At 70.0% G+C, this 175,421-nt stretch carries 183 protein-coding genes, 4 tRNA genes and 8 pseudogenes (1 of these 195 cut by a window edge); 103 read left to right on the forward strand and 92 right to left on the reverse strand.

Annotation, left to right across the window (positions count from 1 at the left end; all coding sequences use genetic code 11):
- The 3 genes in view from ACGFY5_RS28760 to ACGFY5_RS28770 are tightly spaced (at most 47 nt apart) and all read left to right on the forward strand, a layout consistent with a single transcriptional unit that may run on beyond the window.
- A protein-coding gene (locus tag ACGFY5_RS28760; protein ID WP_392724593.1) for an amidohydrolase family protein crosses the window boundary here: on the forward strand, positions 1-799 show its 3' portion. 98 nt of this gene lie to the left of the window's left edge; 799 of the gene's 897 nt are visible here — the last part of the coding sequence; the start codon falls outside the window, past its left edge; it ends in the stop codon at positions 797-799.
- Complete coding sequence (locus tag ACGFY5_RS28765; protein ID WP_392724595.1) at positions 796-1,275, forward strand: cysteine dioxygenase; 480 nt, start codon at positions 796-798, stop codon at positions 1,273-1,275. The genes ACGFY5_RS28760 and ACGFY5_RS28765 overlap by 4 nt, the downstream gene beginning before the upstream one ends.
- A gap of 47 nt (positions 1,276-1,322) precedes the next feature.
- Complete coding sequence (locus ACGFY5_RS28770; RefSeq protein WP_392724596.1) at positions 1,323-2,180, forward strand: hypothetical protein; 858 nt, start codon at positions 1,323-1,325, stop codon at positions 2,178-2,180.
- Positions 2,181-2,276: 96 nt separating this feature from the next.
- On the opposite strand, the gene ACGFY5_RS28775 is transcribed toward ACGFY5_RS28770, so the two are convergent.
- Positions 2,277-2,942 carry an FMN-dependent NADH-azoreductase gene (locus tag ACGFY5_RS28775; RefSeq protein WP_392724598.1) on the reverse strand — a complete coding sequence of 222 codons (666 nt, stop codon included), beginning with the start codon at positions 2,940-2,942 and terminating at the stop codon, positions 2,277-2,279.
- Positions 2,943-2,949: 7 nt separating this feature from the next.
- Complete coding sequence (locus ACGFY5_RS28780) at positions 2,950-3,696, reverse strand: YsnF/AvaK domain-containing protein (protein WP_392724599.1); 747 nt, start codon at positions 3,694-3,696, stop codon at positions 2,950-2,952.
- A gap of 359 nt (positions 3,697-4,055) precedes the next feature.
- Here ACGFY5_RS28780 and ACGFY5_RS28785 point away from each other — a divergent pair, with 359 nt between their 5' ends.
- Positions 4,056-4,919 carry a DUF2382 domain-containing protein gene (locus ACGFY5_RS28785; RefSeq protein WP_392724601.1) on the forward strand — a complete coding sequence of 288 codons (864 nt, stop codon included), beginning with the start codon at positions 4,056-4,058 and terminating at the stop codon, positions 4,917-4,919.
- A 9-nt stretch (positions 4,920-4,928) separates the two neighbouring features.
- Here the strand turns inward: ACGFY5_RS28785 and ACGFY5_RS28790 are convergent, their stop codons facing one another.
- The gene (locus ACGFY5_RS28790; protein WP_392724603.1) at positions 4,929-5,969 is read right to left on the reverse strand and encodes a DUF5937 family protein; all 1,041 of its coding nucleotides are present in this window, start codon (positions 5,967-5,969) and stop codon (positions 4,929-4,931) included.
- 66 nt (positions 5,970-6,035) lie between these two features.
- Here ACGFY5_RS28790 and ACGFY5_RS28795 point away from each other — a divergent pair, with 66 nt between their 5' ends.
- The gene (locus tag ACGFY5_RS28795) at positions 6,036-7,238 is read left to right on the forward strand and encodes an MFS transporter (protein ID WP_392724604.1); all 1,203 of its coding nucleotides are present in this window, start codon (positions 6,036-6,038) and stop codon (positions 7,236-7,238) included.
- Here ACGFY5_RS28795 and ACGFY5_RS28800 read toward each other — a convergent pair.
- Entirely contained in the window at positions 7,231-9,057 is a 1,827-nt protein-coding gene (locus ACGFY5_RS28800; RefSeq protein ID WP_392724606.1) for a serine hydrolase, read from the reverse strand. The two genes, ACGFY5_RS28795 and ACGFY5_RS28800, sit on opposite strands and share 8 nt — an antisense overlap.
- Before the next feature lie 318 nt (positions 9,058-9,375).
- On the opposite strand from ACGFY5_RS28800, the gene ACGFY5_RS28805 reads away from it, so the two are divergent.
- The 5 genes from ACGFY5_RS28805 (at position 9,376) to ACGFY5_RS28825 (ending at position 13,280) form a co-directional block, all read left to right on the forward strand.
- Entirely contained in the window at positions 9,376-10,497 is a 1,122-nt protein-coding gene (locus ACGFY5_RS28805) for a sensor histidine kinase (RefSeq protein WP_392724608.1), read from the forward strand.
- Entirely contained in the window at positions 10,494-11,144 is a 651-nt protein-coding gene (locus tag ACGFY5_RS28810) for a response regulator (protein WP_392724610.1), read from the forward strand. The genes ACGFY5_RS28805 and ACGFY5_RS28810 overlap by 4 nt, the downstream gene beginning before the upstream one ends.
- 36 nt (positions 11,145-11,180) lie before the next feature.
- Positions 11,181-11,585, forward strand: a complete 405-nt coding sequence (locus tag ACGFY5_RS28815; RefSeq protein ID WP_392724612.1) for a hypothetical protein — start codon at positions 11,181-11,183, stop codon at positions 11,583-11,585.
- Positions 11,586-11,736: 151 nt separating this feature from the next.
- Positions 11,737-12,066 (forward strand): hypothetical protein, encoded by a 330-nt coding sequence (locus tag ACGFY5_RS28820; protein WP_392724613.1) that lies wholly within the window; start codon positions 11,737-11,739, stop codon positions 12,064-12,066.
- Between the two features lie 77 nt (positions 12,067-12,143).
- Positions 12,144-13,280, forward strand: coding sequence for a LacI family DNA-binding transcriptional regulator (locus ACGFY5_RS28825; protein ID WP_392724615.1), 1,137 nt, complete (start codon positions 12,144-12,146; stop codon positions 13,278-13,280).
- Here ACGFY5_RS28825 and ACGFY5_RS28830 read toward each other — a convergent pair.
- Together ACGFY5_RS28830 and ACGFY5_RS28835 are read right to left on the reverse strand one after the other, a co-directional pair.
- Complete coding sequence (locus ACGFY5_RS28830; RefSeq protein ID WP_392724617.1) at positions 13,266-13,754, reverse strand: SRPBCC domain-containing protein; 489 nt, start codon at positions 13,752-13,754, stop codon at positions 13,266-13,268. The two genes, ACGFY5_RS28825 and ACGFY5_RS28830, sit on opposite strands and share 15 nt — an antisense overlap.
- Positions 13,751-14,083, reverse strand: coding sequence for an ArsR/SmtB family transcription factor (locus ACGFY5_RS28835; RefSeq protein WP_392724619.1), 333 nt, complete (start codon positions 14,081-14,083; stop codon positions 13,751-13,753). The genes ACGFY5_RS28830 and ACGFY5_RS28835 overlap by 4 nt, the downstream gene beginning before the upstream one ends.
- A 46-nt stretch (positions 14,084-14,129) precedes the next feature.
- Here ACGFY5_RS28835 and ACGFY5_RS28840 point away from each other — a divergent pair, with 46 nt between their 5' ends.
- Together ACGFY5_RS28840 and ACGFY5_RS28845 are read left to right on the forward strand one after the other, a co-directional pair.
- Complete coding sequence (locus ACGFY5_RS28840) at positions 14,130-15,473, forward strand: pyridoxal phosphate-dependent decarboxylase family protein (protein ID WP_392724621.1); 1,344 nt, start codon at positions 14,130-14,132, stop codon at positions 15,471-15,473.
- Positions 15,474-16,424, forward strand: coding sequence for a D-2-hydroxyacid dehydrogenase family protein (locus tag ACGFY5_RS28845; RefSeq protein WP_392724623.1), 951 nt, complete (start codon positions 15,474-15,476; stop codon positions 16,422-16,424).
- Here ACGFY5_RS28845 and ACGFY5_RS28850 read toward each other — a convergent pair.
- The 5 genes from ACGFY5_RS28850 to ACGFY5_RS28870 all read right to left on the reverse strand — a co-directional run bounded on the left by ACGFY5_RS28850 (position 16,421) and on the right by ACGFY5_RS28870 (position 20,747).
- Complete coding sequence (locus tag ACGFY5_RS28850; RefSeq protein WP_392724625.1) at positions 16,421-16,960, reverse strand: hypothetical protein; 540 nt, start codon at positions 16,958-16,960, stop codon at positions 16,421-16,423. The genes ACGFY5_RS28845 and ACGFY5_RS28850 overlap by 4 nt on opposite strands.
- 31 nt (positions 16,961-16,991) lie before the next feature.
- Entirely contained in the window at positions 16,992-18,188 is a 1,197-nt protein-coding gene (locus ACGFY5_RS28855) for a DUF4185 domain-containing protein (protein ID WP_392724626.1), read from the reverse strand.
- 91 nt (positions 18,189-18,279) lie between these two features.
- Positions 18,280-19,155: an aminoglycoside adenylyltransferase domain-containing protein gene (locus ACGFY5_RS28860; protein ID WP_392724627.1), complete on the reverse strand. Its 876-nt coding sequence runs from the start codon at positions 19,153-19,155 to the stop codon at positions 18,280-18,282.
- Positions 19,155-19,568: a VOC family protein gene (locus ACGFY5_RS28865; protein WP_392724629.1), complete on the reverse strand. Its 414-nt coding sequence runs from the start codon at positions 19,566-19,568 to the stop codon at positions 19,155-19,157. The genes ACGFY5_RS28860 and ACGFY5_RS28865 overlap by 1 nt, the downstream gene beginning before the upstream one ends.
- Positions 19,569-19,598: 30 nt before the next feature.
- Entirely contained in the window at positions 19,599-20,747 is a 1,149-nt protein-coding gene (locus ACGFY5_RS28870; RefSeq protein WP_392724631.1) for a sensor histidine kinase, read from the reverse strand.
- Positions 20,748-20,853: 106 nt separating this feature from the next.
- On the opposite strand from ACGFY5_RS28870, the gene ACGFY5_RS28875 reads away from it, so the two are divergent.
- The 4 genes from ACGFY5_RS28875 (at position 20,854) to ACGFY5_RS28890 (ending at position 24,702) form a co-directional block, all read left to right on the forward strand.
- Positions 20,854-21,450: a TetR/AcrR family transcriptional regulator gene (locus ACGFY5_RS28875; RefSeq protein ID WP_392724633.1), complete on the forward strand. Its 597-nt coding sequence runs from the start codon at positions 20,854-20,856 to the stop codon at positions 21,448-21,450.
- Between the two features lie 33 nt (positions 21,451-21,483).
- Positions 21,484-22,626 (forward strand): glycosyltransferase, encoded by a 1,143-nt coding sequence (locus ACGFY5_RS28880; RefSeq protein ID WP_392724634.1) that lies wholly within the window; start codon positions 21,484-21,486, stop codon positions 22,624-22,626.
- 106 nt (positions 22,627-22,732) lie between these two features.
- Entirely contained in the window at positions 22,733-23,470 is a 738-nt protein-coding gene (locus ACGFY5_RS28885) for a MerR family transcriptional regulator (RefSeq protein ID WP_392724636.1), read from the forward strand.
- A complete protein-coding gene (locus ACGFY5_RS28890) occupies positions 23,464-24,702 on the forward strand; it encodes a cytochrome P450 (protein ID WP_392724637.1) in 1,239 nt (412 codons plus the stop codon). Before ACGFY5_RS28885 ends, ACGFY5_RS28890 begins: the two co-directional genes overlap by 7 nt.
- A 1-nt stretch (position 24,703) precedes the next feature.
- Here the strand turns inward: ACGFY5_RS28890 and ACGFY5_RS28895 are convergent, their stop codons facing one another.
- The 5 genes from ACGFY5_RS28895 to ACGFY5_RS28915 all read right to left on the reverse strand — a co-directional run bounded on the left by ACGFY5_RS28895 (position 24,704) and on the right by ACGFY5_RS28915 (position 26,930).
- Positions 24,704-25,609, reverse strand: a complete 906-nt coding sequence (locus ACGFY5_RS28895; protein WP_392724639.1) for a MerR family transcriptional regulator — start codon at positions 25,607-25,609, stop codon at positions 24,704-24,706.
- Between the two features lie 217 nt (positions 25,610-25,826).
- Positions 25,827-25,901: transfer RNA gene (locus ACGFY5_RS28900), tRNA-Val, on the reverse strand.
- A gap of 1 nt (position 25,902) precedes the next feature.
- Positions 25,903-25,974, reverse strand: a tRNA-Cys gene (locus ACGFY5_RS28905).
- A 57-nt stretch (positions 25,975-26,031) separates the two neighbouring features.
- A tRNA-Gly gene (locus ACGFY5_RS28910) sits at positions 26,032-26,104 on the reverse strand.
- Positions 26,105-26,480: 376 nt separating this feature from the next.
- The gene (locus ACGFY5_RS28915) at positions 26,481-26,930 is read right to left on the reverse strand and encodes an SsgA family sporulation/cell division regulator (protein WP_392724640.1); all 450 of its coding nucleotides are present in this window, start codon (positions 26,928-26,930) and stop codon (positions 26,481-26,483) included.
- A 394-nt stretch (positions 26,931-27,324) separates the two neighbouring features.
- Here ACGFY5_RS28915 and ACGFY5_RS28920 point away from each other — a divergent pair, with 394 nt between their 5' ends.
- The 3 genes and pseudogenes from ACGFY5_RS28920 to ACGFY5_RS28930 all read left to right on the forward strand — a co-directional run bounded on the left by ACGFY5_RS28920 (position 27,325) and on the right by ACGFY5_RS28930 (position 28,618).
- Complete coding sequence (locus ACGFY5_RS28920; RefSeq protein ID WP_392724641.1) at positions 27,325-27,714, forward strand: TIGR02611 family protein; 390 nt, start codon at positions 27,325-27,327, stop codon at positions 27,712-27,714.
- A gap of 31 nt (positions 27,715-27,745) precedes the next feature.
- Positions 27,746-27,817 (forward strand) — tRNA-Val (locus ACGFY5_RS28925).
- A gap of 260 nt (positions 27,818-28,077) precedes the next feature.
- A pseudogene (locus ACGFY5_RS28930) lies at positions 28,078-28,618 on the forward strand (Uma2 family endonuclease).
- Positions 28,619-28,858: 240 nt separating this feature from the next.
- On the opposite strand, the gene ACGFY5_RS28935 reads toward ACGFY5_RS28930, so the two are convergent.
- A complete protein-coding gene (locus tag ACGFY5_RS28935; RefSeq protein WP_392724643.1) occupies positions 28,859-29,374 on the reverse strand; it encodes a hypothetical protein in 516 nt (171 codons plus the stop codon).
- A 358-nt stretch (positions 29,375-29,732) separates the two neighbouring features.
- On the opposite strand from ACGFY5_RS28935, the gene ACGFY5_RS28940 reads away from it, so the two are divergent.
- Positions 29,733-30,053, forward strand: coding sequence for a hypothetical protein (locus tag ACGFY5_RS28940; RefSeq protein WP_392724644.1), 321 nt, complete (start codon positions 29,733-29,735; stop codon positions 30,051-30,053).
- 301 nt (positions 30,054-30,354) lie between these two features.
- Positions 30,355-30,483: a hypothetical protein gene (locus ACGFY5_RS28945; protein WP_392724645.1), complete on the forward strand. Its 129-nt coding sequence runs from the start codon at positions 30,355-30,357 to the stop codon at positions 30,481-30,483.
- 113 nt (positions 30,484-30,596) lie between these two features.
- Here ACGFY5_RS28945 and ACGFY5_RS28950 read toward each other — a convergent pair whose 3' ends face one another.
- On the reverse strand, positions 30,597-31,325 hold the full coding sequence (locus ACGFY5_RS28950; protein ID WP_392724647.1) for a phosphotransferase: 729 nt from the start codon (positions 31,323-31,325) through the stop codon (positions 30,597-30,599).
- A 198-nt stretch (positions 31,326-31,523) separates the two neighbouring features.
- Here ACGFY5_RS28950 and ACGFY5_RS28955 point away from each other — a divergent pair, with 198 nt between their 5' ends.
- Complete coding sequence (locus ACGFY5_RS28955; protein ID WP_392724649.1) at positions 31,524-32,234, forward strand: helix-turn-helix domain-containing protein; 711 nt, start codon at positions 31,524-31,526, stop codon at positions 32,232-32,234.
- Here the strand turns inward: ACGFY5_RS28955 and ACGFY5_RS28960 are convergent.
- Positions 32,216-32,794 (reverse strand): dihydrofolate reductase family protein, encoded by a 579-nt coding sequence (locus ACGFY5_RS28960; RefSeq protein ID WP_392724650.1) that lies wholly within the window; start codon positions 32,792-32,794, stop codon positions 32,216-32,218. The two genes, ACGFY5_RS28955 and ACGFY5_RS28960, sit on opposite strands and share 19 nt — an antisense overlap.
- An 848-nt stretch (positions 32,795-33,642) precedes the next feature.
- Between ACGFY5_RS28960 and ACGFY5_RS28965 the strand changes: the two genes are divergently transcribed.
- Complete coding sequence (locus ACGFY5_RS28965) at positions 33,643-33,891, forward strand: hypothetical protein (protein WP_392724652.1); 249 nt, start codon at positions 33,643-33,645, stop codon at positions 33,889-33,891.
- A 22-nt stretch (positions 33,892-33,913) separates the two neighbouring features.
- Here ACGFY5_RS28965 and ACGFY5_RS28970 read toward each other — a convergent pair whose 3' ends face one another.
- The 9 genes from ACGFY5_RS28970 to ACGFY5_RS29010 form a co-directional block, all read right to left on the reverse strand.
- Positions 33,914-35,020, reverse strand: a complete 1,107-nt coding sequence (locus ACGFY5_RS28970) for a sugar transferase (RefSeq protein WP_392724654.1) — start codon at positions 35,018-35,020, stop codon at positions 33,914-33,916.
- Complete coding sequence (locus tag ACGFY5_RS28975; protein ID WP_392724656.1) at positions 35,007-36,317, reverse strand: hypothetical protein; 1,311 nt, start codon at positions 36,315-36,317, stop codon at positions 35,007-35,009. The genes ACGFY5_RS28970 and ACGFY5_RS28975 overlap by 14 nt, the downstream gene beginning before the upstream one ends.
- A complete protein-coding gene (locus ACGFY5_RS28980; RefSeq protein ID WP_392724657.1) occupies positions 36,310-37,650 on the reverse strand; it encodes a polysaccharide biosynthesis tyrosine autokinase in 1,341 nt (446 codons plus the stop codon). Before ACGFY5_RS28980 ends, ACGFY5_RS28975 begins: the two co-directional genes overlap by 8 nt.
- Positions 37,637-38,836: a hypothetical protein gene (locus ACGFY5_RS28985; RefSeq protein WP_392724659.1), complete on the reverse strand. Its 1,200-nt coding sequence runs from the start codon at positions 38,834-38,836 to the stop codon at positions 37,637-37,639. The genes ACGFY5_RS28980 and ACGFY5_RS28985 overlap by 14 nt, the downstream gene beginning before the upstream one ends.
- Positions 38,833-39,924: a glycosyltransferase family 4 protein gene (locus tag ACGFY5_RS28990; RefSeq protein ID WP_392724661.1), complete on the reverse strand. Its 1,092-nt coding sequence runs from the start codon at positions 39,922-39,924 to the stop codon at positions 38,833-38,835. Before ACGFY5_RS28990 ends, ACGFY5_RS28985 begins: the two co-directional genes overlap by 4 nt.
- Positions 39,921-41,015: a glycosyltransferase family 4 protein gene (locus ACGFY5_RS28995; protein WP_392724662.1), complete on the reverse strand. Its 1,095-nt coding sequence runs from the start codon at positions 41,013-41,015 to the stop codon at positions 39,921-39,923. The genes ACGFY5_RS28990 and ACGFY5_RS28995 overlap by 4 nt, the downstream gene beginning before the upstream one ends.
- The gene (locus ACGFY5_RS29000; protein WP_392724664.1) at positions 41,012-42,103 is read right to left on the reverse strand and encodes a DUF1972 domain-containing protein; all 1,092 of its coding nucleotides are present in this window, start codon (positions 42,101-42,103) and stop codon (positions 41,012-41,014) included. The genes ACGFY5_RS28995 and ACGFY5_RS29000 overlap by 4 nt, the downstream gene beginning before the upstream one ends.
- Entirely contained in the window at positions 42,100-42,945 is an 846-nt protein-coding gene (locus tag ACGFY5_RS29005; RefSeq protein ID WP_392724666.1) for a glycosyltransferase family 2 protein, read from the reverse strand. Before ACGFY5_RS29005 ends, ACGFY5_RS29000 begins: the two co-directional genes overlap by 4 nt.
- 429 nt (positions 42,946-43,374) lie before the next feature.
- The gene (locus ACGFY5_RS29010; RefSeq protein WP_392724668.1) at positions 43,375-44,205 is read right to left on the reverse strand and encodes a mycofactocin-coupled SDR family oxidoreductase; all 831 of its coding nucleotides are present in this window, start codon (positions 44,203-44,205) and stop codon (positions 43,375-43,377) included.
- 170 nt (positions 44,206-44,375) lie between these two features.
- Here ACGFY5_RS29010 and ACGFY5_RS29015 point away from each other — a divergent pair.
- A pseudogene (locus ACGFY5_RS29015) lies at positions 44,376-44,501 on the forward strand (helix-turn-helix domain-containing protein); the annotation flags it as partial.
- A gap of 470 nt (positions 44,502-44,971) precedes the next feature.
- Here ACGFY5_RS29015 and ACGFY5_RS29020 read toward each other — a convergent pair.
- Positions 44,972-46,003 (reverse strand): threonine aldolase family protein, encoded by a 1,032-nt coding sequence (locus tag ACGFY5_RS29020; protein ID WP_392724669.1) that lies wholly within the window; start codon positions 46,001-46,003, stop codon positions 44,972-44,974.
- 71 nt (positions 46,004-46,074) lie between these two features.
- Here ACGFY5_RS29020 and ACGFY5_RS29025 point away from each other — a divergent pair, with 71 nt between their 5' ends.
- Both ACGFY5_RS29025 and ACGFY5_RS29030 read left to right on the forward strand, forming a co-directional pair.
- Positions 46,075-47,001, forward strand: coding sequence for a LysR family transcriptional regulator (locus tag ACGFY5_RS29025; protein WP_392724670.1), 927 nt, complete (start codon positions 46,075-46,077; stop codon positions 46,999-47,001).
- On the forward strand, positions 46,998-47,906 hold the full coding sequence (locus tag ACGFY5_RS29030; RefSeq protein ID WP_392724672.1) for an alpha/beta fold hydrolase: 909 nt from the start codon (positions 46,998-47,000) through the stop codon (positions 47,904-47,906). Before ACGFY5_RS29025 ends, ACGFY5_RS29030 begins: the two co-directional genes overlap by 4 nt.
- 124 nt (positions 47,907-48,030) lie before the next feature.
- Here the strand turns inward: ACGFY5_RS29030 and ACGFY5_RS29035 are convergent, their stop codons facing one another.
- Positions 48,031-48,639, reverse strand: coding sequence for a TetR/AcrR family transcriptional regulator (locus ACGFY5_RS29035; protein WP_392724673.1), 609 nt, complete (start codon positions 48,637-48,639; stop codon positions 48,031-48,033).
- A 56-nt stretch (positions 48,640-48,695) separates the two neighbouring features.
- Between ACGFY5_RS29035 and ACGFY5_RS29040 the strand changes: the two genes are divergently transcribed.
- The gene (locus ACGFY5_RS29040) at positions 48,696-49,358 is read left to right on the forward strand and encodes an O-methyltransferase (RefSeq protein ID WP_392724675.1); all 663 of its coding nucleotides are present in this window, start codon (positions 48,696-48,698) and stop codon (positions 49,356-49,358) included.
- 115 nt (positions 49,359-49,473) lie between these two features.
- On the opposite strand, the gene ACGFY5_RS29045 is transcribed toward ACGFY5_RS29040, so the two are convergent.
- The gene (locus ACGFY5_RS29045; RefSeq protein ID WP_392724676.1) at positions 49,474-50,286 is read right to left on the reverse strand and encodes a helix-turn-helix domain-containing protein; all 813 of its coding nucleotides are present in this window, start codon (positions 50,284-50,286) and stop codon (positions 49,474-49,476) included.
- Between the two features lie 23 nt (positions 50,287-50,309).
- Here ACGFY5_RS29045 and ACGFY5_RS29050 point away from each other — a divergent pair, with 23 nt between their 5' ends.
- The 8 genes from ACGFY5_RS29050 to ACGFY5_RS29085 all read left to right on the forward strand — a co-directional run bounded on the left by ACGFY5_RS29050 (position 50,310) and on the right by ACGFY5_RS29085 (position 55,208).
- The gene (locus ACGFY5_RS29050) at positions 50,310-50,456 is read left to right on the forward strand and encodes a hypothetical protein (RefSeq protein ID WP_392724677.1); all 147 of its coding nucleotides are present in this window, start codon (positions 50,310-50,312) and stop codon (positions 50,454-50,456) included.
- Positions 50,457-50,511: 55 nt separating this feature from the next.
- Positions 50,512-51,252, forward strand: a complete 741-nt coding sequence (locus ACGFY5_RS29055) for a siderophore-interacting protein (RefSeq protein WP_392724679.1) — start codon at positions 50,512-50,514, stop codon at positions 51,250-51,252.
- A gap of 412 nt (positions 51,253-51,664) precedes the next feature.
- Positions 51,665-52,180, forward strand: coding sequence for a methylated-DNA--[protein]-cysteine S-methyltransferase (locus ACGFY5_RS29060; RefSeq protein WP_392724681.1), 516 nt, complete (start codon positions 51,665-51,667; stop codon positions 52,178-52,180).
- A 25-nt stretch (positions 52,181-52,205) separates the two neighbouring features.
- Complete coding sequence (locus tag ACGFY5_RS29065; protein WP_392724683.1) at positions 52,206-52,697, forward strand: RNA polymerase sigma factor; 492 nt, start codon at positions 52,206-52,208, stop codon at positions 52,695-52,697.
- Entirely contained in the window at positions 52,694-53,308 is a 615-nt protein-coding gene (locus ACGFY5_RS29070) for a methylated-DNA--[protein]-cysteine S-methyltransferase (RefSeq protein ID WP_392724684.1), read from the forward strand. The genes ACGFY5_RS29065 and ACGFY5_RS29070 overlap by 4 nt, the downstream gene beginning before the upstream one ends.
- Positions 53,305-54,021 (forward strand): 2OG-Fe(II) oxygenase, encoded by a 717-nt coding sequence (locus tag ACGFY5_RS29075; RefSeq protein ID WP_392724686.1) that lies wholly within the window; start codon positions 53,305-53,307, stop codon positions 54,019-54,021. The genes ACGFY5_RS29070 and ACGFY5_RS29075 overlap by 4 nt, the downstream gene beginning before the upstream one ends.
- The gene (locus ACGFY5_RS29080; RefSeq protein ID WP_392724688.1) at positions 54,018-54,350 is read left to right on the forward strand and encodes an Ada metal-binding domain-containing protein; all 333 of its coding nucleotides are present in this window, start codon (positions 54,018-54,020) and stop codon (positions 54,348-54,350) included. The genes ACGFY5_RS29075 and ACGFY5_RS29080 overlap by 4 nt, the downstream gene beginning before the upstream one ends.
- Positions 54,351-54,359: 9 nt before the next feature.
- Positions 54,360-55,208 carry an SAM-dependent methyltransferase gene (locus ACGFY5_RS29085; RefSeq protein ID WP_392724689.1) on the forward strand — a complete coding sequence of 283 codons (849 nt, stop codon included), beginning with the start codon at positions 54,360-54,362 and terminating at the stop codon, positions 55,206-55,208.
- Between the two features lie 55 nt (positions 55,209-55,263).
- Here the strand turns inward: ACGFY5_RS29085 and ACGFY5_RS29090 are convergent, their stop codons facing one another.
- On the reverse strand, positions 55,264-56,904 hold the full coding sequence (locus tag ACGFY5_RS29090) for a BTAD domain-containing putative transcriptional regulator (RefSeq protein WP_392724690.1): 1,641 nt from the start codon (positions 56,902-56,904) through the stop codon (positions 55,264-55,266).
- Between the two features lie 107 nt (positions 56,905-57,011).
- Between ACGFY5_RS29090 and ACGFY5_RS29095 the strand changes: the two genes are divergently transcribed.
- From ACGFY5_RS29095 to ACGFY5_RS29120, 6 genes are all read left to right on the forward strand, one after another.
- Positions 57,012-59,726 (forward strand): AAA family ATPase, encoded by a 2,715-nt coding sequence (locus tag ACGFY5_RS29095; protein WP_392724691.1) that lies wholly within the window; start codon positions 57,012-57,014, stop codon positions 59,724-59,726.
- 15 nt (positions 59,727-59,741) lie between these two features.
- The gene (locus tag ACGFY5_RS29100) at positions 59,742-60,425 is read left to right on the forward strand and encodes an alpha/beta fold hydrolase (protein WP_392724692.1); all 684 of its coding nucleotides are present in this window, start codon (positions 59,742-59,744) and stop codon (positions 60,423-60,425) included.
- An 86-nt stretch (positions 60,426-60,511) separates the two neighbouring features.
- Positions 60,512-60,655 carry a hypothetical protein gene (locus tag ACGFY5_RS29105; protein ID WP_392724693.1) on the forward strand — a complete coding sequence of 48 codons (144 nt, stop codon included), beginning with the start codon at positions 60,512-60,514 and terminating at the stop codon, positions 60,653-60,655.
- Between the two features lie 163 nt (positions 60,656-60,818).
- Positions 60,819-61,151 carry a hypothetical protein gene (locus tag ACGFY5_RS29110; RefSeq protein ID WP_392724694.1) on the forward strand — a complete coding sequence of 111 codons (333 nt, stop codon included), beginning with the start codon at positions 60,819-60,821 and terminating at the stop codon, positions 61,149-61,151.
- Between the two features lie 58 nt (positions 61,152-61,209).
- Positions 61,210-63,087, forward strand: a complete 1,878-nt coding sequence (locus tag ACGFY5_RS29115) for a penicillin-binding transpeptidase domain-containing protein (RefSeq protein ID WP_392724695.1) — start codon at positions 61,210-61,212, stop codon at positions 63,085-63,087.
- A complete protein-coding gene (locus tag ACGFY5_RS29120) occupies positions 63,084-63,326 on the forward strand; it encodes a hypothetical protein (protein WP_392724696.1) in 243 nt (80 codons plus the stop codon). Before ACGFY5_RS29115 ends, ACGFY5_RS29120 begins: the two co-directional genes overlap by 4 nt.
- A gap of 44 nt (positions 63,327-63,370) precedes the next feature.
- Here ACGFY5_RS29120 and ACGFY5_RS29125 read toward each other — a convergent pair.
- The 3 genes and pseudogenes from ACGFY5_RS29125 to ACGFY5_RS29135 all read right to left on the reverse strand — a co-directional run.
- A pseudogene (locus ACGFY5_RS29125) lies at positions 63,371-63,478 on the reverse strand (PIN domain nuclease); the annotation flags it as partial.
- Positions 63,475-63,648: a prevent-host-death protein gene (locus ACGFY5_RS29130; RefSeq protein ID WP_392725059.1), complete on the reverse strand. Its 174-nt coding sequence runs from the start codon at positions 63,646-63,648 to the stop codon at positions 63,475-63,477. The gene ACGFY5_RS29130 and the pseudogene ACGFY5_RS29125, both read right to left, overlap by 4 nt.
- Positions 63,625-64,227, reverse strand: a pseudogene (locus ACGFY5_RS29135) (VanZ family protein); the annotation flags it as partial. The gene ACGFY5_RS29130 and the pseudogene ACGFY5_RS29135, both read right to left, overlap by 24 nt.
- A gap of 152 nt (positions 64,228-64,379) precedes the next feature.
- On the opposite strand from ACGFY5_RS29135, the gene ACGFY5_RS29140 reads away from it, so the two are divergent.
- Entirely contained in the window at positions 64,380-65,846 is a 1,467-nt protein-coding gene (locus ACGFY5_RS29140) for a carboxylesterase/lipase family protein (RefSeq protein WP_392724697.1), read from the forward strand.
- Between the two features lie 3 nt (positions 65,847-65,849).
- Here the strand turns inward: ACGFY5_RS29140 and ACGFY5_RS29145 are convergent, their stop codons facing one another.
- Positions 65,850-66,626: an SDR family NAD(P)-dependent oxidoreductase gene (locus ACGFY5_RS29145; RefSeq protein ID WP_392724698.1), complete on the reverse strand. Its 777-nt coding sequence runs from the start codon at positions 66,624-66,626 to the stop codon at positions 65,850-65,852.
- A gap of 39 nt (positions 66,627-66,665) precedes the next feature.
- Positions 66,666-67,547, reverse strand: coding sequence for an SDR family oxidoreductase (locus ACGFY5_RS29150; RefSeq protein WP_392724700.1), 882 nt, complete (start codon positions 67,545-67,547; stop codon positions 66,666-66,668).
- An 85-nt stretch (positions 67,548-67,632) separates the two neighbouring features.
- On the opposite strand from ACGFY5_RS29150, the gene ACGFY5_RS29155 reads away from it, so the two are divergent.
- Entirely contained in the window at positions 67,633-68,202 is a 570-nt protein-coding gene (locus tag ACGFY5_RS29155; RefSeq protein WP_392724701.1) for a TetR/AcrR family transcriptional regulator, read from the forward strand.
- A 72-nt stretch (positions 68,203-68,274) separates the two neighbouring features.
- Positions 68,275-68,970 (forward strand): DUF4142 domain-containing protein, encoded by a 696-nt coding sequence (locus ACGFY5_RS29160; RefSeq protein ID WP_392724702.1) that lies wholly within the window; start codon positions 68,275-68,277, stop codon positions 68,968-68,970.
- On the opposite strand, the gene ACGFY5_RS29165 is transcribed toward ACGFY5_RS29160, so the two are convergent.
- From ACGFY5_RS29165 to ACGFY5_RS29175, 3 genes are all read right to left on the reverse strand, one after another.
- Positions 68,931-69,428, reverse strand: a complete 498-nt coding sequence (locus ACGFY5_RS29165; RefSeq protein WP_392724704.1) for a MarR family winged helix-turn-helix transcriptional regulator — start codon at positions 69,426-69,428, stop codon at positions 68,931-68,933. The genes ACGFY5_RS29160 and ACGFY5_RS29165 overlap by 40 nt on opposite strands.
- Before the next feature lie 5 nt (positions 69,429-69,433).
- Positions 69,434-70,123 carry a hypothetical protein gene (locus ACGFY5_RS29170; RefSeq protein WP_392724706.1) on the reverse strand — a complete coding sequence of 230 codons (690 nt, stop codon included), beginning with the start codon at positions 70,121-70,123 and terminating at the stop codon, positions 69,434-69,436.
- 173 nt (positions 70,124-70,296) lie between these two features.
- Positions 70,297-71,190 (reverse strand): SDR family NAD(P)-dependent oxidoreductase, encoded by an 894-nt coding sequence (locus tag ACGFY5_RS29175; RefSeq protein ID WP_392724708.1) that lies wholly within the window; start codon positions 71,188-71,190, stop codon positions 70,297-70,299.
- Between the two features lie 100 nt (positions 71,191-71,290).
- Here ACGFY5_RS29175 and ACGFY5_RS29180 point away from each other — a divergent pair, with 100 nt between their 5' ends.
- From ACGFY5_RS29180 to ACGFY5_RS29190, 3 genes are all read left to right on the forward strand, one after another.
- Complete coding sequence (locus tag ACGFY5_RS29180) at positions 71,291-71,944, forward strand: TetR/AcrR family transcriptional regulator (protein WP_392724710.1); 654 nt, start codon at positions 71,291-71,293, stop codon at positions 71,942-71,944.
- Between the two features lie 70 nt (positions 71,945-72,014).
- Entirely contained in the window at positions 72,015-72,788 is a 774-nt protein-coding gene (locus tag ACGFY5_RS29185) for an SDR family NAD(P)-dependent oxidoreductase (RefSeq protein WP_392724712.1), read from the forward strand.
- A 30-nt stretch (positions 72,789-72,818) separates the two neighbouring features.
- Positions 72,819-73,862 (forward strand): NAD(P)-dependent alcohol dehydrogenase, encoded by a 1,044-nt coding sequence (locus tag ACGFY5_RS29190; protein ID WP_392725061.1) that lies wholly within the window; start codon positions 72,819-72,821, stop codon positions 73,860-73,862.
- Here ACGFY5_RS29190 and ACGFY5_RS29195 read toward each other — a convergent pair.
- The gene (locus tag ACGFY5_RS29195; RefSeq protein WP_392724714.1) at positions 73,837-74,937 is read right to left on the reverse strand and encodes an epoxide hydrolase family protein; all 1,101 of its coding nucleotides are present in this window, start codon (positions 74,935-74,937) and stop codon (positions 73,837-73,839) included. The two genes, ACGFY5_RS29190 and ACGFY5_RS29195, sit on opposite strands and share 26 nt — an antisense overlap.
- 62 nt (positions 74,938-74,999) lie before the next feature.
- Between ACGFY5_RS29195 and ACGFY5_RS29200 the strand changes: the two genes are divergently transcribed.
- The 5 genes from ACGFY5_RS29200 (at position 75,000) to ACGFY5_RS29220 (ending at position 79,700) form a co-directional block, all read left to right on the forward strand.
- Positions 75,000-75,434, forward strand: coding sequence for a CGNR zinc finger domain-containing protein (locus tag ACGFY5_RS29200; protein WP_392724716.1), 435 nt, complete (start codon positions 75,000-75,002; stop codon positions 75,432-75,434).
- A gap of 73 nt (positions 75,435-75,507) precedes the next feature.
- Positions 75,508-77,208, forward strand: coding sequence for a hypothetical protein (locus ACGFY5_RS29205; RefSeq protein ID WP_392724718.1), 1,701 nt, complete (start codon positions 75,508-75,510; stop codon positions 77,206-77,208).
- Positions 77,209-77,336: 128 nt separating this feature from the next.
- Positions 77,337-78,077, forward strand: coding sequence for an IclR family transcriptional regulator (locus ACGFY5_RS29210; protein WP_392724719.1), 741 nt, complete (start codon positions 77,337-77,339; stop codon positions 78,075-78,077).
- A gap of 43 nt (positions 78,078-78,120) precedes the next feature.
- Positions 78,121-78,948 (forward strand): fumarylacetoacetate hydrolase family protein, encoded by an 828-nt coding sequence (locus tag ACGFY5_RS29215; RefSeq protein WP_392724721.1) that lies wholly within the window; start codon positions 78,121-78,123, stop codon positions 78,946-78,948.
- 2 nt (positions 78,949-78,950) lie between these two features.
- Positions 78,951-79,700 (forward strand): SDR family NAD(P)-dependent oxidoreductase, encoded by a 750-nt coding sequence (locus ACGFY5_RS29220; RefSeq protein WP_392724722.1) that lies wholly within the window; start codon positions 78,951-78,953, stop codon positions 79,698-79,700.
- A gap of 87 nt (positions 79,701-79,787) precedes the next feature.
- On the opposite strand, the gene ACGFY5_RS29225 is transcribed toward ACGFY5_RS29220, so the two are convergent.
- The 6 genes from ACGFY5_RS29225 to ACGFY5_RS29250 are packed head-to-tail and all read right to left on the reverse strand — an operon-like array spanning position 79,788 to position 85,769.
- Positions 79,788-80,597: an amidohydrolase family protein gene (locus ACGFY5_RS29225; RefSeq protein WP_392724724.1), complete on the reverse strand. Its 810-nt coding sequence runs from the start codon at positions 80,595-80,597 to the stop codon at positions 79,788-79,790.
- Positions 80,598-81,566, reverse strand: coding sequence for an aldo/keto reductase (locus ACGFY5_RS29230; RefSeq protein WP_392724726.1), 969 nt, complete (start codon positions 81,564-81,566; stop codon positions 80,598-80,600).
- Complete coding sequence (locus ACGFY5_RS29235) at positions 81,563-82,432, reverse strand: carbohydrate ABC transporter permease (protein ID WP_392724727.1); 870 nt, start codon at positions 82,430-82,432, stop codon at positions 81,563-81,565. The genes ACGFY5_RS29230 and ACGFY5_RS29235 overlap by 4 nt, the downstream gene beginning before the upstream one ends.
- A gap of 1 nt (position 82,433) precedes the next feature.
- Entirely contained in the window at positions 82,434-83,336 is a 903-nt protein-coding gene (locus ACGFY5_RS29240) for a carbohydrate ABC transporter permease (RefSeq protein WP_392724729.1), read from the reverse strand.
- Positions 83,336-84,661 carry an ABC transporter substrate-binding protein gene (locus tag ACGFY5_RS29245; RefSeq protein WP_392724730.1) on the reverse strand — a complete coding sequence of 442 codons (1,326 nt, stop codon included), beginning with the start codon at positions 84,659-84,661 and terminating at the stop codon, positions 83,336-83,338. The genes ACGFY5_RS29240 and ACGFY5_RS29245 overlap by 1 nt, the downstream gene beginning before the upstream one ends.
- Positions 84,662-84,689: 28 nt before the next feature.
- A complete protein-coding gene (locus ACGFY5_RS29250; RefSeq protein ID WP_392724732.1) occupies positions 84,690-85,769 on the reverse strand; it encodes an enolase C-terminal domain-like protein in 1,080 nt (359 codons plus the stop codon).
- Between the two features lie 76 nt (positions 85,770-85,845).
- Between ACGFY5_RS29250 and ACGFY5_RS29255 the strand changes: the two genes are divergently transcribed.
- A complete protein-coding gene (locus tag ACGFY5_RS29255) occupies positions 85,846-86,604 on the forward strand; it encodes a FadR/GntR family transcriptional regulator (protein ID WP_392724734.1) in 759 nt (252 codons plus the stop codon).
- A gap of 9 nt (positions 86,605-86,613) precedes the next feature.
- On the opposite strand, the gene ACGFY5_RS29260 is transcribed toward ACGFY5_RS29255, so the two are convergent.
- Positions 86,614-88,134: a long-chain fatty acid--CoA ligase gene (locus ACGFY5_RS29260; RefSeq protein ID WP_392724736.1), complete on the reverse strand. Its 1,521-nt coding sequence runs from the start codon at positions 88,132-88,134 to the stop codon at positions 86,614-86,616.
- Between the two features lie 4 nt (positions 88,135-88,138).
- Complete coding sequence (locus ACGFY5_RS29265) at positions 88,139-88,864, reverse strand: SDR family NAD(P)-dependent oxidoreductase (RefSeq protein ID WP_392724737.1); 726 nt, start codon at positions 88,862-88,864, stop codon at positions 88,139-88,141.
- Between the two features lie 39 nt (positions 88,865-88,903).
- On the opposite strand from ACGFY5_RS29265, the gene ACGFY5_RS29270 reads away from it, so the two are divergent.
- Entirely contained in the window at positions 88,904-89,497 is a 594-nt protein-coding gene (locus ACGFY5_RS29270; protein ID WP_392724738.1) for a TetR/AcrR family transcriptional regulator, read from the forward strand.
- Here ACGFY5_RS29270 and ACGFY5_RS29275 read toward each other — a convergent pair.
- Complete coding sequence (locus ACGFY5_RS29275) at positions 89,487-90,368, reverse strand: LysR family transcriptional regulator (RefSeq protein ID WP_392724740.1); 882 nt, start codon at positions 90,366-90,368, stop codon at positions 89,487-89,489. The two genes, ACGFY5_RS29270 and ACGFY5_RS29275, sit on opposite strands and share 11 nt — an antisense overlap.
- 66 nt (positions 90,369-90,434) lie before the next feature.
- On the opposite strand from ACGFY5_RS29275, the gene ACGFY5_RS29280 reads away from it, so the two are divergent.
- Both ACGFY5_RS29280 and ACGFY5_RS29285 read left to right on the forward strand, forming a co-directional pair.
- The gene (locus ACGFY5_RS29280) at positions 90,435-91,211 is read left to right on the forward strand and encodes an inositol monophosphatase family protein (RefSeq protein ID WP_392724742.1); all 777 of its coding nucleotides are present in this window, start codon (positions 90,435-90,437) and stop codon (positions 91,209-91,211) included.
- A 1-nt stretch (position 91,212) separates the two neighbouring features.
- Entirely contained in the window at positions 91,213-91,812 is a 600-nt protein-coding gene (locus tag ACGFY5_RS29285) for an NAD(P)-dependent oxidoreductase (protein ID WP_392724744.1), read from the forward strand.
- A gap of 56 nt (positions 91,813-91,868) precedes the next feature.
- Here ACGFY5_RS29285 and ACGFY5_RS29290 read toward each other — a convergent pair whose 3' ends face one another.
- Complete coding sequence (locus tag ACGFY5_RS29290) at positions 91,869-93,134, reverse strand: PP2C family protein-serine/threonine phosphatase (RefSeq protein WP_392724746.1); 1,266 nt, start codon at positions 93,132-93,134, stop codon at positions 91,869-91,871.
- Positions 93,135-93,255: 121 nt separating this feature from the next.
- Here ACGFY5_RS29290 and ACGFY5_RS29295 point away from each other — a divergent pair, with 121 nt between their 5' ends.
- Positions 93,256-93,900 (forward strand): fasciclin domain-containing protein, encoded by a 645-nt coding sequence (locus tag ACGFY5_RS29295; protein WP_392724747.1) that lies wholly within the window; start codon positions 93,256-93,258, stop codon positions 93,898-93,900.
- 15 nt (positions 93,901-93,915) lie between these two features.
- Here ACGFY5_RS29295 and ACGFY5_RS29300 read toward each other — a convergent pair whose 3' ends face one another.
- Together ACGFY5_RS29300 and ACGFY5_RS29305 are read right to left on the reverse strand one after the other, a co-directional pair.
- Positions 93,916-94,587: an anti-sigma factor gene (locus tag ACGFY5_RS29300; RefSeq protein ID WP_392724749.1), complete on the reverse strand. Its 672-nt coding sequence runs from the start codon at positions 94,585-94,587 to the stop codon at positions 93,916-93,918.
- Positions 94,568-95,185 carry an RNA polymerase sigma factor gene (locus ACGFY5_RS29305; protein ID WP_392724750.1) on the reverse strand — a complete coding sequence of 206 codons (618 nt, stop codon included), beginning with the start codon at positions 95,183-95,185 and terminating at the stop codon, positions 94,568-94,570. Before ACGFY5_RS29305 ends, ACGFY5_RS29300 begins: the two co-directional genes overlap by 20 nt.
- A gap of 172 nt (positions 95,186-95,357) precedes the next feature.
- On the opposite strand from ACGFY5_RS29305, the gene ACGFY5_RS29310 reads away from it, so the two are divergent.
- Genes ACGFY5_RS29310 through ACGFY5_RS29320 form a run of 3 tightly spaced genes read left to right on the forward strand, consistent with a single transcriptional unit; the run spans position 95,358 to position 98,592 of the window.
- Positions 95,358-96,830 carry an alpha/beta hydrolase gene (locus tag ACGFY5_RS29310; protein ID WP_392724752.1) on the forward strand — a complete coding sequence of 491 codons (1,473 nt, stop codon included), beginning with the start codon at positions 95,358-95,360 and terminating at the stop codon, positions 96,828-96,830.
- Positions 96,821-97,957: a histidine kinase gene (locus ACGFY5_RS29315; protein WP_392724754.1), complete on the forward strand. Its 1,137-nt coding sequence runs from the start codon at positions 96,821-96,823 to the stop codon at positions 97,955-97,957. Before ACGFY5_RS29310 ends, ACGFY5_RS29315 begins: the two co-directional genes overlap by 10 nt.
- On the forward strand, positions 97,948-98,592 hold the full coding sequence (locus ACGFY5_RS29320) for a LuxR C-terminal-related transcriptional regulator (RefSeq protein ID WP_392724756.1): 645 nt from the start codon (positions 97,948-97,950) through the stop codon (positions 98,590-98,592). Before ACGFY5_RS29315 ends, ACGFY5_RS29320 begins: the two co-directional genes overlap by 10 nt.
- Here the strand turns inward: ACGFY5_RS29320 and ACGFY5_RS29325 are convergent.
- The gene (locus ACGFY5_RS29325; protein WP_392724757.1) at positions 98,589-99,032 is read right to left on the reverse strand and encodes an NUDIX domain-containing protein; all 444 of its coding nucleotides are present in this window, start codon (positions 99,030-99,032) and stop codon (positions 98,589-98,591) included. The two genes, ACGFY5_RS29320 and ACGFY5_RS29325, sit on opposite strands and share 4 nt — an antisense overlap.
- A gap of 28 nt (positions 99,033-99,060) precedes the next feature.
- Between ACGFY5_RS29325 and ACGFY5_RS29330 the strand changes: the two genes are divergently transcribed.
- Entirely contained in the window at positions 99,061-100,704 is a 1,644-nt protein-coding gene (locus ACGFY5_RS29330) for a CocE/NonD family hydrolase (RefSeq protein ID WP_392724758.1), read from the forward strand.
- Between the two features lie 89 nt (positions 100,705-100,793).
- Here ACGFY5_RS29330 and ACGFY5_RS29335 read toward each other — a convergent pair whose 3' ends face one another.
- Complete coding sequence (locus ACGFY5_RS29335) at positions 100,794-101,537, reverse strand: YdcF family protein (protein WP_392724759.1); 744 nt, start codon at positions 101,535-101,537, stop codon at positions 100,794-100,796.
- 66 nt (positions 101,538-101,603) lie between these two features.
- Between ACGFY5_RS29335 and ACGFY5_RS29340 the strand changes: the two genes are divergently transcribed.
- Genes ACGFY5_RS29340 through ACGFY5_RS29350 form a run of 3 tightly spaced genes read left to right on the forward strand, consistent with a single transcriptional unit; the run spans position 101,604 to position 104,471 of the window.
- Positions 101,604-102,452 (forward strand): tryptophan 2,3-dioxygenase, encoded by an 849-nt coding sequence (locus ACGFY5_RS29340; protein ID WP_392724761.1) that lies wholly within the window; start codon positions 101,604-101,606, stop codon positions 102,450-102,452.
- Between the two features lies 1 nt (position 102,453).
- Positions 102,454-103,647, forward strand: coding sequence for a kynureninase (gene kynU, locus ACGFY5_RS29345; RefSeq protein WP_392724763.1), 1,194 nt, complete (start codon positions 102,454-102,456; stop codon positions 103,645-103,647).
- Positions 103,644-104,471, forward strand: coding sequence for a PaaX family transcriptional regulator C-terminal domain-containing protein (locus tag ACGFY5_RS29350; RefSeq protein ID WP_392724765.1), 828 nt, complete (start codon positions 103,644-103,646; stop codon positions 104,469-104,471). The genes kynU and ACGFY5_RS29350 overlap by 4 nt, the downstream gene beginning before the upstream one ends.
- Here the strand turns inward: ACGFY5_RS29350 and ACGFY5_RS29355 are convergent.
- The gene (locus tag ACGFY5_RS29355) at positions 104,417-105,778 is read right to left on the reverse strand and encodes a PQQ-dependent sugar dehydrogenase (protein WP_392724767.1); all 1,362 of its coding nucleotides are present in this window, start codon (positions 105,776-105,778) and stop codon (positions 104,417-104,419) included. The two genes, ACGFY5_RS29350 and ACGFY5_RS29355, sit on opposite strands and share 55 nt — an antisense overlap.
- A gap of 108 nt (positions 105,779-105,886) precedes the next feature.
- On the opposite strand from ACGFY5_RS29355, the gene ACGFY5_RS29360 reads away from it, so the two are divergent.
- Positions 105,887-106,246, forward strand: coding sequence for a hypothetical protein (locus ACGFY5_RS29360; RefSeq protein WP_392724769.1), 360 nt, complete (start codon positions 105,887-105,889; stop codon positions 106,244-106,246).
- Between the two features lie 39 nt (positions 106,247-106,285).
- Here the strand turns inward: ACGFY5_RS29360 and ACGFY5_RS29365 are convergent, their stop codons facing one another.
- Positions 106,286-106,828, reverse strand: a complete 543-nt coding sequence (locus tag ACGFY5_RS29365) for a TetR/AcrR family transcriptional regulator (RefSeq protein WP_392724771.1) — start codon at positions 106,826-106,828, stop codon at positions 106,286-106,288.
- Between the two features lie 85 nt (positions 106,829-106,913).
- Between ACGFY5_RS29365 and ACGFY5_RS29370 the strand changes: the two genes are divergently transcribed.
- On the forward strand, positions 106,914-107,498 hold the full coding sequence (locus ACGFY5_RS29370) for an SDR family NAD(P)-dependent oxidoreductase (protein ID WP_392724772.1): 585 nt from the start codon (positions 106,914-106,916) through the stop codon (positions 107,496-107,498).
- Positions 107,446-107,766, forward strand: a complete 321-nt coding sequence (locus ACGFY5_RS29375; protein WP_392724774.1) for a hypothetical protein — start codon at positions 107,446-107,448, stop codon at positions 107,764-107,766. The genes ACGFY5_RS29370 and ACGFY5_RS29375 overlap by 53 nt, the downstream gene beginning before the upstream one ends.
- A 47-nt stretch (positions 107,767-107,813) precedes the next feature.
- Here the strand turns inward: ACGFY5_RS29375 and ACGFY5_RS29380 are convergent, their stop codons facing one another.
- Both ACGFY5_RS29380 and ACGFY5_RS29385 read right to left on the reverse strand, forming a co-directional pair.
- A complete protein-coding gene (locus tag ACGFY5_RS29380; protein ID WP_392724776.1) occupies positions 107,814-108,416 on the reverse strand; it encodes a DNA-binding response regulator in 603 nt (200 codons plus the stop codon).
- Positions 108,413-109,543 (reverse strand): sensor histidine kinase, encoded by a 1,131-nt coding sequence (locus ACGFY5_RS29385; protein ID WP_392724778.1) that lies wholly within the window; start codon positions 109,541-109,543, stop codon positions 108,413-108,415. The genes ACGFY5_RS29380 and ACGFY5_RS29385 overlap by 4 nt, the downstream gene beginning before the upstream one ends.
- Before the next feature lie 107 nt (positions 109,544-109,650).
- Here ACGFY5_RS29385 and ACGFY5_RS29390 point away from each other — a divergent pair, with 107 nt between their 5' ends.
- Together ACGFY5_RS29390 and ACGFY5_RS29395 are read left to right on the forward strand one after the other, a co-directional pair.
- The gene (locus tag ACGFY5_RS29390) at positions 109,651-110,523 is read left to right on the forward strand and encodes an ABC transporter ATP-binding protein (protein WP_392724780.1); all 873 of its coding nucleotides are present in this window, start codon (positions 109,651-109,653) and stop codon (positions 110,521-110,523) included.
- A 3-nt stretch (positions 110,524-110,526) separates the two neighbouring features.
- Complete coding sequence (locus tag ACGFY5_RS29395; protein ID WP_392724782.1) at positions 110,527-111,246, forward strand: ABC transporter permease; 720 nt, start codon at positions 110,527-110,529, stop codon at positions 111,244-111,246.
- Here ACGFY5_RS29395 and ACGFY5_RS29400 read toward each other — a convergent pair.
- Positions 111,203-111,850 carry a DJ-1/PfpI family protein gene (locus ACGFY5_RS29400; RefSeq protein ID WP_392724783.1) on the reverse strand — a complete coding sequence of 216 codons (648 nt, stop codon included), beginning with the start codon at positions 111,848-111,850 and terminating at the stop codon, positions 111,203-111,205. The genes ACGFY5_RS29395 and ACGFY5_RS29400 overlap by 44 nt on opposite strands.
- A gap of 53 nt (positions 111,851-111,903) precedes the next feature.
- Between ACGFY5_RS29400 and ACGFY5_RS29405 the strand changes: the two genes are divergently transcribed.
- Together ACGFY5_RS29405 and ACGFY5_RS29410 are read left to right on the forward strand one after the other, a co-directional pair.
- Positions 111,904-113,217: a PLP-dependent aminotransferase family protein gene (locus ACGFY5_RS29405; protein ID WP_392724784.1), complete on the forward strand. Its 1,314-nt coding sequence runs from the start codon at positions 111,904-111,906 to the stop codon at positions 113,215-113,217.
- Positions 113,218-113,221: 4 nt separating this feature from the next.
- Positions 113,222-113,683: a DinB family protein gene (locus ACGFY5_RS29410; RefSeq protein ID WP_392724786.1), complete on the forward strand. Its 462-nt coding sequence runs from the start codon at positions 113,222-113,224 to the stop codon at positions 113,681-113,683.
- Here the strand turns inward: ACGFY5_RS29410 and ACGFY5_RS29415 are convergent.
- The gene (locus tag ACGFY5_RS29415; RefSeq protein ID WP_392724788.1) at positions 113,655-114,224 is read right to left on the reverse strand and encodes a TetR/AcrR family transcriptional regulator; all 570 of its coding nucleotides are present in this window, start codon (positions 114,222-114,224) and stop codon (positions 113,655-113,657) included. The two genes, ACGFY5_RS29410 and ACGFY5_RS29415, sit on opposite strands and share 29 nt — an antisense overlap.
- Positions 114,225-114,293: 69 nt before the next feature.
- On the opposite strand from ACGFY5_RS29415, the gene ACGFY5_RS29420 reads away from it, so the two are divergent.
- The 3 genes and pseudogenes from ACGFY5_RS29420 (at position 114,294) to ACGFY5_RS29430 (ending at position 116,744) form a co-directional block, all read left to right on the forward strand.
- Positions 114,294-115,343: an FAD-dependent oxidoreductase gene (locus ACGFY5_RS29420; protein ID WP_392724790.1), complete on the forward strand. Its 1,050-nt coding sequence runs from the start codon at positions 114,294-114,296 to the stop codon at positions 115,341-115,343.
- A gap of 524 nt (positions 115,344-115,867) precedes the next feature.
- Positions 115,868-116,029: pseudogene (locus tag ACGFY5_RS29425) on the forward strand (LysR family transcriptional regulator); the annotation flags it as partial.
- 325 nt (positions 116,030-116,354) lie between these two features.
- Positions 116,355-116,744 carry a LysR substrate-binding domain-containing protein gene (locus tag ACGFY5_RS29430; protein ID WP_392724791.1) on the forward strand — a complete coding sequence of 130 codons (390 nt, stop codon included), beginning with the start codon at positions 116,355-116,357 and terminating at the stop codon, positions 116,742-116,744.
- A gap of 90 nt (positions 116,745-116,834) precedes the next feature.
- Here ACGFY5_RS29430 and ACGFY5_RS29435 read toward each other — a convergent pair whose 3' ends face one another.
- From ACGFY5_RS29435 to ACGFY5_RS29445, 3 genes are all read right to left on the reverse strand, one after another.
- Positions 116,835-119,135 (reverse strand): hydantoinase B/oxoprolinase family protein, encoded by a 2,301-nt coding sequence (locus tag ACGFY5_RS29435; protein ID WP_392724793.1) that lies wholly within the window; start codon positions 119,133-119,135, stop codon positions 116,835-116,837.
- Positions 119,132-121,243, reverse strand: a complete 2,112-nt coding sequence (locus ACGFY5_RS29440) for a hydantoinase/oxoprolinase family protein (RefSeq protein ID WP_392724795.1) — start codon at positions 121,241-121,243, stop codon at positions 119,132-119,134. The genes ACGFY5_RS29435 and ACGFY5_RS29440 overlap by 4 nt, the downstream gene beginning before the upstream one ends.
- A gap of 155 nt (positions 121,244-121,398) precedes the next feature.
- Positions 121,399-122,127 (reverse strand): TetR/AcrR family transcriptional regulator, encoded by a 729-nt coding sequence (locus ACGFY5_RS29445; protein WP_392724796.1) that lies wholly within the window; start codon positions 122,125-122,127, stop codon positions 121,399-121,401.
- An 80-nt stretch (positions 122,128-122,207) separates the two neighbouring features.
- Between ACGFY5_RS29445 and ACGFY5_RS29450 the strand changes: the two genes are divergently transcribed.
- Genes ACGFY5_RS29450 through ACGFY5_RS29465 form a run of 4 tightly spaced genes read left to right on the forward strand, consistent with a single transcriptional unit; the run spans position 122,208 to position 125,112 of the window.
- Positions 122,208-122,960, forward strand: a complete 753-nt coding sequence (locus ACGFY5_RS29450) for a maleate cis-trans isomerase (protein ID WP_392724798.1) — start codon at positions 122,208-122,210, stop codon at positions 122,958-122,960.
- A 9-nt stretch (positions 122,961-122,969) separates the two neighbouring features.
- Entirely contained in the window at positions 122,970-123,611 is a 642-nt protein-coding gene (locus ACGFY5_RS29455; RefSeq protein ID WP_392724800.1) for a VOC family protein, read from the forward strand.
- Entirely contained in the window at positions 123,608-123,856 is a 249-nt protein-coding gene (locus tag ACGFY5_RS29460; RefSeq protein WP_392724801.1) for a hypothetical protein, read from the forward strand. Before ACGFY5_RS29455 ends, ACGFY5_RS29460 begins: the two co-directional genes overlap by 4 nt.
- Complete coding sequence (locus ACGFY5_RS29465; protein ID WP_392724803.1) at positions 123,853-125,112, forward strand: alpha/beta hydrolase; 1,260 nt, start codon at positions 123,853-123,855, stop codon at positions 125,110-125,112. Before ACGFY5_RS29460 ends, ACGFY5_RS29465 begins: the two co-directional genes overlap by 4 nt.
- 10 nt (positions 125,113-125,122) lie before the next feature.
- Here the strand turns inward: ACGFY5_RS29465 and ACGFY5_RS29470 are convergent.
- The 3 genes and pseudogenes from ACGFY5_RS29470 to ACGFY5_RS29480 all read right to left on the reverse strand — a co-directional run.
- Positions 125,123-125,281 (reverse strand): annotated as a pseudogene (locus tag ACGFY5_RS29470) (helix-turn-helix domain-containing protein); the annotation flags it as partial.
- A gap of 18 nt (positions 125,282-125,299) precedes the next feature.
- Positions 125,300-125,737 carry a MaoC/PaaZ C-terminal domain-containing protein gene (locus tag ACGFY5_RS29475; RefSeq protein WP_392724804.1) on the reverse strand — a complete coding sequence of 146 codons (438 nt, stop codon included), beginning with the start codon at positions 125,735-125,737 and terminating at the stop codon, positions 125,300-125,302.
- A 22-nt stretch (positions 125,738-125,759) separates the two neighbouring features.
- The gene (locus ACGFY5_RS29480; RefSeq protein ID WP_392724806.1) at positions 125,760-127,406 is read right to left on the reverse strand and encodes an FAD-dependent monooxygenase; all 1,647 of its coding nucleotides are present in this window, start codon (positions 127,404-127,406) and stop codon (positions 125,760-125,762) included.
- A gap of 103 nt (positions 127,407-127,509) precedes the next feature.
- Between ACGFY5_RS29480 and ACGFY5_RS29485 the strand changes: the two genes are divergently transcribed.
- The 4 genes from ACGFY5_RS29485 to ACGFY5_RS29500 all read left to right on the forward strand — a co-directional run bounded on the left by ACGFY5_RS29485 (position 127,510) and on the right by ACGFY5_RS29500 (position 131,211).
- On the forward strand, positions 127,510-129,135 hold the full coding sequence (locus ACGFY5_RS29485; RefSeq protein ID WP_392724807.1) for a (2,3-dihydroxybenzoyl)adenylate synthase: 1,626 nt from the start codon (positions 127,510-127,512) through the stop codon (positions 129,133-129,135).
- A 76-nt stretch (positions 129,136-129,211) separates the two neighbouring features.
- Complete coding sequence (locus tag ACGFY5_RS29490) at positions 129,212-129,388, forward strand: hypothetical protein (RefSeq protein ID WP_392724809.1); 177 nt, start codon at positions 129,212-129,214, stop codon at positions 129,386-129,388.
- Positions 129,389-129,452: 64 nt separating this feature from the next.
- A complete protein-coding gene (locus ACGFY5_RS29495; RefSeq protein ID WP_392724811.1) occupies positions 129,453-129,977 on the forward strand; it encodes a SigE family RNA polymerase sigma factor in 525 nt (174 codons plus the stop codon).
- Positions 129,970-131,211 carry a hypothetical protein gene (locus ACGFY5_RS29500; RefSeq protein ID WP_392724812.1) on the forward strand — a complete coding sequence of 414 codons (1,242 nt, stop codon included), beginning with the start codon at positions 129,970-129,972 and terminating at the stop codon, positions 131,209-131,211. Before ACGFY5_RS29495 ends, ACGFY5_RS29500 begins: the two co-directional genes overlap by 8 nt.
- A gap of 1 nt (position 131,212) precedes the next feature.
- On the opposite strand, the gene ACGFY5_RS29505 is transcribed toward ACGFY5_RS29500, so the two are convergent.
- Positions 131,213-132,016 carry an SDR family NAD(P)-dependent oxidoreductase gene (locus tag ACGFY5_RS29505; protein WP_392724814.1) on the reverse strand — a complete coding sequence of 268 codons (804 nt, stop codon included), beginning with the start codon at positions 132,014-132,016 and terminating at the stop codon, positions 131,213-131,215.
- Positions 132,013-133,305: a histidinol dehydrogenase gene (gene hisD / locus ACGFY5_RS29510; RefSeq protein WP_392724816.1), complete on the reverse strand. Its 1,293-nt coding sequence runs from the start codon at positions 133,303-133,305 to the stop codon at positions 132,013-132,015. The genes ACGFY5_RS29505 and hisD (ACGFY5_RS29510) overlap by 4 nt, the downstream gene beginning before the upstream one ends.
- Before the next feature lie 38 nt (positions 133,306-133,343).
- On the opposite strand from hisD (ACGFY5_RS29510), the gene ACGFY5_RS29515 reads away from it, so the two are divergent.
- Positions 133,344-134,396 (forward strand): LacI family DNA-binding transcriptional regulator, encoded by a 1,053-nt coding sequence (locus tag ACGFY5_RS29515; protein WP_392724817.1) that lies wholly within the window; start codon positions 133,344-133,346, stop codon positions 134,394-134,396.
- Positions 134,397-134,588: 192 nt separating this feature from the next.
- On the opposite strand, the gene ACGFY5_RS29520 is transcribed toward ACGFY5_RS29515, so the two are convergent.
- The 4 genes from ACGFY5_RS29520 to ACGFY5_RS29535 are packed head-to-tail and all read right to left on the reverse strand — an operon-like array spanning position 134,589 to position 138,352.
- On the reverse strand, positions 134,589-135,500 hold the full coding sequence (locus ACGFY5_RS29520; protein WP_392724819.1) for a sugar phosphate isomerase/epimerase family protein: 912 nt from the start codon (positions 135,498-135,500) through the stop codon (positions 134,589-134,591).
- A gap of 1 nt (position 135,501) precedes the next feature.
- Positions 135,502-136,572 (reverse strand): Gfo/Idh/MocA family protein, encoded by a 1,071-nt coding sequence (locus tag ACGFY5_RS29525; protein WP_392724820.1) that lies wholly within the window; start codon positions 136,570-136,572, stop codon positions 135,502-135,504.
- The gene (locus ACGFY5_RS29530; RefSeq protein ID WP_392724822.1) at positions 136,569-137,612 is read right to left on the reverse strand and encodes an aldose 1-epimerase family protein; all 1,044 of its coding nucleotides are present in this window, start codon (positions 137,610-137,612) and stop codon (positions 136,569-136,571) included. Before ACGFY5_RS29530 ends, ACGFY5_RS29525 begins: the two co-directional genes overlap by 4 nt.
- Positions 137,609-138,352: an SDR family NAD(P)-dependent oxidoreductase gene (locus tag ACGFY5_RS29535; protein ID WP_392724824.1), complete on the reverse strand. Its 744-nt coding sequence runs from the start codon at positions 138,350-138,352 to the stop codon at positions 137,609-137,611. The genes ACGFY5_RS29530 and ACGFY5_RS29535 overlap by 4 nt, the downstream gene beginning before the upstream one ends.
- Before the next feature lie 123 nt (positions 138,353-138,475).
- On the opposite strand from ACGFY5_RS29535, the gene ACGFY5_RS29540 reads away from it, so the two are divergent.
- The 7 genes from ACGFY5_RS29540 to ACGFY5_RS29570 are packed head-to-tail and all read left to right on the forward strand — an operon-like array spanning position 138,476 to position 145,723.
- Positions 138,476-139,717 carry a CaiB/BaiF CoA transferase family protein gene (locus ACGFY5_RS29540; RefSeq protein ID WP_392724826.1) on the forward strand — a complete coding sequence of 414 codons (1,242 nt, stop codon included), beginning with the start codon at positions 138,476-138,478 and terminating at the stop codon, positions 139,715-139,717.
- The gene (locus ACGFY5_RS29545; protein ID WP_392724827.1) at positions 139,714-140,718 is read left to right on the forward strand and encodes a carbohydrate ABC transporter substrate-binding protein; all 1,005 of its coding nucleotides are present in this window, start codon (positions 139,714-139,716) and stop codon (positions 140,716-140,718) included. Before ACGFY5_RS29540 ends, ACGFY5_RS29545 begins: the two co-directional genes overlap by 4 nt.
- Positions 140,715-141,485, forward strand: a complete 771-nt coding sequence (locus tag ACGFY5_RS29550) for an enoyl-CoA hydratase/isomerase family protein (RefSeq protein WP_392724829.1) — start codon at positions 140,715-140,717, stop codon at positions 141,483-141,485. The genes ACGFY5_RS29545 and ACGFY5_RS29550 overlap by 4 nt, the downstream gene beginning before the upstream one ends.
- Before the next feature lie 4 nt (positions 141,486-141,489).
- Complete coding sequence (locus ACGFY5_RS29555; protein ID WP_392724830.1) at positions 141,490-142,806, forward strand: fumarylacetoacetate hydrolase family protein; 1,317 nt, start codon at positions 141,490-141,492, stop codon at positions 142,804-142,806.
- On the forward strand, positions 142,803-143,834 hold the full coding sequence (locus tag ACGFY5_RS29560; protein WP_392724832.1) for a LacI family DNA-binding transcriptional regulator: 1,032 nt from the start codon (positions 142,803-142,805) through the stop codon (positions 143,832-143,834). Before ACGFY5_RS29555 ends, ACGFY5_RS29560 begins: the two co-directional genes overlap by 4 nt.
- 10 nt (positions 143,835-143,844) lie before the next feature.
- A complete protein-coding gene (locus ACGFY5_RS29565; RefSeq protein WP_392724833.1) occupies positions 143,845-145,269 on the forward strand; it encodes an aldehyde dehydrogenase (NADP(+)) in 1,425 nt (474 codons plus the stop codon).
- A 4-nt stretch (positions 145,270-145,273) separates the two neighbouring features.
- A complete protein-coding gene (locus ACGFY5_RS29570; RefSeq protein ID WP_392724834.1) occupies positions 145,274-145,723 on the forward strand; it encodes a DUF1348 family protein in 450 nt (149 codons plus the stop codon).
- On the opposite strand, the gene ACGFY5_RS29575 is transcribed toward ACGFY5_RS29570, so the two are convergent.
- Genes ACGFY5_RS29575 through ACGFY5_RS29585 form a run of 3 tightly spaced genes read right to left on the reverse strand, consistent with a single transcriptional unit; the run spans position 145,710 to position 148,719 of the window.
- Positions 145,710-147,209 carry a tripartite tricarboxylate transporter permease gene (locus tag ACGFY5_RS29575; RefSeq protein WP_392725062.1) on the reverse strand — a complete coding sequence of 500 codons (1,500 nt, stop codon included), beginning with the start codon at positions 147,207-147,209 and terminating at the stop codon, positions 145,710-145,712. The two genes, ACGFY5_RS29570 and ACGFY5_RS29575, sit on opposite strands and share 14 nt — an antisense overlap.
- Positions 147,209-147,721: a tripartite tricarboxylate transporter TctB family protein gene (locus ACGFY5_RS29580; RefSeq protein ID WP_392724835.1), complete on the reverse strand. Its 513-nt coding sequence runs from the start codon at positions 147,719-147,721 to the stop codon at positions 147,209-147,211. Before ACGFY5_RS29580 ends, ACGFY5_RS29575 begins: the two co-directional genes overlap by 1 nt.
- Positions 147,718-148,719, reverse strand: a complete 1,002-nt coding sequence (locus ACGFY5_RS29585) for a Bug family tripartite tricarboxylate transporter substrate binding protein (RefSeq protein WP_392724837.1) — start codon at positions 148,717-148,719, stop codon at positions 147,718-147,720. Before ACGFY5_RS29585 ends, ACGFY5_RS29580 begins: the two co-directional genes overlap by 4 nt.
- Before the next feature lie 98 nt (positions 148,720-148,817).
- Here ACGFY5_RS29585 and ACGFY5_RS29590 point away from each other — a divergent pair, with 98 nt between their 5' ends.
- Positions 148,818-150,440: an ATP-binding protein gene (locus ACGFY5_RS29590; protein WP_392724838.1), complete on the forward strand. Its 1,623-nt coding sequence runs from the start codon at positions 148,818-148,820 to the stop codon at positions 150,438-150,440.
- Complete coding sequence (locus tag ACGFY5_RS29595) at positions 150,437-151,117, forward strand: response regulator (protein ID WP_392724840.1); 681 nt, start codon at positions 150,437-150,439, stop codon at positions 151,115-151,117. Before ACGFY5_RS29590 ends, ACGFY5_RS29595 begins: the two co-directional genes overlap by 4 nt.
- Here ACGFY5_RS29595 and ACGFY5_RS29600 read toward each other — a convergent pair.
- Positions 151,107-152,204 (reverse strand): hypothetical protein, encoded by a 1,098-nt coding sequence (locus ACGFY5_RS29600; protein ID WP_392724841.1) that lies wholly within the window; start codon positions 152,202-152,204, stop codon positions 151,107-151,109. The two genes, ACGFY5_RS29595 and ACGFY5_RS29600, sit on opposite strands and share 11 nt — an antisense overlap.
- Before the next feature lie 107 nt (positions 152,205-152,311).
- On the opposite strand from ACGFY5_RS29600, the gene ACGFY5_RS29605 reads away from it, so the two are divergent.
- Together ACGFY5_RS29605 and ACGFY5_RS29610 are read left to right on the forward strand one after the other, a co-directional pair.
- The gene (locus ACGFY5_RS29605) at positions 152,312-153,145 is read left to right on the forward strand and encodes an HpcH/HpaI aldolase/citrate lyase family protein (RefSeq protein WP_392724842.1); all 834 of its coding nucleotides are present in this window, start codon (positions 152,312-152,314) and stop codon (positions 153,143-153,145) included.
- Between the two features lie 3 nt (positions 153,146-153,148).
- Positions 153,149-154,144 carry a LacI family DNA-binding transcriptional regulator gene (locus ACGFY5_RS29610; RefSeq protein ID WP_392724844.1) on the forward strand — a complete coding sequence of 332 codons (996 nt, stop codon included), beginning with the start codon at positions 153,149-153,151 and terminating at the stop codon, positions 154,142-154,144.
- On the opposite strand, the gene ACGFY5_RS29615 is transcribed toward ACGFY5_RS29610, so the two are convergent.
- A complete protein-coding gene (locus ACGFY5_RS29615; RefSeq protein ID WP_392724846.1) occupies positions 154,141-154,818 on the reverse strand; it encodes a TetR/AcrR family transcriptional regulator C-terminal domain-containing protein in 678 nt (225 codons plus the stop codon). The genes ACGFY5_RS29610 and ACGFY5_RS29615 overlap by 4 nt on opposite strands.
- Positions 154,819-154,908: 90 nt before the next feature.
- On the opposite strand from ACGFY5_RS29615, the gene ACGFY5_RS29620 reads away from it, so the two are divergent.
- On the forward strand, positions 154,909-156,333 hold the full coding sequence (locus ACGFY5_RS29620) for an MFS transporter (protein WP_392724847.1): 1,425 nt from the start codon (positions 154,909-154,911) through the stop codon (positions 156,331-156,333).
- A gap of 28 nt (positions 156,334-156,361) precedes the next feature.
- Here ACGFY5_RS29620 and ACGFY5_RS29625 read toward each other — a convergent pair whose 3' ends face one another.
- From ACGFY5_RS29625 to hisD (ACGFY5_RS29660), 8 genes are read right to left on the reverse strand one after another with little or no spacing between them, the layout of a single operon-like run.
- Positions 156,362-157,126, reverse strand: coding sequence for an alpha/beta fold hydrolase (locus ACGFY5_RS29625; RefSeq protein WP_392724848.1), 765 nt, complete (start codon positions 157,124-157,126; stop codon positions 156,362-156,364).
- Positions 157,123-157,890: an SDR family NAD(P)-dependent oxidoreductase gene (locus ACGFY5_RS29630; RefSeq protein ID WP_392725064.1), complete on the reverse strand. Its 768-nt coding sequence runs from the start codon at positions 157,888-157,890 to the stop codon at positions 157,123-157,125. The genes ACGFY5_RS29625 and ACGFY5_RS29630 overlap by 4 nt, the downstream gene beginning before the upstream one ends.
- A 3-nt stretch (positions 157,891-157,893) precedes the next feature.
- On the reverse strand, positions 157,894-158,694 hold the full coding sequence (locus ACGFY5_RS29635; RefSeq protein ID WP_392724850.1) for a nitrilase-related carbon-nitrogen hydrolase: 801 nt from the start codon (positions 158,692-158,694) through the stop codon (positions 157,894-157,896).
- The gene (locus ACGFY5_RS29640; RefSeq protein ID WP_392724852.1) at positions 158,691-159,833 is read right to left on the reverse strand and encodes an ester cyclase; all 1,143 of its coding nucleotides are present in this window, start codon (positions 159,831-159,833) and stop codon (positions 158,691-158,693) included. Before ACGFY5_RS29640 ends, ACGFY5_RS29635 begins: the two co-directional genes overlap by 4 nt.
- On the reverse strand, positions 159,830-160,795 hold the full coding sequence (locus ACGFY5_RS29645) for an ABC transporter substrate-binding protein (RefSeq protein ID WP_392724854.1): 966 nt from the start codon (positions 160,793-160,795) through the stop codon (positions 159,830-159,832). Before ACGFY5_RS29645 ends, ACGFY5_RS29640 begins: the two co-directional genes overlap by 4 nt.
- A 39-nt stretch (positions 160,796-160,834) precedes the next feature.
- Entirely contained in the window at positions 160,835-161,869 is a 1,035-nt protein-coding gene (locus ACGFY5_RS29650; protein ID WP_392724856.1) for an ABC transporter permease, read from the reverse strand.
- The gene (locus ACGFY5_RS29655; RefSeq protein ID WP_392724857.1) at positions 161,869-162,624 is read right to left on the reverse strand and encodes an ATP-binding cassette domain-containing protein; all 756 of its coding nucleotides are present in this window, start codon (positions 162,622-162,624) and stop codon (positions 161,869-161,871) included. The genes ACGFY5_RS29650 and ACGFY5_RS29655 overlap by 1 nt, the downstream gene beginning before the upstream one ends.
- Before the next feature lie 29 nt (positions 162,625-162,653).
- Complete coding sequence (hisD, locus tag ACGFY5_RS29660) at positions 162,654-163,961, reverse strand: histidinol dehydrogenase (protein WP_392724859.1); 1,308 nt, start codon at positions 163,959-163,961, stop codon at positions 162,654-162,656.
- 90 nt (positions 163,962-164,051) lie between these two features.
- Here hisD (ACGFY5_RS29660) and ACGFY5_RS29665 point away from each other — a divergent pair, with 90 nt between their 5' ends.
- Entirely contained in the window at positions 164,052-164,975 is a 924-nt protein-coding gene (locus ACGFY5_RS29665) for a LysR family transcriptional regulator (protein ID WP_392724861.1), read from the forward strand.
- Between the two features lie 80 nt (positions 164,976-165,055).
- Here ACGFY5_RS29665 and ACGFY5_RS29670 read toward each other — a convergent pair whose 3' ends face one another.
- Positions 165,056-165,487, reverse strand: a complete 432-nt coding sequence (locus tag ACGFY5_RS29670) for an MEKHLA domain-containing protein (RefSeq protein ID WP_392724862.1) — start codon at positions 165,485-165,487, stop codon at positions 165,056-165,058.
- A gap of 4 nt (positions 165,488-165,491) precedes the next feature.
- On the reverse strand, positions 165,492-166,220 hold the full coding sequence (locus ACGFY5_RS29675; RefSeq protein ID WP_392724864.1) for a TetR/AcrR family transcriptional regulator: 729 nt from the start codon (positions 166,218-166,220) through the stop codon (positions 165,492-165,494).
- 84 nt (positions 166,221-166,304) lie between these two features.
- Here ACGFY5_RS29675 and ACGFY5_RS29680 point away from each other — a divergent pair, with 84 nt between their 5' ends.
- From ACGFY5_RS29680 to ACGFY5_RS29700, 5 genes and pseudogenes are all read left to right on the forward strand, one after another.
- Positions 166,305-167,033: an SDR family oxidoreductase gene (locus ACGFY5_RS29680; RefSeq protein WP_392724865.1), complete on the forward strand. Its 729-nt coding sequence runs from the start codon at positions 166,305-166,307 to the stop codon at positions 167,031-167,033.
- Positions 167,034-167,075: 42 nt separating this feature from the next.
- On the forward strand, positions 167,076-167,729 hold the full coding sequence (locus tag ACGFY5_RS29685; RefSeq protein ID WP_392724866.1) for a TetR/AcrR family transcriptional regulator: 654 nt from the start codon (positions 167,076-167,078) through the stop codon (positions 167,727-167,729).
- Between the two features lie 85 nt (positions 167,730-167,814).
- Positions 167,815-168,900, forward strand: a complete 1,086-nt coding sequence (locus ACGFY5_RS29690) for an FAD-dependent oxidoreductase (RefSeq protein WP_392724867.1) — start codon at positions 167,815-167,817, stop codon at positions 168,898-168,900.
- 46 nt (positions 168,901-168,946) lie between these two features.
- A complete protein-coding gene (locus tag ACGFY5_RS29695) occupies positions 168,947-169,879 on the forward strand; it encodes a GntR family transcriptional regulator (RefSeq protein ID WP_392724869.1) in 933 nt (310 codons plus the stop codon).
- A 10-nt stretch (positions 169,880-169,889) separates the two neighbouring features.
- Positions 169,890-171,159 (forward strand): annotated as a pseudogene (locus tag ACGFY5_RS29700) (aspartate aminotransferase family protein).
- A gap of 64 nt (positions 171,160-171,223) precedes the next feature.
- On the opposite strand, the pseudogene ACGFY5_RS29705 reads toward ACGFY5_RS29700, so the two are convergent.
- The 4 genes and pseudogenes from ACGFY5_RS29705 to ACGFY5_RS29720 form a co-directional block, all read right to left on the reverse strand.
- A pseudogene (locus tag ACGFY5_RS29705) lies at positions 171,224-171,388 on the reverse strand (DNA-binding protein); the annotation flags it as partial.
- A 6-nt stretch (positions 171,389-171,394) separates the two neighbouring features.
- Positions 171,395-171,649, reverse strand: coding sequence for a hypothetical protein (locus ACGFY5_RS29710; protein ID WP_392724870.1), 255 nt, complete (start codon positions 171,647-171,649; stop codon positions 171,395-171,397).
- 25 nt (positions 171,650-171,674) lie between these two features.
- The gene (locus tag ACGFY5_RS29715; protein ID WP_392724872.1) at positions 171,675-172,319 is read right to left on the reverse strand and encodes a DUF1345 domain-containing protein; all 645 of its coding nucleotides are present in this window, start codon (positions 172,317-172,319) and stop codon (positions 171,675-171,677) included.
- A gap of 12 nt (positions 172,320-172,331) precedes the next feature.
- On the reverse strand, positions 172,332-172,949 hold the full coding sequence (locus ACGFY5_RS29720) for a DUF3159 domain-containing protein (protein WP_392724873.1): 618 nt from the start codon (positions 172,947-172,949) through the stop codon (positions 172,332-172,334).
- 78 nt (positions 172,950-173,027) lie between these two features.
- Between ACGFY5_RS29720 and recQ the strand changes: the two genes are divergently transcribed.
- The gene (gene recQ, locus ACGFY5_RS29725; protein ID WP_392724874.1) at positions 173,028-174,863 is read left to right on the forward strand and encodes a DNA helicase RecQ; all 1,836 of its coding nucleotides are present in this window, start codon (positions 173,028-173,030) and stop codon (positions 174,861-174,863) included.
- A gap of 203 nt (positions 174,864-175,066) precedes the next feature.
- Positions 175,067-175,300 (forward strand): hypothetical protein, encoded by a 234-nt coding sequence (locus ACGFY5_RS29730; RefSeq protein ID WP_392724876.1) that lies wholly within the window; start codon positions 175,067-175,069, stop codon positions 175,298-175,300.
- Positions 175,301-175,421 lie beyond the last annotated feature (121 nt).

The raw sequence follows: 175,421 nt of genomic DNA on the forward strand, positions 1-175,421 counted from the left end.
CACCGGAAGCGCCCCGCCGTTCGAAGTCGATCCCGCTGATCACGACGTCGACGCCCGGATCGCGCTGATCGAGGCGGACGGCCTGGACCGCGCGCTGATCTCGCTGTCCAGCCCGCTCGGCATCGAGTGGCTGCCCGACGCGGAGGCCCTGCTGGACGCGTACCACGCCGGGGTGGCGGCGCTGCCGGACCGCTTCGGCGCCTGGGCCGCCGCCGGCCTCGTCTCGATCGACCCGGCCGCGCTGGAGAAGGCGCTGGACGCCGGGTGCATCGGGCTGCAGCTGCCGGCGAACGCACTGCTGGACCCCGCCGGGTACGCGCACTGTGCCCCCCTGCTCGAGGTGCTCGAACGCCGGGGCGCGCCGCTGCTCGTCCACCCCGGCCCGCACCCCGCGCCGCCCGCCGGTGCGCCCGCGTGGTGGCCCGCGCTGAGCCCGTACATCCACCAGATGCACGACGCCTGGCACGCGCTCGTCGCGTTCGGCCGGGCCGCGCACCCGACGCTGCGGATCTGCTTCGCGCTGCTCGCCGGCCTGGGTCCGCTGCACGGCGAGCGCCTCGTGGCCCGCGGGGGCCCGACTCGGCGCCAAATCGACCGGAACGCGTTCGTGGACACCTCGTCCTACGGGCCGCGCGCCGTCGACGCGATCGTCCGCGTGCTGGGCGTCGACCTCGTCGTTCTCGGTTCCGACCGGCCGTACGCGACGGTGCCGGACTTCGGCTTCGGGGACGCGTTCGACCACGCAATGGCCGTTTCCAATCCCGCCCGACTCATCCACGGAGAGGTAGGTACACAGTGACCCTGCCGGCACGCGACCTGACGAAGCGCGAGCTGAAGGAACTGGTCGACGACTTGGCCCGCCGGCCCGAGCGATGGCGCGAGCACGTCGCGTTCTCCGACGCCGAGCGGCACTACGTCTCGCTCTACCGCGACGATCACGTCGACGTGTGGCTGCTCTGCTGGACCCCGCAGAACGACACGGGCTGGCACGACCACGACATCTCGTCCGGTGCGGTGGCCGTCGTGCAGGGGGCGGTGCACGAGAACAACCCGCGGATTGGCGGTCAGCACGTCGACGTCGTCGTCCGCGAAGGCGAGTCGTTCTGCTTCGGGCCCGACCACATCCACCGGATGACCGGCGCGGACGCCGAGAGCGTCTCGATCCACGCGTACTCGCCGCCGCTGTGGCGCCTGGGCACGTACCTGATCACCGACGACGGCGTCATGCGTCGCACGTCGGTGAGTTACGCCGACGAACTCCGCCCGACCGGTTAGTTGTCGGGGTCGGCTGGTAAGTCTTCTCCCGGAGAAGGGAGTCGAAGATGTCGGCGTTAGCGACCGTGCTGGTCGGCCTGGCCGTGGTGGTGGTGATCGCGGTCGGTATCGGCCTCGGTACCCATTTCCGGCACCGGCGCTGGGGTGCGATGACCGGTGGTCACGCGCACAACGACTACCGGCACTCCCGGCCGCTGCTGGCCGCGCTCGACCAGGGCTTCACGAGCGTTGAGGTCGACATCTGGCCGCACCAGGACGAGCACGGCGTCCCGCGGCTGCTCGTCGGGCACGACGCGGAGGACCTCGAGTACTGGCGCACGCTCCGCGGCCTGTACCTCGACCCGCTCGCGCGGCGCGTGGCCGAGCACGGCGGTGTGCTGCCCGGCTACGACCGGCCGTTCCAGCTGCTCGTCGAGATCAAGAACGACCCCGAGTGGTGCTGGGAGCTGCTCGCGGCCGAGCTCGACAACTACAAAGACATACTGACGAAATTCGAGGGCGACGAGATCCACGCCGGCGCGGTCACCGTGGTCATCACCGGTAAGCCGCCGAAGAAGGAGCTCGCCGCCGCACCCGTGCGGTACGCGGCGTGCGACGGCTCGCTCTCGTCGGTGGGGAGCGACTCGCCGGCGTCGCTGGTGCCGCTGTGCAGTGAGAAGTGGGACTGGAAGTTCACGTGGGACGGCCACGGCCAGATGCCGGACGCCGAGCGGCAGCTGCTGCACGAGTGGGTCGCCAAGGCACACGCGGAGGGCCGCACCGTCCGGTTCTGGGGCGTCCCCGCCCACTCGCGCCGCCAGCGCAACGCGTTCTGGCGAGAGATGCGAGACGCCAAGGTCGACTACCTCGGCACCGACGACCTCTCCGCCCTACGCGCATTCCTCGCTCCGGGGGCGGCCCGCTGAGAACGACGCTGCCGAGCGGGCGCGAGGTCTTGAGTATCAGTTATACGAGGCGACCTCGCGCCCGATCGGCAGCGTCGCCCTCAGCGGGCTCCAGGTTCAGACAGACGGCGGCTTTGCCGCCTCGATCGTGGCGCCCAGGGCGGTGGCCTGATCGAGGGCGGCGTTGAAGAGGGCTTCGCTGTGGGGGATCTGGGGGGCCAGGTCGGGGATGCGGGAGGCGAGCGTCAGCTCGGTCGAGATCACGGTGACGACCATGCCCAGCGCGTTACCGAGAATGATCTGCAGCACCGGCGTCAGGTGATCCCAGTCCTCGGTCGGCGACCCCTCGGCGTACGAGCCCCCGGCACTGGTCACCACCACGGCCTGGCGCCCGGCCAACGGCTGGCTCGGCGTGGCGTCGAGCGTCGTCGTGACGCCCGGCACGTGCACGTAGTCCACCCACGTCTTCAACGTCGACGCCAGCGAGTAGTTGTACATCGGCGCACCGACCAGCAGCACGTCCGCGGCGAGCAGCTCGTCGAGGATCGTCTGCTGCAGCGCTTCGTCCTCGGCGGGCGCGGTCTCCCCCTCCGCCCGCAACCGAGGTGCCCAGTGCAGCACCGGCGTCGACAACCGGGGGAGCGGATCGGTGTGCAGGTCGCGGTAGGTGACCGTGTGATCGTCTCCGCGATCGGCCCAGGCCTTCGCGAAAGCGGCGGTGATCGCGCGCGAACGCGAGCCGGTGAGGTCGGCGGACGAGTCGAGATGCAGCAGGTGAGGCATCTCCCGGTTATAGCCCGCCCGGATCGGGCCCCGACCGCCCGGGCGGCTTTCTCGGTTCCGCCACGCGAGGGGCGTCCCCGTCTAGTTCGATCTTCTCGCGGCGGACCTGGCCCTCGACGGTCTGCTGTTCGGTGACCCGGTCGGTGGCGAGGTGGACGCGTTCGGTCGGCACGGTTTCGGTGCGGACCACGACCCGCTCGGAGTGCAGCGTCATCGGCCCCGGGTCGTCGGCCGGGTCGTCGGCCGGGGTGTCGTCGGGTTCGTCGCCGGTGACGGGTTCGTACTCGACGCGGAACTCCTCGCGGGTCACCGGAACGGTGACCTGCACCTCCTCGGTCACCGTGTACTTCCGCAGCCGGGCCCGCGCCACGGGCTGCTCCTCGGTGTGCACGTTCAGCTGTTCCTCCGAACGCGTCATCGCGTCGTCCCCTCCGGGGTGGACGCCGTAGAAGGTGTAGAGGGCCTGTTCCTGGCCGAGGGAGAGGCCGCCGTTGCGACCCGCCGGCTCGACAGTGGGCGCGCCCTTCACCCGATCGCGGTCGAGCGGCAGCACGACGACGTCGTCGCGCGCGGTCGCGCCGGCCAGCGGCACCACGCTGGGTGACCGGCTCAGCGGGCCGGTGTTGATGGCGACGAACGTCGGGTCCGCCGACTGGGCGTCCAGATAGACCCAGTCGATCCGACCGATCCGACTCCCGTGGCGATCGACCACCTCACGATCGAGAAGGTCATCCGCATTCCACCTGCCTGTCATCTGCTGACCCTTTCGCCGATCACTTCAGGTCACTTCTCTACTGCGGAAGGTCGACCCTGGGTAGCCGCCGTCAACGTCCGAGAAACCGACGATCTTCGCACCGCTTCCGTGCGTCGATTCATCCGAAAGAATTTTCGAGCTTGTTGGTGCCCCCTTTCGGTACGCGAACGGGAGCCCGTTTCCCCGGCCTGATCTGGGCTATCCCGTCGCTGCGGAGCCCTCGCACCACCCTGGGTAACGTCCTCTATGGACTGCATTCATCTATATTCAACCGTTTAGCGCTCCTGCGGAAGCGGCATCTCTGCGGCACACCGCCGTTGCAAAACAACCCCAACCGGTGCTTGCGAGAGGAGCAACTCATGTTGACCCAGGAGCAGATTCCGTCCCTGATCCAGGCGACCGCCTACGACCCGTCCGGTGACAAGATCGGATCGGTCAAGCAGGTGTACCTGGACGACCGCACCGACAGCCCCCAGTTCGCCACCGTCCACACCGGCCTGTTCGGGCTCAAGGAGTCGTTCGTGCCCCTGGAGGGCGCCGAGCTCCGCGGTGACCGTGTCGTCGTCGGCGTGGACAAAGCCCAGGTGAAGGACGCGCCGAGCATCGACCCGGACGGCAGCGACGGCTCGCTGACGCCGACGCAGGTAGCCGAGCTGTACCGGCACTACCAGCTGCCCAACCAGGCCAGCGGCACCCGGGACACATACGCGGCCGACGTCGACCGCGACCGTGGCACCGCCGTCGGCGAGACCTACGAGGGTCGGAGCGGGCAGCACTACGAGTCCGACGGCGGGAACGTGCGCCACACCGGCCGCGAGACGCGCGAGACGCGCGAGACCCGCGACTCCCGTGGCTCCCGTGACGACAACGCGATGACGCGGTCCGAGGAGCGCCTCAACGTCGGTACCTCCACGGAGGAGGCCGGCCGGGCGCGGCTGCGCAAGTACGTCGTCACCGAGAACGAGAAGCACACCGTGCCGGTCAGCCACGAGCGCGTGCGGGTCGAGCGGGAGCCGATCACCGACGCCAACCGCGGCGAGGCGTTCTCCGGCCCGGCGATCTCCGAGGCCGAGCACGAGGTCACGCTGCACGCCGAGAAGCCGGTCGTCGAGAAGGAGGCCGTTCCGGTGGAGCGGGTCCGTCTCGGTACCGAGACCGTGACCGAGGAGAAGACCGTCGGTGGCCAGGTGCGCAAGGAGCGCATCGAGACCGACGAGCGCTGACCCGGTCCATCACGTCGAAGCGGTTGCGTGCGGCGAAGCCTTCGGGCTCCCGGGCGCAACCGCTTCGCGCGCTTCGGCGCCGGCCGTGAGAGCGTCGCCCAGGGCTGTGCGGCGGTAGAGGACCGAGCGGCCGGAGCGGGCGCGGTCGACCAGGCCGGCGCGGCGCAGGACGGCGAGGTGGTCACCAACGGCGCCGACGGCCAGGCTCAGCGCGTGGGCGAGCTGGGTGGTGCTCGCCGGTTCGTCGAGCGCGGTGAGCAGCCGCGCGCGGGACTGCCCGAGCAGCTCGCCGAGCGCGCCCGGCGCGGTGGGCGTCGTCTGCCAGAGCGCCGCGGTGCCCCGCGCGGGGTAGACGAGCGCCCGTGGCCAGGGATCGTCGGTGTGCACGGCCACCGCCGGCCAGACGAAAACCGACGGAATCAGCAGCAGGCCGTTGCCGTCGGCGCCGATGACCTCGTCGGGGCCGGGGCGGCGAAGTTGCAGCGCGCCCTCGTGCCACCGCACGTGCTTGTGCAGGTCCTCGAACGCCGCTGCCCAGCCTGCGCGTCCGAGCAGGCCGGCGCGGTGCACGACGTCCCGCTCGCAGATCGCGCGCAGCCGCAGCCATTCGGCCGCCAGGAGTTCGCGCCAGGCGCGGTCGAGCGTCGTCGTGAGCCGCTCGCGGACGTCGTCGGAGTGCAGGACGTCGAGCACGGCAGGGTCGTCGGTCGGGCGTTGGCGGAGGCAGTGGGCGATGTCCCTGCGGGCCTCGTCGAGGGGCACCGCGCGCAGGGCCGCCAGTTCGTCGTCCCACGACTGGGCCAGTGACGTGGGCGGCGGCACGAGGAAACCGGCGCCGCCGCGCGGCCACTGCAGGGCCTGTACGGCGGCGAGGTCGGTCTCGGCGAGCAGCCGGCGGTAGGCGGGGCGGCTCCGTGCGGCCAGCCCGGACGGGAGGCGGCGTCGCGAGAGTCCGGAGAGGACGCGGAGCAGGCCGTTCAGCTCGAACAGGGGTGACAGGGCGAACCGGCTGCGCAGGAGGTCGTCGGCGGTGAGTTCGATCCGCAGCACGGTTATGACGTTACGCCTGTCGACGTAACAATTGGCTGGGGTGCGGTGCGCTCGAAGACTGCTTTCGTGACGTCGACCGAAGATCGTGCGACCTATGCGCAGGTGTTGGCCCAGCCGGTGTTCCGGACGGTGTTCGTCACGCGGACGCTCGGCATCGTCGCCGACACCCTGCGCATCGTGGCGCTCTCGACGCTGGTGTTCGCGGCGACCGGGTCGCCGTTGCTGGCCGCTGTCGCGTTCGGGATCGGGTTCGTGCCGCAGGCCGTCGGGGCGGTAGGGCTCGGGGCGTTGGCGGATCGGGTGCGGCCCCGGACGTTGATCGTGGGCGGGTACGTGATCGAGGCGTGCGCGGGGCTCGCGATCGCGGTGGGGCGCCCGCCGGTGGTCGTGATTCTGTTGATCGTCGGCGGGGTCGCGCTGTTCACGCCGGTGTTCACCGGAGCGGGGAACCGCCTGATCGCCGATGTTCTCACCGGTGACGCGTACGTGCTCAGCCGCTCGCTGGCGGTGGTCGCGTCCTCCATCGCCCAGCTCTTCGGCTTGGCGGTGGGCGCCGCCGCAGTAGCAACCCTCAGCCCCACCGGCGCCCTCTACACCACAGCCGCCGCCCACGCTGTGGCCGCGACCTGGGCGGCGATAGGTCTTCCCCGCGCCGCGGGTGGGGGGAGTGGCGCACGGGGGACCGGGATTCGGGAGAGTTGGCTCGGAACTCGGGTGCTGTCGGGGGATCGGCGGGTGCGGGTGCTGCTGCTCGCGCACTGGGTGCCCCCGGCCGTGACCACGGGCGCGGAAGCGCTGCTGATCCCCTACGCCGAGCGGGCCCACTTCCCGGCCGGAGCAGGCGGACTGCTGCTGGCGTGCAGCCCGATCGGGATGATGGTCGGCAATCTCGCGGTGGGGCGGTTGCTCGCTCCGGCGGCCCGGGAGCGGTTCGTCGTCCCGCTCATGGTGCTGTCAGGCCTCCCACTCGTGGCGTTCGCGGCGAATCCGTCGGTACCGGTCGCCGCGGCGCTCCTCCTCGTCACCGGCGCCGGCTACGCCTACGCACTGGGCCTGCAACGCCGGTTCCTCGACGCGGTCGAAGAACCACGTCGAGGACAGGCGTTCGGACTGCTCCACGCCGGCATGATGACCTGCCAGGGCCTCGGCCCGGCCGCACTGGGTCTACTGACCGAAACCCTCCCGGTCAGCACCACGATCACCGCAGCCGGCGTGCTCTCGATCCTCATCGCGGCAGCGTTCGCGGCACCCCTGCGCCGACTCAGCTGAAGTGCCAGCCGAGAACGTTCCACTGCCAACAGAACCACACCAGCGACGCCAGCCCGGCGAGCAACACCACCTGGTGCACCCGCGCCATAATCCCCGCCCCACGCCAACCGGCCACCGCGGTGCCGAGAGCAACCGCCGCCATGCCGGTCACGACGATCGGCACCACGAGCAGCACCCGGAACGACGTCGGCGCGGAGTACAGGAACTCGCTGGTGCTCCCGAACAGCGCGGCGGCCAGCCCGACCAGGAACCCCAACCCCAGCACCGCGGCCCCGGCCGCCAACCCGCGCGACACCCGCCACGACCGGCTCGCACCGAGCTCCCGGCGACGAACCCGCCGCCACAGCCCGACGATCGGCACCGCCAGCGCACTCAACGCCACGACCGCGAACACCGCGAGCACGCCCAGGTTGAACGGCAGACCCCACCACCAACTCAGCCGCTCGAACGTCGGACCGTCGGTCGCCACGTACCGGGTTCCGTCCCCGCCCCGAATGGCGACCAGACGATCGTCACCCGCCACATAGGAACCGTCGCCCTGGGGCGTCCAAATCTGGCCTTTGAAGCGGAGGGACCCGGAGTCGGTCACCGTCAAGCGCGCCGGACCGAGCAGCGTGAGCAGTTTTTCGACGCCGGTGACGTTGCGCCGCGTGGGTGCGTAGAAGCCGGCCTCCGGTACGACAGGTTTCTGCGAGCCGGAGACGGTGGGGGCGGAGCCGGGCGCGAACCGGTCGAGGAAACCGTCGACGACGTCGCCCAACGCCTCGAACCCCTCCGTCGAGTTCACCGAGACGAACACGCCGAGCTTGCAGTCGGGAACCAGCAGCAGCCCGCTGCCGAAGCCTTCCCAGCTGCCGTCGTGCATCAGGACATGGTGTCCGTTCATCGTGCGGTTGATGAACCCGTGCGCGTAGCCGGTGAGTCGGGGGTCGGCCGCGAACGAGCGGGTGTGCATCAGCGCCGTCGTCTCCGGCCGGAGGATGCCCGCCCCCTCGTTGAGGTGTGCGATCGCGAACTTCGCCATGTCCGACGCCGTCGCGCTGATCGACCCGTCGGGCGTCAGCGGGTCGAACGTGAACGGTATCGTCTCGCCGTTGTCGCGGTAGCTCGTGGCGAGGTCGCCGGTGCCGGGCGGTACCGGCTCGGTGGCGGTCGTGTGGATCATGTGCAGCGGGTCCAGGATGTGCCGCTGGACGTACTTGTCGTACGGCTCGCCGCTGACCTGCGTGACGATGTAGCCGGCCAGCGCGGCGCCGTAGTTCGAGTACGCGGACACCACCCCCGGCGGACGGATCCGCGCCGGCATGTTCTCGGCCAGGTACTTCCCGAGCGGGACGACCTCGTCGGCGGTGCGGGCGCCGGTGCCGATGATGCGGTCCTCGAACCCGGCGGTGTGTGCCAGCAACATCTGCAGCGTGATCGGCTGCGGGTAGGTGCGGGGGATCGAAAAGTCCTTGAGGTACGTGTCGACGTCGGCGTTCAGGTCGAGCCGGCCGGCCTCCACCTGCTGCATCACCGCCGTCGCGGTGAAAAGCTTCGTGATCGACGCGATGCGCACGAGCGTGCGATCGGGGTCCATCGGTACGTTCTTCGCGACGTCGGCCCGGCCGAACCCGTGGGTGTACACGGTCTTGTCACCGGAGACGACGGACACGACCATGCCGGGGAGCGTGTCGCCCATGCGCTGGGGAACTGCGCGGTGGAAGTAGTCGGCCGCCGCGGTCGGGGGCTCACAGGTGGGCGGCGCGGCCTGCGCCGGAGATGCGGCGACCACCGCGCTACCGACGAGCACGCACACTGCGGCGGCACGGCCCCCCATACCGAGCGCGCTTCGCGTTGCGGTGGTCGGCGGGTTGCCGGCGCGGATGGTTGTCAGATTTTCTGCGCCATAGCGTGGATTGGCTGACAACCATTGGCGCAGAGAACGTGACAACCATCGCCGCCTTGCTGTGACGGGCGGGGTCGGGCTCATGGGGTGCTCCTTCGAGCGATACGGGGAAGGACGCACCGAGCGTCGCGGTGGAGGGTGCCCCGGAACATCGCCGTGCGGTCGGCGGCTGTCTCCGACCAAAGTCGGAGATCATCGTCGACTCCGGGGGCAGGAGAACCCGGGTACGGCGCGCCTACGCTGCGATCCATGAGATCGGTACAGCGGTGGCTCGGCGTCGACGCGGCGCTCGTCGTCGGCTGTCTGTTCCTCACCGTTCTGGCGGTCAAGACGCCCTGGTCGGCGCTACCGCTGGTGGTGATCGCGGTCGGCGGCACGCTGGCGAGCGTCGCCCAGTGGTGGCGGCGACGGTGGCCGCACCTGGCGGCGGTGGCCGGTGCGCTCGGGTGGGTGCTGTCGGGCAACCCCGGCCCGTGGCTGGTCGGGCTCTACGCGAGTGGCGCCTACGCGCCGCGTCGCCACGCGTGGTGGCTCGTGGCGGTGAGCTGGGCCGGCGCGATGGGCTGGAACTGGCTCGACGGTGGCTACTGGTCGTGGTGGGACGCCACGTACCTGGCCGTCGCCGCGGCGGTGACGCTCGGGCTCGGTCACTACGTGGCCACCCGCCGAGCCCTGCAGGAGGCGTGGCGCGAACGAGCCGAACGCGCCGACGCCGAGCGCGTGCTCCGCGACGAGCAGGCGCGGACTGCGGAGCGCGCCCGGATCGCCCGGGAGATGCACGACGTGCTGGCGCACAAGGTGTCGTTGATCGCATTGCACGCCGGAGCGCTGGAGCTCACCGCGGACGGTGGCGCGGACCGTGTGCGCGAGGGCGCCGGGGTGATCCGGGTGACCGCGCGGGAGGCGTTGGCCGAGCTCCGGACGGTGCTCGGGATCCTCGAGGCCGACGCGCAGCCGTACACCGACCTGGCGTCGGTGGTGGCGGACGCGCGATCGGCCGGGCAGCGCGTGACGCTGGAGGACACGGCGGGGGAGTTGCCGGCGTCGTCGGCGCGGGTCGTCCAGCGGGTCGTGCAGGAAGGCCTCACGAACGCGCGCAAACACGCCCCGGACGCGCCGGTGACAGTGACGATCGCCCGGTCCGCGGACACCGTATCCGTGCAGGTCACCAACCCCCTGACCGGAACCGCCCTCGATCTGCCGGGCTCCGGCGCGGGCCTGATCGGCCTAGCCGAACGCCTACGCCTGGTAGGTGGCACCCTCGACTCCGGCCCCACCCCGAACGGCTGGCAACTCCACGCCGCGGTCCCGTACCTCACCGCCGAGCCCGCAACGGACGCGGGGGAGTCGGTGGAGGTGGAGGCGCGGTGATTTCGGTGTTGCTGGTGGACGACGAGGCGTTGGTGCGGGCGGGGCTGCGGCTCATCCTGGAGACCGCGGACGACCTCTCCGTGGTCGGCGACGCAGAGGACGGCCGGGCCGCGATCGAGGCCGTCACACGCCACCGCCCGGACGTCGTCCTGATGGACGTGCGGATGCCGCACCTGGACGGCGTGGCCGCCACCGCGGCCCTCCGCGCCGAGCCCCACCCACCCGCGGTGATAGTCCTGACCACCTTCAACACCGACGACGACGTCTTCCGCGCACTCGCCGCCGGCGCGACCGGCTTCCTGCTCAAGGACACCCCACCCACCGAACTCCTCCGCGCGGTACGCCTCGCGGCCGCCGGCGACGCGATGCTCTCCCCGAGCGTCACCCGCCAGGTGATCACCCGCTTCACCGGCGACGACGGGTCCCGCCGCCGCGAGGCACTGGCCAAACTCGACACCCTCACCGGCCGCGAACGCGAGGTGCTCGTGCAGATCGGGCAGGGTGCCGCCAACGCCGACATCGCCGCGCGACTCCACATGAGCGAAGCCACTGTGAAGAGCCACGTCACGCACCTCTTCGAGAAGCTCGCGGCCACAAACCGCGTGCAGCTCGCGATCGCCGCGTTCCGTGCCGGTTTGGTCGATTGATGAACCCGCAATAACGGCCTTTGCGATGATTCAGGCATGGTGACCGTCGACGTGTTACGGCCGATCTTCCGGTCCGCCTGGGGACCGGACACGTGCTACCCGAACGCCAGCGAGCAGTGGAGACCGGACAATCCGGCGCGCGCCCAGTGCGGTATGACCGCGCTGGTCGTGCAGGACCTGCTCGGTGGTGACCTGATTCTCGGCGAGGTGCACGTCGATGGTGTGAAGACCGGCAACCACTACTGGAACCGGTTGCCCGACGGCACCGAAGTGGACTTCACCGGCGAGCAGTTCCATCCCGAGGAGATCGTCGTCAACGGCCAGGTGTTGCACCGGCCGTCCGATGCGCCGCGTCGGTTCCGTGAGCAGTACGAACTGCTCCGGCAACGCGTGTTCGACGCCTTGGATCGCCCGCCCGGCGTCGCCCGGCGCGTCTTCTAAGCCTCCTTCGCGAGCTCTTCGCGGTCGGTCAGCGAGGCGAACTTTACCGGTACAGCCTTTACCGGTATAGCTCCGCCCTGCTATACCGGTAAAGCGCACTCGCTATACCGGTATAGCAACGGCTTACCCGAGTTCGACCCGAGGAGCGATCATGGAGCCCATCGCAGCTTTCTACATCGGCCAGGCCGCTGACCAGCAGCGGATGTCAGCCGGCCGCCTGGACGGCCCGGTTCAGCCCCCGCGCCGCCCGTCCCTCTGGCGCCGCGCCACCCGAGCGCTCGCCGCAGCCCGAGCCGCCCGCCGCGCAGCAGCCACCCGCCCGGCCTCCGCCAACACTGCCGCAGCCGCCCGCCCGGCGTCTGCGGGCAGCCCCGCCTCCGCCGGTCGCTCGGCTGCCGGGCGTCCGGCTTCCGCCGGTCGCGCCGCGTCGGCGCGGGGGGCGGCGGCCAAGGGGGCGCAGTCCGGTTGCGCCACCGCCTGACCGGCGGGGCAGAAGTGATGGCGCGCACCCCGAACGGCCACGGATCCGCCGCCACGGCGGTCCCTGACGGTGGATCCGTGGTCCTGTCTCCCGCTCTCACCGGCTACGGTTGGTCAGCGGAAGGCGGTGGCGGCGTGGCGCGGGTGACCTTGCAGACGATCGCTGATCAGGTCGGGGTCAGCCGAATGACCGTCTCGAACGCGTTCTCCCGCCCGAACCAGCTGTCGCCGACGTTGCGCGAACGCATCCTGGCCGCGGCGCAGGAACTCGGTTACGTCGGCCCCGACCCGGCAGCGCGCGCCCTCGCCAAGGGCACCACCGGCGCGGTGGGGTTCCTGCTCACCGAGTCGCTCGGCTTCGCGTTCAACGACCAGGTCTCCGCCCAGCTCCTCGGCGCGATCGCCGAGGAACTGAAGCCCACGGGCCTGGCGTTGACCCTGCTCAGCGCCATCGGCACCGACGACATCGTCCCGGCTCGCGACGTCGCGATGGACGGTGTTCTGGTCTACTCCTGCGATCCGGAGACCCCCGCCGTCGACTGGCTGCAGCGCCGACGCCTGCCGATGGTCTTCATCGACCAGGATCCGGTCGACGAGATCCCGAGCATCAACGTCGCCGACCGCGCCGGAGCCCGGGCGTCCGCCCAGCACCTGATCGACCTGGGGCACCGCCGGATCGGGTTCGCGATGTCCGGTCTGCGCGGCCCGCACGGCTACATCGAGGACATCGCCCAGGTCGCGGACCAACGGGTGTCCGGGTACGCGTCCCGGGAGCGCCTCGAAGGCTGGCTGGAGGCCATCACCGCGGCCGGGCTGGCGCAGCCGCAGGTCGTCCGGCAGCTCGACGACTCGGTCGAGCACAGCCGGGAGGCGGCGCGGCTGCTGCTCGACCGGGAGGACCGGCCGACCGCGGTGCTGTGTTTCTCCGACGCGGTCGCGTTCGGAGTGATCCGCACCGCGAACGACCTGGGGCTGCGGGTGCCCGAGGACCTGTCGGTGATCGGGTTCGACGACCACCCGCTGGCCGGGACGTTCCGCCCGGCGCTGACGACCGTGCGGCAGGACATCCGCGCCAAGGGGCAGGCGGCCGCGGAGGCGCTCGCCGCGGTGCTGGGCCGTTCGTCCGCCCCGGCGGGCCCGGCGCCCCACGTGGTGCTCCCGACCGAACTGGTCCTCCGCGACAGCACCGCCCCACCGGCGTCAGGCGCCTGCTAGCAGCGCGTCCATCTGGCCGAACGAGCCCTGGATCCCCTCGGCCATCCCCATGGCCAGCACCCGCTCGAGCTCTTCGGCGGTGTCGTAGCGGAACACGATCGTCATCCGCGTCCCGGCCGGCACCTCGTCGAAGTCCACGCGCGTCGACGAGGTCGGCAGCGACGCCGTCGGGTTGCCGTCCTGGTCGGCGAACCCGTCCTCGAACTCCAGCGACCGCGGTTCGTCCAGCGCCGTCAACCGCCAGAACCCGTTCGAGCGCGAACCATCGGGTCCGGTCATGTGGTACCTCGCCTCACCACCGACCGTGAACTCGTACTCCCGGAACGTCGCCGGGTAGGTCGGCGGCCCCCACCAGCGCTCGAGCAGGCGCGGGTCGGCCCAGAGCCGCCACACGTCCTTCGGCGGCGCCGAAAACTCCGCCACGAGCGTCAGCGTGCCGGTCGCAGGGTCGGGCGTAGTGCTGATGACGGTCAAGATTCGTCCTTCCGGTCCAGTAGCTCGCTCATCCGATCGACGCGTCCGCGCCAGATCTCCTCGTACTGACGGAGCAGTTCGCGGGCGCGCCGGATCGTGTCGATGTCACCGCGCACCAGTTGCTCCCTTCCGCTTCGTCTCTTCGTGACCAGTCCGGCGCGCTCGAGCACCGCGACGTGCTTCTGCACGGCCGCGAAGCTCATGTCGTACCCCCGGGCTAGCGTCGAGACCGACGCCTCCTGGGTCAGGACGCGGGTGACGATGTCACGCCGGGTCGTGTCCGCGAGCGCCGCGAAGATCCAGTCGACATCCGTCTGATCTACAACCACGTGGTTGTACGTTAGTCTCGTCGAGAGCAGCTGGCAAGGAGCACGCGTGAAGGAACTGCTGGATGCGACCGCCACCCTCGCGGCGAGCTATCTCGAACAGGCCGGGACGCGGCCGGTGGCCCGCTCGGCGTCGCTGGCGGAGATGGTCGAGGCGATCGGCGCCGAACTGCCCGACGAGGGCGTCGATCCGACGACGGTGATCGAGGACCTGGCGCGCGGCGTCGACCCGGGGCTCGTCGTGACGAACGGGGGCCGCTTCTTCGGATTCGTCGAGGGCGGTGTCCTTCCGGCCGCGCTCGCCGCCGACTGGCTGACGTCCACCTGGGACCAGAACCCCGGCTTCTACGCGCTGTCCCCGGCCGCCGCGGCCGCCGAAGAGATCTGCCGCCGCTGGCTCTGCGACCTGTTCCACCTGGGAAGCGCCTGGTCCGCGGGCTTCACCACGGGCGCCCAGCTGGCGAACTTCGCCGGCCTCGCCGCTGCCCGCCACCACGTGCTCGCGAACGCCGGCTGGGATCTCGAGCAGCGCGGCCTGTTCGGTGCACCCCCGATCACCGTCGTCGTCGGCCAGGAACGCCACGCGACGGTCGACCGCGCCCTGCGTTTCCTCGGCATCGGCCGGGACCAGCTCGCGATCGTCGACGTCGACGACCAGGGCCGGATGCGCGCGGACGCACTGCCCGCCATCGACGGCCCGACGATCGTCTGCACGCAGGCGGGCAACGTGAACACCGGCGCGATCGACCCGGTCGGGGAGATCGCCGATCGCGCGCACCACGCAGGCGCCTGGGTGCACGTCGACGGCGCGTTCGGCCTCTGGGCCGCCGCGTCGCCGGAACTGCGGCATCTCACCGACGGCGTCGAGCGCGCCGACTCGATCGCCACCGACGGTCACAAGTGGCTCAACGTCCCCTACGACTGCGGTGTCATCCTCTGCGCCCACCCGGAGGCGCACCGCGCCGCGCTGCGCCTGTCCGCCGACTACCTCGTGCGCAACGGCGAGCGGCAGGGTTCCGACTGGACCCCCGAAAGCTCCCGCCGCGCTCGCGCCTTCGCGGTCTACGCCGCGCTGCGCAGCCTCGGGCGCCGTGGCGTCGCCGAGATGATCGAACGGTCCTGCGCGCAGGCGCGGCGCATCGCCGAGCGGCTCGCCGGCGACTTCGAGGTGCTGAACGACGTCACGCTCAACCAGGTGCTGATCCGCGTCGGCAACGACGACGACCGCACCCGCCGCACCGCCGCGGCGATCCAGCACGGCGGCGAGACCTGGCTCGGCACCACGGTGTGGCAGGGCCGCACCGCGCTCCGGATCAGTGTCTCCGACCACGCCATCGACGACGCCGGGATCGATACGTTGGTCCGGGCACTGACGACCGCTGCGGAGGCATGAGTGCGCATCGTCGTACTGGACGACTACCAGAACGTGGCCCGGACCTTCGGTCCGTTCGATCGGCTCGGCGCCGAGGTCACCGTCCGCTCAGAACATGTGGGCGACGTCGATCAGCTGATCACCGCACTCCGGGGCGTCGACGTCGTCGTGGCGATGCGGGAGCGCACACCGTTCGGAGCGGCCCAGTTCTCGCGGTTGCCCGACCTGAAGCTGCTCGTCACCACCGGCATGGTGAACGCGTCGATCGACCTGGAGGCCGCAGCGGCGCACGGCGTCACGGTGTGCGGCACCGAGGGTGCCCCCGGGCCCTCGAAGGCCACGGCCGAGCTGACCTGGGCGTTGATTCTGGCAGTGCTCCGGCACGTGCCGGAGGAGAACCGCGCGCTGCGAGCGGGTCAGTGGCAGACGACGGTGGGCACCGGCGTCGCCGGGTCGACGCTCGGCCTGGCCGGGCTGGGCAGGCTGGGTTCGCAGGTCGCCCGGGTCGGTCGCGCGTTCGACATGGACGTGATCGCGTGGAGCGAGAACCTCACCGCCGCGCGGGCGTCGGAGGTGGGGGTGCGGGCCGTCTCCAAGGAGGAGCTGCTCACGAACGCCGACGTGCTGAGCGTCCACCTGCGGCTCAGTGACCGCACCGCCGGATTGTTCGGGGCCGCCGAACTGGCGCTGATGAAGCCCACCGCGGTGCTGATCAACACCTCGCGCGGGCCGATCGTCGACGAGAAGGCGCTGGTCGCGGCGCTCCACGCCGGTGCGCTCGGCGGGGCGGGGCTCGACGTCTACGACACCGAGCCGCTCCCACCGCACCACCCGCTTCTCGCCGCGCCCCGTACCGTCCTGCTGCCGCACCTCGGGTACGTGACGGCGCAGACGTACGCGCACTGGTATCCGCAGCTGGTCGAGAACATCGAGGCGTGGAGCGCCGGAACCCCGATCCGGGTGATGTCCTAGACCATCAGTGGGGCGAACTGGCGCAGCGCCATCGACTGCTCATCGGTGATCGGCAGCAGCTCACTTCTCCTGCCGGGGTAGACCTCGGCCGCCGCCCACTGCCCTTGCAGGAGGCTCGCGGCCGTCCCCGTGCCGACACCGCGTGCCATTTGCTGGGCGGTCACCTGCTCGGCGTCGAACAGGAAGATGTTGGTGATACACCACGGGCGGGTCGTTCCGCGGGAACCGAACGCGGCCGAGATCGGGCCGGTGAATACGAGGTAATAGTCGAGCAGTTCCGGTGCAATGAGGTCGAGCAGGCCCTCCTGCTTGAGGTACCACTTCACGTTGACTCGCTTGCCGCGGAGCGGGCCCTCGGTGAAACGGCCGTCGTACCCCCGGTTCGCCGCGTTCTTCTCGAGCTCGATCGGGAAGAGTTGGGACGCGATCCACTCGCCCAGGTGGCCCGCCGTCATCGGGCGGTCGGTGACTTCAGCGATCTGGGCGTCGATCAGATTGCGCTCGTGCAGCAAACGGGCGATGTGGGTGAGGGACATCGGACCTCCCTGGTTTATCCAGTGTGGTCGGTCAGTCGTCGAAGACTATGCGCACCAGGCGCTGTTGGTAGGTGGCTTGCTGGTAGTAGCTCAGGTACTGCACGAGGCCGTCCTTCTCGGCGTACTCCGGGTGCGCGAACCCGGCGTAGTTCGTGCCCCCACCGGCGTTGTCTGTCGTCATCAGCGGAAACGCCCGCGACCACGGACCCGCGGGCGAGGACCCGGTCTGCGCGGTGAGCGTGTTGCTCAACGGGGGCAGATAGACGTTGAGCCACGCGTTCAGCGCCGGCACCCGGATCACCGAGTTCCCCGCCGACCCGGCGCTCAGATTCGTCGCGGCGTCGTCGTAATCCTCGGACCACTCCGCGCCGCCGCTCGCGTCGCGTCCGGAGAAGAACTCCCAACGGGAGCGGTCGGAGACCGCGTCGATCGGAACCCGGGCCAGGTGGCACCGGCTGTTGCAGTCGCCGTAGACGTAGAGCTGGTCGCCGACGAGCGTGGCCGCGGCCGTGTAGGCGGTGCGGTAGGAGAAGAACTGCGTGAGGTCCGCACCGGATTCGACGCTCGGTAACGCCGACATGCCGGTCGCGGTGAGGCGGGTGACCTTCCGGGTCTTCATGTCGAGCGCGGCGATGCCCGTGCCGAGCCCGTGGCCGAGCGGGCCGGAACAGCGGGAGTTCTCCGGGCCACCGCGGCAGAGCTTGGCGTAGAACACAAGGACGCGGTCGCGCGCCGGGTCGGCCACGATCGCGCCGGGCCAGAGGCCGATCTGGGCACCACAGTTCGGGTCCTCCTGCGGTGTGCAGCGCTCTTTGGCGTGCTTCGCGGCGAACGCCTTCTCGGCCGCGGTGTACGGGATCATGTTTGTCGGCACGGCGCCCGACGTGCCGAACACGTCGGTGCTGGTGATCGTGATGCCGTCGGCGGCCCGCAGGTCGCCGGTGGACGCACCGGTGCTGGAGATGAACGCCCACGGCTCGCGGGTGACGGTGTCGCCGAAGACCCAGATCGAGCTCTTGCCGAAGCCGGCGCTCTGACCGTTGTCACGGCCGTTCACCCGGGGGTGCTGCTTCAGCGGACCGAGCTCGGTGACGCTGGCGATGCGGGGGATCCGCGGCGTGCCGTCGTCTTCCGGCTTGAGGACCAGCCAGGTGACGACGGCGGCCACGGCCGCGGCGACGACGAACGCGGCGAGCGCCTGCGCGGTGGTTCTCCGCGCCGACGCCATAGGCGCGGAGGTTACCGCATCGACGCGGCGCTCCCGCCGGGCGTGGGAAGCTCCATGGTCGCGAGCCGACGGGGGTCGACGAGCGAGTCGATTACACGGCGGACCGCGACGACCACGGCTCGTTGTTCTTCGCGCTGCGGCCGGCTCCCCGGGGCACCGCGCGGCGTCGGCCTGCGGGCTGACGCTGTTCATGGCCGGTGCCGCGAACGCCGTAGGACTCGGCGTAGGACGCGAACGCGTAGGCGGCGTCCAGGCTGCCGGGCCGCGGACGAGCGTCGGGATCCCAGCCGAGCGCGCGGTCTTCCTTCACCTGGGCCAGGAGTGGGCGCCATCGCGGGTCGAGGTGCTCGAGAGCCCATTCGAGTGCTCCGCGCTTCGAGGTGACTTCCGCCGTGGCCAGCGTGTAGAGCAGGCGGCAGTAGGTGGAGACGAGGTAGCGCTGGGTCCAGGCGTTGTCGAACGGTGCCCAGGTGCGGGTTTCGGCCAGCAGGGTCGGGAGCGCGGCGCGCGCCTCGTCGCGGAGGGCGTCGGACGGGGGAGCGTCGACCAGACTCGCGGCAGGTGGACCGGCCAGCGTGATGCCGTGGTTGTGCAGGATCCAGCGGGTGTGCGCCGAGTTGCAGTGGGTGTCCCAGGCCAGGGTGCGGTGGCCGTGGTCGTTGAACAGCCAGCGGGTGCCGATGCCGCCCACGGTGCGCAGCGATTCGACGTCGGCATAGGAGGCTTCCAGTTCCGTGGACCAGGAGCCCGGCCGGTCGGGGATCTCGGCGTGGAGCCGGCGGAGGCCGGCCTCGGTCGGGCCGGAGGGAAGGGTGGTGGTGGCGACGATGACGTCGCAGTCGCTGTGCAGGTCGCCGGCGCCGAGGGCGAACGAGCCCTGGACGTAGGCGCCGACGAACGTCTCGCCGAGGACGGCGCGGACGTCGGCGACGAGGTCGGTGAGGAAGGCATCGAGCTCGGCGTACATCAGCGGGCGAAGACCTGGGTCTCGTCGGCGAACGCCTTGAATTCGAGGGCGTTGCCGGCCGGGTCGAGGAAGAACATCGTCCACTGTTCGCCGGGTCGGCCCGGGAAGCGCAGGTAGGGCTCGATGAGGAACGTGGTTCCGGCGGTCTTCAGCCGGGCGGCGAGCGCGTGGAACTCCTCGGTGGTGAGGAGGAGGCCGTAGTGCGGGATCGGGACGTCGTGGCCGTCGACCTCGCTGGTGCCGGCGGCTTCGATCGGCCCGGGGACCACGTGGGTCACCAGCTGGTGGCCGTGCAGGTTCCAGTCGATCCAGTGGTCGCTGGAGCGGCCTTGGGCGAGGCCGAGAACGTCGCCGTAGAACGCGCGGGCGGCCGTCAGGTCGTCGACCGGGATGGCGAGGTGAACTGGGTTCATGTCACACGGTCGCATCCCCGTGCGGCGCTGTCACGCGCGGTTGCCCGCCGGAATACGCGCTCGCACCACGAAGCCCCCCTCTCCGGAGGCGCCAGCGCTGAACTCGCCCCCCAGCACGTCGACGCGTTCCCGCAGCCCGGCCAGCCCACGCCCGCTTCCGCCCGGTGACGCCGTCGACGCGCCGGATCCGTCCGTCCTCACCTCGACGCCGATGTCCCGGGTGCCGTAGCTCATCCGGACGGCGGTCCGGCCGCCGTGGTCGTACTTCAGGGCATTCGTCAGCGCTTCCTGCACGACGCGGAACGCGACGAGCTCGGCGCTGCCGCTCGAATCGGCCGGGCGCCCCTTTTCGGTGAGCTCCACCGGCTGCCCGGCGGTGCGGACCTCGTTCACGAGCGTGTGCAGATCACCTGCGGACGGTGTCCGGGTGTCGACGCCGTGGTCGGGGTTGAGCAGGTCGAGCAGGTGCCGCAGGTCGGTGATCGCCCGTCGGCCGGTGTCGGTGACGGCGGCCAGCGTCGCGTCGAGGCGCTCGGGCGATCCGGCCAGGTACCGCGCGGCCTCGGTCTGCACGACCATCGCGGTGACGTGATGGGTCACGACGTCGTGCAACTCGCGGGCGATACGGGCGCGTTCGGCGGTGCGGGTGGCCTCGGCCACCTGGAAGCGGTGCTCCGCCTCCGCGGCCCGCGTCGAGCGCAGCCAGGACCCGATTCCCCAGACTCCGGCGCAGGCGGTGAAGAGCACGAAGAAGTCACTGATCGGTTCGGTACCGGTCCGCACCCCCAGAGCGACGATGAACAGCACACCGCCGACGCACAGCGCGCCCGCGACCACCCAGCGGCACCGCTCGAGATGGGCACCGGCGCTGGCCAGCCCGAACGCGAACGCGGTGCCGGCGACCGTGTGGAAGCCGAGGAGCTGTTCAGCGGCGAATCCGGCCGACACCAGGACGAGGCACACCAACGGCAGGCGACGACGCACCACGAGCGGGAGCGTCTGCAGGGCCACCACCAGGGCGCCCCACGCGTCGAACGGGCGGTCGGGCACGCTGCCGATCTGCGTCCCGAACCCGTGCAACCACGGCGCCATCGCCGCGCCGAACATCAGCACGGCGAGCGGAGCGTCGCGCACGGTGACGTCCAGCCGTTGCCACCGCTCCACCGGGAATCGCTTCACGCGTCAGGACGCTAGTGACTTGCCTGTTTGCCGTCGTCACCGCCGGGTGGACAGGTGTCGTAGCTCGCTCGGGGGACAGCGGCCCGGAGACTTGTAGGTTCGATGCATGCCCGCAACTCGTCGTCAAGACAGCGCTGCCCAGACCAGAACGGTCATTTTGGACGCCGCGCTCGAGCTGTTCTCCGCCCAGGGTTACGGGCCGACCACGGTCAACCAGATCGCCGAGGGTGCGGGCGTAGCGGCGGCGACCGTGTACACGAGCGTCGGTAACAAGCCGACGGTGCTGCGTGCACTGGTCGAGCGGTCGGCGAGCGCCGTCGAATTCGAACGGAACGTCGCCGACGTCGCCGCGTCCACGGACCCGCGGGCGGTGATCGACCTGATCGCGGCCGGGACGCGTGCGGGTTTCGAGGCGCACGACCGCGTGATCGCGCTGATGGTGGAGACGGCTACGACCATCCCCGAGGTCGCAGCCGACATGGAGCGCTCGGTCACCACGTACCGGGCCAATCTGCGCGCCGCGAGCGTGCGGCTGAACGAACTGGCGGCCCTCCGCCACGGCGTGAGCGTCGACCAGGGCACCGACACGCTGTGGTTCTTTTTCGGGCTGTACTCGTATCCGACGCTGGTCCGGGACAACCGCTGGAGCTACGACGAGGCGCAGGCCTGGCTGGCCGATCGCGCCGCCGAGGCGCTGCTATGAGCTCCTATTCATTAGAGATGTATTCTGATGAATATGAAGGCTCTCTTATCAACGACACCGGCTTTCGGGCACTGGCTTCCCCTGGTTCCGCTGGGCCGGGCTCTGCAAGCTCAGGGCGACGACGTCGCGGTCGTCACCGGCGAGGTCCTGCGTCCGGCCGTTGAGCCGGAAGGCTTCACGCTTCTGCCGGCCGGGCCGGGGCCCGAGGAGATTCTGCTCGAGGTGACCCGCCGGACCGGCGAGGATGCTGCGAACAACCCGACGCCCGCCAGCGTCGCGGAATTCTTCGGTGCCGCCCGTCCCGACCTCACCGCCGACGAGGCGATCGCCGCCGGCCGCGAATTCGGAGCGGAATTGCTCGTCCACGAGGCGACCGATTTCGTCGGACCACTCGTCGCCGCCGCACTGGGTATCCCCTCGGTAGCCCTGGCATTCGGGCCCGAGGTCCCGCCGGAGTTCACCGCCGCGATGGTCACCGCCGTCGCGTCGCGCTACACCGAGCGGGGGCTTCCGGCGCCGACGGCGACGCCGTCCGGACGGCTGCTCCTGGACACCTGTCCGCCGCTCCTGCAGTTCGACACGGTCTCCCACGACGTCGAACGAGTGGGTCTGCGTCCGGAGCCGCACCGCGCCTCGGCCGACGCCCCACTGCCGATCGCCGCAGAGCCGACGCTCTCGCGCCCGAAGGTGCTGTGCTCGTTCGGCACGGTGTTCACGGACGTGGCGGTACTCCAGCCCATCCTGGCTGCCCTGACCGAGCTCGACATCGACCTCGTGGTGACGCTGGGCCTCACGGCGAAGCCGGAACACTTCACCATCGACGCCTCGCGCGTCGAATTCACGCCGTTCGTGCCGCTCGCCGAGCTGCTCGACGGAGTTTCCGCCGTCGTGAGTCACGGCGGTGCGGGTACCACGCTCGGCACGCTGGCCACCGGCATCCCGATGGTCGTCATCCCGCAGGGCGCCGACCAGTTTCTGCAGGCCGACCGGGTCAGTACCGCCGGCGCCGGACTTGCGCTCCCGCCGGGGCAGTCCGGCCCGGAGGCGGTCGCGGAGGCTCTGACCCGGGTACTGAGCGAGCCGTCGTTCCGGAACCGGGCGGAAGAAATCAGGATTCAGACCTCCACGATGCCGAGCGCCGCCGAGGTCGCCACCTATCTGCGGAAACTGAGCTGAATAGCTCTCCCGGGGGACGGAAAGTGCGCTCCGATGGGTGACTAATTCCGGCCCGGCCTTTCCTAACATCGCTTCCGCTGCGTACCCGAAGCGTGAGGTGATGCCGATGAAAGCCGGCTGGAGTACACGTGAGCTGGCCGACCTCGCCGGAACAACGGTGAAGACCGTCCGGCACTATCATCTGGTCGGCCTGCTGCCGGAACCGGAGCGGGCGAGAAATGGATACAAGCAGTACCGGGTCACCCATTTCCTGCGGCTGTCGCAGATTCGGCGTTTCGTCGGCCTCGGCGTCTCGCTCGCTGACATCGGCGCGATGGAGGAGTCGGCCGAGAGCGCGGGACAGGTCCTGTCTGCTCTCGACGAGAAATTGGTTGCGAGTATCGAGCGGCAGCAGCGTGTCCGCGACGAGCTCGCGGAGATCAGGCAGCATCGATGTCTCACCGATCTGCCGCCGGGATTCGGCGAGGTCGCCAGCGAACTCTCGTCGGCCGATCGGGCATTCCTGCTCATCGCGTCGCGCATCGTCGAGCCGTCGGTGATGGACGCGTACCGCGAGCTGTACAAGGCACCTCGCAGTGAGGCCAAAAGAGAGTTCGACGCCTTGCCGGAAGACGCGAGCGAGGACGCTCGGCGAGATCTGGCCGAGCGGTACGCGCATGAGATGCAGGGCCAACACCTGCAACTGTGCGAGCCGGGCGTCGATGCGCGGATCTGGACGGTCGTCGTCCACGGAATCGCCGAGCTCCACAACTCCGCTCAGCGGGACGTCCTGCAACGCATGAGCGCCATGATCGATTCGCGATGTCGTGTTTGGAGGGACGTGGCACCGTTGCGCCCATGCTGACCGGGAATGCGCACGTGAGCCGTACCGTCGACGAAATCCTGACCGACATCCTCTCGCCGGCGGGGCGGGACCACCTCGGTGCCTTGTACGCCGAGCTGCACGCACTGGGTGAGGTGCACCGCTCCCGACTCCTCGGCCGGGTCGTGACCAGCTACCGCGCGGCCAACGCCGTGCTGCGCAGCTCCGACGCGGGGAGGAACCGACCCGATGGCCGACCGATGTTCCCCGACATCGACGAGCACCCGTCGCGTCAACTGATCGGCCGCACCATGCTGCTCGTCGATCCACCGCATCACGGTCGTCTGCGGCGCCTGGTCAGCAAGGCCTTCACCCCGCGGGCGGTCGCCGGGCTGGAGCCCGCCATCGCCGAGTTGCTCACGCTCCACCTGGACAGCTTCGCCACCCGTGCGGCGGACGGCGAGGTCGTCGACCTCATGACCGAGCTCGCGTTCCGGCTGCCGGTGGCCGTCATCGGACGCATGCTCGGGGTACCGGCGGCCGAACAGCCCGGATTCCAGGACGCGGTCCGTGCCTTGAATGCGGTGATCGAACCCAACGTCCACCAGGACGTCCTCGCGGTCGCCGACACCGCGGCCGACGATCTCGAGGCCTACTTCATCGACCTGGTGCGGGAGCGCCGCGCGCGACCGGGGGACGACCTCACCTCCGCGTTGATCGCCGCGCGGGACGACGACGACCGGCTCTCCGAGGACGAGTTGGTCTCGACGCTCGTCCAGCTGTTCACCGCGGGTTTCGAGACGACCACGAACCTCATCGGCAACGGCATGCTGGCGCTGCTGGAGAACCCCGACGAACTCGCGAAGCTGCGCGCGGACCCGTCGATGATGGACTCGGCAGTGGAGGAGATGCTGCGCTACGACTCGCCGGTACAGCTGTCCGGACGCATGAGTTCGGCGGACATCCCGCTGCCCGACGACAGCACCATCCCCGTGAATCGCTTCCTGCTCGTGCTGCTCGGTGCCGCGAACCAGGATCCCCGCGTGTTCACCGACCCACAGCGATTGATCCTGACGCGTCGCGAAGTGGCGCCCCTGAGCTTCGGTGGCGGGATCCACTACTGCCTCGGCGCGCCGCTCGCCCGGCTCGAGGCCCGCATGGTCTTCACCGAGCTCTTGGGTCGCTACGAGACGATCGAGCTGGCCGGCACGCCGGAGCGGCAGGCGTTCCTCACGATCTGGGGTCTGAACCGGCTCCCGCTGCGCATGCGGTGATTCAGCGGCGCTGAGCCTCGCGGATCGCGCGAGCCAGCCAGTCGAGCTGCGGAGTGGCATCCGGTGCGCCGTACTCGCCGCGCACGCGGGACACGAGGCTGCGATACCGCTCCGCCTGAGCGTCGATACCGGCTTCCAGGCAGGTGAGAACGGCGGACAGATCGGCGTCGCCGAACATGTCGGTGACGAGGTCCGCCGCGGCAGGCGCCTCGGGGAGCATCCCGCGCTCTTCGGCGTGCGCGACCGTGTCGACTACCTGCCTGGCCCAGAAGATGCGGGCCCCGGGCTGAGCGGTTCCGCTCGCCGATGTACTGATCTGCAGGAAGAACTGCATCTTCGTGCGGAAGTCCGGGTCCTGAACCAGCTCCGCCAGTTCGATCCAGGCGTCCACCTGGCTGGGCGCGGGGTCCTCGGGCAGATCGATGCGTAGCTCGGCGATCTTTTCGCGGACGCCCTGCTCCACGTCGAGATCGCCGAAGACCTCGCGCTTGAAGTCGTCGATGATCTGCAGGCGTTCGGTTGCGGAGAGGCGCGCCAATCGGTTCATCACTGCGATCTCCTCGATCCGGGATCGCCGTTTGGCGACGGTGGACAAGACGGCTCGGGTCACCTTCAGGGAGCGGATGCGGGCATCGAGTGCGGCCACGTGTGCGTCGGCGATTTCGGTGACGGTGGCTCGTCCGTCGAGCACACGAACGACGTCGTCGAGTCCCAGGCCGAGTTCGCGCAGCGTGCAGACCAACTCGACACGGGCGACGGAGTCGACGTCGTAGAGCCGGTAACCGCCTGCGGAGCGGGACACCGGGGACACCACCTCGGTGTCCGACCAGAACCGCAGCGTGCGCACGGCTAAGCCGGTGCGCTGGGCGAGTTGGCCGATGGTGAGTAGTTCGGCTCGATCGGTCATGTCCTCATCGTCGAGGTTCCAGCCGCTGGAGGGTCAAGCTCGAAGGGCGGATCGCCGGGCTCGATCCAGGGGCGCAACGACTCGCCGCCGCTCCCGATCAGCAGCGCGATCGGACGCCGACCTCGCTGACGCCGAGCCGCGGCTCGCCGCACCGCCGAGCGGGGGGTCTGAAAAAGCAACCAGGTCAGAGCCGATAAGGCTCTGACCTGGTTAAACGTGGTGGGCGATACTGGGATTGAACCAGTGACCTCTTCCGTGTCAAGGAAGCGCTCTCCCACTGAGCTAATCGCCCGAGGCGGCGGCGGGAATCGAACCCGCGTACAGGGCTTTGCAGGCCCTTGCCTAAGCCACTCGGCCACGCCGCCGGAGTATCCGTCGGCATCAAAATATGATACCGACGCTACGCCCGAGGGCGTCTATCGAGCGGACGACGGGATTCGAACCCGCGACCCTCACCTTGGCAAGGTGATGCTCTACCAACTGAGCCACGTCCGCGTGTTAGCTCCGACCGGGCTTTTCGGCCCGTTCGCTGCTGACAGAGAGAACTCTAGCTGAGTCACGCGCCAAGGTTCAAACCCGGGGGACGTGTCGCCGACCACGCACTGTCATCGGGATGCCACCACCTCCCCATGAGGGGTGGGCGTGGGTCTGGTAAAGAGCGGGTTACAGACAGGTTGTCGGCGATGTCCGGGTCGCACCGCGGGATGCACGTAAACGCGCTGCTCAGAGCGTCGATAGAGAATTGCAACACGCCCGGTTGCGGTGAAGGTGCGCGCAAAACGGTCACCACCGCATACGATGCGCAGCGATGGGACTACAAAAAGTGAGTGCCGCCGCGCCCAGGGCGCGGCGGCACTCACGTGGAATCAGTTCAGCGAGGTTCGCTGCCGTACGAGCCGAGGAGGGCCGCCAGAGCGCCGTCGATGTCCAGGTGGACACTCTCCGCGCCCTCCGGCACCTGACGGTAGGTGCGGCCGAGGAAGTCGCCGAGCGCGACGCGCGGCACCTCGAACAGCGCATGCCCGTCGGGGGAGGAGAGCGCCAGCGCGACGGACGGCCCGTTGGCCGCCTGCCAGGGCCAGACGCGCACGTCGCCGATGCCGGTGGGCTCGCTCATTCCGTCAGCGAGCAGCTGGCGGGCGAACGACCACGACACTTCGCCGCTGGCCTCAGTGCTGCCGGCATGGAAGACGACGTGGACCGCATACGGATCCTCGGGCTCGTACCGGAGACTCGCCTTGACTGGCAGGGAGGACCCCTCCGGAACAACTAGACGCAATGACACGTCCACCTGTACCCGAGTCGGTTGTGCGATCCCCATCGGTGGCACCTTTCTGCACGTCCGCACGCGTCGAACGCGGGCGCGAACCCATACCCGTTCTTCCCGGTCTGACCACTACGCAAACTCAGCGCTGCGTGGCTCAAGAACCACAACGAGTGAGGTTGCGGAGAGATGCGGGCGTCGGTCGAGGATCGTTCGGCCGGCGTCCATCAACTGTCTTTCCCGGTGAACCCGCTGGTCATGCCACCCGTGTTGGATTCAGGACGACGGCGGGCTTGCCGATGGTGTTGCTGGGCTACTCTCCGGTCTGGCTGAGCCCGTTTCGCGGAGAGACGATGGGCTAGTGAGCAGGACGGGGAAACCGGTGATCGACACGCAGGAGCGCCCGCCCACAGCGGAGCCGACGCTCGTTGACCGCCTTCGTGCGCATCCCATGGCGGTTCGTCTAACCGCGTGGGGAGTGTTCTTCCGCGACCGGTTGCACCACCCGCTGCGCGCGCACCCGGTGTTCGGGTTCCCGTACCGGGTCGCGATCACGGTCGTCGGAGTGGTGGTCGTGATCCTCGGCCTGATCATGGTGCCGGCGCCCGGGCCCGGATGGCTGGTCGTGATCGCCGGGCTGGGGATCCTGTCGACGGAGTACTCGTGGGCGCGGCGGTTGCTGCATTTCACGCAGCGGCAGGTGGCGGCGTGGACGCGGTGGGTGCTGCGGCAGCCGCTGGCGGTGCGGGCGGTGGTTGGATTTTCGGGGTTTGTGCTGCTGGTGGCGTGTTTGTTGGTGTCGCTCCGGCTCAGTGGGTGGACCGGATTCCCCTTCAGCTAGGGGTATCTAGTATGGTGTGAGCGTTCCTTGAGGGCGATTAGCTCAGGGGGAGAGCGCTTCGTTCACACCGAAGAGGTCACTGGTTCGATCCCAGTATCGCCCACGTAGTAGGTTCGGACTGTTATGTCTGATTAGTAGTTGCTGTGGTTGCCGGGACTTACGGTGGTGACCAGTGCGAACGCCTTCAGGTGAGACGGTTCTTGAGGTCGGTTCCGCGTGATGCGGGATCGGCCTTTTTGCTTGTTCGGCCCGGGGTCTCATGCGCTGCCGCATCGGGAAGCCGGGGGCGACGGGCTGGCGGCGGTAGGCCTTCTGGGCGGGTGTTTGGTGCTCGGGCTCGGTCGGGGTGTGGTGATTGCGGCGATGATCGCGCCTGACTGGATGCATCATCAGGTCATGGCAGAGCAGTATGACTCCTGGTCTGCGGAGCAGTGCGCGGTATCGAGATCGTGGACGGGATGGTCGTCGTGAGCCCGCGCCCGTCCAAGTGGCACAACCGGTTGGTCAAGCTCCTTGCGGTCGCGCTGGAGGCTGCGGCCGGTCGGATTGGAACGCGGATTTCAACTTCGACGTCCGGTTGCAGGACGTGCCGTTGACCAACCGGCGTCCGGACGTCGTGGTGTATCGGGCGGACACGATCGATGTCAGCCCGACCCGCCCTGAGGACGTGCTGCTGGTCGTTGAGGTCGTCTCGCCTGGTTCGGAGACGACCGATCGGTTCGTCAAAGCGGAGCAGTACGCGAAGGCCGGGATTTCGTATTACTGGCGGGTCGAGCAACCACCGGTCGTCTACACGTACGTCCTCGACCCTGCGGTGAAGAGCTACCGGGATTCGGACGTCTTCGCCGGCCTGATCGATGCGACGGCGCCGTTCCCGGTCAAGGTCGATCTGACCAGGCTGTAGTGGGGGGCTCCCTGCACGCGGCCAATCAGAGGGACCGTGGGATCACCGCGGGATTGTTAGGCCCCCGAAGGGCGCATTCGACCTATCGAAAGCAGTGGGGCCACTGCACGGCTAATTCCTCGAGCGATCCCACCGGCCCGTTCGCGAAAACGTCGGGTGCGTGAAACTCAGCAGGTAAACCGAATGTGAGCGCCGAATAGATGGGGCTGGCCTTGTCGATGGGTGCGCACGCCGAGATCGTCACCTGACCGGCCCGCTATCCGCTAACACCTCGCGGGCCACGCTCTCAGAGAACGCCCACTCCGCGGGGTGCCTCACCTCCTCATCTCCGTCGTCCTGGACGTCCGGCTCGCCCTCCTCCCAGCGGACCGCCCGCCCGGCGACGTACCAGCCGCAGGACGAGAACTCCGAGCCGTCGGACGAGACGCTGTGCACGACGAGGCCGGGGTGCTGCGCGCTGAGCGTCGCCCACACCGTCTCCGGCCCGGACCACGCCGTCCCCACCCGGTACACGAGGCGGTCGGCGTGCTCCTCCAGCAGCTCGGAGTCCACCTCCGGTCGGGAGGTGCCCCAGGCGGCGAATGCCCGCTCGTGGTCCCAGTCGTCTAGGTCGAGGCCGGTGGGGACGGCGGCCTCCAGACTCAGGACGTGCGCCGGAGACCACGGGACGGCCGGCCGGACCTGATCCCGGACCGCGACCAGGACAACCGGGTCGAGCGCGAAGAACGTGACGGTCGAGTCCGCGATGTTGGCCACGGCACCAGCGTGTCAGCACGGGCACCCCGACGGCATGTGCACTGCGCTAGTCCCGAATACTGTGCGACGACGTCTCACACTGCTGCTGTTCACCGGCTCGCCGAAATCTCGATTCGCAGTGGCCGTGAAGCTCTGCGTGCGGCCGCAGCGAGTCGCAGCCCTCTGACCTTGCGCTGGCGGCGTGCCCTCGACGCACCACCAGGTCCCTTCCATCCGGCTGGACCTTCGCAGCAGCCGCCCTGACGCGACGGAATCGGCGTTCCTCGATCTGACCGTGATCCCCTCTTTGAGGGCGCGGCCCTCGCCGCTCGCGGCCCTTGCCGTTTAAGGCTTTTCTGGTTCGGCTACGTGTTCGCGAGTGGAGAAGCTGGCAGCACGATTAGTCGTCATCCGGACCTCCAGCTGGGCCAGGGACATCTGGCGGAGATACCGGATCGAGTTGGACGGGCAGCACATCGGCAAGCTCAAGCGGGGAGAGAGCCTCACGACCGAGATAACGCCCGGACCACACCGCGTGCAGGCACTGATCGACGTCGACGGCAGCCACCCCCTCGATCTCACAGCGCGTCCGGGCGAAGAGGTACGCCTCGTCGTCGAACCGGGCGAACATCCGATGCACACCTTCGGCGTGGCCACCGCACGGGACCCGTACCTCCTGCTCTGCCGGGAGAAGAGGTAAGCATGTCCCGCCCACCACCGCGACGGTCGCGCGCCAGCAGCCGTAGCCGTGGGGCCAACGTCGACAGGGGCCGTCATTCCGGCGGTCGGAGTTCCGGAGGGGCCCGGACCACGCGAGTACCACGATGACTACGGGGAATGTGATCAGTAGGCGGCCGCGTGCGGTCAGCGGCATGAGTGAGTGTTCGCAGGCGAACGCTCGTGGCGTCAGACCGGCGAACGAGCACGGCGTCGTTTCGCGGGAACCTGGTTCCAGGACGGGGAAACACCCCGCGCACCGAATTCTCTGGAGGCTGGGCGACATGAGCGGCTGCTACGACTACTCGTACGACAACTGCAACGACTACTCCTACCAGGAGTGCAAGCCGCGCCGTCGTCGCCACCACAAGAAGCGTTACAACGACTGCTGGGACTACAACCCCTGCAGCTGACGATCAGCCGCAACCGGAGGCCGGGAAGCACACGCTTCCCGGCCTCCGGCGCGTATCCAATCGGGGTGGATCAGCCCGCCAATCCAGTGCCCGACAGCGGCATGAGCGGATGTTCAAGATGCCAGGTGCCACAATTCGCGGTAGTAGTGGATCCGGACCGGGTCGGGCGCGACGCCGTAGGCCGCGTAGAACTCGTCCTGATGGCCTTCGCCGAAGTTCCAGTCCAGGCTCATCGCAGCGATCGCGAGGTCGGCCCACCGGTCGCCCACGGCCAAGTCGCCAAAGTCGACGTTGCCCGTCCAGACGCCCGCGGCCGATATCAGCGTGTTCGGTGCGCACGCGTCACCGTGCACGAGTACCGGGTCCCGGATCTCCGGGCGGAGGCCGAGCGCGGAAGGACTCCGGCTCAGCCAGGTCTGCGCAGTCCACTCGGCCGGGAAGTCGTCCACCGGAACGGCGTGAAGCGCGCGCAGGCCGGCCGCGATCGCCTCAATGGCCTGCCGGTGCCGGACGCGCCAGCCGGCGCCGACCGCGTGCTCGCCGGTGACCATGCTGGTCACCAGCCACTGGGCTCGCTCGTCCTGGCTCCATAAGATCACCCGCGGCGCCGGATGGCGCCCTTCCAGCCACTGCAAGCGCACGCGTTCGTGCTCCAGGTCGATCCCGGTGCGACGCGGGTTCCACTTGACGAACCTGTCCTCGAGACGGAACGTCAGCCCGCCCAGCTCGTTCCGCCACACCAGGTCGCAGCGACCGCCTGCCGCCAGCTCGGCGATGACCGCCGGGATCGGATCGTCGCCGACTGCGTGTTGGGCCTCGTACAGCCGATCGGGATCGATCACGACACGCCTCACCTCAGCCACCGACACGACCGCCGGTCCTGGCGAATCGTAGGCTGCGCCACCACCGAGGTCCGGAACGAATTAGCAAGGGGCACACTGCGCGGCAGAAGCGTGCGTCTGATCAGGGCCGCACACCGTTACATCGGGAGCACCGACGGCCCGATTGGCAGTACGACGACCGGTGCCTATCCTCGTCCCGTGGGACTGCGGTTCGAGACGCGCGCGTCCGACTCGCCATGGGTCGACACCGTGTGGACCTGTACGAGTGAGCAGGTCGCGGAGATGACCTCCGTTGCGACGGTGTGCTGGGGCCTGGTGTTCTGGGAGCGCGAGGGCAGGGCGTACGCGAGCATTTCCGGTCCCGAGACCAGAACCGGCACCGCGCCGGTCCCGGAGGGCGCGACCTTCGTCGGCATCGAGTTCGCCGTGGGCACCTCGCTGCGGGCCGTGCCCACGGCGGCCCTGGTGGACGGCGGCGCCGAGCTCCCCGACGCCACCCGCAGGACCTTTCGGCTGGACGGCGTCCGCTGGGAGACGCCCGGCCCCGACGACGCCGAAGGTCTGGTCGGCCGTCTCGTCCGCTCCGGAGCCGTGGTCCGGGATCCGCTCCTCACCGAGGTCCGCCGAGGCCACCGTCCAGCGGTCTCGGCGCGCACCGTCGAACGCCGGTTCCGGGCGGCAACCGGGCTTACCCAGGGCGCCATACGGCAGATCGAACGCGCGCGCCTGGCCGCAGCACGCCTGGCCGACGGCGTTCCCGGCACCGAAGTCGTCTCCGGACTCGATTACTTCGACGAGCCGCATCTGGCCCGTGCGCTGCGCCGGTACGTGGGGCGCACGGCGCGACAACTCCGCGACGGCAGCGGCGGTGCGATCGCCCTGGACCTGAATCAATCGACGACGTCGTAGATCAGCTTGACGACACCGTTCGGGTAGGCCGTGGACTCCCGGAGGTTCAGTAGCTGCTTGTCCTTATCGGCGCTGCTGAACAGGCTCTTCCCGGCTCCGAGTAGCACTGGGAAGACGAGCAGGTGGTACCGGTCGAGCAGGCCCGCCTCCGACAGGCGTCGGGCGAGTTCCGCGCTCCCATGGATGAAGATTGCGCCACCCTCGGTCTCCTTGAGCGCGGCGACGTCGTCGGCGGAGCGCAGGATCGTCGTCGGGCCCCATCCCTCGATGAGGGCGTCGTCGCGCAGCGTGGACGAGACCACGTACTTGGGCAGCTTCTTGTAGGCGGCGTGGTCGTCTGAGTCGCGCCAGGTCGTCGCGAACGCCTCGTAGCTGCGGCGGCCGAACATCAGCGCCGTCGTATCCTCGAGTTCCTCGCCCTTGAGGGAGAAGGCCTCGGGGAGGAACTCGATGTCCTTGACCACCCAGCCACCGCTGCGGTGCTCCTCGCCCGGCCCGCCGCCTGGGGAGTCCACCACGCCGTCCAGCGAAACAAAGCCGGTAAAGACTAGATCACGCATGTGCTGTTCTCCTCATGGTCAGGCGACAAGGCCACCAGATAGATCGACAAGCGGGCGGCAGCGCCACGCCGAAGCGCGGCGGCGGAGTGCCCAGCCGATGCTATGAAGTGCCTCCGCGGGTCGTCTTGTACGGAAACGACGGCACGAGCAGGCAGTGAGGGCTTCCGCAACCGGGAGGCAGCCGACGCGGACCAGCGCGAGCATCCACTGGCTGGGCGTCCGACCGTCCAGCAGCCGATCGCGGCTCATTCACCCCAGTTCCAGGCCGCACGGCCGCACGATCACATCCGCTCCTCGGCATGACAGTGAGTCTCCGCGCTGAGGCGGACACCGTGGCGGGCTGGGTGAGGCCGCAAGCGTCGGGTGTGGACGGCTCGTGGTGGGTGAGGAATACATCGGCGGTGCCTGTGTCTACAGCGGATCTTCCGGCTGGGTTGTGCCAGCCTGGTGAGGTCCAAGTCGTAAGTGACGTTGGTCTTGCGGATGCGGTCAATAGGAGTCTCGCCGAGGCGGGGCAGGCGCTCGTCGTGTCACCGGTGCCGGAGTTGGAAAGGCTCGGCGGCTACCGCGAGGGCATTCGTCCCCGCCGACCTTGCACGGATTGGGCCGGACGACGAGCGCACTTCCAGACTTGGCGGTGACCGGTGCCGGGGACTGTCTGCGTTGACCGCACTGCGTACGACGAGTCAGTGGGCGGTGGTCCGTTACCTGTGGTCCTTCGCGCCTGAGCGGCCTGGCCTGCGGTTGTCGGAGCTCACCAAGCAGGTGCGCCGGAATCGGCGGGCGTTCTTTCCGAACATTTGGGATTGCCTTCGCAACCGACCTGGTCGAGTAATACAACGCACCGGGTGGTGGACGCGGACGCCGTGGTCTTCGATCCTGTTCTGCGCCGAGCGGCGGCGAAGCTCGGCTCTCACCGCCCTGACTACTTTTGGTATGCGATATCGGGTGATGCCGCGCGAGAGATGGTCGTTGTCGAGGTCAAGGCGAACAGCACCGGGCGCACCGAGTTGATCAAGCAGTTGGCGCGGGGCGCCGAGCAGGTGTCGATTCCGCTGCGGCTGCGTGACGGGGGCGCAGGTCGGATCCTGCGCTGACGCGTGGTACTGCTCCACAACTTCAGTAAGCCCCATACGGCCGCACCACCGCGGCCACCGTACGGAACAAAATCACCAGGTCCAAGCTGAGCGACCAATTCTCCACGTACTGCAGATCCAGCCGCACAGACTCTTCCCATGACAGATCTGATCGGCCGCTCACCTGCCACAGCCCGGTCAGCCCCGGCACCACCGCGAGTCGACGCCGCACGCCTTCTGCGTACCGAGAGACCTCGCGGGGCAGCGGCGGCCGGGGACCGACCAAGCTCATGTCCCCCTTGAGGACGTTGAGCAACTGGGGAAGTTCATCGATTGAGAACCGGCGAAGGTGCCTGCCGATCCGAGTGACCCGCGGATCTTCCTTGATTTTGAACAGCACGCCGTCGTACTCGTTCGCGTCCTGCAACTCGGCCAGCCGCTCCTCCGCGTCGACGTACATGGAGCGGAACTTGTAGAGCCGAAACTCCTTGCCTTCCTTGCCTACGCGCGTCTGAACGAACAGCGCCGGCCCGGTGCTGCTCAACCGCACGGCAGCGAAGACGATCAAGAACAACGGTGACAGGCCCCCGAGACACAGCCCGGCGACCACCACGTCGAACACACGCTTCACAGCGCTGCTCGGCGCAGCCGGCTCCGTCTGCACCTCGTGGCCGGATCCGAACACGACCGCGCAGTGCAGGCACTCGCCGCGTGTCCGGCGCCGACTGAGCACGAATCGCAATGCGGCCCGTAACGCGAGGTCCAGTCCGAGCAGCAGCGGCATCGACAGCAGGACGTACTCGCGGGCGAACGCGGTATGAGTGCTGTAGGCGGCGATCGCGATCGCCGCGGTCAAGCAGGCAGCCGCGTTGAGCACCCGGCGGTACTCCTCGCCGCCGCTGAAGAGGTACCGCGTCTCATACGCCCGGTTCATCAGCACGGCGATCACCCACCCGACCGGCAGCGCCCCCGCGGCCATCAGGTAGGGCCAATTCGGGCCGGGGACCTGCCCGAACCGCAGGAAGTACGCCGCGAGCCCGGCGTTCAGACCCGCCAGAAGATCGACTGCCACCAGCCTGACGACGTAGAGCCGCTGCCAGCGGACGGCCCGCGCGTCGGCGCCGACCGACTGCAGGTCAACCGTAGACACGTCGATGGTCGGACAGAGGCACGGTGCAGTAGAGACCGAGCACGACCAGGGTCGCCATGGCCGGGATGTACCAAGCCAGGACGTCGAAGCTGAACATCATGACGAGCAGGACCACGACGACGGGCTTGGCGGCACCGCTCGCTGTGCGGACGGTCACCCACAGAAATGCGCTGAAGAGCAGCAGAGCCAGCAAGCCGCCTTCGGCGAGCATCGTGACGAGTTGGTTGTCGATGGCGTAGAAGCCATCGTCAGGAAGTATTCCCGCCGCGTACAGACGGGTCGCGGAGTCCGCGCCGTTTCCCAGCAGGACGTTGGGCGGCGCGCGTTCGGTGAGCAGCGATCCGACTGCGAGCAGAGACGCCACCCGATGCCCGTAGTGGCTCGCGGACGACACGTCGGACACGAGCACGGACTGGAGGAACCCGGCCGAGAGCGCGAAGGCCGCCCCGAGGCCGAGTAAATACACGAGCGCCAGCCGCACCGCACCGCGATAGCGGAGCCACAGCGCATATGCGGTGGCCACTGTTGCCGCGATCAGTGTGCTGCTGCTGCCCGAGAGCACCAGGCCGGCGCACAGCCCGATCCCCGCCGCCCCCTTCCACACCGAGGGCCATTGCACGCGCAACACCAGCGCGAACCCGACCAGGAAGAAATACCCCAGCACCAACGGATGGCCGAGCGTCCCCTCGGCGCGCAGCGTCCCGTCGGGAAGGTACGGGTTGTAGCGAGCAAGGCCGCCGGTACTGACGAACAACGGCCCCTGGTTCACGAACACCTCGAACAACGCGATCGCGACCTCGACCAACCCCAACAGCACGACGACGAGCGTCACCAGTTCACGTTCGTCCCGGCCGCAGTTGCTGCTCACGAACAGCACCAGCAGCGACATGGCGATCGCCATGAAGTAGAACGGGCTGGCGATGCCTGTGATCAGGCTGCCGCACGCCACGACGACGTAAGTGCACGCGAGCAGCACGAGCATTCGCGTGATCCGCAAGGTCGCGTGCCGCCGCCCCAGCGAAGCCAGCAGCACACCGGCCACGGCCCCGGGGATCACGATCTTCAGGCTCGGGTCGTTGTCGAGCTTGTTGAGCGGCACGGCGGTCAGCACGGCGAGAGCGGCCGACAGACCCAACCCCAGGACGAGGTCGTGCGGCACCACGAACAGCACGGCCAGGGTGAGCAGCGCCCCGCAGGCGAGCAGTAGAGCCATCGGTGACTGCACGGCAACCGTGGTGAGGACGAGCGTGAGCACGCCGGCGACCCCGACCACGGGGGCGTCGATCGCGCTAGGCACGGGACTCCTCGGCCACGTAATAGTCGTTTTTCATCGTCGTCCGGACGCGGTTCGCTACCACACCGAGGAGGTTGGCGCCCGCGGTGCGCAGCGCGACGACGGCCGTTTCCAGCTCGTCCGTTCGCGTCCGTCCGACCCGGGTGACCATGACAGCACCTCCGGTCGCCCTGGCGATGATCGCGGCGTCCGTGACCGGAAGCAGTGGGGGCGAATCCAGAATCACCTTCATCCCGGCCGAGGCGAACTCCTCGATCATCCGGGACAGCCGACTCGAGCCGAGGAGCTCGCTGGGATTCGGCGGCGTGGGCCCGGCCGTCATGACGTACAACTCGAGCTCTTGACGCCAGCGGTGCAGAGCCTGGCTGGGCGGCACGTCACCGAGCAGCACGGTCGTCAGCCCGACCCCGCTCGGTAGCCCGAAGACGTCAGCCAGCGCTGGACGCCTCAGATCGGCGTCGATCAGAACCACTGGCTCTCCGGCCTGGGCCATCGCGAGCGCGAGGTTGACCGCAGTGGTCGATTTTCCCTCCGCCGGGAGGGAGCCGGTCACCACGAAGCTGGAGAGCGTCGACTCCACCGAGAGGAACCGGATGTTCGTACGCAGTTGCCGGAAGGCCTCACCACGGGGAGTGGCCCGGCCGTCCAACAGGAGCGACGGCACCTTGCTCTCGGGGATCGTGCCGAGCAGGGGCGCGCCGACGACCTCGGCCGCCACGTCGGCGGACCGCACTGTGCGGTCCAAGCGATGCCGGACCGTGGCGGCACCCACCGCCACGGCGAGCCCGATCGCGAACCCGAAGGCGAGGTTGGTCTTGGTGCGCGGCAGCACCGGCTCCGCGGGTAGGCGCGCCTTTCGCGTCACCGACACCCTGACCGCGGAGTTCGAGCGCCCGGCCGGTCGCTCCAACGCATCGACGACCTTCGGGAATTCGGCCGCTACGGCGTTCGCGATGTCCCGCGCACGCGACGGCGAGCTGTCCCGCACCTCGATGTTCAGCAGAACCGTATCGACGGGGGAGGAGGCACTGATCCGCTCGCTCAGCCCGTCCAGATCGTCGGGCAGGTCGAGTTGTCGAATGACCGGCTCGAGCACTTCCGGGCTGGTGACCAGGTCGACGTACGACTTCACTCGCTGCTGGACGAAGGTGCCGCCCTGGTTGAGCTGGACGGTGTCTGTATCGCTGTCGATCGAGACGAAGAGCTGCGTTCGGGCGCTGTAGATCGGTGTCTGCAGCACCGAGAACGTCACCGCGGCAGCGCCTCCGAGGACGGTGATCAGCAGGACGCTGATCCAGCGTGGTGCCAGCGCGAGGGCGAATTCAGGAATGTTCATGCCGAACCCGCCACAGCCCGCATCCCTGGATCGCCAGCATCACCGTGAGGCCGGCGGCCACGGCCCACCAGGCACCCGACGCGCCGCCCCGGGCCGCGCCGAGCGGCACGCCGAGCCCGACGACCAACAGCGCGACGAACGCGCTCCCGGTCACCCAGCCGACCCGGCCCACTCGGACGAGCCCCAGGTTCCCCGTCACCCGAGTCAGGCACAGCAGGGGGATCGACACGGCGGCGACGGCGGCGACACCATGGCTGAGCGCGATCTCACCGGAGAACAAGGCGCGAGCGGCCGCCGGAGCGCCGGCCCAGAAGAGCACTGCCGCGAGCAGTCCGATTCCCCCGTTGAGACCGAGTGAGATTTGCAGCTTCCGCACCCAGGGCCCGTCGCTGCCGAACCAGCGCTGAAGGCTGTTCGGTGCGGTCGTCAGCACCGTGAGCAGCATCTTCTGCAGGCGGTCGGCCGCAGCGAACAACGGGAGGGCAGGCGCCCCGGCGAATCCGAGGAGCACTGTCGGCGCCGAGAGGTGCGCGGCCACCAGAACCCGGCCGCTCAGCGCGGACACCTGATCCCGAAGGTCGGTCGCCAGCGTGCGGCGGTCCAGACGGACGTCTTCCAGTCCGACGATCAACGCTCCGATCACGGGCGCGAGCAGAGCCGCCAGCAGCGTGCCCGCCGAATAGAGCCAGAGGGGCGCACCGGCCACCAGCGCGCCCGCGAGAACGGCGGTCAACACGACCTTCGGCAGCGAGTCGGTGAGCAGAACCTGGGTCGGCGTCCCGGCACCGACGAAATACCAGGCCGGCGAGAACCCGACCGCTGCCGCTCCGAGCGCCGCGAGCACCGATGCGCCGACGAAGATCGATTGCCCGAGCACGGTGACGGCGATCAGCACCGGCGCGCAACCGACGAACACGACCCCCTGGGTGGCGACGCAGCGCAGGTAGAGGTGCCGGGATTCCGCGCGATCCGCGCGAGCGACCCGTTGTGGTCCGGTCAGTCCCCAGCCCATTTCGACGACGAGAGAGAAGGCTGTTCCGAACGCCTGCCCGAACGCGATCGCCGCCCAGCCCGAGGCACCGTATTCGGACGTGATCGCCGGGATGGCCAGCAGTGGGCTGAGGGCTCCGACCGCGGGGATGGCCGCGAATCCCGCCATTCGCCGGGCTTCGACCTGAAGGGTCACCTGGCCCCCATCAGCCAGCGATCCGCACTCAACCGGCCGTCCTCGGCGGGAAGCGCACCGGTGATGGCGGAGCTCGGCCGAGCGCCCTGAAGCCTTTTCACCACGGCCGCGGCGAGCTCCGAAGTCGAACAGTCCGGGGCCAGAACCGCGTGACCGTGCTGCTGGAGCCACGTCGCCAGGCCGGTCTCGGTGCTGGCGACGATCTCGCAACCGTGCGCCAGCCCTTCCACGATCGGAAGTCCCACCTGTTCCTTCCACATCGGGCCCGGCTGCGAGAGCAGCACCAGTACGGACAACTCGGCGAGCCCGCGGCGAATGATCGCGCGCCCGGGGTCCGGTCGGAAGCACACCTCGTCGCGCGTGGCCGCCCATTCCCCGACGGCGACGGCGTCCGGTCCCTTTCCCATGATCAGCAGTGTCGCGTCGGGCATGGATCCGGCGATGAGCGGCCAGGCGGCCACGAGCTGCCGGGAGCCCTTCCGCCCGTCCAGTGCGCCGAGGAATCCGACCGTCCCGGGAACCTTCTCGACGGAAGCCTGAGCAGGAGCCGGAAGGGCGGGGAAGACACGTGCCCGACCGCTCAGGAAACGCCAGCCCGCGCCGCCGCTCCGGGCATAGACCTGGTAGGCATCGTCGGTGCCGAACGCGAGCCGGGAGAAGCGTGCACCGACGATCGCCATGCCGAGGACGACGAGCGGTGCGGCGACCAGCCGGGGCAACCTGGTCCGGTACCGCAACTTCGTCACCGGGTCGAAGTTCTCGATGCAGTACGCGACCAGCTCGACTCTTCCGCGACCGGTCACCCGGCGCAGACACAGGGCCCACGACAGCGCAACGAGCTTCGGCCACATCGTGAGAGCCAGGGGCTCGTTGACCTCCAGCACCCCGATCGGCGCGCGCAGCGCAAAGGCGAGAACCTGCGGGAACGTGGCGTGCTTCAAACCGGGTGACCGGGCCGCCAGCTCGTCGTCCCAGTCGTACTGGACGCGCTCGTAGAGCAGCCAGCCCGGTGTGAACTCGGCCAGCCGCTCGAGATGCGCGGTTCGGACCGTCTCGTAGTACCGAGCCACCCGATAGGTATCGGTCATCGGACGGCCCGCTTGGCGTCGGCGCGCTCGAGCGCGGTCGTGACCACACGGGCGCTCTCGGACCAGCTGTATGCCTCGGCTCGCTGACGGCCGAGCGTCGTCATACTCGACCCGCTCGTCAGCGCGGTCGCGATTTTCGCGGCCCAGTCCTCGGGCTCGGTCGGGTCCGCCGTCAGCGCGGCCACGCCGGCTACCTCGGGCAGCGCGGTGGAGTCGGCGACGATCGTCGGAACGCCGGCCTGCATCGCTTCCAGCGTCGGAATGCCGAAGCCCTCGTACAGCGACGGGAAGCAGAACACCGACGCCTCGAGGTACTCCCGCGCGAGCCGGTCCTGGCTCACGTACCCGCTGAAGCTCACGGCGTCGCCCAGAAGTGCCGACATCTCCGCGGCGAGCGTCGCCTGACGGCGGTCCACTCGACCGACGACGCGAAGCGTCGCTTCGGCACCCCGGTCCCGCAACAGACGAACAGCCATGGCGACGACACGAGCGTTCTTGCGCGGGAGCAGGTTGCCGACGAGCAGGACCCGACCGGCCTGCCGCCGTACCGAAGCCGCCTGTTCGTCGAGGCGGCGTGCGAGGTCGGGATCCACAGCGTTGCCGGCCACGAGGATGCGCGCCGGGTCGACGTCGTAGGTCGCGGCGATCTCTCGTCGGGTGAACTCGCTCGGCGCCAGCACTACGTCAGCGCGGTTGACCGACAGCCGGACCGAGCGTCGCATGCGGAGCCGCGAGGCCGGTGGAAGCCACCGGGCCGCGTGCGGGTGCTCGAACGAGAGGTCGTGAACGAGCACGACTTTGCCGATGCGGTGGGAGCCGGGCGGCAACGTGTAGTGCACGAGCAAGGCGTCGGCGTCTGTGCCCAACCGAGGCAGATCGACGGCCAGGCGCCGCACGCTCGACGCCGAGATCGACCGTAGCGGGGCGCAACCCAACTCCCGCGCCCGTTCCCGGCCGGCCGCGGTGACCGCGTACGTGAACGTCCCGTCGGGAAGCCCGGAACGCGCGAGTTCGCGGGCGATGTTCGCCGTCCACGTCTCGTTGCCCGTCTGCTGCGCGCCGAGGTGGTGGAGGTCGATGAGGTAGGTCACGAGCGCCGGATTTCTTCGCACAGCAGCTCGTACTGGCGGGCGACGTCGTCCCACTGGTACCGCTCCTGCGCGCGCTGCCGCGCCTTCTCCCCGGCGTCGACCGCTTCCTCGACGTTGCGCTCCGCGGCTTCGATCAGCCCGCGGACGCCGTTCGCGTCGGCGAAAAAGAGCCCGGTGTTCCCGGCGACCTCGCGGTTGAAGTTGACGTCGAACGCGAGCACCCGGGCGCCGGCACCCATGGCACGCAACAGCGAAGGGTTGGTGCCGCCCACCGAGTGGCCGTGAACGTAGGTCAGGGCACCGGCGTAGAGACTGTCGAGCCGGTCGGAATCCCAGATGGCGCCGAGGAGACGGATCCGGTCGTCGCCTCGCGCGGCGTCGTGGACCCGGTCCTGGTACGTGCTCCGATACGGCACTGAGCCGACGACGACGAGAGGCATGGTGGCCCCGCTCCGCCGGTAGCCGTCGACGACGACGTGCACGTGGTTCTCGGGCTCCATTCGCGCCACGACGAGGTGGTAGTTCTTCGCCATGAGGTCGTACTCGTGCAGGTGCCGATCGTTCGCCTCCCACACCGTGGGTGCCCCGTACGGGACGAACCGACTGGCCACGCGATAGGTGTCCCGGTAGTAGTCCTGGATGCCCACCGCGTCGGCGATCAGTACGTCGCCGAGCCTGGCGGCGAGCCGCTCGTTCGCGAGGTAGTAGCGGCGGCCGAACCGGCCCCATTTCGCACGTCGCCAGTCGAGCCCGTCGACGTGGACGGCCACCGGTATGCGTAGGAGCTTGAAGATCGGCAGGAATGGCGCGTTCGCCGGGTTGAACAGGATCGCCACCTCGGTGCGGTGACGCGCGAGGTGCCCGACGGAGAGCGCGGTGTGGCTCAGCGTCTCGGTGATCTTCTTCCGGAGAGACGGCAGCAGGACGCGCGTCATCCCTTTGTATCGGGCCGAGCGGTCGTCGCCCCGGCAGTAGACGGTCACCTCGTGCCCCGCCTTGGCCAGCCGTTCGCCGACCTCCTCCACCGCGGTCTCGAAGCCGCCGTATCGCGCCGGCACACCCCGGGTGCCGATCAGCGCGATCTTCATGGGACGACCCGCCCGACGCCCCGGCGCAGCGCTATCCCGGTGCTGATGATCGCGGCGGCCAGCCCACCGCCCCTCGAACCCAACCGGCGACGGCACAGCCGCTTCAACGCACCGGACCAGGCCGGGCCGGCTCCTGACCCGCCGACCTCGTGCAGCACTTCCACCGCGGAATCGAGCGCGAACCGGGCGCCGCGGGCACTCGCGGCGGTTCCCCACGCCACGTCCTCGGCGTAGACGATCTCGTCCTCGGGCCACCGGCCGTAGCGCGTGATCGCGGTTGGGTCCAGGAGGAGACAGGCCGCGCAGAGCCAGGACACCGAACCCCCGCGGCGGCACTGGCGACGAGTGAGGAACAAGCCGCGCCAGCCTGGGAACAGGTGCGCGAAAAGCAAGAAATAGGCCGCTGTCGACGCCACGGAGAGGTCGGTGCCGGCCACGCCGACCTGTAAACGGCCGCTCGGTTCCACGAGGAGCGGTGAAGTCCCGTCCAGCTTCTCGTCAGTGAGTTTGTCGACCAGGCTGTCTCGCTCGGCCGTCCCGAGATGTACGTCGGGATTGAGCAGCAGGACCGGAAGCTGGTTGCCCAGTTCACGAAGACGTTCGAAGCCGAGATTGACGCCGCCGGCGAACCCACGATTGGTGGCGCTGAGGATGAGTTCGGTGTCGTATTGGGCCGCGAGAACCCGCAGGCGGTCGGGCTCGGACGCGTTGTCGATCAGGACTATCCGCTGTCCGGCCAGCGCAGGCGAGGCCAGCCGAGCCTCGATGTCCGACGCTGAGTTGTAGTTGATGAGGATGGCTGCGATGCGCGGCTCGTCACCGCCGTGCGCCGCTGTCCACATGCGAGGTATGCTAGCGCCGGTCATCGTCGCGAACTGCGCTTGTCAGAGCGTCGCCATGGTTCTTGTAGTGACGGTGGATACGCCCGTACCGGAACGGCTCATGCTTGATCGGCCGCAGGCCGGATGGTCGAGGCCGCGGGGTTCGGTTCGACCGACAACGGCGTTTCGCCGTGCGACAGCAGGAGCTGCCACTGCGCGGCTATCCTCGACCGCTCCCGGTGCCGCGCCGGGCAGGCACCGTGCACGCAGCACGCTGCTTCCCCAGATGTCGTATCCGGCCGGGTACGCCGGAATCGCTTGGGCCTGCCCTCACTCAACGCTCCGCCGAGCAGTGCGGGGAGGGCCCCGCTTCAGGGCAATGACAGGACTTCCCGGCTCTCAACAGGCACCGCTGCAGCGGCCGGCGCCGTGACACCGGCCGCCGGACGGTCACTTGATCAGGGTGCCCGCGTCGACCGGCAGCGTGACGCCGGTGATGTAGCGGCCCTCGTCGGAGGCGAGGAACAGCAGCGCGTTGCTGATGTCCACGGCGTCGACCCACGGGATCGGCAGCGCGTTCATCTCCTGCGAGATCGGCTCGAACTCCTCCCTGGTGGAGTCCGGGCGGCCGGTGAACAGGGCGTAGGTCGCGGGGTTCTGGATCATCGGGGTGTCGACCTGCGTCGGGTGGAGGCTGTTGACGCGGATGTGATGCGGCGCGAGCTCCAGAGCGAGCGTCTTCATCAGCCCGACGACGCCGTGCTTGGCCGCGACATAATGCGCGATGTTGGCGTAGGGCTGCAGCCCGGCGGCCGAGCTGGTCAGGACGAGTGCGCCCCCACCGGCGGCGATCAGGTGCGGGATCGTGGCCTTGGCGGTGTGCCAGACACCGGTCAGGTTGATGTCGATCATCGTCTTCCAGGTGTCCTCCTCCATCTCGTGAGCGAGGTGCGGGAGCGACGCGATGCCCGCGTTGGCGCTGACGATGTCGAGGCGGCCGAGCTCGGCCACACCCTCGTCGACTGCCTTCTTCACCGCGGCGTAGTCGCGGACGTCGGCCTTGGTGGCGAGAATTCGCCGGTCGAGGGCCTCGACCTGCTTGACGGTCTCCGCGAGGTCGGCGTCGGTCGCGCCCGGCGAGCCGGTACCCGGCACATCCTCGTTGAGGTCGATCGCGATGATGTCGGCGCCCTCCTGGGCTAACCGGATCGCGTGACTGCGGCCCTGCCCGCGCGCCGCGCCGGTGATGAAGGCGACTTTGCCCTGCACTCGTCCAGCCATGGTGGTGCTCTCTCTCGTGCGTCGTCGGACTGCTAGAACGACGTTCTAGCCAGCTAGTGCCTAAAGCTAGTACGAAGATGGCTCGACCGTTAGGGTCTGGGGCGATGTACTACAAGCACGAGCCGGTCGAGACGCTGCGACCGGATCAGACGGCCAAGCGCCTGCGCGCCATGGATGCCACGCTCGACGTCGTCCGCGACGAGGGGCTCGCCGCGGTCACGATGAAGACAGTGGCCGCCACCTCCGGCGTTGCACTGGGCACGCTCTACCGCTTCTTCGTGACGAAAGACCATCTGCTGGCGGCGGCTTTCCTGCACTGGGCACTACCGATCCACGCGGAGGTCTTCGACCACGAGATCGCGCCGGAGTCGGCGCGATCGGAGTTGAAGGCGATGTTCCGGCGCGGGACGTACGTCTACCGGGAGCAGCCGAACATGCTGGCACTGCTCGTGCACGTGTTCGCCTCCACGGACCCGCGCGCCGCCGAGGAGACGCAGAAACTGCGCGAGTTCCTCAATCGGGCGCTGATCCGGCTGCTCGGGCCCGGCGATTCGGCCGCGCTGACCGCCAGCGAGATTCTCCAGGCGGTGTGGGTCGACGCATTGATGGCAACCCGGCGCGGTATCCGGCCGTTGGAGGCGGGGGTCGCGCAGCTCGACGAAACCGTGGAACTGCTGTACCGACCGCCGCTGGCCCACCAGGAGGCGGGGGAGCCCAACACCGATAGCCTCCGCACGAGCGCGCTACGGCCGGTGGAGTCGAATACTCACGATCGAACGGGTGTCAGTACCGCTTCGACCACCGACGCGAACCGGTCGACGTCCTCGGGGGTCGTGTCGAACGAGGTCATCCATCGGGCTTCGTGGATCGACTCGTCCCAGTCGTAAAAGTGGAATCGCGCGTGCAGCTCGGCCAGGGCGGCCGGCGGGAGCGTGGCGAAGACGGCGTTCGATTGCACCGGGTGGCTCACCCGCAGGCCGGGTACATCGTGTACCGCGGCGTGCAGTCGTGCCGCCATCGCGTTCGCGTGTGCGGCGTTGCGGAGCCACAGATCCGTCTCCAGCAGCGCGACGAGCTGCGCGGAGAGGAAACGCATCTTCGACGCCAGCTGTGCGGACGCTTTCCGCAGGTAGTCCAGGCCCCGGTCGAGTGTCGGGTTGAGCACGACGACCGCCTCACCGAGCATCATGCCGTTCTTGGTGCCGCCGAAGGACAGCAGGTCGACGCCCACGTCGGTGGTGAAAGCGCGGAGCGGCAGGCCGAGGTGGGCGGCGGCGTTCGCGAGCCGGGCGCCGTCCAGATGCACCAGCATGTTCCGGGAATGGCTGAATTCGACGACCGTCCCGATCTCATCGGGGGTGTAGACCGTGCCGAGCTCGGTGGCCTGGGTGAGCGACACGACCTGGGGCTGGGCGCGGTGCTCGTCGTCGAAGCCGCGTGCCTCGCGCGCTATCGCCTCCACGGTGAGCTTGCCGTGCACGGCCGGCACCGGGAGCAGTTTGATACCGGCCATCTTCTCCGGCGCACCGCACTCGTCGACGTGGATGTGGGCGGTCTCGGCGCAGATCACCGACGCCCAGCGGTCGCAGGCCGCCTGCAGCGCGACGACGTTCGCCCCGGTTCCGTTGAAGACGGGGTAGGCGCGCGCCCGGTCGCCGAAGTGGGATCGGAACACATCCTGCAGGTGCTCGGTGTGGACGTCGCCGCCGTAGCTGACCTGGTGGCCGCTGTTGGCAGCGGCTATCGCCGCGAGGATCTCCGGGTGCACGCCTGAATAGTTGTCGCTGGCGAAGTCCATGACGTTCAGTCTGCGCACCACGTAGACGCGCGGAAAGTCGTCTCTCGCATCGCTGAGCATAGAATTAGGCGATGCTCGGTACCCGCCGCTTGCAACTGCTGGTTGCTCTCGCCGAGACCGGCTCGATCGCTGCCGCCGCCGCTACCGTCGGCTGCAGCGCAGCTGCCGCGTCCCGGCAACTGGCGGTGCTGGAAGAGGAGAGCAGTGCGCTGCTACTGGAGCGATCGGCGCGCAGTGTGCGGCTGACCGCCGCCGGGGAGATGTTGGCGGATCATGCTCGCCGGATCCTCGCCGACATCGACACGGCGGAGCAGGACGTCGCTGCGGCCGGTTCGGTGGGTGGCGGGCGTCTCCGGGTCGGCTCTTTCTCGACGGCCGCGCGCCGGTTCGTCGTCCCGGTGCTCGGTACGCTGCGCCGCCGCTATCCGCGTCTGCGGCTCTCGTTCGCCGAGGTGGAGCCGGAGAACGCGCTGCCCGCGGTGCGCGCCGGTGAACTCGACGCGGCGGTGATCCACCACTATTCCCTGCTCGCCGCTCCGGACACCCACGGCCTCCGCCGGACGACGCTCTACACCGAGCCGCTCGTGCTCGCGGTCCCGCATCAGCTGTCCGCCGCAGGAGTGGCCACCACCGACGTGCGTGCGTTCGCTGACGCCGACTGGATCTCCACGTACCCCGATCGTGGGTTCCAAGCAGTGACCGAGCTGACCGCACGACTCGCCGGGTTCGAGCTCCGGATCTCCGGCCGGGCGGCCGGCTACCCGGTGGTGCTCGATCTGGTCGCGGCCGGTCTCGGCGTCGCCTTGGTGCCGCAGTCCGCCGCGGTGCCGCAGGCCGGCGTCCGGCTGCTGGACATCACCGAACCTGCCGGTCTGACCCGGACCGTCGAGCTGACGACGCGGGCCGCGGACAGCTCGCCCGCCGTTGCGGAATTCCGACGCGAGATAATCAAGCACTCGTCGGCTGCTGACCAAGACGCTCAAGGTAGGTCTCGATGACCGATGTTCGCACCATCGACGCCGGTGTGCTGACCGTCGGCTATCTGCAGGACGGTTCGGACGGTGGGTGGCCCGTCGTGCTCGTCCACGGCTTTCCGTACGACGTGCATGCCTACGATGACGTCGTTCCGCTGCTGTTGACGCAGGGCGCCCGGGTGATTCGCCCGTATCTGCGGGGGTTCGGCCCGACCCGGTTCCGGTCGGGGGAGACATTCCGGAGCGGACAGCAAGCCGCTTTGGGTTCGGACCTGATCGCGTTGCTCGATGCGCTCGGTCTCGGGACCGCGCTCCTCGCCGGGTACGACTGGGGTGGTCTGTCGTCCTGTGTGGCGGCTGCTCTGTGGCCGGAGCGGGTGGCCGGGCTGGTGTCGCTGGCCGGCTACGACATCATCGACGTCCAGCGGCAGCGACACGGCTTCGCTGCGGAGATCGAGCACGCGGTCTGGTACCAGCACCTGTTCCAGACCGAGCGGGGGCGCGAGGTTCTCGCCCGTCACCGCCGGGACCTGTGCCGGATGCTCTGGCGGCAGTGGTCGCCGGGCTGGAATTTCGACGATGCGACCTTTGCCCGCACGGCCGGGTCCTTCGACAATCCCGACTTCGTCGACGTGGTCATCCACTCCTACCGTCATGCTCTGGGCCAGGCACCGGGCGACCCGGTCTACGACGAGCTCGAGAATCGTCTCGCCGAGCGACCAAGAATCATGGTGCCGGCGGTGACGCTGGACGGGGCGTCCGACACGTTGAAGCCCGGCGGCACCGCCGATCACGCGACCATGTTCACCGCCCGCCACGCCCACCGAGTGGTGAACGCTGGGCACAACCTGCCGCAGGAAGCACCGGCCGCTTTTGCGGACGCGGTGCTGACCGTTCGGAGTTGGTCGGCGGACGCCGAGTCCCGATAGCTGTTCCGCCGTCACCTCGTTGTCGGTGGCGACGGCGTTGACGGCAGGCGGAGCGCTCGCCCGTCGCGCAGCAAACTCGCCGGGAGCGGCCCGCAGAGCGCGACGGACGTGCTCGCGCCACTTTTTACCGGCTCGCTGATTGTCCCTGTTCGGCGACGAACGCCGCGACCAGACCGTCGGTGAACGCGACCGGCACCGGCTCGCCGGTGACCAGCACCCGGTAGTAGACAGCCCCGACCAGCCGGTCGAGCGCGAGGTCGACGTCGAACCCGGCCGGGAGTTCCCCGCGCGCGATCGCCTCGCGCAGCATCACCGCTTCCCGCTCCCGCTGCGGTTGCAGGTGCTCGACGCGGAGCCGGGCCGCCAGGTCCGGGTCGTGCTGCGCCTGCCCCACGAGCGCGCGCAGTACGGCGCCGGGATCCGACCCGGTCAGGAACCGGGCCAGCCGCCGCAGATACCGGCGCAGATCACCGCTCAGGTCACCGGAATCGACTGGCTCCAGGGCCGTGACCATGTCGCTGCCCAGCGCGTCGAGCAGGATCTCCACCTTCGACGGCCACCAGCGGTAGATCGTCTGTTTGGCGACACCGGCCCGCGCGGCGATGCCCTCGATCGTGACGCCCGCGAACCCTTTCTCCGCCAGCAGATCGTCGGCGGCTTCCAGCACCGCGGCCCGTGCGGCCTCGCTGCGCCCGTGCCGGTTGCCGTGGTGACGCCTGACCTCGCTGCTCACGGGCATCAGCATAGAACCGACTAGACTGCACGCAACGTTGCGTCTACTCTAGGCGTATGACCGACACCGTTCACAGGCCGCAACCACGCATCCGCACTCCGCGGGTCCGCACTCTCCTCGACCACCTTTTCGCCCGGGCCGACCATGACGGCGAGACTGACACCGACTGGCAGGCCTTCCTCGCCGCTTCGGCCGCCGAACGCGCCGACCTGTGCGCGGCGGAGTACATGCCGGTCTCCCGGACCGGCGGCGAACTGCTGTATTCGCTGGTACGCGCGACCTCGCCGCTGACCGTCCTGGAGTTCGGCACCTCGTACGGGATCTCGACGATCTACCTGGCCGCCGCCGTCGCCGACAATCAGAAAGGGCACGTCCACAGCAGCGAACTGAGCACCGCCAAGCTCGCCGCCGCGGGCGCCAACCTGGCCGAGGCCGGCCTGGACGACGTCGTCACCCTGCTACCGGGCGACGCCCGCGAGACCCTGCCCCGCGTCGAGGGCCCGATCGACCTGCTACTGCTCGACGGCTGGAAAGACCTGTACCTGCCGGTGCTGCGTGCGCTCGAACCGGCGTTACGCCCGGGCGCGATGGTGATCGCCGACGACAGCACCTTCGACTCCGTCGGCGAGTACCTGCACTACGTCCGCGACCCGCAGAACGGCTACGTGAGCACCGCCTTCCCCGTCGAAGACGGCATGGAGATCTCCACCCGCGCCTAGGTGTGCTGTCCCGACAGGTTGGCGGCCACGTTTTCGCCGTCGCGCTCGGCGAGCACGCTAGCGCCGGTCATCCGCCGCGAACTGCGGCCGCAGGCCGAATGGCCGACATGCGGGCTCACGGGATGGCGCGCGGTGGAATCGCGTCGGTGTGGGTGTAGGTGCCGGGGGTCTGGCCGGTGACACGGCGGAAGGCGGTGATGAAAGCACTGGGTCGGCCGTAGCCGACGGCTCGGGCGGTGGCGTTGACCGTCGCCCCGCCGGCCAGCAGTTGGATGGCGGCGCGGATGCGGACCTGAGTCCGCCAGGCCGCGAAGCTCAGGCCGGTCTCGGCGGGGAACAACCGGGACAGGGTGCGGACGCTCGCGTGGACTTCGTCGGCCCAGTCGGTGAGTTCGCGATTGTCGGCGGGGTCGATCAGGAGCCGTTCGGCGATAGCGCGCACCCGCGGATCGGCGGGCATGGAGACGTGGACGTCGTGGGTGGTCAGCGGAGTGAGCAGTGCGAACAGCAGTGCCTCGCTGAGGACTCGGCTCGGGTCCTCCGGCACGGTCCGGTGCAGGTGCCTGATGATCTCGCCCAGCAGCGGCCCGATCGCGACGCCGGTGGGTTCGCTCCAGTTGATCGGGCAGCGGTCGGCGTCGAAATGGATGATCGACATCTCGCCGACGTGCAGCACGGTCCCACCGTGCTCGATGCCGCCGGGAACCCAGAGCCCGTACCCCGGCGGGATCAGCCAGTCCCGGGCGCCCACGGTGCCCATGAGCGTGGCGGTCGTGCTCCACAGCAACACCGGTTCCGGGTGAGCGTGGATGTGCCGCCGCCGTTCGATTCCCTCGGGGTCACCGGCTTCGACGCTCAGGATGGGGGATCCCGACAACCCGGCAGGCGGCTTGGCGTGTGCGCGGTATTGGTTGGCCACAATTCGCACACCAGCCACCTTAGCGTCGAGTCGTGCCTAACGTGATGATGCTGTCCACGCTGACCCGCCCGGACGCCGGCTGGGCGCGGGTGGCCGGCTACGACGTGGTGCGTCAGGCCAAGGCGGTTCAGGCCGGCATGGGAGTGACGGCTCAGGCCGGCTCGCCGCGGCATTGCTAGAGCGCTTGGAGCTGAGCGACGCCACCGCCGAGTGACTACTTCAAGGAATCGATTGATGAAGCATCGTTTGCTGGACCGCTTACTGCTGCCCGCCCGCGTGGACACCGTCGAACGGTGGGCACCACGGTTACGTTTGATCACGCTGACCGGGCCCGCGTTGGCCGGCCTCGACTGGCTACCCGGTCAGCACGTCCGCCTGCGGGTCGCGGCTGCGCCTGCCGCGATCGACTGGCTGCTGGGCACGCTGCGCACCTACACCGTGTGGGACTACCACGAGCAACGCCTCCAGTTGCTCGTGTTCGACCATGGCGACGGACCAGGAGCCGGCTGGTCACGCACTGCCCGGCCCGGTGACGAACTGATGCTGCTCAAACCCCAGGGCAACTTCACCACGTCCCCGGCCGCTTACCACCTGTTCGCCGGGGACGAGACCGCGCAGGCCGCCTACGGCCCCATGCTGCGAGCCTTGCCGGCTGATGCCACCGTCCTGGCCCGTCTCGAGGTCGACAGTCCCTCCGAACGCCTCCCGCTCAGCCGAGAGGAAGGCGCAGCGAAGGGTCCGAATTGGGATCTGGAGTGGAGCTATCGCCGAGGCAGGTCCGCGGCCGCCGCGCAGACCCTCGTCGAAGCCGTCCGCGGGTTGGACCTACCGGCCGAGCCTGGCATGGCCTACCTGGCCGGCGAAGCCCGGACGATCCAGCTGATTCGAAATCACCTTGTCCAGGAACGGGGCTGGCCTCGCCGCAATGTGCTCACCAAACCGTTCTGGACGCCCGGCCGGAAAGGTCTCGACTGACAGCGCGATGGTCACGCCGCGGCCGCGATACCGAATAGGTGGAGGGCCACGGACGTCGTCCGACCTACGGGAGCACCTGTCGTGCTGCCCTGTACCGGAGCCAGAGCGCAAGCATCGTCACGCTCACCGCCAGGTTGAAGCCATATAACGCCCAGGCCGGCCCGACGGGAAGGCTGAAGACGTAGATGGCGTAGAGGACGTTGCCGGCGTTGCTGGTGATCCTGTTCGTTGCTTCGAGTTACAGGCAGGAGATGCGGTGGACCGGACGTGTTCCGGTCGAAGCCCACGTTCTGTAGACGGCCCATGCGCGCCGGACGTGAGATGCCGATCTTGGCCGCATCAGCGATCGCACGAGACCTCACGCATTGCCCTCGCCGCACGTCTTCCATCTGAGAAACGAAAGGACACTCAGATGAAGAACATCCGCCACATCACGGTGGACACGGGCTTGGGTGCGATCACCGTCGTCGCGAAGGACCAGGCGATCACCGGCCTGTATTTCTGCAGCCACGTCCGCCGGCCTGCGCAGGACACATTCGGTCCGGAGGTGGTCGCCTCCACGGACGCACTTCTGGACGGCGCGGCCCAGCAGCTGGGTGACTACCTCGCTGGTGAGCGCATCGAGTTCGACCTTCCGCTGGCGGCCGACGGCGACGCGTTCCAGCACGCCGTCTGGGACATTGTGAGCAGCATCCCGCGTGGCGAGAGGACCACCTACGGTCGCATCGCCGAGCAACTCGGCGACCGCACTCTGGCCTACCGGGTCGGGCAGGCGGTGGGCGCGAACCCGCTGTGCATCTTCGTTCCCTGCCACCGCGTCGTCGGCGCGAGCGGTGCGCTCACGGGATATGCCGGTGGGCTGAAGCGCAAGCAAGCGCTGCTGGAGCTCGAAGAGCCCGCTGAGGTCGGCGCGGCCCGGCTGTTCTAACCGCCGCGTCTTCACTGGGATGGACATGAAACAGCCGTTCGAGAAGGTGGTCGCGCAGCACGGCGCAACCGTGCTGCGCGTCTGCCGGGTCGTCCTCGGCCCGCACGACGCGGAGGACGCGTGGTCGGAGACTTTCCTTTCCGCGATGCGCGCCTATCCGGAGCTGCCCGAGACGGCGAACGTCCAGGCGTGGCTGGTGACGATCGCGCACCGCAAGGCGATCGACGTGTTGCGGGCGGCGAAGCGCAATCCGCTGCCGGTCGAGGAAATGCCCGAAGCACCGACGACGCTCGGGATACCCGGCTCAGGAGACGCCGATCTGTGGGTCGCCGTGGGCCGGCTTCCGAGCAAACAACGTCAGGCCATCGCATATCACTACGTGGCGGGACTGCCTTACGCCGGGATCGCGGAGATTCTCGGCGGCACCGTCGAAGCTGCCCGGAGAGCGGCCGCGGACGGGCTGAAAAACCTTCGAAAGAACTATCCGGGCGCGATTACGAAAGGAGCATCCTCGTGAACGACATCCGAAACGATGACGATCTGACCGCCCTGCTGTCGACGCCCGTGGACGCCGACGTCCTCAGCCGCCTCCACCGCCGCCTCGAGGAGCGAGCAGAGCGGGCGAACGTCATCGATATCGCCTACACGACGATCGACTCCCCGGTCGGGAAGCTGCTGCTGGCAGCCACTCCGAAAGGGCTGGTCCGGGTGGCCTACGCCAGCGAGGACCACGACAAGGTTCTCCAGACGCTGAGCGAGAAACTCAGCCCGCGCATCCTGGACGCTCCCCAGCGGCTGCAGGTGGTGGCACGCGAGCTCGATGAGTACTTCGCCCAGCACCGCCGGACCTTCGACGTGACGCTGGACCTCTCGCTCTCGCGGGGATTCCGGCAGCTCGTGCAGATCCACCTGCCCGAGATCGAGTACGGGCAGACCCGTAGCTACCGCGACGTGGCCGAACTGGTCGGCAACCCCAACGCCGTCCGCGCCGTGGGGACCGCCTGCGCGACCAACCCGCTGCCGATCGTCGTCCCGTGTCACCGGGTGCTCCGCAGCGACGGCACGCTCGGCGGGTACATCGGCGGCCCCGAAGCCAAGACCGCCCTGCTGCACCTGGAGGCGGCATGAGCCAGGACCGGTGGCACGTCCGCGTCGAGTCCGGTGATTGGAAGGCGATCACCGAGGAGGTCAACGAGTACGGCGGCGCGTTGCTGCCGCAACTGCTGTCCGCCGAGGAGACCGCCCGGATCAGGGGGCTGTACGAGCAGGACGACCTGTTCCGCAGCACCATCACGATGGGCCGGCACCGTTTCGGCGAAGGGCAGTACCGGTACTTCACCGCGCCCTATCCGGAGCCGATCGAGCGGCTCAAGCAGGCGCTGTACCCGCGGCTACTTCCGATCGCCCGCGACTGGTGGAGCAAGCTCGGCCGGCCCGCGCCCTGGCCGGACACCCTCGACGAGTGGCTGCGGATGTGCCACGACGCCGGCCAGACGAAGTCCACGGCGATCCTGCTCCGCTACGCCGAGAAGGACTGGAACGCCCTCCACCGAGACCTGTACGGCGATTTGGTGTTTCCGCTGCAGGTCGTGATCAACCTCAACGAGCCCGGCGTGGATCACACCGGCGGCGAGTTCCTGCTGCTCGAACAGCGTCCGCGCGCCCAGTCCCGGGGCACCGCGACGCTGCTGCCGCACGGCCACGGATACCTCTTCACCACTCGCGACCGCCCCGTCGAGTCCGCCCGTGGATGGTCGGCCGCACCGGTACGGCACGGCGTCTCCGCCATCCGATCGGGCGAACGTCACACGCTCGCCCTGGTCTTCCACGACGCCGCATGAGCGACGCGCCGAAGACCTACACCCTCCTCGGCGCAGACGGCCGCCCCTACCAGTCCTCGACGAAGGGCAGGTGGGGCGGCCACCGCGGCTCGAAGATCTATGGCCGGCTCGACTGTCGCACGGCACTGAAGGCCGTCGCCCGCGGGAGCTACGTGAAGCACCGCGTCTTCTTCCCCGACGAAGCGACCGCAGTCGCCGCCGGATTCCGTCCGTGCGGAACCTGCTGCACGCATCGCTACCAGCGGTGGAAAGCCGCTCGGGAGGACAGCGCTGCCCGAGAAGAAGTCAGCGTGACCCTTCGTGACCTACGTACGGGGGAGTGGCCCTAAGCTTCCACTGTGGCCAACAACGATTGGATGATCGAGTCGTCCAACGAGGCGGCCGACCGCGAGCCGGTCGAGCTGCACCCGGAACGCCCGCACCCTGCGCGGGTCTACGACTACCTACTCGGCGGCAACACGAACTTCGCCTCCGACCGGGCGTTCGCCGAGGCGGCGCTGAAACTCAACGAGGGCACGCGGACGACCGCCCGGTCCAACCGGGAGTTCCTCCGGCGGGCGGTCACGTTCCTCACCCGTGACGCCGGTGTCCGCCAGTTCATCGACATCGGCACCGGGTTACCGACGAGCCCGAACGTGCACGAGATCGCGCACTCGATCGCGCCGGGGAGCCGGGTCGTCTACACCGACAACGACCCGATCGTGGCGGCGCACGCCCGTGCGCTGCTCACCAGCGAGCCGGGCACCGGCCCGACCACGTACATCGAGGCCGATCTGCGCGAGCCGGCGACGATCATCTCCCAGGCATCGGAGATCCTGGACTTCTCGCAGCCCGTCGGGCTGCTGCTGATCGCGGTGACCCACCACCTCAAGGACGACGAAGATCCGCACGCGGTCGTCGCCACGGTCGTCGAGGCGCTGCCGCCGGGGTCCTACCTCGCGCTGTCCCAGATCACCGACGAGTTCCGGCCGGAACAGTGGCACGCGATCGAGAAGGACTTCGCGCAGCGCGGCAGCGTGCTGACACCGCGTCCGCGGGAGGCGATCGAGCGGTTCTTCGCCGGTCTGGAGAAGGTGGATCCGGGGCTGCAGGTCGTGAATCAGTGGCGGCCCGAGGCGGACGACGTCTACAAGGACATCGACGCGGGGGAGTGCTCGCTGCTCGGCGGGGTGGCCAGGAAGTCCTGACCACCTGGCGCGCAGGTCGAGCGTCCGCGCGATCAACCGGCAGCTGCTGTCCTTCCTAGGAGCACAGTGACAGGGGCCCGTTCGCGGCTTCGAGCAGCTGCTCGCTGTAGGCCCTGACCAGGACGTGCGCCGAATGGACGCCCCGCTCGTCCTCGTCGATCAAAGCGGTTTCGGTCAGTTCCCGGAGCGCCGCGCGCGCGACCGGCACCGGAACCCCGCAAACGTTCGCGCAGGTCTCCGCGTCGGCGCCCGCGGGCGACGTCAACGAGAACAGGCGGAAGAGCCTGGCGGCAGCGGGGCTGAGCCGACCGTAGGACTCGGCGAACGCGGCGGACGGATCACTCTCCGCGGAGAAGGCCGCCAGCCGCCGGGTGTCGTCGCTCAGTTCCGCCGCCACGGTGGCGAGAGGGAGCTGCGGACGGCCGTTCAGCCGTCCGGCGATACTCGCCAGCGCGAGCGGGAGACGGTCACACGACGCGGCTATTTCGTCGATCTCCGGCGTGGATGCCTGCCGGTCCAGCCGACGCCGGAGCAGCTCCCGCGCCGAACGCGGATCCGGGAGCTCGACGCGCAGCAGGTGGGCGCCGTCGCGCGCGGCGAGGCCGACCAACGGCGCGCGGCTGGTCACGAGCACCAGGCAGCCCGCCGAGTTCGGCAGCAGCGGACGGACCTGCGCCGTGTCCTCCACGTTGTCCAGGAGCACCAGAATGCGCTTGCCCGCGGTCAGCGTGCGGTACGCACCGGTGCTGCCACCGAGCAGGGCGGTGCGTTCCTTCAGGTCCAGGTACAGCTGGCCATCCAGGAACTCCGCCGCAACGTGGTGTGCGAAGCGCGCGGCCAGCGCGGACTTCCCGACCCCGGCCATGCCGTGCAACGCCACGATCAGCGGACTCGTCCGGGGCGTGTGCAGCAGCCGGGTGAGCCGCGCCAGTTCGTCGTCGCGGCCGACAAAAACCGGGAGGTCGGGAGGTAGCTGTGCGGGTCGACGGGTCGCTGGCAGCACCCGCCGCCGGACGTCCCGCAGGGCAGGACCCGGCTCGACGCCGAGGTCCTCGGCGAGCCGGTGGCGGACCGACCGGAATACCGACAGCGCTTCGCTCTGCTGCCCGTCGGCGGCGAGTACGGAGACGAGACTTGCTTGCACGGATTCGTGTAACGGCGCCATTGCCGCCGCCAACCGCAGGGGCGCCAGCACCCGAGCGGGCTGGCCCAGCCGGACCGCGAGCTCCGCCGACGCGCAGCAGGCGTCGTAGAACTCGTTGTCCAGCGCCGCGTGGATCGGGGCGGCGGGAACGGCCTCCGCGGTGGAGCCGTGCCACAACCGCAGACCCTCGACGAAATGGTCGAGCTTGCTGCCCGCTGTGACGAGCGCGCGGAACCGCGAGAGGTCGAGCTCGCCGTCGCGGGCGGCGAACAGGTAGCCGTTGCCCTGGCGTAGGAGGTAGGAGCCGGCCTCGCGGCCCAGGAGCGTGGGCTCCAGAAGCCGGCGCAACGTGCCGACGTACTTGTGGATGATGTTCAAGGCGCTGGACGGAGCCCCGTCGCCCCAGATCAGGTCGATCAGCTCGGTGGTGCTCACCGGCTTGCCGGCGCGGGCGAGCAGCAGGGCAAGGAGGGAGGCCTGCTGCGGTGGTCCGGAATCCAGTTCGACGCCGTCCCGCCAGAGTCGCAGTGGACCGAGTATCTGAAACCGCACGCAAGAAATATGCGACCGCGGCCGGCGCCAGGGGAATGGCCGAGGACGCGAACCAGCCAGGTCAGGGCGGTGGACTAGCCAGGCTTGCACCGTACGATGCAAGGACTATGGGGCTGATCGGGCGGCACGACGAATGCCGAACGCTCGACGAATTGGTCGAAGCCGTCCGTACCGGTCACAGCCGCGCTCTGCTCGTGCGCGGTGAAGCAGGCATCGGGAAGAGCGCACTGCTGACCTACGCCCAGAGCCGGGCGAGCGGACTGCGCGTACTCCGGACGACCGGTATACCGGCGGAGTCGGAGCTTCCGTTCGCCGGCCTCCACCAGCTGTTCGGGTCGCTGGCCGACCGCATCGACGGGCTTCCGGCGCCGCAGCGCGACGCGCTTCGCGTCGCCTTCGGGCTCGCGGACGGCAGCGTTCCCGACCGGTACGTGGTCGCGCTCGGGCTGCTCAGGCTGCTCGCTGACCTGGCGCGCGAGCGCCCGGTGCTCTGCCTGGTCGACGACGAACAGTGGCTCGACCGGCCCACGGTGCTGGCGCTGTCGTTCGTGGCCCGGCGCATCGACACCGAGGCGGTCGGCTTCGTGTTCGCGTCGCGGGAGGACGCCGAGGACTTTCGGGGTATACCGACGCTCGCGCTGGCCGGTCTCTCGGCCCGTGCCGCGCGTGAGCTGTTCGACTCGGTGCTGACCGGGCCGCTCGACCCGTCCATCCGGAATTCGATCCTCACTGAGAGCCGGGGCAACCCGCTGGCGTTGCTCGAGTGGCCCCGGGGCGTCGGCCCGGTGGAGCTGGCCGGTGGCTTCCGGTTCCCGGGCGTGGTGCCGCTCCCGTTCCGGATCGAGGCCACGTACCGGCAGCGCCTCGACGCGCTGCCCGCTGCGGCGCGTCAGTTCCTGCTGCTGGCCGCCGCGGACGCGGTAGGTGATCCCACGACGCTGTGGGCCGCGGCGTCCCGGCTCGGGCTGGAACCGTCCGCCGTGACGCCCGCGCTGGCGTCCGGCCTGCTCGCCGTCGGCGCCCGGGTCGAGTTCGGCGACGCATTGGCGCGGGCGGCGATCTACCGGGCCGCCGACATCGAGCAGCGTCGCCTGGTGCACGACGCCTTAGCGGCTGTCGCACCCGACCCGGACCGCCGGGCCTGGCACCGGGCCAACGCGACCCCCGGCTTGGACGAACAGACCGCGGACGAGCTCGAACGGTCCGCGGACCGCGCGCAGGCCCGGGGCGGTCTGGCCGCCGCAGCTGCCTTCCTGGAACGCGCGGCCGCGCTGACCGTGGAGCCCGAACTGCGGACCCGCCGCATGATCGCCGCGGCGGAGGCGACGCGGGACTCGGGAGCGCACGACGCTGCCCTCGCCCTGCTGGAGTCGGTCGAATCGCGGCCACTGGACGACGATCAGGCCGCACGGGCCATGCGGATCCGCGGGCTGATCGCGATCGAGCAGCACCGCCGCGAGGAGGGGGTCGACCTCGTCTTCGCGGCCGCCAATCGGTTCGCGGACCGCAACAGCCCGGAGGCGCGGGAGACCTCCCTCGAAGCCTTGATCGCGACGTTCTGGGCCGCCGAGCCGCACGATCCGCTCCTCGCGAGGGCAGCGGCGGCGGTCGCGGAGACGGTCCGCCGCTCTGCGGGGCCACCGAACCTCACCGACCTGTTGCTGCGCGGGCTCTACGTCCGGATCACCGAGGGGTTCGCGGCGTCCGCGCCGATCCTCCAGCAGGCCGTCGACGTCCTGGTCGCGGCGGCGCCGTCGGCACGCTGGTCGGTGTTCGGCGTGTTTCGGCAGATGCTCTCGCTCACCGAGGAGACGTGGGACGAGGAGGCCTGGGGCACGTTCGCCACCCGCCAGATCGTCGTCTGCCGACGCGAAGGGGCGCTCGCGCTGCTGTCCCAGGTGCTGAACTGGACGGCGTTCTACCGGATGCACGAAGGCGACCTGCTGGCGGCGCGGGCGCTGCTCGACGAATCGAACTCCGTCGCCGCGGTGACGACCGGCCGGACCAACCGTCACGTCGAAGCGGTTCTGCACGCGTGGTGCGGTGACGAGGAGGAGACGCGGAAGTTCAGCGACGAGGTGCGGCGGTTGATCACCGCGCAGCGCGGGCTCTTCGGCTTCTGCGCCGACTATGCCGACGCCGTCCTGGCCAATTCGCTCGGCCAGTTCCACGTCGCCCTCGAAGCAGCGAAGCGGGCATTCGAATCCGACCAGGTGCTGGTCGGGTCGATGGTGGTGACCGAGTTGCTGGATGCGGCGTGGCAGACCGGTGCCGTCGGCGAGCTGCGCGTCGCGAGGAAGTGGCTGGCCGAGCGGGCCGTCGCCATCGACACCCCGTGGATGCAGGGCATCCACCAGCGGAGCCTGGCGTTGCTGGCCGAGGACGACGCCGCCGAGGAGCACCATCTCCGCTCGATCGAGCTGCTGGGCGCGACCCGCAGCCGGATCGACACCGCCCGCGCGCACCTGCTGTTCGGCGAGTGGCTGGAGCGTCGCGGGCGCCGGGACGAAGCGCATGAGCATCTGCGCGAAGCGCACCAGATGTTTCAGACGCTGGGTGCGGTCGGCTTCGCCGTCCGGGCCGAGGGTGACGCCGTGCAGCAGCCGACGCTGACCGAGCAGGAGGCGCAGATCGCGGCGCTGGCGAGCCAGGGTCTGTCCAACCCGGAGATCGGTGCCCGGCTGTTCATCAGCCGCCGCACCGTCCAGTACCACCTGCGGAAGGTGTTCGCGAAGCTCGGGATCACCTCGCGCGCGCAGCTGCCGAGTGAAGTGTCCCTTCACAAATCGTCCACTGCGTCGGGATTCACTGCGGATGCCTAAACGATGGGAGTCCCAGTGAGTATTCGTAACGTTGTTCTCGTCCACGGAGCATGGGCTGACGGCTCGGGGTGGCGGGGCGTCCACGACCTGCTGACCGCTGACGGCTACTCGGTGAGCGTCGTCCAGCACCCGACGGTGTCCCTGGCCGACGACGCCGCGATCACCCGACGCGTCCTGGACCAGCAGGACGGACCGACGATCCTGGTCGGTCACTCGTACGGCGGCGCCGTGATCACCGAGGCGGGGACGCACGAGAACGTCTCCGCCCTGGTGTACGTGGCGGCGTTCGCGCCCGACAAGGGGGAGTCGGTGAACACGCTGATCGCCGACCCGCCGCCGGGTGCGCCGACGCCGCCGATCCTGCCGCCGGTGGACGGGTTCCTGCTGCTCGACAAGGAGAAGTTCCCGGCCGCGTTCGCCGCCGACCTGCCGGCTGCCGACGCCCGGTTCCTGGCCGACTCGCAGCTGCCCTGGGGCCTGGAGGCCGTCGGCGGGCCGATCACCGAGCCGGCGTGGCGCTCGCGGCCGAGCTGGTACCTGCTCGCCACGGAGGACCACATGATCCCGCCGGTCGCGCAGCGGGCGATGTCCGAGCGCATCGGGGCGGCGGTGACCGAGGTGACCAGCAGTCACGCGGTCTACGTCTCTCATCCGGAGAGCGTGGTCGCGCTCGTCCGGGCGGCGGCAGCGGGCGCCTGAGCCACGGTCCGGCGGCTCCGGCCGCCGGACCCCGTGGCGCGGTCGTGGCACGCTGCCCGCAGCTTCCTCCGACCGAAAGCGACACGATGACCGGGTGGTCGGCCCTAGCGGGTACGCACCAGTACGTCGTGCCCGACGAGACGCACGCCGACGCGTTGGCGAAGGCCCTGTCCGCGTACGGGTTCGCCGACGTCACGGCCCGGCCGTGGCACTCGGTGGCTGGGTGGTGATCGCCGTCGACGACGGGCCCTATCCGGTCGACGCGACCGGCCACCGCACGATGGACGCCGTCGGGCGCGCCGCGGCGGCTCGACCTCTACGTCGAGCTCCTCTGCGCCGCCGACCGGTGGGCGGACGGACGTCCGCGTCGCCGTCCACGAGCAGCTCCCGACATTGCTCGCGCGCTGGGAAAGCGAACCCACCGCGGTGCAGATGGTGCTGTCCGGCCCCGCCGCACTCTCGCCCCACCACGGCCATGCGATCGGCGAGCAGATCAGTTACCTGGCCCAGGAGTTCGACGGCACCCGTCCGGGGTCGTATCTGCACCTGGCGAGTGCACTGGTCCAGAACCGGGACGCCGACGTGTTCGCGGCCGTGACGGACATCGTGACCTGGGACGAGTACGCCAATCCCGACTGGCTGGAGACGCCTCGGTTACCGGTCGCCGTTCCGGCGGGACACATTCTTGTCGGAGGGGTGCTGCACTCTGTGAGTTCCGTCGAGTGACGCCGTTGCGGCACCCGCGTACGCTTCCGATCTGTCCACGACCGGAGACATATCACCGATGAACGCTCACAAAGGCCGGATGGTCGCCGTCGTCATCGGCGCTCTGGTCGCCGGCTCCCTGACGGCCTGCAGCGGCGGCAACGACCCCGAGCCCTCCGTCGACGCCTTTCTCGCGGGCTGGCGCAAAGGCCAGTTCGACAAGGTCGGCTTCGTGGACCCGGCGGGGAAGTCCGTTCCGGCCGCCGACGTCACCGCGCAGTTGAAGAAGGTCACCGCCGAGCTCCCCAGCGCGCCGTCGAAACTGGAGCGCGCGGGCGACGCGTCGGTGAAGGACGAGAACGCCACCAGCACGGTCAAGGTCACCTGGACCCTGCCGGGCGGCGTCACCTGGTCGTACGACACGTCGGTGCGGCTGCGCGAGAACGACGACACGTGGAACGTCGTCTGGGAGCCGGCGCTCGTCCACAAGCAGCTGACGACGGGCGAGACGCTCTCGGTCCGCCGCGAAGAGGCGCCCCGCAGCGGCATCCTCGACAACGCCGGAAGCCCGATCGTCCGCCCGCGGCCGATCGTCACCGTGCTGCTCGACCCGGCCAAGGTCACCGACGCGGCCGCGGCCGCCAAGCAGCTGACCGCCGCGTTCGCGTCGATCGACACCGACGTCGACCTGTCAGACCTGCCCGCCCGGCTGGCCAAGGCCAAACCCGGAATCGCTGTCGACGTCGTGGTGCTCCGCCAGGAGGCGTACGACAAGATCGCGACGCGGATCAGCGCCGTGACCGGCGTGGTGGTCCAGAAGGGCACGCGTGACCTCGCGCCGACCAGGCAGTTCGCCCGCGCGCTGCTCGGCTCGGTCTCGGACGCGACGAAGGAAGACCTCACCGCGAAACCGGGCGTCTACGCCGTGGGCGACCACGTCGGGCACGGCGGGCTGCAGGCCGCGTTCGACCAGAAGCTCCGCGGCACCCCGGGCGTAACGGTCGCAATCGGTGAGAAAGCGACAGTGTTCACCTCCCAGCCGAAGCCCGGCCAGACCATCCGCACCACGCTCGACCAACGCGTCCAGACCGCCGCCGACGCCGCGCTGGACGGCATCACCCAGCAGAGCGCCCTGGTTGCGATCCGGATCAGCGACGGCAGTGTGGTCGCGGCCGCCAACGGACCCGACGGCGGGTCGTTCAACGCCGCGTTCGAGGCCAAGGTCCCGCCGGGGTCGACGTTCAAGATGGTGTCGGCGCTCGGCCTGCTCGACCAGGGCGCTGTCAAGGCCGACGACACCGTCGCCTGCCCCAAGCACCTCGCAGCCGGTGGCCGCGACTTCACGAACTTCGACGACTTCGAGCTGGGCAACGTGCCGTTCCGCGTCGACTTCGCCCAGTCGTGCAACACCGCGTTCGCCGCACTCGCCCCGAAGCTCGGCCCCGACGGCCTGGCTGACGCCGGCCGCATGCTCGGCCTGGAAGCGGACTACGAGCTGGGTCTGCCGGCGTTCTCCGGCAAGGTCTCCACCGGAGGCGACGCAGCGGAGCGTGCCGCGGCCGCGTTCGGTCAGGGCCGCACCGTGGTGAGCCCGCTGTCGATGGCCTCGGCGACGGCCGCGGTGGCGTCCGGCCGATGGACGCCGCCGTCCCTCGTCGACAAGCCGGCCACGGCCCCCGGGCCCCAGCTGAAGCCCGCCGCGGTGGAGCCGCTGCGCGCGATGATGCGCCAGGTCGTCACCGACGGCACCGCGACCTCCCTGCGTGACGTGCCCGGCGCCCCGGTGTACGGCAAGACCGGCACCGCCGAGTTCGACAACAACCCCGATCACGCGCACGCGTGGTGGGTCGGCTGGCAGGGTGACATCGCGTTCGCGGTCTTCGTCGAGAGCGGCGGTCACAGCAGTTCGGTGTCGGTGCCCGTGGCCGAGAAGTTCCTCCGCGGGCTGCGCACGTGAGTGCCCGGATCGCCGGGGGAGCGGCGATCCTGTTGGCGCTCGTCGGTCTGTTCACCGGGAGCTGGCTCGGCAAGGGCCACGAACACGCGGCCCTGATCTACGTCGGCGCGCTGCTCCTCGTCGCTGCCGGCGTATTCGGATTCGCCCGCCCGTCCCGCACGGTGGTCTGGCTGCTCACCGCCCTGGCCGTCGCCTACGTGGTCCTGATGGCGACGATCTTCGCCCTCAACCGCCCCTGACGCCGTTCGGATGTCAGACCGTCAGCGTCTGGACGTCGTACTTGCAGGTAGATGTCCGGATCGTGGCGAAGACGGTCGAGGAACTGATCGCTCAGTTCGTGTGGTGCTGCCAGTGCCCAGAGGGCGACGTGGGTGTCGAGGAGAAGACTCACGTCGGAATGCCGAAATCGTCGGCGAATCGGTCGTTGGTCTCGGGCGAGTCCCTGTCGCCTGACAGGTCGACCTGACCGGCGAGCGAGCCGATTCCTCGACGGTCGACCCTGCGGACGAGGGGGACGATCTTCGCGGCGTCGCGGGCTCGCCACCAGGGGCGGGACACCAGTCCTGCGAGGGCGGCGCCGACGGCGTTAACCAGGACGTCGTCGACGGACGAGACGCGGTCCAACTGGAAGACGTACTGCGCGATCTCGATCAGCAACGAGCAGCCCGCCCCGAGCGCGAGAACCCGCGGCACGGACGCAACGGCCGCGAACCGCATCGGCGCGAAGAACCCCAGTGCCGCGAAGAACGCCAGGTTGCCGGCGATCCCGAGAGCCGGCATCGTCGCCAGGTCCTGCAGCGGGACCAGGCTCACCCGGCCGGGAACGACGCCGGCACCGAGCCCCGGCATCAGCGCCAGCCAGACGAACGGCACGGTCCCGTAGACCATGCTCACCTCGGCCAGCGACGTCCGCCACGGAGAGGCGCCCGGCCGCAGAAGAGCCAGCACCCACACCGCCAGCGCGGGCACCGGCAGCAGCACCAGCGTCATCAGCACGACGCCGTTTTCGGTGTCGTAACAGCCGTGCCAGTGCCCAGCGAAACACCGCGGCGCGGACATCAGAAACATCCGACGCAGGGAGAACACCGCATACGCGAGTCCGAGGATCGCCAGGCTCAACAACAGGACTCTGCGGCGCATCCGCCCATCGAACCGCAGACCCCCTATCGTCCGCGTATGCGTCCTGCGTAGACGGGCCAGCCGGCCGCTGCACCCGCGCGAACGAAGCGCTCCCGGTCGGATAGGGGCGTTACGCTGCACCATCTGGCGGATTTGGTGCAAGGAGGCAGCAGATGGCGCAGCGAGATGACCACTTAAGACTCCGGATCTCCAGCGGCTTTCTCGTCGGGAAGCGGGTGGACGACGGAGTCGCCGCCTTTCTCGGGATCCCCTACGCGCAACCGCCGTTCGGCGCGCACCGTCTGCGGCCGCCGGTGCCCGTCGAGGCGTGGGAAGGCGACCGCGACGCCACCACCCTCGGCCCCACGGTTCCCAAGGGCGACTACCCGCCCCAGTACCAGCCGCTCTTCCCCGAGGTCGTCATTCCGGGCGAGGACTGCCTGAACCTCAACGTCTGGACGCCCGATCCGTCCGCGGACGGCCTTCCGGTCCTGGTCTGGATCCACGGCGGGTCGTTCATGAACGGCTCGAACTCGATCGAGGAGTACGACGGTGCGCGCTTCGCGCGCGACGGACTCGTGTTCGTTTCGGTCAACTACCGGCTCGCCGCCGAGGGCTTTCTTTTTCTGGACGACGACACGGTGCCCAATCGCGGTCTGCTGGACCAGGTCGCGGCGCTGCGGTGGGTGCAGGAGAACATCGCGGCCTTCGGCGGTGACCCGGCGCGGGTGACGGTCGCCGGTGAGTCGGCCGGCGCGATGAGCATCACGACGCTGCTGGCGATGCCCGCGGCGCAGGGGCTGTTCTCCCAGGCCATCACCCAGTCCGGCGCGGCGCTGCACACGATCACGCCGGAGCAGGGACGCATGGTCAGCGGCCTGCTCGCCGAGATCGTGGGCGTGCCGGCGACCCGCGAGGGCTTCGAGAGCGTTCCGCTGGAGCGGCTCGTGCAGGCGGCGTCGGACCTGGTCGTCGAGGTACAGACGAACGCCGACCCCGCGAAGTGGGGCACGATCGCGCAGACGCTGCTGCCGTTTGCGCCGGTCGTCGACGGGGACGTTCTTCCCGTCCACCCGCTCGAGGCGGTGTCCGACGTGCCGCTGCTGACCGGGTGGAACCGGGACGAGGCACGGCTGTTCCTGGTCGCCGCCCAGACGATCGACCTGATCGACGACGCCACGCTGGCTCTCGCCGCCGGCGGGTACGGGCTTCCCGAGGACGGGATCCGGTACTACCGGCAGGCACACGCCACCCCCGGCGACGCCTTGGCGCGCGTCGTCGGTGACTGGACTTTTGCGTTGCCTGCTCTCGCGGTAGCGGACGCGCACCGCGGCCGGACCTGGGTGTACCGGTTCGACTATCCGGACCCGAACGCGAACTCGAACCTCGGGGCGTGCCACGGCGTCGAGTTACCGTTCGTCTTCGACAACCTGCACTGCGCCTCGGTGACGCCGCGGGTGGGTGGCGAACCGTCGCAGGCGGTCGCGGATCGCACGCACGCGATCTGGGTCGCGTTCGCGACCGACGGCGACCCCGGGTGGCCGGCCTACGGCCCTCCCGAGCGGACGATCGGACTGCTCGGGGAGAAGCTCGAGGTGGCGCAGGACCCGGTGGCCGCCGAACGGCGCGCGTGGAGCTGAGCTCTACTTCGGAGGCATCCGGATGCCGCCGTCGACGCGGATGACCTCCGCGTTCATGTAGCTGTTGGTGATCAGCTCGACGACCATGCTGGCGAGCTCGTCGGCCACCCCGAGGCGCTTGGGGAAGAGCACGTTCTTCCCCAGGTTCGCCTTGAACGCGTCGGAGGCCTCGCCCTCGCCGTAGATCGGGGTGTCGATCAGGCCGGGCGCGATCGTGTTGAGCCGGACGCCGACCGCGGACAGGTCGCGGGCGATCGGAAGTGTCATGCCGACGATGCCGCCCTTCGAGGCGGAGTACGACGCCTGGCCGATCTGACCGTCGAACGCGGCCACCGACGCGAGGTTGACGATCGCGCCGCGGCCGCCGTCCTCGTCGGCGTCGTTGCGGCTCATCGCGGTCGCGGCCAGCCGCGTCACGTCGAACGTGCCGATCAGGTTGATCGCGATGACCTTGCGGAAGGCATCGAGGTCGTGGGCGGAGTCGAACTCGCCGTCGCGGCCGACGGTGCGCTGCGCCCAGCCGATACCGGCGGAGTTGACGACCGCGCGGAGCGGGGCGAGCTCGGTCGCGGCGTTCACTGCCGCCTTGATCTGGTCGGTATCGGTGACGTCGACCCTGATAAAAACGCCGCCGATCTCCTTCGCGAGGGCCTCACCCTTCTCGACCTGAAGGTCCGCGACCACGACGGTCGCGCCCTTCGCCGCGAGCTGGCGGGCCGCGGCGGCACCGATACCCGACGCGCCACCGGTGACGAGGGCGCTTGCGCCGTTGATGTCCATGGGGCCTCACTGTAGTGAACCGCGGTTCTGGTTCCCGGGTTATTGCTGAAGGTGTTCGAGGTCCTCGAGGAGGCTCGGGTGCGTCGGCTTCCAGCCGAGCGCTTCGCGGGTGTGGGCGCTCGACGACGGCTGGTCGGCCGCGAAGATCGGGCCGAGCGGGCCGTAGGTCTCCTCGGGAACCGCCTCGACCGGGAGGTTCAGGCGTCGGCCGATGACCGCGGCGATGTCGCGCACCCGGTCGCCCTCGTCGGCGACGGCGTGCCAGGACGTTCCCGGCTCGGCCTGCTCCAGGGCCAGGCGGAACAGGACTGCGGCGTCGAGCGCGTGCACGGCCGGCCAGCGCTGGGTGCCGTCACCCGCGTAGCCGGAGATCCCGGTGCGGCGGGCGATGTCGGTCAGCAGGCCGGCGAAGCCGCCGTTGCCCTCGTTGTGGACCGTCCGTGGCATGCGCACCGCGGTGCTCCGCACACCGCGCGACGCCAGGCCGAGAACCGCGGTGACCGCGCGCCCGCGTCCGCCTACCGGGCCGTCGGTCGGCAGCGGATCCTGCTCGGTGGAGGTGCGGCCGGGGATCCACGGGGTACCGGAGACCGTGACGTAGGGGCGGTCGCTGCCGACGAGCTCTTCGCCGAGGGCCGCCATCGCGGCGCTCTCCTCCGCGACCGCTGCGGCGAGCGCGTCGGGGCCGCTGAAGTCGTTGCGGAAGGCCAGGTGGATCACCCCGTCGGCGTTGGCGGCTCCGGCGCGGAGAGCCTCCAGGTCGCCGAGGTGCCCGCGCAGTGGCGTCGCGCCGGCCTTTTCGGCGGCAACTGCGGAGGCGTCGGAGCGGGCGAGCGTGGTGACCGTGTGGCCGGAGCTCAGCAGTTCGGCGACGACCGCCGAACCGATCAGGCCGGTGCCGCCGGTGACGAACACGTGCATGGCGTTCTCCTGTCAGTGATGGGACCGTTGTCCCATCACTGTAGCGCGGTGATGGGACAACGGTCCCATCGACTAGTATGGGGGTGTGGCGCGATGGGAACCGGGAGCGCGGGAGCGGCTCGTACTGGCTGCTGTCGACCTGTTCACCGAGCAGGGGTACGACGCCACGACCGTCACGCAGATCGCCGAGCGGGCCGGCGTCACCAAGAGCACGTTCTTCCGGCATTTCCCCGACAAGCGTGAGCTCCTCGTCGCGGGACAGGACGCCTTGAGCCGGCTACTGGCGGAGGGGATCGCGGAGGCGTCGGCGGACGCGAGCCCGCTCGAGGCGGTCGCCGCCGGGCTCGAGCGGGCGTCGAGCATGATGGGTCCGCTGAACCGGGAGCTCGGTCCCCGGCTGAAAGCCGCTGTCGCCGCCAGCGTCGAACTGCAGGAACGTGACGCGCTCAAGAGTGTCGGTCTCGCGATCGCGATGACGGCGGCTCTCGTCGACCGCGGTGTCGCCGAACCGATCGCCCAGCTCGCGGCCGAGCTGGGCGTGCTCGCGTTCAAGCGGGGTTATGCGAAGTGGTCCGAAGACGACAGTGAGAGCGGGCTGGCGCCGTATGCCGTCGAGGCCCTGAACGAGCTCCGGGCGGCCAGCGCGTCGCTCTAATTGTTTGCATAGATGAACGTAACCCTCCGCAGCTGCGTCCTCCTGAGTAGTGGTCGACAGCGAGGAGGCGACATGCGTCAGGGATCGCATACGCGACGACGGGGCATGCAGGGCGCCGGGCCACCCGGTGTGGCGGCCGGGGCGATGCTGGTGGCGGCACTGGCTACCGCGTGGGTGTTCCGGGCCGACTTCGGCCTGGGACCGGCCGCCGCGGACACCACGACGCAGGTGACGACCGACCACTCCGCCCACACCGCGACGCCGGTGGACGCGACCCTGGCGGCGTCGTCCGGTCCGGTGACCGAGCTCGACAAGCAGTTGCTCGTCAAGGTGCGCCAGGCCGACCTGTGGGAGCTCCCGGCGGGTCGGCTCGCGCAGGAGAACGGCTCGATGGAGCAGGTCAAGCGTGCCGGAATGCACCTGATGGAGGGGCACTCCCGGCTCGATCAGATGGTCCGGGAGATCGCCGCGGCGCTGAAGGTGCCCATTCCCGACAAGCCCACCGCCGATCAGCAGTCGTGGCTCGATCGCCTGGAGTCGTCGAAGGGCTCGGAGTTCGATCAGTTCTTCGCCAACCAGCTCCGGGACTCGCACGGGAAGGTGTTCGTCGTCATCGCGAAGGTGCGGGCGACGACGCAGAACAGCGTCATCCGTGACCTGGCGATCGAGGCCGACCGGACCGTGGCCGACCACATGGAGGTCATGGAGGACACCGGTCTGGTGAAGCCTCAGACGTTCGACTCCGTCGCGGCCGACGTGTTGCCCTGACCGTGCTCCAGGCGCTGCCACCACTCCGGGTCCGGCAGTTCCCCGGCGGCGGCGACCAGGCTGTCCAGCGCGTTCGTGACGAGCTCGGGCTGGTCGGCGGTGATGTGCGCGGCGAGCTCGGCGAGTGCCGCGCGCCGTTGACGCATGGTGACGGCGACCAGCTCGGTGCCCTCGGGCGTCAGGCCCAGCCACGACACGCGCAGGTCGTCGGCACGCTGGAACCGGCGCACCAGACCACGGCGGATGAGCCGGTCGCAGTTCCTGGTCGCCGTCGACGGCGTCACGCCGAGTTCCGCGGCGAGGTCCACCGTGCGCAGCGGCGCCCGGGAGGCGAGGACGACCAGGATGCGGTACTGGGGGAGCGTCACGTCGACCTGGACGTCGCCGAGCGACCGTGCCGTCAGCCCGACGAGCACGCGGCTCATCGCCATCAGCGAATCCACCAGCGCCGATTCCATCGGGTTCACCGCCAGCGGACGGCGGGGGCGCACCGGGTCGCGTTCGAGCCGTCGAGGTCGATTCGGTGACCGTCCGGGGTCAGGAGGCAGGGCGGTGAGTTCTCGCCGGGGTCGGCGATGCCGTCCGCGGTGACGGCGCTGATCCGGGGCGCCGCCGCGGACGTCCGCTTGGTGTCGAAGGCGACGAGGAACGTTCCGTTGACGGTCTGTGCCCACTGGGTCTGGTTGCCCACCGTCACCGTGACGCCTCGGGTGCCCGGGGCGACGCGGCCCGCGACGACCCGGTAGCTCCCGTTGCCCTCCCGGATGCCGGCGCTGTCGTCGTCGACCTGAAAGGGGACCGGCACCCAGTTCAGGCTCTCGGCGAGCGGCTCACCACCGCCGCCGCCCGCGTTGTAGGGGCCGCCGTCGCCGTTGAGCTCGCACACGAGGACCCGGGCACGCGAGTAGATCAGCGCCCAGCCTTTGTCGGGGGTGCCGACGAGGTTGTAGAGGCTGCCGGTCACGTCGTTGTTGAAACTGCGCCCACACCCGGCGACGATCTCCTGCGCCCGGGCGGGCGTGACTTCGAGTTGTGCAGGATGTGGCGCGGTGACCCAGTTCGGTGTCGGTACGGGCTTCGCCGACGCCTCGCTCGTGCACGCGGCCAGGAGCGTCACCGCGAGCGCCATCATCCACAGCCTGGGTCGGGTCACTCTGCGGAGGCTAGCAACGCGGTGGAAGCGGCACGGAGCCGCTCGTCCTCGGCGAAGGCGTGCCAGCCGCGGCTCCACGCGTGCCGACGGCAGTTCCTGCTCGGACGCGGCAGCGGGTCCTACCGCTCGGCGGCGGCGGGCCAGGCCTCGTCGATCCAGGTACCAGTCGGTCGCTAGACCGGGAACTTCACGCCGGTGAGGCTCTCGGAGACCGACCACAGGCGCTGCTGAACCGACACGTCGTAGGACTGCGGGCTGGAGGTGACCAGCCGGGGGTACCCACGCACCTCGCCGATTCCCGACGGGCCGAAGTACTGGCCGCCGAGAACGGCGGGGTCGGCGGCGGCACGCACTGTGGGCAGCGCGCCCATCGACGGTTTCTGGGTGACGACGGGGGCGAGCCAGGTGAGCGGCAGCCGCAGGGTCGCCGGAGCGTTGCGGACGAGCTCGGTGTTGGACATGCCGGGGTGGGCGGCCGCCGCGACCGTCGTGCCGTGCGTCGCGAGCCGGCGCTGCAGCTCGTAGGTGAACAGCAAGTTGGCCAGTTTGGACTGTCCGTACGCCCCGACCCGGCTGTACGACCGCTCCCACTGCAGATCGTCGAAGTGGATCGCGGCACGGATGCGGTGACCGACGCTGCTGACCGTCACCACTCGGGAGCCGGCCACCGGCAGGAGCCGGTCCAGCAGTAAGCCGGTGAATGCGAAGTGGCCCAGGTGGTTGGTGCCGAACTGCAGCTCGAAGCCGTCCCGGGTGGTCTGCTTCGGCGTGTACATGACGCCCGCGTTGTTGATCAGCAGGTCGATCTGCGGGTGGGCGGCGCGCAGGTCGGCGGCGGCCGCGCGCACGGACTCCAGCGACGTCAGGTCCAGCGCCTGCACGGTGACGTCGCCGGTCATCCGGGCGGCGGCCTGCTTGCCCTTCTCGGTGTCGCGCACGGCGAGCACCACCGCCGCCCCGCGGTCGGCGAGCAGGCGGGCGGTCTCGTAGCCCAGTCCGGTGTTGGCGCCGGTCACGATCGCCACGCGGCCGGTCTGGTCAGGGATGTCGCGCTCGGTCCAGGTCATGTCGTCCTCCTAAAGACCATCGGTCTGTTACTTCTCCGACGGTAAGAGACCGACGGTCTGCTGTCAAGAGACCGTCGGTCTTTACGCTAGGATCGGTTGCATGACGTTCCAGCGCGCCCGCAGCGAGGAGCAGCGGGAGGCCCGGCGCCGCGCGATCCTCGACACGGCGGCGGCGATGCTCGACGAGATGCCGGTCGCCGACGTGACCCTCAACGAGCTGAGTCGACGCGTCGGCCTCGCGAAGTCGAACGTCTTGCGGTACTTCGAGTCCCGCGAAGCGGTGCTGCTCGAACTGCTGGACCACTTCCTGCGTGTCTGGCTGACCGAGCTGTCGGACGACCTGGCGAAGGGCGTCGAGCCGGGCGAGCAGGCGGCGGGGCAGGTGGCCGAGATCCTCAGCCGGTCACTGGCCGAGCGTCCGGTGCTGTGCGGCCTGTTCGGTGCGCAGGGCGGAGTGCTGGAGCACAACGTCTCGATCGAGGTCGTGACGCGCTACAAGCGGGCGTCGCTCGAGAACCTGCAGACGATGACCGACCTGATGCGTCAGCACCTGCCCGAGCTCGGCGACAGCGCCCAGGTGTTCTGCCTGCACACCCTGGTCGTGGCCGGCGCGCTGTCCGCCTACACCCCGCCGCCCCCGGCGCTGCTCGCCGCCTACGAGGCCAACCCCGAACTCGCGACGATCCAACTCGACCTCCGCGCCAACCTCCGCCTGGCCGTGGACACGTCCCTCTTCGGCCTTCTCCCGCGCTGATCCTGGTCCTGGTGGTCCCAGGTACGGCGGGGTGCTTCCTCGGCGTTCCGGCTGGTCGCAGCATGGGGGCATGAGCAAATACGCACTCGTCACCGGCGCGACGTCCGGGATCGGGCGGGCCTACGCCGAGCGGCTGGCCGCCGAGGGATACGACCTGGTGGTCGTGGGACGGCGCCGGGAGCGCCTGGAGGAGTTCGCCGCCGCGCACCCCGACGTCACCGTCCGCGTCCTCGCCGCCGACCTGTCCACCGCCGAGGGCATCGACGCGGTCGCCGCGGTCTGCGCGACCGAGCCGTTGACGATGCTCGTCAACAACGCCGGCGTCGCGCACTACATGCCGCTCGCCGACCTGCCCGCCGCCAAAGCCACAGAGCTGGTCGACGTCAAAGTGCTCGCCCCCACGCTGCTCACCCGCGCCGTGGTGGCGGGCATGATCGAACGCGGCGAGGGCACGATCGTCAACGTCGCCGGCATGATCGCGTTCAGCGGCCCGGCGCCGCACGCGCAGATGCCCCGGCGCGCGGTCTACGGCGGGAGCCTGGCCTACTCGGTCGCGATGTCGCAGACGCTGGCCGCGGAACTGGAGGGCACCGGCGTCACCGTGCAGGTGGTGTGCCCGGGCGTGGTGGCCACCGAGTTCCACACCGTGCAGGGCCTCGACCTCAGCGCGGTGCCGCGGATGAGCGCCGAGGACGTCGTCACCGCGAGCCTGCGCGGCCTGGAGCTCGGCGAGGTCGTGTGCGCCCCGGGCGTCGAGGACGCCGGTCTGCTGGACGCGGTCTTCCGCGCGGACCTGGAAGTGTTCGGCGCCCAGAGCCCCGAACTGGCCTCCCGTTATCGTTGAGGGCGAACATCACGCTCCGGGGAGACTCTCATTCGTACCGTCAACGCCATCGCCGCGACCTCGGCCACCGACCCGCTCGTGCGCACCACGATCGAGCGCCGTGACCTGGGCCCGCACGACGTCCTGATCGAGATCCGGTACGCCGGTATCTGCCACTCCGACATCCACACCGTTCGCGCCGAGTGGGGCCGGATCACCTACCCGCAGACGGTCGGCCACGAGATCGTCGGCGAGGTCACCGAGGTCGGCAGCGACGTCACCGGGCACGCCGTCGGCGACCGGGTCGGCGTCGGCTGCATGGTCAACTCGTGCCGCGAGTGCGAGAACTGCAAGGCCGGTCAGGAGCAGTACTGCCTCGAAGGCAACATCCAGACCTACGCCGGAACCGACCGGGACGGCACCATCACGCAGGGCGGTTACTCGACGCACATCGTCGTGAACCAGGACTTCGTGCTGCGTGTGCCCGAGTCGATCCCGTACGAGGCGGCGGCGCCGCTGCTGTGCGCGGGCATCACCACGTACTCCCCGCTGATGCACTGGAAGGCCGGTCCCGGCTCGAAGGTCGCCGTGGTGGGACTGGGCGGTCTGGGTCACATGGCGGTGAAGATCGCCGCGGCGATGGGTGCCGAGGTGACGGTTCTCTCGCAGACGCTGAGCAAGCAGGACGACGGGCTGGCGTTCGGTGCCCAGCACTACTACGCCACGAGTGACCCGGCCACGTTCAAGGAGCTCCGGAACACCTTCGACCTGATCATCAACACGGTCAGCGCGAAGATCAAGATGTCGTCCTACCTGCGTCTGCTGCGTCTGGACGGCACGTTCGTGAGCGTCGGCGCGCCGCCGGAGCCGCTGGAGGTGCCCGCGTTCGCGCTGATCGGCGCCCGCCGCTCGTTCGCCGGCTCGAACATCGGCGGGATCGCCGAGACCCAGGAGATGCTCGACTTCTGCGCCGAGCGGGGCATCGCGCCGGAGGTCGAGGTCATCGACGCCGACCGGGTGAACGAGGCCTACGAGCGGGTGCTCTCCTCGGACGTGCGGTACCGCTTCGTCATCGACGTGGAAACACTGCGCTGAAGAACGCGGTGATGTCGCCGGCGAGCAGTTCGGGCTCCTCGTGCGCCGCGAAGTGGCCGCCGCGCGGCATCACCGTGTACCGCACGACGTCATGATTGCGCTCGACCCAACTGCGGGGTTTCCGGGCGCCGAGGTCGGCGGGGAAACGTGCGAACGCGGTCGGCACCTCGACCCGCTCGACCGCCGGAACCAGCCGGTTGTACCGCTCGTAGTACGGCCGGAACGACGTCGAGATGGCGTTCGTGAACCAGTACAGCGACGCCTGCGTGAGCACGAAGTCGTCGCTGAAACTCGAGAAGTCGTCACTCCATGCGCGGTACTTCTCGAGGATCCACGCGAGCAGGCCGGACGGTGAGTCGGACAACCCCTGGGCGAGCGTCAGCGGGCGGGTCGACTGCTCCAGCGAGTACCCGCGCTCGGCCGCGCTCCACGCCGCCTCCTCGTCCAGGTAGGCGCGCTCCTCGTCGGTGAGCCCTTCGGCGTCGTACGACGCCGGGGGGGCGGCGTCCAGGAGGTGGAGGCCGACGACCGCGTCCGGATACGCCTGCGCGAGGCGGCTGACGTCGCCCGCGCCGATGTCGGACCCGTGGACGCCGTACCGCGCGAAGCCGAGCTCGTCGTGCATGAGCCGGTGCCAGAGGTCGTGGGTGTGCGGCGCCTGTTCGAGGGCGGGCCGCTGCGGCGAGAACCCGTACCCCGGCAGCGACGGGACGATCACCGTGAACGCGTCCTCCGCGCGGCCCCCGAAGCGCGACGGCGACGACAGCCGCGACGCCAGCCCGGTCAGCTCCAGGAACGTGCTCGGCCATCCGTTGGCGAGCAGGAGCGGTGGTGCGTCCGCGCGTTCGGCGTCGAAGCGCAGGTAGTGAACAGCGCCCTCGTGGTGCGGCAGCGCGTTGATCGCCGCCTCGTGTTCGCGCCAGTCGTAGTCCGACGCCCAGTACTCGACCAACCGGCGCAACGTGTCGCCGTCGGTGCCCGCTTCCCACGGGGCGAGCGGCCAGGGCGTGGCCCAGCGCGTCGCCCGCAGTCGGGCACGGAGGTCCTGCAGGTCAGCTTCCGAGATGTTCAACACCACTAAAAGCTATTACCGGTGTCGGCGAGATGTCAACACCGGTATCGAGATATAGTGGTGTCGTGGAGCTGGTCGTGGAATTCCTCAACACACTCGACGAGCGGACGTTCAGCCGTCACGGCGAGAACCACGTCCCGGCGGACCGGCTGGAGGGTCCCGAGACCGCGAAAGCCCTGCGCACGGCCCTTCGCGAAGCGCTTTCCGGCGACGCGCCCGATCTCAGCGCCTATCCGCTGCGCTTGGAAGTCGGGGCAACCGGTGAGCTCCGGCTCACGGCCCACACCGGCACTCCCCAGCTGGACGCCGTCCTGGAAGCCGTCGCCACGAGCGTCGCCCAGGGAGACTGGAAACGGCTCAAGCTCTGCGCCGCGCCCGACTGCCGGTGGGCGTTCCACGACACCTCACGCAGCGGTCGCGGCCGCTGGTGCGACATGGAGGTCTGCGGCAATCGCCACAAGACCCGTACCTACCGCGAGCGTCGCCAGCAGGCGAAGTAGTCTCAGGCCCGCGCCGCCGCGGAAGGGAACGACCATCGACGACGACCTGCGCCTGCTGCGTGCCTACGAGCCGGTGCTGCGATACACCAGAGGCGAGTACTTCTTCCCCGTCTCGGTCGAGCACTACGTGGCGCAGGCCGGCCTGTGGCGCACCGAGGCGGGCGTCGGCCAGGTCGAAGAGATGCCGGCCGGCAGCCTGACGCTCGGCAAGCTGGCCGACGCGGCCGGCGCCGAGCAGGGCCTGCGGCTCTCGCTGTCGGGCATCGGCGGCAACGGCAAGGGCCTCGTCGCCTCGCACCTCCCGTTGCGGGAGCGCCCGCCGCACCTCGCGCGGGCCAGCCGCCTGGCGTCGGTCGGACTCACCGCGCGCCTCATCGACACCGCGAACCGCGCGTCGCTGCTGTTCCGCGGCAGTGTCCCCGGTGGAAGCGCGGCGCGCTCGTTCCTGCTCCAGCGCGAGCACCTGCGTACCGACCTGCCCACCTACTACGGCCGCGTGTACCGCGACGACCCATGGATCGTCTGCCAGTACTGGTTCTTCTACAGCTTCAACAACTGGCGGTCGGCGTTCGGCGGCGTCAACGAGCACGAGGGTGACTGGGAGCAGGTGACCGTCTACCTCGACGGCACGGGGAACGCCGAGCTGCCCCCCGCCCGCTGGGTGGTGTTCGCCGCGCACGACGAGGTCGGCGACGACCTGCGTCGGCGCTGGGACGACCCGGACCTGAGCCTGATCGACGGACGTCACCCGGTCGTGTTCGCGGGCGCGGGCTCGCACTCCGGGGCCTACCTGCCCGGCGACTACCTCATCACGGTGCGCCCGCCGCGCCTCGGCGGTGTCGTCGACGCGCTGCGCTGGACCGCCCGTCACGTCGTGCCGTGGGCGACGAAGGACCCGCACGGCGTCGGAATTCCGTACGTCGACTACGCCCGGGGTGACGGCCGCGCGATCGGGCCCGGGCAGCCCGAGGCCTGGAACACGGTGCTGATCGACGACGAGACCGACTGGGTGCGCAACTACCGGGGACTGTGGGGTCGCGACACCCGCGACCGGCTCGGCGGCGAACGTGGTCCGGCGGGTCCCCGCTACTCGCGGGACGGCTCGGTCCGGGCGTCCTGGGGTGACCCGGTCGGCTGGGCCGGGCTGGCGAAGGTGGCGCCGAGCCCGGAGGCCGAGCGGGCGCTCGTCGAGATCCGGGCCCGCCGCAACGCCGATCGGGTCGCCGCCATCGACAGCGAGATCGACGAACTGCGCACCGAGCTCGCCGTCGACGCCGCCGGGTTGCCGGTCGCGGCCCCGGAGGTGACAGCGCTGGCCGGGCGGGAGAAGAAGCTGCTCGGGCTGCGCATGGAGCGGATCCGGCTCGCGGACGAACAGGTGACGATCGACGCGGCGCCGGCGCAGCACCCGCACGCCCACCTGCGGCACCGGCGGGTGCCGATCGAGCCGATGTTCGGGCTGCGGGCCCGGTTCAGCTCGTGGTGGGCGGTGCTGAGCACGCCGCTGATGCTGCTGGCCGTCGCCGCGGTCGTGTCACCGCTGATCAGTCGCGGCCCCGACGCCGCGCTGGTGTTGCTCCTGCTGCTGATCGCCGTCGAGGGCCTCGTCAAGAAGAAGCTGTTGGCGGTGTTGCTCCGGCTGTTCGTCGCGATCGTCGCGGTGGCTGTGCTCGCCGTGCTGTGGTTCGAGGGGCGCTACGTGTTCACGATCGTGTTCCTCAGCGCGGCGCTGCTCGTCCTTTCCGTCAACGTCCGCGAGGCAATGCGCCGTTAGGCCGTGCATCGAAGGCCAGCAGCCCGTCGTGGCCGCGCTCCAGACGACGACCGACCGCGTTGTCGGCTCGCCGCCTGGAGCACGGCCACGACGGCCTGAACCTTCGACGCACGGCCTAGTCTGGCCGCATGACTTCGGCACCCGGCGCGCTCGACCGTGGGCTGGGCATCCTGCGGCTGGTCGCGCAGCATCGGCGGCTGCCGGTGTCCGGTATCGCCGACGCGCTCGGGCTGAGTCGCGCCACCGCGTACCGCCTCGTCGAGCGGCTGCGTGAGGAAGGTTGGCTGATCAGCGAGGGGCACGGCGGCCCGGTGCGGCTCGGGCCGGTCGCGGCCCAGTTGGCGGCCGCCGCGCTCGAGTCGGTCAACCTGCGTGACGTGGCGATTCCGGTGCTGCGTGAGCTCGTCGAGGCGACGGGGGAGACCGCGAACCTCGCGGTACCGAACGGCGCCGAGATGGTGTTCGTGGCCCGCGAGCACCCCTTGCGGACAGTGAGTGTCGGAGCACACCCCGGCGGCACGCGCCCGTTCGCCACCACGTCCCTCGGGCGGGCGTACCTCATGGCCTTGCCGGAACCCCGGCGCTCCGCGTTCACGACCCCCGAACTCGAAAAGAAGCTCGACGTCATGCGCGCCCGCGGCTGGTCCGAAGACCGCCGCGAATACGACCCCTCGAGCTGCTGCTGCGGCGCCCCCATCCGCGACCACACCGGCGAGCCCGTCGGAGCCCTCAGCGTCGCCGGCGTCGCCGAACGCATGGACCCGGTCCTCGATGAGGTCGGGCCGCAGGTCAGGGACGCCGCCGCGCGAATTTCTGCCAGCCTCGGCTATCTCCCGCCGGTCCCGGCGGCTAGAGTAATTCCAGATTAGTGAGATGCAGTCTCACTCACTGAGAATTCGGAGGGATGCCCGCATGCGCCTCGCCCACGCCCGCACCGCCGGAGGCGACTTCCCGGTCGTCCACCGCGACGACCAGTGGTACGACCTGCGCCCGCTGCACGCGGCTGTCACTCCCGCGGTGCTCGCCCCCTCGGCGCTGCAGGCGATCCGGTCGGCCGAGCTGCCGGCGATCGACGCGCCCGAGACTTTCGCGCCCCCGCTGAAGGGCATCGGCAAGATCCTCTGCATCGGCCTGAACTACACCGACCACGCCGAGGAGACCGGTGCGACCGCCCCGGCCGAGCCGATCCTGTTCATGAAGGCGCCCGACACCGTCAACGCCCCGAACGACGACGTTCTCATCCCGCGCACCTCGGTCAAGACCGACTACGAGGTCGAACTGGCGATCGTCCTCGGCAGCACCGCCCGCTACCTGGCGTCCCCCGACGAGGCGCTCGCGCACGTCGCCGGCTACGCGGTCAGCAACGACGTCAGCGAGCGCACGTTCCAGATCGAGCGCGGCGGCCAGTGGGACAAGGGCAAGAACTGCGAGACGTTCAACCCGTTCGGACCCTGGATCGAGACCGACGTCGCCGACCCCCAGGACCTCGACCTCAAACTCTGGGTCAACGGTGACCTCCGCCAGAACGGCAACACCAAGAACCAGATCTTCGGCGTCGCGCACGTCGTCTGGTACCTCAGCCAGTTCATGACGCTCTACCCCGGCGACGTCATCAACACCGGCACTCCCGCCGGCGTCGCGATGGGCCGCTCCGACGGCGCGTACCTCCGCGACGGCGACGTCGTCGAGCTCGAGATCACCGGTCTCGGCCGCCAGCGCCACACGTTCCGGCAGGCCTGAGAATGGGCGAACTCGACGGCCTCCGCGCCCTGGTCACCGGTGGCGCGTCCGGCATCGGCCTGGCGATCGCGACGGCTTTTCAAGCCGAAGGCGCCCGCGTGGCGGTACTCGACCTCGCGGACACCGGTCCCTCCGATGTGCTCTACGTCCGAGCCGACATCACTGACGACGCTACGGTGCGTGCCGCCGTAGGAGAGGTGACAGGGGCGTTCGGTGGGCTGGACATCGTGGTCAACAACGCCGGCATAGGAGCCCAGGGGTCGGTGGAGCAGAGCACCGACGACGAGTGGCACCGCGTGCTGGACGTCAACGTGGTCGGTACCGCACGGGTGTCCCGGGCGGCATGGACTGCCTTGCGGGAGTCGGACCACGCGGCGATCGTCAACACCGCGTCGATCGCGTCCACGGCGGGGTTGCCGCAGCGTGCGGTGTACTCGGCCAGCAAAGGCGCGGTGTCGGCGCTGACCCGCGCGATGGCCGCGGACGGCATGGCGGACGGGATCCGCGTCAACGCGGTGAACCCCGGTACCGCGGACACGCCGTGGGTCGGGCGGTTGCTGGACAGTGCGCCGGACCCGGCGGCCGAACGGGCTGCGCTGGAGGCCCGCCAGCCCCACGGACGCCTGGTGAGCGCGGACGAGATCGCGCAGGCCGTGGTCTACCTCGCCTCCCCGCGCTCCGGCTCCACCACCGGCGTGGAACTAGCCGTGGACGGCGGCATGCAGGGCCTCCGCCTCCGCCCCCGCAGCTGAGTCCAGCCACGACCATGGGCGCCTGGCTGTCGCTGGAACGACAGCTGGGCGCCTGTGGTCCAGAGTGGACGGGCATCCGGCTGCGGCTCAGACGGTGAGCCGATACACAGAGGCTGCGGTGGTGCCGAAGATTTGCGCTCGCTCGGTGGAGGAGAGGTCGCTCGTGAGGGTTTCGGCGGCTTGGGTGACGTCGGCATAGGGGGCAGCCAGCAGGCAGACGGGCCAGTCCGAGCCGAACATCAGGCGGCTCGGACCGAACGCTTCGAGGGCCACCTCGACGGCGGGGCGCAGGTCCGCGAGCGACCAGGAATCCCAGTTGGCTTCGGTGACGAGGCCGGAGAGCTTCGCGACGACGTTCGGCGCTTTCGCGAGTTCACGCAGGTCCGCAGCCCAGTCAGCGAGGTCGCCCGTCGCCAACGGGGGCTTCGAGAGGTGGTCGAGCACGAAGCGCGTATTCGGCTGCGCGTTCACGAGTTCGATCGCGGCGGGGAGCTGCGGTGGGAGCGTGAGCAGGTCGTACACCAGGCCCCGGTCACCGACCGCACGGATGCCGCGCTGCACGTCGGAGCGCAGGAGCCAGCGCGGATCCGGCTCGGCCTGCACGAGGTGCCGGATACCGACCAGGCCCGCGGGGAGTGCGTCGAGCACGTCTCCGACGTCGGGCGCGGTGAGGTCGACCCAGCCGACGACCCCGGCGATCCTGGGGTTATCGGCGGCCAGCGCGAGGAACTCGCGGGTCTCGTCGAGGTCGGCGAGCACCTGCACGAGCACGGTGCGATCGAACCCCTCGGGCAGGTCGTCGAGCCCGAACGACCGGTTGATCAGGGGTAACTCCGCCAGCCACTCCTGCGGCCGGCGCGAGAGGTCCCACAGGTGGTGGTGAGCATCGATCCTCACTCAGCCCAGCTCCGCCCACAGCTCGTCGGGAATCGGGACGGCCAGCCCGGCGAGGGCGGCCCGGACCTCGGCGGGACTGCGTGCACCGAGCACGACCGATCCCACCGCGGGGTGACGGTACGCGTGCTGCAGTGCCGCGGCGAGCAGGGGGACGCCGTGGTTCGCGCAGGCCGTGGCCATGCGCTGCGCAGCAGCCAGCATCCCCGCCGGGGCCTCCACGTAGTCGAATCGCGCGCCCGGCCGGGGGTCGGCGAGGATTCCGCTGTTCAGCAGGCCGGCGGCCAGCACCGTGACCCCGCGTTCGGCGCAGAGGGGGAGGAGTTCGCGCTCGGCGGTGCGGTCGAGGAGCGTGTAGCGCCCGGCGATCATCACGTAGTCCAGCTGTGCCTTTGCCACCAGCGTCGTGAGCGCGTCCGCGTCGACCATGCCGACGCCGACCGCGCGGGCCAGGCCGGATTCGGCGAGGGCCGGGATCGCCTCGTGGATGGCCTGGTCCAGGTGGTCGTCGGGGTCGTGCACGAGCGCGAGGTCGACCTCGGTGCGTCCGAGTCGTTCCAGGCTCTGCTCCAGGCCCCGGATCACTCCGGCGGCGGAGTAGTCGCGGATCCGGGCGAGACCGGAGCCGGGGAACTCGGGGGCCTTGGTGCTCCCCGGGGTGCCTGCTGGAACGAGTAGCCGTCCCACCTTGGTCGAGACCCAGGCGCCCTCGGGTAGGAACTCGCCGAGCCGCTCCTCCGCGAGCCCCGCCCCGTAGTGCGGCGCCGTATCGAACCCCCGCACGCCGTCCTGCCAGGCTTGCTTGAGCGTGGCCCGGGCCTCCGTCGGCGGCACCGGCTCGAACAGCCCCGCGAGCGCAGCCGTGCCCAGCACGACCCGCCCCGGGGCGCGCGGCGCCCTGTCCTGCGGCGCCCTGTCCTGCGGCGCCCCGTCCTGCGGCGCCGGCCCAGGCGCACCGGAGTCGCGGGTCATTCCTTCGTGCCGCCGGCGAGCATGCCGGAGACCAGGGCCCGCTGGGAGAACAGGAACACGATGAGCACCGGCAGGATCGTGATCAGCGCCGCGAGCGCCAGTTCCGGCCGCAGGATCTGGTTTTCGGTACCGGCCGACGTGTTGAACACCGCCGACGCGGTCAGCAGATTCGACAACCCCACCTGCGCCGGGTACTGCGACGAATCCGGCAGCATCACGAACGGCAGGAAGAAGTTGTTCCAGTTACCGGTGAAGCTGAAGAAGCTCACCAGCGCGATCACCGGCTTCGCCAGCGGCAACGCGATGTGCCGGAACACCTGCCACTCACTGCACCCGTCCAGCCGCGCCGCGGCGAGCAGATCGTCCGGCACCGTCGACGAGTAGTAGATGTACGCCAGGTACACCCCGAACGGGAAGAACGACAGCGGCAGGATCACCGACCAGATCGTCCCGGTCAGCCCGATCGCGTTGATCTCCAGGTACAGCGGCAGCACCAGCGCCGCCGCCGGCATGATCATCGTGACGAGCGTGATCGACAGCAGCGCCTTGCGCCCGATGAACTGCGTCAGCGCCAGCCCGTACCCGGCCGGGATCGCGGTGACCAGCGTCAGCACCAGCGACCCGAACGCGTACACCGCGGAGTTGCGCATCCAGAGCAGGATCGCCCCGTCCTGGAAGTTCATCAGGTTGTCCCAGGCCTGGCGGAAATCGTGCCAGTTCCCGATCGCGAACGGGTGCCCGCGGACGATGTCCCCGTCGGTCTTGGTGGTGGCCAGCAGCAGCCAGATCACCGGCACCGCGAAGAACACCAGGAACAACGCCATGCCGAGGAACCAGCCGGTCCGCCCGGCGATTTTGGGAACCATCTCAATCCCTCTGGAACAAACCGCCGCGGAAAACGATCACCGTCGCGGAGGCGACGCCGATGAAGAGCAGGTCGACGGCGAGCGCCGCCGCACCGTGGAAGTCACCGGCCTGGAAGGCGTACAGGTAGGAGAGCTGGTTGGGGGCCCAGCCGTCCGGAATCATGCCGAAGCTCGCGGTGGAGACCAGCTGCGGTTCGACGAACAGCTGCGTACCGGTCGCGAACGCGAGGATCAGCATGTAGGCGATCCACTTGCGCAGCATCGGCAGCTGGATGTTCCGCGCGATCTGCCAGGTGCTCGCGCCGTCCATGCGGGCGGCCTCGATCAGCTCCGCCGGGATGTTGTTCAACGCCCCGTACATGATGATGATCCAGCCGCCGGCGCCGGTCCAGAACGCGATGACCGTGAACAGCACCGGCAGGTGCGACGGCAGGATGACGGTCGCCAACGAGTCCCAGCCGAACGCCCGCAACGCGAATCCGATGGGGGAGTTCGCCGGGTCCAGCAGGATCAGCCAGAGCACCACGCTGGCCACACCGGCCAGCGCACCGGGCAGGTAGAACAGGAACCGCAGCGTGGCGCTGGTGCGGCGCATCCGCCCGTGCAGCATCAGCGCGAGGCCCACGACCAGCACCACCAGCGTGATCAGCCAGATCGCGACGTACACGACGATGTGCGTGAACGCGGCTGCGAACCGGTAGTCGGCGAACGTCCGGGTGAAGTTGCCGAGCCCGACCAGCTGGTGCCGCGAGTTCGAGATCGACAGCCAGATCGCGTACAGCGTCGGAAGGATGCCGAACGCGACCAGCAGCACGACGTATCCGGCGACGAAAACGTAACCGGCCTTGCCGCCCCTGCGCTCACGAACTTTCTGGGAGCGCAGGGGAGGAGCAACAACGGTCATTACTTTTCCGTAACCTGGTATCCGAGCGATGTGGCCTTGTTGGCGATCGCGGTCTGCCACTCACCGAGCGTCGACTCGATCGTCTTGCCCTGGTTGAGCGCCGGGACGACGGTCGACGCGTAGATCGCCTCGTGGCTGTACTGCGTCGTCGACCAACCGGGCCACACCTGCTCGGCGGCCGCGGTGAACGCCGGACCGACGTCGCCGGCGAAGTAGCCGGTCGACTTCTGGTTGGCCAGCCAGGCGGTGGCTGCCTCGCTGTAGGCCGGGTACGTGCCCGCGGTGGCCTGAGCGTCGTTCGAAGTCGTCACCCACTTCACCAGATCGCCGGAGGCCTTCAGATTCTTGCTGTGCGACGAGATGTACCAGACACCACCGCCGACGTTGCCGGTGAAGGTCTCGGCGTCGTCGGAGAATTTCAGCGGAGCCGCGGCCGCGATCTGGCTCTTCGGGGTCTTGAACGTGGCGTTGAACAGCGTCTGTCCGTACCAGGACGGCCCGGGCATCATCAGCACCTTCGCGGCCTGGTCCTTGATGAACCCGGCGTCGAACACGCTGGACTTGGACATCGATCCGGCCTTGATCAGCGTGTCGAGCATGCTGACCATCCGGGTGCACTTCGGGTCCTGCAGGTTGATCGTGACGTTCTTCTCGCCGGACACCGACGACGCCGGGCACTGGCTGGCCCAGAGGTAGATCTCCGGGGCCCACGGGTCACCCGCGGTGCCGACCAGGTAGCCGGGGTGTTCCTTCGCGACCTTCTCGCCGAGCGCCTGGTACTCCTCCCAGGTGGTGGGCACCTGGTAGCCGAACCGGTCGAGGAGCGTCTTGTTGTACCAGAGCACACCCTGCGCGAGGTCGTTGCGCACGCAGTACGTGCTGTCGCCGACCTTGCAGGGCTCGAGAGCGCCCTTCGCGAAGCCGTCCAGCGTGCTCGCGTCGAGGACCTTCTCGACCGGGGCCGCGTACGGGTTCTTGCCGTAGGCGGCCCAGGCCGTCTCGGCGTACGTGGTGCTGAACGCGACGTCCGGCCAGCCCGAATTCGTGCGGTCGAAGAGCTGCACCTTGGTCTGCAGGTCGGTGGCGCCGTTCGCGTTGCCGCTGTACGTGACGACCTTGACCTTCGCGTCCGGGTGCGCCTTCCGGTACGCCTCGACGACCGGGACGCGGGTGGCGTCGGCCCAGACCGTGATCTCGCTGCTCTCGTCCTGCGCGACGGGCTTGAAGTCGGACGCCGCGGCGGACTGTTGGGGTTCGGGGTCGGCGCTGCCGCACGCGGCGACGGTGAGCACGGCGCCGATCGCGATGGCTATCCGCAATCTCATGGGGGGTTTCCTTCCCAACGTTGGAAAGTCAGAGGTGCTGGGCGAGCTCGGCGGGGTAATCGAGGTCCGGGGGGAGGCCGACACCGGGTGCGGTCGGTGCGTGCACCAGTCCGTCCGCGTCCACGCAAGCTTCGCGTTTCACCTGGTTGGAGGTGATGAGCGACTCGTAGTAGGTGTTGTTCGGAATGGCCATGCAGAGGTGCTGGTGCGGGATGATCGGGCCGTGCACCTCGGCGCGGATCCGGAACGCGTCGGCCAGGTGCGCGATGCGCATCGCGCCGGTGAACCCGCCGCGTAGCTCCGCGCTGGTCCGGACGCCACCGGTGGCGGCGCCGGACGCGATGAAGTCCGCGGTGTTCATGTGCGCGCCGTCGGACGTCTCGCCCACCAGCAGGGGGACGCCGACCTTCTCGGCCAGCCACTTGTACGCGGTGACGCTGAACTCGCGCATCGGCTCCTCGTACCAGAGGTAGTCCGCGTCGCTGAGCACCTGCCCGAGACGGATCGCGTCCGGCAGGTCGAAGCCCGCGGAGCCGTCGTAGGCGAGCGGGAAGTCGTCGCCCACGTGCTCGCGCAGCGCGACGCAGAGTTTCGCGTCGCGTTTCCAGTCGCCCCAGGCGTGCAGCTTGATCGAGCTGTAGCCCAAGGCAATGCATTGATCAGCGACGTCGAGGAACTCCTCGATCGAACCGAACGTCACGGTGGACGCCTGCGCCGGGATCGACGTGCGGTAGCCGCCGAGCAATTGCCAGATCGGCAGGCCGACGGACTTCGCGGCCAGGTCCCACAGCGCGATGTCGACGAGGCCGAGCACGTAGATCGGCATCTCCTCGACCCGGTCGAGCTCCCAGGCACGGTGCCAGAGCCACTCCCGCTGCAACGGGTCGGCGCCGATGAGCTCCGGCCGCAGCAGCCGGTCGACGATGTTCTGCACGATCACACCCTTGCGCGGACAGAACGCCACACCCTCGTTGCCCTCGTCGGTGCAGATCCGCAGCACGGCGCCTTCGCCGTCCGGCCACGAGCCGGGGAGCCCGTCGCGCCAGACGAACGGCGGGTTCGGACCCGGAACTGTGACGAGGTGGCACTCGACATGGGTGATGCGCACGCAAGCTCCCGACGCGTTGTGGTGCGCGCCACTTCATCATACGAATTACGTATGCCGCAAGAGGTAAGGTGTGGCGGTGATCGACTTCGGTGGCCCGCTCGGGCCGATTCAGCCCCGCCGGTCGGGGCGCCTGGGCGACACCGTCGTCACCTACCTGGTCGACCGGATCGTCGCCGGCGAGTACCCGGTGGACAGCGTGCTGCCGACCGAGCCCGAGCTCTGCGACGAGTTCGGGGTGTCGCGCACGGTCGTGCGGGAGTCGATCAAGCTGCTGGAGGAGAAGGGCCTGGTCCGCGCGACGCCGGGGCGTGGTACCCGAGTGCTGGAGCCTCCCGGCTGGAACCTGCTCGACCCGATCGTGCTCGAAGCGCAGATCCGGCACGACCGTGAGCTGGGCATTCTCGACGACCTGGTGAGCGTGCGGGCGGCGCTGGAGAGCGACATGGTCTCGGCCACCGCGAAGGCGATCACCGCTGCGCAGCAGCAGGGGCTGGCGGACCAGATCGAGGTGCTCGCGTCACTGATCGACGACGCCGAGCGCTATGCGGCCGAAGACGTGGTGTTCCACGACCTGATCATGGTCGCGTCCGGAAACCGCCTCGGCCACGCGATCATCCACAGCATCCACAGCAAGGCGCGGCTTTCCAGTCGCTACAACGGCACGCCGACGGCAGCCGACCTGGCGCAGTCGATGTCCGAGCACCGCCAGATCGAGGCGCTGATCCGGTCCGGTGACGCGGAGCGGGTGAGCGCGCTGATGCGCACGCACATCGTCGGCTCGTGGAACCGCCGCCGTCCCGAGGTCCACGACGCTCTGGGCCGGGCGGCCGGCTGACGCTGCTCGTCAGAAGCTCTGCTTGATCTCGTTCTTGAGAATCTTCCCGACTTTCGAACGGGGCAGGTCGGGCCAGACCTCGACCTGCTTGGGCGCTTTCACGCTGCCGATGCGCTGCTTGACGAACGCGGTGAGCTCCGCCGGATCGACGTCCTGGCCGCGTCGCAACTGGACCACGGCCGTGACCCGCTCGCCCCACTTCTCGTCGGGCAGCCCGATCACCGCGCAGTCCTGCACGGCCGGGTGGGCCATCACCGCCTGCTCCACCTCGGTGGAGTAGACGTTGAAGCCGCCGGTGATCACCATGTCCTTGGCCCGGTCGACGATGAACAGAACGTTGTCCTCGTCGAGGTAGCCGATGTCACCGGTGTGGTGCCAGCCGTGCGCGCTCGCTGCTTTCGTGGCCTCGTCGTTCCGGTAGTAGCCACGCATCACCAGCGAGCCCCGCACCACGATTTCGCCCCGCTCACCCCTCCGGAGCAGGGCGCCGTCCTCGGCCATGATCCCGACCGTCACCAGTGGTGTCGGTCGTCCGGCCGAGGAGAGCCTTTCGGTCGCGACCGATCCGTCGGAGCGGAAGTGGTCGCGCGGTGCCAGCGTCGAGATCATCATCGGGGCCTCGGTCTGCCCGAAGAGCTGCCCCATCACCGGGCCGATGCGGTTCAGCGCCTCGGCCAGGCGCGCCGTCGACATCGGTGCCGCGCCGTACCAGAAGCACTGCAGCGACGACAGATCCGTGCCGTCGAGGCCGGCGTGGTCGAGCACCAGGTAGATCAGCGTCGGCGGCAGGAACGTGTGGGTCACGCGGTGGCGCTCCACAAACGTCAAGAACAGGCCGACGTCCGGCGCGCGCATGACGACGATCTCGCCGCCCAGTGCGAGCACGGGGAAGCACAGCACACCGGCGGCGTGGGTGAGTGGCGCCAGCGCGAGGTAGGTCGGGCGGCCGTCGAACGGGTAGCTCATCAGCGTGATCGCGGTCATCGCTTCGAGGTTCGCGCCGGTGAGCATCACACCCTTGGGTCGGCCGGTCGTACTACCCGTGCCGACGAGCATCGCGAGATCGTCGACGGGCTGGGCCTCGGTTCGACCCGCGACCGCATCCGGTGCGCCGTCGAGGAAGGCCTGCCAGGTCAGCGCGCCCTCGACGTCGCCGTCGAGGCAAACGAGCGTCAGGGGAAGCTCGAGCCGGGAGACCAGCGGCGCGAACGAGGCCTGAAAGATCAGCGTGCCGCACTCGAACAGCTCGAGCAGCTCACGGTTCTCCGCGGCCTCGTTCCGCGGGTTGATCGGACACCACACCGCACCGGCGCGGCTGATCCCGAACACACAGCTGAACGCGACCGGATCGTTCGCCGAGAGGATCGCGACCTTGTCCCCGGGCTCCACCCCGCGCCGCTCCAACGCCGCGGCGATGCGGAAACTCAGCTCCTGCACCTCCGCGTAGCTGCGGGACTGCCCGTCCGTGGTCAGACAGGGGGCGTCCGGCCCCAGCGACGCCCCCTTGTCGAGGTAGTCGACCAGCCGCACGACGTCACATCCCCATGCCGCCGTCGACCGGAAGACCAGCGCCGTTGACGAAGCGCGAGCCGTCCGAGGCGAGGAACACGACGGCGTCGGCCATGTCGGAGACCTCGCCGAGCCGACCCGACGGGGTGAGCGCGACGACAGCGCCGACGGCCTCCTCCGCGGAGGCGAACAGCCCGAGCCGGGCGACGTCGTTCGCCAGACCGGCGCCCATCGCGGTGGGCACGAGTCCGGGGTAGATCGTGTTGACGCGGACGCCGTAACCCATCCGGCCGGACTCGGCGGCGGCGACCCGCGTGAGGCGGTCCACTCCGGACTTCGTCGCTGAGTACACCGCGATGCCGGGGAACGCGATCGTCGCGGCGACCGACGCCACATTGATGACCGAACCACCGGTGCCGGCGACGCCGCCCGGGCGCATCGCACGGAACGCGTGCTTGATGCCGAGCGTGGTGCCCAGCAGGTTGATCTCCAGCTGCTTGCGGATCTGCGCGGCCTCGACGTCGACCAGCAGGCTGGTGATCTCGACCCCCGCGTTGTTGACGACGATGTCCAGGCCGCCGAGCTGCTCGGTGGCGGCGGTGACCGCGGACTCCCAGTTGTCGTCGTCGGTGACGTCGAGGTGCACGAAGCCGTGGCCCTCGCCGAGCGACTCGGCGACCTTGGTGCCCAGCTCGTCCTGCAGGTCGGCGACGATCACCTTCGCGCCCGCGGCGGCCAGCGCTAACGCCATGCTTGGTCAGTCGTCAAGACCGAACGTACGATCACTGTCATGCGCACGGCACGGCACGACGAGCGGCGGGACCAGCTCGCCGAGTCCGCCCTGCGCACGCTCGGGGAGCTCGGGTACGCCCGCAGCAGCCTGCGCGAGATCGCGAACAACTCCGAGTTCAGCCACGGGGTCGTTCACTACTACTTCGCCGACAAGCTCGAGCTGATCATCTACTGCGTGCGCTACTACAAAGCGCGGTGCGTGACTCGGTACGACGCGGTGGTCGTGGAGTCCGAAACGCCGGCCGCGCTGCTCGACGCGTTCGCGGCGAAGCTCGTCGAGACCATCGTGGACGAAGCGCCGATGCACCGGCTCTGGTACGACCTGCGGACGCAGAGCATGTTCGAGGTCGAGTTGCGTGACGCGGTGCTGATGATCGACAAGACACTCGAAGAGATGATCTGGCGGGTCGTCGCGCGCTTCTCGGAGTTGAGCGGGCGGCCGCCGGCCACGACGTCGCAGGCCGCGTACGGTCTGCTCGACGGGGTGTTCCAGCAGGCCCTGCTGGGCCACCTGACCGGTCGTGCCGGTGCGCTCGACGACCTCCAGGACCAGGTGCGAGCGCTGCTGCCGTTGCTGCTCGTCACCGGGTGAGCGCGGCGCGCAGCTGGGTACGGAGCCAGGCGTGGGCGGTGTCGGTGTCGTAGCGCTGGTGCCAGGAGCAGATGATCGACGCCTCCGGCAGCGCGAACGGCAGCGGCACGGTCACCAGTCCGAACGCGTCGACCAGCGGTCTGTTCATCGCGTCGGCGATCGTCATCACGCCGTCGCCGCGGCTGATGACGTGCGCTGCTGCGGCGCTGGTACCGACCGAGGCCAGCACGCGCCGGCGCAGCCCGTGCGCGGCGAGGATCTCGTCGACCGGGTCGGTGAGCCGGCCGCGCCGCGACACCAGCACGTGCGACTGCGCGGCATACCCCGCGAGGCCTTCGACCGGCCCGTGACCCCGGCGCATGGCCAGAACCAGCCGATCGTGGCCGATCGTCTCGGACCGGAATTCCGGCAGGGCGGGTGGGTCCGCGCCCACTTCGAGGTCGACGCGGCCGTGGCGCAGGTCGTCGGTGTCGTCGGCGGTTTCGGCCAGGAACCGCAGCCGCACGCCGGGCGCCTGCGCTTCGACGGACGCCAGCAGGAACGGCGCGACGGCGGTCGCGAGGGCGTCGTGGCAGCGCAGGGTGAACGTCCGGTCCAACGTGGCCAGGTCCAGTTCGCGGCTCGGTGCGAGGACCGCCTGCGACTGGCGGACCAGGTCGCTCACCTGCTCGCGGACCGCCAGCGCGTACGGCGTGGGGGTCATCGTGCGGCCGGTGCGCACCAGGATGTCGTCGCCGGTGTGGCGTCGGATCCGGCCGAGGCTCCGGCTGACCGCCGGGGCGGAGAGCCGGAGCCGGTCCGCGGCGCCGGTGACGCTGCCTTCGTCGAGCAGGGCGTCGAGCACCGTCAGCAGGTTGAGATCCAAGTGCATGAGGGTAAATCGTAGCCTAACGAGAGTGCACTGGACTTAATCCAGCTGCCGTTCGACTCTTGAGCCATGAACATTTCCCTCGTCGGTGCGGCCGTCCGAACCGCTGGCGCCCGCCTTCTCACCCGCTACTCCACCGAATCCCGTCCCGCGTCCTTCGACGAACTGATCACCGCGGTCCGCGGCAACGATGCGGCCGTCGTCGACGTGCTGCGTCCCGCGCTGACCGAGGCGCTGCCCGGCGCACGCTGGGAGGAGGACGAGCACGCCAGCGGACCGATGCCCGCGGGCGACTGGTGGGTCGTCGACCCGGTGGGCGGCAACGTCAACGCGGTGCACGGAATGATCGACTGGAACATCGGCGTGAGCCTGGTCCGCGACGGTCAGCCGGTACTGGCCGCGCTGTACGCGCCACTGTTGGACGAGATGTTCACCGCTGTCGCGGGGCAGGGCGCGTGGCTCAACGGCGTTCCGCTGCGGGTGTCCGCGAAGACCGAACTGGGCGCCGCGCTCACCGGAACCGGCCAGGCCAAGCCGAGCCGCGACAAGGCGGACGCGGAGCGCGTCGGTGCTGCGATCGCCGCGATGATGCAGGCGGCCCTCGTCGTCCGGGCGTCGGTGCCGGTGGGCCACCAGCTCACGCAGGTCGCGGCCGGCCGGATGGACGTGCACTGGCAGTTCGACAACCTGCGCTCGCACATCGGCCCGCTGCTGATCGTCCAGGAAGCCGGGGGCGTGGTCACGCATCTGGACGGCAGCCCGTGGGAGATCGCGGGCGGCGGCTACGTGGCCGCGGCGCCCGGGCTGCACGCGGCGGCGCTCGACGTGCTGCGGCGGGTGGGCTGACGTGCGCGTCGCGGTGCTCGGTGCGACCGGAGCCGTCGGGTCGCTGCTGGTGACGACGGCACTCGAACGCGGTCTGGAGGTGACCGCGCTGGCACGGAACCCGTCCCGGGTGACAGGTGTCCGGTCCGCACAGGTCGACGTGCACGACCCCGCGTCGATCGCGCGGGCGGTCGAGGGCGCCGACGTGCTGGTCTCCGGCCTCGGCGTGACGAACGGAGCGCACGGCACGCTGACCGCCGGGGCGAAAGCCGCCGTCGCGTCCGGCGTCGGGCGGATCGTCTGGCTCGGCGCCTACGGCACCGGCGAATCGGCGGCGGCCGCCGGCTTCGTCACCCGGTCGGTGATCGGCCTCCTCCTGCGCCGCGAGATCCCCGACAAGGTCGCCGCCGACGCCACGGTCCTGGCCGCCGGCGGCACCGTGTTCCACGTCGGACCGATGGGCGACGGACCCGCGGCCCACCACACATATCCGCTGGGAGAGGCACCGACGAAGCTCTTCCCGTCGATGGTGAGCCGCGCCGCCGTGGCCGCCGCGATGATCGACGAGGCCGCCGCCCCGACCCATCCCGGCCAAACCGTCGTCGCTACCGGGGGAAACTGAGCCACCGGGACGTGCGCCCGGGCGGCGGCGCGGATGACGCGCCGCGGCATCGGCGATCACCGCGGCTCCGGTGCGATGACGACGACGGCGGCGTCATCGGTCGGCCGGCCCGGGCGGGCGGCGGTGAACTCGGTGACCGCGATGTCGACGGCCTCGGCGAGCGCGGCGGGGGTGGCACCCCGGTAGGCGGCGGCGAGCCGGGCCAGCCGGCTGACGCCGAAGCGGTCCTCGCTGCCCTTCGCGTCGGTCACGCCGTCGCTGACGAGCAGCAGCATGTCGCGGTCGTGCAGCTCGACGCGGATCTCGTCGTACGACGTCGAGGCCAGCGCACCGCACAGGCGGCCCCGCACGTCGACCTCGTGAATGCCTCCGCTGGAACGGACGACCAGCGGCGGCGGGTGCCCGGCGGAGGCGAGCGAGACGATCAGCGTGTCCGGCGAGATGGCCCGCGCCCGGGCGCACAGCGCGGAGAGCAACCGGGCGCCGACGGCCGGCTGGTCGGTGAGCTCGGTGTTCAACACGCGGAGCAGCTCGGCGGGTCTTCGCTGGAACCGCGAGCCGCCATGGACGACGTCACGCGCCTGCAGGCTGAGCAGTGGCGTCGGCAGACGGCAGGGGATCACGTCGCCGAGGAGCACCACCCAGTCGTCGGGGATGCCGATGACGTCGAGGAAGTCGCCGCCGAAGTCGTTCGGCCGGACACCGCGGCGCACCCGCGACGCGAGCGCCATCCCCGGCGTCCGCGGGGGCACGTTCGCGGCGCGGCGCGCGTCCACTGCGTCGGCGATGTCCGCGCGCTCGACGTGGGCCAGCGCGCTGTCCGCCGCCAGGGCGACCCGGTCGGCCAGCTCGGACAGGAACCCGGGGTCGTCGACCGGCTCGGTATCGGCCAGCGTCAACGTGCCGAACGTGCAGCCGTGCGCGGTCAGCGGCAGCACGACCAGTTCCTTGGCGTCGAGGAAGCCGGGCACCCAGGAGTCGTCGCCGATCGCCGGAACCACCTCGGCCACTCCGGTGGACAGCACGCGAGCCTGGCCGGACAGCGGGCCACCGGTCACCGGCCGCGGGACGTCCACGATGGACAGCTGGCCGGGGATCGGCCCGGCGGTGAGGCAGCGGAAGCCGTGTCGCGACGGCACGAGCAGCTGGGCCGAGCGCGCGATCCGCGGAACGCACGCGATCAGCGACCGGTTCGCGATGTCCTCGATCGTGAGGATTCCGAGCAGGTGTTTGGTGAAGTGGCTCAGGAAGCCCGTCGGTTCCCGGATGCCCTGAGCAGTGGGCTCCTCGAACATGCGCGCGAGCGTAACCGTCCAACTCATTCCACACTACCCTGCGTTACCAGCAACAACGCTGCTCGCAGGTGCATCCGCACGGGACAGGAGATTCGTAGACGCGGGTGTGTGGCAATCAGCCACCGCGTCTACGGAAGGAAGTTCCGTGATGAAGCTCGTCCGACTCGGCACCAGGGTGGCAGCGGTGACCGCCGCCGCCCTTCTGGTCTGCGGCGTAGCAGCGAGTCCGGCCGCCGCGACCGGGAAGCCGAACGGCACCAAGTCTCTGGCTGCGGTTCTGACCAGTGACAAGAGCGGTTTCGATCACAACAGCAAGGACTTCGACATCCTCACTGCGGCCGTGAAGGCCGTCCTGAAAGCCAAGCCGAAGAGCGCGGTAGGGGTGCTGGCCGACGGCACGAAGCCGCTGACCGCGTTCGTCCCGACCGACGGGGCGTTCCAGCAGCTGGTCTGCGAGCTCACCGGCAAGTGGCCGACCGAGCGCCAGGCCTTCACCGCGGTGGCCGGCCTGGGCATCAACACCGTCGAAGCGGTGCTGCTCTACCACGTCGTGCCCGGCGCGACCGTGGACAAGGCGGCGGCGTTGAAGTCCGACGGCGCCGAGCTCAAGACCGCCACCGGAGCCGTGCTCAGCGTCGACGTGCGGACCTCCTGGGGTAAGAAGAGCGTCCGGCTGGTCGACGCCGACTCCAACGACCGCGACCCGCGGGTCGTCGTCTTCGATGTGAACAAGGGCAACAAGCAGATCGCGCACGCGATCGACCGGGTCCTGCGCCCGAGCGACCTTCCCTGACGTAGTTGATGGAGTTCACCGGCGGAGCTCCCCTCGGAGCACGCTGGTGGCGGAGTGCGCGGGATCGCCGTCGAAGGCTTCGGCCGAGACGTCGATCCCGCGCCAACCCGCCGGATCCAGCCCGTTCGGAACGGGGAACCGGGCGACCTCGCCCGGTCGCACCGACCCCATCGCCTGCATCCTGGTCGTCCCCGGGACGAACATCCACGCTTCGTAGAACCCGTTGGTGAGCGGCAGGTTCCGCACGTCGATCTCCAGCTGCAACCGCCCGTCGGTACGCACGAGCCGGGCGTCGCCCGTCCCGCCCGCGGTCCCGACCGGCGTCAGCGCCGTCGACGCCACCACGGCACGCTCCGGCGTGCGCAGCTCCTGCCAGCCGAGCGTCGCACCGATGCCGAGAACCACGCCGAGTGCGCACGCCGCCACCGCCGTCGGTACCCACCGCTTCTTCTTCTCGACGTCCGGCAGAGCGGTGGTTTCGGCCGCGATCGCGTCCCAGACGCGTGCCGGCGGCGGGGGCGGTGAGAGGTCGTCCGGTTCGACGTCCCGGCCGAGGCCGACGACGTGCCGGAGCGTGGCGAGTTCCTCCCGGCACACCGCACACTCCGCGAGGTGCGACTCTTCGGCGTCGACGCCGCCCTCGCCGAGCGCCAGCAGGGTCAGCCGTTCAGGGTCGACGTGCCGCATGGTCCACCTCCTCCCAGGACCGGCGTAACTGGCTGACACCGCGCCGCAGGTGTGATTTCACCGTGCCGAGCGGTAATCCGGTCAAGGCGGCTATTTGCGTGTGCGTGAGGTCGTCGAAGAATGCCAGTTGGACGACCCGGCGTTGCTCGGGGGTCAGCTGGGCGAGGCGATCGGCGACCACCAACCGGTCGAGTACCCGTTCCGCGTCCGGTGGTGTCGGACGGATCGGGTCGACGGCCTCCACGGTCCGCACGACCCGCTCCTCGCGCTGCAGGGCACGCAACCGGTCGATCAGCTGACGCTTCGCGATGCCGATCAGCCAGGCGGCGAGGCGTCCGCGTGCCGGGTCGAACGTCGTGCGCCCGCGCCAGGCCGCGACGAACGTCGCCTGAGCGAGGTCCTCGGCGTCACTGGAGCTGGGCAGCGCCTGGCGGCCCAGGCGGTACACGAGCCCACCCCACCGGTCGTACATCGCGCGCAGCGCGCGTTCGTCGCCGGCCACGAACCGGGCGGCCAGCAGCGCGTCCGGGTCGTCGTAGTGGTGCGGGACCGTGCCCGACGCGTCGGTCGACGCTTCGGGGTCTCCGCCTGGTGTCATCGCCCGGCCTCCTCGACGGCAATGACGACCAGTCGACAGCTGCCGGGGAACTCCCGCAACTCGAAACGGGCAGTGGTGCAGGCACCACCATCGGATCCGCACGCTGGCACCATCGTTCACCCCCGCCTCGATCCCTAGCGTTTTCCCTGGCCGACGAACGACGGGAGAGACGATGAAGGAGCTGATGATCGGCGTGCTCGTGATGCTCGCCGCAGTGGCGGGGTGTGCGCAGCCGGTGTCCGGAGCCCCGGAGAAGCCACCCGGGATCGCGTGGGGACCGTGTCCGGCCCCCGCGGCGAGCGTCCCGACGAACCCGAAGCTGACCTGCGGCACGATCCGCGTTCCGCTGGACTACCGGCGCCCGGACGGGCAGACGATCACGCTCACCGTGTCCCGGCTCGCGGCCGCCGACCCCGCCAAGCGGCGGGGCGCGCTGCTGCTCAACCCGGGCGGTCCGGGCACCGAGGGGCTGCACCTGCCGGCGACGTTCGCGCAGCTGACGAGCGCGAAGGTGCTCGCCGCGTACGACCTGATCGGCTTCGACCCGCGTGGCGTCGGCCGCAGCACGCCGGTGACGTGTGGGATGAGCGTTGCGGAGACGGTGCCCACGAGCGCGTACCCGGCTCCGGACGGTTCGATCGACGTGAACGTCGCGTTCGCGAGGTCCGCGGCCGCGCGGTGCTCGGGACCATTACTGCCTTTTCTGACGACGGCGAACACCGCGCGGGACATGGACGTGATCCGGCAGGCACTCGGCGAGAAGCGCGTCTCGTACTGGGGCGGCTCGTACGGCAGCTACCTGGGTGCGGTGTTCGCGTCGCTGTTCCCGCAGCGTACGGACCGGATGGTGCTCGACAGTGCCGTCGACCCGGAGCAGATCTGGTACGACGAGTTCCGGCAGCAGAGCGCGGGGATGGCGACCCGCTTCCCGGACGCCACCCGGGTGGCCGGGAAGTCGGCCGAGTTCTACCTGGACCTCGCCGCGAAACTGGACCGGAAGCCGGTGACGGTTCCGGGCTCGCCGATTCCGCTGTCCGGCAACGTCTTCCGATACCTGACCTTCACGCTGCTCTACCAGGACGCCGCCTTGCAGCCGCTCGCCCAGGCCTGGCAGGCGAGCGCGGACCTCGTGGCCGGTAAGGCCACCCCGGCGGAGAAGGCGCTGCTGGCGCAGGTGCTGGCCGCGGTCACTCCCGCCTCGACGACGTCGCCGGGCGTGCCGGCGGACAACGCGATCGCGGCGGCCTACGCGGTGGTCTGCGGAGACGTCGACTGGCCGTCGGACGTGGCGACCTACCAGCGGAACGTGACAGCGGACCGTCGCGCCCACCCGCTCAGCGCCGGGTTTCCGGCCGACCTGTGGCCGTGCGCCTTCTGGCCCACGGAGCCGATCGAGAAGCCGGTGACGATCGCCGACCACGGCCCCCGCGTGCTGGTGCTGCAGAACGAGCGGGACCCCGCGACGCCGGTGGAGTCGGCCCGGGGGATGCGGCGGGCGCTGGGGGAGCGGTCCCGGCTGGTGACCGTCGCCGCTGGTGGGCACGGGGTCTACGGCACGCGGGGCACGGACTCGTGCGAGAACGTCGTAGCCGACAAGTATCTTCTCGACGGGATTTGGCCGACGAAGGACGTGCGGTGCAATTAGCTACGAGGTGGGCCCGCGACACCACTCGGGTGGTGGTCGCGGGCTTCGCCGCGTTCCTGCGTACGTTCGTCCTCGCGCTCGGCGTCGTCGGTGTGGGGTTGCCGTTCCTGGATTGGACGCTGGCCGCGACGCTGCGGGCAGCCGCGCGCCGGCAGGGGCGCACCACCTCCGTGCCGCGCCTTCGGGAGAAGCTCACCGACGGTGCCACCTGGCGCGCGGTCATGTGGCAGACCGTGCTCGGCCTCGTGCTGCTGCCGGTCGCGCTCGTCGTGCTGCTGTTGGCCATCGGGGGCCTCGCGGGTGTGCTCGCGCCCGCCCTCGAACTGGTGCCCCACCAGGAGGTGCTGGCGCTCAACGGCCAGGTGATCGACGGTCAGCGCACGGCGTGGTTGGTCTGCGCGCAGGGCGTCGGGATGGGCGTGGCCGGGTACCTGCTGGGGCGGCTGGTGCTGGTCGCCGACGCCCGGCTGGCGGGCGCGCTGCTGCGGCCTTCGAGGGAGAACGCGCGCATCGTCGAGCTCACCGAGAGCCGGGCGCAGAGCGTCCACGCGGCGGAACAGGAGCTGCGCCGCATCGAGCGGGATCTGCACGACGGCGCCCAGGCCCACCTCACCGCTGTCGCGCTGAACCTCGGGCTGGTGGAGCAGTTCCTCGACGACGCCAGGGCGCGCGGTCTGGTCGCTGACGCCCGGGCCAGCGCGGGCGCGGCGCTGGACGGGCTGCGTGACATCGTGCACGGCATCCACCCGCCGGTGCTCGCCGAACGCGGCCTGGCCGGGGGCGTGCAGGAGCTCGCACTGGCCGCGGCGATCCCCGTCTACGTGGACGTGGAGCTGCCGGAGCGGCCGGCGGCGCCGGTGGAGTCGGCGCTGTACTTCACGGTGGCGGAGCTGCTGACGAACGCCGGCCGGCACGCGCGGGCGGCGCACGCGTGGGTGCTCCTTCGTGGCACCGGCGACGCGATTCGGCTGATCGTGCGTGACGACGGACGCGGGGGCGCGGTGCCGCGCCCGGACGGTGGTCTCGCGGGACTACGAAGACGGCTGGCCGCGTTCGACGGCACGTTGACGATCACGTCCCCGCCCGGGGGCCCGACGATCATCGAGGTGACGGTTCCGTGCGCGTAGTGATCGCCGAGGATCTCGCGCTGCTGCGCGACGGGCTGGTGCGGCTGTTCACCGCGTACGACTGCACGGTGGTCGCGGCGGTGAGCACCGGGCCGGAGCTGCTCGACGCGCTGGTGGAGCATCGCCCCGACGTCGCCGTGGTCGACGTGCGGCTGCCACCGACGTTCACCGACGAGGGCCTGGTCGCCGCGATCGAGGCGCGGCGCCGGATCCCGGGGTTGCCGGTGCTCGTGTTGTCCCAGTACGTGGCGCAGCTGTTCGCGCGTGAGCTGCTGTCCGACGGCGCCGGTGCCGTGGGGTACCTGCTCAAGGACCGCGTCGGCGACGTGGCGCGGTTCGTCGACTCGGTGCGCCAGGTCGCCGCCGGTGGCACGGTGATGGACCCCCAGGTCATCGCGAAGCTGCTGGCCCGGCCCGCGCACGCCGACTCGCTCGGGCGCCTGACGCCACGGGAGCGCGAGGTGCTCGCGCTCATGGCGCAGGGCAAGAACAACGTCGCGATCGCGGAGGCGCTCACGGTCACCGAGAAGGCGATCCAGAAGCACATCAACGCGATCTTCGCGAAGCTGGATCTGACCTCGAGTGACCAGGAACATCGCCGCGTGCGGGCCGTCCTGACGTTTCTGGATTCCTAACCGAGTATCTCCCCGTTCTGGAGGTAGCGGGAGACGTTGAACCGGAGTGCTTCGCAGGCGGCGGACAGGCGGGGGCGGCCGAGCTCGGGGAGTAGCTCACCGGCCTCGCCCGGGTCGCAGAACGCGGCCTTCCGGGCGCGAATGGCGTCGGCCTGGGCGTCGGAGAGCATCCCGGCATCGAAGATGAGCGTCAGCCGGTCGTCGACGTAGTCCACGACGAGCAGGCGGTTCGGCGACAGGTCGAGGCCGAGCCCCTCGCGCAGGGCCCGCTGCGCCGTGGTCCACGGCGACTCGTCGGCACCCACCGTCCCACCGGGCAGGTTGTCGTCGACCAGAAGGACTTTGCCTTGCTGGTCGCGAACGAGAACATCGGCGATCACGATCTTGCGAGACTCGCCGGGGTTACGTTCCTGGAGCGGCAGTACTTGAGTCTGGGTCACGAGTGAGCGGTTCCCGGGAGGACGCGGAATGAATCTTGTCAGCCACCTCATCGAGCGCCGACTGCAGTTGCCGCCCCCGCTCACCCGGGACGTGGTCGTCCACAAAGACCTGCGGGTGCCGATGAGCGACGGCGTCGAACTGCTGGCCAACCGGTGGACGCCCCGCACCGGCGGCGACGGCCTCCCGACCGCGCTGATCCGCTCTCCGTACGGCCGGAGCGGCCCCCTGGCCAGCGGGATCGCACGCCCGCTGGCCGAGCGCGGCTACCAGGTGGTGATGCAGAGCACGCGCGGCGGATTCGGGTCCGGCGGCACGTTCGACCCGATGCGCCAGGAACGCGCCGACGGCCTCGCGACGCTCGACTGGCTCGTCGCGCAGCCGTGGAGCGACACGATCGTGCTGTTCGGGTTGAGTTACCTGGGGTACGTGCAGTGGGCGATCGCCGATCAGCTGCCGCCGCAGGTCAAGGCGCTGATTCCGATCGTGACCGAGTCCGCGTTGACGCTGGAGTTCCTGCGCTCCGACGGGATGTCGCTGGAGACGCCGTTCGGGTGGGGCGTGATGGTCAGCCAGCAGGAACGTCCGTTCGCGATGGTGCGGCAGTTTCGGCAGGAGCGGAAGACCGCGCAGGCGCTGCGGACGTTACCGCTGGCGTCGGCGGACGTGGCTGCGTGCGGTGTTCAGTCGGCGTACGTGCAGGACGTGCTGGCGCACGATGCGGACTCGGAGCGATGGGCCGAACTCGACCACACCGATCGGGTGGCCGCGGTGAACGCGCCGGTCAGCTCGATCGCCGGCTGGTACGACATCTTCCTGCCCGGGCAGTTGCGCGACTTCCGGATCCTGCAGGAGGCGGGGCACCCGGCGCGGCTGACCGTCGGGCCGTGGACGCACGTGGACTTCTCGAACACGCCGTTCACCGAGGCGATCGAGTTCGGGCTCGCGTATGCGCGCGGGGAGGAGCCGCGGGCCCGTCCGCCGGTGCGGTTGTACGTGTCGGGCCAGGACATGTGGCGCGACTTCGACTCGTGGCCTCCGCCGGGGTACTCGCCGTCCCGCCTCTACCTGGCACCCGACGCCTTCCTGACGCGGGCTGCCCCGGCGGCTGCGGCGTCGCCGGGGGACGCGGCTTCGGCGGTGGGGGCGGTCGACCGGTATCGGTACGACCCCGCGGATCCGACGCCCGCGGTGGGTGGGGTGCGGTTGATGCGGGGTGGGGGAGCGGGGCGGGTGGACAACTCGTCGCTCGAAGCGCGGCCGGACGTACTGACGTACACCACGTCGGTGCTGGAGGACGACGTCGAGGTCATCGGCGAGGTCAGCGCCGAGATCTGGTTCTCGTCGAGCCTGCGGTCCGCGGACGTGTTCGTCCGCCTGTGCGACGTCGACCCCGCGGGTCGGTCGTGGAACGTCTGCGACGGGCTGGTGCGCCTCGATTCCGCCGACGACGTGAGCCGCGCCGACGTGCGGCTGTGGCCGACCGCGTACCGGTTCCGCCGGGGTCACCGCATCCGCGTCCAGGTGTCGAGCGGGGCGTTCCCCCGCTACGCCCGCAACCTGGGAAGCGGCGAACCCCTGGCCACCGGCACGACCCTCCGCGCAGCAGACCAGACCGTCCACCACGACGCCGCCCACCCCTCCGCGATAGTCCTCCCGATCCGCCACGAGTAATCGGGGTTATGTCGCGAGTGCTCGGGCTCAACGCCGCCCGAACGAGCCCGGAAACTCGCGACGAAACCCAGAAAACTCGCGAGCGCGGGTTACGCCCAGCGGGGGTCGGCGGTGCGGGTTTCGCCCACGCCGCGCAGCGCTGCGTGCGCTGCGCGCACTAGCGGCGGCACGTCCACGTGGGCGATGAACCCGCGCCCCGCGGGCCCGTACCCCTGCTCGTCGTCGGTGAGACGCGGTACCTCGCCCATCAACAGCGCGAGGTACCGCTCGGCCGTCCACATCCCGAGCGGCGGATCGACGACCCGCAACTCGCCGTCGACCTTCGCCTGGTGAGCGGCGAAGTTCACCACCTGCACCTCGGGCGCCAGCAGCCGGAAACACGCATGCATCCGCAACTGCATCGACGCGTCCTGCACGATCACGATCCGCCGATGCGGCACCCGCTCGGCGTCGAGCAACTCCAGCACGTTCCGGACGTTGTTCCCGCAGTTCGTCGACGCCGCCTCCAGGAGATCGGCCTTCACCCCATGCCGCTCCCGCAGATACCGGTCGAACAGCGCGGCCTCGGTGCGGTCCTCCACGTCGTCCCACCCCAGCGCCTGCCGGCACGCATCCCGCAGCGCATCGGTGGAGTGCCCCTGCCCGCCCACGATCACGAAGTGCTCAGCGACGCGATCCCTGATCGCACCTGCGAAGACGTCACCCCCGGCGAGGATGCTCCCGCCGAACAGGATCGCCACGTCGACGGGCCCGAGCGCCTCCCGCGTCAACTCCTCCACGTCCCGCCGAGCACAGAAGTCCACCAGCGTGTTCACGGCGATCGCAGGCTCCACGCCGCCGATCGTATCGACCTCTCATCGTCCTTACGCCCGTCACGATAATGAGATATCGTGCGGGACGTGAGCATCGAGCAGGGTCAGCGACCGCTGGAAAGCGGAGTGCGAACGGACTTCCGGGACGCGATGAGCTACGGCTCCTACCTGCGCCTGGACCTCGTCCTGGGCGCGCAGCAGCCGCTCAGCACCCACCACGACGAGCTGCTGTTCATCGTCCAGCACCAGACCTCCGAGCTCTGGCTCAAGCTGATGCTGCACGAGCTGCGCTCCGCGCGGGATCTGCTCGACGCCGACCAGCTGTCGTGGTCGCTCAAGCGCCTGGCGCGGGTCAAGCGGATCCTCGAGACGATGACCGAGCAGTGGGCCGTGCTGGCCACGATGACGCCGAGCGAGTACGGCGAGTTCCGCACGATCCTCGGCCCGTCGTCGGGCTTCCAATCCCACCAGTACCGCGCCGTCGAATTCCTGCTCGGCAACAAGAACGCCGACATGCTCAAGGTCTTCGCGGCCGACCCGCCGGCGTCCGCGACGCTCGAGACGCTGCTGGACGAACCCAGCCTCTACGACGCGTTCCTGCGGCTGCTGGCCCGCCGCGGTTACCCGATCCCGAAGCCGATCCTCGACCGGGACGTCCGGAAGGCCTGGGTGGAGGACCCGGAACTGATCCCGGTCTTCGAAGGCGTCTACGACGACCCGGCCGCGGCCTGGGACGTCTACGAGGCCTGCGAGGATCTGGTCGACCTCGAAGACGCGTTCCAGTTCTGGCGTTTCCGGCACCTCAAGACGGTGCAGCGCATGATCGGCACGCAACCCGGCACCGGCGGCTCGTCCGGCGTGCCGTTCCTGCGCCGTGCACTCGACCTCACGTTCTTCCCCGAGCTCTACAGCGTCCGCGCGCGGATCGGAGGCTGAGATGGATCCGGTAGCCCTCGACGCGGCCGACCCGCTGGCCCACTTCCGCGACCGGTTCGTCGCGGCCGACATCGTCGCCTACCTCGACGGCAACTCCCTGGGCCGGCCGCTGCGCGTCACCCGTGACAACCTCGTCCGGTTCGTCGACGACGTCTGGGGCGAGCGGCTGATCCGCGCCTGGGACGAGGGCTGGATGGAGACGCCGACCACGCTCGGCGACACGATCGGCCGGGTCACGCTGGGCGCCGCCCCCGGCCAGACCGTCGTCGGCGACTCGACGACAGTGATGCTCTACAAACTGGTCCGCGCCGCCCTCGACGCGCGCCCCGGCCGCACCGAGCTCGTGCTCGACACCGCGAACTTCCCGACCGACCGCTACGTCCTGGAGGGCATCGCCGCCGAACGCGGTGCCACGCTGCGCTGGATCGACGCCGACCCGGCGTCGGGCGTGACGGCCGAGCAGGTGGCCGAGGTGATCGGGCCGCGCACCGCCGTGGTGCTGCTCAGCCACGTCGCCTACCGCTCCGGCTACCTGGCCGACGTGCCCGCGATCACGAACGCCGTCCACCACGCCGGCGCGCTCGTCGTCTGGGACCTGTGCCACTCGGTCGGGGTCGTTCCGCTGCGGCTCGACGAGTGGAACGTCGACTTCGCGGTCGGCTGCACGTACAAGTACCTCAACGGCGGACCGGGCGCACCGGCGTTCGCCTACGTCGCCACCGCGCTTCACGACACGGCACGCCAGCCGATCCAGGGCTGGATGGGCGCGGCCGACCCGTTCGCGATGGGACCGGCCTACCAGCCGGCCGCAGGAATCCGCCAGTTCGTCAGCGGCACCCCGCCGGTGGTCGGCATGCTGCCGATGCGCGACATGCTCGACCTGGTCGACGAAGCCGGCATCGACGCGATCCGCGCGAAGTCGACCGCCCTCACGTCGTTCGTCTTCGACTTCTTCGACGAGCACCTCGAGCGGCTCGGGGTCCGTGTCTCCACGCCCCGGGAAGCGGAGTGGCGCGGCGGTCACGTGACGCTCGACCACCCGGCGTTCCGCGAACTCGTGCCGCAGCTGCAGAAGCGCGGTGTGATCCCGGACTTCCGGCCGCCGGACGGCATGCGGATCGGGCTCTCCCCACTGTCCACGAGCTTCACCGAACTGGCTGCCGGCCTGCGGATCGTGGCGGAAACCCTGACGTGATCCTCGACGACATGGAGTCGTCGCCCGGCAGTACGACGTCTCTGCTCCGCACGATCGTCGGTACGTCGCTGCGTCGACTCGGTGGCTGGATGGCCGTCGCGCATATCGTCGATCTGGGAAGAACGGTTGGCCTGCCGGAAGCCCGCACCCGAACCGCGCTCGCGCGAATCAAGGCCAAAGGCCTGCTGGACGCCGAGCGACGCGGCGGAGTGCCGGGATACACGATCGCGGCCGACGCGATACCGATGCTCGAGCGTGGTGACCGGCGGATCTTCCATCCCCGCACGATGGGGGAGGGGGACCGCTGGTGCCTGGTTTCGTACTCGGTGCCCGAGGAGAACCGCGACGTACGGCACCAACTGCGACGGCGGTTGACGTGGATCGGGTGCGGTGCGGTGTCGCCGGCGCTGTGGATCTGCCCGGAGTACCTCACCGAGGAGGTCGAGCAGATCCTGGCCGACCTGGGGCTCGCGGGCAACGCGACGGTGTTCCGGGCCGAGGTCCGCGGTCCGGTGGACGCCGCACACTGGTGGGATCTTTCCGCGATCCGGGCGCGGCACGAGGCGTTCCTCGAGTCCTGTGGTCTTCCGGCGGCGGACACCCCGGAGGACGCCTACCGGGCCTGGATCCACGGCCTCGACGCCTGGCGGATCATCCCGTACATCGATCCGGGGCTCCCGGACCGGTTACTGCCCGACGACTGGCCCGGTCATCGCAGCGTCGCGGTGTTCCTCGAGCTGCGTGACCGGGTCCTGCCGCAGGCGCAGGCCTATGTGGACGGCGTGACGCGGTACACCGCGCCGGCGAGGTCGTCGCTGACGTAGATCGCCTTGTCGGCGCCCCGGATCGCCATCACCGGGCGCCCCCAGCGCGAGCCGTCGTCCAGCTGGAAGCCGGTCAGCAGCGTCTGCTGGGGCTGGAGCGTGCCGTTGCGCCACGGGAAGAACGACACCTCCGGCGCGCGCGGCGGCTTGCGGTTCCACGAGCCGTGGACGCCGACCAGCGCGCCCTCGCCGTAGTCGCCGCCGATGTCGGCGAAGCTCAGGCCCAGCGGGGCCGAGTGGGCGCCCATGCCCTGCTCGGTGGGGGCCAGGCTCGCGCAGTCCAGCTTGCTGCCGTCGGGATTGAGTTCGTCGTCGTTGACGAAGGGACGGTTGGTGTAGCTGAGCGGGGAGTCCTTCTCGCCCGGCTTCAGGTCCGGCTCGGGGTTGCAGTACGGCCAGCCGAGGTCGCGCCCCTCGGTGAGCTTGGCGAGCGGCTCCATCGGGTGGTCGTTGACGTACTCCTGGATGACGTCGCCGTTGTCGGGCTGGCCGTCGCCGTCGATGTCGGTCTTGTGCGGGTACTGGATGTTGTCGCGGTGGTTGACGCCGGTCCAGAGGCCACCGTCGGGGTCGAGCCCCAGCGCGGTGCCGTTCCGGACGCCGCGGGCGAACGTGGTCGGCTCACCGCCCGTGGCGGGGGCCTTGAGGATCGAGGCGCGCTCCGGGTCGGCGTCGCGGTCCTCGGCCGAGATGTTCGTCGTCGAACCGACCGAGATGTAGAGCTCTTTGCCGTCCTTGCTGACGACGACGGTCTTCAGCGCGTGCGCGTAGGCGCCCTTGAGGTCGGAGCTCTTCGCGTCGGGCAGGTTCTCGACCACGACCTTCTTGTCGGAGACCTCGCCGTTCTGGTAGGTGAAGGCGTTGATCTGGTTGCTCTCGGCGACGAAGAGCGTGTTCTTGGCGAAGGCCAGCCCGTGGGGCTGGTTCAAGTTCTCTATCAGGGGCCGCTGGGTCGGGGCGGCGTTGCCCTCGCCGGGAACCAGTTCGATGACGTCGCCGAACTTCGGGCGGGAGACCAGCAGGCGGTTGTCCGGGGTCCAGGCCAGCAGGCGGGCGCTGGGCACCCGGGCCCAGACCGAGACGGTCCAGTCGGGGGGTGCCTGTAATTCGCGGGGCTGGTCGAAGGGGGCTTCCTCGGTGCCCGGGAGCGCGTCGACGGTCGCGGTTTCGAGCTCGGGCGCGGTGGGTGCGGTCGGTGTGCTCTTCTCCTTGCTGGAGCTCCCGTTGCCGGAGCCTTCGTCGGAGGAACAGGCAGCCAGCGTGAGCGCGAGGCTGCCGGCGATGACCGCTCGCGCGATCGTCTTCATGAAGGTCGTCTCCCCGTGTTGACTTCTGTCTCTGTCCCATCAGGAGTCACGTCTCTAAACATGAGTATTCGACTCGACCAAACGGTTGCCTTTCGGTTCACTGTGCGGGTGGAATCGGACATCCGGGGTGCTCTGACGGCGGCGATGAAGGCCGCGATGAAACTGCGGGACCGGGAGGCGCTGTCGGTGTACCGCACGGCGCTGGCCGCAATCGCGAACGCGGAAGCCGTTACCGCTGGTGCGGAGCACCGCGCCGGGGCGATCGAGGCGTCGGCGGTGGGGGTGGGGGCTGCGGAGGTGGAGCGCCGCGCGCTCACCGAGCCCGAGATCGCGGAGATAGTCCGCCACGAAATCACCGACCGCCACGCGACCGCCTCAACCATACGAGCCGCAACCGCAGCCCCCGCGGCGGCGGCTGAGCGCCTCGAGCGGGAGGCGGCATTGCTCGAGGCGGTCCTCGACCGGTGAGGCGTGAACGTTTTGGTGGGCTATGCCCCACCAAAACGTTCACGCCTTGGCGGGGTAGATGCCCGACAGGGCGAGGGTGGTCAGGCGATCGGCGGTGTCGGGGTGATTCTCGGTGGCCAGGGACACCGCATTGACCAGCGTGAGCAGGTCGACGATCGAAACCTCGGCGCGCACCGCACCGGCCACCTGGGCGCGCATCAACAGCGAGGCCCCCGCGTCGGCGAGCATCTGCTCGCACCCGCTACCGGACGGCACCGCCATTCCACCGGCCAGCATCGACGCGGCCAACCCCCGCGTGGTCGCGCCATAGACCGCGAGCGCACGGAGCCACTCGGCCAACGCCGCCCCCGCGTCGTCGGCCTGCGCATACGCCGAAGCCTGCGCGCACATCGCCTCGATCCGGTCGTGGAACACCGCATCGAGCAGCGCCTGCCGGGACGGGAAGTGCCGGTGCAACGTCGCCGACCCGACCCCCGCCCGGCGCGCGATCTCCTCGAGCGAGGCCCCCGCCCCCGACCGGGCGATCTCCACCTCCGCCGCGGCCAGGATCTGGTCGTAGTTGCGCTGTGCGTCAGCTCGCATCCGATCCCTCCGCCGTTGACAACTGGGGTGCCACCCCGGTTATCGTAGCGGATGTAAACGGAGGGCCACCCCAGTTGGAGATCACATGCGCGTCGTACTGATCACCGGAGCCAGCACCGGCTTCGGCCGCCTCACCGCCGAGGCCTTGGCCCGGCGCGGTCACCACGTCTTCGCCGGTCTCCGCGACGTCGCCGGACGCAACGAGAAAGCCGCCGCCGAGCTGCGGGAACAGGGCGTCAGCGTCGTGGAGCTCGACGTTCTCGACCAGGCCTCCGCCGACGCCGCGGTCGAAGCCGTCATCGCGGCAGCAGGCCGGATCGACGTCGTGATCAACAACGCCGGCCGCATGTTCGCCGGCCCGATCGAAGCGTTCACCGCCGACGAGATCCAGACGATCCTCGACGTCAACGTGCTGGGCCCGGCGCGGGTCGCCCGTGCCGCCTTACCGCATCTGCGCCGCCAGGGGCACGGCGCGCTGATCCAGAACGGTTCGCTCGCCGGGTGGGTGTCGATGCCGTACACCGGGCTCTATGCGGCGAGCAAGGCCGCGGTCAAGGCGCTCGTCGAGACGTGGCACCACGAGCTCGCGCCGTTCGGCGTCGAGTCGGTGACCGTCGATGCGGCGTCGTACCCCCACGAACATCGGCGCCAACGCCGGTTCGCCTGCTGACCTGGAGCGGGTTGCGCCGTACGGCCAAAACTTCAACAACTTCATGTCCGACGTCATGGAGAGCGCGATGTCGGGCGAGCCCGCCGACCCCCGCGAGGTCGCGGACGTGTTCGTGAGCCTCGTCGAAATGCCCGACGGAACCCGCCCTCGCCGCACGATCGTGGGGCCGCCCCCGGTGCAGATCGCCGTCCGGGCCGCCAGCACCGCCGCCGACGAAGCCACCCACGCCGTGGCCACCGGCATGGGCACCGACTCCCACCTATCCTGAGCCACGCCCCGCGGTGCGCCCCCGCGGTGCGGCCGGCGAGCGGCGGGTTAGAGCCAGTCGTGTTCTCGCGCGTAGCGGGCGGCTTCGTGGCGGGTTTGGGTCTGGGTTTTCTGCATGGCGTTGGACAGGTAGTTGCGCACGGTGCCCTGCGCCAGGTGCACGCGCGCGGCGATGTCGGCGACCGAGTAGCCCTCGCTGGTCACGCGCAGGACGTCGAGCTCGCGGTCGGTGAGCGGGCAGTCGTCGATGACCGCGAGCGCCGACACGTCGGGGTCGATCCAGCGCTTGCCCTGGTGCAGGGTCGCGATCACCGACGTGATGTGCGACGGTTCCGCGGACTTGCTCACGAACCCCTGCACGCCGAGCTTCAGCGCCTTGCGCAGTACGCCCGGCCGGGCATGGCGGGTGAGCATCAGGATCACCTGCTCCGGCCGGGCACGCCGGATCTCCGCGACGGCTCCGAGCCCGTCGACGCCGGGCATCTCCAGGTCGATGACGAGCACGTCGGGCCGGTGCTTCACGGTCTCCCTCACCGCCGAAGACCCGTCCGACGCCTCGGCCACCACCGTGACGTCACCCTCCAGCGGCAACAGCGCGGCCAACGCCTTCCGCAACAACGCCTCATCATCAGCCAACACCACGCTGGTCACGCCCCCTCCACCCGCCCAGAAGCCGCCGCCACATCCGCGCCAGCGAACGCGGCCGCCGTCGTGAAGTCGCCGGCGTGGGCCCGCGCGGTCAGGGAGCCGCCCTCGTCGAGCACCCGCTGACGCAAGGCGGAAAGCCCCCGCAGCTCGGGCGGCCCCTCCAGCGCCCCGTCGTTCACGATCGTGATCCCCCGCGCAGCGAGAACGATCCGCACCTGCGTGGCCTGCGCGTGACGCAGGATGTTCGTCGTCGTCTCTCGCAGCACCTGCCCCAACATCTCGCTCACCCGAGCGTCGACCTCGGCCTCCCGCGTCACCCGCACCCGAATCCCCGCCGCCTCGAACAGATTCTTCGCGTTCTCCACCTCGGCGGCCAGATTCAGCCGCCGCTGCGCGTACGCGAGGTCCTTGGTCTGCTGGATCGTGTCACTGACCAGGCCGTGGATCTCCCGCAACTCTTCCTCGGCCCGCGCCGGATCACTCCGCACGAGCTTCTGCGCGAGCGCGGTCTTCAGCTTCACCACGTGCAGCGTGTGCCCCTGGATGTCGTGCAGATCGCCCGCGAACCGGACCCGCTCCCGGATCACGGCCACCTCCGCCTCCCGCGCCCGCGACGCTTCGAGCTCCCGCACGACGTCGTAGAACTTCTCACCGGCGATCGACAGCACCAGAATCAGCACGGTGACCCCGACCGGCACGGCCAGATAGGCCACGACGTCGTCGCGCTCGAGCAACAGCCGCGCTGCACCCACCGCCGCGACGTACGCGACCAGCGCGATCCCGGCCAGCCGCCGCCGGGCCAACCGGGACACCACGAGCGACCCGACCGAACTGATCCCCCAGTACGCATTGGGGCTGTCGGTCAACAGCGCCCCGACCGGCCACGCGATCGCCGTGACAGCCAGGCACGGCGCGGCCACCCGCGAGAGATCGTTCGCGGTCCACCGCTCGAACGCCACCAACGTCGCACTGGCCACCACCAGCATGATGCCGAAATGCCACCAGCTGTGTGCCTTCACCGACATGAGCATCGCCGCGGTGAGCACCAGCACCGGCAGCCCCGTGGCCAAATTGAGCCGCCGCAGCCGCCCCTGCGTCGGCTCGGCGAAGCGCAGCGATCTCGCGGTCATCCTCCCAGTATTCGGCGTTCGGCGGGAAACGACAGTGACACCACGTCATATCTGGCTATGACACAGCGCCACTGACTGGATGGCCGGAAACGCAGTGTCATCGAGTCATGCCAGTCATCGAAGTCGAACAGTTGAACCTGACCTACGGCGACTTCCACGCCGTCAAGGGCGTGTCCTTCCAGGTACGCAGCGGGGAGCTGTACGCCCTGCTCGGGACGAACGGCGCCGGCAAGACCTCGACACTCGAAACCATCGAGGGCCACCGCTCGCCCACCTCGGGCACCGTGCGCGTGTTCGGCTCCAGCCCGCGCGACCGCCGTGCGGTCCGCCCGCGGATGGGCGTCATGCTGCAGGAAAGTGGTTTCTCTCCGGACCTCACGGCCCGGGAATCGGTCGGCCTCATCGGTTCGCTGACCCATCGCAATGATGACGTCGAACGCGTGCTGGACGTCGTCGGGCTGACCGGTAAGGCGGGCACGAAGGTGTCCCAGCTGTCCGGCGGCGAGAAGCGACGCCTGGACTTCGCCACGGCGGTCTACGGCAACCCGGAGCTGATCTTCCTCGACGAGCCGACCACCGGGTTGGACATCCAGTCCCGCGATCACCTGTGGAACACCGTCGACCGGCTCCGTGAGAACGGCGCGACGATCGTTCTCACCACGCACTACCTGGAGGAGGCGCAGCAGCGCGCCGACCGCATCGGCCTCATGCACCAGGGCACGCTGCACCGCGAGGGCACGGTCTCCGAGCTGACCCGGACGCTGCCGTCGGCCATCCGCTTCGCGCTTCCCCCGGGTGTGGGCGTGCCGCCGCTGCGGGCCGTCCGCCAGGGCGACGGCCGGTACCTGATCGAAACATTCGAGCTGCCCAAGGAGCTGTACCTGCTGCTCGGCTGGGCGCACGACAACGGCGTGGACCTGCGTGACCTCGAGGCCGGCCCGACCCGCCTCGACGACGTGTTCCGAGCCCTGGAGAGCTGAGCCATGCTGACCATCGCACGCAGTGAGCTGATCCAGATCTTCCGCAACCGCCTGGTGCTGATCAGCGGTTTCGTGATGCCGGTGGCGGTCGGGGCGTTCTTCGTCTACCGCCACGAGGTCTTCGCCGAGCTCGGCAGCCTCGGTTACATCGCGGCGATCGTGATGTGCACGGTCTCCGCGTTCGGGCTCTACACCAGCCTCGTGACGACGCTCGCGTCACGTCGACAAAATCTGTTCTTGAAGCGGTTGCGGTCCACCGCGGCGGGTGACGCCGGAATCCTGGTCGGGCTGGCGCTGCCGGCGACCGTTCTCGCACTCGTGCAGGTCGTCGGGATGCTGGTCGTGCTGGCCGTGGTGGCCGGTGGGCCGTCGAACGTCGTCCTGCTGGCGGTGGCGGTTCTCGCGACGCTCGCGATGATGCTCGGGCTGGGGCTGGCCACCGCGGGTCTGACCAACTCGCCCGAGCACGCGCAGGTGACGACGCTGCCGGTCAGCCTCGGTGTGATCGCGGTGGCCAGCTGGGTGGGTCTCTCGGGTACCGAGTCGCTGACGCTGGTCAAGCGGCTGCTTCCCGGCGGCGCGGCCACGGAGCTGGTCGTCGGCGCGTGGAACGGCGGTGTCGCGGTGGGGGAATCGCTGCTCCTGCTGGCGCCGACGCTCGCCTGGGTGGTCGTTGCGGTCACGCTCGCAGCGCGGATGTTCCGCTGGGAACCGCGCCGCTGAGCGCCGCCGCGGGCAGGTACGGGGAGATGTTGCGCCAGGCGCGCTCCACGTACTCGTCCTTCTCGCCGACCGGGGCGACGTAGTGCAGCGCGTCCCGGGCGGCGTCCTCACCGACGAGGCGGGTGAGAACCCACGCGGCGAGGTAGTGCGAGGCCAGGCAACCACCGGCGGTCGCGACGTTCTGCGCGGCGTAGAACGGCTGGTTGAGCACCTCGACGCCGGCGGCGACCACCCACGGCTTGCTGGTGAGGTCCGTGCACGCCGGGACGCCGTCGAGCAGGCCGAGCCTGGCCAGCACGAGCGCGCCGGAGCACTGGGCGGCGACGAGCTGACGGGACGGGTCGAGGTTCGCGAGTGTGCTCATGATCGCGGGGTCCTCGACCACCTCGCGGGTGGCGATGCCGCTGCCGACGATGACCGCGTCCGCGTCGCAGGCCTCGTCGAGGGTGGCCATCTGCTCGATGACGACGCCGTTCATCGAGCGCACCGTCCTCGTCGGGGTGGCGATCGAGACCGTGGCGTCCTTGACGCGGTTGAGCACGCCCAGAGCGATGAGTGAGTCGAGCTCGTTGTATCCCTCGAACGTGAGGATCGCGATGTGCATGTGTTCACGGTATCCATGACAGTCCAATAATTGTCATGCATACAATCCGATCCATGGCCCGGTACAAGGCATTGGTCGACGCGTTCGCCGCTGACATCCGGAGTGGCGTGCTTCCGCCGGGCTCGCGATTGCCGACGCACCGCCGCCTGGCGTCCGACGAGCGCATCGCGGTGGTGACCGCAACCCGCGTCTATGCGGAACTCGAGGCGATGGGCCTGGTCAGCCGCGAACAGGGGCGCGGGACGTTCGTGCGTGACCTCGCACTTCCCGCGGGTCTCGGCGTCGACCAGGACGTGGTGGCCGCGGATGCGGTCGACCTGAACTTCAACTACCCGTCGCTGCCCGGTCAGACCGACCTGCTCCGGCAGGCGCTGCGCGATCTGGCGACGTCCGGCGACCTCGAAGCCTTGCTGCGGTACCAGCCGCACCGAGGTCGGCCGGCGGACCGGGCGGCAGTCGCGCAGCATCTGCGGCGGCGGGGTGTCGTGGCTGACCCCTCGCACGTGCTGATCGTCAGCGGGGCCCAGCACGGGCTGGCGGTGACGTGCATGGCGACGCTGAGGCCGGGTGACGTGGTCGCGGTGGACCCGTTGACGTACCCGGGGTTCAAGGCGCTGGCGACGTCGTTGTCGCTGGAACTGGTGCCGGTGGCGGACCTGGACGCGCTGTCGCAGCTGTGCGGTCGTCGTCCGGTGCGTGCGGTGTACACGATGCCGACGCTGCACAATCCGCTCGGCACGGTGATGCCGCTGGATCATCGGCAGCGGCTCGTCGAGATCGCGCGGCAGCACGGGGTGCTGATCATCGAGGACGGGTCGTACGCGTACCTCGACCCCGACCCGCCGGCGCCGCTCGCGTTCCTGGCGCCGGAGTGCACGGTGTACGTGTCGGGGCTGTCGAAGAGCGTGGCGACCGGGTTGCGGGTCGGGTTCGTCGTGGGGCCGCCGGCGCTGGTGCCTGCCCTGGAGCGTTCGATTCGGCTGACGACCTGGAACACGCCGGCGCTGAGCACGGTGATCGCGTGCCGATGGCTGGAAGACGGCACTGTCGACGAGCTGGAGGCGCGCAAGCGTGCGGACGCCTCGGCTCGTCAGGACGTGGTGCGGGCGGAGTTGCACGGGCTACCGCAGGTCAGCCACCCCTCGTCCTACTTCACCTGGCTACCACTGCCCGAGGACGCCCGCGCCGACCGGCTGGCCGCCACGCTCGGGCGCTCGCGGATCTCGGTGACGACCGCCGAGCCGTTCAGCGTGGCGGCGCCGGTGCCGCAGGCGCTGCGGCTGGCGCTCGGCTCGACCGATGTGGACAGCCTCCGCGCGACCCTGCGGATCGTCCGCCGGGTGGTGCTCGAGGATGCGTTTCAATAGACGGATGTACGAAACGTTTCTCGACGAGCACCGTGCCGACATCGTCGCTTCCCTCGACGGGCTGACCGAGGAGCAGGCGCGTCGCTCGCTCGTTCCGTCGCGGACCACGCTGCTCGGGCTGGTCAAGCACCTGACCTTCGTCGAGAAAGTGTGGTTCGACGAGGCGATCACCGGGCGGTCGCGCGCGGAGATCGGCATCGGTCCGTCCCCGGACGAGTCGTTCGTCCTCGCGGACGACGACACGATCGCCGGGGTGCGGTCGTCGTACCTGCAGACGTGTGAGGAGTCGCGGAAGGCCGCGGCCGCGCTGTCGATCGACGACGTGGTCACCGGTAACCGCCGGGGCCCACTGCCGATGCGCTGGATCTACCTGCACGTGCTCCGCGAGACCGCTCAGCACTGCGGTCACGCCGACATCCTCCGCGAGCAGATCCTCGCTACGGACGGGGCTCCCAGCCGCTCCTGAGCAGGTCGAAGATCGTGTCGACGGCCGCCGCGGGATCGTCGCGGCCCCGGAGGACGGCCGGGATCTCCAGCACGAACCGGGCGAGCGCCGCGGAGGCCACGTCGTCGGATTCCGCGCCGACCTCCGCGGCGATGGCCGCGCTCAACGCGTCGGCATGCCGTGACCACATGCGCTCGGAGTAGGCGCGGAGCGCCGGTGTGCCGTCCACCAGGGCGTTGAACTCGGCGATCTGCGGGTGCGCCGCGATCGCGAGCGAGTGCTCGTGGACGTGTTCGCGCAGTGCGTCGACGATGCTCTGACCGGCGGGCCGCTGCCGCACCGCGTCGACGAGCGCCGCCTCGCGGTCCTCGTCCATGTCGAAGACCAGTGCTTCTTTGCCGGTGAAGTGCTTGAACAGCGTCGTGGTCGACACGTCGGCGGCATCGGCGATGTCGCGGATGCTCACCCGGTCGTAGCCGTGCTCCAGGAACAACCGGAGGGCGGCGTCGGCGATCGCCTGACGCGTGGCGGCTTTTTTGCGTTCCCGGCGACCGGTGGTCATGCGCTTAGGTTACCCGAGTTCAAAAGTTGACTTGTTGCACTTTTGAATTCGTTCTGCTTTTCTGGGGAAATGGACACAATCGCAATCGTGGGTGCCGGCCCGGGCGGCCTGACCTGCGCACGAATCCTCCAGCGGCACGGCATCCCGGTCACCGTCTACGACCGCGACGCCGGGCGTGACGCCCGCGACCAGGGCGGCACGCTCGACCTGCACGCCGACAACGGTCAGATCGCGCTGCGCGAGGCCGGTCTGCTCGACGAGTTCTTCGCGCGGTGTCGCCTCGAGGGGCAGGAAATGCGGGGCCTGGACATCGGCGGCACGCTGCTGATGCACCACGTCCCGGACGCGGACGAGCGCTTCAAGCCCGAGATCGACCGTGGTGAGCTCCGTGACCTGTTGCTCGACTCGTTGGAGCCGGGGACGGTGCGGTGGGGCCATGCGGTCACCTCCGTCGGCGCTATTGACGCGGATCTCGTCATCGGGGCGGATGGTGCGTCCTCCCGGGTGCGGCGGGCCGTTTCCGCGGCTACGCCGCAGTACACCGGCGTCAGCTTCCTCGAGGCCTGGTTCCACGACGTCGAAAAGCAGCATGCCGACGTCGCTGAGCTGGTCGGGCAGGGCGGCGCGCACGCCGCTGACGGGGTCCGGGCGGTGTTCGCCCAGCGCAACGGCGGCGACCACATTCGCGTCTACATCATCCAGCGCGTGCCGGTCGACTGGATCGCCGCGGCCGGCCTGTCGACGGACGACACCGCCGGACTCCGCGCGCATCTGCTCGACGAGTTCGCAGAGTGGTCGCCGCGGATGCGGAAGCTGGTCAGCGACAACGACGGCCGTTACGTCGACCGGCCGATCTTCGCGCTGCCGGTGCCGCACACCTGGGAGCACAACCCGCGGGTGACGCTGCTCGGCGACGCCGCGCACCTGATGCCTCCGCTGGGCGTCGGCGTGAACCTCGCGATGCTCGACGCGAGCGACCTCGCGCTCGCGCTGGTGAACGCGCCGTCATTGGCCGAGGGGGTGCGCCGCTACGAGGAGATCCTGTTTCCGCGCTCGATCGAGACCCAGAAGCTCCTCGACGGCCGGGCCGCCGACCTCCTGGAACCGGTCACCGCGTGAGGCGGAGGGTGGGCTTGCCGCGACATCCGCGGCCCGCAAGCAGCTCACGCCTTGACGCCCGCCAACGCTGCGTCGGTGAAGGCGTGGATCAGGGGGTGTGCCCAGGTGGTGTCCGATGACAGTTCGGGCTGGAACAGGGAAGCCAGGAAGAACGGGTGTCCGGGCAGTTCCACCATCCTCGCCGTGCCCTCGTCGTCCACCGCCGAGAACACCAGACCGGCCTCCTCCAGGCGCGCCCGGAACCGGTCGTCGAGACCGTAGGAGCAGAAGAACCGCTCGACCCGGCGACCGACGCCGAGAATCTGCTCCGCCCGGGTGCCGGCCGACACGATGACGTCGGCCTCCTCGCCGACCAGCGAGCACTGCAACGCCACGATCAACGGCTCCGCGCTCTCGTCGAGCGGCTGTTCGGCGTGCTCGACGTCCAGCCCGCATACCGAGCGTGCGTACTCCAGCAGCGCGTGCTGGAACCCGCCGCACGTGCCGAGGAACGGCACCCCGGACGTTCGGGCGACCGTCACCGCGTGCAGGACGCCGTCGCGATCGACGTAGAGGCTGCCCGGCACGACCCAGATCCCGTCGAACCCAGCGAGCCCGCGACGGTCGCCCGCACCGGCTCGTTCACGGAGGCCGCCGCGGAGCTCGGTTTCACGCAGTCGGCGATCTCCCAGCACGTCGCCGCACTCGAACGTGACCTGGGGCGGCCCCTGCTGCACCGCCGCCCGGTGCGACTCACCGCGGAGGGCACCCGGCTGATGACCCACGCGCAACATCTCCTGCTGCGCGCCGACGTCGCCCGCCAGGAGATTCTGCGCCAGAACTCGCAGCAACCGTTGGCGGTCGCTGTGACCCCGCTCGCAGCATGCGACCGCCTTCTTGGTGCGCTTCATGGCGTCGATCTGGTGGAAGTTGTACTGAGCTCGGCCGATGAGGCCGTGAGCCGGCTCGCTTCCGGAACCGTGGACGCGGCAGTGGTGGACGGCGTGACCAGCCCCGAACGGGCCGCTGGCCGTGACCGAGCCCGGGGTGCTGACGCGCGCGCTGGTCGCGGAGACCAGGTTGGAGGTGCTGCTGCCGCGAGACCATCCATTGTCGACGGCAGGTGGCGTGGATCTCGACTCCGTGCGCGACGCGCGCTGGATCGACGCGCCCGACCTTCGCTGCTGGGTGCCGGGGGCCACGCCGCCGACTGCGACCGGTCGGCTGCGGTACCGCGGCACGGATCTCAGTCTGCTCGCCCGGCTGGTGGCCCGGGGGCACGGGCTCGCGCTGCTGCCGCGCGGTCTGGCTCCGGACACCGCGGGCGTTGCCCGCTTACTGCTCCGCACTCCTGACGTGGTGCACCGGACCGAACTGCTGGTGCCCCGCGGTCGCACGGAGGTGCTCGCCGCGCTCACGTGAGTGAGTATTGCCGATCGCGCCCCGCCCGCCGAGCGTGGCCGGTCGGGTGAGGCCGTGGGCCGGGCCCGCGGGGCGGGCCCGGCTGCGGAGTCAGACTCCGGCGAAGCGGGTGACGTCGGCGACGTGGTCGACGTGGGTTTTCGGGACGACCCCGGAGTAGACGGCGGTGTAGCAGCCTGGGCAGGACAGCTGCCGGAAGACCACCTCGTCGTCGACGTAGTCGGTCGGGTCGGAGACGATCTGCGGGCCGGCTTCGGTGACCGGGCCGTCGTAGCGCAGCAGCGCCAGTTGGGCGTCGGTCGTGGTGTCGGCGAGCAGCTGACCGCAGTGGGCGCAGCCGACGAGCGAGCCGGAGACGACGAGGTTGTCGTCGACGCGCCGGGCTGTCGTGAGGTCGACCGTCCCTTCCCGAGGCTGGCTCGTCCCCGACCGGGTGCCTCTGGCCGCTGTCAGCTCCCGGCGACGTTCCGCCGTAGCCGCGGCATCCACCGCCTCGTCGACCAGCACGACGCCGTAGACGTCGGCCGCGGCCCCGGCAGTGACCTTGAACTCGCGGACGTCAGCCGCGACCGCCTCCGGGTCACGCCGCAGCGGATCGCCGTACCCGCCACCGCCCTGCCAGTTCATGTAGAGCACCTCGCCGGGAGCCAGATACGACTGCGCGTAGCACGGCGCGATCTCCGCGTCGCCGCCGAAATCCTCCACGGACTGCGGGATGCGCCCCTCGGCCAGCGCCCCGTGGACGTCGGATCCACGCACGAGCACCTCGAGACCGGTGTTGCCCGGGTAGCCACCGGCCAGCCCGTTGTTCTGGGCCACGGCCTTGCCGGCGGACGCGAAGACGACACCGGCCGGCACCTGCGAGCCGTACAGCGCCACCGCCAGCGACGCGCTGACCCCACCGCGCTGACGGCCGGGACCGCCGGAGTCGGGCTCCTCCCGCCGCCACATCGTGAGCAGTGGGTAGAGGAACTCGGTCATCTCGACGTCGGGGATGCGGCCCATCGGGATGCAGAACAGGCCACCGGTGTCCATGCCGTCGAGCTCCGGGCGGGCACCGTACCCGCCCGCCATCGGCTCCATCATGATGTTGAGGAATGGCACCGGGGCCTCGCCGCGCTGGTCGAGCCCTGCGACGACAGCCGTGTCCCACGTGCCGCAGCAGGCCGCCTGGACGCTCTTCCCGAGGTCCGGGGAGCAGTCGAGCATCTGCGACAGGCACTCGGCGACCAGCGTTCCGGTGAGCCAGGCCGGGCCGATCGGCCCCCGGCCCACCGCCGCCGGGAAGGTCGCGTTGTTGATCGTGCCTTCCTCGGAGATCAGGTCGAAGCAGCGCATCAGCCCGCCGGCCGACCAGGGGATGTCCTGGGCCAGCATCGGCAGCAGTGCCAGCATGACCCCGCCGCGCATGCCGGCGTAGGTGCAGTTGATGACGCCCGCCTGCGGGTCGGTGCCGGTGAAGTCGAACGTCAGCCGGTCGTCCCGCTTGATCATCGCGACAGTGATCTTGTGGACGCCGCGGTCGCCCTCGTGCGACTGATCCTGGTAGCCGGTGGCCTTCCACGTGCCGTCGGGCAGGCTGCGCAGCTTGTCGCGCAACCGGCTCTCGGCGTCGGCCATCATCCGCTTCATCACGGCCTTGACCGTGTCGGCGCCGTACTGGTCGATGACCTCGTGCAGCCGCTTGCGGCCGACGGTGTTGGCACCGACCTTGGCGCGCAGGTCCAGACTGACCAGCATCGGCACCCGGGAACGGCGGATCCAGAGGTCGGCGACGTCGTCCTGGAGCTGGAAGTCGCGCACGACCTTCACCGGTGGCGTGGGCAGCGCCTCGGAGAACACGTCCTGCGCGGCGGGGGAGAACGAGCCGAGCCCCACACCGCCCAGGTCGGGTTCGTGGCAGATCGCGCTGGTCCAGGCGAAGAGCTTCCCGTCGTGGAAGACCGGCTGGTAGACGATGACGTCGCTCTGGTGCAGGCCGCCGCCGACCCAGGGGTCGTTGCAGAGGAACATGTCGCCCTCGCGGATGCCGGGGTTGGCGGCCCGGTTGCGCAGCGTCCAGTAGATCGCCAGGTCGACGGCGCCGACCAGCATCGTGTTGTAGAGCCCGACCTGCACCTCCTGGCCGACCTCGTCGCAGATCGCGAAGTCGAAGTCGTTGGCGTCGGTGACGATCGGAGAGCCGGACATGCGCTGCAGCGCCTCGCCCATCTCCTCGGTGACCGACCACAGCCGGTGCCGGATGACCTCGTAGGTGAGCGGGTCCAGCCCGTCGATCTGTTCCTGGGTGACGGAGTGGACCGGGAGGCTGTCAGGCAGCTCGGCGGCGAGTGCGTCGGGGTCGACAGGGCGGCTCGCGAAGCGCTCGGAACCGGGGATCGGCATGGTCATGAGCGGGTCTCCGTGGTGATCGTCAGGTTGCCGAGGTGGTCGACGGTGCCGCTTCTGCCCGGTGGCACGACGACCGTCGTCGTCGGCACCTCGATCACGGCCGGACCGGTGATGACGTGGCCGTGGCGCAGCGCGCGGTAGTCGTAGACCGGCGTGTCGACGTAGCCGTGGCGCGCGTCGAGGCAGACCTTGCGGACGGTGTGCTGTGCCTCCGCCGGGTCGGGGCCCGTGGCGTCGGCGAGCTTCGGTAGTTGCGGGTTGAACGGCAGGATGCCGGTGGCGCGCACCCGGAACGTGATGGCCTGGATGCCGGCGGCGCTGAAGCCCGTGCCCTCGCCGAACAGTTCGGCGTAGCGGCGCTCGAAGTCGGTGGCGACAGTGGAGATCGCGTCGTCGTCCAGGGCGCCCTCGGGTACGGTGACCGACACTTCGGCCAGCTGCGACGTGTAGCGCAGGTCGATCGAGCGGACGTACTCGACGCGGTTGTAGCGCAGGCCCTGCCGGTCCAGGTCGGCCGCGAGCGCCGCCTCCAGTTCGTCGAAGTGACGCTGCACCTGTGCTGCGGGGAGTGGCATCTGGCCGGGGTCGGACACCTCCCGGGCCAGCACGATGTCGGAGGACGCCAGGCCGTAGGCGGAGAACGCCGACGCGACCGGGCCGAGCGGCACCACGACCTCGTGGACGCCGACCTCGGCGGCATAGGACGCGCAGTAGGCGGGGCCCGCGCCGCCGAACGCGTAGAGCACGAATTCGCGGGGGTCGTGTCCGGCCTCGACCACGGTCTTGCGCAACAGGTCCCCGGTCTGCGCGTTCTGGATCGCGTAGATCGCCGCGGCGGCGTCCTCGATGCTGAGTTTGAGCGGCTCGGCGATCTTGACCCGGATCGCCTCCCGGGCCGCGGCCACGTCGAGCGCCTTGCGGCCGCCCAGCAGACCCGACTCGGGCAGGATGCCGAGGACCAGGTTGGCGTCGGTGTTGGTGGGCTCGGTGCCGCCGGCGCCGTAACACGCCGGACCGGGCACCGACTGGGCGCTGCGCGGCCCCACCCGGAGGTTGCCGCCGGCGTCGATCCACGCGATCGCGCCACCGCCGGAGCCGATCGCGTGCACCTGGAGCGTCGGGACGTTGATCGGGTGGTGGTTGATCACCGTCGTGCTCGTGCGCACCGGCTCGCCGTCGACGACGAGGCCGACGAGGAACGTGGTGCCGCCGACGTCGGTGGAGATGATGTTCCGGTGCCCGAGCTGCTGACCCAGTGACACCGCGCCGACGACACCGCCGGTGAGCACCGAGCCGACCGTGCTGATCGCGGTGCGGGGTGCTTCGCCGGCCGCGATCGCGCCGCCGTTGCTCTGCATGACCAGCAGCGGGCCGGTGAGGCCGTCGGCGCGCAGCCGCTCCTCCAGGGTGCCCAGGTAGCTGCGCAGACCCGGCCCGATCTGGGCGCTCATGATCGTCGTCGAGCTCCGGGAGAACTCACGGATCCGTGGGCTGACCTCGCTGGATAGTGCGACGAACACGTCCGGATCGAGCTCGTGCACCAGCTCACGGATGCGCTGCTCGTGCGCGGGGTTCTTGAACGACCAGAGCAGCGAGACCGCGATCGAGCGGATCCCCTGGGCGAGCAGGCTTCCGACCGCAGCGCGCACGGAGTCTTCGTCGAGGGGAACGACCACCGTGCCGTCACGGTCGAGACGTTCGACGACCTCGACCGCGTGGCGCTTCGGGATCAGCGTGTGGCCCTTGGTCTGGCCCAGCACGTTCTGCAGTTGGTCGGGGGACGACCCGAGGTAGCGGCCCTCGACGTTCATGATGAAGATCGAGTCGCGGTGACCCTGCGTCGTGACGAACCCGACGGGCGGCACGTTGCCCATGACCAGCGCGTTGAGCGACGACGTGGTGCCGTGTGCGATGTGGTGCGTCTTCGCGAGCATCTGCTCGAGCGGCTCGCCGAGGTTCTCGGCCAGCACGGCGAGGACATCCATGACGCCCTGGGAGTAGTCGGGCGGCGTCGACGGGGCCTTGGCCGCGACCAGGTTTCCCGAGTCGTCGTCGAGTACCGCGTCCGTGAAGGTCCCACCGACATCCACACCGATGACGTAAGCCATGTCAGTCCGCCTTGCGTTCTGTGTCTGGGCTCACACAACATAGGCAAGTGCTGACGAGGGTGTCAATAGGTCGACGCAAGTGTAAACATCGCTGCTCGTGCGCACGCCGAGAACCCCCGGAGCGCCGCTCCGGGGGTGGTGAGAGGGCTACGGCGTTACAGCAGCCGTTCGAGTCGGTCGAGGTCTTCGCGCACGGCGGCGATCGCTTCGGCGGGGGACTGCGGCGCGTGCCCGTCGTCGCGTCCTCGCAGGCCGGCGACGGCCATGTCGGCCAGTTCGTCGCACACCGTGTCCAGATCGTCGCGACCGCCGGCGCGGTACCACCACGCCACCCAGTTCACCATTCCGAGTGCGCCGAGCGCGGCGACCCGGGGGTCGACGGTGCGGAACACGCCGGTCCGGACGCCCTCCTCGATGACGCTCGCGATCGACTTGAGCACCGCGCGGCGCCCGGCCTCGTGCGTGGTGGCGATCTCCACCGGCAGGTCCGCCTCGGACCGCACCAGCAGCCGGAAGCGGTCGGCGTGCTCGCCCTGGCGTCGCGCGGTGCTCGCGACGATCGAGTGCAGCTTCTGCGCGGGGTCGGCGTCCGTGCGTGCCGCCTCGGTGGCGATGTCGGTGGCCGCGTCCTGGGTGATCTCGGCGACCAGCTTCGCGAGCAACTCGTCCTTGCTGCTGACGTAGTGGTAGAGCGCCGGGCGGGTGAGGCCGACGGCATCGGCGATGTCCTGGAAGTTCGTACCGGCGAAGCCCCGCTCGGCGAAGAGCCGGGTGGCCTGCACGTAGATCTCCTGCTCGATCAGGCCCCGGCGGGTGTTGGTGCGGCTCTCGGCCGGGACCTTCCGACTGGTGGTCCGCTCGGCGGGGACCTTCTTACTGGTCATGGACGCTCACGTTATCAATTCGACAGTTCCGTCTGACGCAGGCGTTGACTTTTCGTCGTGAGCGTTGAACGATGGCGGTTATGAAGCATGTGCGCGTAGGGCTCGTCGTGCCCAGCTCGAACGTCACCGTCGAGACCGAGATGCCGGCGATCCTCGGCCGCCACCTGGGCGCGACGTTCTCCTTCCACGCGAGCCGGATGCGGATGGCCCGCGTCTCGCCGGAGGGCCTCGCGGCGATGAACGCCCAGCGTGAGCGGTGCATCCTCGAGCTCGGCGACGCCGGCACCGACGTGCTCCTCTACGCCTGTCTGGTGGCGTTGATGGCCGCCGGGCCGGGAGAGCACCAGCGGGTCGAAGGCCTCGTCGCCGAGCAGCTGGCCACCGGGGGAGCGTCGACGGTCGTGCGGTCGAGTGCCGGAGCGCTGACCGAGGGGCTGTCGGCGCTCGGCGCGCGCCGGATCGCCCTGGTCACGCCCTACCTGCGTCCGCTGGCCGAGAAGGTCGTCGCGTACCTGGAGGCCGAGGGGTTCGAGGTCGCCGACTGGCGTGCGCTCGAGGTCGAGGACAACGTCGCGGTCGGCTGCATCCCGGGCGAGCGGGTGATGGAGGCCGCGCGGTCGCTCGACCTCGCCGGCGTCGACGCGCTCGTGATCTCCGCGTGCGTCCAGATGCCGTCGCTCGCTCTGGTCGACGCCGCCGAGAAGGAGTTCGGCCTGCCGGTGCTCTCCGCGGCCACGGCCGGGGCGTTCAGCATTCTGCGTGCGAACGGTCTGCCGGTGGCGATTCCGGATGCCGGGTCGCTGCTGCGCGCCGACGTTCCCGTCCCCGCCTGAGGAGGCTCCATGGATCACCTGGTCACCGGCGTCGACCACGCCGCCTTCCCGACCTTCGACCCGGCCGGGACCGTGAAGTTCTACCGCGACACGCTGGGCTTCCCGGTCGTGCACTCGATCTGCGCGGCCGGCTGGGGGCCGGAGGCGCACCCCGACTTCATCCACTTCTTCTTCGACATCGGCGGGGGCGATCGGCTGGCGTTCTTCTACTACTTCGGTCTCCCGGCGCCCGACACCAGCGAGGGGCAGGGTGACGTGTACGCCCGCTTCGGTGACGACACCCCGCTGTTCTTCGTCCGCTCCCGGCACCTGGCGCTGCACGTGGAGTCCGAGGAGCACCTGCTGGAGTACCGCCGCCGGCTCGACGCGAGTCAGTGGCCGGTCGAGATGCAGATCCAGCACGAGACGATCGAGTCGATCTACACCCACGACCCGAACGGCTACATGGTCGAGATCACCCGCGCGATGCGTCCGGTGACACCGCAGGAGGATCTCGACGCCAACCTGACGATCGACGCGCTCGTCGACATCGTCGCGCGGCCGGGCGCCTCGATGGACGAACTGCTGGTTCGCAAGGCCGAGCTGATCGTCGAGCGCGCCTCGCAGTGGCACGAGGAGCACGCTCTGCCGGAAGGGCCGGTGCGCTCGTGACGAATCGGCTGTTCGTGCTCGACGTCCCCGAGAACGTGCCGGTCGTGGCCGTCGCGCGCGACCTGCCCCAGGTCGAGGTCGGCCGAATCGGGCCGTACTTCGTCATCGAGTCCGACCGGCCGATCGCGATCGACCGTCGGACCACCGGGGTGCGGCACGCGGTCTGGTACAGCTGCGTAGCCGGGCTGGCGGGGTGGCGGATCGCGCAGTGGGACAAGGACGCGCTCCGAACGGAGCCGCGATGACCCGGCCCGGTGACGCGCCGGCCATCGAGGGGCGGCTCGGGGCGGGGCGCTACGCGGAGGGCGCCGGACCGGCGGTCGGCGGCGTCGTGACCTCGGTGCACGAGCTGACCACCGTCGACGGGGCGCAGGTGACCGGGGTGCTGCGGGTGCCGTCGGGCGCGCGGACCGTCGTGACGCTCATGCATCCGCGTCAGGACGTCACGAACCACGCACTCGTGCCCTACCTGCTCGCGACGGGGCACGCGGTCTGGACGCAGGGATCACGGTCACCGAACAACGACCTGAACCTGTTGCACGAGCAGGCCATTCTCGACTTCGCCGCCGGCCACGCGTACCTCCGTGAACGCGGGTTCGACCACGTCGTCGTTCTCGGGCACTCCGGCGGCGCCACGCTGGCCGCGTTCTACTGCCAGCAGGCAGCGCTCGCGCCGGGCGCGCGGCTGGCGACCGCGCCGTCCGGCCGCCCGGTCGCGCTGAACGACGCGACGATGCCGCTACCGGACGGGGCCGTGTACTTGGCGCCGCACCCCGGGCAGGGCGCGCTGCTGCAGCGGGTCATCGACCCGTCGGTCACCGACGAGAACGATCCGCTCTCGGTCGACCCGTCGCTGGACCCGTTCGCGGTGGCCAACGGATTCGTCGAGGCGCCGTCGCCTACCGCGTACTCGTCCGGCTTCGTTGCGGCGTACCGGGAAGCGCAGGCTGCGCGAGTGCGCCGGATCGACGCCGCCGCGGCGGCCCTCGTGGCGGAAGGTCGGGCGGCCAACCGCGCCTTCAAGCGTTCGGGCGACGCGGGGGAGCGCCGCCGTGCGCTGGCACCGCGGATCGTCACGGTCTATCGCACCGACGCCGATCTGCGGAACGTCGACCTCTCGCTCGATCCGAACGCCCGCCCGTACGGCTCGCTGTTCGGACGCCGCCCGGACCTCACCAACTACGGGCTGGTCGGATTCGGCCGGATGTCCACGGCCGAGGCGTGGATGTCGACGTGGAGCGTCAACACCACGAACGCGGACTTCCTCCGCTGTGCGCCGGGCGTCACCGTGCCGACGCTCCTCCTGGAGTTCACCGGCGACCAGGCGTCGTTCCCGTCCGACATCGCCGCGTTCAGCGGGGCGCTCGGCGCCGCGGACCTGACCGTCGACGCGGTGCCCGGCACCCACTTCGGCCGCCCCCTCACCGAGGACGCTCCCTCGGGCAACGAGCTCGCGTCCCAGGTCATCGAGAAGTGGCTGACCCCCCGCTTCCCGACGTGACACCACTCCGCTAGGCGGCCGTGTTCTGGTCGACCAGCTTGACTACTAGCTCGACGCGGAGGGCCTGAGCGACGCGTTCGAGCAGCGGCAGCGGCAGCGTCGTACCGCCGGCTTCGAAGCGCGCGACAGCGGGCTGGGTCATCGAGGCCGCCTCGGCGAGCTGGCGCTGACTCCAGCCGTGGGCTGGTTAGGCGGTGCGGCGGAGGTACATCTCGAAGACGGCGTCGAGGACTGGGCGGTCGGCGGTGTGGAGGCGGCCGCGGACGGCGATCAGGGCGCGTTCCGGGCCGCGGTTGGTGATCTCCTCGACGACCAGGGTGCCGGTCAGCGTCGTACCGCCGGTCACCGGAGCGGTGAGCTCGATCGAGCGGATGCGCCGACCGGCGATCACGTCCCAGTGCTGGTAGACCCCCAGCACGGCGAGCCGCTGCAACACCCCGAGCGTGTGCAGACCACTGGCGATGACCTCGCCGAAGTAGCTGTCCGCTGCCGCTTCCACGTCAACGTGGAAAGACTGCGGATCCCACTGACGCGCGAACGCGACGATCTCGTCCGTCGTGACGGTGTAGCTCCCGAGATCGATCTCGAGCCCGATCGTGAGGTCCTCGGCACGGAGTAGCGCCACCGTGCCCCCTCCACTCGACGACTCAGTCGACCAGATCAACCAGGTCGACCCGCCCACTGGCCAGCGCCGCCGCCGCGAACTCCGCCCAGCGACGGTTGACCCGGGCAATTACGACGCTATCAGCCTCGCGGCGCGCTCTTTCCGCCACGTCGAAGAGCGTGAGAACCGCCTCGCGGGCATCGTCGGCCGACAACACGACCGGCCCCGCGCTGACCCGCACCCGTGCCAGCAACGCCTCGGCCGACGCACCCCAGGCGTCGACGAAGTCGACGGCCAGCGAAGCACGGCCGGACGTGTCGACCACCCGCGACGACCACCCGTTGGCGCCGCCCGGGTCCGTGGCGGACGGCTCCGTGGCGGACGGCTCCGTGGCGCGCGGTTCTGTAGCGCGCGGTTCTGTGGCGCACGGTTCTGTAGCGCGCGGTTCTGCGGGGCGCGGTTCTGTGGCGCGCGGTGTTTTGTGAGCCGGCAGCGGTTGGGCGAGTACCCAGTCGACCCGGTCCTCGGACGGAACGTCGGACGGGGCGCAGCCGGCGTACTGCGCCAGCCCGGCCCGCACGACGTCGGGGGCGAGGGCGGCGAACCGGTCCAGCGTCACCTTGCCCGCGCGCGTCATGTACGCGATCAGCAACTGTTCGACCGGCAGGTGGAGCCGCTCGGGGAACGACTCCCACCAGCGCATGCTGCGGTGCGCTGTCGCCTGGAGATGCTCGACCGCGGGCCGGCGCTCCCCCTCGAAGCGCCGCAGCGCCGTCGGAAGATCGTCGGCTTCGCCGAGCGCGCGCACCAGCGCGATGCCGTCTTCCATCGCGAGCTTCGTGCCCGACCCGATCGAATAGTGCGCGGTGTGCACCGCGTCGCCGAGCAGGACGACGTTGCCATCGGACCAGCGCGAGCACGTGACCGTGCGGAACCGCAGCCACCGCGTGCGGTTGCCGATCAGCGGATGGCCCTGCAACTCGTCGTGGAACGCCTTCGAGAGGTAACTGAGCGAATGCTCGTCGCTGGCATCCGGCGCCGTCTGCTCGGTGGTGACGTCGAAGCCGGCGCGGCGCCACGTCTCCTCGTCGGTTTCGACCAGGAACGTGCTGCGATCGGCCCGGTAGGGGTAGGCGTGGGCGACGAACGTGCCGAACTCGGTAGTGACCGGCCGAAACACCGCGCTGGGCAGCGCGAATTCGGTGCCGCACCAGAGGTAGAGGCCGCGGTGAGTGGAGATCTCGGGACCGAACACGGTGCCGCGCGTCGTGCTGTTGACGCCGTCCGCGGCGATGACCAGGTCGGCGTCGAGGTCGCCGGCCGACACGCGCGCACCGGAGTGGATCCGCACCCCGGCGGCTTCGGCGTGCCGCCGCAGGATGTCGAGCAACGTGGAGCGGCCGATCGCGATCAGGTTGCCGACCGGCAGCGTGACCCGGCGGTCCCCGACGGCCATCGCCATCTCGTGCGACCAGGCGTTCTCGACGATCTCGGCGAAGCTCGCGGCGTCGGCGGCGTCGAGGTTGCGCTGCGTGCGGGTCGCGAGCCCGACACCGAAGCCGAACGTCTGCTCGGGCGGGCTCTGTTCGTAGACGTCGACCGAACACGCGGGATCGCTCAGCTTCAGCAGCCGGGCGACGTACAGACCGCCGGGGCCTCCGCCGAGTACGGCGACGGATCGCAGGTTCACGGCGGCTCCTTGTCGGTCGACTGGTGCGACGCCACTGTAGAGCTTTCTCGACAGTTACGTCAATCTTTTGACAGCTGTGTTCGACGCGTTTAGATTGGCGGTCATGAGCAGCACCGATGGGCTGGTCCGGTACCCCGCCGACGTCGTCACGCGCTATCGCGACGCCGGCGCCTGGGGCACGCTGTCGCTCGCCGCGGAGTTCCGGTCCGTCGCCGAGCGGGCGCCCGATCGTGAGGCCGTCGTGGCCCCGGAGGGCCGGCTCACCTACCGAGAGCTCGACGAGCGGGCCGACCGGCTCGCGCTCGGCCTCGTCGAGCTGGGCCTCGAGCCGGGGGGCCGCGTCGTCCTGCAGATCGGCAACCGGCTGACGTCGGTCGTGGCCTGGTACGGGCTGCTCAAGGCCGGTCTGGTCCCGGTCTGTTCGCTGCCGGTCCACCGGGAGCACGAGATCGGCGCGATCGGCCGCAAAACGAGCGCGGTGGCGCATCTCGTCGAGGCGGGCGGCCGGTTCGACCTGGTGGAGTTCGCGCTGCAGCAGCGCATCGGCACCACCCTCACGCTCGGGGCGGTCGACGGCCCCAACCGGGTCGAGGATCTGATCGAGCAGGCAGATCCCAGCGTCGCTCGGAAGGTCGTCGACCGGATCCAGGCGGAGATCCACCCCGACGAGGTCGCGGTCTTCCAGCTCTCCGGCGGCACGACCGGCGTCCCGAAGGTCATCCCACGCCTGCACGCCGAGTACTGGTACAACGCGCGTGCCTACGCGGAGGCGTCGGGCTGGGACGAGACCACCCGCAACGGGCACCTGATCCCGGTCATCCACAACGCGGGCATCGTGTGCGGTGTGCACGCGCCGCACAGCGTCGGTGGCTGTCTCCTGCTCACTACGCCGACGCTCGACGAGGCGCTGCCGATGCTGGCCGCCGAAGGGGTCACCGACGTCCTGTTCGGCCATGGCCACTACGGCGCAGTCGCGCATCCGGCGTTCGCTCAGTTGGTGCCGAGCCTGCGGCGGGTCGTGCTCTCCGGGGCGAAGGTGCCGTTGCCCCTGTTCGAGGCCCTGGAGGAGCACGGGTTGTGGACCGGTCAGCTGTTCGGGATGGGGGAGGGGTTCTTCGCGCTCAGCAGCGCCGAGTCCCCGCGCGAGGCTCGGCTCACCACCGTCGGTACGCCGATCTCGCTGCTGGACGAGTTCCGAGTACTCGATCCGTCCTCGGAGCAGGAACTGCCCGACGGCGAGGTGGGGGAGCTCGCCTGCCGCGGGCCCTACACACTGCGGGGCTACTACGACGCGCCGGACGTCAACAGCGTTGCTTTTACCTCGGACGGTTTCTACCGCACCGGTGATCTGGTCGCCGTGCGGACGTTCGGCACGGAACGCGCGCTGTCGATCGAGGGTCGGCTGAAGGACGTCATCAACCGGGGCGGCGAGAAGATCAGCGCGGAGGAGGTCGAGGTGCTGCTGCTGCGCCACCCCGGCATCCGGGAGGCCGCGATCGTGGCGATGCCCGACGAGCGCCTCGGTGAGCGGTCCTGCGCCTACCTGGTGCCCACCCGGGATCCGCTGACGCTCACCGACATCCAGGCGCACCTCGCCGCGCTCGGCGTCGCCAAGTTCAAGTGGCCCGAGCGGCTCGAATGGGTGCCGTCGTTGCCGAAAACGGCGGTGGGCAAGCTCGACAAGAAGCTGCTCCACCGCCGCATCGTGGCCACCCTGCTAGCGGAGTAACGCGCTGCTAGCGGAGTAATGCGGTCCGCACCGCGGCTGACGAGTCCGCGAGCGCAACGACGGAATTGTCGAACGGGTGCCGCAGGAACTCGTGGATCATGCCGGCGTACCTCGAAACGGTCACCGGAACCCCGGCAACCGCGAGACGCTGATCGGCTGCGCTCGGGCAGCCGGGTTCACGCTCGCCCAGATCGCCCGCTTCCTCGTGGCGACGCCGGGCGAGTGCCCGGAATTCAAATCGCGCCTGGGCTAGTGCAACAGTTCGTCGGCCCCCGTGCGTCTCCGGTGTGGACTCACGGGGATCAGGGACGGTGCCGATGGGCCGGACGGCCGACGACGAGGCGTTCGAAGCGTTCGTCAACGAACGCAGCCGCGCGCTCCTGCGCTACGGCTTCCTGCTGGCAGGGGAGCCGCATACCGCCGCCGACCTGGTGCAGGAAGCACTGCTGCGGCTCCGCGACGCCTGGGAGCACGGCCGCGGCCGCGAACACCCGGACGCCTATGTGCGCACCACGATGTACCGGCTCCACATCAGCTGGTGGCGCCGGTTACGGCGCGAGCACGTCAGCGAATGGGTGCCCGACCGCGCGATCGTCGACCCCGGCCTGCGTCGGGTCGAGGACGACACCGGCCTCTGGCAGGCGCTGAACACACTCGGCCGGCGGCAGCGCGCCGTCCTCGTCCTCCGCTACTACGAGGGTCTGGACGACGACCGGATCGCCGAATTGCTCGGCATCAGCCGGGTCACCGTCCGCACTCAGGCGATGCGCGGCCTGCGCACGCTCCGCGAACAACTGACCGAGGAAACCGTCCCCACCGGCCCGAGGAGGAACCGTGGCTGACACCGTCGAGACCGCGCTCACCCGGGCACTGGACCGGGCCGCCGACGCCGCCCCCGTGCCGGGACCCGACCTGGCCGCATCGCTGACCCGCCGGTACCACCAGCGGACGACGCGCCGGACGAGCGGCCAGGGCCGGTTGATGGTCCTCGCCGCCGCGGTGGCGGTGCTGGTGGTGCTCGGCACCGCGATCACGGCCGTCCGGGCGATCCGCGACGACAATCATCCGGCCTCCGGGTCGGCTGAACGTGCGCTGGCCTTCCTCACCCCGGCGAATCCGGTCGTGGCCCGCGCCGACTACCCGGACGGCGCGACCGTCGATCGCGTCTGGCCCGCCGCGGTGGCAGAGGTCCCGGGCACGCCCGAGATCGATCGGTTCCTGCCCGGAGGCCGGATTCTCACTAGCGGTCCCGGCAGTCCCATCGTCTCCATGGACGCCACGACCGGCGCCAAGCGGGCGATCAGTCCGGCGGGCCAGGACTACTTCACGATCGGCGAACCGGCCAACGCCGGCGCCGAGAAGTGGGTCGTGTGGGCAGTCCTCGTCGACGGCGGGAAGGCGGAGATCTGGCGGGCCCCGGTCGACGGGGGCACGGCGGCGAAGGTCACGACGCTGGAGCCGATCAAGACCGTCCACATGTCCGAGCTCCGGCTCACGGTCGTGGACGACGTCGTGCTCATCGACCCGTATCCGGGCGTGAACGGGCACGGCAACTTCGGGGTGCTGTGGGCGCCGCTCGACGGGAGTTCCGCGCCGGCCGTCCTCCCCGGTTCCCACGACTACCGGTACCTGCAGTGGCCGTGGTTCGGGTCCACCGACGTGATGAACAATTCGACGATCTGGAACGCCGTGACCGGCGAGCGGCAGACCACCCCCCTCGACTTCGACGGGATGAGCTGCTCGAAGTCCTGGTGCGTCGGGCGGAAGGGTGCAGCGGTGATGGTGGGCAGCCACAACGGCTCCGACGTGCGGCGACTCGCCCTCGAGCCGTTGCGCAACGGCTACCGGATCGTCGCTGACCGATTCGTGATCGGCGTGTTCGCCGACAGGGGCGCGTCGATCTACGACCTCGTCGCGCGTAAGTACCTTCGCCTGCCCTCGGCGGAAGCGATCGAGCAGTGGTCGATCGCCCAGGTCAGCGGTGCCACGAGCACCAATCCCTTCTACGTCTGGACGGTGAAGGCCCGTGGTGCGGCGGACTCGCTCCGGGTCCTCGAGGTCGGGAAGATGCGGTGAGTCACCGGGCGACCATTCCCCCCGACAGGTCGACGTCGGCGCCGGTCAGGCCACGCATCCGCAAAATCGCGACGGTGGCCTCGGCCACCTCGTCCTCGGTCACCATCCGGCCGAGCGCCGCGCGGGAGACGAATTCGCGCTCGGCGTCGTGCGCGGTGGTGCCGGTGCGGGCTGCTTCGAGCGCGAAGTTGCGCTCCATGCGGGGTCCCGCGACCGGGCCCGGGGACAGCGTGTTGACCCGCACCCCCAGCGTTCCCACCTCGTGCGCGAGGGTTGCGGTCAGCCCGTGCAGAGCTGTTTTGGACGCCGCGTACGGCGTCCGCCGGGGCAGCGGCCGTTTGCCGGTCACCGATGCCATGTTGACGACGTCCCCGTTGCCGCGCGCGAGCATCGCCGGGAGGAACGCGCGGCAGACCAGGTAGACGCCGCGGACGTTCACCGCGAACACGTCGTCCCAGTCGGCCGGGTCGATCTCCCACAGCGGCGCCACCGGGCCCGGTACGCCCGCGTTGTTGACGAGGATCGAGATCTCCTCGTCGGCGAGCGCGTCCCGGAGAGCCGCCACCGACCCCGGCGAAGCCACGTCCACCGTCTCGACCCGAGCGTCGATCCCCTCGGCCACCGCGCAGAGCTTCGCCCGATCCCGCCCGGTCAGCACGACCCGGACGCCCTCCTCGGCGAGCCGCGCCGCGATCGCTGCTCCGAGCCCGTTCCCGGCGCCGGTAACCACCGCGGTCCGGCCCGCGAGCAGGCTCGTCGCCTGCCCTTCCGCGCCGCTCCGGGAGAAACCCATGTCGACGCTCATCGCGGGTCCCAGGGAAGTGGGGCGCCTGCGTACTTGTGGGCTCGGACGTCGCCCGAACGAGCGTGGCCCTCGAAGAGCTCGACCCGTGCCGCGCGCCCGCACAGCTCACCGAGCGCCGCGCTGGCCGCCTCGTCAGTGACCTCCTGGTACGTCACCGTCTTCAGGTACTTCCCGACCCACAGCCCACCCGTGTGGCGCGCCGCGCCTCGCGTCGGCAATGTGTGGTTGGTGCCGATGACCTTGTCTCCGTAGGAGACACAGGTGCCCTCGCCGAGGAACAGCGCACCGTAGTTGCGCATGACCTCGAGTGCCCGGCGCGGCTCGCGGGTCAGAATCTGCACGTGTTCGGACGCGAAATCGTCCGCGACCCGGTACGCCTCCTCCACGTCGTCCACGACCACGACCTGCCCGTGATCGGTCCACGCCGGACGTGCGAAGTCCGCCGTCGGCATGTCGACGAGGATGCGTTCGACCAGGTCGATCACCTCGCGCCCCAGGGCTTCCGAGGTGGTCACGAGCACCGCGGGGGAGTCCGGCCCGTGCTCTGCCTGGCTGAGCAGATCCACGGCGACGACGAACGGGTCGGCGTACTCGTCGGCGACGATCAGCGTCTCGGTGGGCCCGGCGAACAGGTCGATGCCGACCTCGCCGAACAGCTGCCGCTTGGCCTCGGCGACGTAGGCGTTGCCCGGCCCGGCGAGCAGATCGACCTTGCGGATCGTCTCGGTGCCGATCGCCATCGCGGCTACCGCCTGGACGCCGCCCAGCAGCAGGATCTCGTCGGCCCCGGCCAGGTGCAGTGCGGCCACTGTCGCGGCCGGAATCTCACCGCGGATCGGCGGTGTGCACGCGGTGACCCGGTCGACGCCCGCGACTTTCGCGGTCACGACCGTCATGTGTGCCGACGCCACCAGTGGATAACGGCCTCCGGGCACGTACGCCCCGGCCGCGGCGACCGGGATGTTGCGCTGACCCAGGAACACCCCGGGCTCGGTCTCGACCTCGAAGTCGTGCAAGGAGTCGCGCTGGTGCGCAGCGAACGTCCGGACCCGGGCCTGAACCGCGCGAATGTCGTCGAGCGCCTGGTCGGGCACGGTGGCGACGATCTTCGCGATCTCCTCGGAGGAGAGGCGGAAGCTCGCCGGCGACCAGCCGTCGAACTTCTCGGAGTACTCCCGGACGGCGAGATCGCCGCGGGTGCGGATGTCGGCGATGACCGCGGCCACCGTTTCGCGGACGGCATCGAGGCCCAGAGCAGCTTTGCCCGGCGCGGATTTCAGGATCTCCATGGGCAACGACCGTGCGTTGCATACGTATGCTTGTCAACGTGGTCACCGGTTTCGACGTCGCGCGGCTCGCGGGGGTGACGCAGCCGACGGTGTCGCGGGCGTTGCGCAACGTGCCGGGTGTTTCTCCTGAGACCCGCCGAAAAGTGCTCGAGGCGGCCGCGCGGCTGTCGTATGTCCCCAGCGACATGGGGCGCGCGCTGTCGACGCGGGTCAACCATCGGGTGGCGGTCGTCGCGCCCGAGCTGGACAACCCGTACTACCCGCAGCTTGTCGAGCCGCTACGGCGCGAGCTCGCCGAGCGGGGGATGCGGACGGTGCTCGTCACCGACGGTGATCTCGACGACCTCGCCGACGGGTCCTACGACGGGGTCGTGCTGACCACGACGCGGCGCCGTTCGACGCTGCCGCGCGATCTCACCGAGCGGGGGATTCCGCACGTGCTGGCCAACCGCGTGCTCGACGTGCCGGAGTCGAACGGTGTGACGATCGACAACGTGTACGGGGCCTACGCGGTCGCGGACCTGCTGGTCTCGCTCGGGCACGAGACCATCGGCATGGTGGCGGGGCCGGTGGACACGTCGACCGGGCGGGAGCGAGCCGACGGGGTTCGGCGGCGGTTGCGTTCGCACGGGGTGCGGATGCGCCGGGAACACGTCCGCCGGTGCGCGTTCGACCACGACGCGGCGCTCGCGGCCGCGCGGTCGCTGCTCAGCCGGCCGGAGGGGCCGTCGGCCATCGGCGGGCACTCAGAGGTGCTGGCTGTCGGCGGCCGGCCGGAGCTGCCCACGGCCGTCGGCGGGCGGCCGACCGCTGTGGTCTGCGGCAACGACGTGATCGCGCTCGGCGTGCTGTCGGCCGCGGCGGAGCTCGGGATCGAGGTTCCCGCGCAACTCACCGTGATCGGTTTCGACGACATCCCGATGGCGGGCTGGCCACTGGTCGGGCTCACCACGATGCGGTGCGACCTACCGTTCCTCGCCGCCCGGGCGGTCGAGTTGCTCATGGCCGCGATCGCCGCCCCGACCACACCCCCCGAGGTGATCCGCCTCCGCCCCGAGCTGGTACTCCGCCGCACCCACGGCCCGGCTTAGCGCCGGGCGCCGCCCGAAGCGGTCCCGTTCGGGCACGTCAGGGGGCGCCCGATCGGGACCGCTCGATCCGGCCGCCCCGGAGCGGCCCCGTTCCGGCGCGCCCCAGCGCACCCGAACGGGACCGCTTCGAGCGGGCCCATTGCGGTGGCCTCCGGCACGCCGCAACGGGACCGCTTCGAAGCGGCAGAGGGACTACACCCCGGCCTCGGCCAGGGCCTTGTAGACGAAGTCCTTCGCCGCCGGAACCTCGTCCTCCGACACGTGCTCGATGATCACCGGCATGTTCGGGTGCTGCTTGGACAGCAGGCTCAGGAACAGCGGGTAGTTCAGCGCACCCGATCCCGGCCCGCCCAGCTCCATCGCCCCGACCCCGCGGAACGACAGGTACTCCGCCGCCCCCGTGTCCGCGTGCTTCTCGCCCGAGTCCGCCGAGTCCGACACCCGGGCGACGTCCTTCGCGTGCGCGATCTTCACGTAGGAGCCCAGCTCGTCGAACAGCCGCGTGAGCACGCCGTCCATGTCGTCGAGGTTGTGGTCCTCGAAGTAGTTCGTCGGGTCCATGACCAGACCCAGGTGCGGGCTGTTGATGTCACGGAACAGGCGCAGCGTCGCGTCGATCGTCCCGATGACGTTGTTGACGTACGTCTCCACGCAGAACACCGCGTCATGCGCAGCGGCGACCTCGACCAGCCCTCCGATGACGTCGAGCGTCTCGTTGTAGCGCGCCTCGGTGAAGTTCGCCGGGTCCGGCGCCCAGTCGCTCTCGAGGTTGTACGTGCCGGTCTCGCTGATCACGTACGGGGTACCGAGCGCCCGGCCGTTGCGGATCAGGCCGCGCAGTCGCTCGAGGCGACGCTCCCGCTCCGCCAGGTCCGGGTGGATGATGTTCGTGTACCCGGACACCGACACGATCGGCAGGTCGTGCGACCGGTAGATCTCTTTGATGCGCTTGGCCTCGGCCTCGGAGAGCCCGTTCTCCGCGTACTCGGGCTTGGTGAAGTCCAGGTCGAACTGGACCGCACCGAAGCCGTGCGCACGGGCGCGCGACGCGGCTTCCTCGTGGTCGTACTGGTAGATACCGGTGAAGATGCCGACGGTAAGCATTTCAGCCTCCTTGCTGAGGGGACACTGCGCGTCGTTCGTCGATCGAGCGGTAACAGGCCTCGATCAGGGCCATCGTGCGGAGGTTGTCGCGGGCGCTCAGCTCCGGTGGGGTACCGGTCGCCAGCGCGTACTGGAGCTGTTCCATCACGCCGGCGAAGGCGTCCGGGAACCACTGGGTGTCCCACGAAGGCGACACCCAGCCGTTGGAATCGAGCGTCGAATAACGCAGCGTCGACGGGCTGCCCTCGGGGAAGTCGGGCCAGCCGAGCGTGCCGGTCGCCAGGCCGCGGGTGCCTTCGACGCGCCAGCGGATCGCGACGTCGCCCTCGGCGCCTTCCTTGATCGGCCCGCCCCAGACGTCCTCGATGCTGGTGGCGAGCACGCCGTTCTCGAACCGCAGCACACTGGCGACGATGCCGTCGGTGTGCGCGAAGTCGGTACGCGGATCAGGTCGCACCGCCGTGTACACGTCGGCCGGCTCCCCGAACAGGAAGCGCAACGCGTCCAGATGATGGACGCTCATGTTCGCGATCGTGAGCCGGTCGTAGTCGCGCAGGAACGGCTGCCAGTGCGGCACCGCACGCATGTCCACGCTCGCCGTCACGATGTCCCCGAGGTCGCCCGCGGAGATCAACTGCTTGAGCACCCGGATCGACTGGTCGTACCGCATGTTCTGGTTGACCGACAGCACCTTGCCCGCGGCCTCGACCTCGTCCACGAGAGCAGTGGCGTCAGCCAAATTGAGAGCCAGCGGCTTCTGCGCGAGGATCCCGCGAATGTGGTCGTGCCGCAGCGCCGCGCGAATGACGTCGGGCTGTAAGTGGGGTGGGTACGCCACGTCGAGGATCTCGACCGAAGGATCCGCCAACAGTTCCTCGACCGAGGAGTGAACGGTCGGAATGGCCCACCGCTTCGCGACCTCCGACGCGTTCGACACAGTCCGCGACGCGATCGCCCGAACCGGGAACCCTGCTCGCGCATAGGCGTCCAACTGAACGTCGGCCATGATGAACCCGGCACCCACGGCGCCGATCCCGAATTCGCGGTGACGTACCGGCTGGTCAGGAATCACAGCGCACCTACCCGGAAGGTCGTCGTGTACCGGCGCTCCTCGCCGTGTTCCAGCCAGATCATCGAGCCGTCGTCCCGCGCGGCCTGCGCGCCCTGCACGTGGTGCGTGGACGGCTCGAACCCCACCGCGTACGCCCCTTCGCGCAGGTGCAGCCACTGGAAGAACGCGGGGAACTGCGCGGTGTCGTACTCGAGCTCGAAGAACACTCCGAGCTCCTCGTTCACCAGCCGCGGCCGCGCTTTGCCGTCGGCGTCGGGCTTGAGCACGTGTTCGTAGACCTGCTCGACGAACCCGGGCTGCGGCGCCGGCATCACCACGTTCGAGATGCCCTGCTCGGCGACCGAGTCCGTCTGCCAGATCGTTTCCTGCAACGGCAGCTCGTACCGAGCGCCTTCGGACAAAAACGGCCAACCGATGTTGATGTGGTACAGGTACATGTGCGGCGTCCGGTCAAAACCTTCATTCCGGACGACGTCGATCAAGCGCAGTTCCGAGGTGCCCACCGTGGCCTCGACGCGCCGGGTGAGCCGCAGGTGCTCGCCGAAGATCGCGGCCTGACGGACCTCGCCCTCGGCCCAGAGCACGCAGGTCTCGTCGTCGTCCCAGCGTTCGCCGTAGCCGGTCAGGCGTGCCGGGATGTTGCCGATCCGGCCGTGGAGGCCGTTTTTCACGGTTTCCTTGGGCGGGTAGCGGTGGTGCGACGCGTCGACCTCGGCGCCGAACAGCGTGTGGTCGAGTCCCGCGGTGAGCATCAGGCCGCTGAAGCTGCGCATGATCGACAGGCCGTCGTCGTCGGCGTAGTCGTGCAGCGCCGGGTTGCGGAAACCGGTGGCCGAGCGCCAGCCGAAGCCGTTGCCGCGGAACTCCGCGGTGCCCAGGTCCATGGCGCGGTCGACGAGCACGTCGAAGTTGAGCCCGGTGCCGGTGCGGAACTCCAGCGCGCGGATGCCGCGCTCGGCTCCGTCGTCGAGCACCACGGCCCGGACACCACCGGCTGCTGAGGCGTCCCCGGCGTGCCGGGACAAAAACTGACGATTCACACCATCACCCACCCTCCGTCTACCTCAATGCATTGACCGGTCACGAACGACGAATCCGGACCGGTCAGGAACGAGACAACGGCGGCGAGCTCCTCCGGAGTTCCGCGACGCTTCAGCGACTGCCGCTCGAGCACGAACGCCTGGTAGGCCTCGGGGTTCTCGTGGATCTCCTCGGCCGCGGTGGGGAACGCACCGGGTGAGACCGCGTTGACGCGGATCTCGTGCGGGCCGAGTTCGCGGGCGAGCGCCCGGGTGAGCGTCACCGCGGCGCCCTTCGTCGACACGTACGCGGCCAGGTCGGCCCAGCCACCGTGCATCGTGATCGAGGCGATGTTGACGATCGTGCCGCCGCCGCCCGCGATCAGGTGCCGTGCGGCGGCCTGCGCGGCCACCCAGTACGCGCGCTGGTTCACCGCGACGACGTCGTCGTACTCGGCGAGCGGCACCTCGAGGAAGGGACGAGCCGGGTAGATCGCAGCGTTGTTGACCAGTGCTTTCAACGTTCCGAAGCCGGCCGCGCGATCGGCGGCGTCGGTGATCGCGGCAGCGTCCCGCAGATCGGTGAGCAACGGGAGTGCCCGCGCCCCCGCCTTCTCGACGTCCGACGCGGTGGCCTCCAGCCCCGTCTCGTCGACGTCGAGGATCGCGACGTCGAAGCCATCGGCGGCCAATCGGGCCGCGGTGGCCCGGCCGAGCGCTCCGCCCGCGCCGGTCACCAACGCGACGCGTCCCTGGGTCATCTGGGTTCCCCATCTCTGCATTGACACGGGAGTGGGCCCTGCTACCGTTCGTGTTAGCGCTAACGTTAGCGCTAACGCCAGACCTTAGCGCTCGGGCGTGCGGAAAACAACGGAGGATCCGCTGTGGATGGTGTGCTCGCCGGATATCGAGTGCTGGACTGTTCCATCGCCATGGCGGGCCCGTTCGCGGCGCAGCGTCTCGGTGACCTCGGCGCCGACGTGGTGAAGGTCGAGCCCATCACGGGGGAGTGGCAGCGGCACGCGGCAGCCGGTGGCGCTGCCGGTAACCGCATCAACGTGTCGTTCCTGTCGCTGAACCGGAACAAGCGGTCGTTAGCTGTCGACCTCAAATCCGCCGCCGGGAAGTCGCTGCTGTTGAAGCTGGTCGAGAGCGCTGACGTGTTCCTGCAGAACTATCGGCCCGGCGTCGCGAAGCGGCTCGGCGTCGACTACGAGACGCTGCGCGCGGTGAACCCGCGCCTGGTGTACGTGTCGATCTCCGGGTACGGCGAGGACGGTCCGTACGCGCAGCGCCCGGGCCAGGACCTGCTGCTGCAGGCGATGTCCGGCGCGATGCTCTCCACCGGCCGGGCCGGCGAACCCCCGCAGGCGGCCGGGCAGTACCTGGTCGACGCGGTGACGGCATCGACAGCGTTCGAGGGTGTCCTGGCCGCGCTGCTGCACCGGGAGCGCACCGGCGAAGGTCAGCTCGTCACCGTCAACATGCTGGACGCGATCACCACGCTGCAGATGCAGGAGCTGTCCGTCCACACGGTCGGCGGGCTGCCGCAGGAGCGCAGCGCCGAGCCGCACGCGCACGTCTACATCCGCGCGCCGTACGGCACGTTCGCCACGTCCGACGGGTACCTGGCGCTGGCGTTCCCGCCGATCAAGCTGCTCGGCGAGCTCATCGGCGAGGACTCGTTCGCCGACGCCGTCGACGAGGAGGACGGTTGGACGCGGCGCGACGAGCTGTTCGCGAAGACGGCGGCGCGGCTGGTGCTGCAGCCGACGGCGCACTGGCTGGAAACGTTCGAGGCCGCGGGAATCTGGGCCGGGCCGGTGTACTCGTACGACGACCTGCTCGCCGACCCGCAGATCGCCCACAATGGAACGTTCGTGACGTACGAGCACCCCACCGAGGGCACCGTGACGACCCCCGGGTTCCCGTACCGGTTCTCGGCGGCGCCGCCGAAGATCACCCGCGGAGCGCCGCTCACCGGCGAGCACACGCGGGAAGTCCTCGCCGAGCTCGGCCTCGGCTCGGCCGAAGTGGACGTCCTGCTGACCGACGGCATCGTGGTCGAGACGTCGGCCGAGGGCGAGGCCCCCGCCGAGGCCGTGCCCGCGGCGGAGGCTTCATGAGCCGACTGCGCGGTCTCACCTGGGATCATCCGCGGGGCTACAACGCCCTGGCGGCGGCGGCCGGTGACCTGATCCACTGGGACGCCCAGCCACTCGAAGGCTTCGAGGCCCACCCGCTGGCCGACCTCGCGGAGCGCTACGACCTGCTGGTCATCGACCATCCGCACATCGGCGAGGCCACCGAGTGCCTCGTACCGCTCGACGACGTGTTCGACGCGTCGGAGCTCGCACACTGGGCGAAGAACTCCATCGGTGCTTCGATGCGCTCGTACCATTACGACGGCAAGCACTGGGCGGTGCCGCTCGACGCCGCTGCCCAGGTGTGCGCGAGCCGGCCCGACCTGCTGGCCGCACCCCCGACCACCTGGAACCAGGTGCTCGCGGTCCGCGAACCGGTCGCGTTGTCGCTGGCCGGCCCACACGCGTTCCTGACGTTCTGCTCGATCGCGGTGGCCCTCGGCGAGGAGTACCCGGTGTCCGACGCCACCGGGCTCGCCGTCTTGGACACGATGGCCGAGCTGCACGGCCGCGCCCCGGCGGGAACTGTCGACCTCAACCCGATCGGACTGCTGGAACGCCTGTCGTCCACCGACGACATCGCGCTGATCCCGCTGGTGTTCGGGTACGTCAACTACGCACCGACCGTCCGGTTCAGCGACGCTCCCGGCCTCGGGTCGACGCTCGGCGGCACGGGCCTGGCGATCACGCGCCGGGCCACGGTCACCGACGAACTGCGCGACCACGTCCGCTGGCTGATGCGGGAGGACACGCAGTGCGGGTTCATCCCCTCCCACGCCGGTCAGCCGAGTGCGCGCGCGGCGTGGGCGGTCGACGGGTTCTACGCGGGAACCGCCCGGACGCTGGAGAACGCCTGGGTGCGGCCCCGGTACCCCGGGTACATCGCGTTCCAGGCGCAGGCCTCCGCTCTGATCCGCGACGCGCTCGACGGCGTCTTCAGTTTTCGCACCTGCTTGGCCGAGCTCCGGAGGATGTCGCAATGATCGATGAGGTGACCCTCGACGTCGCCGACCTCGTCGCCGTCGTCACGCTCAACCGGCCGCAGAAGCTCAACGCGGTCACTCCGGAGATGTCCGTCGCGCTCGTCGAAGCCATCACCTGGTGCGACGAGTCGCCGGACGTCCGCGCGGTGGTCGTCACCGGCGCCGGTGAGCGCGCGTTCTGCGCGGGTTCCGACATCACCGAGCTCGACAGGTACGCCACCCCGTGGGACTTCCGGAACCGCACGGACTATTGCGACGCCATTCGCGCGGCCCGCACGCCGACGATCGCGGCCGTGAACGGGTACGCGTTGGGTGGGGGGTTGGAGACCGCGCTGTCGTGTGACATCCGGATCGCGTCGGAGACCGCGAGCTTCGGGGCGCCGGAGATCACGCTCGGGTGGATCGGGGGTGGCGGGATGACTCCGCTGCTCGCGCAGGCGATCGGGCCGAGCAACACCGCGCTGATGACGATGACCGGGGATCGGATCGACGCGTCGCGGGCATTGTCCTGGCACTTGGTGAGCGAGGTCGTTGCTCCCGGTGACCTCGTGGCGCGGGCGCGGGAGATCGCGACGACGATCGCGTCCCGGGCACCGATCGCGGCTGAGACCGCCAAGGTGAACCTGCGTGCGGCATATTCGATGCCGGTCGAGCAGGCCATCGCCTACGAACGTGACCTGCAGACGATCTGCTTCGCCACCGACGACGCCGCCGAAGGCCGAGCCGCCTTCGCCGCCCGCCGCCCACCAGTCTTCCGTAGGAGGTAGAGAGATGACGCAGCCTCCCGAGCAGGTTTCGCCGTCGGCCGTGCCCGCGGCGGCCCCGCCGGTGGCCGGCCGGCGTGCGCCGGCCAGTTGGCCGCCTACTGCGGTGCTTCCCGTCGACAGCCAGATCGCGACGTTGGTGGGGCGGGTGTGGCGGCCGGGGCTCGGGCCGTCGGTGGTGGCGGTCCGGAACGGAGAGCTGATCGACGTCACCGACACCTTCCCGACGGTCCGCGACCTCACCGAGTCCGACAACCCCGCCAAGGCGCTGAGCGAAGCCCCCGGCGAACCCCTCGGCCCCGTGGACGCGATCCTCGCCAACACCCCGCCGGAGACCCGCGACACCACTCGGCCGCACCTGCTCGCGCCCGTCGACCTCCATGTCGTCAAGGCCGCCGGCGTCACGTTCGCCGCCTCTATGCTCGAGCGGGTGATCGAGGAACGGGTCCGTGGCGACGCCGGTGCCGCCGCCGACGCCCGCGCCGACATCCACGCGCTCATCGGCACCACCACCCCACGTCCGGGCTCCCCGGAAGCCGCCACGCTGCGCGAGGTGCTCGTCGCCGAGGGACGCTGGAGTCAGTACCTCGAGGTCGGTCTCGGACCCGACGCGGAGATCTTCACGAAGGCGCCGGTGCTCGCCGCGGTGGGCACCGCGGTCGACGCCGGTGTGCGCCGCGACTCCACCTGGAACAACCCGGAGCCCGAGGTCGTCCTCGTCGTCTCGTCGGCGGGCACGATCGTCGGCGCGACGCTCGGCAACGACGTCAACCTGCGCGACATCGAAGGCCGCTCCGCGTTGCTGTTGCCCCAGGCCAAAGACAACAACGCGTCGGCCGCGCTCGGTCCGTTCGTGCGGCTCTTCGACACCGGTTTCACTCTCGACGACGTGCGCGCGGCGACCGTGACGCTCACCGTCGACGGCGAGGACGGCTACCACCTCGACGGTGAGTCGTCGATGACGATGATCAGCCGGGACCCGGCCGACCTGGCCGCCCAACTTCTGAGCAGCCACTGCTACCCCGACGGGGCCGTGCTCTACCTCGGCACGATGTTCGCGCCCACCGCCGACCGGCACAGCCCCGGCCTCGGGTTCACCCACGACGACGGCGACGTCGTGACCGTCGCCTCACCGCGCCTCGGCGCCCTGACCAACCGCATCCGCCCCGCCGACGCCTGCGAACCCTGGACCTTCGGCATCGCCGACCTGATGCGAACCCTCACCACCCGCGCCGCGGCGGCAGCCGTAGCCGCCGATGCCGATGCCGATGCCGCGGCCGCGGATCGCGGACCCGCCGCGGAGCGGAGCCGGGGAGCTCTGTGACGACTGGGATCAGTCGGCCGCGGAAGCGGTCGGCGACGCGGTCGGTCACGCTCGCCGACGTCGCCGAGGCTGCGGGTGTCTCCGCGCAGACGGTCTCCCGGGTGATCCGGGAGCCCGATTCGGTGGGCGACGAGACCCGGGCGCGTGTGGAGGAGGCGATTGCGGCTACCGGGTATGTCCGTAACCTCACGGCGAGCAACCTCGCGTCCAATCGCAGCCTCACCGTGGCGGCGCTGCTGCCGAACATCAATGCGTCGGTGTTCGCCGAGACCGTGCGGGCGTTCGCCGCGGAGCTGGCTACCGACGGCTACCAGATCTTCGTCGGCACCACCGACTACCGGCCCGAACACGAAGAGGAACTCGTCGCGAGCTTCCTCGGAAGACGCCCCGACGGCGTCCTCGTGATCGGCACCTCCCACACCGAGCGCACCCGCGCGATGCTGCGCGGGGTGCCGGTCGTCGAGACCTGGGGCTGGACCGCCGATCCGCTCGACCTGCTCGTCGGGTTCTCGCACGCCGACGCCACCGCGGCGCTCGTGCGTCATCTCGTCGACCGCGGTCGGCGGCGGATCACGTTCGCCGGGCGTCAGTTGCCCGGGGACAGCCGCGCCGCCGAGCGTCTCGCGGGGTACACCGTCGCCGTGCGCGACGCCGGTGCCGAGCCGCGCGTCGTCGACGCGGGGGAGCGAGCAGCGACGATGGAGACCGGCGTGGCGATGCTCGACGCCGTGCTCGACCGGTACCCCGATACCGACGCGATCGTGTTCGCGTCCGATGTGTACGCGGCCGGGGCGTTGCTCGCGTGCGTTCGCCGTGGCGTGGACGTTCCGGGCAGACTGGCTCTTGCCGGTTTCGGTGACTTCGAAATGTCCCGGCACCTCGTGCCGTCCCTGACCACTGTCGCCGTACCCAACACCGAGATCGGTGCGCTGGCCGCGCGGCTGCTCCGCGATCGCATGGCCGGCCGGGAGGTCACCGAGCCGTCCCGCGACGTGGGCTTCCGAATCGTCATCCGTGAAAGCACCTGAGGAGCCTTTGATGAGCACCGTAGAGGCAGTGACGCGCGCTGCGGCCGGCGCGGTAGAAGGCCTGGCCGCGATGGGGCGGGCAGGGCGCGCGCGGTTGTTGCGGGCTGCGGCCGATGAGATCGAGGCGCGGCGGGAAGCGCTGATCGAGACCGCGGCGCGCGAGACCCACCTCGGCGAGACCCGGCTCAACGGCGAGGTCACCCGCACCGCCTACCAGCTGCGCGTCTTCGCCGACGTACTCGACGAGGGCTCCTACCTGGAAGCCACGATCGACCACGCCGGCAACACCCCGATGGGGCCGGGCCCCGACCTGCGTCGCCTGCTCCTACCGCTCGGCCCGGTAGCGGTCTTCGGCGCGTCGAACTTCCCGCTCGCGTTCTCCGTGCCGGGCGGCGACACCGCGTCCGCACTCGCGGCCGGCTGCCCGGTCGTGCTCAAGGCCCACGAGTCCCACCCCGACACCTCGGCCCTGGCATTCGAAGCGCTCCAGGCGGCGGTCGCCACCGCGGGTGCGCCCGAGGGAACCGTCGGCCTGATCTCCGGACGGGAAGCAGGCGCCGAGCTGGTCACCGACCCGCGGATCACCGCGGTCGGCTTCACCGGCTCCCTCTCCGGCGGCCAGGCCCTCCGCGCCCTGATCGAGGCCCGCCCCGAGCCGATCCCGTTCTACGGCGAACTCGCGAGCCTCAACCCCCTCGTCGTGACGCCCGCTGCAGCGGCGGCCCGCACCGAGTCGATCGCCGACGGGTTGGTCGGCGCCGTCACCGGCTCGCTCGGCCAGCTCTGCACGAAGCCGGGCCTGGCCTTCGTCCCCGCCGACGCAGCCGGTGACGCGCTGGTCGCCCGGATGGCCACCGCACTCGCCGACGTCCCCGCCGGACTCCTGCTCAACGACCGCGTGGCCGAGGGATTCGACGCGATCGGCGCGGACCTGCGGTCGCAGCCCGGTGTGTCCGTGAAAGCCACGGGAACGACGGGCGAGGGGGCGACCCCGGCGCTGCTCACCGTCGACGCCACGAACTTCACCGCCCATCTGGCCGAGGAGTGCTTCGGCCCCCTCGCGCTCGTCGTGCGGTACACGTCCGAGGCCGAACTGCTCGACGTGCTGGCGACGCTGCCCGGCTCGCTCACCGGCACCGTCCACTCTGAGAGCACCGACGACCTGGCCCCGCTGCTGGCCGTGCTCCAGCCACGCGCCGGCCGCCTGCTGTTCGACGCCTACCCGACCGGCGTCCTCGTCTCCTGGGCGCAGACCCACGGCGGTCCGTGGCCGTCGACGAACACGGTCCACACGTCGGTGGGCCCGACCGCGATTCGTCGCTTCCTGCGTCCGGTGACCTGGCAGAACGCACCGGAGCGCGCGCTGCCGGAGGAACTGCGGGACGACTTCAAGGGCATTCCGCGCCGTGTGGACGGTGTGCTGCACGTAGGTTGAGGTCGTGCGCCCACCTCTGCCGCCCTTCACCGCCGAAACCGCCGCCGCCAAGGTCCAAGCGGCCGAAGACGCCTGGAACACCCGTGACGCGGAGCGGGTGTCCCTGGCCTACACCGAGGACTCGGTCTGGCGGAACCGGGACACGTTCGTCACCGGCCGCGCGGCGATCGTCGAATTCCTGACCGCGAAGTGGGAGCGGGAACTCGACTACGCCCTGCGCAAGTCACTGTGGACGTTTGCCGGGAACCGCATCGCGGTGCGGTTCCAGTACGAGTGCCGCGACGCGTCGGGGCAGTGGTGGCGCAGCTACGGCAACGAGAACTGGGAGTTCGACGACCAGGGGCTGATGCGCCGACGGGAGGCGAGCATCAACGACCTGCGCATCAGCGAGGGGGACCGCCGCCTCTTCGGCCCCCGCGACCCCGACGACCGGTCCGAGATCACGCTGAACTGACCCGGCGGGTGCGGGAGATCACCCACCGCCCCACCGGCCACAGCAGGATCACCACGACCGTGACGTAGATGACGTAGGACAGGGGCCCGCCGAGCAGGCCGGACGGGTCACCGCCCGAGAGTTGCAGCGCCATGCGCCCCTGTCGTTCGGCGATCGGACCGAGGATCACTCCGACGATGAGCGGCAGGATCGGCAGGCCGAACCGGCGCATCCCGAAGCCGAGGATGCCGAGCACCAGCAGCAGGAACAGGTCGAACGGCTGCGCGTTGACCGCGTATGCGCCCATCGACGCGAAGAACAGGATCCCGGCGTACAGGTAGGGGCGGGGGATGCGCAGCAGCTTCGCCCACACCGGCGCGAGCGGCAGGTTGAGTACCAGTAGGAACAGGTTGCCGAGGAACAGGCTCGCGATCAGCGTCCAGACGAGCCCGGACTCGCGTTCGAGCAGCAGCGGGCCCGGCTGGATGCCGTAGCTGGTGAGCGCCGCGATCATGACCGCGGCGGTGGCGTTGGTGGGCAGCCCGAGCGCGAGCAGCGGAACCAGGGTGCCCGCCGCCGAGGCGTTGTTTGCGGCTTCCGGTCCGGCGACCCCTTCGATGGCGCCCTTGCCGAACTCTTCGGGATGCTTGCTGAGCTTCTTCTCCAGGGCGTAGGAGAGATACGTCGGGAGCTCGGCGCCTCCGGCGGGCATCACCCCGAACGGGAAGCCCAGCCCGGTGCCCCGCAGCCACGGCCGCCAGGATCGACGCCAGTCGTCGCGCCCCAGCCACGGCCTGCCGACGGGAATGACCTCCCCGGGCGAGCGGCGCAGGTGCGCGGCCGTCCACAGCGTCTCCCCGACGGCGAAGATGCCGACCGCGACCACGACGACGTCGATGCCGTCGGCCAGTTGGGCCAGGTCGAGCGTCAGCCGCTGCTGGCCGGTGACCCGGTCGATGCCGATCAAGCCGATGGTGAGGCCGAGCAGCAGCGCAGCGAACCCCCGCACCCGGGAAACGCCGAGCACCGCACTGACCGCGATGAATCCGAGCAGCATGATGGCCAGGTAGTCGGGCGCGCCCAGACTGACCGCGAACGCCACCATGACCGGGGTGACCAGCACGAGGAGCAGCGTGCCGATGGTGCCGGCGACGAACGAGCCGATCGCCGCGGTGGCCAGGGCCTGCGCAGCGCGCCCGGCCTTGGCCATCTTGTTGCCCTCGATCGCGGTGACGACCGACGAGGATTCACCGGGGGTGTTGAGCAGGATCGACGTGGTGCTTCCGCCGTACATGCCGCCGTAGAGGATGCCGGCGAACAGGATGAAGGCCTGCGTGGGCTCCAGCCCGTAGGTCAGGGGGAGCAGCAGCGCGACAGTCATGGCCGGGCCGATGCCGGGCAGGACGCCGACCGCCGTGCCGACAGTGACGCCGAGAAGCGCGAAGAGCAGATTCAGCGGCGTCACGACGTCGGCGAAGCCACCGAGCAGGCTGTTCAGATCGTCGATCAAAGGATTCCCTGCAGTATTCCGGCGGGCAGGTTGACGCCCAGCCCGATCGCGAATCCGTAGAACGTGGCCAGCGCGAGCGTCACCGCGACGACCAGCGAAACGAGGTGGCGCCGCGCACCGAGGGCGAACGCGGCACCCCAGAAGAGCAGCGATCCGCTGATCACCCAGCCCAGCGGCTCGATCAGCAGAGCGTTGACCACGAACGCGGCGATCACCAGGGCGATCGTCCGCCAGTCGATCGTCGTGCCGGGGTCGATGTCCTCGCCGCCCTCGGGCTCGCCCCGGCCGCCGCGGGCGACGTCGATCGCGTAGATGACGGCGACGATCAGCAACAGCACGCCGATCAGGATCGGCACCGGGCGAGGCCCGATCGGGTCGTTGCTGTTCGTGGCCGGATCCGTGCGGGCGGCGTCGATCAGCACGAGGACACCGACCACGGCGAGGAAGGCGCACACCCCGTACTGGGCGCGGTCCGTTCTCTCGACCGTCGCCGGCTGCTCGGTGCTCACGTCAACCCGAGGCCGGTCAGGATGTCCGCGACGGCCTTGTCCTGCGCGGTGAGGAACGCCGCGAACTCGTCGTCGGGGGCGAAGGCGTCGGTCCAGCTGTGTTTGACCAGCTCCGCTTTCCACGCGTCCGTGCCGTGCATCCGCGTCAGCACGTCGATCCACGTCTGCTTGTCCGCGTCGGAGATGCCGGGCGGCGCCACGATGCCCCGCCAGTTGGTGAAGATCAGGTCGATCCCCGACTCCTTCAGGGTCGGCACGTCCTTCACCATGTCCAGACGGCCCTCGCTGGTCACCGCGAGCACCCGGACCTGACCGGCCTCGATCTGGTCGACGAACTCGCCGACGCCGCTCGCGCCGAACGCGATCTTGCTGCCGAGCAGAGCGGGCAGCAGCTCACCGCCACCGTCGTAGGAGACGTAGTTGACCTGTTTGGGGTCGATGCCGACCGCCTTGGCCAGCTGCATCGGCAGCAGGTGGTCGGGGCCGCCGGGTGAGGAGCCACCGCCGACGGCGATCTTCTTCGGATCCGCCTTCCACGCGGCGACGAGGTCCCCGATGGTCCGGTACGGCGAGTTCTTGGGCACGACGATCGCGCCCGACTCCTCGACGAGCTTGGCGATCGGCGTCGTTCCGGTCAGTTTCGCCGGCGACTTCTGGGTGTACGACGAGCCGACCACACCCAGGCCCATCTGCATGACCAGCTTGCCGTTGCCCTTTTCGTTGACGATGCGCTGGAGGCCGACGACACCGCCCGCCCCGGACAGGTTGAACACCTCGACGCCGGAGGCGATCCGGCCGTCCTCCATGACCTTCGCGATGGTCCGTGCCGTGGTGTCGTACCCACCGCCGGGACTGTTCGGCACCAGGATGCGGAGGCCGCTCACCGGTTTGCCGGACGAACCGCTCGACTCACCCTTGTCGGCGGTGGCGCCGCAGGCGCCCGTCGCCAGCAGGGTCATCGCGGCGAACGCGGCCAGCCACGCAGGCGTTCTTTTCATCGCGATTTCTCTTTCGTTTCGGGAGCGTCCGACGCGATGATGATGAGCCCCACCGAAGCCGCATTGGCGTTGTGTAACCAGTGGAGGTTTTTCTCATTGTGGTCGTGAGGTCACGGCGTTCCACGCTCGCGGGCCAGCTGCTGGCGCTCCAGCTCGTGATCATCGTCGTGGTGCTCGTCGCCATCGCCGCCCTGTCGCTGGCGCAGTCCACCGCCACGTTCAACCGGGTCGAAGGCCGGCGGGTCGCGGCCCTGGCCGAGCAGCTCGCGGACAACCCGCTGGTGCGTGCGCAGCTCGCGCAGCCCGCCCCGGGGGAGACACTGGCACCGCTCGTGCAGACCGTGCGGACGCAGTCCGGCGTCAGCTCGGTCACCATCGCGAAGGCCGACGGGATCGTGGTCAGCTCGACCAATCCACTGTTGACGCGGAGGCGGCTCCCGCTCGGCGGCACGGGTGTCGTCGACGGACGGAGCTGGTCGGGCGAGTTACGGCTGAACGGGTCGCTGGAGCTGGTCGGACTGGTGCCGGTGCTGGGCGCCGAACCGCAGAACCTCGGCCGGCACCTCGGCATCGTCGTGATCGGTGAGGCGTCGCCCACCCTGCAGGACCGGGCCCTCGACGCCTCGTCGCACCTCGCGATCTACCTCGGCCTCGCCAGCGTCGTCGGACTGCTCGGCTCCTGGCTGCTCGCCCGGCGGATCAAGCGCCAGACGCTCGGGCTCGAGCCACGCGAGATCGCCGGGCTGGCCGAACACCGCGAAGCGATGCTGTACGGCATCGCCGAGGGCGTCATCGCGCTGGATCCCCACCACCGCATCACGCTGGTCAACGCCGTCGGTCTGCGCCTGCTGGACCTGCCGGAGCAGTGCGTCGGCAAGACGCTCACCGAGCTGGGCATCGAGGGACGGCTGGGAGAGGTCCTGACCGGCGGTGCGCGGGACGAGGTCGTGCTCCGCCGCGGCCGGGTACTGGTGATGAACCGGATGAGCGTCACCAAGGACGGGCGTCGGCTCGGCTCGGTGACCACGCTGCGCGACCGCACCGAACTCGCGCAGCTGGAACGCGAGATGGGGTCGTTCCGCAGCTCGACGGAGTTGCTCCGCGCGCAGGCGCACGAGTTCGCGAATCAGCTGCACACCATCTCGGGGCTCATCCAGATCGGCGAGTACGACGAGGTCGTGCAGTACGTCGAAGCCCTCGCGGACCACCGCGAGTCGCTCGACCTGACGCTCACCAGCAGGGTCCAGGACACCGCGGTCGCCGCGCTGCTCATGGCGAAGTCGGCCCAGGCGGCGGAACGCCGGGTGCAACTGCGCATCTCCGAACGCACGGCGCTGCAACGCCTCGATGCCGAGGACGCCGCCGACGTCGCCACAGTGGTCGGCAACCTCGTCGACAACGCGCTCGACGCCGCGACGGCCGCGGACACCGAGTGTGGCGCCTGGGTCGAAGTCGAGCTGCGTCACGACACGTCGACGGTCGAGATCGTGGTCCGTGACTCCGGGCCGGGCGTCGCGCCCGAGCTCGCCCAGGAGGTGTTCTCCCGCGGCTTCACGACGAAGGCCGCCGAGGGAGGCGAGCGGGGGATCGGTCTGGCGCTGACGCGCGTGGTGTGCAAGCGCCACGGTGGTGAGGTTTCGGTGGCCAACACCGCGGACGGCGCCATGTTCGTGGCTCGCCTGACGGTGGGCCGTCCCGTGGAGTCCATGGTGGGCGCATGATCAACGTCCTCGTCGTCGACGACGACTTCCGGGTCGCCCGCATCCACTGCGGCTTCGTGGAGCGCGTCCCGGGCTTCGCCGTGGTCGGCTCCGTGCACACCGGCCGGGACGCCCTCGACGCGGTCCGCGAACTGCGTCCCGACCTGGTGCTGCTCGACCTCTACCTGCCGGACGTCTTCGGCCTGGACGTGCTGGCCGAGCTGCGGAGCTCGGCCTACGACTGCGACGTCCTGGTCATCTCCGCGGCCAAGGAGGCAGATGCTGTTCGCGGCGCCGTCCGCAGCGGCATCGTGAACTACCTGCTCAAGCCGTTCGGGTTCGACGATCTCCAGCTCCGGCTCAAGCAGTACGCCGCGCAGCGGACCGGCCTCTACGCGGCGGAGCTCGAAAGCCAGGCCGACATCGACCGTGCCCTCTCGCAACCCGCGCGGTCGGCGACGCAAACCCTCCCCAAAGGCCTGAGCCCGGAGACGGCCGCGCTCGTCGAGCAGGCCGTCCGCGACGCCGCCGTCAGTCTGTCGGCCGCCGAGTGCGCCGACCGGACCGGGATCTCCCGCGTCAGCGCGCGCCGTTACCTCGAGTTCCTGCACGCCACCGGCGCGGTCACGGTCTCCCTCCGCTACGCGCAGGGACGCCCGGAGCGGCGCTACCAGTGGGTGAGCGACGTCAGCGGATGAGGTGCGCCGGGGCCCGGTAGCCGTTGGCGTCGATCTGAACGTCCAGTTCTGCCGCCGCCGTGACCACAGCGGGGTCCCAGTCGAGCCGCTGCCGGCCGTCACCGCTGGTCAGGAGCGCCAGCTGGCCGGGCTCGAGGCACTCGAACCGACGCCACGCGCCCGGGGGCACCGAGAGCGTGTCGAACGGCCCCAGTTCCGTGCTCACCATGTCCTTCTCGTTGAGAGTCACGCGCCAGCGCCCCGACTTGACGAGCAGCACCTGCGGCTCGGCGATCCGGTGCCGGTTGACGCCCTGGCCCGCTCCGGCGGCACGCAACCATGCGATCGTGAAGCCGTGCGGATCGGCCAGCCGGGGAGCCTGCTCGCGGTGTTCGGTGACGCCGTAGCCGATCACCAGCGCGAGCTCCGCGCCGCCGCCGGGCAGGCCGGAGTCCAGGAAAGCGTCCGAGCGCCAGACGAGGTCACCGGGCTGGGCCAGGCGCGTGCGCATCTCGTCGACCGGGACTTTCCGGAGCCCGGCGAGCTCGGCGTCGGTCATGGGCTGGATGACGTTCTCCGGCACCGTGCCGGGCTCCACCTCGATCAGCCGGTGGTCGGTGCCCAGGAACATGCCGGTCTTCGCCGCGGCGCTGATCACCGACGGCGCCCAGATCAGGCCGCCGCTCTCGTCCCGGCCCAGGGCGGTGTAAAGCCAGGCGTCGTCGGAGTCGCTGGTGAAGCCCCGGAAGATCCAGGTCGGGATCGAGATGACGTCACCGTCGCTGACCGTCGCCTCGCCGTCGGCGCCGTCGACACCCCAGCGGAACGTCCACGAGCCGGCGAAGCAGAAGAACACCTCGGCGGTGAAGTGCAGGTGCAGGTTGTTGATGGTCCCCGCGGGCATGACCGCGCCGCCCAGGTTGAAGCCGTGCGGCTCGCTGACCGGCACCACCTGTTCGCCGTTCTCCGAGACGCCCGGGCCGATCAGGGGGTAGTTCACCTTTGCCTGGCTGCCGGGGATCTTCGTGTCGAGGAACGCGGCGGTGTCGGGCACGAGGTTCTTGCGCAGGATCGTCCGGTGTTCGAGCTCGGCGGGGGTGACCTGCATGGTGTCTCCTTCGTCGGTGTGCATACGTATGCACAGTAGAGACTGTGTGGGTGGGCTTCGTCAATGGTTTAGGGTACGCATACGTAGTCGCTGCTTCGGAGGCCTTGATGCGTGAGAGCTCGGTACGGGCGCTGTTGGCCGGTGGGGGAACCGCGGTCAACGCGTGGCTCTCCGGCGACAGCCCGTTCTTCGCCGAGACGCTGTCGCACGCCGGGTTCGACGTCGTGACGGTGGATCTCCAGCACGGGATGTTCGGGCTGGACGGCGCGCTGCGGCTGCTGCAGGCCATCAGCGCCGGGCCGGCCGAGCCGTTCGCCCGGTGCCCGAGTCACGACCCGGCGATCATCGGCAAACTGCTCGACGCCGGTGCCTACGGCATCATCTGTCCGGGCGTCGACAGCGTGGAGGATGCGGCAGCGTTCGTCGCCGCGTGCCGGTATCCGCCGGTGGGGCGGCGGAGTTTCGGGCCTGCGCGGGCGTTGCTGTACGGCGGTGCGGACTACGTGGACGGTGCCGACGAGACCGTTCTGACCTGGGCGATGATCGAGTCGGCGCCGGCGCTCGAGGCGGTTGAGGAGATCGTGGCCACGCCCGGTCTGGACGGGGTGTTCGTCGGGCCGAACGATCTGGCGTTGGCGCTGGGGGAGCGGCCCGGGCAGGTTCCGGCGCCCGCGAAGGTCGAGGAGGCCTGGGTGCGGATCGTCGAGGCCGCCCACGCCGCCGGGATCTACGCCGGCAGTTTCTGCGCCAACGGCACGGTAGCCGCCCACCTCACCACCCTCGGCTACGACCTCGTGACCCCCGGCAGCGACGCCGCCCACCTTCGCGCCGGCGCCAGCGCCGCGATCGCAGCCGCCCGCAGCTCCGCGGCGCCCGCCTCCGCCGGCGCGGGCGGCGCCGAGGGGGCCGGTCGCTCGGCCGAGCCCGAGTCGGGGTACTGACCGGTGGGGGCTGGGAAGGTCACCAGTTTTGATGTGGCCAAGCGGGCCGGGGTTTCGCAGGCCACGGTGTCGCGGGCGCTGCGCCGCGATCCGAGTATCGGCGCGGACACCGTCCGCAAGGTGCTCGAGGCCGCCAAGGCCCTCGATTACGTCCCCAGCGCACGGGCCCGTGCGCTGTCGACCGGCGCCACCCAGCGAATCGCGATGGTCGTCGACCTCGACAACCCGCTCTGGTCGCTGCTCGTCGGCCGCCTCCACGACGAACTGGCCGGCCGCGGCTACCGGCTCACGCTGCTCGCCGGCCACGGCGACCCGGCCGACGTCGAGGAACACCTGATCGGCGGCGGCGTCGACGGCGTCATCGTCAGCACCGCACGGCTGGACTCCGCCCTCCCGGCGACCCTCCGCCGCCGGGGTGTGCCAGCGGTCCTGCTCCAGCGGTACGCCGAGGGCTCCGATCTGGACGCCGCGGTGGCCGACGACCGCGCGGGCGGCGCGGCCGCCGCGCAGGTTTTGCTGGACGCCGGCCACCGCCGCATCGGCGCCCTGTTCGGCCCCGACGACACCAGCACCGGTCGCGAACGGGCGATCGGCTTCCGCGCCCACCTCGACGAGGCCGGCATCGAGCTCCCCGACGCCTGGGTCCGAACCGGCGAGTTCGAGCAGGCCCACGGCGCCAATTCGCTCGCCGCGGTGCTCGGCGGACCCCACACCCCCACCGCCCTGTTCTGCGCGAACGACGTCATCGCGATCGGCGCCCTGAACGCGGCGCGGGCCGCGGGCGTCGCGGTGCCCGACGACCTCGCGCTCGTCGGCTTCGACGACCTGGAGAGCGCCGCCTGGCCGATCGTCGATCTGACGACGATCCACGTGCCGTTCGACGACATGCTGCGCACCGCGGTGACGCTGCTGCTCGAACGCATCGGCGGCTTCGCCGGCGGCGGTCGCCGGGTGATCCACCCGGTGACGCCGGTGCTGCGCGCCACGCACGGCGGCTAGCCCGGCCGCACGCCCCGGACACCCTGGATGAACAGTTCCACTCCGAGCTCGAAGTACGCCGGTTCGTTCCCGCAGTCGGTGAACGCGTCCGCCGAGGCCAGCATGTGCGGGAACCGCTCCGGGGACAGTGCCGCGAACGACGCCCGCTTCACCCGGAGCCGCTCCTCCCGTTCGGCGGGGCTCTCGCCGACCATCAGCCCGGGCTCCTGGGTCACCAGGCTCACGATCGTGTGCAGCGCCTGACTGGCGAGCTGAGCCGCCTGCTCGGCGTCGAACCCGGCGCTTCGCAGGAGCCCGAGCGTACGCTCGGCGATCTCGAGCCCCGAGTCGGACAGCAGCACGCGCGTCCGGACCAGCTCGGCGACGGCCGGATGGGCCCGCAGGACCGTGAGCAGCGCGGACAGCACGTCCCGTAGCTCGTCGTGCCACGGCCGCGCGGACGCGGTTGGCAGCGTCACGTCGGACAGCAGGCGCTCGGAGATGCCCTCCAGCAGCAGGTCCTTGTCCTTGAAATGCCAGTACAGCGCCATCGGCGTGACGCCCTGGTCGTGGGCCAGGCGCCGGATGGTCACCGCCTCGAGGCCCTCGGATTCGGCGAGCGCGATCGCGCAGTCGACGATCCGGTCCCGCGTGAGCCGCTCCTTGACCGCCGCATCGGCACGTTTCCTCGCCACGGTTGACAACTATACGGCGTACATGTTTCGCTCTCAACCGTTCCTATACGACGTACATGTACTGCGTACGTGAAAACCGAGGCGACAGCTATGCGACGCAGCCCCTGGGCCACCCTCGTGGTCCTGGCCCTGGCCCAATTCATGGTGGTGTTGGACGTCACGATCGTGAACGTCGCGCTACCCGACATCCAGACCGATCTCGCCTTCACCCCGGACAACCTGCAGTGGGTGATCAGCGCCTACACGCTCGTGTTCGGTGGGTTCCTGCTCCTCGGCGGCCGCGCGGCCGACCTGCTCGGACGTCGGCGGCTCTTCGTCGTCGGACTGGGGCTGTTCGCGGTCACCTCGCTGATCGGCGGACTCGCGCAGAACCAGGAAGTGCTGATCGCGGCCCGCGCCGTGCAGGGCCTCGGCGGTGCGCTGCTCTCCCCGGCCGCACTCTCTATCCTCACCGTCACGTTCGCCCACGGCCGCGAGCGCAACATCGCGCTCGGGATCTGGGGCGGCCTGGCCGGGCTCGGCGGAACGCTCGGCGTCATCGCCGGTGGTGTGCTGGTCGACGCCGCGGGCTGGGAGTGGGTGTTCTTCGTCAACGTGCCGATCGCGGCCGCGCTGATCGCCGTGGCGCCCGCGATCATCCGTGAGAGCCGGGTGGAGACCTCCGGTCCGCGCACGTTCGACGCGGCGGGCGCCGTGCTGGCGACCGGCGGTGTGCTCGCCCTGATCTACGGCGTGATCCGGGCCGAACCGCTCGGCTGGGGTGCGGGCGAGGTCATCGGCTCGCTGGCAGCGGCGGTCGTCCTGCTGGTCGCGTTCGTCGTCGTCGAGCGTCGGTCGGCGGCCCCACTGGTGCCGATGCGGTTGTTCCGGTCTCGGGGGCTCAGCACCGCCACTGCGGCGCTGGCGCTCAACGGCGCCGCGTTCCTCGCGATGTTCTTCCTGACCGCGATCTTCCTGCAGCAGGTGCGCGGCCTGTCCGCGCTCGAGACCGGTCTGCAGTTCCTGCCGATGGGAGTGGCCGCGATCGTGGCCGCGGTCGGCGCGTCCCAGCTGGTCGCGCGGGTCGGCACCCGCCCGGTGATGTTCGTCGGCGCGATCGTCAGCGTCCTCGGGCTCTGGCTGCTGTCCCAGGTCGACGCCGGCGGGAACTACGTCACCGACCTGCTGCCCGGGTTCATCCTGTTCGGCGTCGGCATCATGGGCGTCGGCACGGCGGCGCAGATCGCGGCCGTGGCCGACGTGCGGCACGACGAGGCCGGCGCCGCGTCCGGTGTCGTCTCGTCCGGGTACCAGGTCGGCGGGGCGCTGGGGCTGGCGATCATCACGACGCTGTCGACGTCGCACGTGAATGATCTGGTGACGTCGGGTAGCGCTCCGGCGCAGGCGCTGGTCGAGGGATTCCACCGGGGGCTGCTGGTGGCGGCCGTCTTCGCCGGCGTCAATCTGGTCATCGCGCTGGCGTCACCCCAGCTCACGCCGGACGCCGAGCAGCTGGCCGAGGCCGTCGCAGTATGAGTATCCGACCTGACTTCGCCGCGGGCGGCTACGACCTGTGGTCCTGATCGGACAGCCAGGCGCGGAGCAGCGTTGCTACCGCGTCCGGTGATTCCAGCGGGGACATGTGGCCGGTGTTTTCCAGGACGTGCAGGGTGGCGTCCGGAATGCCGGTGGCGAGTTCCTGCTGGAGCTCGGCGGGGCTGACCCCGTCGAGGTCGCCACGGATCACCAGCGTCGGAGCGGTGATCGCGGCGAGGTTCGGTCTCGCGTCGGTGCGGGACTGTTGGGCGGCGAGTTGCCGCCGGAAACCGTCGGGGCCTACCGACGCGGCCATGCGTGCGTTGCGGTCGATCAGATCGGGTCGGGACGCCGGAAGGGTGGCGTGGGCCAGCTCGTGGGCCACGGTGGTGAACTCACCGGCGGCGACCCGTTCGTCCCAGGCTCGCCAGGCGGCCCGCTGGGCGTCCGTCGGGGGCCTCGCGCTGCTGTTGAGCAGCGCGAGGCGCCGGATCCGGTGCGGTTCCTGCCGCACCATCTCCAGCGCGACGATTCCGCCCAACGAGTGGCCCACCACCGAAAATGCCCCCGGCGCCGCCGCCAGCACCCCCGCGGCCAGCTCCGTCACCGTGCCCGCCAGATCGATCCGTGCGATCCGGATCGACGCGACATCGGCCACTCGCGCGGCCACATCGCGCCATCCGTCGGCATCGCCGAGCATCCCCGGCACCAGCACGAGTTCGGGCCGCGACACACCCGGCGGCCCAGCGTCTCGTGGCGCACCACCCGACGGCGCAGCACCCGGCGTGGTCATCGGCCTACCATGCCGGCGCTGAGATCGATGTCGGCGCAGTGCAGCCCGGTCATGCTCAGCATGGCGACGAGCGCATCCGCCACTTCGGACTCCTCGAGCATGCGCCCGAGCGCCGCCCGCGACGTGAACGCCCGCTCGGCGTCCTCGGCGGTGCCGCCGGTGAGTTCCGCCTCGAGGCGGAAGTTGCGCTCCATGCGCGGCCCCCGCACCGGCCCGGGCGACAACGAGTTCACCCGCACCCCACTCGGCCCCACCTCCGCACCGAGCGTGTTCGTCAACCCGATCACCGCCATCTTCGAGGCGGTGTACGGCGTCCGGTTCGCCAGCGGACGCTTCCCGCTGACCGACGCCAGGTTGATGACGTCCCCGGCGCCCCGCGCCACCATCGGCGGCAGGAACGCCCGGCACACCAGGTACATCCCACGCACGTTGACCGCGAAGACGTCGTCCCACTCCTCGGGCTCGATCTCCAGCAGCGGCTTCACCGGCCCGGGAACCCCGGCGTTGTTCACCAGGATCGAGATGTCCTCGTCCGCCAACTCCTTGGCGAGCGCCGCCACCGACGCCGGGTCAGCGACGTCCACCGTCGCCACGCGCGAGCCGGACAGCAGCGCCCGGGTCTCCTCGAGTGGCTCCCGCCGCCGACCGGCGAGAATCGTCCGGACACCCCGGGCGTCGAGAGCGAGCGCGAACGCCCGGCCGAGGCCGTTCCCGGCGCCGGTGATGAGCGCGGTGCGCGCGATCAGGCGGTCAGGCAAGTCGATTCCTTAGAACTGTTCGTAGACGTCGGTCCGGCGGTCGGCCAGCACGTCGTTGGTGGCCGAGATGGACTTCCGGCGAGCGGCGTTCAGATCGAGATCCGCGGTCAGGCTCACGACGCCGGGGCCTGCCGACGCCACGACCCAGCCGTCCGGGTCGACGATCGCCGTGCCCTCCGTCCAGGCCTGGCCCCGTTCGGTGCCGGTGCGGTCGCAGCACGCCAGAAACACCCGGTTCGCCCGGGCGGCGGCCATCGCGGTCACGACCTCGGGCGGACGTTCGCCGGCCGGCCGCGGCACCACGGGCCAGTTGGTGGGTACCGCGATGAGCTCCGCCCCGGCCACTGCCAGGCCCCGGGTCATCTCCGGAAACTCCATGTCGTAGCAGATCAGCACGCCGATCCGGCCCACTCGCGTCGGCACGACCGGGGGAGCGGCGGTACCCGGCGAGAACACCCTGCTCTCGGCGTCCCACAGATGCGTTTTGCGGTAGACGGCCAGTACCCCGGACCGGTCGACGACAGCGGCGCTGTTGTGGACGCGGCCGTCCGCGCCGGCTTCGCAGAAACCGCCCACGACGACCGCGTCGCCCGCGGCACGGCCCCACGCGCTGAACAACGGGTCGTCCGCGGGCACGGCCAGCGACCGGGCCTCGTCCGCCGACGCGAACACGTACCCGGACGTGACGAGCTCCGGCAGCACGATCACGTCGGCGTCCGAGGCGGCGGAGATCGCCGCCACGGACATCGCCGCGTTGTACTCCCGGTCCCCGATCGCCGGGGCGACCTGCGCGCAGACGACCCGTGTCACGGAAGCATCGGCAGCGGGGCGTCGCTCAGCAACTGGGCCATCACGTCGAACTCGTTGAAGAGGTTCCACTCCTCGGTGACCCGGCCGTTCCTGACGTACAGCTGGGAGATACCCCAGAGGTGCGCCCGCCGGCCGGTGGGAACGCCGTACAGACCGTGGCCGCGGTGGGTGCCGCTCGCGGTCCACCGGACGACGATGCGGTAGCCCTCCTCGTCGTTGCCCATCCAGTAGACCTCGTCGACCTTCATGCCCAGGTCGGGGAACGTGGCCATCAGGCTGCGGGCCATGCCCTTGACGTCCCCGAGCCCGTAGCCCGTCCGGTTCGACGTGCCCTTCCACCGCACGGTGCTGCTGTACGAGCGGTCGAACGCGGACAGGTCACGCCGGTTGTAGACGTTGTGGAACAGCGCGCGGGCGAAGTGCTCCGGGTCGAAGTCCGTACCGGTCTGCGCCGGGTAGTACTCGGGCTTGCGCCCGCCGGCGAGACGGTCGACCTCGGCGAGGTAGCGCTCGGCGACCGGCGACGCGGCGATCTCGTTGCCGTACCGGCGCGCGGCGTCGGCGACGTCGATGCCGAGCTGCGCCAGCTTCGAGCACATGTTGTAGAGCACCCACTCCTCGAAGATCTCGTTCTCGCGGACCACGCAGTTGGCGATGCCCCACATGTTCACGGGGCGGCCGGTCGCCGGGCCGTGCGCCCACGGCCCGAGGTGGTGCCCGGTCGTGATGTACCGGTGCGAGGTGACGAAACCCTGCTCGTCGTCGCCGGCCCAGATCACGTCGTCGGCGTACGAGCGAGTGTCAGGGAACGCGTGGATGCTCTGCATCGTCCCGGAGACGACCCGCTCGACCCCGTAGTGCGCGCCGCTGTCGTCGTAGACGAAGCAGCCGGGAGCGTAGGTGTCGTAGATGTAGCCGACGTCCTGGTCCTCCCAGATGCGGTGGGTGATCCGGACGATGTAATCGATGATGTCGACGTAGGTGTCCTCGAAACCCCGCATCGACTGGCGGCGCTCGCCCCGCTCCAGCCCCGCGCGCACCGTGTCGGTGCCGGTGGCCGGGCGGATCGCGATCGAGAAGTCCTTCGGCATCGTGCGGAGCGAGGGTCCGTCGCCGAGACTCGGCCCGATGATCGTCATGAGCACTGCATCTTGTAGATGTACTCCTGGACCTCGGGGGTGTTCAGGTTCTCCTTGGTCGCCACGACGAACGGCGACGACTGCTTCTTCGGCACCGACTCGCCCTTCCAGATCTTCTGGGCGGACTTGATGCCTTCCTTGCCTTCACCGAACGGGTACTGCACGACCAGGGCGTCGGCGCCGCCGTTCTTCAGGGACTCGACGATCGGGTCCGACGTGTCGTAGCCGATCACCTTGATCTGGCCGGTTTTGCCGGCCTCGCGGATGCCGGTGACCGCACCCTCGGTGTTGTTCGTGGTGACGCCGAAGATGCCGGTCAGCTTCGTGTTCGAGCCGGCGGTCGTCGACGCGATGTTCGCGGCCTTGGCGGTGGCGTTCTGGGTGTACTGGACACCGAGGAACTTGATGCCCGGGAACTCCGCGATGCCCTGCTTGAAGCCCTCGACGCGGGCGTCGCCGATCGGGGTGCCCGGCGTGTTGTTGAGCGCCATCACCTCGCCGGTGCCCTTGAGCAGCTCACCCATCTTCTTGCCGGCGAGCTTGCCGCCCTCGATGCTGTCGGACTGGATGAACGTCTCCATGACGCTGTCGTCCTGGAGGTTGTCGTCGATGCCGATGATCGGGATGCCGGCGGCCTTCGCCTTGGTCAGCGGGCCGATCATCGCCTTGGTGTCGGTCACCGAGATCATGATCGCGTCGGGCTTGCTGGCAACGACCGCGTCGACGATCTGGGTCTGCTTGGCGACGTCCCACTCCGACGCGCCCTGGTAGGAGAACTCGACGCCGTCCTGTTTGGCCTGCTCGGTCGCTCCGCACGCCACCGTTTGGTAAAACGGGATGCCCGACATGCCCTGGATGTAGACGACTTTTCTGGTTCCGGACGAGCCACTGTCGTCGGAACTGCTACAGGCGGCGGTGAGTAACAGTGGAAGGGCAGCGGCCAGCACGAGCACCTTGCGCATCGACGTTCCTCTTTCTCAAAGCGGGGGGTTCGGGAGAGCTCAGCCGCGATCGCGGCGACTGCGACGACGCTGGTCGATGAACACGGCGACGATCAGGATGAAACCGATCGCCACTTCCTGCCAGAACGGCTTCACGTCGACGACGATCAGACCGTTGTTGAGAACGGCGGAGATGAACATGCCGACGGTGGTGCCGACGACGGTGCCGACGCCACCGAAGAGGCTGGTGCCGCCGAGCACGACACCGGTGATCACCTGGAGCGCGTCCTGGGTGTGCCCGGCGATCGTGGTGGTGGAGAACCGGGTCAGCGACATCATTCCGGCGGCGCCGGCGAGCAGCCCGGACAGTGCGTAGAGCTTGAGCAGGTGCCGGTCGACGTTGATGCCGGCGCGCCGGGCGGCCTCGGCGTTGGAACCGACGATGTAGGTGTGGCGGCCGAACCGGGTGTAGGCCAGCGCCAGCCCGCCGAGGACGGCGACGGCGGCGGAGATCCAGACCAGGGCGGGCAGCCCGAGCCACTCGTCGACGCTGAAGCGGATCAGTGAGAGCGGAACGGTGCGGACGTCGTTCCCGTCGGTGATCAGGCGGGCGATGCCGAGTGCGGCGCCCATCGTGCCGAGCGTCGCGATCAGCGCCGGAACACGCAGGCGGGTGATGCAGAAGCCGTTGAAGACGCCCCACAGCGTGCCGGCGACGACCGAGACGACGAGCCCCGCGAAGACCGGCATCCAGCCGTCCCCACCGACCGCGCCCATCGTCTTCGCGGCCATGACGCCGGAGAACACGAGTACCGAGCCGATCGAGAGGTCGAAACCGCCCGCGACCATCACGAACGTCATGCCGACGGCCATCACGAGCAGGATGCTGACGTCGGTGAGGATGTTGCGGAAGTTCGCCGGTGTGGGGAACGCGTCCGGACGCAGGATCGAGAAGACGATCGCCATCAGCAGCAGGATGCCGCCGAGGTAGAACGGCGTCGCGGAGAAGACCTTCGTCAGGGCCCGGCGGCGCGCCGAGACCTTCTCGCCGACCGCGTCGAGCGAGGGAGTGGTCGGTTCGGTCTGCACGCTCATCACGCCACCCCGTCCAGAGCGCCGGTCATGGCTCCGACCAGCTGTTCGACGTCACATTCGGACGCGGTCAGCCGCGCGACGCGGCGGCCGAGCCGCAGGACCTCGATCCGGTCGGCGACCTCGAGGACCTCGGTCATGTTGTGGCTGATCAGGACGACGGCGACGCCCGAGTCGGCGACCCGGCGCACGAGCTTGAGGACGTTGCGCGTCTGCCGGACGCCGAGGGCCGCGGTCGGCTCGTCCATGAAGATGATGCCTTTGGCCCACATCACGGCCCGGCAGATCGCGACGCTCTGCCGCTGACCACCGGAGAGGGCCGCGACGGGGGCGTCGAGGTCCTTCACGTCGGTGCCGAGCGACTTGAACGCCTCGGCAGCCTTGGTCTTCATCGTCTTGCGGTCGAGCACGCCGAGCTTGCCGAGTAAGCCGGGTTTGAGCAGCTCCCGGCCGATGTAGGCGTTCTCGGCCGGACCGAGTTCGGGTGCCAGCGCGAGATCCTGGTAGACGGTCTCGATGCCGAGGTTGCGGGCGTGCAGCGGCGACTGCATCGTGATCCGCTCGCCGCGGAGCAGGATCTCGCCCTCGTCGGGGTTCTGCACTCCGGAGAGGCACTTGACCAGGGTGCTCTTGCCGGCGCCGTTGTCGCCGATCAGCGCCACCACTTCGCCGGCGTCGACCGAGAAGTCGGCACCGGAGAGTGCCTGCACATGTCCGTACCGTTTCGTGATGCCGCGCGCTTCGAAGAGGACCGCCATCTGCTCTGCCTTCCTGAACTGGGTATCGGTCAGGCTGACCAGCGGCCCAGGCGAAGCGTCGCCGTGGCTCGGTGGGCTGCCATGCCCTCGTAGGTCGACATCTCGTCGACCGCGACCGCCAGGTCGGCCGTCGCCGACGACGCCACGCGCTGGAACGTCAGCGGCTTCAGGAACCGGGAGACCGACAGGCCGGCGCTGTGCCGGGCGCCGCCCGCGGTCGGCAATACGTGGTTCGTGCCCGCCATTCCCTTATCAGAGTAAGCAACCGTGCTGGCCTGTCCCAGGAACACCGACCCGTAGTTGGTCAGGTTCTGCCAGTACCAGTTGTCGTCGGACGTCTGCACCTCGAGGTGCTCGGGCGCGAACTCGTCCATCAGCGCGACAGCGGTCTCCCGGTCCTGTGCCCACACGACGCTGCCGTGGTCGCGCCAGGCGGGACCGGCGATGCCGTTCGTCGCGAGCGTTTCCAGCTGCCGCTCGACCTCGGCGACGACCGCGTTGCCCAGCTCCTCCGACGTCGTCACGAGTGCTGCGGGGGAGTCCGGACCGTGCTCGGCCTGGCCGAGGAGATCCGCGGCGACGAGCTCGACGTCAGCGGTCTCGTCGGCGATCACCGCGACCTCCGACGGGCCGGCGAGCAGGTCGATCGCGACCCTGCCGAACAGCTGACGCTTCGCTTCGGCGACGTAGGCGTTGCCCGCGCCGACGAGCATGTCGACGGGGAGCTCACCGAGCAGCCCGAACGCCATCGCGGCCAGCGCCTGGACGCCGCCGAGGCAGAAGATCCGGTCGGCCTTCGAGATCTGCGCCGCGTAGAGGACGGCGGGGTTCGGCTTGCCGTCGGGCTGCGGCGGCGTGCACGCGACGACCGTGGGGACGCCGGCCGCCTTGGCCACGTTGACGGTCATGAATGCGCTGGCCAGCAGCGGGAACCGACCGGCGGGCAGGTAGGCGCCGACGCGTCCGACCGGGACGTACCGGTGGCCGACGGTGAGGCCGGGAACGAGCTCGGCCTCGAAGTCGACCAGCTTCTCGCGCTGGAGCTTCGCGAACGCTTCGGTGCGCCGCTGGCCGAGTTCGAGCGCGGCGCGCAGCTCGGGGGTGAGGTCGGTGGGGGTGGCGAGGTCGATCTCGACGTCGGTGCCCTCGAACTTGTCCAACTCGCGGGCGTACCGCAGCACCGCGTCCATGCCGCCGCGCTCGATCGTGGAGAGCATCTCGCTGACCCGGGCGATGACCGCGGGGTCACGCTGCGCTTCGGGCCCGTCGACGGCGGGCGCCTTGAGCACCTTGTAGGCACCGGCCAGGTGGGCGATGCGAGAGGAGTTCAGCTGCATGAACGGGGAGCGTAGGAAAGCAGCGGGCGCAGGTCTAGCCTGATGTTTCTTGTACTTCCCATAGGGTTTCCCTGTGGATAACCTTGCGCGGTGACGCTCAACCAGTTACGCGCCTTTCTTGCGGCGGTCCGTACCGGTTCGTTCACCGCGGCGGCGTCCACATTGCAGATGTCGCAGGCGTCCGTCTCGGAGCTGATCCGGCGGCTCGAAGAGGAACACGGGATGCCGCTGTTCACCCGTGGGCCGCGGCGGCTGATCCTGGCCACGGCCGGTGAGGAGCTGCTGCCGTACGCCGAGCAGGCGGTCGCCGCAGCCGAGAGCGGCGTGCAGGCGCTGCGGTCGCTGCGGTCGCTGGGTGGGGGTGTGGCCACGTTCGGGGTGCTCCGGAACGCGGACTACTACCTGCTGACGAACCTCGTCGAGCAGTTCCACGACGCGTATCCGAACGTCCGGGTGCGGTTGGTGGGGCAGAACTCGGTCGAGGTCGCGGCCTCGGTTGCCGCCGGTGACCTGGAGGCGGGGCTGGTCGTGCTGCCGATCGACGACGCCGGGCTCACCGTGCGGCCGCTGCTGCGGGACGAGGTCGTGTACGCCAGCGTGGATCCGACGCGTCTCACCGAGCCGATCACCACCCGGCAACTGGCCGAATCCGAGTTGATCCTCTACGACGCGCACTACGGGTGGAAGGACCCGACGCGGCGCCAGCTGTCGGAGCGTGCGCAGCTCGAGGGCGTGAAGCTGGAGGCGCGGATCGAGGTCGAGCACGTCGAGGCCGCGTTGAAGCTGGTCGCGCGGGGGGTGGGGGACACGTTCGTGTCCCGGGCCGTGACGCAGGGACTGACGTTCCCGGCCGGGGTCGGCACCGTGCCGTTCGCCGAGCCGCTGTTCGACACTGTCGCGCTCGTCCAGCGCGAGTCGACGGTGCTCTCCCCGGCAACCCGCGAGATCGCCCGCCTGGCCCGCGAAATGCTCCTCTCCCGCCGCCGCCGCGACGCCGCCCTCGCGGGCGGCTAGCGGGACGCCCGTGCCGGTTGCGCGTGGCCGCCTGTTCCGCGGCGCGCGGTTGGCCGTCGCGGCGGCCGCGCACAGCCGGGCTATGCGTCCGACCAGCGCCGGATCAGGGCGGCCTGGCCGACGCGGTCGCCGGTCGGGGTGATCAGGTTCCAGACGGTGACGTCGTCGATCCAGAAGCGACGGCCCGACTTCGCGACGCGGGGGCCGCGGTAGTCGTTCGTGTAGCCCTGGCGCCGCACGGCGTCGAGCAGCGCGGCGCGGGCGTCCCGGTCCTCCTCGCCCGCCGACAGTCGGGACGGTAAGCCGACGAACTCGTCCCAGCCGTACTCGAAGTGCTCCTGCGCGGTGCGGTTCGCGTAGACGAACACCGGGTCGGGCGACGTGTCGTGCGCCAGCAACCCGAACGGCGCCCCGTACAGCCACGCGGCCGCGTCCGCGACGTCGTCCGGCACGAGCGACCCACCGACCAGCTTCGCGTAACTACTGGTAAGCAGCTCGGCTAAGTTCTCCATGTCCTCAGTGTCCCGGTTGGTCGATCCGCTCCAGCCAGCGGTCCAGGAGCGCCACCTCCACCGGCTCGAGCGCCTCGGTACCGGCCAACGACAGCTGGGAACGCAGCTGCCGCGCCGCGGCGGCCACCGACCCCTGGTCACGCGGCGGGCGTTCGGAGCCGAGAACCGCCGCGAACGCCGCGTCGCGCATCCGGTGCGACAACCCCGGATCGTCGAACAACGCAGGCTGAGCGATGACGCTCAGCGCCACCCCCACGTTCGCCGGCAGGATCAGCTGCGCGGCCAGCCGCGGACTCGTCGTCAGCGCTCCAACGGCGGCGCAGCGCACGAGCGTGGCTTCGAGCAGCTCCAGGATCCGCCGGTGCACGGCCGACCCGGAGGCGAACATCAGCTGGTAGAGCGCCGGGTTCGCGGTGGCGAACGCCATATGGTCGTCCCAGCCCGCGTACAGGTCGGCCACCGGGTCGGCGGTCTTCTCCAGCTCCGCCTTCTGGCGCGCGTAGCGCTCGAAGCCCGCGTCGGCGAGCGCGTCGAGCAGGCCGCGCTTGTCGCCGAAGAGCCGGTAGAGCACCGGCTGGGTGACGCCGGCCTCCTCGCATACCGCACGCGTGGCGATGTCGCCGTCGGGCGAGGCGACCAGTTGCCGCTCGGCCGCGTCGAGCAGCGCCACCCGCACCGCGTCGTCGTCGGCCGGCCCCGCGGCGCTGCGGCGCCGCCGCCGTGTCTCCATCATGATTTCAACGATACGCCTCAGGACTAGCGTTGATCCGAAACGATGCTACGGTAAGAACGTAGCGACACTATGAGAGGAACGCTCATGGAGCGAGTAGCCATCGTCACCGGCGCTTCCCGCGGTATCGGCCGCGCGATCGCCACCACGCTCGCGGCCGCCGGCCAGGCCGTCGTCGTCGGCTACGGCGGTTCGGAGAAGTCGGCGCACGAGGTCGTCGAGAAGATCACCGCCGACGGTGGGCGGGCCATCGCGGTGCAGGCCGACGTGGCCGACGAGCAGGCCGTCGCCGCGCTGTTCGACGCCGCAACCGAGGCGTTCGGCGGCGTCGACGTGGTCGTCAACGCGGCCGGGAAGATGGTCCTGTCGCCGATCGCGGACCTCGACCTCGACGCCCTCGACGACATGCACCGCACCAACATCCGCGGCACGTTCGTCGTCGCCCGCGAGGCGGCCCGGCGGGTGCGCGACGGCGGCGCGATCGTCACGTTCTCGACGTCCGTCGTCGGGCTGCGGTTCCCCAGCTACGGCGGCTACGTGGCCAGCAAGGGTGCGGTCGAGGCGCTGACGCTGATCCTGGCCCGCGAGATGCGCGGCCGTCAGATCACGGTCAACGCCGTCGCCCCCGGCCCGACGGCGACCGACCTGTTCCTGAACGGCAAGGACGAGGCGACGATCGAGCACCTGGCCAAACAGCCCCCGCTCGAGCGCCTCGGCCAGCCCGAAGACATCGCGCGCGTGGTCGCGTTCCTCGCCGGCCCCGAGGGCCACTGGGTCAACGGCCAGGTGATCCGCGCCAACGGCGGCATCGTCTAGGAGCCACTTGACGGGACGAACATGTTCGTTACGATCATGTTCATGCCTCCGCGCCGCACACCCGTCAGCCGTCGCGACCGACCGGCCAAACCGCCGCTCAGTCGCGACGGCGTCGTGGCGGTCGCGCTCGGCATCCTGCGCGAGGAAGGCCTCGAGCGGGTGACGATGCGTCGCCTGGCGTCCGAGCTCGACACCGGGCCGGCCTCGCTCTACGTCTACGTGCAGAACGTGGCGGAGCTGCACGGCGCGCTGCTCGACGCCCTGCTCGCCGACTTCCCGCTCGACGCATCCGACCCCGTCGACCTGCTGGTCGACTACACGACACTGCTGATGGAGTACCCGAGCCTCGCCCGGTCGGTGCTCACCCTCTGGCCCTCCGGGCCGAACTACCTTTCCTTGATCGACGCCATTCTCGGACTGTTGCGAGCGGCGGGAACACCGTCGCGGCAGGCCGCGTGGGGCGTCGACGTCCTCCTCCAGCACGCCACCGCGAGCGCGGCCGAACACGGTACGCGTCGCGAATCGGGGGAGGCCGAGGGCGGGTGGGAGGGGCTGCGCGCGGCGGTGCGGGACGCGCCGAACACGGAGTACCCCCACATCGCCGCGCATCGCGACGAGCTGGTGTCGGGCGCCGGTGAGGAGCGGCTGCGCTGGGCGTTCGCCGCGCTCCTTCGCGGCATCGCAGCCACCTCGTAACAGCTCGCCGAATGACGTCGATCTGCTGCTTGTGCTTTTCGAACGTGTTCGTGACGAACGCGTTCGCCAAACAATGGAGGGAACCATGGAGATTTCGATCGTCGGTGCGGGCCTGAGCGGTCTGACGCTTGCCCGGGTCCTGCACGTCCACGGCATCGCGGCCACCATCTACGAGCTGGAGGAGTCGGCGGAGGCGCGGACGCAGGGCGGGATGCTCGACATTCACGAGGAGGACGGGCAACTGGCGCTGCGTGCGGCGGGTCTGTACGACGCGTTCCGCGAGCGCGTGCACGTGGGCGGGGAGGCGACGCGGGTGCTGGACCGGCACGGCGTCGTGCGGTCGGACGAACCCGACGACGGGCAGGGCGGCCGGCCCGAGATCGACCGCGGACACCTGCGGCAGTTGCTGCTGGACTCGCTGCCGGAGGGCACGATCCGGTGGGGGAGCAAGGTGACCGCGGCGCGACCGCACGAGCTGAGCTTTGCCGACGGTTCGACAGTGGCCAGCGATCTGATCGTCGGCGCGGACGGGGCCTGGTCGCGGATCCGGCCGCTGGTGTCGAGCGCGACGCCGGCCTACTCGGGGATCTCGTTCGTGGAGGTCGATCTGCACGACGCCGACCGTCGTCACCCGGGGCCGGCGGCGGTCGTCGGGGGCGGCATGCTGTTCGCGCTCGGCCCCGGGCGGGGATTTCTCGCCCACCGGGAAACCGACGGCAGCCTGCACATCTACGTGGCGGTGCGGAAGTCGGAGGACTGGATCCGCGGGGTCACGACCTCCGCGCTGCTGGACGAGTTCGACGGCTGGGCGCCGGAGCTGCGGGCGCTGATCACCGAGGCCGACGGTCCGATGGTCCCGCGGACGATCAGCGCGCTGCCGATCGGACACCGCTGGGACCGCGTTCCGGGCGTGACGCTGGTCGGCGATGCCGCGCACCTGATGTCGCCGTTCGCGGGGGCGGGCGCGAACCTCGCGATGTTCGACGGGTCCGAGCTGGCGGCGGCGATCGTCGCGCATCCGGGCGACGTCGAGGCCGCGCTCGCCGCCTACGAGGAGCCGATGTTCGCCCGGAGCGCCCAGATCGCCGCCGAGGCCGCCCACACGCTGGAGCTCTGCTTCCGCGACGACGCTCCGCAGGGGCTGCTCGACCTGTTCGCGGGCGTTCAGTGACCTACTAGACTAGGGGGATGCCTAGGCCAAAACCATGATCGCCGGAATGAGTGTCAGCCGACACTCCGATGTGCCCGTCTACCGGCAGATCGTGTCGCAGCTGGCCCTGATGATCGAGATGGGGCTGCTGGCCGACGGAGAGCGGCTGCCGGGGTCGCGGCTGCTGGCCAGCAACCTCGGCATCAACCGCAACACCGTCGCCCACGCCTACGGGGAACTGCGGGAGCTCGGGCTGGTCGAGCCGCGCGGCCGCAACGGGATGGTCGTCGTCGGCGGCACGCACGCGCGGACGTCGTCGGAAGGGCGGAACCGGGCCCGGGAGATCCTGGCGGCGGCGGCCCGCGAGTGCCTGCAACTGGGCCTCACCGCGCCGGAGATCCGCGACATGATCGGCGGTCTGGCCGCGTGGGAGGCCGAAAAGGCGCTCGAGGTGTCGTTCGTCGAGTGCAACCAGGAGCGCGCGGACTACTTCGCCGCCGAGCTGGCGACGCAACTCGCGGTGACGGTGAAGCCGCTCGTGCTCGGTGAGTTCGACGCGTCGGCGGAGCAGCCCGACCTGGTGCTGACCACGTTCTTCCACCTCGCGGAGGTGCGCGGGTTACTGCGGCGCCCGTCGACGGAGGTCGTGGCGATCGTGGCCGCGCCGCACATCCAGACGCTGGTGCAGATCGCGCAGGTGCCGAAGGACCGCACGGTCGGGCTGCTGTACTCGACGAACGACCAGGCGACGAGTATCCGCGACTCGCTCACCCAGGCGGGCGTCACCAACATCGAGGTGTTGTCCGGCACGAGCGATGCCGACCTGCGTGGCGTCGATCTCGTCGTCGTTCCGAGTGAGATGCCGGAGCTGGCGCGGCGCCTGGAGAAGAAACGCGTGCGGGTGATCGAGTACGGCAATGTCCTGGATGCCGCTTCCGTGCGGATGGCGGCCGAGGTCATGCGCGAATTGCAGCTCGCCAAGCTGAACGGTCAGACGTAGGGTCATCGTTATGAGTGGCACAGACGACTATGGCAGAAATCTCGTCCGGTACAGCCCCGGGTTCTCCTCGCGGGTGATCTCGCGTGCCGCGGGGTCTTACGTGTACGACGTCGCGGGCGCGCCGATCCTGGACTTCACGTCCGGACAGATGAGCGCGGTACTGGGCCACTCACATCCCGACGTCGTCGCCGCGGTGACGTCGTCGATCTCGAACCTCGATCATCTGTTCAGCGGGATGGTCAGTACGCCGTTGGTCGAGTTCGCGGCTCGGTTGGCCGGGACGCTGCCGCTTTCCAAGGTGCTGGTGCTTACCACCGGGGCGGAGTCGAACGAGGCCGCGCTGAAGTTGGCCAAGGTGTACACGGGGAAGTACGAGGTCGTGTCGTTCGACCGGTCGTGGCACGGCATGACCGCGGGCGCCGCGTCGCTGACGTTCTCGGCCGGCCGCCGCAGCCTCGGGCCCGCGATGCCGGGCAGCCTGGTGCTCCCGACGCCCGACGCGGTGCGCTCGCCGTTCCGCAACGCCGACGGGACGCACGACTGGCGGACCGAGCTCGAGTACGGCTTCCAGCTGATCGACAGGCAGTCGAGCGGCAGCCTCGCGGCGTGCCTGATCGAGCCGATCCTGTCGTCGGGTGGGCTGATCGAGCTGCCGCTGGGGTATTTGTCTGTTCTCAAGACGCTGTGCGAGCAGCGGGGGATGCTGCTCATTCTCGACGAGGCGCAGACCGGTCTCGGCCGCACCGGCACGATGTACGCGTTCGAGCGGGACGGGGTCGTGCCGGACATCCTGACGCTGTCGAAGACGCTCGGCGCGGGGCTACCGGTGGCGGCGGTCGTGACGTCGGACGAGATCGAGCAGGTGTGCCACGACCGGGGTTTCCTGTTCTTCACGACCCACGTGTCGGATCCGTTGGCCGCGTCGGTCGGGCTGGCGGTGCTCGAGGTGATCGAGCGCGAGGGGCTCGTGGCGCGCGCGGCGAAGCTCGGCGTGCACCTGCGCGAGCGTCTGCTCGACCTGCAGGGGCGGCACGGTGCCGTCGCCGACGTGCGGGGGCGGGGGTTGCTGCAGGGGATCGAGCTCGGAGGCGACTCCGCGGAGAAGCTGGCCGCGGCAGTGACCGACGAGTGCCTCCGGCGGGGGCTGCACGTCAACATCGTGCAGTTGCCGGGCATGGGGGGTGTGGTGCGGCTGGCGCCGCCGCTGACGATCGCGGAGTCCGAACCTCGACGAGGGTCTAGACGTTCTCGACGCGTCGATCGGCGCCGTAGAAGCCTAGGGCTTCCGTTGCCGCGACGACGAAACCGCTGTCCCTGTCGTTGCATCGACGCCTGCCGCATCGATGCGCGCCCGGCGACGATCGCGTCGAGGGCGTATTCGTGCCCGTGTAATCCTGCTTCGGCCACGAGCTTGCTGGCGTGCCGGGCGATCAATTCTGTGGGCGGTACGACATTCATGCGCGAGACGGCGTAGTCGAAGCGCGCCTGGCTGACTCGCGGATCGCGCGCTGCGGTTCACGCAGCGCCCGACGCGGGGGTGTCGTCACCGCGGAGAATGGCCCGCTTGGCCTCGACTGCGGCCTGGTCGACCGGGCCGTGCTCGGCCTCCGCGTCCTCGATGAGCTCGCGCAGGTGCTCGCGCTCCAACTGCCGCTGGATGAGTGCTTCGACGTACACCGACATGCCGCGCTTGCCGGTGCGCTCCCGCAGCACCTGGATCGTGCCTTCGCGGAGGGAGACGGACACGGACCGTACAGGTACCGGGTTCATAACGCCCACTTTGACAAGAAAATGGTTAAGCGCCCGAGAGGTAGGAGGTCAGGATCGTGAGGGCTACCGCCAGGATCAGCGTGTTGAACAGGAACGACAGGATGCCGTGGACCAGCACGTGCCGGCGCATTCTTCGTGACGTCACGGTCACGTCCGTGGTTCCGAACGTGGTGCCGACCGAGATCGTGAAGTAGAGGAATTCAGTCATCGCGGGCTGCTCGCCGCCGGGGAACTCGAGCCCGCCCAGCTCCGCGTAGAGCGCGAGGTACGCCAGGGCGAACCCGGCGTGCAGCACCATCCAGGCGGTGAACACCGCCACGAGGCAGATCGCGAACGAGAGCGGGGTCGGAAGGCCTAGGCGGTCGGCCTGGGGCAGGTAGACCACGGTTGCGCTCATCGCGATCGTCGCCGAGGTCTGCGCGAGCTGCTCGGGGTGGGAGGCCAGAATTCGACTCGCCCGCGGCCGACGCCGCGAGGTCCGAGCGAGCGTCAGCAGGGCCGCCGGGTCCCGGCGACGGTAGACCAGCCACGTGACGACCAGATAGACCGTGGCGTAGATGTTCCATCCCGTGAGGTACTTGATCGTCGGGCCGCCGGGGACGATCACGGACAGTAGCGCCGGTGGTAGTGCCACCAACTGTCGGACCCACTCGCGCGACAACCAGTTCATTGGCCTATCTCCCTAGGCCATCGATTCGGAGTGGGTCAGCCGCTTGCTCGTGCGGCGGAACGCCCAGACCACCACCAGCAGTACGAGCGCGAGCAACGGTGCGCCCATCGCGATCTTCGCGACCGCCAGCCAGCCGGTGGCTTCACTGCCGTACAGCCACTGCTGGACGACGAACCGAGCGGCGAACATCGCGGTCAGGGCGAGTGTCGCGATGTCGTGGGCGGTCAATGACGGGCGATCCGCGCGCCAGTCGTTCTCGTTGCCGTGGACGAGGTTCCAGAGCAGGCCGGTCGCCGGTCGGCGCACGAGCACCGTGACCAGGGTGACCACGGCCAGAACCGCGCTGGTCCAGATGCCGATCAGGAAGAAACCGTCGGCCGACCCGCTCCAGGCCGCGACCCCGGCGGCGACCGCGACGCCGAGCAGCCCCGAGAGCGCCGGCCGGACCGGTTCCCGGCGCACCAACCGCAGCGCGGTGATTCCTAACGCGACGGTGACGGCGACCGTGATGGCCACGCCGAGCCCGAACACCGCGTTGGCCGCGACGAAGGCCACAACCGGCACAGCGGTATACACCATCCCCCACGGGCCACCGAGCTGATCGAATAGGACGTTTTTTCGATCGGTCATAGGACGCTTGTGCCCCCGCATGCACAGGCGGGAAACACCGGAACCACAGTGTCGGCGGGGCCTGGCAGGATTCGAGCCGTGGACGTGCCGACTACCGCACTGGACGTGCTGCGCCGAACCTTCGGCTACGACGCCTTCCGCGGCGAGCAGCAGGAGATCATCGACCACCTGATCGGTGGCGGTGATGCCCTCGTGCTGATGCCGACCGGCGGAGGGAAATCGCTCTGCTACCAGATCCCCGCGCTGGTGCGGGACGGCGTCGGCGTGGTGATCTCGCCGTTGATCGCCCTCATGCAGGACCAGGTCGACGCGTTGACAGCGCTCGGCGTGCGGGCCGGGTTCCTCAACTCCAGCCAGCAACTCGAAGACCGGCGCGCGGTGGAGAAAGCGTTCCTCACCGGCGAGCTCGATCTGCTCTACCTCGCGCCGGAAGCGCTGGCCGGCGGTTCGTCGGCCACGATGCGCCTGCTGGAGCGCGGCAACATCTCGCTCTTCGCCATCGACGAGGCGCACTGCGTCGCACAGTGGGGCCACGACTTCCGGCCCGACTACCTGGCGCTGTCGATGCTGCACGAGCGCTGGCCCGACGTGCCGCGCATCGCGCTCACCGCCACGGCGACGTCGAACACCCGGGCCGAGATCGCCACCCGCCTCCAACTCGACGACGCCCGGCACTTCGTCGCGAGCTTCGACCGGCCCAACATCCGCTACCGCATCGCGCCGAAGGCCGAGCCGCGCAAACAGCTGCTCGATCTGTTGCGCACCGAGCACCAGGGCGACGCGGGCATCGTCTACTGCCTGTCCCGGGCGTCGGTGGACAAGATTGCCGATTTCCTGGTCGCGCAGGGCATTCCGGCGCTGCCGTACCACGCCGGGCTCGACTCGCGGACGCGCGCGGAGAACCAGTCGCGGTTCCTGCGCGAGGACGGCCTGGTCATGGTCGCGACGATCGCGTTCGGCATGGGCATCGACAAACCCGACGTGCGCTTCGTCGCGCACCTCGACCTGCCCAAGTCGGTCGAGGGCTACTACCAGGAAACCGGCCGGGCCGGCCGCGACGGTCTGCCGTCCACCGCCTGGCTCGCCTACGGCCTGCAGGACGTGGTCCAGCAGCGCAAGATGATCGACAGCTCCGAGGGTGGCCTGGCCCACCGTCGGATGCTCGCCCATCATCTCGACGCCATGCTCGCGCTCTGCGAGACCGTCGATTGCCGACGGTCGCGGCTGCTCGCCTACTTCGGTCAGGAGGGCACCGCCCGGTGCGGCAACTGCGACACGTGCCTGGAGCCGCCGGAGTCGTGGGACGGCACGGTGCCGGCGCAGAAGCTGCTCTCGACGATCGTCCGGCTCGATCGGGAGCGCGGGCAGAAGTTCGGCGCCGGTCAGTCGATCGACATCCTGCTCGGGCGGCAGACCGAAAAGACCACCCGCTTCAACCACGACGCGTTGAGCGTCTTCGGCATCGGCACGGAGCTGAGCGAACCGCAGTGGCGCGGGGTGGTCCGGCAGCTGCTGGCGCAGGGCCTGATCGCGGTCGAGGGGGAGTACGGCGTGCTCGGGCTCACCGAGAAGAGTGGGCCGGTGCTCGGGGGCCAGCACAAGGTGATGATGCGGCGCGAGGCCGAGCGGCCCAAGTCGCGCGCCGGCGGCACGAAACTCGCGAAGGGCAAGCCGGCGATCGAGCTCGGGCCCGAGGCGCAGGCCATCTTCGAGAAGCTGCGCTCGTGGCGCGGGGCGGCGGCCAAGGAACAGGGCGTGCCCGCGTACGTCATCTTCCACGACGCCACGCTGCGCCAGATCGCCACCGAGGCGCCGGCGTCACTGGGTGCGCTGAGCCAGGTCAACGGCGTCGGCGAGAACAAACTGGCCAAATACGGCGACCAGATCCTGGAGGTCCTCGCGGCCGGCGCGTGAACGGGGAGCCCCGCTGACGACCTCCGTCCGGCGCGGAACTCGTCGTCGCGGTGGCGTTCGTGGTCGTCGCGGTCGTCGACCTCGTCCGGGCGCGCGCCCACCGGGCCGCGCTTCTGCGCCGGAAGCGCGAACTGGGCGGCTGACGGAGGTATCACCGGGCTGCTCCCCGGCTCTACCCCTAGAGCACCCCAGGGGAGGGACCGATGGAGCACACCGAGCGGCTGGAGATCGTCCGGCTCGCGGCGACGTATCACGACGCGCTGGGGCGGGTACAGACCGCCGGGCAGCTGGAGGCCGTGCTCCGACTCGGCCGCGAATTGGCCACGGCACTCCCCGAGGACCAGGCCGAGCTCTTCGCCCGCCTCTGCCGCGCCCGCGACGCGGCCTCCCGCGGCGCCGCCGGCCGCATCCCCCGCCCCCGGCGTCCCGAGGCGTAAGGCGGCGGCCGCGCCGCCACCGCCCGCGCCGCCACCGCCCGCGCCGCCACCGCCCGCGCCGCCACCGCCCGCGCCGCCACCGCCCGCGCCGCCACCGCCCGCGCCGCCACCGCCCGCGCCT

Source organism: Cryptosporangium sp. NPDC048952, assembly GCF_043197895.1.
Classification (GTDB): Bacteria; Actinomycetota; Actinomycetes; order Mycobacteriales; family Cryptosporangiaceae; genus Cryptosporangium.

What these genes read in the sequence shown, in the direction of transcription:
- ACGFY5_RS29240 (WP_392724729.1), bottom strand. Translation starts at nt 83,336, where the DNA reads ATGACCGTTGTTGCTCCTCCCCTGCGCTCCCAGAAAGTTCGTGAGCGC.
- ACGFY5_RS29075 (WP_392724686.1), top strand. Translation starts at nt 53,305, where the DNA reads ATGAGCCAGGACCGGTGGCACGTCCGCGTCGAGTCCGGTGATTGGAAG.
- ACGFY5_RS29290 (WP_392724746.1), bottom strand. Translation starts at nt 93,134, where the DNA reads ATGAGTTGGACGGTTACGCTCGCGCGCATGTTCGAGGAGCCCACTGCT.
- ACGFY5_RS29405 (WP_392724784.1), top strand. Translation starts at nt 111,904, where the DNA reads ATGGCCCGGTACAAGGCATTGGTCGACGCGTTCGCCGCTGACATCCGG.
- ACGFY5_RS29095 (WP_392724691.1), top strand. Translation starts at nt 57,012, where the DNA reads ATGGGGCTGATCGGGCGGCACGACGAATGCCGAACGCTCGACGAATTG.
- ACGFY5_RS29300 (WP_392724749.1), bottom strand. Translation starts at nt 94,587, where the DNA reads ATGCGGCACGTCGACCCTGAACGGCTGACCCTGCTGGCGCTCGGCGAG.
- ACGFY5_RS28850 (WP_392724625.1), bottom strand. Translation starts at nt 16,960, where the DNA reads ATGTCCCTCACCCACATCGCCCGTTTGCTGCACGAGCGCAATCTGATC.
- ACGFY5_RS29355 (WP_392724767.1), bottom strand. Translation starts at nt 105,778, where the DNA reads ATGAAGACGATCGCGCGAGCGGTCATCGCCGGCAGCCTCGCGCTCACG.
- ACGFY5_RS29555 (WP_392724830.1), top strand. Translation starts at nt 141,490, where the DNA reads ATGACGCAGCCTCCCGAGCAGGTTTCGCCGTCGGCCGTGCCCGCGGCG.
- ACGFY5_RS29455 (WP_392724800.1), top strand. Translation starts at nt 122,970, where the DNA reads ATGGATCACCTGGTCACCGGCGTCGACCACGCCGCCTTCCCGACCTTC.
- ACGFY5_RS28920 (WP_392724641.1), top strand. Translation starts at nt 27,325, where the DNA reads ATGGCGGTTCGTCTAACCGCGTGGGGAGTGTTCTTCCGCGACCGGTTG.
- hisD (WP_392724816.1), bottom strand. Translation starts at nt 133,305, where the DNA reads ATGGAGATCCTGAAATCCGCGCCGGGCAAAGCTGCTCTGGGCCTCGAT.
- ACGFY5_RS29185 (WP_392724712.1), top strand. Translation starts at nt 72,015, where the DNA reads ATGAGCAAATACGCACTCGTCACCGGCGCGACGTCCGGGATCGGGCGG.
- ACGFY5_RS28855 (WP_392724626.1), bottom strand. Translation starts at nt 18,188, where the DNA reads ATGGCGTCGGCGCGGAGAACCACCGCGCAGGCGCTCGCCGCGTTCGTC.
- ACGFY5_RS29720 (WP_392724873.1), bottom strand. Translation starts at nt 172,949, where the DNA reads ATGACCGATCGAAAAAACGTCCTATTCGATCAGCTCGGTGGCCCGTGG.
- ACGFY5_RS29270 (WP_392724738.1), top strand. Translation starts at nt 88,904, where the DNA reads ATGCGCACGGCACGGCACGACGAGCGGCGGGACCAGCTCGCCGAGTCC.
- ACGFY5_RS29005 (WP_392724666.1), bottom strand. Translation starts at nt 42,945, where the DNA reads ATGTGGACAGCGGCGCACGGCGGTGACGAGCCGCGCATCGCAGCCATC.
- ACGFY5_RS29545 (WP_392724827.1), top strand. Translation starts at nt 139,714, where the DNA reads ATGAGCCGACTGCGCGGTCTCACCTGGGATCATCCGCGGGGCTACAAC.
- ACGFY5_RS29365 (WP_392724771.1), bottom strand. Translation starts at nt 106,828, where the DNA reads ATGCGAGCTGACGCACAGCGCAACTACGACCAGATCCTGGCCGCGGCG.
- ACGFY5_RS29220 (WP_392724722.1), top strand. Translation starts at nt 78,951, where the DNA reads ATGGGCGAACTCGACGGCCTCCGCGCCCTGGTCACCGGTGGCGCGTCC.
- ACGFY5_RS29230 (WP_392724726.1), bottom strand. Translation starts at nt 81,566, where the DNA reads ATGACCCGCGACTCCGGTGCGCCTGGGCCGGCGCCGCAGGACGGGGCG.
- ACGFY5_RS28860 (WP_392724627.1), bottom strand. Translation starts at nt 19,155, where the DNA reads ATGTACGCCGAGCTCGATGCCTTCCTCACCGACCTCGTCGCCGACGTC.
- ACGFY5_RS29025 (WP_392724670.1), top strand. Translation starts at nt 46,075, where the DNA reads ATGCTCGGTACCCGCCGCTTGCAACTGCTGGTTGCTCTCGCCGAGACC.
- ACGFY5_RS29565 (WP_392724833.1), top strand. Translation starts at nt 143,845, where the DNA reads ATGAGCACCGTAGAGGCAGTGACGCGCGCTGCGGCCGGCGCGGTAGAA.
- ACGFY5_RS28785 (WP_392724601.1), top strand. Translation starts at nt 4,056, where the DNA reads ATGTTGACCCAGGAGCAGATTCCGTCCCTGATCCAGGCGACCGCCTAC.
- ACGFY5_RS29675 (WP_392724864.1), bottom strand. Translation starts at nt 166,220, where the DNA reads ATGATGGAGACACGGCGGCGGCGCCGCAGCGCCGCGGGGCCGGCCGAC.
- ACGFY5_RS29305 (WP_392724750.1), bottom strand. Translation starts at nt 95,185, where the DNA reads ATGACACCAGGCGGAGACCCCGAAGCGTCGACCGACGCGTCGGGCACG.
- ACGFY5_RS29175 (WP_392724708.1), bottom strand. Translation starts at nt 71,190, where the DNA reads ATGACCTGGACCGAGCGCGACATCCCTGACCAGACCGGCCGCGTGGCG.
- ACGFY5_RS28885 (WP_392724636.1), top strand. Translation starts at nt 22,733, where the DNA reads ATGAAAGCCGGCTGGAGTACACGTGAGCTGGCCGACCTCGCCGGAACA.
- ACGFY5_RS29000 (WP_392724664.1), bottom strand. Translation starts at nt 42,103, where the DNA reads ATGAAGATCGCGCTGATCGGCACCCGGGGTGTGCCGGCGCGATACGGC.
- ACGFY5_RS29160 (WP_392724702.1), top strand. Translation starts at nt 68,275, where the DNA reads ATGCGTCAGGGATCGCATACGCGACGACGGGGCATGCAGGGCGCCGGG.
- ACGFY5_RS29410 (WP_392724786.1), top strand. Translation starts at nt 113,222, where the DNA reads ATGTACGAAACGTTTCTCGACGAGCACCGTGCCGACATCGTCGCTTCC.
- ACGFY5_RS29710 (WP_392724870.1), bottom strand. Translation starts at nt 171,649, where the DNA reads ATGAACCCGGTACCTGTACGGTCCGTGTCCGTCTCCCTCCGCGAAGGC.
- ACGFY5_RS28945 (WP_392724645.1), top strand. Translation starts at nt 30,355, where the DNA reads ATGAGCGGCTGCTACGACTACTCGTACGACAACTGCAACGACTACTCC.
- ACGFY5_RS29730 (WP_392724876.1), top strand. Translation starts at nt 175,067, where the DNA reads ATGGAGCACACCGAGCGGCTGGAGATCGTCCGGCTCGCGGCGACGTAT.
- ACGFY5_RS29440 (WP_392724795.1), bottom strand. Translation starts at nt 121,243, where the DNA reads ATGGCTTACGTCATCGGTGTGGATGTCGGTGGGACCTTCACGGACGCG.
- ACGFY5_RS29010 (WP_392724668.1), bottom strand. Translation starts at nt 44,205, where the DNA reads ATGGCTGGACGAGTGCAGGGCAAAGTCGCCTTCATCACCGGCGCGGCG.
- ACGFY5_RS28820 (WP_392724613.1), top strand. Translation starts at nt 11,737, where the DNA reads ATGGAGCCCATCGCAGCTTTCTACATCGGCCAGGCCGCTGACCAGCAG.
- ACGFY5_RS29450 (WP_392724798.1), top strand. Translation starts at nt 122,208, where the DNA reads ATGAAGCATGTGCGCGTAGGGCTCGTCGTGCCCAGCTCGAACGTCACC.
- ACGFY5_RS29105 (WP_392724693.1), top strand. Translation starts at nt 60,512, where the DNA reads ATGACCGGGTGGTCGGCCCTAGCGGGTACGCACCAGTACGTCGTGCCC.
- ACGFY5_RS29180 (WP_392724710.1), top strand. Translation starts at nt 71,291, where the DNA reads ATGACGTTCCAGCGCGCCCGCAGCGAGGAGCAGCGGGAGGCCCGGCGC.
- ACGFY5_RS29235 (WP_392724727.1), bottom strand. Translation starts at nt 82,432, where the DNA reads ATGGTTCCCAAAATCGCCGGGCGGACCGGCTGGTTCCTCGGCATGGCG.
- ACGFY5_RS28990 (WP_392724661.1), bottom strand. Translation starts at nt 39,924, where the DNA reads ATGACCGATACCTATCGGGTGGCTCGGTACTACGAGACGGTCCGAACC.
- ACGFY5_RS28780 (WP_392724599.1), bottom strand. Translation starts at nt 3,696, where the DNA reads ATGACAGGCAGGTGGAATGCGGATGACCTTCTCGATCGTGAGGTGGTC.
- ACGFY5_RS29520 (WP_392724819.1), bottom strand. Translation starts at nt 135,500, where the DNA reads ATGCTTACCGTCGGCATCTTCACCGGTATCTACCAGTACGACCACGAG.
- ACGFY5_RS29060 (WP_392724681.1), top strand. Translation starts at nt 51,665, where the DNA reads ATGAAGAACATCCGCCACATCACGGTGGACACGGGCTTGGGTGCGATC.
- ACGFY5_RS29245 (WP_392724730.1), bottom strand. Translation starts at nt 84,661, where the DNA reads ATGAGATTGCGGATAGCCATCGCGATCGGCGCCGTGCTCACCGTCGCC.
- ACGFY5_RS29445 (WP_392724796.1), bottom strand. Translation starts at nt 122,127, where the DNA reads ATGACCAGTAAGAAGGTCCCCGCCGAGCGGACCACCAGTCGGAAGGTC.
- ACGFY5_RS29680 (WP_392724865.1), top strand. Translation starts at nt 166,305, where the DNA reads ATGGAGCGAGTAGCCATCGTCACCGGCGCTTCCCGCGGTATCGGCCGC.
- ACGFY5_RS28890 (WP_392724637.1), top strand. Translation starts at nt 23,464, where the DNA reads ATGCTGACCGGGAATGCGCACGTGAGCCGTACCGTCGACGAAATCCTG.
- ACGFY5_RS29585 (WP_392724837.1), bottom strand. Translation starts at nt 148,719, where the DNA reads ATGAAAAGAACGCCTGCGTGGCTGGCCGCGTTCGCCGCGATGACCCTG.
- ACGFY5_RS28770 (WP_392724596.1), top strand. Translation starts at nt 1,323, where the DNA reads ATGTCGGCGTTAGCGACCGTGCTGGTCGGCCTGGCCGTGGTGGTGGTG.
- ACGFY5_RS29605 (WP_392724842.1), top strand. Translation starts at nt 152,312, where the DNA reads ATGCGTGAGAGCTCGGTACGGGCGCTGTTGGCCGGTGGGGGAACCGCG.
- ACGFY5_RS29715 (WP_392724872.1), bottom strand. Translation starts at nt 172,319, where the DNA reads ATGAACTGGTTGTCGCGCGAGTGGGTCCGACAGTTGGTGGCACTACCA.
- ACGFY5_RS29055 (WP_392724679.1), top strand. Translation starts at nt 50,512, where the DNA reads ATGAAGCATCGTTTGCTGGACCGCTTACTGCTGCCCGCCCGCGTGGAC.
- ACGFY5_RS29420 (WP_392724790.1), top strand. Translation starts at nt 114,294, where the DNA reads ATGGACACAATCGCAATCGTGGGTGCCGGCCCGGGCGGCCTGACCTGC.
- ACGFY5_RS29625 (WP_392724848.1), bottom strand. Translation starts at nt 157,126, where the DNA reads ATGACCACGCCGGGTGCTGCGCCGTCGGGTGGTGCGCCACGAGACGCT.
- ACGFY5_RS29385 (WP_392724778.1), bottom strand. Translation starts at nt 109,543, where the DNA reads ATGACCGCGAGATCGCTGCGCTTCGCCGAGCCGACGCAGGGGCGGCTG.
- ACGFY5_RS28815 (WP_392724612.1), top strand. Translation starts at nt 11,181, where the DNA reads ATGGTGACCGTCGACGTGTTACGGCCGATCTTCCGGTCCGCCTGGGGA.
- ACGFY5_RS29275 (WP_392724740.1), bottom strand. Translation starts at nt 90,368, where the DNA reads ATGCACTTGGATCTCAACCTGCTGACGGTGCTCGACGCCCTGCTCGAC.
- ACGFY5_RS28980 (WP_392724657.1), bottom strand. Translation starts at nt 37,650, where the DNA reads ATGAACATTCCTGAATTCGCCCTCGCGCTGGCACCACGCTGGATCAGC.
- ACGFY5_RS29600 (WP_392724841.1), bottom strand. Translation starts at nt 152,204, where the DNA reads ATGCAGGTCACCCCCGCCGAGCTCGAACACCGGACGATCCTGCGCAAG.
- ACGFY5_RS29690 (WP_392724867.1), top strand. Translation starts at nt 167,815, where the DNA reads ATGGAGATTTCGATCGTCGGTGCGGGCCTGAGCGGTCTGACGCTTGCC.
- ACGFY5_RS28895 (WP_392724639.1), bottom strand. Translation starts at nt 25,609, where the DNA reads ATGACCGATCGAGCCGAACTACTCACCATCGGCCAACTCGCCCAGCGC.
- ACGFY5_RS29415 (WP_392724788.1), bottom strand. Translation starts at nt 114,224, where the DNA reads ATGACCACCGGTCGCCGGGAACGCAAAAAAGCCGCCACGCGTCAGGCG.
- ACGFY5_RS29640 (WP_392724852.1), bottom strand. Translation starts at nt 159,833, where the DNA reads ATGACGATCATCGGGCCGAGTCTCGGCGACGGACCCTCGCTCCGCACG.
- ACGFY5_RS29080 (WP_392724688.1), top strand. Translation starts at nt 54,018, where the DNA reads ATGAGCGACGCGCCGAAGACCTACACCCTCCTCGGCGCAGACGGCCGC.
- ACGFY5_RS29370 (WP_392724772.1), top strand. Translation starts at nt 106,914, where the DNA reads ATGCGCGTCGTACTGATCACCGGAGCCAGCACCGGCTTCGGCCGCCTC.
- ACGFY5_RS29375 (WP_392724774.1), top strand. Translation starts at nt 107,446, where the DNA reads ATGCGGCGTCGTACCCCCACGAACATCGGCGCCAACGCCGGTTCGCCT.
- ACGFY5_RS29465 (WP_392724803.1), top strand. Translation starts at nt 123,853, where the DNA reads ATGACCCGGCCCGGTGACGCGCCGGCCATCGAGGGGCGGCTCGGGGCG.
- ACGFY5_RS29030 (WP_392724672.1), top strand. Translation starts at nt 46,998, where the DNA reads ATGACCGATGTTCGCACCATCGACGCCGGTGTGCTGACCGTCGGCTAT.
- ACGFY5_RS29115 (WP_392724695.1), top strand. Translation starts at nt 61,210, where the DNA reads ATGAACGCTCACAAAGGCCGGATGGTCGCCGTCGTCATCGGCGCTCTG.
- ACGFY5_RS29040 (WP_392724675.1), top strand. Translation starts at nt 48,696, where the DNA reads ATGACCGACACCGTTCACAGGCCGCAACCACGCATCCGCACTCCGCGG.
- ACGFY5_RS29020 (WP_392724669.1), bottom strand. Translation starts at nt 46,003, where the DNA reads ATGGACTTCGCCAGCGACAACTATTCAGGCGTGCACCCGGAGATCCTC.
- ACGFY5_RS29210 (WP_392724719.1), top strand. Translation starts at nt 77,337, where the DNA reads ATGACTTCGGCACCCGGCGCGCTCGACCGTGGGCTGGGCATCCTGCGG.
- ACGFY5_RS29670 (WP_392724862.1), bottom strand. Translation starts at nt 165,487, where the DNA reads ATGGAGAACTTAGCCGAGCTGCTTACCAGTAGTTACGCGAAGCTGGTC.
- ACGFY5_RS29400 (WP_392724783.1), bottom strand. Translation starts at nt 111,850, where the DNA reads ATGCACATCGCGATCCTCACGTTCGAGGGATACAACGAGCTCGACTCA.
- ACGFY5_RS28805 (WP_392724608.1), top strand. Translation starts at nt 9,376, where the DNA reads ATGAGATCGGTACAGCGGTGGCTCGGCGTCGACGCGGCGCTCGTCGTC.
- ACGFY5_RS29390 (WP_392724780.1), top strand. Translation starts at nt 109,651, where the DNA reads ATGCCAGTCATCGAAGTCGAACAGTTGAACCTGACCTACGGCGACTTC.
- ACGFY5_RS29485 (WP_392724807.1), top strand. Translation starts at nt 127,510, where the DNA reads ATGAGCAGCACCGATGGGCTGGTCCGGTACCCCGCCGACGTCGTCACG.
- kynU (WP_392724763.1), top strand. Translation starts at nt 102,454, where the DNA reads ATGGATCCGGTAGCCCTCGACGCGGCCGACCCGCTGGCCCACTTCCGC.
- ACGFY5_RS28960 (WP_392724650.1), bottom strand. Translation starts at nt 32,794, where the DNA reads ATGCGTGATCTAGTCTTTACCGGCTTTGTTTCGCTGGACGGCGTGGTG.
- ACGFY5_RS29310 (WP_392724752.1), top strand. Translation starts at nt 95,358, where the DNA reads ATGAAGGAGCTGATGATCGGCGTGCTCGTGATGCTCGCCGCAGTGGCG.
- ACGFY5_RS29435 (WP_392724793.1), bottom strand. Translation starts at nt 119,135, where the DNA reads ATGACCATGCCGATCCCCGGTTCCGAGCGCTTCGCGAGCCGCCCTGTC.
- ACGFY5_RS29650 (WP_392724856.1), bottom strand. Translation starts at nt 161,869, where the DNA reads ATGAGCGTGCAGACCGAACCGACCACTCCCTCGCTCGACGCGGTCGGC.
- ACGFY5_RS29265 (WP_392724737.1), bottom strand. Translation starts at nt 88,864, where the DNA reads ATGGCGTTAGCGCTGGCCGCCGCGGGCGCGAAGGTGATCGTCGCCGAC.
- ACGFY5_RS28800 (WP_392724606.1), bottom strand. Translation starts at nt 9,057, where the DNA reads ATGGGGGGCCGTGCCGCCGCAGTGTGCGTGCTCGTCGGTAGCGCGGTG.
- ACGFY5_RS29685 (WP_392724866.1), top strand. Translation starts at nt 167,076, where the DNA reads ATGCCTCCGCGCCGCACACCCGTCAGCCGTCGCGACCGACCGGCCAAA.
- ACGFY5_RS29215 (WP_392724721.1), top strand. Translation starts at nt 78,121, where the DNA reads ATGCGCCTCGCCCACGCCCGCACCGCCGGAGGCGACTTCCCGGTCGTC.
- ACGFY5_RS29330 (WP_392724758.1), top strand. Translation starts at nt 99,061, where the DNA reads ATGAATCTTGTCAGCCACCTCATCGAGCGCCGACTGCAGTTGCCGCCC.
- ACGFY5_RS28875 (WP_392724633.1), top strand. Translation starts at nt 20,854, where the DNA reads ATGCCCGCAACTCGTCGTCAAGACAGCGCTGCCCAGACCAGAACGGTC.
- ACGFY5_RS29395 (WP_392724782.1), top strand. Translation starts at nt 110,527, where the DNA reads ATGCTGACCATCGCACGCAGTGAGCTGATCCAGATCTTCCGCAACCGC.
- ACGFY5_RS29495 (WP_392724811.1), top strand. Translation starts at nt 129,453, where the DNA reads ATGGGCCGGACGGCCGACGACGAGGCGTTCGAAGCGTTCGTCAACGAA.
- ACGFY5_RS29535 (WP_392724824.1), bottom strand. Translation starts at nt 138,352, where the DNA reads ATGACCCAGGGACGCGTCGCGTTGGTGACCGGCGCGGGCGGAGCGCTC.
- ACGFY5_RS29165 (WP_392724704.1), bottom strand. Translation starts at nt 69,428, where the DNA reads ATGGAATCGGCGCTGGTGGATTCGCTGATGGCGATGAGCCGCGTGCTC.
- ACGFY5_RS29645 (WP_392724854.1), bottom strand. Translation starts at nt 160,795, where the DNA reads ATGCGCAAGGTGCTCGTGCTGGCCGCTGCCCTTCCACTGTTACTCACC.
- ACGFY5_RS29655 (WP_392724857.1), bottom strand. Translation starts at nt 162,624, where the DNA reads ATGGCGGTCCTCTTCGAAGCGCGCGGCATCACGAAACGGTACGGACAT.
- hisD (WP_392724859.1), bottom strand. Translation starts at nt 163,961, where the DNA reads ATGCAGCTGAACTCCTCTCGCATCGCCCACCTGGCCGGTGCCTACAAG.
- ACGFY5_RS29695 (WP_392724869.1), top strand. Translation starts at nt 168,947, where the DNA reads ATGAGTGTCAGCCGACACTCCGATGTGCCCGTCTACCGGCAGATCGTG.
- ACGFY5_RS29280 (WP_392724742.1), top strand. Translation starts at nt 90,435, where the DNA reads ATGAACATTTCCCTCGTCGGTGCGGCCGTCCGAACCGCTGGCGCCCGC.
- ACGFY5_RS29150 (WP_392724700.1), bottom strand. Translation starts at nt 67,547, where the DNA reads ATGCACGTGTTCGTCACCGGCGGCACCGGCCTGATCGGTTCGGCGGTC.
- ACGFY5_RS28880 (WP_392724634.1), top strand. Translation starts at nt 21,484, where the DNA reads ATGAAGGCTCTCTTATCAACGACACCGGCTTTCGGGCACTGGCTTCCC.
- ACGFY5_RS29065 (WP_392724683.1), top strand. Translation starts at nt 52,206, where the DNA reads ATGAAACAGCCGTTCGAGAAGGTGGTCGCGCAGCACGGCGCAACCGTG.
- ACGFY5_RS29620 (WP_392724847.1), top strand. Translation starts at nt 154,909, where the DNA reads ATGCGACGCAGCCCCTGGGCCACCCTCGTGGTCCTGGCCCTGGCCCAA.
- ACGFY5_RS29140 (WP_392724697.1), top strand. Translation starts at nt 64,380, where the DNA reads ATGGCGCAGCGAGATGACCACTTAAGACTCCGGATCTCCAGCGGCTTT.
- ACGFY5_RS29550 (WP_392724829.1), top strand. Translation starts at nt 140,715, where the DNA reads ATGATCGATGAGGTGACCCTCGACGTCGCCGACCTCGTCGCCGTCGTC.
- ACGFY5_RS28865 (WP_392724629.1), bottom strand. Translation starts at nt 19,568, where the DNA reads ATGAACCCAGTTCACCTCGCCATCCCGGTCGACGACCTGACGGCCGCC.
- ACGFY5_RS29145 (WP_392724698.1), bottom strand. Translation starts at nt 66,626, where the DNA reads ATGGACATCAACGGCGCAAGCGCCCTCGTCACCGGTGGCGCGTCGGGT.
- ACGFY5_RS29295 (WP_392724747.1), top strand. Translation starts at nt 93,256, where the DNA reads ATGAAGCTCGTCCGACTCGGCACCAGGGTGGCAGCGGTGACCGCCGCC.
- ACGFY5_RS29505 (WP_392724814.1), bottom strand. Translation starts at nt 132,016, where the DNA reads ATGAGCGTCGACATGGGTTTCTCCCGGAGCGGCGCGGAAGGGCAGGCG.
- ACGFY5_RS28915 (WP_392724640.1), bottom strand. Translation starts at nt 26,930, where the DNA reads ATGGGGATCGCACAACCGACTCGGGTACAGGTGGACGTGTCATTGCGT.
- ACGFY5_RS28775 (WP_392724598.1), bottom strand. Translation starts at nt 2,942, where the DNA reads ATGCCTCACCTGCTGCATCTCGACTCGTCCGCCGACCTCACCGGCTCG.
- ACGFY5_RS29595 (WP_392724840.1), top strand. Translation starts at nt 150,437, where the DNA reads ATGATCAACGTCCTCGTCGTCGACGACGACTTCCGGGTCGCCCGCATC.